A 230,686-nucleotide genomic window follows, 5' to 3' on the forward strand; every position below is an offset into this window, starting at 1 on the left:
GTCGGTGACGGCTGATTTCTCGGGTGTGGGTTTTGTGGCGTCGAGTGCGGGTCCGTCGACGGTGACGGTGTCTGATTCAGTGGTGGTCGACACGACTTCGACAACGGTGCTCAGTGTTGCCGGCGAAGCGAAGGTCGGTGTGGAACTGGATCTTTCCGCTGCGATTGCCGGTCAGCCTTCAGGTGATCCGGCTCCGTCAGGCGGCACGGTCACCTTCAAGGTTGACGGTGTCGGGGTTGGTTCGGTTCCTGTAGTCAACGGGTCTGCGACGTTGGCACACACGTTCAACGCCGTCGGCACGGTTACGGTGACTGCGGTGTACAGCGGTTCCGGTACGTTGGCCGGCTCGACGTCGAACGCGGAGACTGTCAATGTGACTGTTGAAGCGTCGACTGATGTGGATACGACGACAACGCTGAATGTTCCGGCATCAGGTGTTGTGGGTAAGAGTGTTCAGTTGAAGGCCAATGTGTCTCCGCTGGACAGCGTCGGCACAGTGCAGTTCTTCGAAGGCAATGTGCCGTTGGGCGCAGCGGTGGACGTGGTCAACGGTGTTGCTGTACTTGATCACACCTTCGCTAGTGCGGGTAGGCATTCGATCACTGCGGTGTTCAGCGGTGGTCTCGGGATGAAGGCGTCGGAATCTGCCGGGTCGACGATCAACGTCACCGAAGCGGAGACGGAAACCGGTGGATCGGGTTCGCTGGGTAACATCTTCGGCTCCTAGAGCCGAAGTGAACATCCTTCACCCGTAACATGAAGTGGGGCTGCAGGTCTGACGACCTGCAGCCCCACGTTTGGCTATGTCGAGACTAGAGCTTGCGGGTGCGCAACTCGTGTCCCTTGGACGTCTTGCAGGCGCCGGTTTCGAGATCCCACTGCCAGCCGTGCAGGTTGCATGTGAGCTTGTTGCCTTCCACCACACCGAATTTGGTGAGGTCGGCCTTCAGGTGCGGGCAACGACGCTGAATCTCGTAACCGCCCAGCTCAATTGACGCGGTGTCGTCGTGGGCTTCGGAGAACCAGCCGTCGGCGTAGGTGATGCGCTCGTCGGTGAGGCACTTGAAGAACGTGTAAAGGAACTCGTTGTACCCGCCCACTCGCCACGCCTGGAAGCGGGTGGAGAGGAAGATGGTGTTGACCCAGTCAGGTTCGTCGTCGCGCAGGACGGTGCGAACCAGCTCGGGTGCGATGCGGAATCCGTAGCGGTACTTGCCTTCACCGTCGATGGGCTCGCGGACGAGGCGCTTCGGGAAGTCGAGGACTAAGGTCTCGTCGCCCATGACAAGTCCGACGGGGTAGCCGATGCCGTCGCAGATGACGTCCGACTGGGCCATGATGGGCTCGAACTTCGCCTTGATCGCCTCGAGGAGCGGTTCACCCTCGGCCGGTGCCCACGATGCCTTTTCGGCAGCGAGGACGGGAGCCATCTTCTGGGCCATGTTCTCGATGTACTCGGCTTTGTTCGAGAAGATCTTGTCGACCTCGGCATCCGGAATCGGATGGGACAGAACAGCTTCACTGCCGTGAATATCCACGACGGAGCCGGGGATCATCAGCAGGCCACCGTTATTGCCGTGGATGCGCATCTGCTCGAGGAACACGATCTGATCGGGGAAGATGTTTCCTTCGTCCTCGTGATCGTCGTTGAGGTCGCGCAGAGCGTCGTCGAGGAAAACCGGCGGGCCGGCCGACGGGACGACCCAGGTAGCGTCGACCTGCTCGATGTAGCTACGGCAGCGATCCATGCCGCGCTGACGCTTCTGCTTGCCGAAGTTGCGCTTGGTGCCCTTCGGGATGTCGTACACCATCGGGTACCAGATGGCGCCCGAGTACTGCAGAAGATGGATGTCGATCTTGCCGAACTGCTCGCCGAGAACATCCATGTCGACGGGACGCGCGTCGTTCATGTTGAAGCAGGTGGTCTCGCCGTCGGAAATCACGATGCCGGAGTCGCCGATCGGGCCGTCGGCCGGGGCGCGCAGGGCAATGATCATGATCTCGAGGTCACCCTTGGGGCCCGAGACGGTGTGCTTGACGGAATCCTCGGTTTCGAAGAACTTGTGGAAACCGAGCTTCTCGAGCTCACGCTTGAGGTCCGGGACCGGGTAGTCCGGCAGCAGGACCGTGGCGTCCTTGTTGACATGCTTGCTCAGGTTCTCGGGATCGAAATGATCCTTGTGAAGGTGCGAGACGTACAGGTAATCGCAATTACCGATGGCGTCCCAATCCAACTCCGAGTTATCCGGGAACGGGAACCACGACGCAAAATACGCGGGGTTGACCCACGGATCGCACAGGATCGAGCCTGCGGCCGTCTGAATGTGGAATCCGGCGTGACCGACGCTGGTGACCTGCACTGGTATGCCTCCTGAAAATGTGCTGAGCGACGGTACCAGGGTAGGCCCTCCGCGCAGCGGGTTCGATCAGGCAACCCCTGGGCATCGCGGATAACCCGACGTCACCACCGGAAACACGCGCCCACGCGGTGGGTCAGATCACGGGTTCACCGCTAGGCTGGGAACCTGTGGACCCCGTATACAGAACAGTCATCGGCATCGCCCGTACCGTCTTCGCGTTCGAAGGCCTGAAGTTCTCGGTTCAGGGCGATCGGAATATCCCCGCAACCGGTGGTGCGGTGATCGCGATCAACCACACCGGATATATGGACTTCACCTACGCGGGTCTTCCGGCGCGCACCCCGAAGCGGTACATCCGGTTCATGGCCAAGAAGGAAGTTTTCGACAACAAGATTTCCGGGCCCATCATGCGAGCCCTCAAGCACATCCCCGTCGATCGTGGTGCCGGCGCTGATTCCTACAAGGCGGCCGTCGATTTCCTCAAGCGCGGTGAACTGGTCGGCGTATATCCGGAAGCCACGATCAGTCGGAGCTTCGAGATCAAGGAATTCAAGTCCGGTGCTGCCCGCATGGCCATCGAGGCCGGTGTTCCCATCGTCCCCGTCGCGATCTGGGGTGCACAGCGAGTGTGGACCAAGGGCTACCCGAAGCGGTTGGGCCGCACCAATACTCCGATCTCCATTGCCGTCGGCGAGCCCATCCAGCCTTTCGAACCGGCCAGTGAGCTGACGGCCAAACTGCGCACGACGATGCAGGAACTGCTGCTCGAAGCTCAGAAGGGTTACCAGCACCCCGCAGGTGAGTACTGGGTACCCGCACGATTGGGTGGAAGTGCGCCCACCCTCGAACAGGCAGACAAGATGGATGCCGAAGAAGCTGAGGCCAAGGCAAAAGCACGCGAGGCCCGCAAGTCGGAAGGCTGAGCCCGTGACCGCCGAACCCGTGTACACGGCAGTCGAGACCACCGCGCGTGTTCTCTGCCGTCTGCAGGGTCTGGCGGTCACCCGAACCGGTACCGAGAATGTTCCGCGTACCGGCGGAGCCGTTATTGCGATCAACCACACGAGCTACCTGGACTTCATCCATGCGGCCCTTGCCGTGCGCGAGTCGAAGCGGAAGCTTCGGGTGATGGCCAAAACCGAATTAGCGAACAACAAGGTTCTCGCGTTCCTCATGCGCGGCTGTGGCGTCATCGAAGTGGATCGCTCGGCGGGCGCCGAAGCCTTCCAGGTCGGCGTCGACGCGTTGCGTCGTGGCGAATTGGTGGGCGTGTATCCGGAGGCGACAATCAGCCGGAGCTTCGAGATCAAGGAATTCAAGTCCGGTGCAGCGCGGATGGCAATCGAAGCGAATGTGCCGATCATTCCCGTGATCGTCTGGGGCGCGCAGCGGTTGGTAACAAAAGGTGGCCCGAAGAACCTGGGCCGCAATCACTTTCCCATCTCCGTAGAGGTTGGTGCGCCAATTGATCCGGTAGAACCGGCGGACGCGCTCACCGAAATCCTGAGAATCGAGATGGACGCCATCTTGCGTCACGTTCAGGATGGGTTTGCGCATGAGTCGGGTGCGTACTGGGTCCCGCGTCGGCTCGGGGGAGGGGCGCCTACCTCAGAGGAAGCTGCTGCGATGGATGTGGCGGAGCGGGCGAAGCGGACGCACTGAGCGAACACCCACGGATCCGTTACGTCCGCACTTCGATTTCACCCGGCGCGGTCACTCCGGATAAGGTCCGACTCTAATTCGGCCATCAGCCCGAGTTGCCGAAGAACATATTGCCCATCGAATCGGTTGGGTCGTAAGACTATTCCGTTAATCGACACTGTGCCGCATTTGGCTCGCCAACTTTTTGACTGCTTCTTTTGACATCTGCACAGGACGAGAAGGGCAGTCGAGTTTGGCCGCGCAGAGACGTCGTAGTCACCGGACCGTGTTGATCTCATTGTTGAGCCTTGGACTGGCGTGATCGCCGCCCCCTTATCCTTGGCTAGAAATGCAACGTGGATCGACCAATCCTGGGCGGCTGTACTCACGCGCGCGTAAAGCCGGTCTTCATTCCATTCGGATTTTCGCCGTTCACGATGTGCTGCACACCGATCGTCCACGAGAAACTATGCAATACCGGATTTTTTCAACGGACAGCGAAATGGACGGACAGCGCTGTAATTGTCCCAGGTGATCGCACACAAGAGCGTGCTTGAGATCGTCCGGTATCACGATGGTCAAAACGCACACCCAACTCCGCAGAAATGATCTGAGCGCGAATCGGTTGCCAGGCTCGTGAGCAATCAGAAACCGCTCGGCTGGGCGTGTGTCGTGGTGCTCCTATCTGAACGGATGAAGGGTTGCGCAGAGATAATGAGCGGATGAGCCTGAGCGCGTGTACTGATGTAGTCGCTGCCGATTGGTTGGTCGGGCAGGATATGCGGTGGTCTCAACTGGCCACGAAGGGTCCTCTCGGTTTTCCTGCATATGCGAGGCTCCGGTTCCTGCCAGATCCCGCTTTCAAGGCCACAAAGACAACGCTGCGTACCCCTCGGACGGCGCCCTCGACGAGACTGAGCAACTCGCAATCGTCCTGGAGGCACTGTCCCGCTATACTCATAATATCCCCCATACAGTCGATTGATGAAATACCGTCAATGCCGTTCGATGTAGTTGCATCATTTTCAATGACTATCGAGCAGGTAAAAGACAATATGAATTGAAATGGGCGCCAGCACAGCCTGTGGTTCTGTGATGCAGAAGAAAAGGAATCATACGACTGGTACGAGACCGCTTTTCATCGAATTAGAGGACAGAGGCCGCGTCTTGAACCTTACGCACTCATTCCCCTTGATGGAGATGCTCAAATGGCGTTTAGTCCGGTGATTCACACCGTTCAGGTAGCCAGGAAGCTCATCCGCGTCAGCGACGAACAGGCCGACGAGTTTATTAGCCGATGGCTCACCTACATTGGAGAGGCTACCAACGGCCAACTGGCTTACCCGCTGATGCTGCCCGAAGGTGAACGAGCTGTGTGGCGTAGAAGTTAGTGCAAGTTAGTACATTGAGGGTGGCCGGAATCGATAGACACGTCCCAAAGCGATGCTGCATTGCTGCATCGTTGGGCAACCCTTTCGGGCGAGATGAAGCTGCCACCAGTGAGCCTGCGAGGTCAGGGCTTCGGTGCTGTGTCGGACCAATCTCTTACGATCTCCCGATGTCCAACATCATCCGGAATCACCACACAGTGCCGCGGTTCTACTTGAACAGATTCGCCGACACTCAAAAGCAGATTGGTGTCGTTGAACTGCCGGGTGCTATCCGTGTTACCCGATCGACGAAGAGCACAACTGTCGCGAGGAACTTCTACAACGTGGAGGGGCTGGATGCACCGGAGGACTTTTTCGAGCGGGAGTTCGGAAAAATTGAGGACACGACAGCCAAGGTTTTCGCCAAGGTGCTGGACAAGAACGTGTGGCCGCTGGAACCCGATGGTCGCAGGGCCATCGCGGTATTCGCCGCGTTGCAGCACCTGCGGGGTCCTAGCCAACGCAACCACCTCGGGCAGCTGAACACTGCGATGACCCGACTGGAAATCGCTACAGCCGGGCGTGAAAACATCCGCCAGTTCGCGAACGATCGATTCGGATTCGTAGATCTCAGGGACGACGAGGTCGAACGGATATGGCAATACGCGGTCAAGCCAGACGCTGTTCCGAGCAAGGTGCCCGCATTGGCTCACATGAGTCAGCTAGCAGATTATCTTCCCAAGAGTGTCAAGTACTTTCAGGGACGTCCTTGGACATTGATTCGATTTGCGCGCAAATCCATCTTTACCTGTGACACACCTGTGAGCCTGATACCGGATCCGCATCGGGAATCTTACGAGGGAGTTGGTCTGATGACGGCTTGGGGAATCACGCTTCCGCTGTCGAGACACGTCGGTCTGCTCATGGCCAGCACGGACCCCGTCATTGATGCCAATATTTCTTTCGACAGGGTTGCGGCAGGTGAATTTGATATTCAGCAGCCGCCGTCAGCGAGCTTCGCGCGTATGTTCAACGACGCGTCCGTACGAAATGCGCGTCGACACATCTTGCACCATCCCGATGATGCGGCGATTGTGCCCCGTCAGCTCCCCGAACCTACTGGGGTGGAAGTCGATACCAGCGGAGTTGAAGACCTGATCGACGCGGTGCAACAAATGGACTTCACACAGACGAATCTCCCTGACCCGATTGACCAGGAAACAGGATTTAGCCAACTTTAGGCAGTGCCCGAAGCTGTCGACGATAAGTCATCGGCTTTATGAGTCATCGAATGCAATTTCGCCCGTTTTCTGCCGTAGCCGTCATCCGAGATTGAGCCTGTCCAGAAATGGCAGTCCCGTTCGCCAGGACCACGGACTATGAACCGATCGAAACGTTCCCGCTCCGGGTCGCCAGGCGCGGGCAATGACAAACACATCACGTCGACTTTTCTGACTGTCCGGAGCTTGAACTCCTGGAAGCGTTAGGTCACCGGGTTCGTCACCTTAGCCACCTAACGCTCCCAGGAATGGCCGACCCGTCGGCTTGGGTTTCCCCCCAACCGGGCACAGCGATTTCCCTCATGTGGATGCCCGAGATTTCTGTTCCCGCTCCGCTCGAGCTCAGGCAACACACAATCGGTCGTTGACACCCAACCGGGGACTTGGGGGCAGGCCGAAACCGAAACAAGCAACCGACGGCCCGACTCTTTGTCGTTTCCTTTATTGATCGTCACGCCGCTGCGATGGGTCCTGCGTATGAACGGATATGGGCTATCTGCGATTCTCGACGATTGAATCCCACGACGTGCCGCCGCTTTCGATAGCTTGCCCACACTCGCGGCAGTGGATTTCGCTGCAGTCAATGATGCGCGAGCGATCTTGTGCCCGACTGCTTTGCGTGCTGCTGGATTCCGCCCGTTTGGCATCCTCCCCCGCCTGGTTGGTGATCGCTACCGATGCATCGATCCTGGCGGGCGCATCCTCGGAGCGAGACCGTCGTACCTCACAGGCACAATGGCGGGGTGAGCCCAGAGCGCCCGACCAACCCAGCCCGTCCAACACTTGTCGCGACAGATGTCGACGGCACCTTGATCAACGAGGACGAGTTGGTCAGTGCTCGCACCCGCGAGGTGATTCATGCCGTCGTGGAATCAGGAACACCTTTCCTGCTGGCAACGGGGCGCCCGCCGCGCTGGATTTCTCCGGTCGTCGAAAGCTTGGGATACGCACCTTTGGCCGTCTGCGCCAACGGCGCTGTTGTCTACGACAGTTACGCAGACCGCGTGCTCAGCGCCGCAACCTTGTCGGTGGAGGCTCTGATCGAACTCTCCGGACTGGCGCTCAGCGTGCTTCCCGGCGCCGGCCTGGCAGCGGAACGAGTGGGGGAGAGCGCCCACGACGCGGCTACCCCACAATTTGTCAGCTCCCCGGATTACGAACACGCGTGGCTCAACCCCGACAACACGGAGATGTCCGAGGACGATGTTCTGGCGGTGCCCGCCGTGAAACTGCTGATCCGTCGGCCCGGAATGACGAGCACCGCAATGTACGACGCCCTGGCCCCGCATGTCGGGTCGCTGGCAGACATGACGTACTCCACGGAGAACGGGCTGATCGAACTCTCGGCTCCCGGCATCACGAAGGCGTCGGGCCTGGTGGCTGCGGCGAATCAGTTCGGGTTCGACCTGTCCGGACTGGTGGCATTCGGCGACATGCCCAACGACATTCCGATGCTCGCGATGGCAGATCTGGGAGTGGCGATGGGCAACGCTCACCCCGAGGCAAAAGCCGCAGCAGACGAGGTTACCGAGACCAATTCACAGCACGGGGTCGCAAAAGTCCTCGAGCGCTGGTGGTCGTAAAACCCACCAGCGCTCGAGGACTTCCCACAGGAGTTATCCCACGGCATTGAGAATCTGTGTGACTACACCGGTGATCTGATTGAAGATCAGGGCGCCGTTCTCGAAGTCGCTACGGAATCCGTCCGGAATCGAGTACTCGTCCGAGATGGGGAGTCCGAGCGACCCCAGATCCGATCCGTAGCTCTGCCATGCCTTGAAGATCTCACCGACCACGGTGTACACGCCCCCGTTGGGGGAGGTGTAGATAGCGCCGTTCTGGAACAACGCTCCCAGATTGCCGAACTTGGCCTGCAGTTCCCCGGTGATCGCCTCACCGAGACGGCCGAGGTCGCCACCTTCGGCGATCCACTTCTGCGCGAGCGGTGAATCGTCCGTCAACTTCAGAACCTGGTTGACCAGGTCCGTCACGGAAGACCCGGTGCCGCCGGCAACGGTGTCAGCCGGAGTGTTGGGCTTCTGCACGGGAGGCGTGACGGGGTTGGCCGGCGCCGTTACTCCGCTAGCCGCATTGGCTGCGATCTGGCGGATTTCACCCATGCGGGCGTACGCGGCATCGCCCGGGCAGGCGGTGCTTCCGACGTCACGGTGAGCGAAGATGATCGGCAAATCGACTGCAGCACCCTGCGGGTACGGCGTGTACGGCGTGCCTTCGGAGTACATCGTGGTGCGGCCCATCGGATTGAGACCGGCCAACTTGAGCCGCCATCCGAGGAACTGACCAACCGAATTCAGCATCGCCGACGACGGCTGAACGGTGGAGTAGTCACCCATCATCGCGATACCGACGGTGTTCTCGTTGAAACCACCGGCATGTGCACCCTGGACGGGCTTGTCCAGACCGCCTGCGCGGCCTTCGAAGATCTGACCGTACTTGTCGACGAGCACGTTGTATCCGACGTCGCACCAGCCCAGGGTCTGTGCGTGGTAGGCGTAGATCGAACGGACGATCCCAGCCGACTCGGCCTTCGTGTAGTTGTTGACACCCGCGGTGTGGTGCACGGTGGCACCGCCGAGGCCGTCGTCGTACGTCGGGCCGTCGCAACGCAGGCCTTCGTCCGCACCCCACTGCGAGCGAGTGATCACTGCGGGACCGCCGGTGGAGAACGGTGCGGCTACTGCCTGCAGATTGTCGTCCGACGGGCTGGTGCCCGGATCGATAAGGACGGCCGTGACCTCGTCAGCGGTGGTCTCGACCTGGCGAAGCGGCTTCGACACCGATGCCGGGGTGTAACCGAGTTCGCCTTCGGGAGCGGGGGCGGCCTCAGTGGTGGGCGCAACCTCTGCCGGTGCCGATGAGGCGGGCGCGGGTGCTGCATCAACTGCCGGTGTGTCCCGCGGCGTCAGAATCTGGATGGCCTTGGTGAGCCCGACGTAGAGGGGCTCGGTGGCGGAGAGAGTATTCGTCGCCTGTTCGGCGTCGATGGCATCGGGGGAGAACCACGGGCCCCAGATGCCGTCCTCGGACAGCGCGCGGATCTTGGACTGCGCCGAGTCGACGGTGTCCGAGGTCAACGCGACCATGCTGAACGGGGCGTCGCGAGTGAGTTGCTTAACCACAGCGCCGGGGAATTCCTCATCCTGAACAGGCGTTTCCGTCGGCGCAGCCGGATCAGCCGGTGCCGGCAGAAGCTCCGTCGGAATCGTGATTCCGGGAGGCAGCGCGATGTCGGTGGGGATCAGTGCCTTGAGATCGCCGAGGTTGATGTCGGGCAGATCGAGCCCCGTCAGTTCCTTGAGCGGAATGACGATGTCGGGAACCGACGCGAGCAGAACCTGCGAGATCTGGGTGGGCACCGCCACGGACGACGTCTCGTTTGCCGAGCGGACGTCAGGCGTGTCGTTGGTGAGGCCGTATACCGCAAAAGGACTTGCGACAGCCAGTGCGGCTACGGCCCCAAGTACGAATGAGGGCTTCGGTCGACGGTGTGGCAAGGGATGACTCCTCGGTTGTAGTTACTTACGAGCGAATTTCAGGGCCGGTAACGGCCTCGAACAGAATCGGCCGGAACCGGATCCGAGCAGGTCGGAGGCCATGTTGCGCGGATCAACTCCATCTTTCGGTCGCATATGTCTGCAACTCGTGATGCGGATGTGACTCGTGTGACTGGTGTTGCTAAGTCCAGGCACTCTTGCCACACTAGTCACAAGAGTCCATAACGCTCAACCTTAGGGTGAGACTTTAGCCAAATCGTTGTGGACTGGACCACGTGCGGAGAACCGACTTCGCAACCCCGTGAGTCCGGTGGCGATGAGGAGAGCGTTGATGGCGAAGAGCGAGCGAAGCGGAACCGCAGGTAAAAAGCCTGTTAGACGCCGTTTCCTGGTGAGTGGACCCGGTCGACGCCGTTCCGTGATGCGTATCTCCGTGCTGGGATTGATTCCCGCTCTGGCGCTCGGAATTGCCGTCGGAGGTATCGGAACTCTTTACCAGGACGAGCCGTCGGTTATGCCCGTCGTGTCCGCCGACACCCAATTCACTCTCTCCGGCCATGGCAACGGCCACGGCCGCGGAATGGGGCAATGGGGCGCTTACGGCTACGCCAAAAACCAGGGTTGGTCCGGCGAGCGAATTCTCAGCCACTACTACGGGGGCACTGTTCTCGACTCCATGCCGCCCGCTCAGATGAGCGTTCGGCTGACGGCCCGCGACGACGAAACACTCGACGTGTACTCCGCCGCCGGCATGGTCGTGAACGGGCAGCGCACCGCGCCCGGTGAAGCCGCCCACCTGACCGCACTTCCCGGAGGTGGCGCCAGCGTTGTCGTCACCAGCGGCTGCGGCGGCGGTGTCGTCTGGGAAGCGGTCACAAACCATCCGTGGGTGGATCCGGTAGATCTGTCCCCGGACCGGCCCGCCGACCAGTTCTTGACGATGTGCGACGACAACGCCCCGTATCGCGGCGCACTTGGTGTTGTGCTCGACAACGGCGCGGCGCGGACGGTCAACCTGCTCGACATGGAGGACTACCTACTCGGAGTGGTGCCGGTAGAGGCGAAGGCCGATTGGGCCGATTCCGGTGGGGCAGAAGCACTGCGGGCTCAAGCCGTCGCCGCGCGGTCGTATGCCGCAGTCGAGCATCGCAGCTCTTACGCCGACACGTGCGACACGCAGGACTGCCAGGTCTACGGCGGCGCGGGCAAGGAAGATCCACGAACCACCGAGGCCGTGCGCAGTACCACCGGCGCAGTTCTCTCACGCGACGGTGACATCGTGGCAACCGAATTCTCCTCGTCTACAGGCGGTTACAGCTCAGGTGGAGCATTCCCGGCTGTGGCAGACGAAGGTGACACCATCTCGCCCAATCATGACTGGACGCAGATGTTTTCCGCCGGCGAGATCGCGGAGGCCTTCGGGGTCGGCGAATTGACGTCGCTGAAAGTTCTCTCCCGAAACGGCCTCGGCGTCGACGGCGGCCGCGTCACGGCTCTCGAAGTTGTCGGAACAAAGGCAACCGTCGGTGTCACCGGAATGCAGGCGAGGATGAAATTGGGGCTGAAATCCGACTGGTTCACTATCGGTGACGGCGCTGGTGTGGTAGAGAGTCCGGTATCGGAAACTGTAGCGCCAGAACTAAATTCGCAAATTACTGATTCGTCCGGTACGGTTGTCGAGACGCAGATCGAGGCAAAGTATCGAGAGTTCGGTGGCGCCACCGGCACCCTCGGCGCTCCGGTCGGCCCGGAGATGCAATTGCCCTCCGAGGCAGGCACCTTCCGCGTCTTCGAAAATGGAACCATCATCTGGACCGAGATTTTGGGTGCGCAGGTAGTTGATGCCAACGTGCTCCGCGAGTGGATACCGACGGATATGAGCTAGGGGAAGATCGGTCGATATTTACCTCGCACAAAAACGATTCTGTCGGGCCTCGCCGCAATCCGGTGCAGGCCCGACAGGTCGTTTACGGCCCGGAGATCAGATGGTGGGCGCGTCGCCGAGCAGTCGATATTCGAGCCACAGTTCGGCCCGTTCGGTAGGGGAGCTGAGATCGAGTTGGAGCAGGCTCTCGATGCGAGCGAGCCTGCTGCGCAACGTATGTCGGTGAATGTTCAGTGCAGTGGCCGCAGCGTCTCCCACTCCGTTGTGAGCCAGCCACATGGCCAAGGTCCGGTAGAGGTCGCTGCCACCCTTTGCTTCGAGGAGTGGTCGAAGATGGGCCGCCGCAAAAGCCGTCGACCGATCAGGGTCGAGAAATGCCGACAATCCACTTTCGGAGAGTTCCGCAAAACGCATCGACGGCAGGTTACGGGCACTGGCCTCGGCTGCTGCCTGCGCGGCCTGCCTTCTGGCCCGCGAGAGATCGTCCCACCACAGCATGTCCGACACTCCGACGGTTACGTCGATGCCTTTGATACGACCGAGGATTCGTTCGCTGTCCGTGGCCGAGACGACGGCGATGAGCGCGCCGTCGGTGATGCCGAATGCCAGATCGCGACTCAGGCCGTCGAGCAATGAGACGGACACGCTCTCGAGTAGGCCGACGGGGCCCGCGACGTGGAAGACCTGAAAGGGTTCAATCGGAAATCCGCCCCATAGCTCTCCGGAGATGTTGCGCGCGAGCGTATTCTGGCCCTCGAAGAGCTGATGCATCGCCACCGTGCGTAAGTGATTCATCGTCAGTTGCGCATCTCGGGTGCGGGCCGTCATCAACGTGAGAAGGGAAGCGGCGGTGATCACGATGCCCTGATTCAGTGACCCGACGGCGCCGGGGCAGCCGGCGACGAGGTATCCCATCAGCTTTCCCCGCGACGTTGTCAGGGGATGGGAGATGACGTCCTCGTTCTCGCTCGTGACAAAGCTGACCTCCATCGGGCGGGCCTCACGCTCGGGGGCGGTGCGCTCGATTCCCGCGGCTGCGGCGGTGTGCGATATCTCGACGGTGTGGCCCGCCGAGTCCAGCAGTGCCGCCCATCCGCCGATCAACTCCGCGACCCGGCGCACAACTGCTCGGGTCCCGTTGACCGTCACAGCGGCTTGGAGGAGCCGTCGCACGCTCTGATAGTTGTTGCGCAGGGCTTTCATATCGTCCTCGGACTGCGCCCGGGACACCGCTTTTGTCAGTGCGATGAACGGCGTTCGCAGCGGGACGTCGAGAAGAGGCACGTTGAAACGTGTGGCCGCATCCACGAGAGCCTGCGGTACTTCCTCGTATCCGAGGCCGGTTCCGAAACCGATTCCGGCAATTCCGACGCCCACCAGGGTCCGCACGAATCGGGTTGTTCCCGCCGCCGTCATGGGTAGTGACACCCCGGTGATGAGGAGTAATTCGCCGCCGTCGAGGAAGGGCGTCGGGTCGGGCAGTTCGGAGACATGTGCCCAGGTCAGGGTGCGGTCGAGCTGATCTTGCCCGGCCAGTACTCGCAGGCCGAACTGTTCGGTCGCGCAGAGCTGGCGCAGGGTGATGGGCATGGGTCCAGTCTGGCACCTTGTTCGCGCCACTATGTAGTGCCTGCGGTCACGTTTGTACAAAGTGGAGCCTGTCGCGAGGGGGTTCGAGGTCCGACACTGGCGCTAGCCAAAAAGCGCCACCAAAATCCCACCGGAGAATCCCACAAGGAGTTTCGATGTCCAGTACGGACCAACCCGCGCTTCAGCACACGCTGAAGAAGCGGCACCTGTCGATGATCGCGATCGCAGGCGTCATCGGGGCCGGACTGTTTGTCGGCTCCGGCGTGGCGATCCAGGAAACGGGCCCCGGCGTCCTGATTTCCTACGCACTTGCCGGCGTCGTCGTCATCCTCGTGATGCGCATGCTCGGTGAGATGTCGGCAGCGTCCCCGGAAACCGGGTCGTTCTCCTCGTACGCAGACAAGGCCATCGGCCGCTGGGCCGGCTTCTCCATCGGCTGGCTGTACGCGTGGTTCTGGATCATCGTCCTCGGAATCGAAGCCACCGCAGGCGCTCTCATCATGAACCGATGGGTACCGGGTGTTCCGCAATGGACCTGGGCACTGATTCTGATGATCGTGCTGACCTTGACCAACATCATCTCGGTCAAGTCGTTCGGTGAGTTCGAGTTCTGGTTCGCGTCCATCAAAGTTGTTGCCATCATCGCGTTCCTCGGCATGGGTGTCGTCGCGATCTGTGGATGGATGCCAGGCGTCGAAGCGCCAGGCATGACCAACCTGACCGGCCACGGCGGATTCCTGCCCAACGGCACGGGAGCCATGCTCGCCGCAGTCCTTGTGGTGGTGTTCTCGTTCTTCGGAGCCGAAATCGCCACCATTGCCGCCGGTGAATCGGCCAACCCGCTGGAAGCTGTTCGTGCAGCCGTCAAATCCGTCGTGTGGCGAATCCTCATCTTCTACATCGGCTCGATCGCCGTTGTCGTCACCCTGCTGCCGTGGGACAGCGCGTCTGTCGCGCTCAGCCCGTACGTCGCAGTCATGGACTCGTACGGCATCCCGGCCGCGGGCAACATCATGGACGTCGTTGTTCTCACCTCCGTCCTGTCCTGCCTGAACTCCGGTCTGTACACCGCAAGCCGCATGATCTTCTCCCTCGCCGGACGCGGCGACGCCCCGAAGTCGCTCTCCCGCATCGAGAAGACCGGCGTCCCGATGCGCGCCGTGCTGGTCTCGACCATCGTCGGATTCCTGACGGTTGGCATGAACTACCTGTCCCCGGACAAGGTGTTCCTGTTCCTCGTGAACTCCTCCGGTGCGATCGCGCTCTTCGTGTGGCTCGTTATCTCCGTGTCCCAGTTGCGAACTCGTCGCAAGCTCGAAGCGTCGGGCCAGGAACTGGAACTGAAGATGTGGCTCTTCCCGTACCTCACCTACGCCACCATTGCCGCGATCATCGCGCTCTGCATCGGCATGGTCGTCCTCGACTCGACCCGTAGCCAGATGTTCGTGTCCCTGGGTCTTGCGGCGATCCTCGTGGGCATCGGGCTCTACCGCTACCGCAACGACGACAAGACGGACGACAACAAGACCGGGGCCGCCCCGGCAGAGGTAACCCCAACGGTGGAAACGACAACAGCGGCAGTCACTACAAAGGCCTGACGCCTACGTCCCCATCTGCGCGATACTTAGATGTCCTAGTATCGGCCACGGACCGAGAATTTCGAGCGCCGTGCGCACAGCAGATGGGGACAATCATGACCACACCCGAACCGATCGTCATCGTCGACGGGGCTCGCACCCCGGTCGGTAGCTTCGGTGGCGTCTTCAAGGACGTCCCCGCCCACGAGCTCGGCGCCACGGCTGCCAAGGCCGCGCTGACCCGCGCCGGCGTTGCACCCGAGGACATCGACGAGGTTGTCATGGGCTGCATCGGCCAGGTCGGTCCAGACGCCTACAACGCGCGCCGCGTCGGCATCGCAGCCGGACTGCCCGAGAACGTTCCCGCCTACACCGTCAACCGCCTGTGTGGCAGCGGTCTGCAGGCAATCTGGTCGGCAGCAATGCAGATGCGCTGGGGCGCCGCCGCCATCACGCTCGCCGGCGGCGACGAGAGCATGTCCCGCATGCCGTTCTACGATTTCTCCGCCCGCGCCGGCTTCAAGTTGGGCGATCACGGCCTCGTCGACGGCACCGTCGCGATGCTCACCGACCCCTTCAGCAACGCCCACATGGGCCGCACCGCCGAAGCTGTCGCCCGTAAGTACGGCGTCAGCCGCGAGCAGCAGGACGAGTTTGCCGTCGAATCGCAGCGACGCGCAGCTACCGACGCTGCAAAGGCCGCTTTCGCCGAGGAGATCACCGCGGTCGAAACCGGTGGCCGTCGCTCCGTCACCATCACCGAGGACGAGCACCCCAAGCCCGGCACCACGATGGAAACCCTCGCGAAGCTGCGCCCCGCATTCGAAGAGGGTGGCTCCGTCACCGCCGGTAACGCGTCGGGCATCAACGACGGCGCCGCAGCCCTCGTTCTCGCGACGGGCACCGAGGCAGCCAAGCGCGGCCTGACCGGTCTGGTCACCCTCGAAGCCGTCACGACGGCAGCCATGGAGCCCGGCCTGATGGGCTACGCTCCCGTGCTCGCCCTCGAAAAGCTCTTTGCACAAACAGGTTTGAAGCCGTCCGACATCGGCACCGCCGAGGTGAACGAGGCATTTGCTTCGCAGGCCATCGCCGTCATCCGCGACGCCGGCCTCGACCCGGAGAAGACCAACCCGTACGGCGGCGCCATCGCGCTCGGCCACCCCGTCGGCGCAACCGGAGCGATCCTGACTCTGCGCGCAGCTCGCGACATGGTCCGCCGCGACCTCGAATTCGGCATCGTCACCATGTGCATCGGCGGCGGCCAGGCCCTCGCAGCTCTGCTCAAGCGAGTCTGATCATGGGAACCAAGCGCAAGCCGTCGTGGTACGACGACGAGATCACCGCAGTCGCAGAACTGGCCCGCGGATTTTTCGATCGTGAGCTGATCGCCAAGCGTGAGCAGTGGGACGCTCAGCATCGCGTCGACCGTTCCGTGTGGCTCGAAGCCGGCAAGCTCGGCCTGCTGTGCTGCTCCATTCCCGAGGAATACGGCGGGGGCGGCGGAACCTTCGCGCACGACCTCGCTGTCTTCGAGGCGCAGGGGTACTGCGGCGACTACGCGCTTGGTAACTCCGTCCACAGCGGCATCGTCGCGCACTACGTGCTCGAGTACGGCAACGAAGAGCAGAAGCAGGCGTGGCTGCCGGGCATGGCGACGGGCGAAATCCTCGGCGCCATCGGAATGACCGAGCCGGGAACAGGTTCCGACCTCAAGGCCATCACGACGTCGGCGATCCGCGACGGTGACCACTACGTAGTGAACGGGTCGAAGACGTTCATCACCAACGGTGGCAGCGCCGACATGATCGTGCTCGCCGTCAAGACGGACCCCAAGGCCGGCGCCAAGGGTGTCTCGCTCTTGATCGTGGATCTGCGCGACTGCGAAGGCTTTGCCGTGGGCCGCGTGCTCGACAAGGTCGGCCAGCACGGAGCCGACACGTCCGAGCTCTCGTTCACGGACGTCCGCGTTCCCGTCTCGAATCTCCTGGGCGAGTCCGAAGGCCTCGGCTTCGGTCAGCTGATGGCGCAGTTGGTGCAGGAGCGTCTCATCATCGGCGCTCAGGCCATCGGCACTATCGAGCGGGCCGTCGAAGAGACCGTCGCGTACACCAAGGCGCGTCAAGCGTTCGGACACAGCCTCTTCGAGTTCCAGAACACAGCATTCGAACTTGCTGAATGTCAGACCATCGCCCGCACCTGCCGCGTATTCCTCGACAATTGCATCGAGGATCACCTCAACGGTGAGCTCGACGGCGCCGACGCCGCGATGGTCAAGTACTGGCTCACCGAGCAGCAGTGTGCCGTCGTAGATCGTTGTGTTCAGCTCTACGGCGGCTACGGCTACATGCGCGAATACCCGATCGCGCGCATGTACGAAGACTCCCGCGTGCAGAAGATCTACGCCGGCGCCAACGAAGTGATGAAGGGAATCATCGCAAAGAGTCTGTAGACGCCAGCTCTCGAGGACGTCCTGGCCATCTCACTCCAGGGCGTCTTCGATAGCGGTGGCGGCAGAACGGACGCGAGAACACATGCTGGCGCGACTGATGTAGGTGTCGTCTTCCCTGATGACCACCATGCTGTTGTCCATCATGTCCAGGACGATCACGCAGCCGGGTTCGAACTCCTCCTCGGATTGGGTGAGAACAAATGCCTGATGTGTGCCGATGGTGATTTCTTTGCTGTCGGCTGAGACTTCCTGCGCAAGACGCGCTGCAAATGGGGCGGCAACAACGTCGTAGCTCGCGATTCGCAACTCGAAATCCGGGCCACGCCACGCGCAGTCGTCCAGCAGCGTGGTAGCCGATTCCATCGACCGCTCAGCGGTGGACTTGTCGACGTTCAACTCCGTCGCGACGTCGTCGGGAATGTCGCACAAACCGTCGTCGACTGCTGGTTCGGGGGACGGTGTGGTGCTGGTAGGGGACTGTTCGAGCGTGGCCGTTGCCGCCTGCGCCCGCGCAGTCCCTTCGACGCTGCGACCACAACCGGTCACCACCGAGATCAGAACGGTCGCCAGCATCAGCGCTCCGGCTATGCGTGTCATGTCGGGCCCCACCTCCCGCTGCCCACCCGGGCAGCCCACGTGCTTGGACGCATCGGACCGGGGTATCGGTTCCACAGCGGGTGTGATCACGACTGCTAATACGCCCCCGGTAGATCAGGTCCGATACCCTGGTTCATCGTGACCGCTGCAAATTCAGAGACCGCCCTTGCTCAGTACGACCTCATCGTCGTCGGTTCGGGATTCTTCGGGCTGACCATCGCCGAGCGCGCCGCCACCCAGTTGGGTAAGCGAGTGCTGGTTCTGGATCGCCGTCACCACCTGGGTGGCAATGCCTACTCCGAGCCAGAGCCGGAGACAGGCATCGAGATCCACAAGTACGGAGCGCATCTGTTCCACACTTCCAACAAGAAGGTCTGGGACTACGTCACCCAGTTCACGGAATTCACGAACTACCAGCATCGCGTCTTTGCGCTGCACAAGGGCCAGGCGTACCAGTTCCCCATGGGGCTTGGCCTCGTCTCGCAGTTCTTCGGCCGGTACTTCACGCCGGAAGAGGCACGCGCGCTCATCGCGGAACAGTCCAGCGAGATCGACGCGAAGGACGCCTCCAACCTCGAGGAGAAGGCGATCTCGCTGATCGGCCGCCCTCTGTACGAAGCCTTTGTGCGTGACTACACCGCCAAGCAGTGGCAGACCGATCCCACGGAGCTGCCCGCGGCCAACATCAGCCGCCTGCCGGTCCGCTACAACTTCGACAACCGCTACTTCAACGACACGTACGAGGGCCTGCCCGTCGGCGGCTACACCGCGTGGCTCGAGAACATGGTCACGGACCCCAAGATCGAGGTCCGTCTCGACACCGACTACTTCGACGTCCGGGACGAGCTGCGCAGCGCCAACCCCGACGCACCCGTCATCTACACCGGCCCGCTCGACCGCTACTTCGACTACTCCGAAGGTGAGCTGGGCTGGCGGACCCTCGACTTCGAGACCGAAGTTCTGCCCGTCGGCGACTTCCAGGGCACCCCGGTCATGAACTACAACGACGCGGACGTCCCGTTCACCCGCATCCACGAGTTCCGCCACTTCCACCCGGAACGCGAGTACCCGGCCGACAAGACCGTCATCATGCGCGAGTTCTCACGCTTCGCCGAGTCGACCGACGAGCCGTACTACCCGATCAACACGCCGGAGGATCGCGCCAAGCTCGCCGCGTACCGCAGCCGCGCCAAGGCGGAAACCGCTGACAACAAGGTGCTGTTCGGTGGCCGCCTGGGCACCTACCAGTACCTCGACATGCACATGGCCATCGCCAGTGCGCTGACGATGTTCGAGAACACCCTGCGTCCGCATCTGGAATCGGGTGCGGAATTGGCAGGGGAGAGCGAATGAACGCACGTCATCTACTCGAGGGTGAAAACGCCGACGTGGGGGACGAGGTGAGTTACCTCGGTAAGTCGCTTCTCCAGCGGATCATCCTGCCGCGCGCCGGTGAACCACTCGACGTTCGTACGCTCTACTTGGAAGAGTCCTGGTCCAACAGCCGGCGGGCGCACTCGACTTCGCGCACGTCGGTAGCACTCGGCGCCGAGACCGAGGTCTCGTTTGCCACCTACTTCAACGCTTTCCCCGCCAGCTACTGGCGACGCTGGTCCATCCTGAAATCGGTGGTCCTGCGTCTGGAACTGTCCGGCCACGGCCGCGTCGACATCTACCGTTCCAAGGCAGATTCCTCGCGAATTCACGTGGAGGGCAAGGAATTCCACGACGGCGACGCCGGTCTCGAGTTCGAGGTCGAATTGGCGCCGTTCGAGGACGGTGGGTGGATCTGGTTCGACATCACCACCGATTCGGCCGTGGTTGTCGAGAGTGGCGGCTGGTACGCCCCCGTCGAGGCTCCCGGCGAAGCGACTGTCGCCGTGGGTATTCCGACGTTCAACCGACCGACAGACGCTGTGAAGGCACTTGCCGCGCTGGCATCCGATCCGCTGGTGTCCGACGTGATCAAGGCAGTCATCATGCCGGATCAGGGCACCCGCAAGGTGCGCGACGAACCCGGATTCACCGAAGCCGCTGCAGCGCTTGGTGATCGGCTCACCATTCACGATCAGGGCAACCTCGGCGGCTCCGGCGGATACAGCCGAATCATGTACGAGGCACTCAAGAACACGTCGTGCCAGCACATCCTGTTCATGGACGACGACATCGAGATCGAACCCGACTCGATCCTGCGCGCCCTGTCCTTCTCTAGGTTCGCGAAATCGCCGATGCTGGTGGGCGGCCAGATGCTCAACCTGCAGGAACGCAGCCACCTCCACGTGATGGGTGAAGTGGTCAACCGCGGCATCTTCATGTGGACCGCAGCGCCGAACGTCGAATACGACCACGACTTCTCGAAGAAGCCGCTGCGCGAATCGAAGCTCCTGCACCGCCGCATCGACGTCGACTTCAACGGCTGGTGGATGTGCATGATCCCGCGCCAGGTCGCCGAAGAAATCAAGCAGCCACTACCGCTCTTCATCAAGTGGGACGACTGCGAATACGGTTTGCGCGCAAAGAAAGCCGGCTACCCGACCGTCACACTTCCGGGTGCCGCGATCTGGCACATGGCGTGGAGCGACAAGGACGACGCCATCGACTGGCAGGCGTACTTCCACCTCCGCAACCGTCTCGTCGTTGCCGCACTGCACATGCCGGGCAACGGACGCGGCCTCGTGGTCAACACGGTGAAGGCAACGCTCAAGCACCTGCTGTGCCTCGAGTACTCCACCGTCGCAATCCAGAACAAGGCCATCGCCGACTTCCTCGCCGGCCCCGAGCACGTCGCGAACATGCTGCCGACCGCACTCGGTGAGGTACACGCCCAGCGCAAGGAATTCTCCGACGCCGTCGTACTGCCGTCGTCGACGGAACTGCCACTGCCGTCGGGTGCCGACGTCGGAGACGTGAGCTTGCCGCTCACCACCGTCGCGAAGGTGACCCGAGTCCTTCGGGCCGCCGTTCACAACGTGAAGCCGGCCAAGGCCGAACACCTCGAGCGACCCCAGCTCAACGTGCCGACCATCGACGCCCGCTGGTTCCTGCTCTCGCAGGTGGACGGCGTCACCGTCACCACCGCCGACGGCCGCGGAGTCGTCTACCGCAAGCGCAACCCCAAGCAGGCACTCGAACTGCTCAAGGAAGCCACCCGGTTGCGCCGCGAACTCGCCGCCAGGTTCCCCGAACTGAAGAAGCAGTACCAGGATGCCGTTCCTTCACTGACCAGCACGGAAAGGTGGGAACGTGTCTTCGGTATCTCCTGAGGCTGTATCTCCCGAGGCTGTATCTCCCGAGGTCAGGATCCTCGCCGGAATCCAGTCGACCGTCGGGCAGGTGCCTGGAGCCGTCGCCGTTGCTCGCGGAATGTCGTACTTCGGTGAGCACTCCCTCGGCTGGATCGCGATCGCTGCCGTCGGCGCTGCCGTCGACAAGCCGCGTCGCCGCGAATGGGCTGGCGCTGCAGTCGGTGCCTTCGGGGCACACGCCGCGTCGGTCGTGATCAAGCGTGTCGTGCGGCGCAAACGCCCGTCCGACCCGTCGTTGCAGGTCAACGTCTCGACGCCGAGCAAGCTGAGCTTCCCGTCCTCGCACGCCACGTCGACGACGGCGGCGGCATTCCTGATCGGTCGACTCACCGGGCTACCCTTACCGGCGTTGCTGGTGCCCCCGATGATGCTTTCGCGCCTGGTTCTGGGAGTTCATTACCCGACCGACGTGCTTGCCGGTGCGGCACTGGGCGCCGCATCCGCGGCGCTGGTGCATAAGGCCGAACAGAAATATGGAGAGAAATGAGCGAGGAAGCGGCCACGGTCAGCGGACCCCCTAAGTCCCTGCCCGCCGGCATCGTCAAGGCGCTCCGCCCACGCCAGTGGGTCAAGAACGTTCTTGTGCTCGCCGCGCCCATCGCGGCAGGCACAGCCACCGAAGCCGACGTGCTCTTGCCCGTCGCGCTGGCATTTGTCGTGTTCTGCATGGCGGCGTCCGGCATCTACCTCGTCAACGACGCGATGGACGTCGAGGCAGACCGAGCGCATCCCACCAAGCGCTTCCGCCCCATCGCGGCCGGAGTTCTGCCCGTCAACATCGCGTACGGCATGGCCGTGGTGCTGCTGACCGGTTCGATCGCTCTCTCGTTCATCGCCAACTGGCAACTTGCCGTGGTGATGTCCGTGTACATCGTCATCCAGCTTGCGTACTGCTTCGGTTTGAAGCACCAGGCCGTCATCGACATCTGCATCGTGTCGTCCGGATTCCTGTTGCGCGCCATAGCCGGTGGCGTCGCAGCCGAGATCGAACTGTCGCAGTGGTTCCTGCTGATGATGGCATTCGGTTCGCTCTTCATGGCTGCCGGAAAGCGGTACGCAGAACTGAAGCTGGCCGAACGTACCGGCGCCAAGATCCGCAAGTCGCTCGAGAGCTACACGATGACCTACCTGCGGTTCGTGTGGACGATGGCCGCGACGGCACTCGTGCTCTGCTACGGACTGTGGGCCTTCCAGCAGGACGACATCAAGGGCACCAACTGGTACGCCATTTCGATGGTCCCCTTCACCGTCGCAGTGCTGCGGTACGCCGTGGACGTCGACGGCGGCGAAGCCGGCGAGCCCGAGGAAATCGCGCTCGGTGACCGGGTTCTGCAATTCCTCGCAGTGGCGTGGATCGGAGTAGTGGGTGTCGCTGTCTACATCGTCTGAGCCGGCCGAAGTAGCCGACCAGGTCGCCGACACCGCGGCACCGAGCACCACCCCTAACCGAGCAGTTTTCCTCGGCGGGGTGGTGCTTGCTGCCGTCCTCACGTTCTGGGGAGCGTGGGAGCGTCGATGGATCGCCGACGACGGACTGATCGTCCTGCGCACGGTGCGAAATCTCCTGGCCGGCAACGGCCCCGTCTTCAACGCCGGTGAACGCGTCGAGGCGAATACGAGTACCGCGTGGACGTACATCGTCTACGCCTTCGGCTGGCTGACGCAGATCCGGCTCGAATATGTCGTCCTGGCAATCGCTTTGGTGCTCTCGACCGCAGCTGTGGTCTTGGCGATGCTCGGAACGGCCCGCCTGTACCGCGATCTGCGACCAGGCGTCGGCGGGACGGTTTTCCTCGTTCCGGCCGGCGTTCTCGTCTACATTGCTGTTCCGCCCGCCCGAGATTTTGCGACGTCCGGCCTCGAGACGTGTCTGGTGATTTTCTGGATCGCGCTGCTGTGGTTGCTGATGGTTCGGTGGGCACAGGCGTCAGTACCGTCGACGGCGTCGATTCTGATTCTCTCTTTTGTTGCCGGGCTCGGGCCCCTCGTGCGCCCGGAGATGGCGATCCCTGGTGCTCTTGCACTGATGATGATCGTCGTGTCCGCGGGCTTGACGTGGAAGGTCCGCGCGATGATCGTGGTTGTCGCCGGACTCGTTCCGGTGGCGTACCAGATCTGGCGCATGGGTTATTACGGGCTTCCGTACCCCAATACCGCGGTCTCGAAGGATGCAGGCGGTGCAAAGTGGTCGCAAGGATTTGCCTATCTGTGGAATCTCGTCGGACCGTACTTGCTGTGGTTGCCTTTGCTGTTTCTCCTGGTCGGTGCGCTGCTACTTCTTGCGATCGGCAGGAACGAGCGCACGTCCGCGCCCCAGACCGTTTCAGGGTCGCGCTGGGTGCGGTTGCAGGCGTGGTTGCGCACCCCACGCGCTGTTGTCACGTTCATTCTCGGCAGCGGCCTGATTCTGGGTGTGTACTCGGTTCGAGTCGGTGGCGACTTCATGCACGGCCGCGTCCTGCTTCCGGTGTTGTTCTGCCTTCTGATCCCGGTGGCGGTCATTCCGCTTCGGGTTCCGGCGCGCGCGGCATTCGGCCGCAACCGGGACACCGCGATCTTCGGTGTCTCCACAGTGCTGTGGGTGGGGACCATCGTGTGGGCAGCCGTCGCCGCAAATACGACCGGCATGCCGGAAGGCTCGATCGTCGGACGCTCGGGCATCGTCGACGAGCGTGCGTTCTACGCTCTCAACACCGGTCACGAGCATCCGATCCGAGCCGAGGACTACCTCGACTACCCCTGGATGCGAGCAATGGTCGAGACCATCGCGGACACCCCGGACGGTGGACTACTCATTCCGTCTCCCAGTTACAACGCGTGGTTCGTCGTTCCGCCGCCAGGGCCGATAGACGAATCGGGCGAGCATGTCGTTTTCTTCCTGAACCTCGGTATGACGAGCATGAACGTCGGGCTCGACGTTCGTGTGCTCGATCAGATGGGATTGGCGTACCCGCTCGCCGCGCACACGGAGAGGCTGGAAGACGGCCGTATCGGTCACGACAAGAACCTGTATCCGGATTGGGTGGTTGCGGACACCGGGATGGTCGACGTCCACCCGTGGCTGCCCTTCTTCCTCGACGAGGAATGGGTAGCTGACGCGAAGCTGGCGCTGACCTGTCCGGAAACGCAGGAGTTGCTGACCTCCTACCGCAGTGAATTGACGTGGGCGCGATTCAAGCAGAACTTCCGTCAGGCATTCGACTTGGCAAAATATCGATTCGATCGAGTGCCCGCGTACGAACTACAGCGATGTGGTCTTGTGCCACTTGAAACCCAAAAGTGATGCAGATCACTATGCCGTCGGAGAAAACATGTTGCGATCCCGTAACGCTCCCGTGATCGGCGCCGATGTATCCGAAGACGATTCACCTACCCGAAATGCTCCCGTGAGCACCAGGGGAGAAGCGCCCGGTGGTTGAGATCCATTTGTCACAACCAAACCTGTGACATAGGGTCCACCGAGCGCAGTGTGACTTGGAACGAGGTCCGCTGCCAGTCTGGTTTGTCCAGGCTGGCGCACATACCTGTTCCCCGACGGAATCCGTCGGTACTTCCCCTTGTCGGGGGTAGCTACCGCAGACGAAGAGAGAGAGCAGTATCCATGCGATTTGCCCCGACGAGGCTGACACAGCGCCTCAAGCACCGAGCACTTGCCATCGGTGCGGCAGCACTCGTGCTTCCCCTTGCCGCAGGCGTCGCCGGTAGCGCAGTTGCTACCGCTGCTCCCGCGCACGCTGCACCGGTCCAGACCGCGCCGTGGGGCGGATTCGAAGAGCTGTGGGTGCCCTCCACGATGGGCAACATCAAGGTTCAGGTCCAGTGGGCCGCTCGCGGCGGAAACGCTGCCCTCTACTTGCTCGACGGCCTCCGCGCTCGTGACGACGCCAATGCGTGGAGCTTCGAGACAAACGCTCTCGAGCAGTACCGCAACGACAACATCACCCTCGTGATGCCGGTCGGCGGACAGTCCAGCTTCTACACCGACTGGTACGCACCCTCGAACTTCAACGGTCAGCAGATGACCTACAAGTGGGAAACCTTCCTCACGGAAGAGCTGCCCAACTTCCTCGAGAACTACGGCGTCTCGCCTAACAACAACGCTGTCCTCGGCCTGTCGATGGGTGGCAGTGCCGCACTGACTCTCGCCGCGTACCACCGCGACCAGTTCAAGTTCGCCGGCTCGCTGTCGGGTTACCTGAACATCTCGGCTCCCGGTATGCGTGAAGCAATCCGCGTCGCGATGCTCGATGCCGGCCGCTTCAACGTCGACTCCATGTGGGGACCCCCGTGGAGCCCGGCATGGCTGCGCAACGACCCGTTCGTCTTCGCGCCTCGCCTCAAGGGCCTGTCGATGTACATTTCCGCAGCAAGCGGTCTGACCGGTAAGTACGACAACCCCAAGGGCTTGGTCGGCTACTACAACACGGCAAACGCCATGGGCCTCGAAGCACTTGCGCTGGCCAACACCCGTGCATTCCAGATCCGGATGAACACGCTCGGCATTCCGGCCACCTACAGCTTCCCGTCCAACGGCACCCACTCGTGGGCGTACTGGTCCGAGGAACTGTTCAAGGCCCGCGGCCAGATCCTCGACACCATGAACGCCTGGTGACCATGCTTCACCGCTTTACCGTGCATCACTGCATGACGCTGCACCGCAAGACCTAGACAGACAAGTGCCGTTCCGGACTTCCGACAGGAAGACCGGAACGGCACTTCTGTTTTGGAGATGCCGTAAACAGGAACTTCGGTAACAATTGCACCACCAGTAACAGCGCGGCAACCCCTAGTCGGAGTCGTTTCCGTGTAGAAAGAGTTTCGACAGGGCTCTGGTCGCCGAGGTGGTGTGCGAGGCAGAGATGCCTCGCCGCGTAGGCACTGAACACGTGAGATACCGAAGACGTGAGACACCGAGTACGTGAGATACCGAGTACGTGAAACACCGGGTAGTAAGACACGCGGACCGGAAGTAAGGGAAAGAGAGTGAACTCATGCGAGTAGGCCTTGCCAAGCGGGACCGCAGTCGGTCCTTCGGGACCTATAGAACCAAGGTCGTCGGAGCGCTGGCAGCACTGCTGGTTCTGCCGATCGCAGCAGGTCTGACCACGGCAGGCACGGCTGTCGCTGCGCCGAGCCCGGCTCTCACCGCGCCCGCCGCAACCCAGAACCAGGGCGGCGCCACCGTCGGCAAGGTCGAATGGCTCAGCGAGCGCCGTGTCGCACTGTGGATCAACTCCCCGTCGATGGGAATCCCCATTCAGGTTCAGATCCTTCTGGCCCGCGACTGGAACGTGAACCCGTCGGCAACCTTCCCGTCCGTCTGGATGCTCGACGGCCTTCGCGCCACGGACATCGAAAACGGCTGGACCGCCGAGACCGATGCCGAGTCGTTCTACGCGGACAAGAACGTCAACGTGATTCTCCCCGTCGGTGGACAGTCCAGCTTCTACTCCGACTGGCTCGAGGCCGACAACGGTGTGTTCTACCAGTGGGAGACGTTCCTCACCAAGGAACTTCCGTCCATCCTCGAGAACGATTGGCGCACAACGCAGACCCGCGGCGTGGTCGGTCTCTCCATGGGTGGCACGGCCGCGATGTCTCTTGCCGCGCGCAACCCCGGATTCTTCAAGTTCGCCGCGTCGCTCTCGGGCATCCTCACCACGACGTCGCTCGGAATGCCGCAGGCAATCCAGTTCGCGATGAACGACGCGGGCAAGTTCAACTCCGCAGCGATGTGGGGCCCGCCGTCGAACCCGCAGTGGGCAGCCCACGATCCGTACACCCAGGCCGACAAGCTCAAGGGCGTCAGCCTGTACGTCTCGAGCGGTAGCGGCACCACCGGACCGTACGATCAGCCGTCGGGAATCCCCGGTGTCAGCACCAACTACGCCGGTATGGGCCTCGAGATTCTTGCGCGCCTGACCTCGCAGACATTTGCGACCAAGCTCAACTCGCTCGGCATTCCCGCGCAGATCAATTACCGCCCGTCCGGCACGCACTCGTGGCCGTACTGGCAGTTCGAGCTTCATCAGCTGTGGCCGCAGCTCGCCAACGCGCTCGGCACCGACGTGGAGAAGCCGGCATGTGGCGCTTCGGGTGCCATCGCGGCAACCGCAGCGGCAAACAGCTGGATCGGTGACTGTGTCACTGCCGAGTACAGCGTCGCGGGTGGCCTGGCTCAGGACTTCCGCAACGGCCGCATCTACTGGACCTCCGCCACCGGCGCGAACCCCATCGCGGGCCGTATCGCCGGCGAGTACATGAACACCGGCGCAGCTGCCGGCCCGCTCGGCTTCCCGACGACCCCTGAACTCGGAACCCCCGACGGTCAGGGACGGTTCAACCACTTCCAGAACGGCTCCATCTACTGGACCTGGTGGACCGGCGCACACGCCGTCCGCGGAGCGATCCTCAACGAATGGGCAGCACAGGGCTACGAGGGCGGTCCGCTCAAGTACCCCACCGCAGCGGAGATCGCGACCCCCGGCAAGGCCGGCGCCGTGCAGGGCTTCGAAATCGGCGCCATGTACAACAGTGCAAACGGCACGTACGCCGTGCTCGGCATGATCATGGGCAAGTACGGCGAACTCGGTTGGGAAAACGGATGGCTCGGGTTCCCGAAGTCCAACGAAGTGGCGATCAAGGACAACGGTCGCTTCACGGAGTTCGACGGCGGCAACATCTACTGGAGCCCCGCAACGGGCGCCTGGTCCGTCGCCAACGGCCCGATCTTCGACGGCTGGAAGAGTGTCGGCTACGAAGGCGGCAAGCTCGGATACCCGCTCAGTGACAAGTTCGACATCCCCGGTGGAACTCAGCAGAACTTCCAGTTCGGCTGGATCACGGTGATCGACGGCAAGACCGAGATTCACCCGTAGGACGCAACGTACGACACACAACGCACGGCGGGCGGGCCCGATCACGGATCGGTGCCTGCCCGCTGTGCGTTGCGTAACCTGATGATGGACTTTCGACTGAAGGCAAGGACGGACATTGATGTCGCTTTTCTCGGGTAACCGAAATACTTTTGCGCGCGCGATCGCAGTGGGCTCTCTGACACTGATCACCGGTGGGATGCTCGTCGCTTGTGGAAGTGACGACTCGACGGTCACCTCCACCCCGACCACGACGTCCGCCGCGGCATCGTCGTCGGCTGCGAGCAGTTCGGCTTCCGCGAGCGCGACCACAACGGCGTCCGCAGCGCCCACCAGTCCCGGAGCGGCCGCTACGGCTCCGCCGGAGCAGCCCCAGAGCATCGAGGGTTTCCCCGGTCCGACAGAAGTAGAGGTCAACCCGCAAGCACAGGCATTCCTCGACGGTTTGAAGGCCAAGGGAGTTACTCCCGAGGGTGACGGCAGCATCGCGATCAACACGGCCAACTACATCTGCGCCGCCAATGTTCAGGGCACCTCGGACGAGGAGATTCTTGCGTTGGTGACGGCCGTCGTGGGTTCCGCGGCGACGGATGGCACTGCGATCACGTCAGAGCAGGCCACCGCCAACGCTCAGATCTACATCGATGTCGCCAATGCCACATTCTGCAAATAAATGATGGCGCGAGGCGGAAAGCGTCGGGGTTGCCTGGTCCCGCTGCTGATCATTCTGGTGGTCGCTGCCGTGGTGATCGGCGGTTGGTACATCCTTGCCGGGCGGGTGCCGACACCCGAGCCGTTGCCACCCGGACCGGAGAAACCGGCGTCGCAGCCGGCTAGTTGTCCCGATGTCCAGGTAGTTGCCATCCCTGGAACCTGGGAGTCCAGCGCTGCCGACGATCCGTATGCTCCGGCGGCAAATCCGGCTTCGTTGATGCTCAACGTCACGGGTCCTTTGCAGAATCAGTTCGACGCTTCACGTGCGGATGTCTACACGGTTCCTTACGTTGCGCAGTTCTCGAATCCGGTGGCGTTTCCGCCGGACGGGCAGCAGTCGTACAACAACAGCCGGGGTGCGGGAACTGCTGCCACCAACGACTTTCTGGTGCAGCGCCATGCCGAGTGCCCACTGACGAGTTACGTACTCACCGGCTTCTCGCAGGGCGCGGTCATCGCCGGTGACGTAGCCGCGAGTATCGGCAACGGGACGGGCGCAGTGCCGGCAGATCTGGTGCTCGGTGTCGGCTTGATCGCGGACGGGCGTCGTGATCCCGCGTACGGAATTACCGTTGGCCCAAGCGTTGCCGGTGTGGGTGCCGAGCTGTCGCTGAACGGTTTGAAGTTGCCGGGTCTGACGATGACGGGTCCCCGTGAGGGTGGGTTCGGCAAGCTGAACGACCGCACCTATCAGATCTGTGCGCCGAGTGACGGAATCTGTGACGCCCCGGCAGGAGCGATGAATCCGGGCAACCTCATGACGTCGCTGCCGCGTTTGGCGGAGTACTACAACAATCCTGTGCATGCCATGTACAACTCCTTCCAAGTTGATTCGGAGGGCACGACGGCGACCCAATGGGTGGCACAGTGGGCAGCGGACATGATCAACGGTGCGCCGACGCCGCCGCACAGTTGATCCTTTTTGTCTGGCTGGGGTGCGTCGGCGAGTAGTCTGCTGGATTGGTCGTGGCAAAGTGCGACCACTGCTCGCCTGGTCCTCTAAAGTGCTGTCACGAACGTGACTGGCGAGTAAGTTCGGATGTTCCAGCCTTGACTACGAAGGAGTGATCCATGGGTTCCACCCACAGCCTTGGTGCGCGTCGCGCGCCCCGGCTCGCAGTTCGCTGCAGGGTGGGGATGATCACAACTCCAGGTCACGGCATCCCGCGGGGTGCAGCGGTGGAGCGCACGCGCGGCGCCCCGGAGCCGCCAGGCTCTGCGTGCCTGGCAGTCGGCACTTTCGAGGAGTGCGAATCGGCTGTGTCGACGCCGCTGGACACGATCGCCACGATCGGTTCTTCGCTCGCCACGATCCCTGAGGCCGAGCACGCGCGGCGATGCGGATGATGCCGATCTGTAACATATCGATGGTTTGGGATCGATGAAGTGATTCAGGTGAGTTGCGCACGTAGTGCGTTTCGATTGATTGACGATATACCCGAGAGAGCGAAGGAAGTCTGGGGCGCAAGCATGACCAAAAATGCTTGTGTGATCGCTTCGGAGGAGATGGAATGAACGCGCTGTTCGATGGTTTTCTCGACGAGAAGGGCCGGATTCGCCTGAAAGAGGGCTTCACTCTGGTCGACTACGTCGAGCAACACTCGCGTGTGAACGCGGACGAGCTCGCGTACCGCTACATCGATTACTCGCGTGAGCGTGACGGTGAAGCACAGGAGCTGACGTGGCACCAGTTCGGTGTACGTCTGCGTGCTGTTGCCGCCCGCCTCCAGCAGGTCACCAAGCCTGGCGACCGCGTGGCGATCCTGGCACCTCAGGGTCTCGACTATGTCATTTCGTTCTTCGCGGCCATCCAGGCCGGTTCCATCGCCGTTCCGCTCTTCGATCCGGACGAGCCCGGCCACTCCGATCGCCTGCACGCCGTTCTCGGGGACTGCAAGCCGTCGGCAATCCTGACTGCCGGATCATCGGCCGCAGGTGTGCGTGCGTTGTTCCGTTCGCTGCCCGCCGCCGAACGCCCGCGCATCATCGCCGTCGACGCCATTCCCGATACCGTCGGCGAAACCTGGGTTCGCCCCGATATCGGCTTCGACGACATCGCCTACCTGCAGTACACGTCGGGTTCGACGCGAGTTCCGGCCGGTGTGGAGATCACCCACCGTGCTGTCGGCACCAATGCACTGCAGATGGTCGACTCCATCGAGCTCACCGAAGATTCACGCGGCGTCACCTGGCTGCCGCTGTTTCACGACATGGGTCTGCTGACGGTCATCCTGCCTGCGTTCGGTGGCAAGTACATCACCATCATGAGTCCGCGCGCCTTCGTTCAGCGGCCCAACCGCTGGATCAAGGAACTCGCGGCGGCCTCGGACGGTGCAGGCACCTTCGCGGCCGCCCCCAACTTCGCTTTCGAGCATGCTGCTGCCCGTGGCCTGCCCAAGGACGGCGAGCACCTCGACCTGAGCAACGTCATCGGCCTGATCAACGGCAGTGAGCCGGTCACGACGGCGTCGATGCGCAAATTCAACGAGGCGTTTGCCCCTTACGGTCTCCCCAAGACCGCGATCAAGCCGTCGTACGGCATGGCGGAGGCGACGCTTTTCGTGTCGTCGACCAAGCATTCCGACGAGGCCAAGGTCATCTACGTCGACCGCAACGAGCTCAACAACGGCCGCATGGTCATCGTCGATCAGCACGCCGACAACGCCATCGCGCAGGTGTCCTGTGGATACGTCTCACGCAGCCAGTGGGCCGCCATCGTCGACCCCGAAACGCAGACCGAGGTCCCCGACAACCACGTCGGCGAGATCTGGCTGCACGGCGAGAACATCGGCGTCGGTTACTGGGGCCGCCCCGAAGAGACCGCCGAGACGTTCCACAACACGCTGACCAACCGCCTGCCGGAAGACAGCCACACCGACGATCTGCCGCTGGACGCGCACTGGATGCGTACCGGCGACTACGGCGTCTACGTCGACGGCGAGCTGTACATCACCGGTCGCGTCAAGGACCTGGTGATCGTCGACGGCCGCAATCACTACCCGCAGGATCTCGAGTCTTCCGCTCAGGACGCGAGCCCCGCATTGCGTCCGGGCTTCATCGCGGCGTTTGCCGTTCCGGCAAACCAGTTGCCTGCCGTCGTCTTCTCGAATTCCCACTCGGGTCTGACGTTCGACGACGACGATTCCTCGGAGCAGTTGGTCATCGTTGCCGAGCGTGCACCCGGTGCCGGTAAAGCCGACCCGCAGCCGATCGCGGATACGGTCCGCGCCGCGATCTCGACTCGTCACGGTGTGACCGCACGCGACATCCTGCTTGTTCCGGCCGGTTCCATTCCGCGTACGTCCAGCGGCAAGATCGCTCGCCGCGCGTGCAAGGCAAGCTACATCGAGGGGACGCTGCGTGGTGGCTATCAGCAGACGGCATTCCCCGATAGCGTTTGAGGAACATCCCCTTCATGATCGGTAGCTTGGTGAGTTGATGGTTGAACAAGATGGTGCGCAGGACAGTTCCGTAGACGTGAGCGCTACTGCTGACGCGAGCGGTGTCGACATGAGTGTCGCGCAGCTCCGTGAGTGGTTACGCAACTGGATCGCCGACGCGACCGGTCAGCCGGCCACGACGATCACGGACGATCGTCCGATGGAGGAGTTCGGGCTCGCATCACGTGATGCGGTTGCCCTGAGCGGCGACATCGAGGATCTGCTCGGAATCACACTGACTGCCACCGTTGCGTATCAGCACCCGACCATCGCGTCGCTGGCCACTCGGATCATCGAGGGCGAGCCCGAGGTGCCGGAAGAGAGCGTCGACGCGTCGTACTACGCGCCAGGCGCCAGCACGGATGCCCACGACATTGCCATCGTCGGCTTGTCGACTCGTTTCCCCGGCGCCGGACATACGCCGTCGGAGATGTGGGAGATGCTGTCCGCGGGCCGCGACGGCATCAGCGACCTGCCCGAGGATCGTTGGGTCGAGTTCAAGTCCGATCCCGCTCTCAGGGCCGCGATCGAGAACGCCAACACCAAGGGCGGCTACCTCGACGACGTCAAGGGATTCGACGCGGAATTCTTCGCGATGTCCCCGCTCGAGGTCGTCAACGTCGATCCGCAGCAGCGCCTCGCTCTCGAACTGACCTGGGAAGCGCTCGAGCATGCGCACATTCCCGCGAGCGATCTCAAAGGCAAGCAGGTCGGTGTCTTCATCGGCAGTTCCGCCAACGACTACCAGCTGCTCGCGGTCAGCGACCCCACGAACGCACACCCGTACGCACTGACGGGAACGTCGACGGCCGTCGTCGCGAACCGTGTCTCGTACTTCTTCGACTTCCGCGGGCCGTCCATCGCGCTGGACACCGCGTGCTCGTCTTCTCTGGTCGCAGTGCACGAAGCTGTGCGCTCGCTGCGCAGCGGCGACTCCAACATCGCTTTTGCCGGCGGCATCAACATGCTGCTGGCCCCTCCCGGAACTCTCGGGTTCGATCAGATCGGCATGCTCGCTCCCGACGGCAAACTGCGCGCCTTCTCGGCTCAGGCACAGGGAATCGTTCGCAGCGAGGGCGGCGGACTTGTTGTGCTCAAGCGTCTCGAAGATGCCGAGCGTGACGGCGATTCCATCCTTGCGGTCATCGCCGGTTCTGCCGTCAACCAGGACGGCCGCTCCAACGGACTGCTTGCACCCAACCCGGACGCTCAGGCCGACGTGCTGCGTTTTGCGTACCGCGACGCCGGAATTCTGCCGAGCACCGTCGATTACATCGAAGCTCACGGCACCGGCACCGATCTCGGTGATCCCATCGAGGCCGACGCGCTCAGCCGCGTCGTCGGGCGTGGACGTGACGACAACAAGCCGGCACTGCTCGGCAGCGCAAAGACCAACTTCGGGCACCTCGAGGCCGCAGCCGGTGCTGCCGGCCTGATCAAGGTTGTCCTGGCGATGCAGGAAAACAAGATTCCCGCGACGCTCAACTACCTGGGCCCGAACCCGCACATCGATTTCGAGAAGGCGCACCTGCAGGTGACGCCCGAGGCCACCGAGTGGCCCCGCTACACCGGCAAGGCGATCGCCGGTGTGTCCGGCTTCGGTTTCGGTGGAACCAACGCGCACGTCGTGGTGACGGAGTACGTGCCGGCAGCCGCTGTTGTTTCGGACTCCGATGCTGATCTGGATGTCGAGACTCTGGATGTCGAGACCGAAGCTGCCGGTGTTCTTGCCGACGCAGCGCAGTCGATGGGGCTCGTCGAAGACCAGACGGTTGTGCTCGCTGTGTCCGGCGCATTGCCGTCGCGTCGTCGCCGCGCGGCCGCTGATCTGGCGGACTGGCTCGAAACCGAAGAGGGCAGCACGACGCCGCTGGTGGATGTCGCGCGCACACTCTCGCGTCGTAATCACGGCCGCTCACGCGCCGCCGTTGTGGTCAAGACTCGTTCCGAAGCCATCAGCGCCCTGCGCGCCGTTGCTGCCGGAAAGCCCGCTGCCGGTGTGTTCTCCGCCGACGCACCGTCGCCCAAGGGGGCGGTGTGGGTGTTCTCGGGCTTCGGTTCGCAGCACCGCAAGATGGCCAAGCAGCTGTATCTGGAGAACTCGGCGTTCAAGGCAGCCGTCGACGAGGTCGACGTGTTGATCCAGGACGAGGCCGGGTACTCGGTGGCGGAGATGTTCCTCGACGACTCGTTCGAGTACAACGTCGAAACCGCTCAGGTCGCGATCTTCACCATTCAGGTCGGCCTGGCCGCGCTGCTGCGTCATCACGGCGCCGACGCCGACGCTGTTGTTCCGCACTCGATGGGTGAGGCTGCGGCGGCCTACGTGTCCGGTGGCCTGAACCTGGAAGATGCTGTCCGCGTTATCTGTTCGCGTTCGCGTCTGATGGGCGAAGCCGAGGGCGCCCTGGTCGGTGACGACATCCGCCTGATGGCTCTGCTCGAATACAGCGCGACCGAGATCGAAGCGCTGCTGCCCACGTATCCCAAGCTCGAGGTCTGCGTGTACGCGGCGCCGACGCACACGGTGATCGGTGGACCGCAGCCCGATATCGAGGCAATCGTCGCCGCCGCTGAGGCCGACGGCAAGATGGCTCGCGTTCTGCAGACCAAGGGTGCAAGCCATACGTCGCAGGTAGATCCACTGCTCGGCGAACTGGCTGCCGAGTTGGCCGGTATCGAAGCGTCGACGTTGAAGGTGGGTGTCTACTCGTCCGTCGATCAGGACACGTTCTACAAGGCCGGCCACGAGCCGATCCACCAGGAAGCGTACTGGGTCAAGGGACTGCGCCACAGTGTGTACTTCACCAACGCTGTGCGTCTGGCAGTTGCCAACGGCCACACCACGTTTGTGGAACTTGCTCCCAATCCGGTGACCTTGATGTCCGTTGCCGCAACGGCATTCGATGCCGGCCTGCACGACATGCAGCTCATTCAGACGCTCAAGCGTAAGGAAGACGAGTCCGTCGGCGTGCTGTCGGCTTTGGCTCAGCTGTACGTTCACGGTCACGCTGTGAATCTCGAATCTCTGCTTCCTGCAGGTGAATTCGCAGTTCTGCCGCGCACTGCTTTTGTGCGCAAGCCGTACTGGCTCGACATTCGGGTCAATGCGGGCGGCTCGGGACGCGCTCCCGGTTCGCACGTTGCCCTGCCCGACGGCCGCCACGTGTGGGAAGCCGACGCATCCGTCGTCTCCGACCTGGCCGCTCTGGTGACTGCCGCTGCAGCTCAGGTTCTTTCGGATGTGACGCTCACCGCGGCCGTCCCGCACGGCGAGCTTTCAGGCGCCGCGACGGTCACCACTACGCTCAACCCGCACCCGGGCGGAGCGTCGGTGCAGGTGCATGCCCGCGAGAACGGCTCCTTCCGGTTGCTGTTCGACGCGGTTGTCACGTCGGGTGAGGCTTTGCCCGAGCTTGTCGTCGCCGCACCGGCCCGTCCGACGGGCGCTATGGAAGCTCTTGCCGAGGTAGTCGAAGATGCCGGCGACAAGTGGGATCCCCACGGTTCGCAGAGCCTCGACGACCGTCTGAGGATCGTTGTCGCGGAATCCATGGGTTACTCGCCGGAAGATCTGCCGGCCGAGGTTCCGCTCATCGAACTCGGTCTCGATTCGCTCATGGCGATGCGCATCAAGAACCGCGTCGAGTACGAGTTCGACATTCCGCAGTTGCAGCTCCAGGCAGTCAAGGATGCAAGCCTGCTCGAGGTCAACAAGTACCTGCGCTACGCCATCGAGAACCGCGAAGAGGTTCAGGCGATGGCCGATCAGCAGGCCGCCGAAAAGTTGGCGGCGGATGCCGGCGACGGCGAGGTGGTTTCGGCGTCGGCTTCGGTTGAGCTCCCGGTGGAGATGCCTGCTGCCGATCCTTCCCGTGCGGGCACTGCGGACGACGCAGGTTCCGACGTCCCGCCGCGAGATGCCGCTGAACGCTTGACGTTTGCGACGTGGGCAGTGGTCACCGGCAAGTCGGCCAAGGGCATTTTCAATGCTCTGCCCACCGTCGACGACGATCTGGCACAAAAGTTGGCTGTCCGGCTGTCCGAGCGGGCCGGCGGCGAAGTCACCGTCGACGACGTACGTGGTTCCGGCACGATCGAAGACCTTGCGGACGTTGTGCGTCAGTACCTCGAAGACGAGGGCAAGATCGACGGTGTGGTGCGTATTCTGCGCGGCCGCCCCGAAGGTTCCACTGCCGTACCGGTATTCGTGTTCCACCCGGCCGGTGGATCCACCGTTGCGTACGAACCACTGCTCAAGCGTCTGCCTGCCGGCACGCCGATGTACGGGTTCGAGCGCACAGAAGGCCCGATCGAGAAGCGCGCCGAAGAGTACGTGCCGTTGCTCCGTGAAATTCAGGGTGACGGACCGTACGTGTTGTGCGGTTGGTCGCTCGGCGGCGTGCTGGCGTATGCCGTCGCAGCCATCCTGCGCAAGCAGGGGGCCGATGTGCGGGTTGTCGGCATGCTCGATACCGTCATGGCCGGCGAGGACGTTCCGGACACCGCGGAGGAGCGACGGAAGCGGTGGGAGCGGTACGGAGCCTTCGCGAAGCGCACCTACAACCTCGATGTGCCATTGCCCGTGGATGTTCTGGCCGAAATCGAATCCGATGAAGATCAGATGCAGTTCCTGATGGACATGATCAAGATGAGTGGCGTCAAGATCCCCGGCGGCATCATCGAGCACCAGCGGACGTCGTTCCTGGACAATCGCGCCATCCAGACCGCCAAGTTCCAGAGTTACGACGGCGACGTCGTGATCTACATGGCAGACAAGTACCACGACGAACTGATGACGCTCGAGCCTGCATTCAAAACCCGTAAGGCAGACGGTGGTTGGGGCAGCTACGTGAAGAACCTCGAGGTCGTCTACATCGGCGGGGATCACCTGCAGATCGTGGACGAGCCGTATATCTCGAAGGTCGCGGCAGACCTCACCACCAAGCTGGCCCAGATCGAAACAGCCCAGATCAAAGCAGCGGAAACCGGAGTTCAGAAGTGACGACAACCACCGCGGAGAAGCTTGCTGAACTCCGCGAAAAGTTGGAGAAGGCAAAGGAACCCGGCTCCGCCCGGGCCATTGCCAAGCGCGACGAGGCAGGGCACAGCACGCCCCGTCAGCGCATCGACATGCTTCTCGATCCAGGCAGTTTCATCGAGATCGGCGCGTTGGTCAAAATGGCGGGCGAAGGCAATCCGTACAGCGACGGCGTCATGACCGGACACGGAACCGTCGACGGGCGCCCCGTCGCTGTATTTGCGCACGATCAGACGGTGTTCGGCGGCGCTGCCGGCGAGATGTTCGGCCGGAAGGTCGCCGCTGTCAACGACTTTGCTCTCAAAGTGGGCTGCCCGGTCGTCGGCATCAACGATTCCGGTGGAGCCCGAATTCAGGACGCGGTCTCCTCACTGGCGTGGTACGCCAACATGGGTTCACGTCAGGAGCCTTTGTCCGGCGTGTGCCCGCAGATTTCGGTGATTCTCGGAAAGTGTGCCGGTGGAGCGGTATACGCGCCCATCAACACCGACGTCGTGGTTGCCACCGAAGAGTCCTACATGTTTGTCACGGGCCCCGACGTCATCAAGTCGGTGACCGGCGAAGAGGTCAGCCTCGACGACCTCGGTGGAGCGCGCAAGCAGGCAGAGAACGGAAACATCCATCACGTCGCCCCGGACGAGAAGGCTGCGTTCGAGTGGGTGCGTGAGTACCTGAGCTTCATGCCCTCCTCATGGCAGGAGAAGGCGCCGCTCATCAATCCGGGCCTCGAACCCGAGATCACCGAGACGGACCTCGAACTCGATGCCTTCATGCCGGACGCGGACAACGCCGGCTACGACATGCACGACATCATTCTGCGGATCTTCGACGACGGCACCTTCCACGAAATCGGAGCCCAGGTCGCGCACAACGTGATCACCGGGTTCTCCCGCGTCGACGGCTTGCCTGTGGGGGTTGTCGCGAATCAGCCCACGTACCTCAGTGGTGCCCTCGATGCGGCGAGTTCCGACAAGGCTGCGCACTTCGTCCGCCTGTGCGACGCGTTCAACATCCCGCTCGTCTTTGTCGTCGATACACCGGGTTTCCTTCCCGGTGTCGATCAGGAAAAAGTCGGCGTCATCAAGCGCGGCGGGCGTTTCCTGTTCTCGTACATCGAAGCCACTGTGCCGAAGGTGACCGTGGTAGTTCGTAAGGCGTACGGCGGCGGGTACGCCGTCATGGGTTGCAAGCAGCTCGGCGCCGATATCAACCTCGCGTGGCCGACGGCGCGTATCGCTGTGATGGGCGCCGAGGGTGCCGTCAACATCATGGGCCGCCGTCAGCTTGCCGAAGCGGGCGACAATGCCCCCGCGGTGCGTGCTCAGCTGATCAACTACTACAACGAGTTTGTCGCGACGCCGTACATCGCGGCCGAGCGCGGATACATCGACGCGGTGATCGAGCCCTCACAGACGCGTCTCGAAATCCGTAAGGCTCTGAAGTTGCTCAAGGACAAGACGATTTTCAAGAACCCGCGCAAGCACAACTTGATGCCGCTGTAACCGTTCAGTTGTCGCGGCCCGGTACTTTCGAAGTGCCGGGCCGTTGTCGTTGGATTGTCCTAGTCAACCGTGTCCTGTGCCGTGTCCTGCGCTGTATCCAGGGCATCGAACTGTTCACGCAGCGCCTCGATCGCTGCCCGCACAGCGGGCCGCTCGCTGTCGGTTCGCCAGGCCACATAGATGTCGCGTCGCAGCGGCGGAAGAGTGTCGCGCATCCGAACACCTACCGGTGGTATCACTCTCGCGAGACGCGGAATCAGCGCTACGGCAAGCCCTTGCGCCACAAATTCCACTTGCGCGGGGAACTCGGCTACCTCGTAATCGATTCGTGGGTCGAATCCTTGTGCGCGCAAGACTCTGACGGTGAAGGTGTGGAAATCCGTGCCGCGCGTCCAACTCGCCCACGCGTGGTCGGACAACTCGCGCAGCGCAACAACCTTGTTCTCCGCCAGCGGATGTGACGCGGGGATGGCGACCACCGCGACGTCGTCGTACACCGGGGTGAACGAGAGTCCGTCAGGGAGTTCGATGGGCAGAGTGCTCCAGCTGTCGACCACAACAACATCCAGGTCGCGGCGGATGAGGGCGGGGAGAAGTTCCTCGGATTCGCCTTCGGTGAAGGTGATTTCGAGTTGAGGATGCGCGCGTTTGATCTCGGCGACAGCTTTCGGCAGCACCGTCCGGCTGGGAGAGACGAGTGCACCCAAGCGCAGTCGTCCCGTCACCTCACTGTGCAGTGACGCGATTTCGGCCTCGGCCTGAGCGAGGACCGAGAGAACCTCGGCGGTTCGCCGGGCCAGGACGCGGCCCGCTTCGGTGAGCCGTACGCCTCGGCCTTGGGGAACGAGTAGCGCCACACCAACTTCGCGCTCGAGTTTGTTCAGCTGTTGTGAGATGCCCGACGGCGTGACGTGCAGAGTGCGCGCGGCAGCGGCAACTGATCCGTTTTCTGCGACGGCGTGCAGGGCGCGCAGCCTTTCGAGGTTCAACACGGTAGTAATGCTACGCAATATGCGATCCGAATATTTGCTTGTGCTGAATAGTTAGCGGCAGGAACATTGTGGGAGTGACCACCTTGACCTCACCCACGCGCACGCCCACCCGAATTACTCAGGCTCGCTTCGATCCTCGATTACTGGTCATCGGCGGCGCCGCTGCTATCTCCGTCAGTTCGATTCTGATCAAACTGGCAGATGTATCGCCGTCGACGGCGGTCTTCTTCCGGTGCTTCCTGGCCTTGCCGCCGCTGGCCATGCTGGCGTGGCGCGAGTATCGGCGGGTGGGAATGCCAACCCGAAGGGCGCTGGTGCTGCAAGCATTGGGCGGCATCCTGCTCGGGCTGGACTTTGCTCTGTGGTCGCAGTCGATTCTCATGATCGGCGCCGGGATAGCAAGCGTCGTCGTGAATGTGCAGGTGATCGTGGTGCCCGCACTGTCCTGGCTGGTGTTCGGCAATCGCGTTCCGCTGCGCTTTCTGTTTGCGTTGCCCTTCATGTTCACCGGAATTGCCTTGGCGGGCGGTGTGTTCGGCGGCGCAGCGGCCGGGACGGATCTGCTGTGGGGAACAGTGCTGTCCCTGATCTCCGGAATCGCCTACGGCGGCTACATCTTCGTTGTCGGCCGGATCGGCACGGCCGACCGTGCGGCGAGTCAGGTACTGGTGTCGACAGCCTCGGCAGGTATTGCCGGTTCCCTGATCGGATCACTGTGGGGGCAGATCGATTCCACCCCCGGCTGGGAAGCGTTCATCTGGCTGGCCGCTCTTGCTCTGGTCGGCCAGGTGTTCGGCTGGATGCTGATGGGCTATTCGCTACCTCGGCTGCCTGCGGAGGTGGGTGCGACGCTCCTGCTCATGCAGCCGGTACTCGCCGTACTGCTGGCGGTCGTTCTCCTGGGTGAACGGCCAAGTGCTGCGCAGCTACTCGGGTGCGTCGTAGTTGTCGGAGCGGTCTCGGCCGTCTCCGTACGTCGCACCCGAGTAGGTAGTGCAGGCTAGTGCACCCGCATCTCGCCGGGCATCCACATACCCGAGCGGGTTGCGGTGCCCGTCTCCACTTCTGCGGGAACGGCATTCGGGAAGTACCGGTCGTAACGTTCGAGAGATCCCCAGTCGCGGGCCCAGTCGTTCTTCAGGTACGTCGGGACTGCCGTGGCCTCGGCCAGGACCTCGGTGAACCCGAGCGGCCCGCCGTTGTCCGCGGACTGCCACGTGTCGGTCGAACTGACAGCCAGTGGCCGGTCCGGGAGGATGCGGAAGTTCGGCATCTCCGCGACGCCGTTCACATGCGAGAACGGACGCTGGCACGGGAACTGAAGGCCGACAGCCCAGTCCAGGAGAATCGGCTGCTCGCTGCCGAGGTACGAGTTGAGTGACTCGAGCTTCGGCACGCGAGGCGGCGTGAACGCCATCCACTGATCGCCGGTGAGGTTGGGATCGAAGGCAACCACGCGGACTGCGTCGGCGTCGGTGGCGAGTTCGTCGATCGGGATACGAACATTGCGCCACGACGGCGCCGGCCCGATGTCGCGGGGCATGTACGAACCCTGCAGTGCCACTGTCCCGTCCGGCTGCGTCTTGCCGTACTCGACGAGCAGTGACTGACCGTAGGTCACCGCTCCGGTGTTGTCGACGGACCAGACGCGTCCGGCTACCGACATGACAACGAGCGGAGATTGTTCGCTGCGAGCGGGTAATTGATACCAGCTCGAGATCAGTGACGCCGGTTCCTGCACGCCGGCCTGGTAGCTGCCCATGATGGGCGTAGTGGCCGGGTCGAGGCCGTAGGGGAGTTTGGCGGTGGACCCGTTGACGCCGATATTGCCGGTGCCGCCGCTGGTTCCGGAGTCCGAACCGGTTTCGAATGTGGGGCCGACGCTTTGGGTATCGGTGTTTCCCATGCCCTGCTTGACCTCGATGTAGTCCGCGGTCAGATCGGTGGGAACACCGTTGGCGGAGAAGCCCTTCGCCTCTTCGCCCGCCAAGGGGTCTTCGGCATTGAATCCAGGGCCGGGGATGGGCGCCAGGTTGCCGGAGTTGACGTCGGTCTCGGCCAACACGTCTTCGGCCATGCCGCAGGTTTTTCCGGCGAGGGCTTCGATGTTGCTACGGCCCAGTGAGTATGCCGGGTACTGGGAGACGGCACCCTTGAGGAGAGAGAGGACTTCGAAGAGCACCATGAGGCCGGCGATCACGGTCAGCGGCGCTGCGGCAAATTTGCGAATCCGCTTGCCCTTGACGGTGTTCGGCTTTTCCGGTGCCGCCGCAAATCCCTCACGCAGGTACTGCCAGGCCGCGACGGCCAGAGCGAGCCCGAAGAGTGCGAGGAACAGGGTGTTTGATTCGTGTCCGCTCAAGGAGACAGTCTTGTCGAACCACGGCACACCGTAACTCGAGACATACCAGTAGCCGTTGATGCCGGCAAAGGTCAACGCCAGCATCAGGAGCAGGCCGGCCACGAACACCGAGCGGTTGCGGCGCGATCGCAGTGCCGACGCGGATACTGCAACAGCTGTCAGTGCCGCGAGCGAACCGGCGATGCCGGCGTACGCACCGAAGTGGTGAGTCCACTTGGTGGGGTTGAACATCATGAAGAAGATGGTGCCGAAGACAACTCCGACCAGACGCCACGACGGACCCGTAGCGGCGCCGGGAACCCGGCCGCGTCGGAGCAACACGAAGAGCGTCGTGAAGAGGCACAGGATCATCGTCAGGAAGGCGAATCGGCGGGCTACCGAGCCGTCGACCGTGTCGACAAAGAGGTAGTAGTACCGCAGGAAGTCTTTGTACCACTCGAGATTTGGTCCGATGATGGTCCGGACGCGGGTGGCCTCGAGAACGCCGGCCAGCGTCTGATCAGCAAAGATGACGACAAGCACCAAGGTTCCGGCCGCCGCGATCGGTGCAAGCAGTGGCAGTGTGCCGACCTCACGGTGACGCTTCACGACGATTCGGATGAGGGGCCGGATACCCGCGAGAAGCGCTGCGATACACATCAATCCGGTGGGGGCAGCAGCGAGCGTGAAGGCGCCGATCAGCACTGCAACGGCAGCCGGGAACAGTCGGCCGGTCGCGATGGCGCGTTCGATGGAACACCACGTCAGCAGGGCGCCGAGCGCGACGATGGGCTCGGGTCGCAGACCGTTGTTGTAGGCGAGCCAGAATGCGAGGAAGACCATCCCGCCGGTCCACAGCGCGACGTTGCTCCGGCGGACCGCACGTCCGAGGCGTGGAACAACTTCACGGCTGATGACCATCCAGCACAGGATTCCGGCAATCAACGCGGGCAGGCGCATGAACGGGCTGGCCGTCGAGATCTTGGCCATCACCGCCAGCACGTCGTAGTACCAACCGAACGGGGCTTCGGGGACGCCGAACCAGCGGAAGTAGTTGGCCATGTATCCGGCGTCGGGAGCAACGCGGGCCATGGTGAGGAGATAACCGTCGTCGGAGGTGTTTGCGCCGATGAAGTGCCACAAGGTCAACGTGCCGACAACAACGCCGTCGAGTCCGGAGAACTTCCACCAGCGTGCGGGGAGGAAGCGGCGGTGAGTGCGGCCGTCGATTCCGTCGAGCTTGGCGAGGGCGATCAGCGACACGATGGTGGACAAGACGGCCACGATCATCGCAACCAGCTTGAGCGTCGTCGGACTGGACGAGAACCGGGAATCGACGGTCATCGAGAATCCGAGACCTTCGGGGGCCGCGCCGTCGGGGAGGTCGCTGAAGACACCGACCACCTGGGGACGGAAGTCGCCGTCGAGTTGTCCACGAACGGGGTTGCCGTCGGGGTAGGTGAGTCCCTCGAATGCTGCGGCGGTCCGGTCGACGTCGGAGTTGAACGTGATGGCGTTGCAGCGGCTGGACTCGACGTCCTCACGCGAAGCCGACGCCACGACGACATTGCGGTCAAGGACGTCGACGTTGCTTTCGGACACACGCACGAACATGGAACTGAGGGCAGCACCGTCGCCCTGAGCGGGGGCCGTGGACATGAGGATGCCGCCGCCAGCGGGAAGGGAGCCGACAGTGGTGCAGGGTATCGACGCGTTGACGTCGATGGGGACCTGAGCCATCAAGGGTGCCTCGACGTCGCCGATCACGCCGTTCTGCGGCCAGTTGACCGCTGCCGTCGTCTGCACCACCGGAAGAAGCGGGGTGGCGAGTGCCAGAACAAATCCGATGAGGCCCGCGATTATCGCGATCAATCGCGTTTGTCGGAAGCGCATCCGTGCATCCGGACGGGATGGCGGCGAACTCGGAGTTAAGGGTGGCACTGTGGCGACGTCTGGCACGGCTACCGATGTTATGCGAGTGTTACCCGTGGACCTACCGTGCCCGGGAGGTTTGGTAGGTCCACCGGTAACAGTTATGACTGGTATCGAATCGGACCTGGTGTCCAGGTGCCCGAACGGGTCTCGGTTGTCACGTCGATCTGAGCGGGTTCCGCCGCCGGATCGAGCGGTGTGTACTGCTCGAGCGAACCCCAGTCGCGATCCCAGTCGTTGTCGAGATACGTCGGCAAGGTGCGGGCTGCGAGCAACTCACTGGTCCAGCCGAGCGGACCGCCGCCGTAGTGGTCCTGCCAGGCATTGGTGGACTCCGCACCGATGCGATCGGGAAGGATGCGCCAGTCCGGAACTTCGGCCACGCCGTAGAGATGATCGACCGGACGCTGGCACGGGAATGCAAGACCCACAGCCCAGTCCATCAGTACCGGATCGGTGGATCCGACGACGCTCTGCAGAGTGCGCATGTCGGAAACCCGCGGTGGGGTGAGTGCAACCCACTTCTCGCCGCCGATGTCGGAGTCACTGGCGATCACACGCACGGTGTCGGCATCGGCGGGGAGCTGATCCATCGGGACACGCAGGTTGCGCCACGACGGAGACGGGCCGATATCGATCGGATCGATCTGGCCGAGCGCTGTCACGCTGCCGTCGGCCTGCGTCTTGCCGTATTCGACGTGGACAACTGCACCTGGTGTGACGATGCCGTCGGTGTCGACGTAGCGGATACGCCCGGCGGCAGCGATGGTCAGCAGCGGCGCCGCGTCACTGCGCTGCGGCAAGGCGTACCAACCCGTGGTCAGGGAAGCGGCTTCCGACGAGCCGAAGCTGCCGAGAACCGGAGTGGTCGCGGGATCGAGGCCGAACGGGAGCGCAACGTTGCTTCCGTTGATTCCGGCCGTCGACGCCGATCCGCCTCCGGTACCTGCGCCCGTTCCCGGGGTGGTGGTGCCGTTTGCCGACGTGGTGGTGTCGAGGCTGTTGGCGCTGCCGGCAGCCTTGTCCTCGGCATCTGCGGTCAGGTCGCTCGCCACTCCGTCCGGGGTGAATCCTGTTGATTCGGTTGCCCCGAAAGCGCCTGCGCCTGCCAGGTCGGCGGGGCGGTCGATCAGCTGCAGAACACCGGTATCGGGATCGGATTCGACCAGGACCTCACCGGCGAGGCCACAAGTTCCGCCGAAGACGGATTCGACGTTGGATTTGCCGATCGAGTACGCCGGATACTGCGCGACCGCGCCCTTGACCAGGGACAACACCTCGAACAGCACAACCGCGCCTGCCGCGATCGTCAACGGGGACGCTGCGAGCAGGCGAGCTGTCCGGCCGTTGTTCTTCTTCGGAGTCGACTTCTCGAGGGGTTCACGAACGTGGAACCACGCAGCCAGCAGCAACGCGAGAATCGTCAGGCCGAGGAACGCGGTGGAGAAGCCCTTGCCGGCGATGGACGGCGGCTTGTCCCACCACGGGACGCCGTAACTCGAGACGTACCACCAGCCGTTGGAGCTGGTGAACGCCACGGCCAGGATGAACAGGATGCCTGCGGCAAAGAGCGCACGGTTCCGCTTGGAACGCATGCTCGACGCGCTGACTCCCACCGCGGCGAGCACGGCCACCGTTGCTGCCAGCCCCGCATACACGCCGAAGTGGTGAGTCCACTTGGTCGGCGTGAACTGCATGAGGAGCAGCGACGCGAACACGATGCCCAGGATCCGGCGCGACGGCCCGATCGCGGTGCCGGGAATCCGGCCCTTCCGCAGGATCAGCATGACGCAGAAGATCAGTCCGACGATCATCACGAACATGCCGAAGCGGCGTGCCAACGAGCCGTCGGGGGAGATGGTCATCAAAGCGTCCCAGCGAACTCGTTCCTCGAACCACGGGACGTTGGGGCCGATAGCTGTTCGCACCCTGGTCGATTCGAGCACCGTTGCCAACGTCTGATCGGCAAACACCGCAACAAGTACGACGGTTCCGGCCGCGAGGACCGGCATGATCTGCGAGAAGAAACCCACTCGTTTGCCGCGGGCGATCAAGATCTGCACGATGGGGCGCGCCCCGGCGAGCAGTGCACCGATCGCGATGAGTCCCGACGGGCCGGCAGCGAGGGAGAACGCGGCAATCAGCACCGCAACCGCCGCAGGCAGCAAACGGCCTGTGGCAACGGCACGTTCGATGGAGCACCACGTCAGCAGAGCGCCGAGCGCGATGATCGGTTCGGGACGCAAACCGTTGTTGTACGGCAACCAGAACGCCAGGAACACGAGGCCGCCGGTCCAGATGGCAACCTTGTTGCGGCGCACCGCAACACCGAGCCGTGGGATCACCTCGCGGCTGATCACCATCCAGCACAGGATGCCGGCGATCAACGCGGGCAACCGCATCCACATGCTGGCAGTACTCACCTTGGTGAACGCCGCGAGGACGTCGTAGTACCAACCGAACGGCGCCTCGGGAACACCGAACCACCGGAAGTAGTTGGCCATGTATCCAGAATGTTCCGAAACCCGGGCCATGCCGAGGAGGTATCCGTCGTCGGACGTGTTGGCGCCCACCACATGCCACAGCAGGAGCGTTCCGATGACCAGGCCGTCGACGCCCGTGAATTTCCACCACCGCGCCGGGAGGAACCGTCGTGCGCGTCGGCCGTCGACGCCGTCGATCCGGTGCAGCGCGTACAGCGAGACGATCGTGGAGAGTGCCGCGACGATCATCGCAAAGAGCTTGAGAAGTGTTGGGCTGGAAGAGAATCGGGAGTCGATGTCCATGTTGACGGACAGGCCCGCCGGCGGAGCGCCTTGCAGATCGGTGAAGATGCCGACAACCTGCGGACGGTAGTCGCCGGTCAGGGTTGTAGTAAGGCCGTCGATTCCGGTGACGGTGGCGACGGTCTGCTGGTAGTCGCTGGTGATGGTCAGCGCGGTGCATCCGGTGAGTTCGCCCAATGGCGCCGAGATCAGGACCGATTCGCGGGTGATCGCCTCGAGGCGATCCGCGGTGGTCCGAACGGTCAGGCCGCGCGCATCGCGGTCGGGCGCACCGTTCGGCATGGTCGAGACCAGCGTGCCGCCGTCTTCGCCGAGCTGGCCAAGCGCGGGGCACGGGATGGTGATGTCGAGGGAGGTCGGGGAGTAGGAGATCAGCGGCGCCGAGACGCTGTTCAACGACCCGTCCTGCGGCCAGCTGACACTTGCTGCCTTCTGGTCGACCGGGAGGAACGGGGTGGCGAGCGCCAACAGCATGCCGAGCAGACCGGTGACGATCGCGATGATTCGTGCCTTCTGCACCCGTTGGGCATCCGACTCGGGGCGAGCGTCGGGGCCAGTGGGCGGAGACTGCGGGGGCACTACTACGTCAGACGGCACAAGGAACGATGTTAGGCGAGTGTCGCCCGTTACATCCTGAGAGACGACTTAAGGAAGCGCTACTTGTTGGTCGTCTTACCGCTCACGAGGTCACGGACGTCCCACACCCAGACGTCGTCGACCGAGGTGGCGTCGAAGCCCACCAGAGCGTTGACCGTCTGACGCAACGCGTTGTCGTTGCTTGCTTTCGGGAGTACCAGGACGTCGGCACGCCAGAACCGCAGGTCGGTGAGGGCGTCGGCGCGGGTGGTGGCGTCGACAACGGGGATCTGACCGGTCTCGTTGGTCTTGACCAGAAGCGACGACGTGGGGCGGAACTCAGCCCCGTAGATGCCGCCGCGGGTAATCGAATGAGGGCCGACGAAGTAGCCGCCGGCGATCGGGAAGCCGAAATCGGCATCGATCTGCCAGCGCATGGCCCGCGCTTCTTCACCGCTGGACACGGGAACCGACACGAGGCTGCCGTCGCTGACGTAGTTCTCCCACGATCCGCTGGTGATGAACTTCGGGGTGTCCGGGCGTTCGACGGTATCGATGCGGGTCGGAATCAGGACAACCACTGCGAGTGCCAGCACCGCCAACCACGCGCCGGGCAATATCAGGCCAGGGCCGCGAGAATTGCCGCCGCGGGGATTACGAAGCTCCACCAGCGCGCGATACGTACCCAATGTCAGCAGCAACCCGATGGCGGGAATTGCACCCATGGCAAAGCGTGACTCCAGGACCGACTCGAACAGCGGCAAGTGGGCCAGGAACTTCCAGGGCAACGTGATGCCGGTGTGATCGCCCTTGTAGACAAGCTCGGACCCCAGTGACAGCACGCCCATCACGACGATAACGGCCCCAGCGGCGCGAGTGAGCTTCATCTTCCACAGCCATACCGTCGCGAAGAAGATCAGAATGACGATCGGCCAACCGAAGTACGAGTTCTCCTCGGTGGGGTTCATGCGGTACTCGGCGCCGGTCTTGTCGCCGCCCATCGATTCGGTGGGGAGGGTGGTGAACGCGCCGAAGTCGGCTCCCGCCTGGCCGTGGCCGACGCCGTCGTAGCTTGCGGGGCCGAAGAACTGTGAATGGAGCGGTATCGCAGTGATGAGGATGGACACGATTGCGCCGACGGCCAAGCCGGGCAGGCTGCGCTTGATCGCAGCCCGCGCTCTCGGAAGATCCGAGAGTGCGTACACCGCGCCGAACACCATCGCGGACATGGTGAAGATGAGGAGTGGTTCTTCGCCGAGGAAGATCTGCCACGCCATGAGCAGGCCAAGGACGACGCCGTCCCTGACCACATTGGTTCCACGTGAAACGCGGATAACCTGCATGAAGATGAACGGAATGACAAAGAAGGCCACAAAATTCGGGTGACCGTTTGCGTGCGAGATCATGGCAGGGGCAAATCCGCAGAACCCGCCACCAATTGCGGCCGCACACTTCACCCGAACGGAAACGCCCGTCAGCACATGCCGAGAAAATGTCCAGTACCAGGCGATTGCGGTACCGGCCAGGCCTAAGGTCAGCCCGATCGCATAAGTCGGCGTCGGCCCGAAAAGCAAGGTGAGCGGCGCCAGCGGCATGCTGATGCCGAACATCGCGGTATTGGCCATCAGGTTCACACCGAGCGGATAATTCAGCAGGTCGCTGTACAACGGTGTGCGGAACTGAGAGAGCGCGTGCGCGGTGTCGGCGAAGAACCATTCCCACATCGACTGGTCGCGGCCCGCGTTGACCAGATAACCGGACTCCAGGTTGCGCCAGAGATTCGACATCACCCAGAACGCGGCCAGGACAAAGAGCACCATGATCGCAAGATCGACCATCCGGCCTCGGCTGATAACTGAACGGACCCGCCCTGGTGTCGCCTCGACCAGCTGTTGTTGAGGTTCGGGCAGAGTCTCGGTCATGCAGTCGGCGCCTTTCGGATGAAACCAATCTCGGTGGTTGCCTCGGTGGTTGTCTCGGCGGTTCCTCGGTGGTTACGAGGTACCCGCTGAAGGTATCGATTCGATAACTTATCCCGCCAGCGTAACGAACGATGCCCTCGAGGCCAGTCTGTAGCTGCGCGAGCAGGCCGTATTCGGGGCAGTTCAGGCTCGCTCGTGCCTCGTTCGAGATAACCGGTCGGTCGAGTTTGGCGGCTTTGTGACATGGGTACCTCGGAGGTGTCCTGCTCGAATTCGTGTACCCCGAATTCGTTCACACAGCCCCGACGGATCGCGTTCTCGACAAAGCGGGAACCCATCGGGGTCACAACCTGATGGGATGGTGCTTGTGCATGACGAACACACGGGTTTGCGGCGGCGCAGGGGGTAAACGCGCAGCGAGTAGGAACAAGGCTCGTAACGGGGCTCGCATCGGGGCTGTCGGGGCAGTGGCCGCCCTTGCCGTCGCGTTCGGCAGCACCAACGCGTCGGCGGGAGTCGACAACGCGAGTTCGATCACGGACGTCAAGGGAAACCGCATAGAAGTCCTGCAGATGGACACAGCCATCCACACAGTCCCGCCGCTCGACAGTTCGCCACTGAGCGTCGAGTTCTTCCACGACGGCGTTGCGTCGGTGCGCATCGACGGCCCCGACGCGGACAGTTTCACCGGAACCCAACTGACGATCGGCTACCAAATCGGCTACCCGATCGCGTTGACCGGTGCCACGGTTGTCCTCAACAGCCCCGGACTCGACTGGGGCGTGGAGAGCGGAACCAACCTCGGAATCGGGTTCATTCCCGAACCGGCTCTGGGACTCGACATCTCGAATGCATTTGTACTCGGTGGAGACATCATCCCGTCACAGGAACTTGACGTGGATTTGGCGCCGGGTGGAATTACCGACGTGGAGTTGCTCGAAGATCAGACATTCGACGGCCGCGAAGCGACGGTGCGGATGCAAGGAATCCACGGATACGTGCAGGGTGCCATCGGTCCGGTCACCATCCGGCCGTACGCAAAGGCCGTGACATCCAATGGGGACACGGTCGTCACATACGGAGCGCCGCAGAGACTTTGACTTTAAAGGGCAGAGGCTTTGATCGTTACGACTCTCACCGTCACGCTGCAACAGTGTGACGGTGAGAGTTGTTGGGAGCCTGCGTATTCGACCGGTATTCGGTAGGGATCGACCGGCGGTGAGTGCGGGAGGCGCGGACGGCCTTCATTGCGAGTGCCACCGCCGCCCACGCCGTGCATGCCGCCGTCACAAGAAGTAACAGCGCCCAGTCGTGGGCAAAGAATCCCACAATCGCAGCGATGGTGAACGCCAGCGACACAAAGACGATGCGACCGGCAAGATCTGTCGAGAGCAGGTAATCGACAGCAGGTTCGTCGGCTGGGTGACTTTCTACCTCGGCGTCGTCGGTGTCGTGCGCGTGCAGTGTTTCCCGGGTGGGGAGATCCAGAAGTGCACCCCACTGCGCCGCAGCGACGGTATGCGGCAGATCCTTCGGAAGGCTCTCAGGCTCACGTGTCTGCGACACGTCGATAAGAGCCCGCGCCAAAGTGAGCACCGCGATCCGATGCTCTGTCGCAACACGGAGCAGCTCGTGAAATGCCTGCTCGGGGCCGTATGGCTTACCTCGCGCAATGACAAGAGTGTGCTCTGCTGCGTCCAGGATCGCGCGATGTGGAACCAATTCGTGACTCTGCGCAACGAGTTCGCTCAATGTCATCACCTGCCCCGCCACGATGGGTGCGCAGTTGTCATGTCAACCGCGTCGTGAAGCAGTCGAATACCCCGGTGGTGGCGAGGACAAACTCGACCCCTGTCTGACTAGGGGTCTAACTGGGGCCGGGTGTGATCAGGGTTGGGGTGCCGGCGCGTTCAACGCACCGAGGCAACTCTCGATCAGATCGGCCACGATGAGCTTGGCTTGTGCAGGGCTGTGAACTCGTCCTTCCCAGGTAGCAAATGTCACGATGGCCAAAACGCTGAGTGTGCCCGCGCGAAGATCCGCGATATCGGTCGGCAACTCCGACGCCGACGCAATGCGCTGCTGAACATCGCGAAAGGTCGCTGCCTGCAGGTGGTCCCGGATGACCGTCGACATTCCCGGATCGAAGATGGACTGCACCAGAAAGCGCGCGTACAAACTGTGCTCACGTTCGATCGTCTGCTCGGCCAACGGCAGCACCGACGCCTCCACGAGTTGGCGCATGGTCGGCGGTTGCTGCGCGACGTCGATCGCGTTGAGAAGATCGTGTCGGCGCTCCGCAGCCGGCTTCATCCGTGACTCGATCACCGCGGACAGCAAGCCTTCGCGTGAACCGAAGTGGTACTGCGCTGCCGACTTGTTTGCCTGCCCAGCCTCGATCTGGACGTCGCGCAAGGTCAGTGCTGCTAAACCGCGCTCCGCCACCAATCGCTCGGCCGCATCGATCATGGCCGTGCGGGCATCGGTTTTTGTCACGTTATGAAGTTAGGGGTGCGGAGGGGGCGCGTCAACGACCGTCACCGGCAAGCCGACTGTGAAGAATATCCCGTTTGTTTACTGTTATCGGGGGTACCGCGTCAGTTGCGGGTGACAACCACGAACGGTCCCTGCTCGGTGATCGTGAAGCGAGGATCGTCGAACAGCTCCTTGGGGAAGGTGACCGTGTACCTGCGGACATTGGGATCGTTGGGGTAGACATCCTCGGCCAGGCGCAGGGTGTATCCGTCGGCGCCCTGGCGGAAGACAAATGCGTCGGGGCTGCGCCACGGTGCGGCATCCAATGCGGCAATCAACTCGTCGGGTGTCTCGAGTTCCGACCACTTCTCGATCAGCTCCGCGCGGGCCCGGAAGTCTGCCAACGGATTTGCGTAGTGCGATGTCAATCCTTGGAAACCGAAGTACGGGTAGAAGCTCAGGAAGCCGATATCGGCTGTCAGGACCACCAGATCGTGGGGCTCGCGGCCCAATTGTTCGCGGATGATGCGGTCGATGTCCGCGTAATTCGCTTCGGCTCCCGGCGGGCGCTTGTCTCCGCGCTCGCCGTTTCCGTCGGTATCGCTGTATGCCACAGCGATATCCGGGGCCAGCACCTGCGGGATGTTCTGCGCAAAGGAAATCGCGCCGATGACGCCGAGAGCAACGAGTACTGCTTTGACCCGCGGATTCTCGCTGGTGGCCAACACGATCCAGCCGGCGAACTCGAAGAAGCCGAACACACCTGCCGCGGCGAGGAGCCCGATCAGAACCGGCTCGAGCCGGAATCCGAGAAGAGTGCTGCCGGCAACCGTGAACATCATCGACAACAGGGCCCACAGGTACACGGCGATCACGCCGATACCCAGCGCCCGTGCCCTGCGTGAGAACAGGAACCGGGAAATCAGCCAGATCGTGCCCAACATGCACAGCGCGCCGACGAGTGAGAAGTGCAGCATCGGGAAGGGGAGTACCGCGCCGGAATCCGGGAGGTAATGCATAGCGGTGCCCGACTCGGCGGGAGCGCCCGAGAGCGCTTCGAGCAGGTAGGGAGCCCAGACAGTCAGAGCGACCACGCCGGCGATGACGGCGATGACGATCAGTCGGATCAGTGGTCCGAGTGCGGCTTTCCAGGTGTTCTGGGCGCGGGCTGCGAGAACCGCCGCGACGATACCCATCAGTGTTACCGCAAACGCGGCAAATCCGAGGTACAGCGTGTAGACGGTCGCTGCGTATCCGAGGAACAAGCCGGTGCCGAGAACTGCTCCCGCTCCGGCAAACCGGGACGAACCCGGGCGATCGAGGGCGCCCCAAGCGAGGATGAGCACCGGCGGGATCAGGAGGTTTACGACGGCGCCGTACGCCTCAGGGGAGTTGTACGCCAATACAACCGCGGTGACGGCCAACGCCGCGACTACCGCCCAGTCGCGTCGAATGAGCTTGGTCCACAACACGAGTGCAATCACGGCGACAACGGCGATCGAGCCGATCGCATAGGGCTTGAAGGCTTCCCAGCCGTCCATACCCAGCAAATTTGCGACGCGTCCACCGACCCAGAACCAGCCGGCCGGGTAGAACGGCGGGAGATCCACATACGTCATGTCTTGCAGCGCAGCGGAATCCGTGAGCCGAGTCAGGTATTCGGTGCGGAATTGTTGATCGACCGAAACCCCGTGCAGATACAGCGTGGTTGCGGCGAGGGGGAGTCCGAGCGTCGTGGTGACGAAGCCCGAAAGCCCCGCCCACGAGAGGAGCTTTGCAGTTCGCTGCGCTTTGCGGGCGCGGAACATCAGCACGGCGACGCCGATCACGGCGATACAGACAACCTGCAAGACCGTCGTGACGGCTTGAGTGACATTCGACGACGTGAACGCCGGCCAGTCGACCTGGCTGAACGCGAACAGTCCGACAGCGGCGACGACGACCGCTACCAGTGCCGCGAGCGCCATTTCCACCACCGTCGCCGCGGCATTACGCCACGGCGACGGGGAGGCAGTTGTCAGAGCTGGTTCAGCTGTTGTCTGTGACACGAAAAAGAGCTTAGACGGGCAGCTTCCGGAAGATAGGTCGCGGCACGTGGCGCAGAGCCATCATCACGAAGCGGAACGGGCCCGGGGCCCAGACAATTTCCTTGCCCTTGTCCGACGCTGCAACAGCAAGCCGCGCGACGTCTTCCTTGTTGACGGTCAGGGGTGCTTCCTTGACGTGGGCGCTGAACTTGGTGCGCACCATGCCCGGTCGAACCACCGTTACGCTCGGGCCGAACTCCGCCAAAGCCTCGCCGAGGCCCAGATAGAAGCCATCGAGACCGGCCTTGGTGGAGCCGTAGACGAAGTTGGCGCGCTTCACGCGCTCACCGGCAACCGACGACATCGCAATGATCTTGCCGAAGCCCTGAGCCTTCATCTTCTCGCCGATCAGCACGCCGACGGAGACTGCCGCGGTGTAGTTGACGTTTGCGACCAGGACAGCCTTGCGCTGGTTCTGCCACAGCTCCTCGGCGTCACCGTCCAAACCGAACGCAACGATCGCGACATCTACGTCGCCGCCGGCCCATGCCTTGTCGATGACGTCGGGGTGGCTGTCGAACTTCACAGCGTCGAAGTCGACGACCTCAACCTTGGTGGCGCCCTTGGCTTCGAGGCCCTTGACCGCGGCATCGGTGCCGGGATCGCTGGGCAGCGTCGCCAGAATGATGCGCAGCGGCGACTTCTTCAAGTACTCCTCGCACATCGCGAGGCCGATCTCGGACGTTCCACCGAGAAGCAAAACAGTTTGCGGGTTACCTACAGCGTTGATCACAGTTCCAGCCTTCTGGACATATCGGAGGCGAAAACGCCTGTGGGGTCGTACTTTCGGCGCGTCGCCATCCACTCGTCGATGCGCGGGTACATGGAATGGAAGGTCTCTGCGGACGTCCGCGAATCCTTGGCCGTGTACAGGCGTCCGCCGAATTCGAGGACTCGCTTGTCGAGTTCGGTGACAAATTCGTTGAGGCCCGGCTTGATGCGGAAGTCGACGCAGATGTTCCAACCCGGGATCGGGAAGCTCAGAGGAGCCTGATTGCCCTCGCCGAACAGCTTGAACACATTCAGGAACGAGTGATGACCGCTGCGCTGAATGTCGACGATGATCTTCTTGAACTCCTCGACAGCCTCCGGCGGAACCACGAACTGGTACTGCAGGAATCCGTTGGACCCGTAGGCGCGGTTCCACTCACCGAACATGTCGAGCGGGTGATAGAACTGCGTCAGATTCTGGACCTTGCCGCGGTACGTTCCCGACTTGCGGAACCACACCTCACCGATCGCCGAGAAGTTGAACTTGTTGGCGAGCCCGTTGGGGAAGATGTCGGGGAACGTCAGCAACTGCGGCGCGTCGAATGCAAGCGGGTTCTTCTGCAGCTTGGTCGGAAGCTGGTCGAGCTTGGCCAAGGAGCCCCGCGAGATTGCCGCACGACCGAGCTTCGGCGGCGCAGCGATTGCGTCGAACCAGGCGCTCGAGTACTCGTAGTTGGCCTCACTGCCGTCGCTGTGCAGTGCGATTGTCTCGTCGAGGCTGTTGGTGACATCGCCGTCGGCGATGAAATATGCCGTCTCGGTCGGCGTCATCTTGATGGTGGCCCGCAGGATGATGCCCGTCAGGCCCATACCGCCGATCGTGGCCCAGAACAGCGCAGCCTTGGGATCGTTACGCCCGCCCTTGGGGGTGAGGGTGCGAACCTTGCCGTCAGCCGTCAGCAGATCCAACGAAACGACGTGGTTGCCGAAGCTGCCCGCGCTGTGGTGGTTCTTGCCGTGAATATCGGAACCGATGGCGCCGCCGATCGTGACCTGGCGCGTACCTGGCAGCACGGGAACCCACAGGCCGAACGGCAGAGCAGCCTTCATCAGCTGATCCAGGTTCACCCCGGCGTCGACGTCCACCAAAGCGGTGTCACGATCGATGCGATGAATACGGTTGAGCGCATTCATGTCGATGACCAAGCCGCCTGCGTTCTGCGCCGGATCACCGTACGAACGGCCGAGACCGCGCGCGATGACACCGCGTCGCAAATGCGACGGCTTGGACTCGTTCTTCTCCGCAACCTGGGCGACCGCACTTGCGATCACTTCCACGTCGGGGGTGGACAACACCTGTGCGGTGGTGGCGGCAGTGCGTCCCCAACCGGTGAGGGTGCGGGCTTGGGTGTGGAGAGCCTGCTTGGGCGTCTCTTCTGCTGTCGTGGACATCAACGTAGAGGTTACCTGGGAGTAGAGCCGGACGGCTTGGGCTGGAGTCGTTACGCTCGTCGTCGTGCCCGAAACGCCTGCGAACCACCAGCACGAACCCCACGTCCCTCTGCCGGTGGAGATTCCCGTCACGACGGACCTCGCCGATGACGCTCTCGACCTGAAAACGCAGATCGTCCGGTTTGTTGCGACGGGCGGGTTGTCGGCGATCGTGGACTACGGGCTGTATGCGCTGCTTCACGCGTTGGGGCTGTCGTACACCGCAGCAAAAGCTCTGAGCTTCGTTGCCGGTACCACCACGGCGTATCTGATCAATCGCCGGTGGACGTTCAAGGCCGAGCCGTCGCGCGCCCGGTTTATCGCTGTTGTCGTGCTGTACGCGGTGACCTTTGCCGTTCAGGTCGGGCTCAACGCAGTGATGTTGCATGTGCTCGCCGACGAATGGTGGCGCATGCCTCTGGCGTTTGTCATCGCGCAGGGCACCGCAACGGTCATCAACTTCATCGTCCAGCGAGCTGTGATCTTCAATATCAAGTAAGAGTTGCAGCAATTAAGGGCTGTGTGAATTAAGGGCCGCGTGAATTAGCGCATTCGTCCCGTTCTTGAGGGAGAATGCAGGTCATGATCATCGTCCTCGACTCCTCCGCCTTGGTCCGCGGCGCACGGTTCGACAATTCCGTCGCCGACGCCAAAGCTCGCGGACTCCGCGTTGTGGTCCCGCGCCTCGTTGCCCTCGACGTCGCAAATCGCTACCGCAAGGAATCCGCGGACATGATCGCCGCTCTCAGCGTGCAAGCGCGGATGTACGACCGACTCGGTCTACGCCGGGACCTCACCCGATTCATCGACGCCGCCCACGACAAAGCGGACAGCTATGTGCAAGATCTGGTCGACGATCTGCAGGGAATCGGCATAGAGGTCATCGACCCTGTCGACGTGCCGCACCTGCTCGTGGCCGAACGCGCGATAGCGATGCAACGGCCGTACGTCGACAAGAAAAAGCGTGACGGCTACCCCGCGACACTGAACTGGTTGACCCTGCTCGATCTGGCCGATCGGAATCCCGGCACCGAAATACTGTGGGTCAGCGACGACACACGGGCGTTCGGTGACACGCAGGAAGCGTCGTGGCATCCGGATCTACTGCGCGAACTCGACTCACGTTGGTTGGACAGCCGCGTCCGATGGGCGCTGGAATTCCCTGTCTTCGACGGGCCGGCGCAGCTTGAGGCGACGTTTGTTGAGGAGCGGGTTGTTGAGGCGCGGGTTGTCTTGCCGGAGCTTGTCGAAGTGCCCGAGCTTGTCGAAGTGCCCGAGCCTGTCGAGGTGGCTGAGGTTGTGGTGCGCGAGGTTGTGGTGCGCGAGGTTGTGGAAGTCGCTGAGTCGGTTGGATATGCCGCGCCGGCTGCTCCTGTTCCTGCTGCGCCGGTGGCACCCGCTCCTAAACCGGTACAACGTGCAGCCCGCACCCGCGTTGCACCCCAGCGCATTCCGCCCGCACCCAAGCCGACGTCCGGTGGACTACGCAACCTCGGGAAAGTGATCGGTGGGCGGAAGCGAAAAGTCACTATCGTCGAAGATCTTGACGAAGTCGACCTCGCCGGGAACTGACCGCCCTTAATCTAGGCGGATGTCCCTGTCACCGATAATCACTCGCCGAACCGGCACGCGGTTCGGCAGCCCGAGTACCTCGTCGCGGATTCTGTACAACGTGTGTCGCGCGATGGTGCGTCCGGTTGTCGGAGTGGCGCCGTTGACATACGGCGCAATTCGGCGCGCAGCGGTATTGGATTCCGCGGCACGGATGCGAATTCCGTCGGGAATCGATCGAGAGATGATTCGTTTTCCTGATTCCGGCGGGGGATCGGGCTTCGACGGAGAACTGGTGCGCACAGCCGGTTCTACGGCCGATATTCGCGACGGAGCGGTTTTGTACCTGCACGGGGGCGGCTTCATGTGTTGTGGCCTCAACACACATCGTCCAGTGGTTGCGAGCATTGCCAAGCGGACAGGTTTGCCGGTGTTGCATCTTGCGTACCGGCAGTTGCCGTACACGAGCATCAGTGGATCGGTTGATGATTGCCTGAGCGCGTATCACTGGCTTCTCGCGCAGGGCGGATTACCGGAAAAGATTGTCTTCGCCGGTGATTCGGCGGGCGGATTTTTGGTGTTCGCAACAGCGTTGGCGGCGGCTGTCACTGATCTTGCGCCTGCAGGGTTAGTTGGCTTGTCGCCATTCCTCGACCTGGACTGCACCGCAAAATCTGCACACGCCAATGCTCGACGCGATGTCATCGCCCCGGTTTCTGCCTTGACAGCAATCGGTTCGTTGGGCGGCGTAATGCCGTCGCCGGTCGACGGAGACCTTGCAGGGCTTCCGCCGTCGCTGCTGATAGCAGCGGAATCCGAAGTGCTCAGAGTGGACGCGGAACTGATGGCGCAACGACTTTCGATAGCCGGTGTCGAATGTTCACTGCAAATCTGGGACGGGCAGATTCACGCTTTCCCAGCGGTGTGGCCGAGTCTGCCCGAAAGCCGTGCAGCTCTCCGTGACGTCGCAACGTTTATTCGGGCGCGCATCGCCTGAGTCTTGACGGTGTTCATCTGACGCTCGTCTTGCTGGAGTTTCTTGTCGGACCCTCGGAATAGGGTGTGGTGCAAGTTCGAACCGGGGGGTTCAGTGAGCGATATTGCACCAGATGACGGGGGTCATCGCCAGTTGGTCGATGTGTTGTCGTGCGCTGCCGAAGAATTGGTGCAGTGCTCGTCTGCGGCGTTGACCGACGACGGAATCATCTCTGCTTTGCGAGATCTCGAGCGAACAGTTCGGCTGATCGATGCTGTTGGTTATCAACTCGTGGCCGAAGGAATGGAACGTAGCCTGCACGTGGGACAGGGGCTTCGGTCGCCGAATCAACTGCTCGTGCAGGTTCTCCGTATTTCTGCGTCGGACGCGTCACGGCGTGTGCGGGCGGCACGGTCTGTGGTGCAACAAGTTTCGGCCTTCGGGGAGCAGACTCCCGCGGTGCTCCCCGAAACCGCTGATGCAGCACGTGACGGGGATATCGGCCGTGATCACATATCGGCGATCGCGGATGTCATGCACAAAGCGCCTGCGGCACTTGATTTCGAAGACCGACAAAGCCTCGAAATGGTGCTCGCCGAATACGCGCGCACGGGTACTCCGGAAGGAGTGACGGCTGCCGGCATCGAGGCATTGGCTTGGCTCAACCCAGACGGTGAACTAACCGATGACAGGGATCGGCGACGTCGGCGGTACCTCAGTGTGCGCAGACAGGACGCAGATCTGATGGCACGGATCTCCGGTGAGCTCGATCCGGTTGCAAAGGCACAACTTGATGTTGTGCTGGCCAAATGGGCGAGACCAGGGATGAACAACCCGGATGATCCGGAATCACCTGGCGGGGACTGCTCTGAGGTGGGCGAGTCGGCAATTGCGGCAGCAGCGTCACGTGACACACGTACCGCCGGTCAGCGAAACCACGACGCATTTTCAGCGCTGTTGAAATGTGTCCTCGACGGAGGTGTGATGGGCAACCATCGCGGCCTTCCCGCGACAGTCATCGTCACCATGACATTGGAGCAGTTGGAGGAATCGATCGGCGGCGTGGCAACCACGGCAACCGGCGGTATTCTGCCGATTCGGGACGCTCTCGCGATGTCCGAGAAATCCCATCCGGTGTTGGTTCTCTTCGATCATGACGGCCGCCCGCTGCATTTCGGTCGTGGGAAGCGACTCGCGACTGTTGATCAGCGCCTGGCGCTTATTGCAGCTGACCGGGGATGTACGCGGCCCGATTGCGACGCACCGCCCTCGCGGTGCGCCGTCCACCACATGACCGAATGGAATGATGACGGACTCACCGACATCGAAAACCTCACACTCGTCTGCGACAGCTGCCACAGCTTGGTCAAAAAGGGCCCGCAGGGCTGGATCACCAACGCGCGGAACGAGAACGACGGGTACACCGGAAGAACGGAGTGGACACCGCCGGCGCATATCGATCCGGAACGGCGGCCTCGAGTGAACTCCCGGCACCATCCACGAGAATTGCTGGAACGAGCGCATTCGATCATTGCGTGGCGCAAGAAACTACATCGAGGAGACCCGAATCGGCAGAGACGGTCTTCGACAGAGGATCAAGATCCTGAGCCGAATTGAAGAGCTTGATACAGGTCAACGTGGCAGTTCAACGCGGCGGTCCCTCGTCGAGGACAAGGGAACCTGACCGCTGTTGGCCTTGCGCGTCGAACCAGATCAGGTCGACCGTATCGCCAGGGTGACGCATGCTCATCGCGATATTCAGGTCGGACGTCGAGGCGATAGGAGCTCCCCCGAAATTCGTGATCACGTCACCTTCGGTCAACCCGGCAAGCTCTGCTGGCGAATCGAAGCTCACTGCAACCACTTCCGCACCAGGCGGGGAGCCCACGTGATCTTTGACTGCTACGCCGAGCACCGGCGTGGGGCCTACACGTACCGTCTCCGAGGAGCGACCACTGAGTATTTGGTCGACAATCGGAAGCGCGGTGTCGATCGGGATCGCGTAAGACTGCGGGGCGGGTGAGACTTCCGTTCGATCTTCGATGGCGATGGCATTGCCGGCGCTACTGACTCCGATCAATTCGGCAGCAGCGTTCACAAGTGGTCCGCCGGAATCGCCGGGCCGGATGTCGGCATTGACCTCGATGAGGCCCTTCAGCTGATTTCGTGAGCCATCCGTCGAATTGCGAGTGTTGACTGTGACCCCGAAACCGGTGATAGTGCCGAGCGCAGGAAGTGGAACTCCTTCTCCATCGGCATTTCCGATGGCGGTAACGGGATCGCCTCGCGCGGCTGTCTGTGAGCTTCCCACGGTGGCAACTGGAAGGTCGGACGCTCCGACGAGCCGCAGTACTGCGAGGTCTTGGCCGCTGTCGTAACCGAGTACTTCTACGTCGTAGATCAGTCCATTGGACATGTTCACGGCCGTGATTTCGGTGCCACCGCTGATCACGTGATGGTTGGTCAAGACCACCCCGTCCGGAGACAGGACAATACCTGTTCCTGCCGTGGTGGTGAACCTGGCGGACGAAGTGATGGTGACAATGCTGGAGACGACCCGCGCGACCAGTTCTTGTGGCGTCAGCGAAATCGCAGGCGGCGGCGGGGTGGTGGTGATGACCGTGACGGGTGACTGGGCGTTCGGTTGCAGTGAGTTCGGTATTAGTGAGCTCGGTGTCAGCGGCGGCGCGGCCAGCGTGAGACCACCGAGTCCCAGGACGAGCAGTACGGCGATCAACAGGCCCCGTTTGGTGCCGCGGCTACCACTGTCTTCGCTCATCCGTGGACCCATGTCGTCGGTGTACCCATGTCGCCTGTGTACCCATGCCCGTCGGTTACCAGTACCGGTGTATCTATTTTGGTGCAGATTACCGATTCGGCGGTGGTGCGGTCACAAAAACGGGGCACTGGAACCTGGTCACCTAGAACTTGGGCCCCTAGAACCTGGGCAAGAGTCCTTGTGTGCGAAGTGCCTCGAGTGATGGTGCGGCACTATCTTTTGCAGACAGTTCGTAGGCCAGGGGGTGACCTGCCCGGTCGGTTGTTGGCCAGGCGATGTTCAGTTCCGGATCGAAAGGGTCGAGGTCGCGGTCGAATTGCGGGGAGTATTCGATGCTGCAGAGATACATGACAGTCGATCCGTCCTCGAGGGACAGAATGGCGTGCCCCAGGCCTTCGGACAGGTAGACCGCTTTGCGGTCGATGTCGTCGATCAGGACGGAATCCCATTCGCCGAATGTAGGGGATCCGACGCGCAGGTCGACGATCACGTCGAGGAAGGCCCCTTTGACGCAGGTGACGTACTTGGCTTGCCCGGGAGGTGTGTCGGTGAAGTGGATTCCGCGCAGACTGCCCGCTGCAGAAACCGAGCAATTAGCTTGCGCCAGTTCGAGGTTGCGGCCTGTTGCGGCCGTGAATGCTGAGCTCTTGAACCATTCGAGGAAAACGCCGCGGTTGTCTCCGAACTGTCGGGGAGTGATTTCCCAAGCTCCGGAAATTTTCAGCTCGCGGATGTCCATGTCACCATTCCTTGCCGTGTTCGAGTAGGGCGAGGAGGTAATCGCCGTAGCCAGATTTACCCAATGTTTCTGCTTGGGAGCGCATTTGGTCGGAGGTGATGAATCCCTGCCTCCAGGCAACTTCTTCGGGTGAGCCGATTTTGAGGCCCTGACGATGCTCGATTGTCCGCACGTAGTTGGCGGCTTCGAGAAGGGAGTTCGAGGTGCCGGTGTCGAGCCAGGCGGTTCCACGGGGGAGGATATCGACTTGTAGACGACCCGCGTCGAGGTAGTGGCGATTGACGTCGGATATCTCGAATTCGCCTCGGTCGGAGGGCTTCAGGTCTCGCGCGATGTCCACAACGCCGCTGTCGTAGAAATACAGTCCGGGTATGGCGTAGTTCGATTTCGGGGATTCCGGCTTTTCCTCGATGGAGATCGCGCGTCCGGCGTCGTCGAACTCGATGACCCCGTAGGCGGTGGGATCGGAGACCCAGTAGGCGAAGATCGCCCCTCCGTCGATGTCGGAGAATCGCTTCAACTGGGTGCCCAGACCCGGACCGTAGAAGATGTTGTCGCCCAAGACAAGTGCAACAGATTCGCTCCCGATGTGTTCGGCGCCAAGGACGAATGCTGTTGCGAGTCCGTTCGGTTCGTGCTGGATCGCGTAGGTCAGATTGACCCCGAATTGGGAACCGTCACCGAGTAGGCGCCTGAATTGTTCGGAGTCGTGCGGCGTGGTGATGATGAGAATGTCGCGAATGTTCGCCAACATCAGAGTGGAAAGCGGGTAGTAGATCATCGGCTTGTCGTAGATCGGCAGCATCTGCTTGCTCACTCCGAGAGTGATCGGGTGCAGGCGAGAGCCTGTGCCGCCGGCCAGAATGATTCCACGCATACGTGCAGTGTCCTGCACGTACGCATATCGAAGCAAACGGATCGGGCACCGATGGGCAAACGGATCGGGCACCGATGTGCAAACGGATCGGGCACCGATGTGCAAACGGATCGGGCACTAATGGGCAAAGCGGTCAGATCCGACGAGCAAACCGGTCAGGCGCCGACGGGCGGTAAGGTTCGAAGGGTTCGGCAAGCTTGAGGAGATGAACGTGCGACTGCTGGTCACCGGGGGTGCCGGGTTTATCGGTGCCAATTTTGTTCACCAGACGGTGACTTCGCGTCCGGGCGTCGAGGTTACGGTTCTCGATGCTCTCACCTATGCCGGTAATCGGAGCTCACTTGCCGAGGTGGAGGATCGTATCCACTTCATTCACGGTGACGTCGCCGATCAGGGCTTGGTGGACGAGTTGGTAGCGCGGTCCGATGCGGTGGTGCATTTTGCGGCGGAGAGCCACAACGACAATTCGTTGAGTGATCCGGAACCGTTCATCCGAACTAACGTGATGGGCACGTTCTCGCTGCTGCAGGCTGTTCGGGCGCATAAGGTCCGGTATCACCACATCTCGACGGACGAGGTGTACGGCGATCTTGAACTGGATGACCCGACGCGATTCACCGAGTCGACGCCGTACAACCCTTCGAGTCCGTATTCGGCGTCAAAGGCGTCGAGCGATCTGATTGTGCGGGCATGGGTGCGTTCGTTCGGGATCGAGGCAACGATCTCCAATTGCTCCAACAATTACGGCCCGTTGCAGCATGTCGAGAAGTTCATCCCGCGCCAGATCACAAATCTGATCGACGGTGTGCGTCCCCGGTTGTACGGGGAAGGTCGCAACGTTCGCGATTGGATTCACGTCGACGATCACAATCGTGCGGTCTGGGACATCCTGGAACGAGGCAAGTCGGGCGAAACGTACCTGATTGGCGCGGATGGTGAAACGGATAACCGGACGGTGATTGCAGCCCTGCTCGAGATTTTCGGGCGCAAACCAGACGAATTCGACTTTGTCACTGACCGTCCAGGCCACGATATGCGGTACGCGATCGATCCGACGCGAATTCAACGGGAACTGGGATGGCAGCCGTTGTATCGCAATTTCCGCAGTGGATTGGAAGCCACCGTGGAGTGGTATCGCGACAACGAACAGTGGTGGCGTCCACAGAAGGCTGTCACCGAGGCAGGCTATTCAGCGTCGGAAGCTGTCGTGGACTGAGCGGCTTACTGGACTTTGTCAGCTCTGGCTTTGCTGGGATCGGGTACCCGGGAACGCTCGTGCACGAGAGCGTTGCGCAGGACCCGCGATCCCGAGAGCGCAGCCACGACGCCGGCAAAGACTTCGCAGAGGGTGAAGAGCAGCCTCGACGCCAGCGCGAGGCCGAGCGCGACGCCCGCATCCATGAACGGCGAAAGCGCTGCGACGATGACGGCTTCGCGGACACCGATTCCGGACGGGACGACAAATACCAGGACGCCCGCGCACATACCGAGGGCGAGAGCCCCGATGCATTGGACGAGCCCACGAATTTCGAATCCCGCCGAGCTGGACGCGAGCAGCCACAGTTGGATGCCGTAGAGCACCCAACTAGCTGCGCACCAGCCCAGCGCGAGGGCTATTTTGTGCATTGTGAGCGGTTTGTGCAGGGGTGCGCGGCGGAGCAATTTCAGCGCGAGGTTCACCAAACGGGTGAGGACGGGTGGGTACGCGCAGACCAATGCGATCGGTACCAGGATGATCACGCCGACCGCTGCTACCGTGCTGACCTCGAACAGAGCAGGTAGACCGAAGAGTCCCACGACCAACGCCGAAGTTGTACTCAACCCCACCGTGACCAGCACTGCGACAAAGCCTGCGGCCCGGGACACGCCGGCGCGCCTCACGAGTTCCGTTTGCAGCACAAATGCCCACACACTGCCGGGAAGGTACTTGCCGAGTTGGCCGACCAGATAAGCGCGGGCAGCGTCGAACGCCGGGATCGGTTGTTCCAGGGCACCGAGTGCGTGTTGCCAGGATCGCACTGCGGCGCCCATGCCGAGGAAGATGAACAGCGACGACGCAGCGAGCGTCCACCAGTTCAGTTCGGTGATCGTGCTTTTGACGGCTGCCCATTGGGACTTCACCGCAAAAATGATTGCAATGACGATCGCGACGGTGACCAGAACTTTGAATCCGTTGACGAGCAGTCCGCGCAGAGTGTTCGGCTTCGCGGCTGGCTCGACATCGTCGACCGGCATTTCGGGTTTGGGATGTTCGGATTCGGGGGGTGTACTCACGCGCCTGGAACTTCCCACCCGTTCGTCATTTGCCTGACGATACCAACCAGGGTTCTCCCAGCTACACAACGAGTGGTTTGTCGGCCCGTTCGCGCCACCAGGTGAAGGCGTCGCGCAGAGAATCCGGGAAGGCGGTTAGACCGTCGAAGCTTCCGGCGGCGTAGATCGCCGCAACTGCCTCGATAGCTTCTTCGGAGATGCCCGAACGGCTCATACCGATCCGGTTGACGCCGTGCAGTGACACCGGATTGCCGAAGGCCTTGGCAAACGGAGGAACGTCTTTGACCACCACGGTTCCCATACCGATCATGGATCCGGATCCGATGACGCGTCGTTGATGAGCGACGGTATGCATCCCCAGATTGACGCCGTCTCCGACGCTGACATGCCCGGCGAGCGTAGTCCCGGACGACACGACACACCGGTCACCGACCTGAACGTCGTGTTCGATGCCGACACGGTTCATCACGAAACAATCGTCACCGATTTCGGTGCGTCGTTCGCTGCCCTGGTGGACGGTGGTCAGTTCACGGATTGTGGTTCGGGCGCCGATGCGGATTCCGAGGCCCGCGCTGTCGGACCACGAGGTGGGATGGTGTGCGCCGAGGATCTCCGGTGGTGCTCCCAGCACGGCTCCCGCCCCGATCCAGCAGTCGTCGCCGATGTCGAGTGGACCGGTCAGGACTGCATTCGGTCCGATCGTCACACCGGTTCCGATCAGTACTTCGGCGCCGACCAGGGCGGTGGGATGGATATGGCAGTCAGGACGTGAAGACATGCGTGTTCCGGAATCCTCTCGAAGTATCGAATTGCGTTTCGATACGCTTCGTTGGTTGTCGGAGTATTTCGTTCCGACGACAGTCGGATGAATCTATCGGAGGTAACTCAGTGATCGCGATATCCAGTATCTCGTTCGGGGAAGAAGTCGAGCGCGAGGTGCTGGACACTCTGCGATCGGGGATTGTCGCGCAGGGCCCCAAGGTCAAGCGGCTCGAGGACGAGTTCGCGGCTTTGGTCGGTACTCGTCATGCGGTGGCGGTGAACAACGGCACCACGGCGCTGATCGCGGCACTTCAGGTTCAGGATCTGCAGCCCGGTGACGAGGTTCTGACCACGCCGTTCACATTTGTTGCCACGTTGAATGCGATTCTCGAGGCCGGTGCGACGGCCAGGTTCGCCGATATTTCCGAGTCCGATTTCAATCTGGACCCCGCTGCCGCTGCAGCCCGAATCGGCGATCGTACGAAGGTGCTGATGCCCGTTCACCTGTACGGCCAGTCGGCTGACATGGGGGCGTTGATGCCGTTGGCCACGACGCATGGTCTGACTGTCGTCGAGGATGCTGCTCAAGCTCACGGTGCGACCTTCGAGGGGCGCGGCGCCGGCAGTTTCGGGTTGGGCTGCTTCTCGTTTTACGCGACGAAGAACCTCACGACCGCCGAAGGCGGAATGATCACCACTGACGACGACGCGACAGCCGACCGACTTCGTGTCCTGCGTAACCAGGGTATGCGGGCTCGCTACCAGTACGAGATGGTCGGCCAGAACTACCGGATGACCGATCTACAGGCAAGCTTGGCGCTGCCGCAGATGGCGACGTACATGCAGCAGGTCGAGGCGCGTCGACGCAATGCGGAAGCCTTACGAGTCGGTTTGAAAGATGTCGACGGGCTGATCCTGCCGGCTGAGCTGTCCGGCCGCGGACATGTCTGGCACCAGTTCACCTTGTTGTTGGCCGAGGACGCACCGATTTCTCGCGACGAATTGAGCGAGCGTCTCGCAGCGAAGGACATCGGCAGCGGGATCTACTACCCCAAGGCTGTGTACGACTACGAGTGCTACCGCGAACATCCCCGTGTGGTGATCGAGGACACGCCGGTTGCGACGTCGGTGGCGTCGCGGTGCTTGAGTATTCCGGTCCACGCGGCATTGTCCGCCGGAGATGTCGATCAGATCGTTGCCGCAGTGCGCGGCGCTATGGAGGCCTGAAAATGACCACGAGCAAGCCCCGTATTGCCCTTGTCGGCTCCGGCCAGATGGGTTCGCTGCATGCGCGTGTCATCGCGCAGTCGGCTTTGTGCGAGTTGGAGTTGTTGATCGAGCCGCGCGAGGAACAGGGCAAAGCTGTTGCGGAGCGGTTCGATACGCGCTGGGCTGCGGATTTCGACACACTCGACGGTATCGACGCTGTGGTGATCGCCGCAGCCACACCGGCCCACTACGAGTTGGCCGGACGGGTTCTCGATCTGGGTAAGCCCGTTCTGGTGGAGAAGCCGTTGGCCGCGACGTACGAGCAGAGCGTCGACTTGGTCGATCGTTCACGCGCGTCCGGTGTTCCGCTGATGTGCGGTCTCCTCGAACGCTTCAATCCAGCTGTTCGCACTGCACGCGAGTTCTCCGGCGATGTGTGGCAGGTTAACGGTATTCGTCACTCTCCGTTTGTTTCTCGCATTCCGACCGGCGTTGCGACAGACTTGTTGATTCACGACATCGACTTGGCTATCGGATTTGCCGGCTCGGAGCCGAGTTTGGCTAAAGGCGAGTTCGGATACTTCCATCCGACTTCCGTGCAGAACCGGTCGGAAGATTGCGCCGACGCTGTTCTGCGTTTCGATTCGGGTGCGGTAGCGACTATTTCGGCCAGCCGAATCAGCCAGCGCAAGATCCGTCAACTGTCGTTGCTCGAGGCTGATCGACTCATCGAGATCGATCTGCTTCGTCGCGACATCACGATCTACCGTCACATCGACGACAACATGCCCACCGATCGGGACGGCTACCAGCAGCAGACGGTCATCGAGATTCCGACGATCCGTTACAGCGAGGAGCCGCTGGCAGCGCAGTTGACGCATTTCCTCGGGTTGGTGCAGGGAACGGGTGATGCGGACGGTGAGCGGGCGTCAATTCTGCCCGCTCACCGTGCGGTTCACGAAGTCACGGAATCTGCGCTCGCTGCGACGCTTTCTTCCTGATTGCGCCGCGTTCGGAACGCCCAGGCGCCTTGAGACAAGGCGACCAGTAGCCCGACGCCGGCGATGCCCCATCCGAATGTGCTTCCAGGCGGGGCGAATTCGATGGTGAGTGTCGATCCGGCGTCGGCGCTCGGCGGTAGATCGACTTGCAACAAGCCGCCGGGGCTGGCCTTCGTTTCCACCGACTGCCCGTCTACGGTTGCGGTCCAGCCGGGCCAGGCGAGCAGGGCGAAGGTGACCGTGCCTGATCCGGTGTACTCGACGGTTTCCCGGGTGTCCGTTGCGGCGGCGTCGCCCTGAACATCGAGTCCCGGTGTGGTTGCGGAGACACGACCGTCCGGCCACTGGTGATCGGTGGTGCGGCGGCCGACCGTGACGACGCGATCGGGCGAGACGGTCCAGTCGCTCTCGGGAAGGGCGTCGAGTGCGCTTTTTCCACCGTACGGTCCGGAATTCTGAACGACGACGGTATCGATGCGCATCGCGTCGAGCCAGGACACGCCGGTGCCCGGTGACTCGGCGAGTAGTCGATCGACTGCGTCGGGGCACTGGACGCCGCCGTAGTAGTTCAGGCACAGGGCTTGAACGAAGTCGTTGTAGCTGATTCCCGCGTAGCTGTTTACGGCGTCGACGCCCGCAGGCTGCCAGGCATTTCCGAACAGCAAATCTCCCCACTGTCCGGTTTGGTTGTCGAGCGGAATGTTGACGGGATCGGCGATGGCGAAAGTTGTTCCTTGGTATCGGTCTTCGAATTTCGATTCCAGGAACGCGATCTGCCGCGGGAAATTCCACGGTGTGACGTTGTAGTTTCCGGTGAACCAGAAGTTTGTCTGGGCACTGAGCATTACGACGATTCCGGCCGCGAGTGCACCTGCCAGGTATCGGGGTTTCCGGTAGGTCACGATCAGAGCGACGGCCGTCAGAACCACGGTGATGAGCAGCGATGCGAAGTGAATGCCGATGTCTTCGGGGACATTCGACCAGGCGAGATAGAACTGGAGCGCCAACAATCCTGCGGTGATGATCGATCGCGCGCGGATTCGATCACGCTGCAAGCCTGCGGACAGAGCAACCGCCGCGACAACGATGGCGGGCAGTTGGCCGTATTCGAGAAGTCTTGCCGGCCAACGGAACAGCCACAGATTCGACGGGCCGAGAAGCAGCACCACGTAGATTCCGCCGAAGACGAAGAGCGAAACACTGTGACGCCCCAGCGCCTTGAGCGAACTCCATCGAATCCAGGGAGCAAGCGGGATCAGGAACCAAGCCAGGTAGACCAGGGGAATCGTCATGGCAGGTGATGCAAATGCCGTGACGTACGGCTGGTTGGAAGGTCCTGAAACGTTGATCAGATCACCGAGATCGGGGCGTAGCGAGCCGTCGTTCGCGATGCCGGACTGCGTGCGCACGGATACGCCGGTGGTGAACAGAAGTGGCAGGTACACGATCAGCGACATCATGATGATCGCCGTGGCACTGATGAGAAGTGACCGGATACTGCCTGCCCGTTTGATCGCGATGCATTCCGCGATGACGGCGATATAGACGACAGCGACGCCAACCGCTCCGTACGGGTTGCCGGTGGTCATGGCGAGATAGCCGAATGCTATCGGTACCAGCGGATTCACGCGCCCGAGTGCACTGGCCCGCGTCGACCACCACACGTGGGGGATCCACGCGAAGGCGATCAGTCCGGATGCCCAACTGGAAGCGTCGAAGTAGAGTGTGTAACCGGCGAATGGCATGGCAAATCCGGCGATGAATGCCATCGACCGGTTTGCGCCGTACTGCCGAGCCACGAGGTAGACACCGACGGCAAGTATCGCCATGAATTGCATTTTGACGAGCGTGATCCCGATGCCGAGGTTCGGAATGAGCGCGATGGCAACCGAATCCAGAAGGATCACGGGATTGTATGTCCCGTAAAGGGCTTCGGCGGTGACGTTTCCACCGGCCCACAATTCGGGAATGAGCGTCGGCCACGAACCGGACAGAATTCGTTCGCCGATCGTGTGCCATCCCGGCGTGAAAGCTGCTGCACTGTCGTCCCAGTAGTAGAACCAGCGATTGGAAATCAGTGGGATTGCCGCGACGATCGAAACCAGAGCGGCGAGCAGAATCGGCGGCACTACGCGTTGAGCAAGCGGCAAGTCAGATTTCACGATGTGCTTTCGTCGTCGAGTCGATGGCTGTACTTCGGAGCCCGGGGCGTGCCCTATCCCTCAGAGCCCTGTTTCTCAGTGCCCTGTTTCTCGGAGCCCATTTCCTTGGAGCGTAGTATTCCGACGAGTTCGAACTGCAGTCGGGGAAGAAGGAGATCGGCACGTGGCGACATCGCGGACGGAACCCGTTCGTGGGGAATCAGCTACGCCGGAGCTTTCGGTGGTCATCCCCGCATACAACTCAGGTGAGGTACTGGAGTCGACGGTGCGACAGTTCGCCGAGTACTTCAGCGCCAACCCTGCCAAGAGCACCAGCCCTGCCAAGAGCACCAGCCCAGTCGAGATCATCGTCGTGGAGAACGGTTCCACCGATAACACTGCGGACGTGTGTGCCGCGTTGTCGGCTGCCTGGTCCTGGCCGGCCGTGACTTTCCGCCCCATGACCAGTGACAAAGGCATGGGTGCGGCACTGCGCGCGGGAATCATCGCGTCACGGGGAGAGCGGGTGTTGCTCACCGCGGACGATCTGCCGTTCGGTTTCGGCGACATCGAAGGCGCGAACCGTGTGATGGCTGATTTGGGGTCTGTTCCTCCCGTGGTCATCGGTTCGAAGGCCCACGCGGAATCCGAGGTGCAGCGTGGCCTGTTGAGAGCGATCATGACCGGTGGATTTGCCACCCTTCGACGAGCCATATTGGGTACCCGGACGGGTGATCCGCAGGGAACGTTCATCGTCGACGGCACCTTGGTGCGCCAGATCGCGCCGGCTTTGGCCGAGCGAGGTTTTCTGTTTACGACGGAACTGGACTACGCGCTGGAATTGGCGGGCGTGCGCCCTGTGGAGGTTCCGATTCGTCTCAGTGACGATCACCTCGCGCATGCAAGCCGGATTTCGCCCAAGGACGTCATTCAAATGGCAAACGGATTGTTGTCGCTTCGCCGGCGAAAGAAGGAGCTGGCCGCTGTGGCCGGCCCGGGGTACCGCGGGTAGAACCAGCGTGGCCTGGTGCTTGCGGCAGGGGTGAGCGGGTTCGCGATACCCTGCGAGGTGTGGATACCGTGAAAGTGACCGATGGCCAGTCCGACACCGGGCAGTCCGACAGCGGGGTCGAGTTGATCGAACATCGTGCGAGCTCGGATCGCCTGGTAGCGCAGCGCACGTTGTTCACCGGAACCTCTCCCGTCGCCAGTGACGAGTTGTACGCCGTAACCAAGGTCGGCATGTCGACACGATCTCGGTTCGAACTGCGACTTCAGCCCGGAGCTGTTGCGCACACCAATACTTTCTTCGGTCGATTTCCGGCCAGCTACTGGCAGCGGTGGACGGCTGTCACCGAGGTCACCGTCACCGCGCGCGTCGTAGCCGAGACGGCCTGCCGCGTTCAAATTCAGGCGTCCGACATCGGTGGTCACCGTCGTATCGTGACCAATGTCGTTGTTACCGGAACCGAGCAGATTTCCATGACGGCGCCTCTCGACACTTTTGTCGACGGCGGCGCGCTGTGGTTGCAGTTCGAAGCGCAGGGCGGCGGCGCAGTTGTCGACGACGTCGAATGGTCCGTCGTTTCACCGAAGCTGATCCGGCCGGTAGCGGTAGCGATCTGCACGTTCAACCGCGCCGACGACTGTGCGCGCACCGTCGAGGCTCTTGCGTCCGACGAACGCGTGTTGGGGTTGCTCGACGCGTTGTACGTCGTCGATCAGGGCACCGATCCGGTGGAGAGTCGTGAGCTTTTCCAGGAAGTGTCGAAGAAGTTCGGATCGCGCCTGCAGTACCTGCGGCAGGCGAACCTGGGCGGTGCCGGCGGGTTCACGCGAGGACTGTACGAGGCTTCGGAGGCCGGACCGCACTCCGACGTGATCTTGATGGACGACGACATTCTGTGTGAACCGGAATCGGTCCTTCGACTGAGTGCGTTTGCGAACATGACAACGGAACCGGCCTTGATCGGCGCTCAGATGCTTTTCCTGTTCAATCCCGACTACTTGTTGGCTTCGGGTGAACGCGTCGATCTGGGCACCCTTCAGCGCGGTGTGCCGACCGACGAGCACGGGGTCCGTAACCGGAGCGTGCTCGAGAAGCTGCCGGAACGCCGAGTGGACGCCGAATACAACGGTTGGTGGACGTGCCTGATCCCCGCTGAAGCCATCGAACGCATCGGGCTGCCCCTCCCGGTGTTCTTCCAGTGGGACGACGTCGAGTACAGCCTGCGCGCCGGACGGGCCGGAATCCCCACCATCACGTTGCCGTCGGCCGCGGTCTGGCATGCGGACTTCTACTGGAAGGACGTCGACGGTTTTGCCCACTACTTCAGTACTCGCAACGGTCTGATCACCGCGTCACTCGATCCGGGTTTTGCGCCGAAGACACTGGCCAAGCAACTGGCCCGGGATATTTCGCATTCGATAGTCGGTTTGCAGTACGGCCTCGCGCACACACAAATCCGGGCGATCGAGGGATTCCTCGAAGGCCCGGCGGGCCTGGCCGACGGTGGGCAGAAGGCGTTGGCGACGATCAACCAGGAACGAAAGCGGTTCCCGGAGACGGTGACTCGTCCGGCGTCTGAGTTGCCGGGAAGGCTGCCGATTCGCCGCGTTGCGCCCAGTCCCAAGACCGGCCTGTGGACCGATCTTGTTCTTGCGAAACGCGCTGTGATGCAGGCTCGCAACCAGCTCGAGCGGGGTCCGGTGGCGATCTCCTACGAGGACGCGCAGTGGTGGCACGTCGGACGCTTCGATCATGTCTTCGTGACCGACGCTTCGCAGGGTGGCGTGCGTGAACGCCGCTTCGACAGTGAGACGGCTGCCGAGATGAGTGGTCGCCTTGCCGGCGTGATCAAGCGATTCCTGGCCGAAGCACCAAGTGTCGCTGAGGCATTCGCCCGGGAGTTCCCGCAGCTCACCAGCCGCGAGAACTGGGCTCGCCTGTACGAGAAGTGACTCTCACCTGACTATCTTGGCTATCACCTGTTCGTTGTCGAAGGTGTAACCGACGTACTCGAAGGAGATGCCGGTGCGTGTGACGTATTCCGTCCACGCCCGGTATTCGTGGTTCTGCCACCCGGGGTAGTTGAAGAATTCGTCGAACACGATGATCGATCCCGGGACTAGGCGGTCTCCCAGGAGATCGAGCACTGTTTTGGTCGACGAGTAGAGGTCGGCGTCGACGTGCAGGAACGCCACGGTTTCACGTTCCTGATCGAGGAATGTCGGTAACGTTTCCTCGAAGAGTCCTGGAACGAGTTGTGCCCCAGGTACTTCGGGGAGAGATTCCTGGGCGAACTCACCGGCCGGAAATCCGGTTCGCCATGTCTCCGGTAGCCCGGAGAACACGTCGAAGCCGGCAACGATGCCATCACGTTCGTGAAATTCGTCGGCGATGATCTTCAGAGTCGTTCCGGATGCGACGCCGAATTCGAGTGCCATTCCTGGAATCTCGACCAAGTTCAGTGCGTGTCGCAGTGTGTCGTGAGGATGACCGAACGTCTGCGCCACCCGCATGTGTTCCAGGATGAACGACGCGCTCGACGCGGTTGCTTCCAAATCGACTGCGTAGGCAAGGTCGCGGCGTTGGCGGAATTCCAGTTCGTCGATTCTGCTCCGAAGGCCCGCGATATCTTCGCGGGCCCCGGCCAGTTCGTCGTGCGAGCGCGTTAGTTCGTCGAGAATCTGCCGTGTGCGCTCGGCATTGTGGCGGTCGGCGTTCTCGATCACCTCGGATACCGCACGCTGAAGCTTGGTCCTGGCGCTGGAACGGAACTGCTCGAACATGGCAACCTCTCGTCGGGATCACTCCCATGCTGCCAGGGTTCGGCCGTTACTGCCTTCGGCCCCGGTAATGATCCTTGATGCGGCGGGAGAGCACCTTGATCTCTCGCGTGCGTTCCGCCTGCAGTCGGGCGTCGCTGCGTGCGGCGTTCCACGCGTTCTCCCGCTGTAGTTTCCGATAACTTCTGAGTCTCCGCTCGTCGATATCACCGCGTTCGAGTGCGCCCACGACCGCGCACCCAGGCTCGGAGTTGTGTGCGCAATCGGAGAACCGGCAGGCCGAGATCAGTTCCTCGATCTCGGGGAACGTCTTGTCGATACCCTCGCCGGCGTTCCACATGCCGACGCCCCGCAGTCCCGGAGTGTCGATGAGCGTCCGGCCGCCGGAAAACGGAATCAGTTCTCTTGTCACGGTGGTGTGGCGTCCTTTGCCGTCGCCGGCCCGCACCCGGCCCGTTTCGAGTACGCAGCTCGCGGCGGTATCACCGAGGAGCGCATTGGCAAGAGTTGATTTGCCGGCGCCGGAAGGACCGAGTATCGCCACGGTGCCGTCCAGAACTGCGTCGAGTATGTCCATTCCCTCGCTGGTTTCGGCGCTGACGGCGAGCACTGTTGCGCCGGGTGCGACGGCGGAAACTTCGGCAAGAACGGCGGAAATATCAGGAGCTGCATCGGTTTTGGTGAGCACGACGACCGGTGTTGCGCCGCTTTCCCATGCGAGTGCGAGTAGTCTCTCGATGCGTCCGAGGTCGACGTCACCGTCCGACGCCGTGGTGATGACGACGGTGTCGACGTTCGCGGCCAGTATCTGACCTTCGGATTTTCCGGATGCGGAGGATCGAACGATGCTGCTCGATCGTGGGAGTATCGAAGTGACCGTGGGTGTTTCGGTCTCACTCGTGGTGTTGACGGGCGTGGTGTTGGCGGGCGTTGTGTTGGCGCGCGTGACTTTGGAGACTGCAACCCAGTCGCCGGTACACAGCGAATTGCTGCCACTGAGTGCGCGGACGGTACCGGTCGCGACGGCAACGTCACACTGGCCGCGGTCCACGCGTATGACGCGCCCAGGTTCCGTGTCAGGTGAATTGACAAGCAGTGCGTCGAATGTATCCGAAAGTGTTGCGTTCCAACCGTATTTGGTCAGTAATGTGCTGTTTTCTGGCATGGTGAAGGTGTCCTCGAGTACGAAGAATCGTGAGTATTGACGGTGCGATAGGTGCAGAACACGACAGTCATCAATACTCACTCCTCGAAAATCTCAGGACGCACCATGCGTCGGTGCAGAATCGTCTCAGACGGTGGCAGAGCGGTGCAACCGAATTAAATTAACTCGGGCGCTCGAACTTCTCTTCCCGGCCGAGTTTGCGCAGTCGCATCCACTCGCGCAGACCTGCGGGATCGCGCCGCGTGATCAGGAAGTACCAGCCGAACCGAATCCATTCCTGCGGAAGCAGTTTGCGCATTCCGGGCTGTGCAAGGATGTACCCACGGTTGCGGTAGGTGAAGAAGCGCTTCGTATCGTTGTCCGGGTATTGCGTGTGCATCCGCCCGCCCAGGATCGGCTTGAATTCCTCGGCGCCGTTGGGATGTACGTAGGCGGTCTTCAGGCACGTGCCGAATTTCAGGCCGGATCGTACGAGTCGACGGTGTACTTCCACTTCGTCGCCGCGGACGAACAGCCGAAGATCCGGAACACCGACGGCGTCGATGGCGTCGGCGGTGAACAGTGCGCCGTTGAAGAGGGATGCGATCCCCGGCAGAAGGTCCTCGTCGCCGAGTTCGGAGGTGTCGAGTTCGCTACGCAACCGACGCCACGAGGTGCCGCGGCGCAGGGGGAACGCCAGGCGGTCGGGATCGTCGATGTCGCAGACGACGGGAGAGACTTCGGCAAGGTCGTGTCGGAGCGCGCACGCGAGCAGTGTTTCGAGCACTTCGGGTCCCTCGGGGCGACCGTCGTCGTCGGCGAGCCAAACCCGGTCTGCACCGAGTGACAATGCATACAGAATGCCAAGGGCAAATCCTCCGGCACCGCCGAGATTGTGCTTCGAACCGATGTAGCTGGTGGGCAGGGAAGCGCCTTCGACCAGTTCACGCACCGCGTCTTCGTCGGCATTGTCGACGACAACGAGGTGATCGAGCGGCCGGGTCTGTGTGCTGAGCACCTTCAGCGATTCGGCGAGCAGTTCACGACGCTTGTGTGTGACGACGACCCCGATGATCTTCTCGGGTGTGCTCACGCGGGCGTCTCCCGTTCCATGTCTCTGATCACGTGGCGGACATGTTCGGCGGCGTCGTCGCCCTCGTAAGCACGGACGACGTCTTCGATGTCACCGTGCATGCGGATCTGACCGTGGTCGATCCACATCGCGCTGTTGCACAGTTGGGCGAGGAACTCGTTGGAGTGGCTTGCAAAAACCAGGATTCCGGAGCGTTCGACCAGTTTCTGCAGACGTACGCGGGCTTTTTTCATGAATTCCGCGTCGACGGCGCCGATGCCTTCGTCGAGGAGCAGGATTTCCGGGTCGATGCTGGTGACAACACCCATGGCGACGCGCACGCGCATGCCGGTGGAGTAGGTGCGCAGTGGCATCGAGAGATACTCGCCGAGTTCGGTGAATTCGGCGATCTCATCCATTTTCGCGAGCATCTGCTTGCGTGTCTGACCGAGGAACAGGCCGCGGATGATGATGTTCTCGTAGCCGGAGATCTCGGGGTCCATCCCGACCCCGAGATCGAAGACCGGCGCGACGCGGCCACGGATGGTGGCTGTTCCGCGGGTCGGTTCGTAGATCCCGGAGAGGAGTCGCAGCAGGGTGGACTTGCCTGCGCCGTTATGGCCGACCAGTCCGATGCGGTCGCCTTCTTTGAGGGTCATCGTGATGTCGCGGAGAGCTTCGACGACAACAACATCGGAGTCGTTGCGGCCGATGGATCCGCCGGCCTTACCGAGGAAAGCTTTCTTGAGCGAGCGGGATTTGGCGTCGAAGATCGGGAAGTCGACGCACGCGTTCTGCGTGTGGATGCTGACTGGCTGACTCATGTGTTTTTCCTCTAGACCCAGTAGGGCACGCGTGCCCGGTACTTGCGGAGTGCCAGGAGCGCGACGGCCCAGCCGACAACGGTGAGGGCGATGACGATGTACCAGTGGTATGCCTGCTGATCGGCTCCGATAAGTGGTGCTCGGATGATCTCGAGGTAGTGGTACAGCGGGTTGAGTTCGGCAAGCTTCACTCGGTCTGCGGCTTGCCCGCCCTGATCTTTGAGAGCCTGCGTCGTCCACATGATCGGTGTCAGCACGAACAGCAGCAGGGTGAGGCTGCCGAGGATGGGTGCGATGTCGCGGTACCGCGTGGAGAAGATGCCGAACACGATCGATACCCACAGTGTGTTCGCCACGATCAGCACGAATGCGGGTATTGCCGCGAGCGCCGTCCAGCTCATGTTCTGCCAGATACTAAAAGCGAACAGGAGGATTATGTAGATCGCGAAGTTGTGCGCAAAGAACAGCACTTGACGCCACACCAGGCGATACACGTGCACGCTCAGCGCCGACGGCAGCTGCTTGATCAGGCCCTCGTTGGAAATGAAGACTTCGGAGCCCTCGAGGATGCTGGCGCTGATCAGGTTCCAGACGATCAACCCGACCGTGACGTACGGCAGGAACTCCTTGAGTGGGATGTTCAGCAGAGCGGAGTACAGGAGGCCCATCGCCGCGGCCTGGACACCGGTGGCGATGGTGATCCAGAAGGGGCCGATCACTGACCGGCGGTACCGCTGCTTGATGTCCTGCCAACCGAGGCTCAGCCACAACTCGCGCTGCCGTAGTCCATCGCGCAGGTCTTTGAAAGCGCGATGGAAGGTCTGGGAGTCGGACACGGGCACAGGTTGCTCCGACGTCTCGGATTCGGTTGCGGATGCTGACACGGAGGTCGAGCCTACCGGCCCCGGTGCAGTGCGAACTTTTCCTCGGGTGTTGTGGTGGCCGGAGTTACAGATATTGGCCGGTGCCGGGGGACTGTTGGTCGGGGTGCCCGGGGTTCCCCTGTGTGTGCGGGACGCCGATGCTCATGCCCGGAGGTAGTGCACCTTGACGCATTTGTTCGAGCTGGGCACGTGCCGCCATCTGCTGGGCGAACAGTGCTGTCTGAATGCCGTGGAAGAGGCCTTCCAGCCATCCGACCAGCTGTGCCTGTGCGATCCGCAGTTCTGCGTCGGTCGGAACGGAGTCGTCGGTGAAGGGCAGTGTCAACCGTTCGAGTTCTTCGCGGAGTTCCGGTGCGAGGCCCTGCTCGAGTTCGCGGATCGAGGATCGGTGGATTTCCTTGAGCCGTACTCGGCTGGCGTCGTCGAGCGGTGCGGCGCGCACTTCCTCGAGGAGCTGTTTGATCATCGTGCCGATTCGCATGACCTTGGCCGGCTGCTCGACCATGTCGGCGATCGATTCGCCTTCGGGCTCCCTGGCGTCTTGCCGATCGGTGTTTGTCTTCGCGCCGTTTGTCTCCGCGCCGTCGGGGCCGATGACCAGTATCCGTTCTTCCTCTGGCTTGTTCATAGCTCCATCTTGTCGTGTCAGGGCGACAAACTGCACTTAACCCCGAAAAGGTAACCAAAAAGTAACTGTACTGACGGGTATTTCGGTGTCTGCCTTCGACTACAGAGCCGCATGCCCCTAGAGTGTCGAGCATGGCTTACGACGTTGCCCGCGTTCGGGGATTGATTCCCTCACTCGGTGACGGCTGGATCCACCTCGACCCGCAGGCGGGTATGCAGATTCCCGACGCAGTCTCTCGGACAGTGTCCACCGCATTCCGGGCAGCCGCGTCGTCGTCGTCCGGTCGGCACGTCTCGAACCGTCGTAGCGCGGCAATCCTGGACAGTGCTCGGTCCGCCGTTGCAGATCTCGTCGGAGGTGATCCGGCGGGTGTTGTCCTGGGCTCGGACCGGGCGGTCCTGCTGGCCTGGCTGGCAGAGTCTCTGAGTTCGCGACTGGGCCTCGGTACCGGTCTGGTGCTCTCCCGGCTCGACGAAGAAGCAAATGTGGCGCCCTGGCTGCGCGTCGCCGGTCGGTACGGCGCACAGGTGCGTTGGGCGGAAGTTGAAATCGAGACGTGCGAACTACCTAGTTGGCAGTTCAACGAGCTTATTACCTCCACGACGCGACTTGTAGCTTTGACTGCGGCTTCGCCGATCGTGGGTTCGGCGCCCAATGTGCGTGCCGCGGCGGATCGGCTGCACGAATTCGGCGGCCTCATGGTCGTCGACGCTGTTGGTGCTGCTCCCTACGCGCATTTGGATATGGCAGAACTCGGCGCCGACATCATCGCGGTCAGTGCGCCGTCCTGGGGTGGTCCGCAGGTTGGTGCGCTGGTGTTCCGCGATCCCGGCCTGCTCGACCGTATCCCCGCCGTCTCGCTCAACCCGTACGCGCGTGGTGCCGAACGTCTCGAAGTGGGTGGGCATCAGTTCGCGCTGCTGTCCGGGCTCACCGCGTCGATCGATTTCCTCGCAGGCCTCGATGAATCGGCCACTGGCAGTCGCCGGGAGCGCCTCGAAACGTCGATCAGTTCACTGCAGAACTATCAAGACGGCCTTTTCGAGCACCTGCTGCGGTCCCTGTCCGCGCTGCCTCATGTCATGGTCATCGGGCATGCACCGACGCGGGTTCCGACGGTCAGCTTCACGCTCGACGGTACGGCTGCCGACAAGGTGGCAGCGCATCTCGCAGACAAGCGGATTGCGGTCATGAGCGGCACTCACGGCAATTCACGCCTCCTCGACGCGTTGGGTGTCAACGACGAGGGTGGCGCGGTCACGATCGGGTTGGCGCCGTATACGACGCGATACGAGATCAACCAACTTGTTGCCGAACTCGGCACGCTCGGCTGATCTCGTACCTGTTACGTCACTTCACGGTGAGGATGACCTTGCCTACCGTTTCGGGCGAATCCAGCAATTGGTGAGCTAACGGCGCTTCGGCAATCGGAAGCTCAATGGAAACGACCGGTTGGACGGAACCGTCGGCGATCAACGGCCACAGTTTGGCTCGAACGTCGGCCACGATTTCGGCTTTTCCGCCTGGCCCCGTTATCGGACGCCCACGTAGGCCTGTCGCGGTGATGCTTCCGCGTTTCCCCAACAACTTGCCGATGTCGACTTCGCCTTTACGTCCGCCCTGCATTCCGATGACGACGATGTGCCCGTCCATCGCGAGGGCGTCCACGTTCCGGCCCAGGTACGACGCTCCCATGTTGTCGAGAATGATGTCCGCGCCGTGTCCGTCGGTGGCCTCGGCGAGAGCGGCGACAAAGTCCTGTTCGCGGTAGTTGATCGTGATGTCCGCACCCAGCTCACGGCAGCGCGCCAGTTTTTCCTCCGAGCCGGCGGTCACGGCAACTCGCGCACCGAGAGCTTTGCCGACCTGGATGGCGTGAGTTCCGATTCCGCCGCCGCCCCCGTGGATCAGCAGAGTGTGTCCGCGGCGCAGTCCGGCGCGCATGACCACGTTGGACCAGACCGTGCAGGCGACTTCCGGCAAGGAAGCAGCGACTCGCAGATCCACTCCCTCGGGTATCGGAAGGAGTTGTGTCGCAGGTACTGCGACCTTCTCGGCATATCCGCCACCGGCAAGCAGTGCGCACACTTCGTCGCCGACGGCCCATCCGGTGACACCTTCGCCGAGCTGGCTGATGACGCCGGAGCATTCGAGTCCGAGGACGTCACTCGTGCCGGGTGGTGGCGGGTAGAAACCTTGGCGTTGCAGGAGGTCGGCTCGGTTGACGGCGGTCGCTGCGACGTCAACCAGGACATGCCCGCGAGGCACTTCCGGATCGGGCTGCTGCGCCCAGGTCATGACCTCGGGGCCGCCTGGCTGGTCGATAGTGATGGCGTACATGGATACGACGCTAGCGAATCGCCCCGCAATAGGAGGGTTTGGCGCTACCGTCGCTGTCGTGACTTACTTCGGGAACATGCAGAACGAGATCTACCTGAGCGGCCTGGGCGGCACCGTCCCGTCGCTGCCCATGACAGCGACTGGGCTGGAAGCTGCCGCGCGTGAGCAACTCTCACCCGAAGCCTTCGGATATATCGCGGGCAGCGCTTCGACCGAACGCACCGCAGCATCGAACCTCCGGGCGTTCGAGAAGCACGCGATAGTGCCACGCATGTTTCGAGGCGCCGCCGCCCCCGATGCCCGCGATCTGAGCGTCGAGGTGCTCGGTACGCGTTTGGCTGCGCCGATTTTGACCGCGCCGGTCGGAGTACTCGGCTTGGTACACGACGACGCAGAGGTTGCGGTCGGTTCGGTCACGTCGGAATTGGGTATCGGCTCGGTTTTGTCGACTGCGGCCTCGTCGACCATCGAAGATGTCGGCGCGGTGTCGGGAGATAACTGGTGGTACCAGTTGTACTGGCCGGCGGACGACGAGCTTGCCGAATCGCTTGTCCGCCGTGCTGACATCGCGGGAGCGAAGGCCATCGTGGTGACGGCCGATACGCCCGGCATGGGTTGGCGTCCAAGGGATCTGGAACTGGGTCACTTGCCGTTCCTGCGGGCGAAAGGTATCGCGAACTATCTGTCCGATCCGGTCTTCCGCGCGAAGTTGGCGACACCGCCCGAGGAAAGTGCGGAAGCACTGCAGATTGCGGTTCTGACGTGGGTGTCGCTGTTCGGCAATCACGCCGTTCGGATGGCGGATATCGCGAAACTTCGCCAGTGGACGTCACTTCCGATCGCGGTCAAGGGAATTGTCCATCCCGACGACGCTCGCGCCGCGGTTGCGGCCGGTGCCGACGGAATCATCGTGAGCAACCACGGTGGTCGTCAGGTGGACGGGGCGATATCCGCGTTGGACGCGTTGGGGCCCATAGCGTCGGCCGTAGGACATGAAGCTGACATCCTGATGGATTCGGGTATTCGGTGTGGTGCCGACGTGATCATCGCACTGGCGCTCGGAGCAAAGGCGGTTTTGTACGGGCGACCGTGGGTATACGGCTTGGGATTGGCCGGAGCGGACGGCGTCCGCCATGCTTTGCGGAGCCTGCTCGCCGATTTCGATCTCACGATGGGACTGGCTGGGGTGTCTTCGGTGGGGGAAATCGACAGGTCCCTATTGGTGGCCACTTCCGGACATTAGCGCCTTTGGCCGCTTCAGGACTTCAGGCCTGTGAAGAAGACTGAATGTGGCGTATGCAGGTCTAAACTGGGGAGCCGTGACAACTGACACGACAACCGACGAGGCACCCGTACTCCGGGAGCCGTCCAGCGTACCGGCGGAAACGTCGCCTTCGCAGCAGGAAATGCTGCCCGCGCAGCAAGAAACTCCGTGGCTGACGCCTGCCGAGATGCGTGCCTGGCGCGGATACATGGACGGCAATCAGCGGCTCATGGAGGTCTTGAACCGGGAGCTGCAGGATTCGCATGATCTCTCGTTGGCGGATTACCGCATCCTCGTGATGTTGTCGGAAGCCCCGGACGGTTCAACTCGGATGAGTGACTTGGCAGACGGTGTCCTGTCCTCTCGTAGCCGCCTCACGCACCAGATTCGTCGCATGGAGTCTCAGGGCATAGTCGAGCGCACTACCTGCGCCGAGGACGGGCGTGGCGTGCTTGCGCAGATCACCGACGAGGGCCGACGACGCCTCGCTGCTGCCGCACCCACCCATGTCGCCGGCGTGCGCAAAAATCTCGTGGATTTGTTGACGCCCAATGAACTGGAAGTGCTGGCAGACGTCTTCTCGAAGGTTGACGCGGCCATCGGCGATCGCTGAGTAACGGGGAGCCGTTTTCACAGTTCGCGAGTGCACCGGATAGTATCGCCCACGGAAGCGTGGCAGAGCGGCCGAATGCACTCGCCTTGAAAGCGAGCGTGGCGTTAAACCCACCGGGGGTTCAAATCCCTCCGCTTCCGCCAACAGTCCCTCACCTGCTTGCGCAGGTGGGGGACTTTTTGTCGCCAGCTGCAGAGACACGGTTCAATCTATTTGTTGCAGTACGCAACCTTGCGGGGATATTCAAGAATGAATCGCGGATTTGTGGATGTTCAACTGAACAGTTAGGCCACTAATTCGCGTAATTACCTGACCATTCGGATAGGTATTGACGTGGACTTGGGCAACTTTTATTTCCACTTCGATGTTTTGCAATCGAAAGCATATTAGAGAAGCGCCGCGATGCGGGTGTCGCGCCGTAACTGTGCTGACTGACTATTGTTATTGTTCGGTGACCGAAAGAATGAAATAAGTTCTGTCCGTTACTGTTTCGACTCCGAATTCAGGAACTCTCCCTAAGTTGGCAGAGCAGAGCAACCCCACCATTCGGTACGAAATGTGCAACCATGGCACCGGCGCCTTCGGTTGGATATTCGCTGTCGGTGTTAACCGCGCACCGTCGTTCGTACGCGTAACGAGAAAAATCGAGACCTATTACGGTCTTATTACTCGGAGGTGGTTTTACCGATGCTCGCCGAACCCGTTATAAATAGTGGTGACACGGCCTGGGTGCTCATTTCCGCAGGGCTTGTCCTCTTTATGGTTCCAGGTCTCGCGTTCTTCTACGCTGGATTGGTGCGCGGCAGTAACGCGCTGGTGATGTTGCAGCAGAACCTGGTTCCGCTCGGCTTGGTGTCCATCACCTGGGTTGTCTTCGGCTACAGCTTTGCGTTCAGCGGCGACTGGGGATCCGGCTTTCTCGGCGACTTGAAACTCTTCGGCTTGCAGGACATTCACACCGCCGCCGCGCCGGGATTCCACTTGATCGAGGGGGCTGTTGCAGTCCCGACCTTGGCGTTTGTCGCCTATCAGATGATGTTCGCGATCATCACGCCTGCTTTGATCACCGGTGCCACGGCAAACCGTCTCAAGCCGTTGGGGTGGGCTGTTCTCCTTGTTCTGTGGTCGATCATCGTCTATCCCCCGATCGCCCACTGGCTCTTCAATCCTGAAGGCTGGTTGGCGCTCCGTGGGGCGCAGGACTGGGCCGGCGGAATCGTCGTCCACGCGTCGGCGGGCGCCGCAGCACTCGCGATCTTGTTGGTTGTCGGCAAACGCCCGGGCTGGCCGAACGCGGAAGCCGTTCCTCACTCCGTTCCGTTGGCTCTGGTCGGCGCTGGCATCTTGTGGTTCGGCTGGTTCGGTTTCAACGCCGGCGACGGTCTGGCTGCGGATGGCGTTGCGGCGCAAGCCTTGATCAACACTCACATTGCCGCTGCCGGCGGCATGGTCGTCTGGCTGGTCATCGAGCGGTACACCGAGGGTAAAGCCACGGCGATCGGTGGAATCACCGGCGCGGTCGGAGGTTTGGCGACCATCACACCTTGCGCCGGCTTCGTGAGTACGTTCTCCGCCTTGGCAATTGGTGTGCTTGCCGGATTGATCTGCCACTTCGGATTGGCGCTCAAGTCCATTTTCAAGTTCGACGACGCACTCGACGTCATCGCCGTCCACTTTGTCGGCGGCATCCTCGGATCGCTGCTTCTCGGTCTGTTTGCAGAGAAGGCGATCAACCCGATCGGCCGCGACGGACTTCTGTTCGGTGGCGGACTCGGTCTACTCGGTGAGCAGGCTTTGGCTCTGATCACCGTCATCGCCTTCTCGTTTGTCGTGACCTGGTTGATCGCCATGGGAATCGAGAAGACGATCGGGCTCAAGCTGGCTCCGAAAGACCAGGTGAACATCGACCGTCGTCAGCAAGGCATGGACGCATACCGCTACAACCCGGCGTTTGTCGAAGCAGGTGGAGCACCGCAATCGACCGGGTTCGACGGGGGAGTCGTAGCCGACGGAGAAAAGCTTGCTCCACATCCCGATGCGCCGAAGCATGAACTGATCACTGCGGTCCTCCAGACCATCGAGTCGGAGAAGTTGCGTGAGGCATTGCTGGCTGCGGGAGCGGAGTCGATCGTGGTTTCGGAAGCCCATGTGTCCGCGAGTGATTCGGATTCTCTCAAGTTCCGCGGCCAACGCAACGACGTCGTCTTCACCGACCGATTGCGGGTCGAAGTTCTTGTACCGTCCGACCGCGCCCAAGCCGTGCTCGACGCAATCAACCGGCACTCCCTCGGAAGGAGGAGTGGATTTGTGCAGCAATCCGCGGAACCGTTGTCGGGGTCGAGCGCACCCGGTACCGGGACCTGACCAGCTTTCCAGCTGACCACACGGAAGTGAAGAGTATGAGCGAGAAGGAGTTGTCGGAATGCATCTGACACCGAGAGAACTCGACAAGCTGACCATCCTCATGTTGGCTGACGTGGCTCTGCGACGAAAAGCAAAGGGGCTCAAGCTTAATCACCCGGAGTCGGTAGCTGTCATCACGGCGGCTGCCTTGGAGGGTGCTCGCGAGGGGAAAACTCTCGAGGAAGTCATGGCGGACGCGTCGCACGCATTGACCGTCGACGACGTCATGGACGGTGTCGCGGACATGATTCCGCGCGTGCAGGTCGAGGCGGTCTTCCTCGACGGTAGCCGCCTCGTCACCGTGCATTCGCCCATCCAGTAGCCGTACCGAACTCAGGCCGAAAGACCAACTCAGGAGCACCCGAAGATGGCAACAAAATCATCGAAGAAGAATTCCGGCGACGAGAAGAAGGTTCCGGTCGGGGGATACGTCCTGCGGGATGAACCGATCGAGATCAACGAAGGCCGGCCGCGTCTGAAGCTGCGTGTGCGAAATACGGGTGACCGGCCCATTCAGGTGGGGTCGCACTATCACTTCATGGAGGTCAATCGAGCATTGTCATTCGATCGAGAGAAGGCGTTCGGCTGGCGTCTGGACATCCCGGCCGGTACTGCCGTGCGCTTCGAACCGGGAGACGAGAAGGAAGTGACGTTGGTGCCGTTCGGCGGCAAGCAGCGCGCCCACGGATTCAACAGTTTGGTGGACGGTTGGGCTCCCACGCACGCCGCGTATCGCCCGCGCTTGCCCCGTGCCGTCGCTCTTGCCGATGAGCTCGGCTTCTTGTCCGAACCACAATCCGACTGAGCCTCGTTCACGGTGGCCGAAGGAGAGCAATACTCATGACAAGCATTTCACGGCAAGAGTATTCGGGCCTGTTCGGTGTCACGAAAGGTGACCAGATCAGGCTCGGCAACACGGACCTGTACATCGAGGTCGAGGAAGATCTTCGAACCATCGGTGATGAGTCGATCTACGGCGGCGGCAAGACTCTGCGCGACGGTATGGGCCAGGATCCGGCGTCGTGTAGTCGCGATGGCGCACTCGATCTGGTGATCACCAACGTCGTGATCCTCGACGCCACGATCGGCGTCGTCAAAGCCGATGTCGGTATCAAGGACGGCAAAATCGTCGGGTGGGGCAAGGCCGGCAACTCGAGCACGATGGACGGGGTGACGCCGGGACTCACGACGGGACCGGCAACGGATGCCATCTCCGGTGAGCAGCTGATTCTGACTGCCGCTGGTATTGATCCGCACGTCCACCTCGTTTCTCCTCAGCAGGCGTACCACGCGCTCAGTGGTGGTGTGACGACGCTGATCGGCGGCGGTATCGGGCCGTCGGACGGTACCAACGGCACCACCATCACCTCGGGTATCTGGAACATGGAGATGATGCTCAAGGCCAATGAGGGTCTTCCCGTCAACATCGCCATGTTGGGTAAGGGCAACTCGTCCGGCTATCCGTCTTTGATCGAGCAGATCAAGGCAGGTGCCGCGGGATTGAAGGTCCACGAGGACTGGGGCGCAACACCAGCCGCGATCCGGGCATCGCTGCGTGCGGCCGACGAGATGGACGTTCAGGTTGCCATCCACACGGATACGTTGAACGAGGCCGGCTATGTCGAAGACACCATTGCAGCATTCGAGGGCCGCACCATTCACACCTATCACAGTGAGGGCGCCGGCGGCGGCCATGCACCGGATATCCTGAGGGTGACCGGTGAGGACAACGTTCTTCCAGCGTCGACCAACCCGACGTTGCCGTACGGCATCAACACGCAAGCCGAGTTGTTCGACATGATCATGGTTTGTCACAACCTCAATCCCAAAGTGCCGTCCGATGTTTCGTTTGCCGAGTCACGCGTTCGCGCGGAGACGATCGGTGCGGAGAACGTGCTGCAGGACATGGGGGTCATCTCGATGTTCTCGAGCGACTCGCAGGCAATGGGCCGTGTCGGGGAGAACTGGCTCCGGGCGATCCAGACAGCCGACTGCATGAAACGTGCCCGGGGAAAGCTGCCGGAGGACTCCAAGACGCACGACAACTTCCGGGTCCTACGGTACGTCGCGAAGACGACGATCAACCCGGCCCTGACATTCGGGTTGTCCCATGTCATTGGTTCCATCGCGCCGGGAAAAATGGCGGATCTTGTTCTCTGGGAACCCGCTTTCTTCGGTGCGAAGCCTAAAATGATCATCAAGAACGGAATGATCAGTTGGCACGCCATGGGAGATCCGAACGCATCGTTACCGACCCCGCAGCCGGTGATCTACCGGCCGATGTTCGGTGGGTTCGGTAAGGCCCTGCCCGAGAGTTCGGTGTCGTTTGTGTCCCAGGCCGCGTTGGATGACGGCATCAAGGATCGACTAGGACTCGAGCGTCAAGTTCTTGCCGTCGAGGGCACTCGCACCGTGACCAAACGCGACCTCGTGCGAAACTCTGCCACTCCGGAGATCAAGGTCGATCCGGAGACCTTCGCGGTGACGGCGGACGGCGTTCACGCCTACGTCGAACCGGCCGAATCCATTCGCCTGAACCAACTTTACTTCTTCAGTTAGGGGAATCCTGTGTCTGAAACAATCGCACACACTCACGGCGAGATGACGGCGTCGACAGGCAAGCCCACTCGAGTCGACGCGCTACTCGGGAAGGAGACTGACGAAGAGTGGGCCGGTCGACTCGAGAAGGCAGTAGTCGACGTACTTTCACTCGATCAGTGGGAAGCGCAGAAGAGCAGGTTGCGACGCACGACGGTCGGCGGACGTGAGTTGGCGGTGTCACTCGACCGCGGTGTTCAGTTGCAGGACGGCGACATTCTGCTGTGGGACGAGCCGGAGAACACCGTCGTTGTCGCGCGGATCAACCTCAAGGACGTGCTCGAGATCGACCTCAGTGCATTGCTCGACGTGACACCGGAGAAGATGATCCAGACGTGTCTCGAGTTGGGTCACGCTGTGGGTAACCAGCATTGGCCGGCAGTGGTGAAGGGAATGAAGGTCTATGTTCCGCTGACGGTAGACAAGGCGGTCATGGGTTCGGTGATGCGCACCCATGCGTTCGAGGGCATCGAGTACACCTTCATTCCTGGCTCCGAGGTCATTCCCTACATTGCTCCGCACGAGGCACGCCGACTGTTCGGTGCGGCAGCGCGCGAGGGTGAGGGGCATACCCATGACCCCCTCGTGTGAAGGGTCGCAGCTGAGCATCAACCGTGCGATGCGGATGATGCAGTTTTCCGATTCGATGTTCCCGGTCGGTTCCTTCTCGTTCTCGAACGGGTTGGAATCGGCCGTGGCGCAAGGAATTGTCACCGATGCTCCGTCGTTGCGGGAATTTGTTCTCTCGGCCGCGCATCAGGGTGCGACATGCGATGGTATCGCCGTGCTGGCCGCCCACCGGGGTGCGTCGGACGGTAATTTCTCGGCGATTCTGGCGGCGGATCATGCCGTGATCGAACGCAAACTCAACGAAGAGTCCCGAACGATGACTACCCGGATGGGTAAGAAGCTGGCGGAGCTCGGCGGCCGACTCGCCGGTGAGACGTTGTTCGGCAAGTGGCTATCGGCGATCGAGGCTGGAGAAACCCCCGGCACGTATCCGGCGGGTCTCGGAATTGCCTTCGCGGAGATGGGTTCTCCGGAGCATGATGCCTTTACCGTTCATCAGTACGGTGTGGCGATGACGTTGCTCGGTGCGGCGCTCCGTATCGTTCGGGTAGATCACCTTGCCACGCAGGAGATTCTGTTCGAGGTGAATCAATCCGCCGACGGCGAGTATGCGGCCGTTCGCGAGTACGGGCTTGATGACATGTCCAACTTTTCCCCGATGATCGACATTCTGGCAGCGGTTCACGTCAAGGCACATGTCCGAATGTTCATGAACTAGAAGGAGAATCATGAAGAAGACAACGCGCATCGGAATCGGCGGTCCTGTGGGTTCGGGCAAGACTGCCCTCATCGAGGCGATTACGCCGGAATTCGTGAAGCGGGGGACCAGTGTACTGATCATCACCAACGACGTGGTTACCACGGAGGATGCCAAGCATGTGCGCAAGGCACTCAAAGGTGTTCTCGTGGAGGAACGTATCGTGGGAGTGGAGACTGGTGCGTGTCCCCATACCGCCGTTCGCGAGGACCCCAGTATGAACCTCGCGGCGGTCGAGGACATGGAACGCACGTTCCCGGACACGGATATCGTGTTCATCGAAAGTGGTGGTGACAACCTCACTCTGACGTTCAGTCCCGCTCTCGTCGACTATTTCATCTACGTCATCGATGTAGCTGCGGGAGATAAGATTCCGCGTAAGAACGGACCCGGGATCTCGCAGTCGGACATCCTGGTCATCAACAAGACGGATCTGGCACCGTACGTGAAGGCCGATCTGGGTGTCATGGATCGAGACTCGAAGGGAATGCGCGGTGACAAGCCGTTTGTCTTCACCAATTGCATGACCGGCGAGGGAATCAAGGAAGTGGTGGACCTCATCGTGCACGGTGTCCTCTTCGACGAAGAGGAAGTGGGAGCGAGCGCCAAGTGAGCGCTCCAGCTGCCTCGGGGGCCGCGCGGTCGCTCCCGGGGCCGATCCCGACCGTTCCGGAACTCGACCAGTACCAGGATCAGCCGAAGCAAGCCCCGGCCGGCAAGGTGGGCAAGACCGGGGTGCTCGAGATGCGTTTTGTCGATCGCGGCGACAAGACGATTCTCCGGGACATGTATCGGAAGACGCCTTTACTTGTTCAACAAGCGCTGTACTGGGACGAAGCGTTGCCGGCAATGCCGTGCGTCTACATGATCTCGACGTCCGGCAGTGTGCTGCAGGGTGATCGGCTGTTCCTGACCATCGACATGGAACCCGGATCCTTGGCACACGTCACGACACAGTCGGCAACCAAGGTGCATCAAATGGATGCGAATCATGCGTCGCAGTTGCAGAAGGTGACCTTGGCTGAGAATTCGTATCTCGAACTGATGCCGGGTGTGACTATCCCGCACCGCAATGCGAGGTACTTCGCACGCACCGATGTCACGGTGGATCCGTCTGCAACGCTGCTATTTTCGGAAATTGTGATGCCTGGCCGTAAGTACCACAGGAGCGCCCAGTCCGATACGGAGCTGTTTGTCTACGACCTGTACTCCACCCTGATCAAGGCGCGGCGCCCGGATGGAGCGGATCTCTTCACCGAGAAACTGGTGATCGAACCGCAGCGTTTCCCGGTGCGATACAAGGGAATCATGGGGGAGTACGACGTCTTCGGCAACGTCATTCTGCTCACTCCGAAAGAGAATGCCGACGAGATACTGGAACAGGTTGTTCCGGGGCCCGACGGGAAGGTCTTCTCGGGTGCGAGCCGACTACCGAACGATGCCGGGTTGATCTTCAAGGTCCTGGGTCCCGAGAGCGAACCGGTCAAAGCCAAGGTCCGTGATTTCTGGGCGCTCGTTCGAAAGTCGGTTCTGGATACCACTATTCCGCCCGTCCCGCTCTGGGGATGACGCGGTTCGCCGGGAGAAGAAGTGTGAGGGATGTGAGATGACCACCATCACCAAACCCTGGGACGATATCGCGGACAAGAACGTCGTGCTGCGATTCATCGACACCAACCTCAAGGGCTCCGGGCAGGTGATGTTTCAGGGCAATGCCCTGACCGGACTGCTGTTTCTCATCGGTATTTTCTGGGGTGCGATAGCCGCCGACACGATCACCGTGGCGATCGGCGCGGTTGTGGGTTTGGTGGTGTCCACGGTTACCGGGATGCTGCTGCATTCGGATGACGATTCGATGCGCATCGGTTTGTACGGATACAACGGAATCCTGGTCGGCGCAGCATTTCCCACGTTCCTTGCCGGCGGCGTGATGCTGTGGATTTACCTGGTTGTCGGTGCTGCGGCGTCCACTATCGCATTTCTTGCGGTTGCCAACGTCTTCAAGACCTGGGGTGTGCCGGCGCTGACCTTTCCGTTCAACCTCGTCAACTGGTTCTTCCTTCTGGCCGCCTTCCAGTTCCTGCGGATCGAAACGTCGGACCTCAGTGCCGCACAGTTCCCGCAGCACATCGGGGATTCATCGGTTCACGCCGACATCACGTTCGGCTTCCTCTGGGACACACTGTTTCGCAACGTCTCCCAGATATTTCTGATCAACAACACCATCACCGGAATCATCTTCGTGGTCGCCTTGCTCGTTGCGTCCCGGTGGGCGGCGGTGTTCGCCCTCATCGGTTCCGCCGTAGCGATCGGTTCGGTACTTGCGCTCGGCGCAAACACCGTCGACATCGGTAACGGCCTTTACGGGCTCAGTTCGGTGTTGACGGCTATCGCCTTGGGGTCGGTGTTCTACAACCCGTCGTGGCGTGTGTTTGTCTATGCGGTCTTCGGGGTGCTGGTGACGGTAGTCATTCACGGCACCCTGGTCTCGGCCTTCGCGCCGATCAGTCTGCCGGCGGGTACCGGTCCGTTCGTGTTTGCGACGTGGCTGTTCCTGCTACCGAAGAAGAAGTTCGTTCCCGTCCAGCACGACACCATCAAGGGCGGCGCCGCAGAGGGCAAGGACTCGATCGCGAAAGCAAACGGCTAGAGAACGGGAGATACTCTACGGTGATGGGGACATGACTGCCGTCGTCGATCGCCCCACCGCCACTTCCCTTGAATAGAAAGCGTCTCTCATGACAGGCACCAGCGCCCCTCGCATCCATCTCGGTCCCGTCGAGGATTCGCACCTTGCGGACGGGATTCGCCGAGCCGGTGGAGTGCTCGTTCCACTCGCCGAGGCCGAGGGCGTCGTCTGGGCGGATGGGCCGGACACGTTCCCGTCGTCGCTGCCCGACTCGGTTCGCTGGGTGCAGTTGCCGTTTGCCGGGATCGAGCCCTGGTTCGACGCCGGCGTCATCGACGACAAGCGGGTCTGGACGTCCGCTGCCGGCGCGTATGCGGGCAACGTGGCCGAGCACACGATGATGCTCCTCCTTGCTGGAGTGCGCTCTCTCCCCGAACAATTGGCGGCACAGTCGTGGCGTAAAGAAGAATTCGATCCGCGAGTGGGCACCTTGCAGGGCTCGACGGTGGCGATCGTCGGCTGCGGTGGAATCGGTCGCGCGTTGATCCCGTACCTCGCCGCATCCAAGGTCGAGGTTATCGCGATCACCCGCTCGGGGACCCCCGTCGAAGGAGCCGTCGAAACGCTCTCGGCCGATCGCACCGGTGAAATCTGGTCCAAGGCAGACCACTTCGTGATCGCTGCACCGTCGACGTCGGCGACCCGGCATCTGATCGGCAAGGCGGAACTGGACCAGATGTCGGAGTCGAGCTGGATCGTGAACATCGCCCGCGGAAATCTCGTCGACACGGATGCGCTGGTCGACGCCCTCGAAGCCGGATCGATCGGCGGTGCGGCACTGGACGTCACAGATCCCGAGCCGCTGCCGCACGGACACCGGTTGTGGAAGCTGCCTAACGCGATCATCACTCCGCACGTCGCCAACCCGGCTACGACGCTCACGCGCGTCCTGGCAGATCACGTGGCCGCCAACGTTGCTCGATTTGCTGCGGGTGAGGACCTCGCTGCCGTGATCGATCCGTCGGCGGGCTACTGACCTAGATCAGACCGACAGCACACGCAGATCCTCGAGACCGTCGACAACCGGGATCCGCCAGGCCGCAAGTTCTTCCGGTCCCTGCTCGTCCCAGAGCTCGAACAGTTCCGAGTCGGTCGACGCGATGGTGCGCTCCACCATCTCGATCAGCCACGTGAGCCGCTCGCTGGTCAAGGCGTCGGCAAAGGCGTCGAGATCAAGTTCCTCGACGGCAGGATCCCGTTTGCGATCGGCGCGCACAATGAGCACCAATTCGAGTAAGGCAACGGCGATCTGGCCGCCGTCCACCTCGAGGTAGTCGTCCTCGAACGCCCATTCCACGGACTCGAAGGTGAAATCACCGTGCCCGATGGATGCAATCAAATCCCCCGCACCGTCGTTCTCGAACGGTCCCGATCCCCACGCGCCCACTGTTGTGCTCTTCTCTGATGTGTCGACTCAGCGCGCTTCCAGCGCGATCTTCGCTCCGAATCCTAGAAGAACCGTGCCGGTCACACGTTCAAGTGCCTGCCGCACTTTCGGCTTCTCGAAGGTGCTACGGGCGCGGGAGAGAAGCACGACGTAGGCGCTGAGCCACGCGATGGAGATCGCTGCGTGGATGATCACCAGGAGTGCGAGTGACGGACCCGTCGGCCATCCCGCTGGAACCAGTTGCGGCAGCAGGCTGGTGTAGAAGACCGCGATTTTGGGGTTGAGAAGGTTGGTGGTGAAACCGGTTTTCCAGGTCCCGGCCTTCTGCGAACGCGGTGCGTCGACGCTGCGCAGTTGGGATGAACGGCTGCCCCACAGCGCTCGCGCCCCCAAATAGATCAGATAGGCAGCGCCGGCGAGTTTCACGGCGGTGTATGCCTCCGCGGAAGCGGCCAGCAACGCCGACAAGCCGAGCACGGTGAGCAAGCCCCATACGAGCAGTCCGCTGATGATGCCTACCGCTACCCGGAATCCGGACGATCGACCGCCGGCGAGCGCTGCCTGCGTCACGACGGCCATGTCCGGTCCGGGCACGAGTGTGAGGAGTGCCAGAACGGCGGCAGCGGCCAACAGGGCGGAGATCATGGACTCAGTATGGGGAGTTGCCTCCTTGTGAACAAATCATGTCGCGTTGGGTCGGAACTGCATGGACACGCCCGAAACGGCAACGGTTCGGCGAATCTGAGGACAAAGTTATCCACACTGTGTAGAACCCTGTTAGTCGAGGTAGGTGGAATAACCTTGATGTAATTCATGTAGTTGTGCACAGGTTATGCACAGTCGTGGGCTGGATGTGAATGAAGTTATCCACACCTGTGTGTGCATCGGTGGAGAACTTGCCAAGAGTGACGCATACCCGGCTTTTGATCGACTCAATCCTTCGGTCGAATCGGCAGCCACGACCGAACAGTCTGACAGGGCGTTATGTGAGAAGGTGGCCACTTATGCGGACGTCAGTGGTACTCGGAGTGATTCTCTCGGTAAGTGCATTCGGCCTCGTCGGTGTTGCGCACTCCGATACAGCTGTTGCTCACGCCGAGACAGGGATAGCTCACGCCGAGACAGAGATCGCTCATATCGCACGGATCGAGCAGTTGACGCCCACTCGCAGTGCAGTGTTTGTCGACTCCCTGTCGATGCGCCGCGAAGTTCAGGTTCAGGTTCTGCATCCCGCGAGCGCGCCGGGCCCTCGGCCGACGTTTTATCTCCTCGACGGGGTCAGTGCCGGGTCGGAGTCGGGATACACCGAAAGTACGTGGACGCAGAACACCGACATCGAGGCGTTCTTTGCCGACAAGGACGTCAATGTGGTTCTGCCGGTGGGAGGTACCGGTAGTTTCTACACCGACTGGCGCAGCGACGACCCGAACCTCGGTGTGAACAAGTGGGAGTCGTTTCTGACGCGAGAGTTACCGCCCCTCATCGATGAGGCATTCGCCGGGAACGGCACCAATGTTGTCGGCGGCGTATCCATGGGCGCGCTGGCTGCGGGCAACCTGATCACTCGGAATCCGGACTTGTACACGGGATTGGCTTCGTACAGTGGGTGTCTCGACACCACGGCGCCGTACTCACAGGACTTCGTGCGCGCCACGGTTGCCAGCAAGAACGGCGACGCCACGAATATGTGGGGGCCGGCCGGGGATCCGGACTGGCGCAATCACAATCCGTCGGGCAATGCGGAGGCGTTGCGTGGCAAAACGATCTACAGCTCTGCGAGCAGCGGATTGCCAGGAGCGCACAACACAGCCCTCACTCTGGAAGGAGCGACGGCGATTGTCCGGGGTGGGCCGCTCGAAGCGCTCGTCCATTCGTGCACCCAGGCCTTCGAGAGCAGGCTCGAAGGTCTGGGCATCGCGGGAGTGTTTGCCTACCGGGACAGCGGAACCCATTCGTGGCCCTATTACGAGGATGCATTGCACGATTCCTGGCCGATACTGGAATCCGCACTCCGTCGCTGAAGAACCATGCTGAGGATCTACTCTGCGAGAGCCAATTCCAGCAGCTTCATCGCATCGTCGCGAGTGTGCGCGGCAGCGATGAATCCGGCCTTGTGGCAGAACACAGACGAGTCGACACCGGTTTCGGCCGCCAGATCCGAACCGTTGAGGCCGCGCCACTGCTCCGGCAACAGCTTTCGTGAACCGAACTTCGAATCAGCCGGCTTGACGGTCTGAATCGACCAGCCGCCGTTGGTGTTCGGGAAGATCGTGAACAACAGCTCCGGCTGAGCCGACGCCGCGCGGCCGTGCGGAATGAAGCGTTCCAGGACGACAAATCGCGGATCCGACGCTTTGGCGTACGTGTCCGCGAACTCCTTCTCGGCCGCTGCGTCGCCGGCGTACTTGGCGCGCAAGCGAATCAGGATCTGCGTTGCGAGCGCAACCGCGAGTTCGAATTGAATGTCGAATTCCTCGTCGGTGGACGAGATGGGATTGAACAGATCCAGAACCGCGGAAAGGTCGAATGGCTTGGTGCCGAACTCGTTGAGGGTGTAGATCTCCTGACCGTTGTCGACGGCGTCGATGCCCTCGACCAGGCGGCCGTCGATACGACGGCACACGGACTCGTCGCCGTTGCAGAACTTCAGGCCGTATTCCTGCCACAGCAACCCGAAGGCCGAGTACAGGATGCCGTTGCTGCGTTCGCCCGCACCGCGCTGGTGGTGGTCGAAACGGCCGGCTGCCGGCTCGTAGCGTCCGCCGACGTCGAGCACGATGTCTGCGCTGTTCAGGACGTCCTCGTCACGGGTGCGTACGACGGTGGCGTCGGGGTACAGCTGCTTCAGGAGCGATACGCCGAAGACGTCGTCTGCGTGGAACTTGCCGTTATGGGTCGCGATGATCACCAGTCGAGACTAGGCAATCGGCTCGCTGATGCCTATTCAGCCGACCGTGCGGATGCGATCGGTGGCCGGCGGCGCAACTGGTGAGCCGGAGGTGAACAGGGCAACCAGGGCGTCGAGGTCGTTGCCCGCCCCGGTTGTTTCGATGGCGCTGCGCAGGGCTGTGAACCCGTCGCCGCCTTCGGCGAGGAACTTGTTGACCGCAACACGATAAACCGTGTCCGGGTTGATGTTTTCGCCGTTCAGGCGCATTTCCGAGACGCGTGACCCGGCGGGGGCCTTGCGGTCGAGTGTGTAGGTGAAACCAGCAGACGGGGCGAGGATTCGTTCGAACGGCAAGTATTCCGGCGAAGATTGGAACTGCTGTTCCAGCGCGTCTTTCAGCGCCGCACCTGTGATGGACAGCACCTCGAGGCTGTTGCCGAACGGTTGCACCGCATGGGCCTGGCGGTACGTCACGGTTCCGGTGTCGAGGTCTTCGCGGATTCCGCCCGGATTGGTCAGAGCGATTTGGGCTCCCCGCGCGGTGCCAGCCGCCAATTGAGCGTCGGCGATCAGGTTGCCGATGGCGGATTCTCCGCTGGGCGATTGGTCGCGAGTCAGGTCGGCGGTGATTGTGCCGACGGGACGTTGTGCCACTTCGGCAGCCGCATTCCATGCTTGATCGGCAAGCGCTGCCGTGTCGGGGTCCGGCGAAATATCGTGTGTCACTATCTGATTGAACGACGATGTCTGATCGCGCAGGACGTCCCGAGTGGTGCGGTCGATCACGACATCCGCGACGGAGACGATGCGACCGTGCGACGCGCCCTGCATCACCACGCGGGGATTTCCGGCGGGATCGGGGTATTCGCAGTTGTACTGCTGATGACTGTCCGCGGTAAAGATGACGTCGACTTTCGGCGATGCTCGCAACGCGATGTCGCGAGCGGGACCGGATGTGACGTTGCAGTCGTTTGGCCCACCCGCAATGTCCGGTTCGTCGCCGCGGTGCAACAGCACGGTGATGGCTTTGACGCCGAAGAAGTCGAGAACGTCCGCGGTGCGATCGATTGCTTCGACCTCGTCGCCGAATTTCAGGGTCGAAACGCCGTCCGGTGCCACGATCTGAGCTGTGTTACTTGCCGCAATCGCGATCACGCCGAGGGGAACGCCGTCCACGATGTCGACCGTGAAGGGCAGCGTTGCCGGTGTGCCGTCGGTGTACGTCATGTTGGCCGCCATCAGCGGAAAATTGGCTCCGCCGAACGTGGGACTGAAGGTGCAGGCGTTCTCCGCGGAGCACCCACCCGATTCCATCCGACGGAATTCCGCGAGGCCGTCGTCGAGTTCGTGATTGCCGATCGCCGACGCATTGATCTGCATGCGGTTGAGGAGTTCGACTGTCGGTTCGTCGTTGAACATCGACGATTCCAGCGCAGACGATCCCCAGTTGTCACCCACGGAGTAGAGCAACGAATTCGACGCTTGGTTTCGCAGTTGGGACACGTACGCGGCGAGGTATGCGGCGCCGCCCGCGGGGGTGTACGAACCGTCGGCCTGCATGATTTGGCTGCGTTCGCCTTCTGGTGGCAGCAGACTGCCGTGGAGATCGTTGAACGCGAGCAACCGGACCGAGACGGTATCGGGGCTCTGGGCGCTAGCCACGCCAGTCACACTCAGGGAGGTTGCGAGGAGAGAAGTCGCGAGCACAGCACAAGCGCGTGTGATGCCTCGCGTCATACTTCGTGCTCCTTCCTCCGGACCGGTTTCGAACCTTCCTGAGTGTGCCTGGCCGCGAGAACGAATTCTAGGGCTGGGCGTAACAGTTATGTATCAAGTGTCACGCGCTGACGCCGATTCCCGCCAAGCGCTTGGCTTCGTCGGTCAAGGCAAATGCGAGGAAGGCATCGTTCTCGTCCGGATCGCCGATGGTCATGCGGACGCCCTCGGTGCCGTACTGGCGGATCAGGATGCCGGATTCGGTACTTGCATCGGCGTAGCCGGGAGAGAGTTCGCGGAGCGGCAGGTAGACAAAATTCGCCGACGATTCGGGGACGGTGTAGCCGGCCTCGATCAGTGCGGTGCGAACGCGAGTCCGCTCCGCGATGACGGCGTCGGTGCGGGCGAGGAGTTCGTCGGCTGCGGCCAGCGACGCGATGGCGGCGGTCTGCGCGAGCGCGCTCACCGAGAACGGTGTGTGGACCTTGCCGAGCGCGACGATGATCTCGGGATGGGCCACCGCGTAACCCACCCGGATGCCGGCCAAGCCGTACGCCTTCGAGAACGTGCGCAGTACAACCACATTCGGGCGATTGCGAAACAGTTCGATGCCGTCCGCATCGGATCGGGAGTACTCGTAGTACGCCTCGTCGAGAGCGACGACGACACTCGACGGGACGGCGTTCAGGAAGCTTTCGAGTTCCGCTTTCGACAGTGCATTGCCGGTCGGGTTGTTGGGGTTGCAGATGAAGATCAGGCGCGTGCGGTCCGTGATCGCGGCGAGCATCGCGTCGAGGTCGTGCCCGAAATCCTCGGCCAGCGGGACCTTCACCGACACTGCGTGGCCAACCTGAGTCACCACCGGGTAGGCCTCGAAGGAGCGCCACGCGTAGATGACCTCGTCGCCCGGATCGCATGTGACCTGTACCAACTCTTGGCACAGCGTCACAGAGCCGCAACCAGCAGCGACGTTGGCCGGTTCGACATTCAAGAATGACGCAAGCGTCTCGATCAATGCCACCGCGCCGTTGTCGGGGTAACGATTCGCGTGTCCGACAGCTTCGGCCACGGCATCACGGACGCTGGGCAGCGGGCCAAGTGTCGTTTCGTTGCTCGCGAGTTTGATCGCACCCGGAAAATTGCGTCCGGGAACGTAGGCGGGGATCGAAGCGAGGTCGGGGCGAATGTGTGGGGTCACAGTCCGATTATGCGCGCTCTGATTCGGTGCGCTCGAGCCGTCCACGTGTCAGAGTAGGAAGCATGTCGGGAATGTTCCGAGATGCCGCGAATCTGCGGGTGGCCGACGGCGGCGTCGCCACTGTGCCACTGACCGTGGTGGAACCCGACGGCCCGACCCGTGGCGCGATCGTCGTATTGCACGAGGCGAGGCAATTCAGCAAAGCGCTCCTCGAGTTGATGGCTGCCCTTGCCGTCGACGGCTGGCTGACCGTCGCCCCGCATCTTTTTCACCGTGAACCCGAGGTAATCCAGGGCGATGTTTTTGGTGACAACCTCTTTGCCGACGTCGACGCGACCCTCGATTGGCTCACGGGCCGCGATGTCCCGGCCGACACCATCGGCGTCCTCGGTTTCGACGCGGCAGGCACCGCGGCGATGCTCGTCGCAACCAGTCGTCCCGTCGGTGCGGCTGTGAGTGTCGCCGCCCGTGGGATCGTCGAAGCGCTGTCTGTCGACGCGCAGGCATTGCTCGACGCCGCGGTGTCCTTGCAAGCCCCGTGGCTCGCCCTCTACGGGGAGGACGATCCCGACACTCCACCCGAGCACGTCAACAGACTGAGGGAGGCGACGGCAAAAGCCGACGTGGCGACCCTGGTGGTGAGCTACGCAGGATTGCAGCATCGAGCGGACGAACCACCACAAGTCCCCGAAGGCCGGGACGACGACGACCCCTGTGCAGCCGCGATCATCGACGCCCGCACCCGGATCTTCGACTGGTTCGACGGCAACCTGCGATAACGCCATGAATCAGGGCTCTGACCACTCGTTTTGCCATTGGTGGTGAGAAGTGTGTAATCTTTCGTCCCGGCGGTCCGAAAGGATCGGAACCCCCAGGGAGGCGTGCCAGAGCGGCCGAATGGGACTCACTGCTAATGAGTTGTCCCTTTTACGAGGGACCGGAGGTTCAAATCCTCTCGCCTCCGCCACGCCGGTGATTTTGACCGGCGGGTAAGAAATGATAGAAAGTACGACGGCAAGACACGCAAGACCAGCAACACAACAGAACATGCGCCCGTAGCTCAACGGATAGAGCACTTGACTACGGATCAAGAGGTTAGGGGTTCGAATCCCTTCGGGCGCACAACAGAAAGCCCCTCACCAGCAGAGATGCCGGTGCGGGGCTTTCTTGTATTTCTGCACATGCACACGGATGCATCCGATTGGCCTGATGTCTATTGGCGACGTAGGCCTCCACATCCCGCTGTTATGTCCATCACTTAGCGATGTCGGTGACGTCACCGCCGTGGATCACGTGACGCAAGTACCGCTCCGGCGTGGTGAGGACAGTGAGGTCCTGCTCCGGGTCCCCGTCCAACACGAGGAGGTCCGCGTGAGCGCCCGGCGCGAGGGTGCCGATCTCTCCTTCCATGCCGAGCAAGCGCGCAGCAGTGCTGGTGGCGCTGCGTATCACGTCGAGGATCGGCTGAACGCGCGCACGGATCGTGAACTCTTCGAGTTGACGCGTTTGCAGATGCCCGAGCAAGTCGGTGCCGTAGACCAGATTCACTCCTGCCCTGTGGGCCTGTTCAAGCGCGCCGACGGCCGCTGTCCGAACCTCGTCGAGCTTCTTCAGTGATCCTGCGGACAGGCCGGATGCAGCACCGGCCTCGTACATCGCCTCGTACGTGATGATTGTCGGGACCAAGAAGGCGTCGTTCTCGACGAGCAGGCGGATCGACTCGTCGTCGATGAGGTTGCCGTGCTCGACGCATCGCACGCCAGCCCTCAGCGCCTGATTCACCGAGCGCGGGTGGTAGGCATGCACCGTGACGTACCGATTGTGGTTCTCAGCCTCGATGACAGCCGCACGTATCTCTTCCTGTGTGTACTGGACCGCTGAGATCTCGTCAGTCGGGGATGCGACCCCACCGGAGACGACAAGCTTCAGGTGATGCGCGCCCTTGCGGAACTCGTCGCGGGCCGCGTGGCGAACGGCATCAACGCCGTCCGCGATCCGTCCGAAGTCGGGTTTCAGCTGACAGCAGGGCACAGAGGTGTCATTGAGAGAGCGGAAGTCTCCGTGGCCACCGGTCTGCGATAGTGCTTTACCGCCGAAGATCAGTCGCGGCCCTGGGACCAAGCCCTCTTGCAAAGCACGGGCCATTCCATGGTCGGCGCCACCGACATCACGCACGGTGGTGAAACCACGTCGGAGCATGTCGCCCGCCGAGCGCAGCGCTCTCACAGTCGCATAACCCGGCGTCCATCCAGCAATTTCGGCGGTATTTGTCGTCGTCACCAGGATATGGACGTGGGCGTCGACCAAGCCGGGCATGACGGTGCCCCCACCTGCATCGATGATTCGAATGTCGCCGGGCGAAGCGGGGGGCCGCCCCACCCCGCTGTCGACGATCCGCCCGTCGGCGATGTCGATCCAGGCATTCTTCTGCCGCTCGCCAGTCGAGGGTTCGAGCGTGTGGGCGTTAATTACCCGAGTGTGCATGGTCTCTCCTTGAAAGCGACTGATTGTTGTCCGTGGGCTGCGTGAATGCTCGCGTCGAGGCTGGGATGCGCGCAACATTAGATGCATAGTCGTGATTTATGCAACACTTTGTTCATGCGAAGTTTCCCCAAGGAGGCCTGAGATTGCGGTGATAGCGTGACTGCGACCAGTGACGTGTTTCAGGTCGTCAGCGACGCTTGATGCCATGTATTAGATCCAGTGAAAAGAGGCGCTCCGAGGTGACGGTTGGGACGATGCTCGCGCAACGAGCAGAGCGCGCGAACCTCGGAGCTCAGGCCGATCGGGTCATACAAGTTCTTGCACAGATGCCGCAGTTCGCCTCGTATGCATCTGGCCGCGAAGTCGCCGAGCGCGCTGGAGTGAATGTCTCCACTGTTGTGCGGACCGCCCAGCAACTCCAGTTCGAGGGGTGGAGCGATCTTCGTCAAGCGCTCAGAGCCGAATATCTCGACTCACTCGTGACAACAAATCCCGAGCGCCCCGAATCAACGGAGGCGGCGGCGCAAATGCTGAGGCAGGATGTGGCAAACCTCGCCGCCGTCTCGTCCGCGGCCAACGTCACTGCCATCAAGAGCATTGCCGACGCGATGAAAGCGGCCCGTCGAATCGTGTTGATCACCAGTGGATCCGGGGCAGGACCCGCACAGGTACTCAGTCACCTGGCGTCCGTCTACGGATACGACATCCGCCTCTCGGCCGGCTCCGCAACGTCGCAGGCGATACACGTGTCACACCTGGACGAACGCGACTGTGTCATTGTCATCAATGTTTGGCGCCTCACCAGTACATTGCGTGGATTAACCCGTCTTGCACGCGAAAGGGGCGCGACTATCGCCGTTCTCACCGACCTGCACTCGTCACCCCTGAACACATTCGCCGATCACGTCGTGATCACCCCGATCGAGGGTATCTACGTGACTCCGTCGCTGACAGCCATGGTCGCTGTCGTCCAGGCCATCCTCGCCGAGCTCGAAAGCTCCGATGCTCGTTTTTCGGCCGGACGCATCGAGCAGGCTTGGGACACGCTCGGTCTCATGGACGATCAGGCTTGATGCATAGTCCCGCCGCCGATGAGTTTCACCTCTACGCCGAGTCTTAATTCCCGTATTGCCATCATCGAGAGTGTGGGAGCGCACAGTGAATCAGCTACTACGGGTCCAGAACTTCACCATCTCCAATGACGGAGTCGCCGCGGGTGAGAACCAGAGTTTCGAGAGCCCGTTCGGGTTCGACCATCGCGATATGTTTGCGTGGGCCGGAGCCACGGCCAGCTGGCCGAATCGAACCGACCCCGGTGGAAGTCGAGGGCTCGACGATTACTTCTCTCGCGACTTCGCCCAGAATATCGGCGCCGAAATCATGGGCCGCAACAAATTCGGATTCCAGCGTGGACCCTGGAAAGACCTCGAGTGGCAGGGATGGTGGGGCGACGAGCCGCCATTTCACACGCCCGTGTTTGTCATGACCCACCACCCAAAACCGTCGTTCACCCTTTCCGACACGACTTTTCATTTTGTCGACGCAGACCCGACGACCGCGCTCGAGCAGGCCCGCGAGGCCGCACAGGGTAAGGACGTTCGGCTCGGCGGTGGGGTGACCACAATCAGGGAGTTTCTCGACGCGGATCTCGTCGACACCATGCACGTCGCGGTTTCTCCGGTCGAGCTCGGTTCCGGGCTCCGTCTCTGGGAGTCGCCGGACGAGCTGCGTGACCGTTTCAATCTCGAGATCGTGCCAAGCCCGAGTGGGATGACCCACCACCTGTTCTGGCGAAAATAACTCAGAGCGGTAACGCGCCGCTGATGTAATCGCAGGCATATCTGTCGTAAATGCCCGATAATGATCCGTGCCCTCAATTGCCTCGTCGCTGTTCTGGATTGCGCTGATCGCTGCGCTCGCGCCCTTTGTCGCGGGCCTGTTCCCGCGGCGCCTGGTACCGGAAGTTGTGCTGCTGTTGGTCGCCGGCGCGGTTGTCGGGCCATTTGCGCTCAACTTGGCGGCAGAGAGTGAGGCCATCGGGATCCTTCGGGAACTGGGCCTCGGCATGCTGTTCTTGCTCGCCGGCTACGAGATCGACCGCAAGGAACTGAGCGGCGCTGGTGGCCGGCGAGCGCTGTACACGTGGCTGTTCTGCCTCGCTTTGGCATTTGCGATTGTCGCGCTCTTGGGGGCGCAGGGTGTGATCTCCGCTGAAGCGGCGGTCGCGATTGCGATGACGTCGACCGCGTTGGGCACCTTGTTGCCGATTCTCAAGGACAACAAAATCCTCGACACCAGGCTTGGCCGGACGGTCCTCAATCACGGCGCTGTCGGCGAACTCGGCCCCGTTGTTGCGATGGCCGTATTGCTCGGTGCGCGTGGCGCTGTCCTGTCGCTGGTGGTCCTCGCGGCATTCGCGCTGATCGCGGTGATTCTTGCGGTGCTGCCGACCAAGCTGATCTCGCACGGATCGTGGACGCACACACTTGTCCGTTCCGGCGCGGACACCACAGCTCAGACCACGGTTCGCCTGACGATCTTGTTGCTGGTCGGGCTGGGTGCACTCTCGGCCGTATTCTCGCTGGACGTTGTTCTCGGCGCCTTTGCGGCCGGTTTCATCCTGCGACGCCTGATGCCCGACGGCAACGAGCGGTTGGAGATCAAGCTCGACGGTATTGCTTTCGGATTCCTCATTCCGATCTTCTTCATCACTTCCGGAATGGCAATCGACGTGTCGGCGGTCGCGGAGAATCCCACCGTCCTGCTGGCGTTCCTTGTTCTCATCATCGTGGTTCGCGGTGTGCCGGTGTTTTTCACGACCAAGTTCGAGAAGGTCGAACCGCCTTTCAGTACCAGGGAGAGTGCACAGGTCGCGCTGTACGGGGCTACCGGGTTGCCGATGATCGTTGCCGTCACCGGTGCTGCTGTCAGTGCCGGTCAGATGTCGTCGTCCAATGCGTCGATTCTGGTGGCGGCCGGCGCAATTACCGTTCTGCTGCTCCCGATGTGTGCGACGCTGCTGAACCGTACGGAGAAGGTCGGTTCAGTCGTCTAGAGCCCCAACTGCTCGTCGAGCCAGTCGAACATGCGTTGGTCTGTGAGGCGCCTTGCCATCGGTTGGCAGTGGAAACTCGCGCCTTCGGCGGCCGTGAACGGAACCAGAGTGGTGGGCCCGCCGGACAGCGAAGCGAGGCGTTGCGATTGCCCCGGCCAGAACTGTTCGTGTTCGGGATCGGTGATCAGCAGGGGAGTGGTGATCGAGCCCGCAACATGTTCGAGGCGGTATTTCCGTACCTCGGCCAGAGTGTTGTAGTAGCCGTCAGTTAAGTATGGCCGCGCTCGGAACCGCCAGATGCGGGCCGTTTCCTTCGACGCTCGCAACCCCATCGCCATGTCCCGGTCGAAGGCCTCCGACTTGCCTTCTTCCAGCAAGTTCTGCATGCCGCGCGGGATGTGAACGAGCCACGACGCGGATACGTCGACCACGCCGGGGTCGGCGATTGCGGCGGCGATCCGATGCTCGAACGCCAGTGACTGTGGCACCCAATAGCCGCCCTGACTGATGCCGCACATCGCCAACTTCGACGCGTCGACGTCGGGTCGGTCGATCAGGAAGTCGACGACAGGGGTGATGACAGCTTCCCAGTCATGGCGGAACGGAATATTGTTCTCGAACAGCATGGACTGCTGACCCGGTCCGTCGAACATCAACACGTTGTAGCCGCGTTCGAGCGCTCCGGCGCCGCCGTTGACCCACATCGAACTGATGGGGCCGTCGCTGCCGTTCACCATGATGAGCGTCGGGCGTCGTACATCTCCGGGTGGACGGAAGAAGTACCCGGGCATCGTGGTGTCCTCGTACGGAATCCGCACGCGCTCCACGGAGTGCGAGGTGGTGTCGACAAAACCGTCCCACGCGCTGCGGTGATGCCGGAACGTGGGAACCAGAACCGAATCGTCGGTCAGTCCGTCGACGGCATTGACGGCAACAGCGAAGTACGACGCTGCCCGCAGGTACGCACTCGACGCGCTGCGCGGATGTCCGGCGCGCGCGGATTCCTCGGCTTCTTCGAAGATCCGCGATCCGAGGTCGAACCACGCGACGTACCAGCCCTCGTGGTCTTTGTCGCCGACTTCGGCGATGGCAGCAAGAACTTCGCCGGTATCGGAGGCGCCGTACGTTGCCTGCCCGAGGAGGACTCGCAGTTCGTAGTCGAACGACTCGTTGCGATAAAACCCCGTGGTGAACGCCTGATGTGGGTGGGAGAAGAACGTCGACGCGAGTGACATGGGCACACCCTTCGGTAGGTCCGTGTATGTCAGGATCGCCCGAAATCGTTGTTCAAAAACCTTTCCTGTCGCCGCAATACCGCACAACCCAGGGTGCACAGCCACAAAGACATTCCCAAAACCTGTGCACGTTGGGCGATTCCCAAGCCCAGATTACCGCCGCCGGCCAGTTCTATGCCGTTAGTTGTCAACATCCACACCGTCGCAAGGGAAGTCACGATCAAAAGGCCCAATCCGACGGTGCGCAACAGCGGATGCTCGCGATAACGGAAGGCCCCGACGGTGAACGTGATCATCGCGGTGAAGATCGCAAAGACCGCTACGCTGCTGGTCAAAGCATGAACGTGATGTAGTTGCGGCAGTAGTCCGCCGGGCTCGCTCGCCGCGCAATCCGGGCCGGAGCAGTCCAGCGGAAACGACGCGTCCGCAATCGTGGCAACGCCGAACACAGCCAGTGCAATCCAGCCCGCCACATAGAATTTGCGTCGCTCCGTAACCAGTAGCCCGAGCGTCGCTGACACCAACATCAAAACGGCGGAGATAACGTCGGCGTTACCGAACACGTCGCGGTACTTCTGATTTGCCGCGTCGAGTTCACTGAGGAACGACGTCACCGGATCAAGTCCGGTGTCGAGGAAGAACTCCAGAACCCACGACGAGTACACGATTCCACCGAGAATCAACGCACCCGCCAGAACTACTCGCGCTCCACCAAGTCCGCTCACCTCACGAAGCTTACGGAGACAGAAGAGTGTTCCGGACGCGTTCGGCCGCCGTCGACGGATCTTCGTGCTCCCAGATGCGGATGACGGTCCAGCCCTGTTCGGCGAGGCGTGCATCGGTGTCCCGGTCTCGCAGCACGTTGGCGGCCAACTTGTCCGCCCACCACTGCGCATTGTTCTTGGGGTATGTCGCGTGGAGCGGGCAACAGTGCCAGAAGCAGCCGTCGACGAACACCGCCACCTTCCGCCGCGGAAACACCAAATCGGCCCGTCTACGAACACCTTTGACGGGAGCCCGATCGACGAAGTACCGCAGTCCACTCCGATGAAGTTCGCGCCGGATCGCGATCTCGGGTTTGGTGTCGCGTCGACGCTGTGCGCTCATTCGAGCGCTGGTTGTCGGATCCGTCGCGGGCACTGTCTTCACTTTCGTGGGGTTCAGCTGTCGGAGTCGTCGCCGTCGTCCGGGTCTGACCAGGTGGGGGCAAACCTGTTGCGACGTTCCACTTCACCGTGCACGATGGTGACAAAATCGTCAAACGAGAGTGTTTGACTCTCGGTGGGACGGCCGTTGCGGGGAGGCGGCTCGTCGACGTCGAAAAAGCGTACGCCGCCATCGGTTTCGTACAATCCGATGAACACTTTTTCGAAGAGGTCGTAGCGCGTGTCCTCGGCGCCCAGATCAACCCACGCCTTACCCGGAACGCCGACAACCGCACGTTTGCCGCGGCCGGAACGCTTCGACAGCGTCGTGACGTGGTGGGCGAACGAGGATTTGCCGGTGTCGCTGGTCTTGGTGGGGTCGCCGTCGTCGCACGTGGCGTACGGCTCGAACATGACGGCTACCAGAACGCTGTAGGGCTGTCGCTGATGCAGAACCATTGCCTCGCCACGCAATTCGTGATCATTGCGGACGATGTTCTTGGTCCAGCGGCCGAGCTTTCCGCTGCGGGGACTGTAGTCCTGGAAGTTGTACGTCTTGATCGATACGCACAGGATCAAGCCGAGTGTGGGGTCGAGTGCCTTGACATCCAAGCGCTTTCGGCCCTTCGCGACATCGACCGTCGCTTCCTGACCTTCGCCCGTAGCGGTGGGGGTGATGTTGGGGTACAGCGGGCGCAAGGCGTCGGCAACCGTTTGGGCGAGTTGATTGGAAAGCCGCTGCGCGTAGTTCTTCTTCTCGCCGCGATCGGCGTCTGCCGCAGGTTTGTCGCCCGCGAGTCGCAATGCGTCCCACAGTGGTTCGTGCTGGGGTTCCGGAAACAGCGTCTCCGGAAACAGGGCCTCCGGCTCGGGAAACAGTGAACCCTCGTTCATGCCACTGCCCCGTTCATGCCACTGCCTCGGGATATCCGCCCATCCGTTCGAGATGGCTTTCTACGTCCTCGATGAATCCGGGAATGAAGCGAAGGTTGCCCATGCGTGCGCGTTTGAGGAAGCCGGCAGTGGCCCGAGCGGACAGCAACCGAGTGTCTTCGAGGAATCCGCTCAGATCCTCGTAGTCGTGTTGAACGGGCCACGTCGAGGTATGGACGCGGAACGCTTGGCGGTTACGGCCCCACGCGGCGCTCGGCCAGGCGTCGCCAGGTTCGAGGGGTGTCTCGTACTCCGCGTCGTATTCGATGGGGTCGACCAGACGGCTACCCACCCACGACGCCATTCGCACGCTCACGGCATTGCCGACGAGCTTCCAGCGATGGCTGTGGCGTAGGCCGGGAACGTCGACGGCCGGCAGTGTCCAGTCGGGATCAAAACCCTGTAGACGTTCGGCGTCGACCAGGCCTGGCGTGACGATCTCACCCGAAGGTAAGCGGACGGCCGGCTGGCTGGGGATTCCGACGGACGAACCGCCCTTGAGCGTCGGTACGGCGTTGACGGCCCAACCGAGTCCGCGGGTGCCCTCGGTCCAGTAGAAGCCGCACGGGAAATCGGCAGGGTCGCCGCCGAGTCGCTCACCGGCATCTTGTCCGAAGAGGATTTCGCGGGGATCTTCGGTGCGCGATGCCAGCATGATGACGCGCTGGCGGCGCTGCGGGAGGCCGAATGCCCGGGCGTCGACAACGCGGTACGCCCACGTGTAACCGAGGTCTTCGAGAGCGTCGGTGATGTGCCGCATGGCTGCGCCCTTGCCTAGCTGCAGCATGAATGGCACGTTTTCGATGACCAGCCACCGTGGACCCTTTTTGCGCTTGACCAGTCGAAATACTTCGTCGACGAGGCCCGAGCGGGCGCCGGTAATGCCCGCAGTCTTACCGGCCTGCGAGAGGTCCTGGCAGGGGAAACCGGCAGCAACCAAGTCGATATCGGCCGGGAGCGCGCGCAGTTTCGTGACGTCGCCGTGCAAAGGGACGTCCGAGAACCGGGAACGGAGAACTGCCTGGGCGCCTGGGTCGATTTCACACAGCAGTTCGGTGTTCCACCCGTGCTCCGACAGACCCAACTCGAGCCCACCGATACCGGCAAACAACCCCACCATGCTTTGCGACGACGTCACAGCACCCTTCCTCACGAACCGACTTGTAAGCACGTTACTCGAGAAGTCCGACAGCTTTTGCCACAACTTTTCGCGCACCGGCATTCCGCACGTATCGGTGGACGAATCGGGCTGTGAATCGCCTTACACACACAGTCCCAGGTCACCGACGCCGCGGAAAAGGTCCCTGATCGCGGTAATAATCACCAGCCAGCAGTGCTCTCGAGGGCATCGTCCATTACCGTGGTCGGGTGAGCATCCAACCTTCCGATAGCGCATCCTGGCCTGCGGTATTGACCTGGCAGGCGCACAACGCTCCTCGCATGGAGTCGGTACGCGTGCAGTTGAGCGGAAATCGCATCAAGGCGTCAGGCCGGATCATCGGTGGCGCGTGTAGCGAACATCCCGCATTCAGCGCCTCATATGACCTGGTCACAGACGAGGCGGGTATCACGCGCAGGTTGTCGGTGCGTACCGCCCTCGCTGCGGGTGAGCGTCAGATGTCGATCAGCCGAGACGAAGAAGGAACCTGGATGGTGGAGAACGGCGCCAACCACCAGCGCTCGTCCTTCTCCGGCGCGCTCGACGTCGACGTGATCCTCAGCCCGTTCTTCAACACCCTTCCCATCAGGCGTTTCGGGCTGCAGAACGACACCCAAGATGTCGAGGTTCCGGTTGTGTACGTCAACCTGCTGGATCTGCGGGTCGAAGCCGCAACCATCACGTACAGCAGCGGTACCGACGGCATCAGCGTGATGTCACCCGTATCGAGTGCAACGGTGACCGTCGACCACGAAGGATTCATCCTCGATTACCCAGGACTGGCCGGCCGGATCTGACACTCGGGATCTGACAGCGGGGATCTACCTGCGTCGCCGGATCACGCCGCCACGGCGGCCGGCGTCGCGCATCCGGTTGATCCAGTCGGATTCTCCGACGCGCACATCGGTGATGTCCCAACGCTCATGCGATTCGTAGGCTCCTCGCGCGGCGAACCCGGCATCGACGATTTCCGCTGTCGAACCGTGCGCGTGCAGTTCGCTTCGCGCCCTCTGCAGTAGAGCAAGAGCCTCGTCCAGTGCGACCAGCAGTGCATCGCGGTTGCCCTCGCACATCGCCCGCACCAGTCCCGGCGCACTGCCGGCCACACGGGTGCCGTCACGGAACGAACCTGCGGCCAGCCCGAGTGCGAGTTCACCACCGGCGGCGCCGGTGATCGCCAACGATTCGGCGAGCAGGTGCGGCAGATGAGAAATCCGGGCCACAGCCCGGTCATGTTCGAGAGATTCGGCCGGAACGACGACGGAACCGCAGTCCAGAGCGAGGTCCGCGACCTGCGTCCACACATCTGCGTCGACGCCGTCGTCGGTGGCCACGACCCACACGGCGTCGATGAACAGGTCTGCGTCGCCAACCGCCCAGCCAGACGCGGAGGTTCCGGTCATGGGATGGCCGCCGACAAAGCGGGCACTCAGGCCACGACGCTCGACGGCTGCCTTCACCTCGCCCTTCACGCTCACGACGTCGGTGACCGGATTGTTCGGGGCATGTGCGGCAATGGCTTCGAGGGTGGCGTCGACGGCCGGCATGGGCACGGCGATCACGATGATTGCGCCGGTCTCCTGAGCTTTCCGAAGAGTGGCAGCAAGATCGGTGTTGGCTTCGAAACCGTCGGCGCGCGCTGCGTCGGCCGACTCGCTCGAACGGTTGTAACCCCACACCTCGCGACCGGCGCGGGCAGCGGCGCGCAACAGCGAACCGCCGATCAAACCGAGGCCGAGGACGCAGACGGGAGGGGCAGAATCGGTCGCAGACACCCGTTCAGGTTGGCATATCCGGGCGCGGACTTCACTCACGGGCACTAGCCGGGCTACCGTTGCGCCATGGGTGCACAGCGCGCGAGTAACAAGAGCGCCTCCTCGAACCAGTCGGAGGAGTTCGAAGGCTTCGGCGTGGCAGTGGTACGTGACGAAGGCAAGTGGACGGTCAAGGCTTTGACCTCTGCGGCTTTGACGTCGTTGTCGAGCGCCGAAACCGAACTCCGCGAGCTTCGTAGCTCGGGTGCCGTTTTCGGCCTTATCGACGTCGACGAAGAGTTCTTCATCATCTTGCGGCCCGCGCCGACGGGAACGCATCTGCTGATTTCCGACGCGACTGCCGCGATCGACTACGACATCGCCGCGGACGTACTCGACGCGCTGAACGTTGAAATCCCCGACATCGATCCAGATGACCTCGACAATGTCGAGCCCTGGGAAGAGGGGGATCTGTCGGTCCTGGCTGATCTGGGGCTACCGGAACCCGTTCTCTCGGTGATCACTGCCGATACTGATCTGTATCCCGACGAACAATTGGCGATGATCGCGCAGCGACTCGGATTCGAATCCGAATTCTCTGCCGTGCTCGACAAGCTCCCACGGTAGATGTCACTCGCTGACGATCAGCGCATGATCCGTGCGGCCATCAGTGCCGCGCGCAGTGCATCGGTCTCCGACGTTCCCGTTGGTGCGGTTGTCTTCGACGCGGACGGCGTCGAGGTTGCCCGTGCGGCCAATGCGCGGGAAGCGTCGTCCGACCCAACTGCTCACGCCGAGATCCTCGCGTTGCGTGCAGCGGCGAAAATTTACGGCGACGGTTGGCGTCTGGAAGGTGCGACGCTCGCTGTCACACTCGAGCCGTGCACGATGTGTGCCGGCGCGTTGGTTCTCGCCCGTGTCTCCAGGGTCGTTTTCGGGGCCTGGGAGCCCAAGACCGGTGCCGTCGGATCGCTGTGGGACGTTGTTCGGGACAGAAGATTGACCTACCGTCCGCAGGTGCGCGGTGGGGTGCTCGAAGACGAATGTGCTGGGCTTTTGGAGGATTTCTTCCGCGATCAGCGGGGCTGATTCCGCTATTCCCGAGCGAGACGGATTCCACATCAGGGTGGCAGTAACCGGCAGACGCAGGCATGGTGGAGGACAGATGCCGTCACGGTATCTGCGAATTGCCGGAAGGTGATTTGTTTCGCGTTCACTCAAGGGAGTACTCGTGGGAATCGCAGACAAAGCTCAGAACAAGGCAGAAGATCTCGGCGGCAAGGCCAAGGAAGCTACTGGCAGTGTCACCGGCAACAAAGACCTCGAAAACGAAGGCAAAGGCGACCAGGTGAAATCGGCGGTCAAAGACGCTGGTGAGAAGGTCAAGGATGCTGCTTCCAGCGTCAAGGACAAGCTGACCTAGCGATCCGCCACCAGGCGATTTCGGTCTCGGGCACACCATCCGGTAAAGTCACCAGCGGTGGCGTGTCCGAGCGGCCTAAGGAGCACGCCTCGAAAGCGTGTGACGGGTAACCCCCGTCCGAGGGTTCAAATCCCTCCGCCACCGCCAAAAGCTCCCCACCTGTTCACACAGGTGGGGAGCTTTTTTTGTGTTTCTTGCCGGTGCTGCAGCTGCGTTGAGAGTCGCTCGACACAACGAGTAGGACACAACGAGTAGGACGATCGAGACCCGCCTGCTGACAGTGGTGGGCAGTCAGAACCGCACGGTGAACACCACGTGCCGATCGTCGCGGGCCGCGCGCTGGAAAAAGTCCACCACTTCCTGCAGCCAACCCCAGGCGTACGTGCGCTCGTCCGCGCCGTACTCGGGGTTGCGGTCGTCGAGCGGCATCGCGTCATAGCCTGCGCCGAACTCGAATTCGGTGATTTCCGCCAGGTACGAGGCGACTTCGGCGACCCGATTGGGCGTCATATAGGTAATCAGTTGGTCGTCGGTGTTCGTGTTGAGGTCCTCGTCCCCCAAGATCACGCCACATGCCGGCCAGTTCTCGGGCGCGCGCTGGTACCCGCCATTGGAGAGGGAGCACAGGATCGGGTCCCACGCCTTGTCCGTGTCGCATGAGAACTCGGAGCGCCCTGTCTCCTCGATGTCCTCGACCAACGCATCGAGTCTGTCGTCGTCGCCACGTGCGTCGAGAAGTTCCGCTGCCACGTGGTCTGAAAGCGCGAAATGTACCCCAAGTTCCATGGCGTGATGCTAACGGCTGCCCCCACAGATTCCTCAGTGCCCGTGCCTCTGTGGTCAAGACGACTACGCAGGTATACCCCGATCTTCCGCACCGTCACCTGCCCGCACTTCGACGCCCACTCTTCGTTCTCACGCTTCACGCGCGCTGCCTTCGTCTCGTTTGGCACGTTCTGTAAACGAGACTTCGGGGCCATGCGTCGCCGCCACTGTGAATCGTCATCCATTGCGTCGATTGTGCCAGCGGTTTCGTGGCCACATTTTGGCCACACTTCACCGAAAACCGAGTGATTCAGCGTAATTTCCGATGATGTGTTTGGCCAGTTCAGAGGCTATTTGCGCGAATGGCCTGGTGGTCAACTCGGGTTCAAATCCCTCCGCCACCGCCAAAAGCTTCCCTGAGGTGCCTGAGCATTGTGCCAGCGCCCGTGATTCTCGCTTCGGGAGAGGTGGATTTCGGTGCTGCGGCGTAGAACGTCTGCGAATGCGATCACCACAGGCGATCCTAGGAGCCGTGGCAGGAAGCAGGATCTTCCGTGGATTCCGCAAGGTCCACGAGGCGGCGTAGATGTTCGGGCACCGGCAATCCGGACCCGGAGTTTGTTCGCGCCCGCGGCTGACCGTCCTCAGGAGCGTCGTGCAATCCACTCTGCCGCGGCGTCGTCGATATCCTGCTTCAATTTCTCGAAGAACGACGGCGCTGGGTTAGGGATCAAATAGGCTGCGGCAGTGAGTGATTGACCGAGGGTGATTCGACGCTCGCGCAACTCGTCGTCGCACAGGAGGGTCAGGTCCGACATCGCGAGTACCTCCTTTGAAGCGTAGTGTCACTTTACCAAATCATTACTAAGTGACACAGATGACCTCTCGTGCCCAGTCGTCACGGAGCATATTCACAGAGTTCCCACAGTTGGCAACCCCTGACATCCGTTGAAGCTGCAACTATCGTCGAACGCATGAAAAAGATGTGGTGGATCGGCGGAGCAGTAGTCGTGGTCGTGCTCGCCCTACTCGTGGGGCCGTGGGCGTACGGGAAGTTCATCGCAGAAGATGACGCTCCCGCAGCCGTGGTGTCTACGGAAGGTGCCGAGGCGGCGTCCGGGTCGATCGACGGTGCGTGGACCGTCGTCGCGGGACAAGGGGACAACCAGACGGCAGCCGGGTACACCGTCCACGAGATTCTCAACGGATCGAGTGTGACTGTCGTAGGTACCACAGGAGAGGTAAGTGGCAATGCGACGGTCGACGGTGAAAAGCTCACGGCCGGCGAAGTGACCGTGCAGGTGGCGAGCATCAAGACCGACTCCGACCGGCGTGACAGCCAGTTCACGGGCAATGTGATGGACACCAGTACCTATCCGACGGCGACGTTCACGATGGACTCGCCGGTGGATCTCTCGTCGGTGCCGACAGATGGGACAACCGCGACGGTGACGGTGCCTGGCACGTTGACGCTCAAGGGCCAGTCCAAGCCGGTGTCCGTGGACATGACGGTTCTGCACTCCGGTGACACGCTGATCGCGTCCGGCTCCATTCCGGTGACGTGGACCGACTTCGGTGTGCAGCCTCCGTCCCTCGGGTTCGTAACTGTCGACGGCAGTGGCAGCGTGGACTTCCTGGTATCGCTCGACCAGTCCTGATCAAGCCCGGATGGCGGTGCGTTTCCGCCGCCAGGGAAGATTAAGGACATGAACTTGAATTCGCGGCGCGTCCTCAGGTACGAGTGTTGTCTCGGTGGACGGTCCCACTAATGCGATTGTGGAAGCCGTTCCGCTCAGGCGAAGACCCGGATCCGCGGTTCACTCTCGCAAACGAGCGGACGTATCTGGCCTGGGTGCGCACCGCGACGGCGTTCATTGCGTCGGGCGTCGGCCTGGAGGCTTTTGGCGGCGACATCCTGAACGAGAGCGTTCGCTCCGGTCTGGCGGCGCTCCTCCTTGTTGGCGGAGCGCTGATCGCCATCACATCTTTTGTCCACTGGATCAGTGCGGAGCGCGCGTTGCGTGCCGAACGCTCACTGCCGGTGCCTCTCATGGCGCCGGTAGTGGGAATCGTTCTGGTCATCTGTGCGACTGTCCTCGTGGTCGAGGTTGTGAACTAGCTTGACTACCGTAGAGCCGTCCGACGCAATCAGTCCTTCGGGCAGGAGCGCGATCAGCCCTCCTGACAAGGGATTACAGTCCGAACGCACGTCGCTCTCATTCGTGCGTACGAGTCTGTCCATCCTCGGTTTGGCCGTGGCGTGCCTGCGCTGGTTGCCGCCGTTCGGTTCGGTGGCGATGATCGGTCCCGCAATCGCGGCTGTCCTGATTGTTGCCGTCACGATCTACGAGCGTCGGTCGAGGTCTGCGCGGCTCGAGCTCTTTGCCAGGGAAAAGGCAACGCCCGCTTTGGGTATGGGTGCTGTACTGGCGGTGAGCCTGCTGGTTCTCGCGGCTAGTGGGTTGTGGATTCTGGTGACGTGAGTTCGGCTTTCGGTGACCATCCGGGAGGCCCGAACACATAGCCGCCGCGATTGCGCCATGACGTCGACGCTTTCCAATCGCGGGCAATGGCAGCGTATTCGCGCGTTTGCAGTTTCCAGATGTTGTACGTTCCGACTGGCGTTGTGAGTCCGTATGTCGGCCGGTGTGTTTCAGCGGCAAAGCTGCCGAAGATCCGATCCCAGACGATGAGGATTCCGCCGTAGTTGCGGTCCAGATATTCGGCGTCCGACCCGTGGTGAACGCGGTGGTGTGATGGCGTATTGAAGATGAATTCGATGGGACGCCAGAGCTTTCCGACCCGCTCGGTGTGCACGAAGAACTGGTAAACCAGGCTGACGGAGAAGCCGACGAAGATCATCCACGGCGGAATTCCGAGGAACGGCAACGGTAGCCACATGATTATTTCGCCGCTGTTGTTCCACTTCTGACGCAGGGCGGTGCTGAAGTTGAAGTATTCGCTCGAGTGGTGCGCTTGATGTGTTGCCCAGATAACTCGAACGCGGTGTGCGATGCGGTGATACGCGTAGTAGAGAATATCGATTCCGAGAAGCAGGATCACCCAGGTGTACCAGGCGCTCGGTGAGAGATGCCATGGCGCGAGATATACCCAGATGGCGGAATATCCGATCAGGGCAAGGACTTTCCAGAAGGCACTGGTCGCGATGGAGACCACTCCGAGTAGGACGCTCGTGCGGGCGTCGACGCCACGGTAACCGCCCGTCGCGGGGTGTGCTCGGCCCTCGGCGTGGTCGGGATGATCCTCGAGTTTGCGTGCTGCTGCCCATTCGATCGCCAGGAAGAGGACAAACGCGGGGATGGCCAGCGCTACCGGGTCATGGAGTGGTTCCAGGAGAGACTTCCAAGATTCGAGGAGGGTGTCCCACACGCTAGTTGTCCTGTCCGTTCACGGGTTTATCGTTACATTATGCATTAATGTGTAACGACATGGAAGATGCATTCCCTTGCGCCTTTCCATAGGGGAATGGTAGGAATTGCCGGTGCACATCACCGCAAAGGTGGACTACGCCGTGCGAACGTTGGCGGAACTCGCAGCAGCTGGTCCAGGCCCGGCCAAAGCCGAGTTTCTCGCAACGTCGCAGGTGATCCCCCATAAGTTTCTCGAGGCCGTTCTGTCGGATCTACGACGCGGCGGCCTTGTGACGAGTAAGCGCGGACCCGAGGGTGGTTACTGGCTTGCCCGTCCCGCGTCGGAAATCACGATTGCCGACGTCATCCGTGCAGTGGAAGGTCCGTTGGCGTCGATCCGTGGGGAGCGCCCCGAGGATGTCGATTACACGGGTCCGGCGACGCAGCTCAAGGATGTGTGGATAGCGGTCCGCGTCAATCTTCGCGCGGTGCTCGAGAACGTCACGATGGCGGATGTGGCCGACGGCCACCTACCTGACTTTGTGAATCAGTTGACGGCGGATCCGGGGGCCTGGAAGCGGCGCTGACGGGGGCCTGGAAGCGGCGCTGACGTTGGGGGCTGTAGCGGCGCTGTCAGTTCCCGGATCGGTCGAAGCGCGTCATGTCGAGTGGCGCGGTATTCGCGGAGTTCCCGCCGGATGATTTCGCTTCGTACATCAGATGATCGGCATGGACTATCGCGCGGGAGAACGCGGTGTAGTCGAATTGCTCCATGTCTGGGGTGAACGGCATCGTGGAGGCGCCGATACTGACTGTCGCCAGGGGTGCGTCCGTGGCTTCGACAACTGCGCGGGGCAGAGCCGCTATGCGTTTGCGTAGTCCGTATGGCGTTCCGATCATGACGAGCGTGAATTCTTCGCCGCCGGTGCGCGCTGCGTATCCGAATCCGTTGACGTGTTGTTGAAGTCGGTTGCCGGTTCTGATGATGACGGTGTCGCCGACTTCGTGCCCGTAGGCGTCGTTGACGGCTTTGAATTTGTCGATGTCGACGACGGCGACCGCAACGTCGACGCGGTTGGCGTGTGAGGTCGACCAGACCCGCTCGGCCATGTCCCAGAGTCCGCGTCTGTTGAGGAGGCCGGTCAGTGCGTCGACTTTAGATCCGTTGGCGCGTGCGAGTAGTTGCCGCCAGGCGAATTGGATGGTGGCCGGGATGAAGATGACGGCGCACAGGATGACGTCGGTGCGCGCGATGACGCCGGCAGTGGGCAGTGTCCCGCGGGTGATGGCGAGGATCGCCAGGGAAATGATGAACGTACAGGAGAAGGCAAGGTGGAAGGCGAGCCATCGAAAGTTGAGAAAGTACGTGAAGTAGGCGCCGGAGGCTACGAAGAGCACCGCGCCGAAGAGTGCTGCATCGTGGCTGGTGAACGTGATGATGACGGAGGCTGTTCCCAGATCTGCCCAGATCCCGAACAGTTTCAGAGCGCGCGACCCGCGAACTTTTCCGAGGAACCAAAGGGCAGTGGGGATGAGGTTTACGGTCGCGAATGCGATGAGCCAGGTGCGCGCGAACTGTCGGTCGGGGCCTTCGCCGCTGATCAGGAACAGATAGGCAACCAGGGAAAAGTTGAGCGAGCAGAACCCGATGGTGAAGTTGACGAGCCGCAGCATTGAACCGGGGCCGTTCTTCGATCCCCACAGCATGACCGATGGCGGCACCGGCCAGCTTTGTAGGAGTGGGTCCATGAAATTCCTCAGTTGTTCAAGATCGGGTGGTTGATCCGCAGCGGTTAATCCATGCGGTTGGTTAATCAATGGCAACCGTTTTGACCATTGTCTGGTGTAGGCGTGGCTTTTGTCGAGGCGGTGCCGAGCCGCGAGCCTGGCGAGTGTGACCTACCCGACAATTGCCGCGAGGCTGTGCCGGAATCCACAATTTTGCATGACTCTGCAAACTTGCAGATGTCTGCAAGTTCCGTAACGTGGAGAGAGTGATAATCGAGCCAGGTCTCCGAGACCGCAAGAAGGCGGCAACCCGCGCTGCACTGAGCAGTGCGGCAGAACGGCTCGCTCGGGCTCTCGGAATCGAGTGCGTCACCGCCGATGCGATTGCGTCCGAGGCGGGAGTGTCGACGAGGACATTCCACAACTACTTCTCCAGCAAGGAGGAGGCGGTACTCGCCAGCTTCGAGGAATCGGTAACTCACTGGATCGAGGCGCTTGCGGCTCGGCCCGCGGACGAGCCGATTCTCGACGTCCTCGAGGATCTTGTGGTCGAAATCGTGAGCGGTTCCGGTCCGACAGCGAGTAAGACAGCGAGTATCTGGATGCTGTCGGACGCGAGTCCCGCTCTCTATCGGGATGCTGCGGACATGCATCAGCGGATCAACCGTGCAGTCACTCAGGCATTGGCCGTCCGTACCGGTACGGACGCCGAACGTGACGTGTACCCGACTCTCCTCCTCGGAGCGGTGGCCGGAGCCGCCAAATCGGTGATCGACATCTGGTCCGGCGGAAAGTCGGAGGCTTCCGGACCGGAAGAACTGGTCCATGACGCTTTTCGGCAAATTCGTGCGGGGTTGCCTGCGCCGCCACCGCGTCTCTGAGACACCGCGTCTTCAGCACGCACACGTAATACCTGTCCACGTACACGCACCGAAACAGCAAGGAGCCCGTCGTGGCCACCTATCTCTATCGGATCGGCAAGTTCGCCTACCGGCGAAAAGGCGCGGTCCTCAGCGTTTGGTTGATAATCCTGGTTCTGATGGGCGTCGGGGCTGCGACCCTGTCCGGTCCCACCAAGGACTCCTTCAACATTCCGGGTACTCCCGCGCAGCAGGCTCAAGACCTTATGGCGGAGCGTTTCCCGGACGCTCCCAACACTATGGATTCGTTGAGTGCCCGATATGTTCTCCAAGCGCCTGCAGGTACGACGTTGGCTGATCCGGCAAACGTCAAGGCCATGGACGACATGCTCGCGCAGATCCGCGCGATCGACACGGTCGAGGACGCTGCCAAGGTCGATCCGGCTACGGCGACGCCGGAACAGGCCGCGAAAGCGTTGGTCAACCCGGTTGCCGCCAATGATTCGATGACGGCGATGTTCCAGGAGCAGGCCGCTGCTGCCGGAACTTCCGAGGCAAAAGCAAGCTCAGACGCTGCGGCATTGTCGCCGCTCAGCGCGGACGGCACGGTCGGATACATCGAGGTTCCCTTTGTCGGCGCTGTCACCGATGCCGATGAGGCGATGCGTGAGTCGATCAATGCTGCTGCCGATGTGGCACGGGCCGAAGGACTCAACGTCCAGGTCAGTGGTACTGCGGCACAGGAAGCGGAGATGCCCGGTGGGCTCACCGAGTTGATCGGTATTGCCGTCGCTGCCGTCGTTCTGGCAATCACGTTCGGTTCGCTTGTGGCCGCTGGACTTCCGCTGATCACCGCGATCATCGGCATCGCAATCGGCAGCCTCGGTATTACCGTCGCGACGGGCTTCATGGACCTCGGATCGATGACGCCGACGTTGGCGATCATGATCGGTCTCGCAGTGGCGATCGACTACTCGCTCTTCATCATGTCCAGGTTCCGGCATGAGCTGACCTTGACCGACGACCGATCGGAAGCCGCCGGACGCGCAGTCGGAACTGCCGGTTCCGCAGTCGTATTCGCTGGTCTGACGGTCATCATCGCCCTCGTGGCATTGCGTGTCGTCGGCATCCCGTTCCTCTCGGATATGGGTGCGGCAGCGGCATTTACAGTGCTCATCGCAGTGCTCATCGCCTTGACGTTGTTGCCCGCGATCCTGGGTATCTTCGGCCGGAAGGCTTTTGCCGGCAAGATTCCGTTCCTCGGCAAGAAGGCTCAGGAGTCCGAGGATTCGGGTAAGCCAACGCTGGCTCTGCGCTACATCAGCGCCATCGTGCGACGCCCGCTCGTTCCGCTGATCGGCGGCGTTGTACTTCTGGGCGCTTTGGCTTTGCCGGCAACGGGATTGAGCCTGTCATTGCCGTCGGAGGCAACGGGTGATCCGGCAACAAGTTCGCGTCAGGCGTACGACTTGATCGACGAGGGCTTCGGGGGCGGTAAGAACGGTCCGCTGCTCGGTGTCATCGACGCACAGGGTGCAGACGTTCCGGCCGGCGAGGCATTCGAGAAGGTCGTCTCGACGATCTCGGGGCTGAACGGCGTCCAGAATGCACAGATCGTCAAAGTCAACCAGGCCGGCGATACCGCGCAGATGTTGATCACTCCGACAACCGGTCCCACCGATCCGGCAACCATGGAGTTGGTGAGCAGTCTCCGCAGTGCCGAAGCAGGACTGGCTGATTCGATCGGTGTGAGCTACGGAATCACAGGTCAGACTGCACTCGAGGGTGATATCTCGGATACCTTGCAGGACGCGTTGGTTCCCTACCTTGCGGTAGTGGTCGGCCTGGCATTCATCCTGTTGCTCTTGGTGTTCCGCTCGATCCTGGTTCCACTGACCGCGACGTTGGGCTTCCTGCTCAGCGTGCTCGCGACATTCGGCGCCACGGTTGCGATCTTCCAGCACGGCTGGTTGGGAATTATCTCGAACCCGCAACCTTTGGTGAGTTTCATGCCGATCTTCCTGATCGGTGTGGTGTTCGGACTCGCGATGGACTACCAGGTGTTCCTCGTGACGCGCATGCGTGAGGAGTACGTCCACGGAGCTAACGCCAAGCAGGCTGTCACCATCGGCTTCAATCACGGTGCCCGGGTTGTCAGCGCTGCCGCGATCATCATGATCTCCGTGTTCGGTGCCTTCATCGCGGAGCCGAACTCGTTCATCAAGTCGATCGGGTTTGCGCTCGCTGCCGCAGTCTTCTTCGACGCCTTCATCGTTCGTATGGTGATCATTCCGTCGGTCATGGCGTTGCTCGGCGACAAGGCGTGGTGGCTGCCTAAGTGGCTCGACAAGATTCTGCCCAACGTCGACATCGAGGGTGAGAAGCTGAGCCAGCAACTCCGCGCCGACAAGGAAGCGGAATTGGCTGCAACATCTGCCTAACTGCACAGCAGGGTCCCACACACGTGCCGCAATCGACTCCAAGTCGGTTGCGGCACGTGTGTTTTTGTCGGAGTTCCCGGTGGCCGAAAAAACCTTGCGGCACTTGTCGGCAGAGATTGGTAACCTTCGCTCACTATGCTGATCAGGCTGCTGCGCACTTACCTAGAGCCCTATCGTGGCGAACTCACGGGCGTTGTCGTCCTGCAGTTTATTTCGACTATGGCTGCCCTTTACCTTCCCAGTCTCAATGCCGACATCATCGACAACGGTGTGACAAAGGGGGATACGGGCTACATCCTGTCAACGGGTGGGGTGATGCTCCTTGTGACGTTGACGCAGATCCTGTGCTCCGTGGGTGCGGTGTACTTCGGTGCTCGTGTTGCCATGGGCATCGGACGCGATCTACGGGCGTCGGTGTTGCATCAGGTCGGTACTTTCTCGGCCCGCGAGGTCGGCTATTTCGGTGCGCCGTCCCTGATCACCAGAAATACCAACGACGTCCAGCAAGTGCAGATGATGGTCGTGATGAGTTGCACCATCCTCGTGATGGCTCCGATCATGTGCGTCGGCGGCATCATCATGGCGCTGCGTCAGGATCTGAATCTGTCCTGGATTCTGGGTATCAGCGTGCCGTTGCTGGCGATTTCGATGGGTTTTTTGATCGCGCGGATGGTTCCCGGCTTCCGGCTCATGCAGGGTCGTCTCGACGCGGTCAACCGCGTTCTACGCGAACAGATCACCGGTATCCGGGTTGTCCGCGCGTTTGTTCGCGAGCCTTCCGAGGTGAAGCGCTTTGGTGTAGCCAATGACGAACTGACCGAAACGGCGCTCGGTGTCGGCAAACTGATGGCGGTGATGTTCCCGCTGGTGATGCTGATCAGCAACGTCACCAGTGTCGCGGTCATCTGGTTCGGTGGGCATCAGATCGACAGTGGAGCCATGGAGATCGGCTCGCTCACCGCGATGCTCAGCTACATCATGCAGATCCTGATGGCCGTCATGATGGCTACTTTCATGGCCGTCATGCTGCCGCGTGCATCGGTCTGCGCAGAACGTATCTCCGAGGTGCTCGATACAGCGTCGTCGGTCATTCCGCCCGAGAACCCGATTCGAGAACTGAAGAACCCGGGCGTCGTCGAACTTCGCGGCGCTCAGTTCCAGTTCCCCGGCGCCGAGGAACCGGTGTTGCGCGACATCACTTTCCGGGCCGAACCAGGCAAGACCACCGCGATCATCGGCGGCACCGGATCCGGTAAGACAACGCTGCTCAACCTGATTCCGCGACTCATCGACGCCACATCCGGGTCGGTATCCGTCGGTGGTGTCGACGTCCGCGACATCGACACCGACCTGCTGTGTTCCGTTATCGGACTTGTTCCGCAGAAGCCGTACCTGTTCTCGGGAACCGTCGCAACCAACCTTCGCTACGGCAACCCCGACGCCACCGACGAGTGGCTGTGGGAATGCCTCGAGGTCGCTCAGGCCGCAGACTTCGTCCGCGCGATGCCGGAAGGCCTGGACACCCCGGTTTCCCAGGGCGGTACGACGGTTTCCGGTGGTCAGCGTCAGCGTCTGGCCATTGCGCGGGCACTGGTGCGCAAGCCGCAGATCTATTTGTTCGACGATTCGTTCTCGGCCCTGGACCTCACGACAGACGCGAGACTGAGAGCGGCGCTGCAGCCCGTTACCCGGGACGCCTGCATCGTCGTTGTCGCGCAACGTATTTCCACCATCGTCGAAGCCGATCAGATCATCGTGCTCGACGACGGTGCGATTGTCGGTGTCGGTACCCACGACGAACTGCAAGTCAGTTGTCCCACTTACGGCGAAATTGTCGCCTCTCAGCTAGCCGTACAGGACGCATCATGAGCAATCGGCCGAGTTCCTCACCTCCGATCGGACCTCCCGGCGGTGGTGATCCCACCAAGAAGGCCATGAATTTCGGCCCTTCGCTGAAGCGTCTTCTTGCTCGGCTCAGCCCCGACAAGCCCGCTGTCATCCTGATTTTTGTTCTGGTCACGGTCAGTGTGGTGCTGTCTTCGATCGCCCCGAAGATCCTGGGTAATGCAACCAACCTCATCTTCGACGGCATTGTCGGTAAACAGCTTCCCGCCGGAATTACCAAGGACCAAGCAGTGGCGGGTCTGCGCGAGCAGGGCCAGAATCAGTTCGCGGACATGGTGTCCGGCATGAACGTGGTCCCCGGTACCGGGATCGATTTTGCCGAGGTCGGCCGAGTGCTGATGATCGTGCTGCTGCTGTTCGTCTGCGCGTCGCTGTTCAGTTGGTTGCAGGCGTACCTGCTCAATATTGTCGTGCAGCGCACGGTTCGACGCCTACGCGAGGACGTCGAGCAGAAGATTCATCGACTTCCGCTGCGGTACTTCGACACTCATGCGCGAGGCGATGTTCTCTCGCGCGTCACCAATGACATCGACAATGTTGCGCAGAGCCTGCAGCAGACGCTGAGTCAGCTGGTGACGTCGGTGATGACGGTGATCGCGATCCTCGTGATGATGCTGGTCATCTCGCCGATTCTGGCTTTGATCGCCATCGCGACGGTTCCGCTGTCGATCATCGTCACGGCTGTCATCGCCAAGCGCTCGCAGAAACACTTTGTCGCACAGTGGAAGAGCACCGGCGGCATCAACGCGCAGGTTGAAGAAGCATTCACCGGACACGAGTTGGTCAAGGTGTTCGGCCGGCAGAACGAGGTCGAGGAGCGTTTCCGCACGCAGAACGAGAAGCTCTACCAGTCGAGCTTCAAAGCGCAGTTCATTTCCGGTCTGGTTATGCCTGCTGTCATGTTCCTCGGCAATCTGAATTACGTCGCCATCGCAGTTGTCGGCGGTATGCGGGTGGCCTCCGGCACGATGACGCTCGGTGATGTGCAGGCGTTCATCCAGTACTCACGCCAGTTCACGCAACCGCTCACGCAGATCGCGTCGATGACCAATCTGCTGCAGTCCGGTGTTGCATCCGCTGAGCGGGTGTTTGCGCTCCTCGACCAGGAAGAGCAGTCCGTCGATCCCGCCGACGCGCAGTCCCCGGCCGTGTCCAAGGGACGGGTGGCATTCGAGGACGTCACGTTCAGTTACAAGCCGGAGCAGCCCCTCATCGAGGATCTGTCGTTGGTGGCCGAGCCCGGTCAGATGGTTGCCATCGTCGGCCCCACCGGTGCCGGCAAGACCACCCTGGTCAACCTGATTCTGCGGTTCTACGAGCTCAATTCGGGTCGCATCACTCTCGACGGTATCGATATCGCGAAGATGACGCGTGACGATCTGCGGTCGCGCATCGGCATGGTTCTGCAGGATGCCTGGCTGTTCGGCGGGACGATTCGGGAGAACATCGCGTACGGCAAGCCGGGCGCCACCGAAGAGGAGATTCAGCGCGCTGCCAAGATGAGCTACGTCGACAAGTTCGTGCACTCCCTGCCCGAGGGATACGACACCGTCATCGACGAAGAGGGCAACAACATCAGTGCCGGTGAAAAACAGCTGATCACCATTGCTCGAGCGTTCATCGCGCAGCCGTCCATTCTGATTCTCGACGAGGCAACCAGTTCGGTCGACACACGAACTGAGCTGTTGGTTCAGAGTGCTACCGCGGTTCTGCGCAGCGACCGTACAAGCTTTGTCATCGCTCACCGGCTTTCGACGATTCGTGATGCGAACTTGATTGTGGTGATGGAGGCCGGCCGCATCGTGGAACAGGGAAGCCACGAGGAGCTGCTGCTCTCGCGGGGTGCGTACTACCGGCTCTACAACAGTCAGTTCGTGGGCGCGGAGATCTAAGGCCTAAGTACACTGAAGCAGACTTGGTCCGCTGGGTGGACCACAATCTGTGTACTGGAGGCGCTCGGCGGTGCATTCGTTGCTGGGGAAGGCGCGCCTGATACTCGATTCCTTCGACGCGGATTCGGGCGCGCTTTCGCTGACCGAGCTTGCGAACCGAAGCGGCGTTGCGAAGGCGACGGTGCATCGAATAGCCGGTGAACTGGTGTCACTGGGCCTGCTGGAACGAGTCGGGACCAAGTACGGATTGGGGTTACGGCTTTTCGAACTTGGCCAGTTGGTGCCTCGTCAACGGATTCTGCGTGAGGCGTCGCTTACGTATGTGCAGGATCTTCATGCGGCAACCAGGGAGACGGTTCACCTCGTGATTCGTGACGGTCTCGAGGTTCTGTACATCGACAAGATCTCCGGTCATCACGGTGTGGACCTGCCGTCGCGGGTGGCCGGCCGGCTGCCGATGTATGCGACGGCCACCGGCAAGGCGATACTCGCGTACTCGCCGGATTCCGTGTTTCGAGCGGTGGTAACCAACGGATTTGTCGAGTTCACCGACCGGACGGTGAACTCGGAGGACGGGTTACGGAGGCAACTCGATGCCGTTCGCTCGGAGCAATTGGCGGTGGAGAGCGAAGAGGTTCGGCTGGGGACGTCGAGTATCGCCGCACCGATCTTCGGTGGACACGGGGAAGCGGTTGCTGCGATCGGCGTCTCGAGTCCGCGGTATCGAATGGATACCGAGCGCTTTGCCGAGCCGTTGCGCGCGGCAGCTGCCGGAATCAGCCGGAAGGTGTCGGTTCTCGAACGCTCTGCGTAAGCGTTCCTATCGATGCACACACAGCAGTGCTATCACTCCGAGAACCGAAGCCCCGGTCATGGAGATGGCCACTGCAAGACTGGTATTACCCAGCAGGCCGACGATCGGTGCAACCACTGCGGCAGCGCCGAACTGCGCAAATCCGATCAGTGCGGCCGCTGAGCCCGCGGCTTCTCCGTGACGCGACAGGGCAACCGCCGGTGCGTTAGGCATGACAAAACCCGTTGCGCACAGCATCAGCAGGATGGGGACGGCAAACCCGACGAAGCCCCACGAGTCGGTGGCAGCAACGACAACAAATGCAGCGCCGACGACGCTACTGCCCCACATTGCCCAGATCGTGATGGAATTCGGCGACCACCGTCCGAGCAGCACGACGTTGAGTTGAGACGAGCCGATCAGCACTACGGCCCCGCCGGCGAAGGCAAACCCGTACGCTGTGGCGCTCAGACCGAACTGTTCCTGCATTACGTAGGACGACGCCGCGATGTACGACCACAGCACACCACGGCCGAGACCGCACACGAGAACCAATACCATGAAGTGAGCATCACGACCGAGTGCAATGTAGCTTCGCGCTATCGCGCCGATGCCCTTGCCTGACCGATTCTCGGGTGGAAGTGTTTCCGGGAGTGACGCTGCGGCGAGTGCAATCATGGCGATACCCAGGAGGAAGAGAGCGAGAAAGACTCCGCGCCATTGTGTTACGGACATCAGTGCCCCGCCGATGGACGGAGCCAGGATGGGCGCTACGCCCATGACCAACATCAGTCGCGAAAGTACCACCGCCGCATCGTGTCCGGTGAAGAGATCACGAACGATCGCCATCGCGATCACACCGGTGGCCGCGGCGCCAAAACCTTGAAGGGTTCGCAGCGTCGTGAGGACTTCGATGGACGGCGCAAAGAAGCACGCCAACGATGCGCCGACGTGAATCACTGTGCCCACGAGCAAGGGGCGTCGACGCCCGTAGATGTCGGAAAGTGGGCCGATGATCAACTGACCGAACGCAAGACCGAGAAGCGTTCCGGTCAGGGTCAGCTGAACCATTGTCTCCGACGTGCCGAATTCCTGCGTGATCTGCGGCAGCGCAGGAAGATACATGTCGACGGTGAACGGCCCGAGGGCGGTGAGGATTCCGAGAAGCAGTACCAATCGGATCCGTGCACCGCCCGTCGGGGCGATTACCGTTCGTTCAGTTGTGCTGTTGGTCAAGGAAACCCGAAACAACACTGTAGTAGTCGTATGGCCGCTCTTCCTGAAGATGATGCGACGCCTGGTCCATGATGTAGAGGTGGCCATGCGGGATCATCCGCGCCAGCATGAGCGGGTAGTCCGGGGTGAGGAACGCGTCGTGCATTCCCCAGGCGAAGAGCGTCGGTGCCTGGATCTGGCCGAGTTCGGCTGTGAGGTCCTGCCAATCGCCACGAGGGGAGTCTGCCGAGGCAGCCAAGGCCATTTCCTCGGGGTCGAGGCTTTGCTCGTATCGCATCTGGAGGGTTTCGGCGGGCAACTTCGATCCGTCGAACCATTCTAGGCTGGTGATCAAGGTGCGGAGTTTTTCGAGGGTGGGGCCGGTGCCGCCGTAATAGACGTCGCGGGCGTTGCGGCCGCGACGGCCATCTTCGGGGAGCGGCGCGAGCGGGCCGTAGAAGACGGGCATACTGCCCGTGATCACCAGGGAGCGAACGCGTTCCGGGTACTTTGCCGCGAGGTTGAGCGCTATGGTGCCGCCCCACGAGTTGCAGACGAAGTCGGCGCGTTCGATGCCGAGTTCGTCGAGCAGAGCAACCATCTTGGCGGCGTGGAAGTCCCACATGGGGCCGGTGATAGTGCACTTGTCGGACCGACCGTATTGCAGGAGATCAACGAGAATCACCCGTCGATCCGAGGCGAAGAGAGGGGCCACCGGCCCGAAGTCGGACCACGCGGTGCAGCCGGGTCCACCTCCGTGCAGGAAAATCGTGGGGTCGCCCTCGCCGAGGTCGTAGTAGTGGAATGTGACGCCATCAGTTTTGGCGTACAAGCTCTTCGGTTGATCAGCCATGGCTATACCTGACCTCGAGGTGACAGCAATGGGAAGTATTGCGGTCCGGCAGGCGAACCCGGTTCGTGGCTGCGACACTTCCGAATGCCTAGCGTGCTGGCATGAGAACAGAACTCGAGCACGCGCGTGATCGCGCAGAGGCGATGATCGGAACGCGGGAAACACGAGAGCTGGGAACGGTGCGCCCGGCGGAGTCGATTGCCTTTGCGGTTGCCGCCGCCGAGACCGACCCCCGGTTTCTGGACCCGGAGCACCCGGCATTTGCGCTCCACCCGATGTATCTGCCTTCGCTCTTGCGCGGTCCGCAGGGCGGATCCGATCGAGAGTACCGATCAGACGGCATGTTTCGTGACGAAGTCCCGGGCACAGACGGCATCGATGTTCGCTTGATGGCAGGCGGGCAGAGTGTGACGTTCCTGCAACCAGCCCCGCTCGGCGAGCCGGTCACCGTAGCGCGGGCACTCGATACCGTGGCGATCAAAGGTCGGGCTCCTGACGAGTTTCTGCTGCTTTCGGTCACCAAGACCTATCGGGGTGCGCAGTCCGGCGCATTTGCCGAGGTCGTCGAGAAGTTCATCGTCCGATGACCGAAACCGTAGTCGTCGGCACACCGATCGAGTCGGTGGCTTTGGTATGCGATCCGGTCCGAGTCCTTCGATTCGGGGCGTCGACGCACAATTCGCACCGTATTCACTACGACGCCTCCTACGCTGCGACGGAAAAGCTGTCCGCGCCGGTTGTCATGGCTCAGTTGCAGGGCACGCTCTTCTACCGTGCTGCCGCACAGTTTGCCGGTGGATATGAAGGCGTTGTCTCCGTGTCGTGGCAGAACCGTGCGCCTGCTCCTGTCGGAACCACACTGGAAGTCACGGGTGAAGTCACTGAGATACATGGTGAGAAAACAACTTTGACTCTACGAGAGCACTCCGATGACGGCGTCCTGTGTGCTGTCGGAACCGCTGTGGTGGTCCGGGTCTGCTGAGCGAACCGAATCCGTTGGCGTAGACCGCGATGTCGCCCAAGATCTGTTTCATTCAAACGTTCAGTGTCGAGAGGACTTCACATGACTGGTGTCGAGGCGTCGGAAGCCACGTTCGCGCTGCCCGAGCGGCCGCGAGCGGCCGGTCGGCAGGATTGGACGGCATGGCCGGGTTACAACGCAGCCGGCAGCGGATACCGCGGTTACTGGTACCCGGTCACGTGGTCGAACCACATCACCAAAAATCCCAAGAGCTACACCATTTGTGGTGAAAAGCTGGCGATCATCCGCGACGCCGGTAAGGTGTACGCCCTGCATGATCGGTGCCCGCACCGCGGCGTTCCACTGTCCGAGGGTGATCAGCAGTTCCCGGGCACCGTCAGTTGCCCGTACCACGGCTGGACGTACCGTCTCACCGACGGAAAACTGGCTGCGGTCATCACCGACGGTCCGGATTCCAAGATCTGCGGCAAGCTGAACGTCCAGACCTATGCGGTCGAGGAGCGACTCGGTCTGGTGTGGGTGTACATACCGATCGCCAACGAGCCGGCACCGTCCATCGACGACCAGTTGCCGCGTGAGCTCGTGGAGAACAAGGGCATCGTCGGCGGTCGCATTCAGCCGCGAGAAGGTAACTGGCGCTTCGCATGTGAGAACGGTTTCGACGAGGGACATGCGAAGTACCTGCACCGCACCGCATTGTGGCGCTTGTTCAAGCCGATGCCTACGTGGAACATCACGAGCATCATCCCGGAGGGTCGCTGGATTTACCGGGTACAGGAAGAGGTGTACTGGGAGGCCGACTTCCCGGGCGTGGGAACCTGGACCAATAAGCGGTGGTGGAAGAAGAAGCCCGACGAGACCCAGATTTCGCAGATCGGAAACGTCGGTGCCGGTCTGGATGTCAATCCTGTGATCGCAGCACAGAACTTTCCCGGTTTTGCTTCGCTGTCGATGCCCGGTGTCCTGCGCATCGCGTACCCCAAGTTCATTCACTACGAGTTCTACGTGCCGGTGGACGAGGACAACCACAAATATGTCGGCCTCATGGTCAACTTCGTCTCCGGTGCAGCAAAATTGGGGTTCTACGCCAAGTACCTCGGCGCGATCCGCTGGCTGTTCCACGGTCAGTTTTCCGGGCAGGATGCATGGATGGTCGAGGTCACCGACGCGCCGCCGGAGAAGCTGTACCGACCCGACGTATCGCTGACAACGTGGCGAAATCTGGCAGAGGAAGAGTACGCCGAGAAGATCGCCGCCGCGGCCGAACACACCCCCAAGGCGCCGGTTCGGCCCACCCGCGAGCGTCGGACGGCTGCCCCGCGCCCGGCTCCGGTCACCGACGCCCAGATCCCCACCGGCACCAGCGAATAGGAGAAACGCATGTTCAAGATTCTGACGGCAGTCGCTATCGGTGCCGCTGTTGCCGTGGCAGTTCCCAAACTATGGCAGTTGGCGGGCGAACGCAGCAATACCCAGGTACATCAGGTCAATCCATGACCACTGCGAGGGCCGACGCTCTCGCAGGCCTTGACGACACGCGCCGGGAATGGGTCGAGCAGGCCTGGGCCAACGTCGATCGCGCGAGATTGCGAAATCTCACCACCGGGGTTGTGGACATCCCCAGCCCCACCGGCGACGAAGCACCGCTGGCCCGCCATATCACGGCGGTCTTGACGGCGTCGGGCATCGAGGCCCATACGATGGATCTCGATGACCGGCAGGCGAACTCGTGGGGACGATTGCGCGGTGACGGGTCCGGGCCGGATCTGTTGCTGTATGCGCCGATCGACACCGTCACGACAGGTGATCCGGCAGAAGATCTACCGTGGGTGGGAAACGAGTTGCGAGCCGACCTGACGCCGCACGCCCAGGTCGACGAGAACTACGTCATCGGGTTAGGTGCGTCGAATCCGAAAGGCCATGCCGCCTGCATCATCGCAGCGGCCGAAGCAATTGCCGCAGCCGGTATTCCACTCCGCGGTGACCTGGTGCTCGGATTCGGTGCCGGTGGTATGCCGACCAATGCCCGCCCCGGTGTCGGAAACCCCCGGCGCAATACCGGTCAGGGCGTCGGCTGCTCGTTCCTCCTGGAACAGGGAGTGTGGGCGGACTGTGCGCTGATCGCCAAGCCCGGCTGGACGGTCTCCTGGGAAGAAGTGGGGCTGGCTTGGTTCGAGATCACGGTGCACGGGCTGCACACCTACGTCGGTTCTCGCCACCGGCTGCCGTATCGCAACGCGATTACCGCGGCCGGTGAGGTTGTCGCGAAACTGGAGGAATGGTTCCCGAAGTACTCAGCGGCGCATCAGGACGGATTGGTTGCGCCGCAAGGAATTGTCGCCAATATTCGTGGCGGGTGGGAGAGAACAGCGTCGTTCACCCCTGAGCAGGTGCGCCTGACCGTTGATCTACGGCTGAGTCCACGGACGACGCCCACCGCCGCCAAACGTGAACTCACTGCCGTGGTTGCGGACATCGCACAATCGCTGGATCTACAGATCGAGGTCGAACAGGTACTGGCAGTACCGGGGGAGGGTTCGGATCCGCGGATGTGGTTGCGGCACTCGGCCGTCGACGCGTGGGAAGCCGCTGAGGGGAAGCCTCATCAGGACTTCTTCGACGCCAGTGGTGCAACCGACGCAAACATCTTGCGCAGCCGCGGCATCCCGACGATCCGGGTGGGTATGCCGAAGGTGGTCGACGCTCCATTCGAGGTGGACTTCGCGATGGGGATGAACACAGTCGATCTGGCTGCAGCAGAGAGATTTACGAAGTATCTGATCCGAGTGGCCCTCGATACCGTCACCCGCTCGCTCGAGGAAGTAGGAATCGACTGATGGCGAAGATAGTTCTGGGTGTCGGTGCTTCCCACAGCACATTGATGAACACCCATTGGGAAGAGACGACGCACAAGGCGGAGGCCGAACGCTTCCGGGACGCGCTGCATCTGACCCGGGAGAAAATCGCGGAAGCGAATCCCGATGTTGTATTGATACTCGGCTCCAACCACTTTCGTGGTTTCTGGCTGGATCTGATTCCGGCTTTCACGCTCGGCGTCGGCGAGTGTATTTCCAGTGGCGAGTCCGGTACACCCAAGGGCCCGCAGCAGGTGGACGTGGACTTCGCGAGGCACCTTGCAAACGAGCTGATAGAAGGTGGCCGGTTCGATCTTGCCTACTCGGCTCGATTGCAGATCGATCACGGTCAGTCCCACGCGATTCAGTACCTTCTCGACGGAATCGATGTTCCCATAGTTCCGTTGGTGGTCAACGTATTCGCGCCGCCGCTGCCGACTTTCAAGCGATGCGAGGAAGTGGCGAAGGCTCTGCGGGACGCCATTGCGTCGTACCCGGCGGATACCCGCGTGGTGGTGATCGCCTCCGGCGGTTTATCCCATCGGCTGCCCTGGCCTGACTGGCGTGACCCGCACGGTGAGGACGAGGATTTCATGGTTCAAGCCTGGCTGGACGGTCGGGAGAATTGGTCCGACTACGACGTCCGACGGCGTCAGATCATCCGTGCCGCCGATGCCGCGATCACACCGGAGTTCGATGACCGAATTCTTGATCTGTTTGCCAGTGGTAAGGCAAGTGAGCTTGCCGAGTTCACGACGGAGCAGATCGAGGACGAGGCGGGCAATGGTGCGCAGGAGCTACGGACATGGCTCATGATGGCGGCCATGCTCGACTACATTCCGGGAGAACGCCTTGCCTACGAAGCGATTCCCGAGTGGCTCACCGGTATGGGCGTCACGGTTCTCGATCCAGCTGGAACAGCCAGCGTAACAACATAATCTGCCACCTTCAGCAAAGGAAGTTTCTCTCATGACAATTTGGAACGAACTTGCCGGACTCGATTTCGAGTTGACGACCGTCGACGCGGGCGGTGTCCCCACGCGCTCTCTGCAGGCCGGATCCGGCGACGAGGCCGTGATCTTCCTGCACGGCACCAGTGGACACCTCGAGGCATTTGCACGCAATATCGCGCCGCACGCCGAGTCCTACCGGGTTCATGCGATCGACATGCTCGGTCACGGCTACACCGGTAAGCCCGATTACCCGTACGAGATTCCGCGTTACGTAGAGCATTTGGTGAATTACCTCGACGCGGTCGGGCTGGATCGTGTGCACCTGGTGGGCGAGAGCCTCGGTGGTTGGGTCGCCGCCTACCTGGCCAGCGAGCAACCCGAACGTGTCCTCTCGTTGCAGTTGCTCGCGGCTGGCGGTACCGTCGCGAATCCGACGGTGATGGAGCGTATCAAGACCTCGACAGCGAAGGCCGTTCAGAGCGACGACATCGAATTGACCCGCGCCCGCATGCAGTTGCTCATGCACGATCCGGCCAATGCAACGGAGGAATTGGTTCAGGCGCGTCACCGGATCTACCACCAGCCCGACTTCGTGGCCAACATCCACAACCTTCTTTCCTTGCAGGAGATGGAGGTTCGCCAGCGGAATCTGTTGCGCCCGGATCGGATGGCACTCATCAAGGCGCCTACCCTGGTGGTCTGGGGACAGGAAAATCCGTTCGGCGACGTTCCTGAGGCGAAGAAGATGGCCGAGGATATCCCGGGTGCTCAGCTCGAGCTCTACGCGGAGTGCGGTCACTGGCCGCAGCACGAGCAGGCAGCGAAGTACAACCCGCTGAGCCTCGAGTTCCTGGCCAAGGCGTCAGCAAGCGCGAAGGCAGCCATCTGAGAACCAAACAGACTGCTGCGTAACAGAGCCGGCCTCTCGATCAGGAGGCCGGCTCTGGCGTTTTCCGAAGGTACAGTCATCGTCTCACCCTGAGGAGTTCTCGTGAAGAAAGTACTTCTACTGACGGCAGACGCCGACAACGGACTCGGCAGCGCGATCCGTGACGCCGTGGGAAGTGAGGCCGAGGTAGTTCGCTTGCCCGAGCGCACTACGGAAGCACTACATGCACTGTTGCCGATGTGTGATGTCGTTGTGGGTGACTGGAGTGGTGATCTGCCGCTCGGCAAGCAGGAAGCCGAACTCGGACGGCAACTACTCCTTGTCCAACAGCCAGGTGCCGGAACCAATTTCATCGACGTGGATGCGTGGCGCGCCTTCGGGGTTCCGGTCGCGAATACACCCGGCGCCAACGCGGAATCGGTTGCGGAATGGGCAGTGCTGGCGGCAGGTGCGTTGTGCCGCTCCATGTTCTGGGCGCACAACGAGGTCACCGGCGGGTCCTGGCCACAGGAATCCATCTTGACGCGAGATTGTCGCGACTTGGCGCAGCGCCGGGTCGGCGTAGTAGGGGTCGGTTCGATCGGCCGTCGGTGTGCAGAGTTGTTCGGGGCCTTTGGTTGTGATGTCTACGTCACCGCGCGTTCGAGACCGCGCGAGCCTATGAATGCGACCTTTGTATCGCTCGAGGAACTGCTGCCTCTCTCCGACGTCCTGGTGCTCGCCGTCCCGCTCACGGAATCAACTCGGGGACTGATCAATTCCGATCGAATTTCGCAGTTGCCCAACGGCGCGATCGTCGTCAATGTGGCGCGCGGCGCTGTTGTCGAGGACGTTGCATTGGCACGAGCTCTGCGTTCGAAGCATATCGGCGGCGCGGCCCTCGATGTGTTCGACGTTGAACCACTGCCGATTTCGAGCCCCCTTCGCGGATTCGATTCGACGCTCTTGAGTCCTCACGTCGCAGGGGGCAGCGCCGGAGCGCGTGCGTCGATCTACTCGATGACGGCGCAGAATGTCGCAGGCGCGCTGCGCAAGCAGACAATTCGGTGGACATTGTGACCGAAGGCCGTGTTACCGCAGTATTTCGGTTCGCACGTTCCTACAGGTACGGTGTTTCGCCCAGGTAAGTTCCTGTCCCCGGTCCGCACGGTGGACCCGGTTGGTTCTCGGTCATAGGTAGGCACGGCTAGGTTTGCTCTCCACAACCCGCAACTGCGGCACAGATCACAAACAAAGGTGTGAGTAGATGGCCTCGCTGTCAAAGTTTGGAAGGACTGCTCTTGTTTCGGCTGCGCTGCTGCTGACCGTTGCAACCGGCGCATGCAGCCGCCCGGCGACGCAAAGCACAGCTGATTCCGCCGGAAGTGGACCACTGCGTATCGCAGTCGGAATCGACGCTTCCTATGCTCCGTTCTTCGTGGCGGATCAGGAAGGTATGTTCGACGCCGCAGGTCTGGACGTCGAACTTGTCCAATTCGGTCGTGGTGGCGAGGCCGTCGACGCACTCTCGACCGGCCAGGTCCAGATCGCCGGTAGCTCCGATACGACAACCATCGCCCAGTTGCGTCAGAATCCGTCGTTGCGCGCGATGTATTCGTACGAGGCGTCGGGCGACTACATCAAGGTTGTGCTGCGGAACGGCGTCGACTCACCCGCTGCGATCAAGAAGATGGGCATCGTCCCGGGTCTGAGCCAGATTTCGACGGACAAGTATCTCGCGGCCAATTCGATTGCCCCCGGCTCGGTGGAGATGATCTCGGCAACCCCGACGGACATGCCCGCGCTGCTCAGCCGCGGCGACATCGACGGGTTTGTTCTGTGGGAGCCGTGGCCGGCAACAGCCCTGGATCAGGGCACCGGCCACGTAGTGGCAGTCACCGGAGACTACGGCTGGTTCTACCATCACTGGGCGATCACGACGGCTCCCTGGCTGTCGGCCAACGAAGAGACCGCGCGGACCGTTGCGAAGGTGCTCGACGAGGCAACGCGCAAGGTCGAGTCGGATCCGGCAGCTGCAGCGTCCGCGACCAAGACCGCTGTGAACGTCAGTGAGGATCAGACTATTGCCGCGGTCGACGAGATCGACTTCTCCGTCGTGAATCTCGAAGCTGCGGATATCGAGTCGGCACAGTCGATCGTCGACTTCTACAAGTCGATCGGTGTTCTCAGTGAACAGCCGGATCTCGAATCGGCAATGCTTCTGGATTGGTACAAGGATGGTGCACAGTGAGTATCGCAACAAGTAGTACGGGCACGACCGGCCCTGGTAAAAAGAACACGGGTGTGGCCATTGACGTGGTCGACCTCGGGATCAGTTTCGGCGCGGCGGAGATCGTCGCCGGAATCGATATGCACGTGCAGCCCGGTGAATTCGTATGTCTGCTCGGGCCGAGTGGCTGCGGCAAGTCGACGCTGCTGTCGTCCATGGCCGGTTTCGTGGAACCCAGTGCCGGGGAGATTGTGTGCGACGGAGACGTCGTCGACGGCAGTAACCGCCACGCAGGCATGGTGTTTCAGAGTTCCGAAGCGCTATTCGAATGGATGACCGTAAGCCAGAACGTGGCGTACGGACCCCGGATGCGCGGAGCGAACCGCAGCGAGCAGGCCAGTATCGCCGCCGAGTACCTTGCGATGGTCGGCTTGCCCCACGCCGGGGCAAAGTTCCCCTCGCAGCTCTCCGGCGGTATGCGGCAACGTGTTCAGATCGCACGAGTTCTGGCCAACCAACCGTCGCTGGTTCTCATGGACGAGCCGTTCGGTGCGTTGGACGCTCAGACTCGTCAGGTTCTGCAGACCGAACTCGACCGTATCTGGCGGCACACTCGATGCACCGTGGTGTTCGTGACTCACGATATCGACGAGGCGCTGACATTGGCTGACCGTGTGGTTGTGATGTCGGCCGGCCCGCGGGCTCGGATCAAGAGCGTCTACGAGGTCAATGCGGCTCGTCCCAGGGACCGTAACGATCCCGAGGTGATCGAGCTCTACGAGAAGCTGCGCGACGATATTCGGGCAGAAGTGGTTGCGTCGCTGCGGAACCAAGGAATTGAGGAGGACGAGCTGTGACGGCTGTAGTGACCGGTGGTTCAGCCGGTGTGAGAACAGTAAAGGTGACACAGACGCAAAAGCGTTCGTCGGCGCGGCGATCCAAGATTGTCAAGGCGACACTGATGTATGCCGCTTCAGCGGCAATCGGTCTGGGTATCTGGTCGTTCCTGGCATGGTGGTACGGACCGACCACGATTGCATCACCGGCCGAGGTCTGGTCTGCGGCACAGGAACTGTGGGAAAGCGGCGTTCTGTGGTCGTCGATCACTGCGTCAGGTCAGCGAATTCTCATCGGTTGGTTTCTGGGCGTCGTGATCGGCGCTCCCGTCGGAATTCTGATGGGGCGCATCGCCATCGTGCGACAGCTTCTCGATCCGTACATCGAGTTCTTCCGGTTCATTCCGCCGATCGCATTTGTCACTCTTGCCGTCGTCTGGTTCGGCATCGGTGAGACGTCGAAGGTTGTTCTGATCTTCTACACCTCGGTGTTCATCGTCACGGTCAGCACGATTGCCGCCACAGTTGCGATCAGCGAGAACAAATTGCAGGCCGCAGCCAATCTTGGTGCAGGCAAGCTGCAGATCATGAAAACGGTGGTCTTGCCGTCGTCGATCCCGGGTATCGTCACCGGCGCTCGCCTGGCCATGGGTAACAGCTTTCTCACCATCGTGTCGGCGGAGATTGTCGCCGCCGACCAGGGTATCGGCTCGATGATCTGGCAGGCCCGAAACTACGGCCGGATCGACTGGACGTTTGTCGGCATCATCGTCCTCGGCATCATGGGTTTCATCTTCGACCGGATTCTCCGAATTCTGTCCTCTCGGTATCTCGCCCGTTACGGCGTCAAATAGTCAGGAGCGCAGCATGAGTAACCCGCTGAGCATTGCCGAGCAGGCCGGAATTCCCGGCCCGCCCGAGGTCGTCGACGTCGAGAGCGAACGACGTCGACGTAAGACCGCCGTCATCGGCGGATATCGGATACTGTCGAAATTCGGTTTGGACGAAGGAATCTCGGGACACATCACGGCCCGAGATCCCGAAGAACCTGAAACGTTCTGGACGGCGCCGTTCGGTCGGCACTTCTCCCAGGTCCAGCCCGAAGAACTACTGCACGTGGCATCGGACGGCACGGTGATTTCCGGCGACGGACCGCTGAACCGCGCAGCATTTGTCATCCACAGCAAGGTTCACGAGGCCCGTCCCGATGTGATCGGAGCTGTTCATGCACATGGTCTGAACGGCAAGGCGTTCTCTTCGCTGCACTGCCGCCTCGCTCCGATCACTCAGGACGCGTGCGCCTTTCACGAGGACCACTCGATCTACGAGGAGTATCACGGGGTGGCGCTCGATGAAGAGGAGGGGATTCGCATTGCGACGGCCCTCGGATCGAACAAAGCGGTGATCCTGACCAATCACGGCCATTTGACTGTCGGAACCTCTGTCGAGAGCGCAGTGTGGTGGTACGTGTCGATGGAGCGTTCGATGCAGGCAGAATTGGCGGCGCGAGCCGCCGGTGATCCGGTTGTCCTGCACGAGAAGATCGCTGCGCAGACCTACGAGGCTGTCGGCACCGAGAAGGTGGGGTGGTTTGCCTACTCGACTATCATCCAGAAGATTGCGGCAGACGAACCCGAGGTGTTCGCGCGCTGAATTTCGTGAGTACGGGCCCGTCGACCGAAAGGTCGGCGGGCTCTTTTCATGTTGTCCCGCAAACGTTACCGAGGTCTGTTGAGCGGACCGGTTTCATTTGCGAGGGTCCGTCGGCGCAATACCGTATCGGGTGTGAACACAACGTCTTCCACGGCGGCCGACAACGAGATCGGCGTCGATATTCTGATCATTGGTGCCGGCCCCGCCGGGCTGTACGGCGCGTACTACGCAGGCTTCCGCGGCCTCTCCGTTGCCGTGATCGATGCCCTTGCGGAACCGGGGGGGCAGGTCAGTGCGATGTACCCGGAGAAGGCAATCCTCGACATTGCGGGATTCCCTTCGGTCAAGGGACGCAATCTCATCGAGGGCTTGATTGCCCAGGCTGCCCCATTCGATCCGGTGTACTTGCTGGGTATGCAGGCTCGTGAGTTGTCGCATGACGACGCCGGCCGGGTGCGAATCACCACCAGTACAGGCCAGGTGGTGGTCGCCGGCGCGGTTGTCATCACCGGCGGCATCGGAACTTTCACGCCCCGTCCGTTGACGAAGGGTTCGGAGTTCATGAATCGGGGATTGAGCTACTTCGTCCCGGATCTGTCGGCGCACACGGGGAAAGACGTTGTCATCGTCGGCGGCGGCGACAGCGCATTCGACTGGGCTGTCCACCTCGAACCGATTGCCAAGTCCGTCACTCTGGTTCACCGACGAGATCGATTCCGCGCGCACAAATCCACAGTTGCCAAAGTTCAGGACAGCAGTGTCCAGGTTCTTGTGAACGCGGATGTCTCGGAGGTACGTGGAAACGGGTGGATCGGCGAGGTCGACATCACCCACAAACTGGACAAGAGCACGTCCACGTTGCCGGCTCAATCTGTCATCGCAGCACTGGGATTCACCGCTGACCTGGGCCCGATGATGGACTGGGGGATGGAGATCGACAATCGCCATATCGCCGTCAACACGCGGATGGAAACCAATGTTCCGCGCGTGTACGCAGCCGGGGACATCACGGATTATCCCGGGAAGGTCCGATTGATTGCCGTCGGCTTCGGCGAAGCCGCGACTGCTGTGAACAACGCTGCGGCCGTGCTGGATCCGGAAGCGGAGATCTTTCCCGGACACTCTACGGAACAGGAGGGTTAGGCAATGGCATTTGTCATCGGTGAAGCATGCATCGACTACACGGACCGATCATGCATGGAAGAATGCCCCGTGGATTGCATCTACGAAGGTGACCGCAAGCTCTACATCAACCCGAATGAATGCATCGACTGTGGCGCTTGTGAATTGGCGTGCCCGGTAGAGGCGATCACCGTCGACCGCAAGGCAGACCCGGACTTCAAGGAAGACAACAAGCGCTTCTTCCTCGACATCTTGCCCACCCGCGGTGAACCCGTCGGAAATCCGGGTGGTTCGGCAAAGATCGATATTGTCGGCGTCGACACTCCGATGGTTGCGGCGTTCTGATGGGAAGCGGCACGCGATTCGGATACGTGGATTCGTCCTTCGGGCAATTGCATTACGCGCAGCAAGGTTCGGGTGAGACGATTCTCCTGCTTCATCAGGCACCCCGTTCGTCGGACGAGTTCCGCGAGCTCATCCCACTTCTTGCCGCCGACTTCCACGTGGTCGCGATGGACATGCCGGGGTACGGCAACAGTGCTCCGGTGCCCGGGCCGCAGACCATCGAGACCTATGCGCGAGGTGCGTGGGAATTGCTCGACGGGCTTGGCGTCGACCGAGTCACGGTTCTCGGCCACCACACCGGAGCGGCAGTGGCGCTCGAGATGGCGGCATCGCGCCCCGAGCGGGTAGCCGCCGCCGTGCTCTCGTCGTGCCCGTGGGCCGACCGCAACTACCGCGAGGGGCACTCGGGACCCGGTGGGATCGACTGCGTCGACCGAGCTGCAGACGGCAGCCATCTCACCAGTCTGTGGGAGATGCGACGGCCGTACTACCCGGAACCCGGCACCGCGCTGCTCGACAGGTTCATCCGGGACGCGCTTGCCTACCGGGTTGATCCGGCGGAGGGCCACAAAGCCTGTGCTCGCTACGTCATGGAGGAAAGAATCGGTTCGGTGACCGCGCCGGTTTTGCTGATCGGCGCGCAGAGAGATCCCTTTTCGATGCCTAATGTCGCCCCGCTGCGTGCACATCTGACGAGTGCGGCAGTGGTGGAAACAGAGATCGTCGAATCCGGGACCGTAGCGCTCATCGAAGAGCACGCCCCGCAGATTTCATCCGCCGTCCGCATGTTTCTGGAGAATTACGCAGGTAGGCGCCCCGTGTAAACTCTGCGGGACGGGTTCACTGAGCGGACCGTGTGGCGTGCGTCTCATCGTATGGTCACCATAGTGTCGGTTCCGAAAGCACCTGCACCCAACGAGCACCCCGACTGATTCGGTCCCGTGGCAATCGGGCTCGGCAGGCTGTCACAGATCGTTCAGGAGGACACTCATGGCCGCTCCACAACAATCCGTCGGGTTCGGATCAGTACTGCCCATCGCGCCAAGTGCTGCTGCGCCGTTGCAGCCCGCAGGAGAGCTGTCCTCGGTCCTGGGCAAGGCTCGAATGATCTTGGACGCTTTCGACACCGACCACAGTGACTTGTCTCTGACGGAACTCACTCGGCGCAGTGGGGTCGCGAAAGCCACGGTTCACAGGTTGGCCGGCGAGCTGGTCGAGTGGGGACTGCTCGAGCGCGCGGGCACAAAGTATCGGCTCGGCCTGCGATTGTTCGAGCTTGGCCAGTTGGTGCCCCGTCAGCGGATTCTGCGGGACGCCGCTTTGCCCTACATGGAGGACCTGCTGCTGGCGACACAGGAGACGGTTCACTTTGCGGTGCGGGACGGCATCGACGTCCTGTACATCGAGAAGATCATCGGACACCGCGGCCTCAATCAGCAGTCACGGGTGGCCGGCCGGCTCCCGCTGTACTGCACCGCCACCGGCAAGATCATCCTTGCCTTCTCGCCGCAATCGGTCTTCGACGAGGTGGTCGAGCAGGGTTTCACCGCCTTGACCAGTCGGACGACGATGTCAGTCGGTGTGCTGCGCCAGCAACTCGAGCGGATGCGTAAGGAACAGCTCGCGGTGGAGGTCGAGGAGACGCGGCTCGGTTACATGAGCGTCGCGGTACCGGTGTTCAGCGGCCCGCGCACTCTTGCCGGTGCGTTGTCCGTGACAGCGCCGACGGCTCGGCTCAACGTCAGTCGCATCACCGGGGCCCTGCGCACAGCAGGCGTCGGGATCACCCGCAAACTTCATGCCATGAAGTGCACGCATTCACCGAGTGACCCGCTCGCACTGCGTACGATTTGCAGTCCGGTGATGTGTTCGTTCAACGGCTGTGGCAAGTAGGCTCTACCGCCGTGCGCGGAACATGCTCTTCTCGCTGTCCCAGGTGTGTTGGCCAACGCCCCGCTCGCGCAGCGGTGCTTTCTGCACCTTCCCGGTTTCGGTGAGTGGCAACGAATCCACGATGTCGATGTACCGCGGGAGGGCAAAGTACGGCAACTGTTGCTGGGCAAAATCCAGAATCGAGATGGGATCGAAATCGGCACCGGGACGGAGTATTGCGGTCGCCATGACGTCGTCCTCGGCCAGCTCCGACGGCACCGGGAAGACGGCAACCTGACTGATCGACGGATGCAGCGCGAGAACTGTTTCCACCTCGGCTCCGGAAATATTCTCACCTCGCCTTCGAATCACGTCTTTGATGCGATCGACAAATCGGAACCAGCCGTCTGCATCACGAATCACCCTGTCGCCGGTGTGGATCCAACTGCCTGGCTCCGGAATCGGGTCGCCCAGATAGCCCTGTGAGCACGAGCCGGCAACCGTGGTGCGGACAACCAGTTCGCCAGGCACTCCGTCGGGTACGGCGCTACCGTCGTTGATCACCGCAGCGTCGTAGCCGCTCATCACCGTGCCCATGTATCCGGCCCGTCGATTTCCGGGAAGCGTGCCGATCACAAGATTGGTTTCGGTACTTCCGAATCCGTCCACGAGTTCCACACCGAATCTCTTGGCAAACGGTTCGATCAGATGCGCAGGGGTTGCGGGCGCCAAGGCAACCCGGATGTTGTGCTGCCGGTCCTCTAGTGCGGGGTCCGCGTTGATCAGCATCGCAACCATCGCACCTAGCAGATAGTCGACAGTCGCCCCGATCTCACGAACCTCACTCCAATGATTACGGACCGAAAACCGTTGTCCCAAGACAAAAGTAGACCCGGCCCAGACGGACTGAACAAAGGCATTGAGAGCATTGGTGTGAAACAGGGGCAGACAGTTGTACAGCACATCATCGCGAGTGAGTCCCAACGAGGCGCCAACGCTTTTGCCCCACTGCAGGAACTGCGCATGCGGGCATCGCACACCCCGGGGTATACCAGTGGTGCCGGAAGTGAAGAGTATCGCGGCCATGTCGAGGGGATCCACTGCTTCGGGTTCACAACCCGGATTCAAACCGGCCGTGGGGACGTGTGGTTCGCCCATGACCCACACGGTGCCATCGAATCCGGATACAACGTTTGCGCATTCGGGTGAAACCAGGATGCGTTGCACTTCAGCTTGTTCGAGTGCGCTGACAATACTGTCGGCGCGAAGAGCAGTATTGAGCGGAACGGCCACCGCGCCGATCCACGCGCATCCGAGAACAAGGTCTGCCAGTTCGATCCTGTTGCCGGACAGTGCCGCCACACGTTCCCCGCGGCCGACACCCTCGCTGCGGAGAGCAGACCCCATCGACGCAGCGCGTTCGAGCAGTTTGCGGTAGGTGACCGTGATCCCGCCGACGACAAGGGCCGGGTGCTCCGGACGCTCCAAAGCTCGCCTCCGGATCAAATCCGGAAGCGAGCGCGGAATGGCATGTGTGTCGCAGGGCATGAACGACTCCTTGCCGATGACTCGTAGGGTGCGTAATTGTATCCCTCTCAGGGTACGACGACCGCCCGACCGGCAACCTTGCCCTCACCCATCAACTGCAGTGCACTTGCGATGTCATCCAACGGAAATTCCTGCACTGCAACGGAAATCTTGCCTTCGATGAGCAGTCGGATCATCTCGGGTGCCAGTTCAGCTTGGCGGGCAGTCTTGCGAATCATGTTGACGGGCAGGATCCGGACGTCGCTGAGCAACCAGTTCGGCAAGTCCAGCGTGAGACTCTTACCCAACGTGTATCCGATCAGGGCCGCCCGGCCGCCGGGGACAACACTTGCCAGCAGGTGGGGCAAGCCGTCGCCGCCCAGCGTGTCGATCAATGCGTCGACGGTAGGCTCGGATCCCAGCACACCGGCCAGTTCGTCACCTTGCCCGACGACGGGACGCACACCCTCCGGGATCAAGGCAGCTTGATCTTCGCGCGGTACAACACCGATCACCTCGGACGCTCCTGCGAGCAAAGCGAACTGCGCTGCCATCGATCCGACAGCACCCGACGCTCCGGCGACGACCACACGTTCGCCGGCTGCAACGGCTGCAACGTCATTCACGGCCACGTAGCCAGTTGTGCTTGGCAGGAAGAACGTTGCGGCAACGGCCGGCGACAGTGCGGGATCAAACGGTGTGAATGCCTTGTCTGCTGCCACCAGATACTCGGCCCAGCAACCGTTCTTGAACAGGCCGACGCCACCGCCTCGGACCAGAAGGCGAGTGCCCGGCTCGTACGTGTCGGATTCGACTACCGTCGCGGCTCCGTCGGTTCCACCGATGTGCGGGAGATTCGGCTTGACTCCGAAGTTTCCGCTCGCGACGGTGATGTCGAGATGGCCGAGCGCAGCAGCGTCGATCCGCACCAGGGTCTGGCCGGATTCACGCGTGGGAATGTCGATGTCGTCGATTACCGGTGAGGTGCCGAACTGATGGAGTCGGGCCGCGCGCATTGTGTCTCCTTGTAGCGATCTGTGAATGGTTGTACGAATATGAGTGCGGTCAGGACAGGATCGACTGGTCGCGAAGTCCGGTGATCCGTTTGTCGCTGTAGCTGAGGACCGACTTCAGGACGTCGTCGGTGTCCGCGCCCAGCACCGGTGCAGCGCGCCGAATCGAACCGGGTTCGGAGTTGCGGCGAACAGGGATGCCCTCGTGGAGGAATGTTCCCGCGAGGGGGTGTTCCTGTACGGAATAGAAATTGCGTGCCCGCAGATGCGGATCACCGTCGACCAGGTCACGTCCGTCCTGGATGGCGCCTGCCGCGATTCCCGCCGATTGCAGGCGCTCCATGACGGTTTCGGGTGGCAGAGTCCGGGTCCAGTCGGCGATCGCGTCGTCGATTCGTTCGAGGTTGGCTCGGCGACCCTCCACGCTCCTGAACTCGGGATGGTCGATCCAGTGCTCCGCTCCGATGATGCGGCACAACGTATTCCATTCCGTCATGCCGCGGATGGCAATCGAGCACCACCGGTCTGCGCCGTGGCACGGGTACACGCCGTGCGGCGCCAGTTCGCAATGGCTGTTGCCGATCGGATCGGGGGACTGTGAGCGAGCCGCTCGGAGAACACTGGTGCCCATGTGCGCTGCCATGGCTTCGAGTTGTGACAGGTCTACGTGCTGGCCTCGCCCTGTCCGGTCGCGGTAGTCGAGAGCCGCCAGCGCCGCGACTGCTGCTTGCAGTCCGGCAACTATGTCACCGTGGCCGTAGATGACTCCGACAACATCGTCGGCGTTCCAACCGGTCAGCGAGGTCAATCCGGTACTTGCAGATACGATGTCGGCGTACGATACCCAGTCCTTGCGAGGGCCGGTGTGACCCATCCCGGACATAGACACGTAGATGATGTCCGGGTTGAGTTCCCGCAGTTGTTCGTAGCCGAGCCCCATCTTGTCCATGACCGAGGAGCTGAAATTCTCGACCACTACGTCGGATTTCCTGATCAGGTCGCGTAGGACCGAAAGACCCTCGGCGGATCGGGTATCGAGCGTGATGCTGCGCTTGTTTCGGTTGACGTCGTTGAAGTACCCGCTGGTGTTCGGATTGTCATGAGGCCCACGCGACAGATGCATGAACGGTGCAAAGCGAGTTGGGTCCGGGCGTCCGATCGATTCGACCTTGATGACTTCGGCTCCATGGTCGGCGAGGATTCGGGTGCCGTACGGGCCGGCCAGCACCCAGGTGAGATCCAGCACGCGGACACCGTCGAGGCTGAGTGCGCCCGTGTCACTGAACTCCTGGGTTTCATGCACTGCCACAGTCGTGTTGGTGGACAAGAGTTCCTGATGCTGACCCAACCGGGCGGCCTCGAGCGTTCCAATGCGGTGGCCTTCGGGGAAAGCGAAGCCGAACCCGAGATCGCGGTAGGTGCCGTGATCCCCGGTCACGTCCGTGAAGAAGTCACGGTCGTTGAGTTGTGGGTTGCGCAGCAGTTCTTCGGGCCGGTCGACCGCTGCCCACGGCAACTTGCGAGACTGGGCGCTGACTGCAAATTCTTCCTTCGGCCACTTCGAGATGAAGGCTGACAGAACGTCGAAGATGTGTTCCTGGTGTGTCTTTCGGTAGACCGCGTCGGACCACTCGGGTTGGTCGAGATCGTCCTGGGCGTCGTTGTCGATCAGCCATGCCAGCATGCCGTCCCACATGCGGGGGCTACCGCCAAGGCCGCCACCGACATAACCGTCGGCGGCCTGGAACAGTCCGTGCGGAACGAGTGGATGTACGCGGCCAGGACGCGGCGGGACACGGTCCTCGTGAATGTAGGCAAGAGTGCCCGCTTCCAGTGCGGCGGCAACACATTCCTGAGCACTGATCTCCAGCAACGGGTTCTGGCCCGTGGACCGCGAACGCAGTCCGAGCAGCACGCCGATTGCGGCGTTGATTCCGGCGAGCTGCTCAGCCTGGAGTTCGGGGAGCAGGAGTGGAGGGTGTTCGGGATCACCGACCTGAGCCATCATTCCGCCGAGTGCTGCTACGGTCAGGTTGGTTGCCTGCCACTCACTTCGGGGACCCGATGTGCCGAATGGCGTCACCCGGACATGCACGAGGGAGCCTCGGCGCTCTAGCGGAACGCCGGTCGCGCTGCCGTCGAGCAGGACATCCGCGCTGCGAAGTAGTGTGTCGAATTCGGCGCGGTCGTTGCTGTCGCCCAGATCGAGAACCACCGACTTCTTTCCCGCATGCCAATGCAGGTACGAATCACCCTGGGACTCGGCGCGACTCGGGTCACCGGTGGGTGGTTCTACCAGAATGACCTCGAAACCCAGCCCGACCAGAATGCGCCCGGCGAATCGCGCAAACGGACTGGAAATCTCTACGACCCGTACCGGGGGATGCACCACAACTACTCCGTTTCAATCGAAAGATATCGCCGAACCGACTGGTGTCGAACGTAGTTCTCGGGTCCGGTGGGCGACATGATTCCGGTCTGCCCACCGGACCCGTTCTCACACGCCACTCAGGCTGCGTTCTGCTCGACCCATCCCGAGAGAAGTACAGCCGACGGATCGATGTCTGCGGAGATCTTGCCCTGCTCGCGGAAGAACGCAACCAGTTCGTTTGCCCGCTCCACGTCGTCATCGGTGAATCCGCGCCCGCCGAAATCGATTTGGGCCACCCGGTCGGCAGCCTCGGCCGGGTCCATCTGGATAGCCGAGGCAATTGCGGTTGCCGCCCGATCCGGATCCGAGTTCACGATTGCCGACGCTTCCGAGATCACCTTGAACACCTTGCCTGCGGTTTCTTCGTTCGCGGACAACCAGTTATCCGACGCGATGATCCACTGCGCGTACTTGGCGCCGAAATCACCGGTCGTGGCAACTACGCGTCCACCGGTATTCACACTCTGTGTCACCCACGGGTCGAAGGACAGGAAGCCGTCGATATCGCCACGCGCCAGTAACGCGGGCTGCTCGGGCGGACTGGTGCTCACGAGTGTGACGGTCGCGGGGTCGATGCCGAGGCTGGCGAGGTACTGGTTCGTGAAGTAGAGACCGATACCGGGGAAGACGCCCATGGTCTTGATCGACTTCGGTTCGAGGCCATTGCGCAGCACAACCTGGAAGTACCGGTCGGATTCCTGGAAGACACCAAGAGCCCGCAGGCTCGGGTTGGCAGCCATGACGGACAGCGCTGTCGAGTCGGCATTGCCGGATAGCTCCGAAGTTCCGGCTACAACGTTCTGAGCACCCGCTGCTCCGCCTTCCGTCTGGATGACCTGGACGTCGAGACCAGCGGCCTCGAACATGCCCTCGTGGTCAGCTAAGAAGATCGGAGCGTACGACGGGTCCACACCAACAGCGATGCGTACCAGGCCACCACTTTCCGCGGAGTTGTCGGTAGCGGGACGGGTGCATCCGCTGACGGCGATCGACAGGGCGGCGAGAGTAGCGACCGCGCCCACCCATTTCTTTTGAAATCTGTTGAGCATGATGGCCTCTCGGTAAAGGGGGAGCTTTCAGCGTCCGGTGAAGATGGGGGAGCGCTTGTCGAGGAATGACTGAAGTCCCTCGGCAGCGTCGTTCGTCTTGATCAGTTCGAGCACTGCGTCGAATTCGAGGTCCAGCGCTTGATCGAGCGGCAACGACATTCCCTCGTCGACAATGCGTTTGATCATCCCGATGGTGGCAGTGGGTTTCGATGCGAGTTCACGCGCAAGGTCAGCGCAGTGTGCATCTAGGTCGTCGTCTGCAACGACAGCATCGACCAGGCCGATGTCGTGTGCGCGCTCGGCGCTCAGTCGATTGCCTTCGATCATGAGCACTTTGGCTCGGTGTGCGCCGATGAGGCGCGGAAGCCGTTGGCTGCCACCCGCACCCGGAAACAGTCCGAGGCCTATCTCGGGAAAGCCGATGGTCGCCGACTGTGCCATAACGCGGAAGTCGCAGGCCAACGTCAGTTCGGCGCCGCCACCGAGTGCGTGCCCGTTGATCTTCGCGATAACGGGTTTGGGAGCCGTCTCCAGGATCCGCTGTACCTCGACCCACGGGCGCATCGCCCGCTGAGTCTCTTCGGTCAGCTCGCGCATCACGGTGATGTCGGCGCCGGCGACGAAGAACCGGCCAGTGCCCGTCATGACGATGGCGCGGATGCTCTGGTCCGACGCGAGTACCGGCAGTAGCTCCAGAAGTTCGGCGATCAGGCTGGGATTGAACGCGTTGGCGGGAGGTCTGTCGATGGTCACGGTGGCGATCGAGTCTGTGACGTCGACGGTGACGAACCTGTATGACTGCCCGGTATGAGTCGTCAAGTCTGCTCCTGTATCGGGTTGGAGGTTTACGCCGGTCGAGCCGGAGGATGCCTGGGGGAAGTATGGAGTGGGACTCTTGCGCGGCGATACATCTCGGGTTCGGTCAGTAGACCAGGGCCGGATCGAAGATCGATGCTGTTGCTGCGCGTTCTGCCGTGATCACGGCGATTTTTAGTCCTGTGACAGGATTGAGTCCGTGACTTCTGTAGTGCCGACCCAGCCCGAGCCCGCTGTCGACAAGCGTCCCGAGTCGATTTTTACGATGGGGACGCGAATCGAGGACCGGCTCGGACGAACCGGCACCATCCACACACCGCACGGCGATATCGCGACGCCGTCGTTCGTGGTGGTCGGGACCAAGGCGACGGTCAAGGCTGTGCTCCCCGAGTCGATCAAGGAATTGGGCACGCAATCGGTTCTCGCAAATGCGTACCACCTGTATTTGCAGCCGGGTGCCGACATCGTCGACGAGGCCGGTGGCCTGGGCAAATTCATGAACTGGGACGGACCCACCTTCACGGACAGCGGCGGCTTCCAGGTGATGTCACTTGGCGTCGGGTTCAAGAAAGTACTCGCGATGGAAGCCGTCGGCGTGCAGTCCGACGACGTGATCGCGAAGGGCAAAGAGCGTCTTGCGACGGTCGATGACGAGGGCGTCACGTTCAAATCGCACCTCGACGGCAGCAAGCATCGGTTCACCCCCGAGGTGTCGATGCAGATCCAGCATCAACTCGGCGCCGACATCATGTTCGCGTTCGACGAACTCACCACGCTGCTCAATACGCGCGGTTACCAGGAGCGATCGGTCGAGCGCACGCAGGCGTGGGCGATTCGCTGCATCAACGAGCACGAGAAGCTCACCGCCGAACGCGCCGACAAGCCCTATCAGGCTCTCTTCGGCGTGATCCAAGGCGCGCAGTACGAGGATCTGCGTCGTCAAGCGTGCCGCGGCCTCGAGTCGATCGAAGGCGAGAACGGGTACGGGTTCGACGGCTACGGCATCGGCGGCGCCCTCGAGAAGCAGAACCTCGGCACAATTGTGCGTTGGTGCAACGAGGAACTGCCTGAGCACAAGCCGCGTCACATGCTCGGAATCAGCGAACCGGACGATTTTTTCGTCGCAATCGAGAACGGCGCAGACACCTTCGACTGCGTCAATCCGTCCCGTGTTGCGCGCAATGCCGCGATCTACGTGCGCTCCGGCCGGTTCAACATCAACACCAGCCGATTCCGCCGTGATTTCACACCTATCGACGACGAGTGTGACTGCTACACCTGCGCCAACTACACCCGCGCGTACATCCATCACCTCTTCAAAGCGAAAGAAATGCTCGCGTCGACGCTCTGCACCATCCACAACGAGCGATTCACCGTGAAGCTGGTCGACGACATCCGAGCCAGCATCGAAGGCGGGTACTTCCACGACTTCAAGGCGGACATGCTCGGAAAGTTCTACGGCCCGAAGGCCCCGCAGACTCAGGCGTAAGTCGGTTCGCGCTTCTTCACGTAGGCGATGACGCGGTAGGTGATCGGCATGACCAGAATCTCGACAAGGGTTTTCCACAGGAAGCCGACCAACACGTAGTTGATGAAGTCTTCCCATGTGCTGATGCCGATGACGCCGGCCGCGATGGAGCAGAAGATGAGGGTGTCGGCGAATTCACCGACGACAGTCGAGCCGATGAGACGTGCCCACAGGTGCTTCTCCTGCATGCGCTTCTTCATCATGACCAGGACCAGGGAGTTCAGAAGCTGTCCGACGAGGTAGGCGGCCAAGCCGGCGACCAGGAGTCGGGGAATGACACCGACAACGGTTTCGAGGGCGGCCTGGTTCTCGTAGAAGGCCGCCGACGGCAGTTGCACAGCGATCCAGAAACATGCGACAGCAAGAATCAGTGCGCCGAATCCGAGGTAGATCGCGCGCCGGGTGGCTTTGAAGCCGTAGACCTCACTGAGAACGTCACCGAGGACGTACGCGAGTGGGAAGAGGAAGAAGCCACCGTCGGTGATGACGGGCAGGATCTGCAAGGGCCCGAGGGACAACTCGGAATCCGCGAAGAAGGCGACCCCCTTGGTCGCCGCCACATTCGAGATCAGCAGCGTTGCGGTGAACAGCGCGACGATCGTCGGATAATAACCGAGGCTGACGTGCGCAAATTTGGTCTCTTGAGTCGATGAGTCTTGCTGATCCTGAGCTGTCACGTCCGCAATCCAAGCACCTCAGGGTGTCTCCAAGCGAGTTGGCGACCGTCCAGTTGCCCAGAACACAGCAGAAGCCCGGCAGTTCGACGTGGAACTGCCGGGCCTTTCGCTGTGTCAGGAACGTCGATCAGATCGGAGCGACGAAGCGTCCCGTGATGACGCGATACGCGTAGGTTCCGGCGATCAGAGTGATCGGTCCGGTGACGAGCAGACCCAATCCGCACAACAGAGCGCCGACGATGTTGATACCGACAAGCGCGAGGGTGAGGAGGACCAGTGGTCCCACATTCTTCGAGATGACACTGACGCTCGACTTGATTGCGGTGACAGGATCCTGATTCTGATCGATCACGAATTGCAGAGTGAAATAGGTCAGGAACGCAACGATGATGCCTGGGATGATCAGCAGTACAAAACCGATTCCCGTCGCGATACTGACGAGAATGCTCGCGAGAATTACCGCGCCTACATTCGTGAATTGGAAGAACGATCCGATGGCAGGCTTATTTCCGTCCACTTCGTGAAGGGCTCCGCGGACGAACGCGGCCTGAATGAGGATGCCGACCAGTAACGAGACAAATCCGCCGATGACGGACATCGCAGACACGGACGTTGTCGTCTCGGTGCTGAAGCCACCGAACAGCAAGTTGATGCCGATCGAGATGACTGCCGCAATCAAGGTGATGCCGACCCAGATGAGCGCGTTGTTCTTGAATCGCTCCCAGCCGTAGGTCAATGCTGCGCCAACAGAAAGCTGGGGTCCACCGAACCCTGCGCCGTAGTCGTTTGCCGGCGGCGGGGGAAAGTAACCGCCACCCTGCGGCGGGACGTTTCCGGGAGGAGGCGGATAGCCACCGGGCGGCGGGTAATTCCCCTGAGGCGGTGGATAGTTGCCCTGCGGCGGTGGGTAGTTTCCAGGAGGCGGATAGCCGCCGGGCGGGGGGTAATTGCCCGGCGGAGGTGGAACGTTCCCCTGAGGTGGGTAGTTACCCGGCTGCGATCCTGCTGGCGGCGTGACCGGGGGAGGGTAGCTACCTGGCGGCGGTGATTGCGGCTGGCTGTACGGATCTTGTGGTGATTGGTTTCCGTCGTTCGGATTCTTGTTGGGGTCGTAACCGCCGGTTGTCATTGTTTCCCCTCAGTCGTGAATGCGCGTCGAAGCGTTCAAGCCAGACACAGCATTCGAGTGTGACAGTGATTACGACCTTAACCGCCATAAGCGATAGATGTTGGTGTCACTTACGCCCTCGTGTGTTGATGTCACCTGTGGTTTAGGCTGCGTTTCATGACGAGTTCCGGGGAGAACGGCGAGATATCTCCCGATAAATACGTGCCTGAACCCGGATATGGCGAGGTTCCCAGCCTCCCGCAGGAAGGTTACGGAGAATCTGCGGGACAGCAGGAGTCGTATTGGGAGATTCCGGCGACACCATCGCCAATCGAGCAGTACCCGGGTTATCCACCGCCGTCGTACACCCCGACCCCAGAGCCACAAGCGCAGTATCAACAACCGCAATACCAACAACCACCGCAGTACCAGCAGTACCAACAGCCGCCGCAGGACCAGCAGTACCAGCAGTACCAGCAGCCACCGCAGTACGGACCTCCCAGCCAGTTCGGTGGGTACGTGCAACCGGTGGGAACGAACGGCCTTGCGATCGCGTCATTGGTGACGGCGATAGTCGGCGGTTGCTTTTACGGACTCGGCGCGATTGTCGCGATAATTCTGGGCGTCGTCGCGCTCAATCAGATTAAACAAACAGGCCAGCAGGGGCGTGGGCTCGCGATTGCGGGTATTGCCGTCGGTGCCTCGGTTATCGCCATGTGGGTGATATTCGTGATTTTTATCGTGGCGGTGGGTTCCGTCTAACGCCAGCGTCGATGCTGCGCAGGTGATGCGACTGCGAGCGGCGGTTCCTGAATTGCCGTGGTGTGAGCATCGGCGGGGAGGGGTTTGCCGAAATAGTAACCCTGGCCTGTGGTGCATCCTGCGCGAGTGACGGCTGCTGCTTGTTCGGCAGTTTCGACGCCTTCGGCGATGGACTCCATTCCCAGTTTGTCGGCGATCGCGGCGATGGACTCCATCACGATGAATGCCCGCTCGGACGAGTGCTGCGCGTCGCTGAGAGCCCAGGTGAGGCTCTGGTCGATCTTCAGGATATCGAGTGGCAGTTCCGACAGGGCCGCAAAGGACGCAAAGCCTGCTCCGAAATCGTCGAGCGCTATCCGGATGCCTTCTTTGTGCAGCGTCGCCAGCGTGGCGGCGGCATTCTGGCCGACGACGCCCAGTTCGGTGACTTCTACGATGACTTTGTTGTGCGGGGTGCCGGAGCGGTCAAGGGTGTCGATTATTTCTCGGGCAGCATTGTCGGTCGACAGCTGGCGTGGCGAGAAATTCACCGCGATATTCAACTGATCATCCCAGTGGGAGATGTGTGCGCAGATCAAGTCGAGGGTTTGCAATCCGATGGGAATGATCAAGCCGGACAATTCAGCAGATCGCATGAAATCTTGTGGTTCGATGACTCCACGAAGGGGATGGCGCCAGCGTAGGAGTGCTTCGTAGCCGGTAACAGTCGAGGTTTCCAGGTGTACCTGGGGTTGGTACAGCACTTCGAATTGATGGTCGTCGAGTGCCTCGCGAAGCTCGCGAACCATGCGGATTCCTTTTCGTTCTGTTCCCGCCCTAACGCACTGCCGTGCGGTTGCCCTCCAGCGGGTGCTTTGGTCATGTCGAGGGCAAGCCCCGCTTGTAACCTGCCCAGGGCTCCTCGTCCTGGTTCCCTTCACCTATGCCGAAACGGTACTTCACTCCGCGGCAATTGCCAATGATTAACTATTGTCTAAGATCCCTTGACGGGATCCAGGGGATCGACGGATGTGAAGATCCAGGGGTCGCCCGGAACCTTCTGTGGATCGAAGCGATCAGCCAATTCCGTCGGCGAAACTACTTCACCAGGTTCGGCCAATCCGATGCTCGACGCAATCAGAGTCAGAACTTCGGCTGGGGTGCGGCCGAGGTCGCGTTGATCGGAGAGCGTGACCGCCCCGTCCCGTTTGGCCAGACGCTTGCCTTCGGAATTGAGTGCGAGGGGGACATGGGCGTAGATCGGCGGTGTAATGGCCAGGAGTGTTGCCAGGTAGGCCTGGCGCGGTGCTGATGTCAGGAGGTCGTCGCCGCGGACAACCTGATCGACGTTCTGGGCGCCGTCGTCGACCACAACTGCCAAATTGTATGCGGGAACCCCGTCTCCGCGGAGTAGCACCACATCGTCGACCATTCCGGATATGTTGCCGTGCAACATATCTCGCACGGTGAATGACGTCGTCTCGGCACGCAGGCGCAGTGCGGGTTTACGGCCGGAGGCCAGCTTGTCGGCTTGCTCGGAAGGAGTGAGATTCCGGCACGTTCCGGGGTAGGCGCCGTCCGGGGCGTGTGGCGCGGAGGGTGCCTGCTGAATTTCCTTGCGGGTGCAGAAGCACGGGTACGTCAGCCCGCGATCGGTCAGTGACGTGATCGCGTCCGCGTACCGCGGCAGTCGGTCGGACTGTTTGACGACGTCGCCGTCCCAGTCGAGGCCCAGCGCTCGCAGGTCACTCAGTTGACGTTCCATGGCGCCTGGCCGCACACGATCCAGATCTTCGACGCGAATGAGAAAGTCGCGACCGGTGGTCCGGGCAAACAGCCAGGCAAGGAGGGCAGTGCGAAGGTTTCCCAGATGTAGATCGCCGGATGGGCTCGGTGCAAATCGTCCTGATCCCGGCACGTCAGCCCCTGGATACAAGAGCGTCGGGAATTTCCATGTCGTGGAGGGTGAGCTTTATCTGACTCTCCAGGGCGTATTCGAGATAGTGCGGCGGATACATGCCGGGATTGCCTATCGCGTCGAGTGCGAGTCCGTCGACGGTTGCGAGGAGCAGCGCTGCGCGGGTTTCAGCTTCAGGCAATCTGATTCCGATCAGAACTGCGCAGATGCCGGTGCGAATAGTGAACAGCATCGTCCGCCGAATTTCCGCCAACGATTCGCTGGTGACAGCCCGGATGGCAAATGCGGCAAGGACGTGTGCTTCGCGCGTGCGCTGCTCGTCGAGGGGAAGCAGTTGTGACAAAGCCTGGAACAGCACAACGTGCGGGTCGGTTCCGGCTGGGGATTGGGTGAGACGGCTCAGCATTCGCTCTGCCAGAGTGCGCAGAGCAAATGTGAGCATCTCGTCCTTGGTCGAGAAGTGGTGCTGCACGGCGCCGATCGAGACGTCGGCGCGCTTTGCCACCTCGCGCACACTCGCATTCTCGAGTCCTGATTCGGCGGCAACATCGAAAAGCGCCGTGGCCAGCAAGTCCGGGTTGGTGGCTGATTTCCGACGTTCAGGCATGCGACGGACATTACCCGCGTATCGAATCAATCCGCACGTCAGGGGTGGTTTTTCAGACGGCCCTGCCGAGATATGCGAGGAGTTTGGTTGCCTTGTCGCCATCATCGGCAACCGGGATCTCGGGGCCGCACACCCCTGCCATACGAATGGAATCACCGAGGCCGGCAGCAATCTGTGACACCCAATCGACGTCCTTTTCCGGAATCGAGGTGTCGGTGCCCGTAGCGGCTGCAAGGTCCCAGCCGTGAATGACCAGATCGAAGCACAGAAAACCGTCGACGGTGGCTCCCAGGTTGGTGCGGCCGAAATGTCCGTCGTATTCGAGGGTCGATTTTTCCGGATCGTCGAGAATCGCCTGCATCGAATCGCGCACTGCTGCCCAGGCGGCGGACGGGTTGTCGTCGACGGACGGTCCCGGCGCCAATTCGAGGCCGACGACCTTGACCATGTCGCGTTCGCTGTCGATCACGTGCCGGACCACATCGCGAGCCGTCCACCCTTCGCACGGAGAGTTGTTGTCCCACCGGTCCTCAGGTACTGCGTCGATCCGCTGGGTGAAGCCGGCGGCCAGGTCACGGTAGCGATCTGCGGGGGAGATATCGGCTGTAGTCATGCCACTGATTCTTCAGGATGGGGTCGGGGCGGCGATTGATTATTCGGACATCTTCCGAGAACGTGACCACTGTCCCCGGGGCCGTGCCAGTCGGGAGCTTCACTACGCAGTAGTTCTCGCAGATACCAGCTCATTTCACGAACCTAGCCAGAGTTACCGACACCGTGGTTTTCCGATGATTCTTGTCAGTCGATCGGACCGAACCTGTATCCGAATCCGCGCACGGTCTTGATGTACTTGGGATTGGCCGGGTCGGATTCGATTTTCGACCGCAAGCTCTGAATATTGGCGTCGACGGCGCGAGTCTTGGTTGAATTCGTTTCACCCCACACCTTTGCGAGGAGCTGAGTTCGGGAGTAGACGTGGCCGGGGTGCATCGACATTTCGAGGAGCAGGCGCAATTCGGTTCGAGTGAGGTCGAGGCGTCGACGGCGGATAGTGGCGGTCATGGATCGGCGGTCGATCGTCAACTCGCCGTGGCGCTCTCGCTTGTCCGTCTGTGGGGTGGGCGTACTGCGGAGGAGGCTCGTTATCCGAGAATCGAGGCTGCGAGCGTCGAGTGGGTTGATGGCGAAATCCGACGCGACTTGTGGTGGTGCATCGTCGATGTCTTCGGGGGACTCGACGATCATGATGATCGGAATCTCGCTGCGGAGACGGATTTGGCGGGCGACCTCGAAGCCGTCGATGTCCGGGAGTGAAAGATCGAGAACGGCAACGTCGAAGCTGTCGGTGCCGAGTGCGTCGAGGCTGTTTCGTCCGGACGCGAACAGATGAACGGTGTGGCCGACGCGCTCGAGTTCGACGCCGAAGGTCTCCGCTAGCGCAGGCTGATCCGTCGCCGCGAGAATCACGCTCATGTAGTGCCGCCCTGTTGCTGCTCGTCTCGGTAACCCGTCAATACCGACTTCGGCCAGTGTCGCAGATCACTATCGGCCCGGCCACTTCGGGCACGAGGAGCGGGAACTGGCAGACAAGAACGACCAGGGTTCAGGCGATGCGCTGCTACGCTGCTTTTCGCACGTCGATACGTAGCCGGGGGGCTCAGATGGGGAACGAAGTACTGCAAGCAGACGCCGAGTCGCTACGGGCGTTGGCCGACGCGGTGAGAAACCAAGGCGCCGTGATTGCCGGCATCGACGTATCCGGAATTCTCGCTGACGCGGCAGCGGCAATGCCCGAGTCGGCTAGCGGCCCGGCCGCAGCGCGGGCCGGTCACCCGATTACCACCGGATACCGCGCTACCTCGGAGATGTTGACGTCGATGGCTGACGCTGCCCAATCCAGTGCGAGCAGCTACGACGCTGTCGAGGTCGCATTCCGGAACCGGCTGGCCACCTACCAAGCGACCGTGTAGATGGCGACGATCTCGCAGGTTCGCGCCTGGGATCCGACTGGTTTAGCCGCCGCTGCAACGGCATTGGAGCAGAAGAACCGGGACTTCATGCACGCTGTGGAATCAGCCCATCGCGCGGTCGACTTCGCGCTCGATCAGTGGAAAGGCGAAGCCTCGGCTGCAGCGTCGGCGCGAGCCTTGGCTGACAGTATTGCCGCGACACATCTGACCACAGGAGTATTCGCCGAAGCCGACGCGTTGAGTGAAGCTGCTGCCGCGTTGGGGCCGGCGCGGGCGGCGGTGATCGACATTGCGGACAGTGCGATCGCCGAGGGCATGGCTGTCGCCGATGACGGCCGGGTGAGCGCACCTCGGTACGGAAGCGGTAACACTGCACTTGACATCTTGGGGCAGGCTGCGTTCGACGAGAAGGCGCACAGCTTCGAGGCGAGACTGGTTCCGGCCTTGCACACGGCGGGAAGCCTCGACGAGGGTGCTGCCGCGGCCTTGTCGAAGGCAGCAGGAGACCTCGCTGATCTCGCACAGTCCCCAAGCGCCCAGCAGACGATGAGCGCGGGGGTGGCCGCGATCCTCGACGGCAACGCGTTCCCCCCGGTCGGTGCGAGGGAGTTCAACGAATCCTGGGAATCGCTGTCCCCCAACGACAAAGATGCTCTCGCGGCGTTTGATCCGGGAATCGGGAACAGGGACGGGATGCCAGTCACAGATCGCGATCATTTCAACCGGATCAACCTCGGCAACCTGCAGTCGTCGACGTCGACCGAACTCGCCGACCTCGACGGCAAGCACCCCGATTGGGCCAAGGGTCGCAACATTCCGTCGGATGCGGGCAGCGTGGACGAGGCGGACCAGCAGGCGCGCCGCGACTACGAGCGGTGGCAGCAGCAACGCGCGGACCTGCAGCAGCGTCTCGACGGTTACGGCGTCCTCGCCGACCAGATCGACCCCACTCTCGCCGAGGAGGGTGATTCGGAGAAGTATCTGCTCGGTGTCGACGACAAAGGTCGGGCCATCGTGGCACTGAATAATCCCGACACCGCGACGAACGTCGCAACGTTCGTACCTGGCACCGGCAGCCACCTGGGAACCATCGGCGGCGACATCGACCGCTCCCAAATGATGTTGGACTCGACGGAATACCAGCGACGGTTCGCGGGGCTCGAGGGATCGACCTCCGTGGTGACCTGGTACGGATACGATGCGCCGCAAACGATCCCGCAAGCAGGGCTCGACGGGTATGCCGATGGTGGGGCCGGATCGCTGGACCGGTTCCAAGACGGTCTCCGTGCATCCCACGACGGCACGCCTTCGCACAACACGGTTATCGGACACAGTTACGGATCGACCGTGATCGGCGCTGCGGCCTCGGGCGGACGATCGATCGACGCGAACGATCTGTTTTTCGTGGGTAGCCCCGGAGTGGGGATGGACCGGGTCGAGGGACTCTCCCTCGAGGGCATCGATCCCGGACATGTCGGCGGCCACGTATACGCCACCGCCGCGGCCAATGATCCGGTTCCGATGATTGGGGACGTGTTCGGCAGTCTCTCGCATGGCGCGAATCCCGCGAACGATCTTCCATTGATCGGATTCGGTGCCACCGTTGTCGAATCCGCACCCGGGACCGGGATCGACGCCGGTCTGCTGGGTGAGCTCCCCAGCCCGGCCGCGCACAGTGAGTACTGGAAAAACAACAATCCGGCTCTTGCCGGTATGGGCCACGTGATCGCCGGACTAGGAGCGCCATGACCAACGCAACTCGACGCCGTAAAGCATTCGGCTCGAGCAGTATCGCGGTGGTAGTGCTGCTGTCGGCGTGTACGACGACGGAGAACGGAAAAGTGATGGAAGCCGACATGAATCTGACCCGCCCGCAGGCCCAGGCCAAGGTGATCGAGTATCTGACCGAAACGATCGCGGCACTGCCGCCGGGTGCCTACCTGACGCGGTATTCCGAGCTGAACAAAAAAGTCACCCTCAGCCCGGGTGGCACCGTCCCGTGCAACGACAGCAATCTGTCGAAGGACACATCCGTGGACTACGGCGTGACGTATTTCCTCGAGTCTTCTGACGCTGCGAGCATTCCACGTTTCGGCGATACGATCCGCAATCTGTGGACTGAGCGGGGCTGGAAGTTTCGAACGTACGACTCCGCCGGGGACACGACGAGCACCGAAACCATTTTGCCGGATGGATATCGGATGGTCTTCGACGAGCATCCACGCGGAGCGGGCCTGAGCGGGTCGTCGCCGTGTTTCCCTCGACCCGAAGCGTCGGATCATCCGAACGCGCCCGTGCAGATCGATCAGCCATGACCGGGCCCGCATCCTCGTTTCCGGAGTTGACTGTCCTTGCCCGCCAAGTCGACATCGAGGTCGGGAAAGTTCGCGCCCGCGCAGATGCCGGAGGTGGTGCCGTCAGCGTCGAGGTCGACGCGTTCGGTGCGATTACCGACCTGCAACTGACTGAAAGTTGCCTCCGGGCCGGCGCCGCTGCACTCTCCGCCGCGATCACAGCGTCCCACCGAACCGCCTGCGCGGCAGCAGCGGCGGCCGCGCAGGAACTACGCGCGCCTCTCCTTCGCGACTCTCGCGTCGCCAGGGCAATGGAGGCGTTCAATCAGGAACCGGCCGTACCCGAGACTCATCTGCTGCGACGAGCTGGCCGGGCACCGGTCGACGACGACTCGCCCTTCGGCGGCGGTTCGTTCATGCGACGTGCCTGAAACCCGGCAAAAAACGCTGGCAAAAAAGAACCCCCTGTGAACCGCTTCTCAGCAGTTCACAGGGGGTTCCTTTGGCGGAGGATAGGGGATTTGAACCCCTGAGGGCGTTAACCCAACCCGCGTTCCAGGCGAGCGCCATAGGCCACTAGGCGAATCCTCCGTGGAGAAGCATACCCAAGAGAACGACTGAAGCGTTAAACGGGTATCTGACCTGCGGTTATGTGGCGGCAATTCGGCTGCCGGCCGAAACGCGGCGGGTGGTGTCCCAAGGTTCCGGAAGGCCGTCTACACTGTTCATTGGATCCCGCGCGGCGCGCATCCTGTGAACTCCCCCAGGGCCGGAAGGCAGCAAGGGTCAACGGGCTCTGCCGGGTGCGCGGGGTCCTCTATTTTTTTCACATATCCCGACCCCGCCTCGTCGGTGAAAGGCCGCTCCGGATGCCTATCCAAACCCAGATCGGGTTGATGAGCCATGAAGAACTCACCTCCGAGCATGAGAGTCAGAGCGCGAAGTACTCGCAGCTACAGGCCCAGAAGCTCGTCCTCGATCTGACTCGCGGTAAGCCTTCGCCTGAGCAACTCGACCTTTCCGCAGCGTTGCTTGCGCTGCCGGGCGACGGTGATTTCCGTGACGGCAGTGGCACCGACTGCCGCAACTACGGTGGCTTGACGGGGCTGCCGGAACTGCGTGCGATCTTCGGTGAACTGCTGGGCATTCCTGTTGCCAACCTTCTTGCCGGCAACAACGCGAGCCTCGAGATCATGCACGACAACGTGGTGTTCTCACTTCTTCACGGCACTCCTGATTCGGCGCAGCCGTGGGCGCGCGAAGAGAAGATCAAGTTCCTCTGCCCGGCTCCGGGTTACGACCGCCACTTTGCGATCACCGAGTCGTTGGGCATCGAGATGATCGCGATCCCGATGAACCACGACGGTCCTGACGTCGCGAAGATCGCGGAACTGGTTGCCGCGGATCCGCAGATCAAGGGGATGTGGGTTGTTCCGGTGTACGCCAACCCGACCGGTGCGGTGTATTCGAAAGAAATCGTCTCCGAGCTGGCGTCGATGCCGGCCGCAGCGCCTGATTTCCGTTTGTACTGGGACAACGCGTACGCGGTTCACCCACTGTTCGGTGAGATCGCACCGTCGTACGACGTTCTGACGATGGCTGCAGAAGCCGGACATCCCAACCGTCCGCTGGTGTTCGCGTCGACGTCCAAGATCACCTTTGCCGGTGCCGGCGTCAGTTTCTTCGGTGCCTCTGCCGAGAACCTTGCGTGGTACCAGAAGTACCTCGGTAAGAAGAGTATCGGCCCGGACAAGATCAACCAGCTCCGCCACTTGCGATTCTTCGGTGATGCGGATGGCGTTCGCGCACACATGGAGAAGCATCGCGAATTGCTCGCGCCCAAGTTCGAGTTGGTTCTGAAGATCCTCGAGGATCGGTTGGGTGCGTCGAAGGTCGCGTCGTGGACCGAGCCGAAGGGCGGCTACTTCATCAGCCTCGACGTTGTCGACGGCACGGCAAAGCGCGTCATCGAACTCGCGAAGAATGCCGGTATTGCGCTCACTGCGGCCGGTTCTGCCTTCCCGTACAGCACGGATCCGGATGATCGGAACATTCGTCTGGCCCCGAGTTTCCCTTCACTCGGGGATCTCGAGGTAGCCATGGACGGTGTCGCGACGTGTGTCCTGTTGGCGGCAACAGAATCGCGTCTCACCGAAAGCTGAGTCGCCTGTGACGGCGCGCCCAAGTCGTGAGCGTCGGTCATCTCTTGTAGCGTTCGGTGCACCAGTTCCTGACATTGGCGCATATCCGGAGGTTGTACGTGGCGGGTGCAGTCAATGCTTCGGAAAGTGCTGTGGTGGAGATGAGTTCAGGGGCATCTGAATTACGACAGGCGACTCCGCAGCGAATAATGCGGGTCGGTGTGATCGGCTTTGTCGTTCTCGTGGTGCTTGCTGTTGCTTCAGTCCTGATGGTTCTGTTCGGTGTTCCGATGGATGTGATCTATTGGGGCATTTTCCACAATTTCCTCGATCTTGACGTCTACCGCCACGGCGGCAGTTTTGTGGTGCAGGGACTGCCGTTGTACGACGGTCCGGTTCTGCAGGGAATGATGTTCACGTACACCCCGTTCGCGGGGATCCTGTTCACGGTGTGGGCGGTGCTCACGTTTCAACAGGCGATCGTCGTGTGGACGGTTCTCAACGTTCTCGCGCTTTTTGCGGTGGTCGTGCTGTGCTGGAAATATCTCGGCTACCGCCTCGGCGTTAAGACGTATGCGGTGAGCGCGTTGGCCACGGTCATTTTCCTGTTCATGGAACCGGTACGCACGACGCTGTGGCTCGGGCAGATCAACATTTTCCTGCTGCTGTTGATCGTGTGGGATTTGGGCCGGGACGAAAAAAGTCGCCTTCGGGGTATCGGCGCCGGGATCGCGGCGGGGGTCAAACTGACTCCGGCGTTCTTCTGGGCGTACCTGTTCATCACGAAGCAGTGGCGCGCCTTGGTGACTGCGGTGATCACGTTCGCCGCGACGGTGGCTTTGGGTTTCATCGTGATGTACAACGACGCGTTGACCTACTGGACCGGCACGCTCTTCGACAGCGATCGGGTGGGACGTACCGACTCACCGAGTAATCAGTCGGTGTCGGGTTTGATCGCTCAGTTGACGCATACGCCGACGCCGTCGAAGGTGCTCGTTCTCGGGTGCAGCGTGGTGGCCGTGTGTCTCGGGCTGGGAGCTGCGTGGATGGCTCACCGCAGGGGGCAGAAGTTGCTCGGGCTGACCATGACCGGGCTCACCGCCACAACCGTGTCCCCCTTCTCGTGGGGTCACCACTGGGTGTGGTTTGTTCCGCTGGTGATCCTGGCTTCTCACTACGCGATGGCGTCGAAGAAGATCTGGGCTTGGGTCGTGCCGATCGTGTTCCTCCTACCCGTCCTGAACTGGTCGCACACGTGGCCGATACCCGCGGCGGATATGCAGGGTACCGACCGCTTTATCGGCATGGGAATGTTTATGTTGCCCTCGCCCGACTACCTGCGAATCGCCATGGTGGCTGTCTATCTGTGGGTGTTTGTCGTGGCCGCTGCCATGACGCTGATCGTGTTCGGTTGGAAGAAATGGACAGTGCCGAATCTGGAAGCTGCAGACACACCGGCCTGACATGGCAGGATCGGATGTATGGCACTTCATCTGAATCTCGTCGGTGACCCCGAAGCGGATGCTCTCCTCTCCGAGGACCCGTTGGCCTTGTTGCTCGGAATGTTGCTCGACCAGCAGGTTCCGATGGAGACGGCATTTCTGGGGCCGAAGAAGCTCGCGGATCGCATGGACGGTCTCGACGTCCGTCGCATCGCGGAGATGGACACGGACGCGTTCATCGAGATTTGCGCGCAGACGCCGGCAGTCCATCGTTTCCCGAAGTCGATGGGCGAACGCATCCAATCCGTGTGCCAGTTCATCGTCGAAAAGTACGACGGTGACACCGCTGCGATCTGGACGTCGGGTGATCCGAACGGCAAGGAAGTGCTCAAACGACTCAAGGCGCTGCCCGGCTACGGCGATCAGAAGGCCCGAATCTTCTTGGCACTGCTGGGTAAACAAATCGGCGTCCAGCCTGACGGTTGGCGCGAAGCAGCCGGGGATTACGGACTCGACGGGTCACGGCGGTCCATAGCCGACGTGGTCGACGAGCAGACGCTCCTCGAGGTCCGCGAGTTCAAGAAAGCCGCCAAGGCTGTAGCAAAGGCAAAATAGTCAGCCGAACTGCGTACTACTCGCCCGCACCAGCTTCACCAAGTCGCCTGCCGGCCCTTCGAGCTGCCGCGGCGGCCGCCATACGGCTCGCAAGGTGCGGGCGAGGTCGAGGCCGTCCACCTGGACAACCCGAAGGTCACCCGATTTCACCTGCTCACTGACTGCAAGAGTGCTCAGCACTGCCGGTCCGACACCGCCGAGGACGCTGGTGCGGATGGCGGCCGAGCTACCGAGCTCGAGCAGGGGCGTCGCGCGCTCGTACTCCGAAAGCGCAACATCGAGAGTGGTCCGAGTGCCGGATCCTGGCTCGCGGACCAGCAACGGCGTCATGGCCAGTTCGCCGATGGTGAGAGGTTTACGCCGACGCGCCCATGCGTGATCGGGATCGACAACGACTACGAGTGAATCGCGGGCGACGGTGATGCTGTGTAGGTGCCTGGGCACAGTCGGGGATTCGACAAATCCGAGATCGCACATTCCCACGTCGATCGCTTCGATGACACGCGTCGAGTTGTAGACCTGCAGATGCACTGTGACGTCGGGGTGTAACCCACGAAAAGTGCCCAGCCAAGCCGGAATCAGATGTTCGGCAACAGTCATGCTGGCGCAGACCGTCAACTCCGCCGATCGCTCGGTCCGCATTCCTTCGGCCACGTCGAGTAGCTGTGTCGAATTGGCCAGGACACGCCGGGCCCAATGGACGATGACGGTGCCTTGCGGAGTTAACGTCGCCCCGGTCGATTTTCGGTGGATCAGGGGCATACCGAGTTGGCGTTCCAGCGCTTTGATCGCACGGCTGGCGTTGGGTTGCGCGATATGCGCGAGACGGCTTGCAGCGCTGAGGCTTCCGTGATCATCGACGCCGACCAGTAGCTCGAGTGTGGTGAGGTCCGGCCAGCGTCGGGTCATGCATTCAGGCTATACCCAATTACCCGGACATATCGTACTGATATGCCGTGATAGCAGAAATCGAGCTACCGCACCAATGATTTCTGACGGACTCTGGACGAGTGAACAGCGATGTGAAGTCCGTAGTCGACAAACCGGCCGTTGCCTCGCCGGCGCCTGTGCGGCGGTGGGCGAGTATCACTGCGCTCGTGCCCGGAGTGGCCCTGTGCGCCGTCGGTGCGGCAATCGCGCTGGGGGTCGGGCGGCTCTTTTCCGCTGTCAGTCCGCTGCTGATTGCCATCGTCGCCGGCGCGATCGTGGCGAATACTGTCACCCTGCCTGCGAAATTCCAGTCGGGACTGACTTTTTCGTCTAAACGACTGCTGCGAATCGGAATCGCATTGCTCGGTCTGCAGTTGATGTTCAGCGACATCGTCGGGCTCGGCTTGGGTGTGATCGCTGTCGTCGTGGCGATCGTTGTTCTTGGCATCGCCGGAACAATGTATGCCGGAAAGCTTTTGGGTCTGTCGTGGACACAGCGAATTCTGATTGCGTGCGGCTTCTCGATCTGCGGCGCCGCGGCTGTGGCCGCCGCGGATGGCGTGGTGAATGCAAAAGAAGAAGAGTTACTTACTGCGGTAGCGCTGGTGGTGATCTTCGGAACGTTGATGATTCCGACAATTCCGTTGTTGGCGAGGAGTTTCGGACTCGATGACGTCGGCGCGGGCATGTGGGCCGGTGGGTCGATTCACGAGGTTGCGCAGGTTGTTGCCGCCGGCAGTGCTCTCGGTGCCACCGCATTGGGTGTTGCCACCATCGTAAAACTCGCGCGTGTACTGATGCTGGCGCCCGTCATGGCGTTCCTGAGTATCCGTCAACGTGCGATGTCCGACAATTCGAATCTCCAGGTGAAGCGGCCACCGCTGGTGCCCCTGTTCACGTTGGCCTTCATCGCATTCATGGGGCTGCGCTCAACGGGGATTCTCCCGGAAGAGGTTCTCGGCGTGGCGAAGACGGTGCAAACCGCATTGTTGGCGGCTGCGATGTTTGCCCTCGGGCTCGGTGTGCGACTGAGTGTGATCCGCGGCGTCGGAGTGCGCCCATTCGTTTTGGCTGCATTGTCGACGGTCTGGGTGGCCCTGATCGCCTTGGTCGGTGTTGTGCTGGTCAGCTGATCGTTCTCACCCTTGGCGCTGGGCTTTCCATTCGCTGGGGCTCATCGAAAACTGCGTGCGAAACCACCGCGAGAAACTGCCTTGAGTAGAAAATCCGAGGTGCACGGCAACGTCGGTCAACGAATAGCGTGGGTTCGACACCAAGCGTTGCGCGAGGCTACTGCGTACCGAATTGAGAACAGCCGTGAAGGTATCACCCGATTCTGCTAGATGGCGGTGCAGGGTTCGCCGATCGAAGCCGAGGCTCCGAGCCACATGTTCGACGGAGCATCGTCCGGTGGGGAGCAGAACTTCGATCAATTCCCTTGTACGGCTGAGGGTATCGGAGGAATCCGCGGCGGGAAGCGAGTCGAGGAATGCTCGTGCATATGGGCGAAGTAACTCATCGGCCAGTTCGTTGCGGGCGTCTAGATCGCTCGCATAGAACACGATTCCGGTGAACTCGTGATCGAAGTCCACCGCGTTGCCGAGAATTCGTCGATGTGTACTGGTGTCTTGCGGAGCGCTGTGTGCGAATCCGACGCTCACCGGATGCCAGGCAGGCCCGAGAAAGCTCCGCAGGATCTGCACGGTCGCGCCGACGGCGAGTTCGACGGTCTGCCTGGTGTCGACCGAGTCTGCGGTTGGCCTCGAATTGGCAGGATCGCCGACTTCCAGGCCGATGCGCAGGGTGGCCAATCCGCTGACTTCGGTGAGACGGATGCGCAGTGCCTCGTTGTAGGTGTGCTCGTACCGGATCAGGACGTCCAGTGCGCTCCTGACGTCGGGTTCTTCCCTGATGACCAGGCTGAGCGGCCCGAGATTGGACAGCCTGCGGAGTTCGGCGAGGAGGAGGCCGAAATCTTCGCGCCCGGATTCCGTTGCGGACAGTTCGAGGAGCGCGGCAATCGAGGCTGCTGGCACCCACTGATCGGGGTTGGCCAGGCTTGCCGGAGCGAGGCCGACGCTCCTCATCAGGTCGACGGCATCGATGTGGACCGAGCGACACAGGTCGACGTAGCGGTTGAGCGACGCATAGCGGGCGAGTGGCTTCACGAGGTTCCTTAGTTCTTGACTTAATGTCCCGAAATGTTGTGCTGCGTGTCTCGTACAGTTAAGCATGTGAGCCGGATCTCACCTAGTGTTGTTCACATCAGATCGCGACCCCGGAGTCGAAAGTAACTTCTGGAAGTTGTTGCGTACGAACATAGCTCGACCGAGTTTGTCGAGTATGCCCACAGAATTGGAGAGCATCGTGGCACACGCCATTCGATTCCACGAGATCGGTACCCCGTCTGTCATGCGTTGGGAAGAGGTCGAGGTAGGTCAGCCCGGGGCTGGTGAGGTCCGGATTCGCCACGGCGCCGTCGGACTCAACTTCGCCGACACATACTTCAGAAGTGGCCTCTACCCTGCACAATTGCCTGCCGGTATGGGCGTCGAGGGTGCCGGAACTATCGAGGCGGTCGGTGCGGGTGTTGCCGATTTCAGTGTGGGGGATCGGGTGACCTACACCGGCAGTCCGCTCGGGGCGTACAGCACCGAGCGCATCATGCCCGCTGCCGACCTGATCGCGTTGCCCGACGGTATCGATTTCGAGACGGCAGCAGCGATGACCATGCGCGGCCTCACGGCGGCTTACCTTCTGCGCCGCATCTACCCGCTGAAGGCAGGGGATACCGTTCTGCTGCACGCTGCTGCAGGTGGAGTTGGTTTGATCTTCACTCAGTGGGCAAAGCTGCTGGGCATCAAGGTGATCGGGACTGTTTCCACAGACGAGAAGGCAGCTGTTGCCCTGGCGCACGGGTGCGACGAGGTCATCATCTACACCCGCGAGGATGTTGTTGCGCGGGTAAAGGAGATCACCGGTGGTGTCGGTGTGCCGGTTGTCTACGACAGCATCGGGCAGTCCACGTTCGAGGTCTCACTCGACTCCTTGGCACGCCGAGGGCTGATGGTGTGCTTCGGAACCGCGTCAGGGCCGACGCCGCCGATCAACGCAATGCAGTTGGCGGTCAAGGGATCTCTTTTTGTCACTCGACCGGCCTTGGCCGACTACATCGCCGATCCGGCGGAGCGCGCCGAATTGGCCGCCGAGCTCTTCTCACACGTCGAAGAGGGGCGGATCAAGATCGGAATCAATCAGCGGTATGCACTCGAAGATGCGGTGCGTGCGCACCACGATCTGGAATCCGGCCGCAGTATCGGTTCCTCCGTCTTTACCGTCTGACGCCATCCGTCGAAAGGGGAATCGTCATGAATAACACTGCAACGCTGATTGATACGGCCACCAGGTCGATCACCGTCGAGAAGCTGACCTGCTCCATCGGTGCCGAACTGTCCGGAGTGGACCTCGGCGTTGTCGCTCGCGACGACGCTTTGTTCGCCGAAATCAAATCGCTCCTGCTCGAGCACAAGGTTCTGTTCTTCCGTGACCAGGACTTCAGCCGGGCGCAGCACGTAGAACTGGCACAACGCTTCGGCGACCTCGAGGATCATCCCGCGCTGGGTAGCGATCCCGACCATCCCGGGCTGGTCCGCATCTACAAAGACCTCGACAGTCCGCCGGAGCATTTCGAGAATGCTTATCACTGCGACGCGACGTGGCGCGTGAATCCACCGATGGGATGCGTACTCCGCTGTGTGGAGACACCACCCGTCGGAGGTGACACCATCTGGGTGAACATGGCACTGGCATACGACAATCTGCCTGCCGGCATCAAGGACCAGATCAAGGACCTCAAAGCCCGGCACAGTATCGAGTCGAGCTTCGGTGCCAGGATGCCGATCGAACAGCGCCATCAGCTCAAGGAGCGCTTTCCGGACGCCGAACATCCCGTTGTGCGAACGCATCCCGAGACCGGCGAGAAGATTCTTTTTGTCAATTCGTTTGCGACGCACCTCGTCAATTACCACACACCGGAGAACATTCGATACGGCATCGACTTCGCTCCTGGCTCGAGTAACTTGCTCAACTACCTCGCAAGCCAGGCCCAGATTCCCGAGTATCAGGTTCGGTGGCGCTGGACCGAGAACAGCGTCGCAATCTGGGACAACCGTTCAACGCAACACTATGCAGTGCAGGACTATTGGCCTGCAGTTCGAAAGATGGAACGCGCCGGAATAGTCGGCGACGCACCGTTCTGATCGTCCCCCCTTCTTTCTCAGCTCTCATCTGATTGGAGTTTTGTTATGCATTTTCACGATGATGCCCTGTTCCCGGAGGTTCAGGAGAAGCTTGTGATTACGGTTGCGCCGTATGGTCCGGAGTGGGAGCCGGACGATTTTGCGGAGGATCTGCCGTTGACGATGGACGAGCATGTTCAGACTGCGGTGGATTGCTACAACGCGGGTGCGACGGTGTTGCATATTCATGTTCGTGAGCTTGACGGTAAGGGTTCGAAGCGGCTTTCGAAGTTCAACGAGTTGTTGGGTCGTTTGCGTGAGGCTGTGCCGGAGATGATTTTGCAGGTGGGTGGGTCGATTTCGTTTGCGCCGGAAGGTGAAGGTGCGGATGCGAAGTGGCTTTCCGATGATGTGCGGCATATGTTGGCGACGTTGGATCCGGCTCCGGATCAGGTGACGATTGCGATCAATACGTCGCAGATGAACATCATGGAGTTGATGACCCCGGATGATATTGCGGGGACGTCGATGGAGCGTCCGGAGTTGGCGAATACGTATCGGGAGATGACGGTTCCGGCGGGTCCGGAGTGGGTGGCGGAGCATTTGCGTCGGTTGCAGGAGGCGGGTATTCAGCCGCATTTCCAGCTCTCGAGTATTCCGCAGCTCGAGACGGTGGAGCGGTTGATCCGTCGGGGGATCTATACGGGTCCGGTGAATTTGACGTGGGTGGCGATCGGTGGTGGGTTCGACGGTCCGAATCCGTACAACATGATGAATTTCGTTTCGCGGGTTCCTGATGGTGCGTGTCTGACGCTCGAGACGTTGATGCGCAGTGTGTTGCCGGTGAACACGATGGCGATCGCGATGGGGTTGCATGCGCGGTGCGGTAACGAGGACACGATTTGGGGCCGTAAGGGCGAGAAGATGACGTCGGTGCAGCAGATCGAGCAGTTGGTGCGTATTGCGGGTGAGTTGGGCCGTGAGGTGGCGACGGGTAAGGAAGCTCGCGATATTTATCGGATCGGTCAGAGGTATGCCGATACCGATGAGACGTTGGCGAAGTTGGGTTATGCGCCGAATCGTCGGTCGGGTCAGTTGGGTTTCACCCACCACGCCTGACAATAATTCTCAGGGGGCATGAGCTGAGACAGTTCATGCCCCCGAGTCATCCCCAGAATTTGTTGATACAGAATTTCCGAACATTTTGTCCATCAGGCGATTTCCGGAAACTTATACCTCGACCAGGGTTCCGCCGTCGTCTTCCTTCCTCGAATGCTCCAAGGAGAATCATGGGATTACAGGCTACTTCCACGCTCAGCGTGGACACCGCACGCAGCAGCGGTGGACGGCGAAAGATATACCCCTGGATCGTTTTTGCGCTGGCCTTCGGCCTCCTGCTCTCGGACTACATGTCCAGACAGGTCCTGAGCGCGGTTTTCCCGATCCTGAAAGCGGATTGGGATCTCTCCGATTCGCATTTGGCGTCGTTGAGCAGTGTTGTCGCGCTGATGGTCGGGTTGCTGACGTTCCCGCTCTCACTTCTGGCCGATCGTTGGGGCCGCGTCAAGAGCCTGATCCTGATGGCCGTGTTGTGGAGTGTCGCTACTCTGCTGTGCGCGATTGCCCAGTCCTATGAACAGATGCTCGGTGCGCGATTCCTCGTCGGTGTCGGTGAAGCCGCATACGGCAGTGTCGGTATTGCCGTGGTGCTCAGCGTGTTTGCACCGCGAGTGCATGCAATGCTGGCCGGTGCCTTCATGGCCGGTGGTTCGTTCGGTTCGGTGATCGGTGTTGCGATCGGTGGGTTCATCGCCGTTCAGTTCAGTTGGCGTTGGTCCTTTGCCGCGATGGCGATCTTCGGTCTCATCCTCGTTGCGCTGTTCCGCGCTCTGGTTACCGAGAAGAAGTTGGCCGCTCACGCCGTCGAGGGTTCTGCCGGCGCCGCAGTGGAACCGGATGGGTACCGGGCGCCGGTATCGACATTGTTCACCAATCCGGCGGTGCTGTTCGCCTATATCGGTGGCGGGCTGCAGATGTTCACTGCCGCTGTGCTTCTGGCGTGGTTGCCGAGTTTCTTCAACCGCTACTACGATCTTGCGCCGGACAAGGCCGGAGTCATGGCTTCGGTGTTCGTTCTCCTGGTCGGCAGCGGTATGGTGGTCTGCGGATTCATCACCGACCGGTTCAGCCATGACAACTCGGCAAAGAAGTGGACTACGGCGATCGTCTACTGTGTGATCTCCCTGGTGTCCTTGGGTATCGGTCTCCGGTTAGGCACGGGCACAGCGCAACTCGTACTTCTGGGAATCGGCGCATTCTTCTCTGCCGGCTGTTCGGGTCCGACAGCGGCGATGGTCGCCAACCTCACGCATCATTCGATCCGCGCATCGGCCATGGGAACGCTGACGGTCGCCAACAACCTGCTCGGACTGGCGCTCGGTCCCTTTGTCATCGGCATTCTTGCCGATCATCTCGGACTCCTGAGAGCGCTGCAGCTTTCACCCTTGGTCTACATTGCCGCCGTGGTTGCCTTTATTGCGGGCAAGCGTGCGTACCCGGCCGGTATTCGTCGTCTGGAGAATCTTCAGAAAGCGCCTGCAATGGATGCTTGATCCGGCATTGCAACTCGAATGGGCACCTACCCGCTATTTGCGAGTAGGTGCCCATTCGTCTGTCAGCTGATGTTGTGGCACAGAAGAACTGCCAAATTCAGTTATCCGACTGACGCTGCTTGTGTGCTTCCATCTCCTCGACGAGGATCGGAACGCCGATGTTGCACGAGTGGATACCCACCACGGTCGCCAGCTTGAGGACCTCGAGAATCTCCTGCGGTGTCACCCCCATGTCCAAGGCTGCCTGAATGTGGCGCCTGGTACCCGGTGCATACATGTGGGTGGCGGAGGCGTCGACGGCGATACACAGCAGCTGAACAACTTTCGGTGAGAGGACACCGCTCTGATACGGCTCCATCGCCATTTTCATATACAGTTCGGTCCAGTTCGGGTCCATGTCGTACAACCCGTCCCAGAGCGTATTCCAGCCGCCGCCGGCCTTCATCGCCTCGACTACTGGATAGCTGTTGGTGTCCTCGGTCATCATTCCTCCGTTTGTTGTTCGATTCGAGCAGTTCTAGCGGGCGGTTGAGGCGGCCGCGAGTTCGCGCTTGAGAATTTTCCCGGTTGCGGTCATCGGCAGTTCGGTGACGAACTCGACGTGGCGGGGGTACTTGTAACTGGCCATCTGTTCTTTCGACCACGCGATCAGGTCGTCAGCCGTGATCTGCGCTGCCGGGTGGAGGATGACAAACGCCTTGATCTCCTCGCCATGTCTCTCGTCGGGCAACCCGACGACGGCGGCGAGCGAAACGGCGTCGTGGGTCACGAGGACTTCTTCGATTTCGCGAGGGTAGACGTTGAATCCACCGCGAACGATCAGGTCCTTCGCGCGATCCACTATGTAGTAGAAGCCGTCGTCGTCGACGCGAGCCAAGTCGCCGGTGCGGAACCAGCCGTCATGCATGACTTCGGCAGTGGCGTCGGGGCGGTTGTAGTAGCCCTTCATGACGTTGTGGCCGCGCAGAGCGATCTCACCGACTTGATCCTGGCCCGTGACGGTGTTCCAGTGCTTGTCCACCAGTCGCGCCTCGATACCCCAGATCGGGACTCCGATCGATCCCGGCCGAGGATCACGCTCCGGGTCGCTGAACAGTGCCAACGGCGAAGACTCGGACAGCCCGTAGCCTTCGAGGATCTGGACGCCGAACTGCCTCTTGAACTGGGTGAGAATCTCCACGGGCAATGCTGCGCCGCCGGAGATCGCCTTGCGCATGTTCCGCGCAATCTTCTCGACATCCACATTTCCTCCGTCGAGCGCGCCGAGCAGACCCCAGTACATAGTGGGCACGCCGGCAAAGACCGTGATGTTTTCCTGCTCCATCAACGCGAGCGCAGCGGCGGCCTCGAACCGGGGCATCAGGACCAGCGTCGAGCCGACGGAAAGTGCGGAGTTCATGGCGACGGTTTGGCCGAAGGAGTGGAACAGTGGGAGTGTGATCAGGCACGTATCGAGTTGTGTTGGGGTGCTGTCGAAGAGGCGATTGGCGCAGAGCGCGTTGAGAACCATGTTGGAGTGAGTGAGCTCTGCGCCTTTCGGAGCTCCGGTGGTTCCGCTGGTGTAGAGAATCACTGCTGTATCCGCCGGTTCTCGCACCACGGTTTCGAACTCGTTTGGCGTCGCAGCGATCGCCTGGGCAACCGTGTGGACGTCCGCGAGTTGCGACGGCCCCTGCGGATCGGCAGTGATCAGGAACATGTGACTGCACGCGGGAGCACCCTGGAACCCGTCGAGGCCGTACTCGCCGATCGGCAGGTCGGGGCCACCTTCGAAACAGAAGTAGGCTTTCGCATCGGAGTCGTTGAGGTGGTACGCAATCTCCCGGCCCTTCAGCAAGATGTTGAGCGGTACCACCACTGCACCAGCCTTGAGGATCCCGTAGTACACCGCGAGGAACTCGGGGATGTTCGGGCAGGAGAGCGCAACCTTGTCACCGGGTTGCACGCCTCGGGCCACGAGCAGGCTTGCGATCTTGTTCGCATGGCGGTTCAGTTCCGCGTAGGACTGGCGCTCGTCGCCGAGCACGACGGCGTCTCGATCCGGGTATCGCCGAGCCGAATCTTCCAGTAATGCAGATAAATTGAGCATCGCTGCGTGTCCTTCGAAGTGTAGGGAGGGGGCTCAGGTCAGCGTTTGCGAGACCACGTCTTCGCGCACCTGGGTCAGCTCGCCGATGAATTCCTCGGCCTGCGACCATTCCCCGTACCCGGAGGCAGGATTCAGGTGCCCGACGTCGCCGAGGTCGACCAGACGGCTGCCCCAGACCTCGGCCATGTTGGCCACCCGGAGCCGATCGGCCAGCGGGTCGTTCGAACTCACTGCGACGATGCTCGGGAACGGCAGTTGGCGACGGGGAATGGGCAACCATCCGTTGGTGCTGAGATCCTCCAGCACTGGATAACCCTCGGGTAGTTGGCGTTCCAGGTCCGCGGGAGTTGCCAGCAGCGCGCCCACGATCGGGCGATTCGCCTGTAGAGCCCAGTGGACGGTGATCATGACACCGGCGCTGTGGGCAACAAGCACGATCGGTCCGTCGATGTCGCTGATCACCGCGTCGAGGGCTGCGATCCGGGCAGCCAGGCTGAGCTTGTTCTCCGAGAGGGGAGGCACGCTACGTACCCGGTCCAGCTTGTTTTCCAGCAAAGTCTGCCAGTGTTCGTCGACGTGGTCGCGTAGGCCGGGCACGATCACGACGGTGGGTACTGAGGGGGCGTTCGCGGAAGGGTTGGTCATTGCCGTCTCCGGGGTTGTTTGGTGATGTTCGGGGCGTAGCGCCGGCGCGGGTCTGCCACTGTGGTTGATCGCCGGGGGCGGAACCCGATTTACGTTGTGACGGCGCGATCTACGAGGCGCTCGACACTCTTGTATCGGGGTCACGATAGCCGGATCGGTCCATTGATATTTGACATAATGGGACAAGCCTATTGACGTTTCGGGACTCGTAATTTCAGTGGGTCATGCGGGCCTTGGCTGCCCCAAGGGTCAAGAATCCTGTCTCAATGCGTCAAGTTTGATTGCTTCGACACGGCTATCGTGATCTCCATCACCAGGAAGGTCGAGTGCGCGGCAAATCACAGGCATTCGAGTGGAACGGGACGATACATGTTGTGATGCAACGACCTTCGGGTGCGGGCTGACACTGACGTCGTCTCGGGAAGCGCCCCTTCTTTCTCATCTCTCATCTGATTGGAGTTTTGTTATGCATTTTCACGATGACGCCTTGTTCCCGGAGGTTCAGGAGAAGCTTGTGATTACGGTTGCGCCGTATGGTCCGGAGTGGGAGCCGGACGATTTTGCGGAGGATCTGCCGTTGACGATGGACGAGCATGTTCAGACTGCGGTGGATTGCTACAACGCGGGTGCGACGGTGTTGCATATTCATGTTCGTGAGCTTGACGGTAAGGGTTCGAAGCGGCTTTCGAAGTTCAACGAGTTGTTGGGTCGTTTGCGTGAGGCTGTGCCGGAGATGATTTTGCAGGTGGGTGGGTCGATTTCGTTTGCGCCGGAAGGTGAAGGTGCGGATGCGAAGTGGCTTTCCGATGATGTGCGGCATATGTTGGCGACGTTGGATCCGGCTCCGGATCAGGTGACGATTGCGATCAACACGTCGCAGATGAACATCATGGAGTTGATGACCCCGGATGATATTGCGGGGACGTCGATGGAGCGTCCGGAGTTGGCGAATACGTATCGGGAGATGACGGTTCCGGCGGGTCCGGAGTGGGTGGCGGAGCATTTGCGTCGGTTGCAGGAGGCGGGTATTCAGCCGCATTTCCAGCTCTCGAGTATTCCGCAGCTCGAGACGGTGGAGCGGTTGATCCGCCGGGGGATCTACACGGGTCCGGTGAATTTGACGTGGGTGGCGATCGGTGGTGGGTTCGACGGTCCGAATCCGTACAACATGATGAATTTCGTTTCGCGGGTTCCTGATGGTGCGTGTCTGACGCTCGAGACGTTGATGCGCAGTGTGTTGCCGGTGAACACGATGGCGATCGCGATGGGGTTGCATGCGCGGTGCGGTAACGAGGACACGATTTGGGGCCGTAAGGGCGAGAAGATGACGTCGGTGCAGCAGATCGAGCAGTTGGTGCGTATTGCGGGTGAGTTGGGCCGTGAGGTGGCGACGGGTAAGGAAGCTCGCGATATTTATCGGATCGGTCAGAGGTATGCCGATACCGATGAGACGTTGGCGAGGTTGGGTTATGCGCCGAATCGTCGGCCGGGTCAGTTGGGTTTCACCCACCACGCCTGATTTTTCGTCAACCTGCATGTTTTGTCCGGGGCGCGCCAGTACTGCCGTGCCCCGGACACGCTCAGTACAGCCGCCGGCGCATTTTGCGCGCACCAATTGTGTTGGCTCGCATACCGGTTCGTAGCGACTACCTTCACAAGACACTAAAGGGTATGAGAAAAGTCAGATGAGTTCACAACGTTCTTGGGCACGGAAGGCGGCGGTCATCGCCGCCACTACAGCGACCGCATTCAGTATGGGTGCCTGCGGCAGTGATTCTGCCTCTGCCGACGGCTCTGTCATGAAGATCGGAATCACTCAGGGAGTGCCAGGCGATCTGCTCACCGTCGTTGCTGAAAACGAGGGTTTCTTCGACAAGCGTGGGGTCAACGTCGAACTGATGCCTCCCTCCTTGACCACCGCCCTCTCCGCCGCCGTCATTTCGAACGACATCACTGTCGGGACCATGGTGCCCGGGACCTTGTGGCCGGCAATCGACAAGGGTGCTTGTGCAAAGGCTTTGGGCTCCACGCTGGGAAACACGATGGATGTGATTGCGCAGCCGGGCACCGAGATCGCCGGTGACCCCACCGATCCCAACACCACTATGGCGAGCATCAAAGGAAAGACCATCGGTGTCACTTCCCGTGGATCCGGCATGGAACTGTGGATTACGCAGCTGCTCAACGATGCCGGTCTGGACCCGGCCAAGGACGTCACGTTCGTGGGAGTCGGAGCGCCGGCCACAGCAATCCAGGCGTTCAAGGCCAAGCAGGTTGACGTTCTCTACTACGGCCCCACTATGGCCGAGCAGTTGCCCGAATCCGAAGTAGTGCGCGTGACGGACATTATCGGCAAGCCCGGGAATGCGCTTTCCTCGCTTGTTCAGGGATATCCCTCGGCGTCCTGCAACACGATCGAGCAACGCCCGAACGACTTGTTGAACTACTGCAAGGCGATGTGGGACACCTACGATTTTGCGCAGGATCCCAAAAATGCTGCGGCGATGGGCAAATGGATGTCCGAGCTGATCGGTGTCTCGCCTGCCGGGGGACCGGCAGCCTGGGACGCACTGAAATCGACGTATCTGCCGATGACCATCACGCAGGAATCGTGGGAAGCGCAAGCCGAGTTGGCTGGTTCGCCGGCTCCCGTTGCGCCGGATTTCGCCAGCTCGGTCTACGAACCGTGCACGGGTGGTGATCCGCGATGACCCCTCCCGCTGCCGTCGCGACGACGCGCGTCGACCCGGTACTTCAACCTGTCCCACCAGAGGAAAAGAAGCCGAAGGGTAAGAAAGTTGTTGTCGGCGCTACCGGCGCCAAGGCCAAACTTTCCGGCGGATCATTACTCGCGGTGCAGATAGCGCTACTGATCGCGATACTGGCCGCCTGGCAGATCAGCTACAACTACGCCGGTGAGAACAAGCTGGTGGTGTCGAACCCGAAGCTCGTGTGGGAGGCCTTTCTAGCTTGGCAGGAGAAAGGCACCTTCTGGCCTGACCTGTGGTCGACGGTGTCTGCGGCCTTCATCGCATTGATTCTGAGCGCGGTGATCGGTATTGCCGCGGGCATCGGGCTCGCGCTGGCGCCGAGCGTCGAGGCCGTGGTTTCTCCGTTCCTGGACGCGATCAATGCGATGCCGCGCATTGCTCTTGCCCCGGTGTTCGTCATCTACTTCGGTATCGGTTCGACCTCGAAAATCGTCCTGGCATTCACGCTGGTTGTCTTCATCATCACCATCAATACCAGGGCCGGTGTATCGAGTGCCGACTCGGAATTGCTTCGGCTGTCCGTGGTCATGGGAGCGAGTAAGTGGCAGCGCTTCTACAAGGTGCTCTTGCCGGTGGCCGTGCCGTCCATCTTCGCCGGTCTTCGGCTAGGCCTGATCTACTCGCTCCTCGGCGTAGTGGGCGCAGAACTCATCGCCTCGACAAGTGGCTTGGGGCAGCAGATCTCGGCATCCTCGGCTGCGTTCGACCTCGGGACGGTGTACGCCGCCCTGATCGTTCTTGCAGTGATCGCCGCAGTGTTCAACGCTGCCGCCGGGCGTATCGAGAAGTCGATTCTTCGTTGGCAACCCCCGCAGGACGCATGATGACGTATACAGGAGTGAAAGCCGTGGGAACCGACAACGCCGTCGTAGTCGAAGGCCCCGCGTTCGAGATTCGTTCTGCAACATTGGATTACACGCCATCTGGCGCGAGCACCTTCTCCGGAGTTCGAGATCTCTCGCTCACCGGAAAGCGGGGTGAGCTGTTGGTGCTGGTAGGCCACAGTGGCTGCGGAAAGACAACAGCTCTGAATCTGATGGGGGGATTGATTCATCCGACCACCGGCTCCGTCTCGGTGCTTGGCACCAGCCCGGCGCAGGCGCGTTCGGAAATGGGATACATGTTCGCCCGTGACGCGCTGTATCCGTGGCGAACGGCCAGACAGAATGTGGAGCTCGGTATGGAGCTTGCGCATGTCGGAAAGACCGAGCGGCGTGAGCGGTCGATGGAGATGCTGCGCAGAGTCGGGCTCGAGGCTGCAGCGGACCGGTACCCGTGGCAACTGTCGCAGGGCATGCGTCAGCGTGCGGCCCTCGCCCGGACGTGGGTGATGAAGCCGGCATTGATCCTCATGGATGAGCCGTTCTCGGCGCTGGATGCGCAGACCCGCGACGTGGTACGTGACGAATTCCTTGATGTGTGGAGCCAGGAACGGCAGACCGTGGTTTTCGTGACACACGATCTGAACGAGGCATTGCTCATCGCGGATCGGGTAGTTGCCATGCGCGCCGGTGAGGTTGTGGTGGACATGAAGATCGAGATGGATCGACCTCGAGATGAGGCCGGTCTGGAAAGCAGCAAGGAGTTCCGTGACATGTTGGGGGAGTTGCGCGCAACGCTGAACTCGCACTGATTCTCGCGCAGCGAGCACGCGCGGCGGTTGGCCCGTAAGGCAGCCGTGATTGATTAGTTGACCCCGCCAGTGAGAAGGCCCTGTCGCGAACACACGTGACAGGGCAGAGGTGTGGCGGTCGATCATGCACATCGTCGCGATCGGATGGGCGAGGGATCGCCAGAGTGCGCTGAACCGTCCACAGCGAAGGCGTCGGTCACGCCCTGACACGAAAGGGTTCTCCAGGGATGCGGGCTCGACCTAACTCGGCCGATGATGCAGGGCGGGCAGATATCGCAGCCAGTGTATTCACCCGCGGCGGGCGAAGGCAGCGGTTCCACGGGCGATTAGCGTCGTCGTTGATCTGTTGATTCGAGAAGGGACGCCCCGTGGCCGAGATCGTAACCCGAGACAACTTCGTCGAGGCTGAAACCGCGCACTACTTCCGGGAGCAGCTCACCAAGGCCCCCGTCAACAGGTACTTTCACTCCAGGGTGCCGGTGAACGTCGAAACCCAGGTCGTGATCCGGTCGAACGTGGACCTGATCTACTCCTTCGCCGTCGTCGACGTGACCGAGGAAGCCACCTTCTCGCTCGCGCCGTCCAGCGAATACCAGGTGGCCGAGATCATCGACGAGAACCATTACGTCGTCGGTGTCATCTACCCCGGTGAGATTTTGACAGTGCGCAACGCCGACCTGTCCACCGGCACTCATGTGTATGTGGCGGGCCGCACCGCGACCGGGGGCGGGCTCGCCCGCGCCCACGAGTTGCAGGACGCACGCCGGATCACCGCCGCGACGTCCAATCCGTACCGAGGCCGGGAGTTCGACGAGGACACCCGCAAGTCGGTCGGCGCCGAGCTGGAAACTCATGCCGCCGAGGCGGACTTCTCCAAGGGCTTCGGTACCCCCGTCAGTACGGATTCTTACCAGCACCTGTTGGGCGCCCGCCTGGGCTGGGGTGGTCTGCCGCCCGAGGATGCCCAATACTTCCAGGCGGTGGCCACATCCACCGGTGTGGATGTGTGGACCTTTGCTGTTCCGCCGCTGGACTACGAGCGCAACGGATACTTCTCGGTGATCAAGTACGACGGGATGGGCTGGCTCGACGTCGACCGACCTGGCCTGTCCGACAGCGAACTGGTTCGCAACGACGACGGCACCATCAGCATCTGGTTCGGCGACGACCGCGTGGCGAACAAGCCGAACGTCATCCGCGCGACGGAGGGGCAGAAGTTCTATTACGGCATGCGCCTCTACCGTCCGCGCGATGCCGAGGAAACCCGCGAGTTCATCGAGAAGGTTCGGTCGACACCGATTGCTCCAGTTGGCTGACGGCTGTACCGCCAGTCGGTCCACTATTGCCTACCTCGGACATCATCGAAGCAGTCGGTGAACGGCCCAGAGTTACTGTTGCGGCCAGGCCTTCGGACTGCACCCGAACTGTTGGCGGAACCACCTCGAGAACGCGCTCAATTCGGAAAACCCGAGTTCCACCGAGATTTCGGTGAGGGAGCGATCCCCGCGCTCGATCGACAAGGTGGCGTGATCGCGTCGCACCGCATCCAGGATCGACGAGTACGTCTCACCCGACTGCGCTAGTCGCCGATGCAATGTCCGCCTGTCCATCCCCAGACTGCGCGCGATACGCGTCACCGAGCAATGCTCTGTCGGTAGCAGTGTGGCGATCAGGTCTCGGACCTGTCCGGCCAGGGACGGGTTCTCCGGCGGTGCGAGTAGTCCGAGATACTCTTGGGCGAACGGACGCAGTACGGGGTTGGACAGTCGATTTGGTGCATCCAAATCGCTTGTTGCAATGATGATTCCGTCGATCTCGTGATCGAAGTGGATGGACGGGCCGAAGATGCGAATGTGCATCTCGTCGTCGGCGGGCGCAGCGTGTGTGAAACAGGTGGATATCGGTAGCCATTCGTCGGGCAGGAAATCGCACAGGACTCGTAGGGTCGACGCGACAACCAGATCCACCGATTGCTGTCCCAGGATCATCCCGTCCATCGGCGTCACTCGAATCGTGGCCAGGCCGCGAGATTCTGTCAAATCGAGACGGATTGCTTCGTTGTGTAATTTCATGTGGCGCAATACGATTCCGAGCGCGCTCCGTACGTCGGGCTCCTCGCGTGCGATCAGGCCCACCGGACCGAGGTTCGACACACCGCGGTCAAGGGACATTCTGAGGCCGAAATCGTCACGGCCCGATTGTGATGCGGAGAGTTCGAGCAGCTCACTCACAGACTTCGCTGCGATCCATCCCTGCGTCGCGGCAAACGAGGCGGGGTCGATCCCGGCAACCCGCATCAAGGGGTGAGGATTCAGTCCAACCGACTGTGCCACTTCGACATATCCGTTCAAGACAGCACTACGTAGCCTCAGCATCGACGGCCCGAACTCTCGACGTGTTGTCCCATGTTGTCAAGGATATCGACCCAATCTGTCAATGCGGTCGCCGGGGCCGACTGTACCGTGATGGTCGTCACATCGATTGGGCCGAGCATTGCCCCGCGACATGCTCGGTGCCCGAAAACCCTGTTGTCCACACCGTTTTGTCGGCACGTATTTCTTCGAGAAAGGGATTGTGCATGAAACTTCTCAACCGGGTTGCGGTTGTCACGGGCGCCGGACAAGGTCTTGGCCGGGTTATCGCACTCGCGATGGCCGAGGAAGGCGCGAACCTTGTCCTGTGTGATGTTCAGGGTGACAAACTCGCAGCGGTATCAGCCGAGATCGAGGGCTTGGGGCGCGAGAGTCTTCCGGTTCGTTGTGATGTCTCGTCGAAAAGTGAAGTGGCCGAAATGTTCACGGCTGCAGCAGAGAGATTCGGTACCGTCCACATTCTCGTGAACAATGCGGCAATTGTGCCGACCTCGCCGGCCGACGAGATTCGACGTAACAAACACTACGAGTACGTCACGACACCTGTTCCTCGGCGCGCAGTCGGAATTACCAGCAGCCTCGATGATGACGACTGGCTCCGGTGGTGGGATGTCAACGTGCACGGCCTGTTCTACTGCACCCGCGAGGCACTGAAGTACATGGAACCTCAGCAGTACGGCCGGATCGTCAACATTTCCTCTGTCGCCGGTATATCCACCGCAAGCATGCACAGTCCTGGTTACTCCGCGAGCAAGGCCGCCGTAGCGAACCTGACCAAGACTGTCGCCCTGGATGTAGCCGGCGCCAACATCTTTGTGAACGCAATCGCGTGCGGAGGTGTGCTCACTCCGCCGTTCGAGGCCTACCTCGAACATGCCACCGACGAGGAAAAGCAGAATCTCTATCAAATGATCCCGGTCGGACGGCTCGGAAAGCCTGAGGAATATGCGTCCCTGGCGCTCTACCTAGCCGGTGAAAACCACTATCTCGTCGGCCAGGTGATCAGCGCCAACGGCGGCGTCGTCATCTAGTCCAGGCTCCACATTCCGTCACCCACTTGAGTATTCGAGGACATCAGTTGAACACGCAAAGTTTCCGGACATCGAAGACGATGTTCATCGCCGCTACGACAGTTGCCGCATTCACTTTGGGAGCATGCGGGAGTGATGCCGCTTCGGCAGAGGGTTCCGTCATGAGGATCGGAGTCACCCAGGGGGTGCCCACCGACCTGCTTACCGTCGTCGCCGAGAACGAGGGGTTCTTCGACAAGCGTGGAGTCAACGTCGAATTGAATCCACCTGCCTTGACCAATGCTGTTGCCGCCGCGGTCATCTCCAACGACCTCACGGTCGGTTCGTTGGTGCCGGCGATGCTGTGGCCGGCGATCGAGAAGGGCGCATGCGTGAAAGCTCTTGGCTCTCTGGTGGGCAACACGATGGATGTGATCGCGCAACCGGGAACCGAGATTGCCGGTGACCCCACCGATCCCGACACCACGATGGCAAGCATCAAAGGCAAAACGATCGGCGTGACAGCCCGTGGCGCAGGAATGGAATTGTGGATCAGCCAGATGGCACAAGAGGCGGGTATGGATCCGGCCAAGGACATAACTTTTGTCGGAGTCGGAGCGCCGGCCACCGCAATCGCGGCGTTCAAGGCCAAACAGGTCGACGTCCTCTACTACGGTCCCACCATGGCGTCGCAGCTCTCCGAATCCGAGTTCGTGCGTGTCACGGACATCATCGGTAAGCCCGGCAATGCGCTGTCGGGTCTCAATCACGGTTATCCCACCGCGTCCTGCAGCACGATCGCAGAGCGTCCGAATGACGTCATGAATTACTGCAAGGCGATGTGGGACACCTACGATTTCTCGCAGGATCCGCAAAACGCCGCCGTGATGGGGAAGTGGATGGCAGAGCTGACCGGCGTGGCTCCGGAGGCGGGAACTGCGGCCTGGGAAGCGTTGAAGGACGCCTACCTGCCGATGACCATCACCAAGGAATCATGGGAAGAGCAGGCGCCCCTCGCTGGTTCGCCGGCACCTACCGTCCCGGATTTCGCGAGTTCGGTCTACGAGCCTTGTGCAGGCGGTGATCCCCGCTGACCCCTGCCTTCAGTCCCGATCGCGTTCTCGTTCCCCACGTTCCTCTCGCTGACGCTGAAGGAACGGACTGGGGTTCTGGCCGCCGATCGGACCGTGTCCGAGGACGCCGTGCTCGTAGGCGGACTCGGCGTGCAGTGCGACGTCGATTCCGCGGGCCTCGTCTTCGCGCGAGATGCGGAAGCCGAAGGTTCGATCGATCAGCTTGCCGAGGCCGTAGGTGACACCGAAGGCATAGAGCGCGACGACGACAACACCGACAAACTGCTTGCCGAGCTGTGCAAGACCGCCACCGTAGAAGAGTCCTTCAGGGCCGCCGGTCATGACGGCCGTCGCGAGGAGTCCGATCAACAAGGATCCGATGATGCCGCCGACGAGGTGCACGCCGACCACGTCGAGGGAGTCGTCGTAGCCGAGCTTGTGCTTCCAGCCAACGGCATAGGAGCAGACGATGCCGGCGATCAGTCCGATGACCACGGCCCCGAACATATTGACGGTTCCGCAGGACGGCGTGATTGCCACAAGGCCGGCAACGACGCCGGACGCGGCGCCGAAGGTCGTGGGATGGCCGTCGCGGTTCTGCTCGACGAACAGCCAGCCCAACAGACCGGTGCAACCGGCGACGAGGGTGTTGAGGAAGATCTGCGCGGCCATACCGTCGGCGGCAAGAGCGGAACCGGCGTTGAAACCGAACCACCCGAACCACAGCAGGCCGACGCCGAGCAGGACGAAGGGAAGGTTGTGCGGACGCATCGACTCGGCTTTGAATCCCATGCGCTGACCGAGGACCAGAGCCAGAGCGAGGCCCGACGCGCCGGAGACGATCTCGACGACCAAGCCGCCCGCGTAGTCGAGGGCTCCCATTCGAGCCAGCCAACCGTCCGGATTCCACACCCAGTGAGCGACCGGTGCGTAGACGAGGAGGGACCAGATCGGGACGAAGATCATCCAGGCGGAAAACTTTGCCCGGTCTGCGATGGCGCCACTGATCAGTGCTGCGGTCAGGATGGCGAACGTCAGTTGGAAGGTCGCGAACAGCACTTCCGGAACGTTCCCGTGCACGGTCGACGGGTCGATACCTGCCATCCCGAGGTGTTCGAGTCCGCCGATGATGCCGCCGTGATCGTCACCGAATACGAGGCTGTAACCCACGAACAGCCAGGCCACGGTGACAAGCGCGATGGAGACGAAGCTCATCATGATCATGTTCAGTACGCCGGTCGAGCGGACCATGCCGCCGTAGAACAAGGCAAGGCCTGGAGTCATCAGTAGAACGAGTGCGGTGCTGATGAGCAACCAGGCGGTTGCTCCGGCGTCGATGGTGGCGGGCACAGTTTTCTCCTCCCACATGCGGACCTGTCCGCATGCTCGGCATCCACGATGGGTGCGTGTGGTTTCCACTGCGCTGCGACCATGTTGCGAACATGTTTCGTATCCGTCTGGGCGTTGCACCCGCACCGGGCGAGCTGTCGTACCTCGCCGGTAGTCTTTGCGCGTGGCCCTGTACCGGAAGTATCGACCGGCGTCCTTCGCCGAGGTGGTGGGGCAGGAACATGTCACCGCACCACTGAGCACCGCCCTCGACGCAGGGCGCATCAACCATGCCTATCTGTTCTCCGGCCCCCGTGGCTGCGGAAAGACGTCGTCAGCTCGCATTCTGGCGCGCTCACTGAACTGCAAGGAAGGCCCGACGTCGACGCCGTGTGGAGTGTGCAACTCCTGTATCGCGCTCGGTCCTGGCGGTTCCGGCAACGTCGATGTCACCGAACTCGACGCCGCGAGTCACGGTGGTGTCGACGACACCCGTGAGCTTCGCGACAAAGCCTTCTACGCGCCGGCCGAGTCGAACTACCGCATCTTCATCATCGACGAGGCCCACATGGTCACGGCGGCGGGTTTCAACGCACTCCTCAAGATCGTGGAAGAGCCGCCCGAGCATCTCATCTTCGTCTTCGCGACCACGGAACCCGAAAAGGTCCTTCCGACCATTCGGTCGCGTACGCACCACTATCCGTTCCGGCTTCTCGCGCCGTCCACGATGCGCGGGCTCCTCGAGAACGTGTGTGCGCAAGAGAACGTCGCTGTCGAGCCGGCGGTGTACCCATTGGTCATCAAGGCCGGTGGCGGATCGCCGCGTGACTCTCTCAGCGTTCTCGATCAGCTCCTGGCCGGAGCCGGCGACGAAGGCGTCACCTACCCGCGGGCTCTCTCACTTCTCGGCGTTACCGACGTGGCCCTCATCGACGAGGCCGTGGACGCACTGTCCGCCGGTAACGGTGCCGCGCTGTTCGGAACCGTCGAACGTGTCATGGACGCCGGCCACGATCCCCGTCGATTTGCACTCGACCTCCTCGAACGCCTCCGCGATCTCATCCTGATGCAAGCAGTTCCCGACGCTGCCGAAACAGGATTGGTCGACGCACCCGAAGCCGAACTGGTCACCATGCGTGAACAGATTCAGAACGTCGGACCGGCCACCCTGACGCGTTTTGCCGAGACCGTCCACGCCGGGCTGGGTGAAATGCGCGGCGCCACCGCACCTCGTCTGTTGCTCGAAGTGATGTGCGCGAGGATGCTGCTGCCATCGGCGTCGGATTCCGAATCGGCTCTGCTTCAGCGGTTGGAAAAGGTCGAAAGAGGTATCCCGGCAGCAGGTTTCGCGCCGGTAGGGTCCGTTGTTGCTGCTTCGAGTACGGCTCCGCCGGCAGTGCATGCTGCGCCGACGCCGTCCCCAGAGCCTCCAGTGGAGTCCAAGTTCCAGCGTCCGTCGCAGCGCAAAGCAGAGCCGGAGGTTGTGCCGCCCGCACCTGTAGTCGAGGCCGCGCCGGAACCCGCGCCTGCGCCGGTTGTCGAGGCTGCACCCGAACCTGTACCTGCGCCGGTTGTCGAGACCGCGCCGGTAGCTGAGGCTGCGCCAGAACCTGTGATCGTGCCTGAGCCTGAGCCTGAGCCTGAGCCGGTGGCCGAGCCGGTGGCCGAGCCCACTCCGGTTGAGGAAGAGGTACCGGTCGCGGCCCCAGCTTCGGCAGGCCCGACCGTCGAAACGCTCCGCGAGTCGTGGAATACGTTGCGCAACAAGGTGGGTGAGCGAAACAAGGTCCTACCGGCCATGCTGTCGGCCGCGACGGTTCACGATGTGCGTGGCCATGTGTTGGTGATTGCGCATGTCACTCCGGTGCTCGGTGCGCGTGTCACCTCGCCGCACAATGCGGCGGTTATCTGTGAAGTGCTTTCCGAAATGTTCGGTGGTACTTGGCAAGTGGAGTACCAAGAGGGCGCACCGGTTGTCCCGGCCGGTTCGGGTCCGGCAGCCAAGGCGGCCGAGGCTCCGGCGCGCCCGGCAGCAGCGCCACGGTTCTCGCGGCCAAGTCAGGAGCGGGCGGCCAAGGCTCCTGCGTCGACATCGCGGCCGCAGGGCGCAGATCGCGGTTCCGACGACATTCCGCCGCCCGAGGCTCCGGATTACCCGGACGACCCTGGACCGGCCCCCGAGGTCGACTACGAAGCGACACCTGCCGCGGCAACGCCGGAAGAAGAAAAGCAGATGTTCGCGGAGGCTGCGCAACCTGCCGATCCGACAACCCGTCGCGACCCGGAGGAAGTGGCAAAGGAACTGCTCAAGGACGTCCTGGGAGCACGCAAGCTCGAGTAGGTGCGGCCCGTCTGATCCTCTCGGTCATCAAGCACGATCGCTTTGGTCCTTCCCAATAATTTGGAACACGTTCTACAGTGGGTGGACCGGAGGTCTGACTGCAGGCCGGTTCGACGAATTAGACGGAAGGAACACCTCACAGTGACCACAGAGGCATTCATTTATGAAGCCATCCGTACCCCGCGAGGCCGCGGCAAGAAGACAGGGTCTTTGCACTCGGTCAAGCCGATTTCGCTGGTCACGGGTCTGATCCAGGAACTGCGCGTGCGCTTCCCCGATCTCGACGAAGACCGGATCTCCGATCTCATCCTCGGGATCGTCGGGCCGGTGGGCGATCAGGGTGCCGACATGGCGCGCATCGCTGTCAACGACGCGAAGCTTCCTGACACCGTCGGTGGCGTGCAGATCAACCGCTTCTGTGCGTCCGGTTTGGAAGCCGTGAACATGGCAGCCCAGAAGGTTCGCTCCGGTTGGGACGAGCTCGTGATCGCCGGTGGCGTCGAGTCCATGTCGAGGGTCCCGATGGGCTCGGACGGCGGACCGTGGGCACTGGACCCGGCCACCAACTACGACAACTACTTCGTTCCGCAGGGCGTCGGCGCAGACCTCATCGCCACCATCGAGGGTTTCTCGCGTGACGACGTCGACGCGTACGCCGTCCGCTCGCAGGATCTGGCCGCGAAGGCTTGGACCGGCGGATACTTTGCCAAGTCCGTTGTCCCGGTCAAGGACATCAACGGCATCACCGTTCTCGACAACGACGAGCACATGCGTCCGGGCACCACGGCGGCAAACCTTGCCGGACTTGCACCCGCGTTCAGTGTCGTCGGTGAGGTCGGCGGCTTCGACGCGGTAGCGCTCCAGAAGTACCACTGGGTCGAGAAGATCAACCACGTTCACCACGGTGGTAACAGCTCGGGAATCGTCGACGGCGCCGCACTGGTGCTCGTGGGCTCCGAGAGTGCCGGTCAGGCAATGAATTTGACCCCGCGTGCCCGCGTCGTCGCGACGGCGACCAGCGGTGCCGATTCCACGATCATGCTCACCGGCCCGACGCCGGCAACCAAGAAGGTTCTGGCTGCGGCCGGCCTGACGGTTGACGACATCGACCTGTTCGAGATCAACGAGGCTTTTGCCTCCGTCGTCCTGAAGTTCCAGAAGGACCTCAACATTCCGGACGAGAAGCTCAACGTCAACGGTGGCGCAATCGCCATGGGACACCCGCTCGGCGCCACTGGCGCAATGATTCTCGGCACGATGGTCGACGAACTCGAGCGTCGCGGTGGCAAGCGTGCTCTCGTCACGCTGTGCATCGGCGGCGGTATGGGCGTTGCCACCATCATCGAGCGCGTCTGACGCGACCGGACTACAGGAGACGAATCAGCGTGACCGAGAACAACATGATCAACTGGGAGCAGGACTCCGACGGCATCGTCCTGCTCACCATGGACGACCCCAACCAGGGCGCCAACACCATGAACGACCTGTACAAGGCGTCGATGCAGGCCACTGTCGACCGCTTGTACGAGGAGAAGGACTCCATCACCGGAGTTGTCCTCACTTCGGCCAAGAAGACGTTCTTCGCGGGCGGTGACCTCAAGAACATGATCAAGGTCGGGCCAGAGCAGGCTCCCGACATCTTCGCCGAGGTCGGAACCATCAAGGCGGCGTTGCGTCGACTCGAGACCCTCGGCAAGCCCGTAGTCTCCGCGATCAACGGTGCAGCGCTCGGCGGCGGCCTCGAAATTGCCCTCGCGACGCACTACCGCATTGCCGCTGACGTCAAGGGCGTCAAGATCGGTCTGCCCGAGGTCACTCTCGGACTGCTCCCCGGCGGCGGCGGCATCGTGCGCACCGTCCGTCTGCTCGGCCTGCAGAACGCCCTCCTGAACCTGCTCCTGCAGGGTCAGCAGCGCGGACCGGTAGAGGCCAAGGAAGTTGGCATCGTCGACGAGGTCGTCGGTTCCGTCGAGGAACTGGTTCCGGCCGCGAAGGCATGGATCAAGGCCAATCCCGAAGGCGGCGTTCAGCCTTGGGACAAGAAGGGCTACAAGATCCCCGGTGGAACTCCGTCCACCCCGGCCTTTGCCGCCAACCTTCCGGCGTTCCCGGCGAACCTGCGTAAGCAGCTCAAGGGTGCTCCCATGCCCGCTCCGCGTGCCATCATGGCCGCAGCGGTCGAGGGCTCGCAGGTCGACATCGACAACGCGATGCTCATCGAGGCTCGCTACTTCACGTCCCTCGTGACGGGTCGTGTTGCGAAGAACATGATCCAGGCGTTCTTCTTCGACCTGCAGGCCATCAACGGCGGCGGCTCACGTCCCGCCGGTATCGGGAAGACCCCGATCACCAAGGTCGGCGTTCTCGGTGCAGGCATGATGGGTGCAGGCATTGCCTACGTGTCCGCGAAGGCGGGCTTCGAGGTGGTCCTCAAGGACGTCACCATCGAGGCTGCCAACAAGGGCAAGGCTTACTCCGAAGGTATTGAAGCCAAGGCACTTTCGCGTGGCAAGACCACGCAGGAGAAGTCCGACGCACTTCTTGCCAAGATCGCCCCGACGGCTGACCCGGCCGATTTTGCGGGCGTCGACTTCGTCATCGAGGCAGTTTTCGAGAGCCAGGAACTCAAGCACAAGGTGTTCCAGGAGATCGAGGACATCGTTGCGCCCAACGCACTACTGGGTTCCAACACCTCGACGCTTCCCATCACGGGTCTAGCGACCGGTGTGAAGCGCCAGGAAGATTTCATCGGCATCCACTTCTTCTCGCCCGTCGACAAGATGCCGCTGGTGGAGATCATCCGCGGCGAGAAGACGTCCGACGAGGCATTGGCTCGCGTATTCGACTACGTCCAGGCCATCCGCAAGACGCCGATCGTGGTCAACGACTCGCGCGGCTTCTTCACCTCGCGCGTCATCGGCACGTTCATCAACGAAGCCATCGGCATGCTGGCCGAGGGTATCGAGCCGGCCACCATCGAGCAGGCCGGTATGCAGGCAGGGTACCCGGCTGCGCCGCTGCAGCTTTCGGATGAGCTCAACCTCACCCTGATGCAGAAGATCCGCAAGGAAAGCGCGGATGCCGCCAAGGCCGAAGGCAAGGAATTGCCCGCAGATCCGGCAGGCGACGTCATCAACACCCTCGTCGACGGTGGTCGCACCGGTCGTCTCGGCGGCGGCGGATTCTACGAGTACGCAGACGGCAAGCGCACTGGTCTGTGGCCGGGTCTGCGTGAGGCCTTCAAGTCGGGATCGACGGAAGCGCCGCTTCAGGATCTCATCGACCGCATGCTCTTCATCGAAGCCATCGAGACCGTCAAGTGCTTCGACGAAGGTGTCCTCATGACGACGGCCGACGCCAACATCGGCTCCATCATGGGTATCGGCTACCCGGCCTGGACGGGTGGCGTCAGCCAGTTCGTCACCGGCTACGAGGGCGGCAAGGCCGGATTTGTCGCTCGCGCCGAGGAATTGGCAGCCAAGTACGGTGAGCGGTTCACGCCGCCGGCGTCGCTGAAGGGCTGATTCAGACCCACCTGAAAGAGCGAACGTACCTTTCGGCGCATCTAACGCGCTGAAAGGTACGTTCGCTCAGTTCTGGGGAGAGAAAAGCACACAGGAGCCGAAGGCCCCTACCCCTTCCACCACGGGCGCAACGGCACATGTGCCTCGCCCTTGGCGCCGAGTTTGACGGCCAGAACCTGGTGCAGCTGAACGACATTGCGCTCGAAGCCCAGGCGTGAGCCGGCCATGTAGAGGCCCCACACGCGAGCGGTACCTTCACCGACCTCCGCGACGCAGACATCCCAGTTGTCGACCAGATTCTGGCACCACGCCGCAAGGGTCAGGGCGTAGTGCTCGCGGATGTTCTCCTCGTGCCGCACTTCGAGTCCCACGTTCTGGATCTCGGAGATGATGCGGCCGGAACCGGTGAGCTCCCCATCGGGGAAGACGTACCGGTCGATGAATCCGCCGGCCTTTGCGCTGCTGCGATTGTCCGGTCGGGTGATGCAGTGGTTGAGCAGACGCCCACCTTCGCGAAGTTTGCTCTTGAGGAATTCGAAGTACGCCGGGTAGTTCCCGACGCCGATGTGTTCGGTCAGTCCGATGGAAGAGATTGCATCGAACCCGGATTCGGCAACGTCGCGATAGTCGGAGAAACGAACCTGGGCGAGGTCGGCGAGCCCCTCGTCCTCGATGGCTTTCTGTGCCCAGTCGGCTTGTTCGCGGGACAGGGTCACGCCGATCACCTTGACGCCGCGGCGGGCGGCGTAGCGGACCATCGAACCCCAACCGCAGCCGATGTCGAGGAGGCGGTCGCCTGCTTGGAGTCCGAGCTTCTCGAACACCAAGCGGTACTTGTTCTCCTGTGCCTGCTCGAGAGTCTGTTCGGCGTTCTCGTAGGTCGCGCAGGTGTAGGTCATCGAGGGGCCGAGGACGTACTCGTAGAAAGTGTTGGAGACGTCGTAGTGGTGATGGATGACTTCGGCGTCACGAGATTTGGAGTGCCGCAGTCCTTCTGCGACGCGGCGCCAGCGGGGAAGGTGTTCCTGCGGCGGCGGCGCGATGGGACGCAACAAATCCCAGCCGAGGGAGCGGGTGATGCTGGCAAGCGTCAGTGCGGAGGGGCGCTTGAGGTGTAATTCGTCGCCCATGACGCGGAGGATCTCGTACGGGTCGCCGGGATGAACACCCTCGGCTTCGAGGTCGCCGGAGACGTAGGCGCGTGCCATGCCGAGATCGCCGGGAGCTGTTGCAAGATAGGTGGTTCCGCGGGTCGACTTGAGGTGGAGGCCGTAGTCGGCATCCTCGGGTCCGGCGGCACTACCGTCGTAGGCGGTGAATCGAAGCGGCAGCATGCCGTCGGAAAGCGTCTCGAGAATCTCTGCGATGGAGAGCTTTTCTTGGTTCTTGGAATCCTTGAACGTGGTCATTTCCGTTGCACCGCCTTAGAAAATAGGTCCAATAAACGCGAATTGGGGTCGTAGCGATCCTTGAGGTGCAGGTAGCGGTCGCCGCCGTAGTACTGCGCCTCGAAGTCTTCCTTCGAGTAATAGGAGTCCGAGTAGAGGGACTTGTGTCCGTCGAAGTCGCCGACCTTGTCCTCGATCAATCTGTTTGCTGCTCCCTCGCGCTCACCGGGAACGATCGGTACCGAAGACCAGAATCCGATATTGACGTAGGTGCGCTTGGGTTCGAGGGGGTACAGCGGCCACGGCCGTGCCGCGGAGGCTCCGGCAGGGCTGGGCTCGCGAAGACGCAACGGGCACAACCACAGCGGTTCGATCGGGATCTCGTCGAGGAACCAGGAGACAAAATCCGCAGTTCGTTCGATGGGCACCTCGACGTCCTGGACGACGCGTTCACGTGGGGGCTTTCCCTTGCGCTTTTCGAGGCGATCGCCGATGTCGTACTTGTGGTCGAGGGCGATCAGTTTCCAGTAGAAGCTGCTGCGGAGGTACTGCTTGGGCCACAAGCGCCGGATCTTGGGGTTCTGGGCTCCGAAGGCCCGCGAGCACCAGAACCAGTCGGTGTCCCAGCGCCACAGGTAGTCCCGGATGGTGAGGCGATCGGTTTTGGGATGTACCAGCGACGGATGCTGGATCGAACGGTAGAAGATGTTCTGTCCCGTGTAGTCGCTGACCGGCCCATCGTCGTCGGTCTGAACTCCGAGCGTGAGGTAGCTCTCGGCATCGGTAAAGACGACACCGTCGAGGTAGTCGACCGCGACGCCGTCGTACTCCCGGTCGGTGACGATGCGGTCCATCGTGGTTTCGAGTGCTTTCAATGAATCGAAACGCAGATGGCGCAGGGCTACATATTTTTTCACCGGTTCGAGGCTGATCTTGAGCCGCGTGGAATAGCCGAGGGTGCCGTAGGAATTGGGGAAACCGAAGAACAGTTCGGCGTGTTCACCGTCAGGTGTGGCGGTGACGATCTCGCCGTTTCCGGTGAGGATGTCGATCTCCAGAACGGATTCGTGCGGCAATCCGTTTCGGAAGGACGTGGATTCGATTCCCAACCCGGTGACGGCGCCACCGAGCGTGATGGTCTTGAGCTGGGGCACGACAAGTGGCGCGAGCCCGTACGCAAGCGTGACGTCGACAAGATCCTCGTACGTGCACATGCCGGCGACGTCTGCCGTCCGCGCCACCGGGTCGACGGCGATCACACCGGTGAGCCCGCTGACGTCGAGGCCGGGAGTCGACGACTTGGCACGGGCCCGGAACAGGTTGGAGGTCTTCTTGGCCAGTCGGACCGAACCATCGGGGGGTATCGCGTGATACGACGCGAGAAGTCGCGCAACGCCTTCCCGGTGCCGCGCAAAACCGGTTTCGCGCGCGCCGTCGGAACCCGGACGCTTACCTGCCCGGATCCTGGAAAACTTCGGAACTACCCCATTGAACGAGAGAGTCACAACCTCGACGCTATCCCTAGCGGTTGCTGGGGGCCATCGGTAGGGGTCGATTTGCGGGAATTTGATCGAGTTGTTGCAAACGGTCGCGGATTCGCGGCACCGATAGTGAACCAGCTCACATGATCTGGTCGATAGTCGAGATACCGGGCCGGAACAGGCAGTATGGAAACAAGGGTCTGTGCAGCATGCAGGTAGTCAATTGAGGAGTAGTACGGGTAATGGGTCAGGTCAACGCAATGAGTTCGACGGTCGTTCCACATGCACCGGAGCAGGTGCTCGCGGCACTCTCCGATTACGAGACGGTGCGCCCGCGCATTCTGTCGGAGCAGTACCTCGACTACAAGGTGCTCAGTGGTGGCCAGGGCAACGGAACAGTTGCGGAGTGGACCCTCAAGGCGACGGAAAAGCGTTCGCGCAACGTCAAGGCGACGGTCACGGTCGAGGGCAACGTCATCACGGAGAAGGATGCCAATTCCAGCATGGTGACCACGTGGACCGTGGCCCCCAACGGAACGGGTACCACCGTGACAACGCTGACTCAGTGGCAGGGCGCTACGGGTATCGGCGGATTCTTCGAGCGGACGTTTGCGCCCAAGGGCTTGCAGCGCATTCAGGCTACGGTGCTGGACAACCTCAAGCGTGAACTCGGATAGTTCCTGCTCACTTCCCGCTGATGATCCGGCCCAGAGTTTTCAGGGCCGGATTTTCTGCATTCCAGTAGTCGCTGTGCACTGCCAATCCCGGTGAGCCTGGTGCGCTCGTGAATACCTGGGCGCCGAACGTGGGGTCGGCCGGATCGAAACCGTGTATCCCGAGCGCTCTCGGTATCAGCTGCACGGGGTCCCAGAATGCTGTTGTTGCGTAGACGTGTTCACCCATATCGGCTTCCGCCGTCGTATCGAGTCGCAATTCGTCGACGCGCTCCGCGTCGACACCTGGGCTCGCGACGAAGACCAGATCGTCGACGTTCAGTGAGCCTCCGTCGGTGGTGGCGGCGCCGATGACGGTGCTGCCGTAGGAATGCCCGATGACCACGTTGTGCGAGGCAGGACCGTCGTGGGACGCGCGTAAGCCGTCCTGGAATGCGTCCAGCGCGGGTGCGGCAGTATCGGCGTAGCGGTCGAGCCCCGCATCGGGAATGGTTGGCGGCGAATCGTATCCGGACCAGAGAATGACCGAGTTGACGGATCCGGGCGATGCCACGCGGGCCGCGTCGTACATCGCCCTGGTTCTCTGAAGGTCTCCGCCGATTCCGGCGACGGTGGTCCCCGTTCCGGGAACCAGGGTTGCGACATTGTCTGCGGTATCGGGATTTCCGAGTGCGATGGCGGTGTGTCCGTCGGGGCTCACCGACAGGAGGAACATGTCCGGCCGCAGCTCTGCGGCGACGGCGGCGTAGGTACTTGCCGAAGATTCGCGCATCGATTCCAAGTAGCGCCGGTTGTAGTAGTCGCGGTCAAGCGCGGGGAGTCCGTCTCGATTCCCGATTGCCGGATAGCGCAGCGCCAGTGCGTCTTTTTCACTGGGGGAGAGGGTGTTCCAGTAGTTGCTCAGTGCGGCGGGGTTGCCGGGAAGGCCTATGGGGTCACTGACAACCGCGACCGGAGGACCCAGAAGCTCTGCGAGTTGGCCGAATGCCGTTGCCAAAGCCTCGGCGGCAGTGTGGTCGGCCTGCTTCACGGCGTCGAGGGCCTCGGAGAGCCTGATGCCAAAAGTTGCTGCAGCCTCGGCATAGTGGTCTCCTTGCAGAATGTCTGCAAGACTCCCCGGTGTTGCAGGTGCCGGCGGAAAGACCTCGCCGTTGTCGGTGACGGTCAGACCGTGCGTGAGAGTCGCGTCGTCGACGATCATGTTGACTGCGCGGTACGCATGACCGAGCGTATTTGCCGCTCCGGCATAACAGTCCGCCACATTTCGTACGGCAATGGAGATTCGACCGGACACGCGAAGTGTGGCCGAGAGTTCGGCGGCGGCCGCTGTTGCCGCTTCGCCTTTCCAGACGTCGAATTCGCGCTCTACCGTGCGTCGGGCCGCGTCGAGTATGTCTTCGACCCGCCGATCTGCCTCGATCAGTTGGGAACTCGCGGTTCGCAGTGGCTCAGGTGAGAAGGCGTGAACGTCGGAGATAGTCGGACGCATCGAAATTCAGATCCTGTGAAGCGCGGCAGCGAAGTCACGGTCTGCCGCTCCGAGCAGGCGCGCGGTGTCGGCGGTGGCGTCTGCCAATGCCGAGATTCGCCCGGCCATGAACAGATAGGCGTCGGTGACCGGTGCGATGGCGTCGACTCCGGCAACCTCGTCGGCTCGAGCTTGGAGATCCGTCGAAAGTTGCTGTAGTGCATCAAGATCTGCTTGAAGGAACGTGCCCATGCCGGAACGGTAGCTGGCGCGGCGCCGCTGTGGCGCTTGCGAAATCAGCCTGTGGATAAGCCGTGGTTATCCACAGAAAGCTGACTACTGGCTTGTCAGAAACGCCTGCACGCCATCCGAGATCGCCGAGGCGTATTCGGCTTGGCCTGCGGGGCTGCTCATCCGGGCGGCTTCGTCGGCGTTACGCATGTTTCCCAGTTCCACGAGAATCGACGGCCGCTGCGCCAGATTGAGTCCGGTGAGGTCTGCGCGTGGCGACAGGCCGTTCTCGCCGATGTACGTCGACGGTGTGAGTCCGGCGCCGGTCAGGGAGTCACGCATGGTTTCGGCCAGTGTCACGGAAGGTCCGGCCTGAACGGGGTTGAGGGGCGGCGCGGAGTAGCAGACGTGAAAGCCTTCTGCACTGGCGTCGGCGCCGTCGGCGTGAATGCTGACCACGATGTCGGCGCCGGACGCATTGGCTGCCTCGGCTCGGGCGTCGACGCATGATCCGACGCTCGTGTCGTCTGGCCGACTCAGGAGGACGGTGGCGCCTTCGGCTTCGAGTTCACTCTTGACCAGGCTTGTGACTTCCCAGTTGAAGGTGTGTTCGGCAAATCCGGCGTCGGTGTTGGTACCGGTGGTCTGGCAGTTCTTGGTGCCGCCGCGGCCGGTGGGGACCTGGGTGTCGATGGTGTCGTCGTTTGCGCCGTTGTGTCCGGGATCGAGGAAGACGACTTTGCCGATAAGTGGTTCGGTAGCGGGCGCAGCCGCCGGTGTGACCGCAGCGGCGCTCTCGGCTGTGCCCGTCGGGATCGTGCATCCAGCGGTGATCAAGGTAGCTGCGAGAGCCACACCAAGCGTGAGGCTACGACGATTAGGCAGTTTTGTGATCTCTGACGGGTTTCGGCGCACCCGCTCACGGTAGCGCGCACCGACTACGCTGGTGGGGATAACTCTGGAGAAAGGACCGCACGTGCAACCAGGTGGAGCACCCGATATGTCCGCATTGCTGGCTCAGGCTCAGCAGATGCAGCAGCAGTTGATGGCTGCGCAGCAGGAAATGGCTCAGGCGGAGGTGACCGGCCAGGCCGGTGGCGGACTGGTTATTGCCACGGTCAAGGGCACCGGTGAGGTGGTCGGTCTGCAGATCGATCCCAAGGTCGTCGACCCTGACGATGTCGAAACCCTGCAGGATCTTGTGATCGGCGCCATCGAAGACGCATCGCGCAAGGCTCAGGATGTTGCAGCAGAGAAGCTCGGCCCCTTGGCCGGCGGACTCGGCGGAGGCCTTCCCGGTCTCCCCGGTTTCTAGAGACGAGTCCGCGTGTACGAAGGTCCCGTTCAGGATCTGATCGACGAACTCGGGAAACTTCCCGGGGTCGGTCCCAAGAGTGCCCAGCGCATCGCCTTTCATCTTCTGTCGGTGGAACCGCCGGAGATCGACAGGTTGAAGAATGCACTGCAGCGCATCCGCGACGGCGTTCAGTTCTGCACGGTGTGCGGAACTGTGTCCGATCAGGAGAAGTGCAGGATCTGCGCGGATTCTCGTCGCGACCGAACGGTGATCTGCGTCGTAGAAGAACCGAAAGACGTTCAGGCGGTGGAGCGGACAAGGGAGTTCAAGGGGCGCTATCACGTTCTCGGTGGAGCACTCAATCCGTTGTCCGGCGTCGGGCCGGATCAGCTCCGCATTCGGGAGTTGTTGGCCCGCATCGCAAACCAAGAGGATGGCGTGGACGTGTCCGAGGTGATCATCGCGACCGACCCCAACACCGAGGGGGAGGCGACGGCGACGTATCTGGTTCGGATGATGCGCGACATTCCGGGTTTGACGGTCTCGCGCTTGGCTTCCGGTCTGCCGATGGGTGGCGATCTCGAATTCGCGGACGAGCTGACCTTGGGCAGGGCATTGTCCGGACGCCGCGAATTGTCCAGGAACGCCTGATGACGAGTACACGGTCGGGGCGTCGTAGTTCGGAGGAGACGCGCGCGCAGATCATGGAATCTGCCGGCAAGGCCTTCGCTACGCGGCCCTATCGAGAAATCACGCTCAAGGACATCGCGGAAGACGTCGGGGTCAGCGCACCGCTCATCATCAAGTACTTCGGTTCGAAAGAGCAGTTGTACGACGAGTTGGTCGACTTCCGGGCGGCGGCGAATACCGTTTTCGACGCTCCGAACGATTCTCTCGGTGAGCGGATGGTGTCGCTGTTCACCAAACCGCAGGAGCCGTACAAGCCGTTGTCGGTGAGCCTGCTCTTCATGAGTGGGGTGAGTGAGGAAAGCAATCGCAAACTGCGTGAGAACTATTCGACGCAGATGATCGACGCGCTGGCCGCTCGGTTGTCGGGGCCGGACGCGCGACTACGCGCCGAACTGGCGATGTCGATGGTGGCGGGAGTGGCCGTCATGCGTCGACGGATGTTGGCCGGTCACGCGACGGGCACTCAGGCCGAGGTTGTCGCGATTTATGCGCCGTTGGTGCAGAAACTTCTCGACGGGTGATCGTAGTCACTGTACTTGCGGGGTAAATATCCGTTCACCTACTGTAGGTGAACGGATATTTACTATTAGAGAACAGGTGGCGGTAGGTTGACGACGCTGGACCGTGCACCAGCAGTCCCACCGGTTGTAGCGCGCTCCCGTTTCCTGTTCCCCATCGTTTCCGCAGGCGCTGTTTTTCAGGCCGTCTTGCAAACCGTCATAGTTCCGCTGCTTCCCGAACTCCCGCACTTCACCGGCGCCAGTCGCACCGCGGTGTCTTGGCTTGTGACGGTGACGCTTCTGGTCGGCGCCGTCGTCACGCCCATCTTCGGGCGTCTGGCCGACATGTTCGGCAAGAAGAAAATGTTGATGGTCGCGTTCTTCTTGATGACGCTCGGATCAATGCTGTGCGCGGTGTCCTCGAATATCTCCGTGCTTATCTTCGCGCGAGCACTCCAAGGTGCGGGTGCCGCTGTCATCCCCATCGGAATTTCTCTGCTCCGCGACGAACTGCCCCGGAACAAGGTGAACGGCGCTGTCGCCATGATGAGTTCGACGCTCGGAGTTGGTACTGCCCTTGGTATTCCGTTCTCGGCGATGATCGCTCAATACTCGAACTGGCATGTGCTGTTCTGGATCACCACGGCAATCGGGCTGTCCGTGACTCTTGCCGCCGGGTTGTTCATTCGTGAGTCGGAAGTCAGTCCGTCCGGCCGCTTCGACGGGGTCGGTGCGGTGGGCCTGAGCGCCGCGCTCGTCTTGCTGCTTGTCCCGATGACACAGGGCAGCAGTTGGGGATGGGCGAGCGGTTCGGTGATCTCGATGCTGTTGTCGTCGGCGCTTCTCTTCACGCTCTGGGTGTTTCAGCAACGACGCAATGTCAATCCTCTGGTGGACGTTCGCGCCCTGGTCAAGCGTGCGGTGCTGATCCCGCATATCGCCGCGCTTCTGGTCGGCTTTGCATTCTTCGGCAACACGCTGATCACCACGCAGTTATTGCAAGGCGCACAGGGTCCTGGGGCCGGATACGGTTTGACCATCATCGCTGCGGCGCTGTGCCAGATTCCCGCCAGCATTGCGATGGTTCTGTTCTCGCCGGTCGCCGTACGCATCACCGACCGATTCGGTTCGCGTACAGCGATGTTGGCCGGCGCTGCATTTCTTGCCGGCGGCTACGGAATTCATGCTGTTGCGGGTAAACCCCTGTGGGGAGTGATTGTCGCGTTGTTCATTACGGCTATCGGAACCGCAATCGTCTACAGCACCCTCTCGCTGCTCATTCTCGTCGCGGTGCCGCGTCAGCGCCTTGCAGCGGCAAACGGGGTCAACTCGTTGTTGCGTACCTCCGGCAGCACGCTCTGCAGTGCGACGGTGGCAACTATCCTGGCCGCTTATGTTGTCGCCGGTAGTGAACATTCGACGTCGTGGGCAGGTTTTGCCGTCGCCTATCTGGTGTGCGCTGCGTGCGCGGTGGTTGTCTTCGGAGTGTCGTTCCTGCTGCCGCAAGGCCGCACCTCGATCGATATCGAGCTGCCGGAACTCAGGATTTAGGCGGGATTCGGAAGCCGGAGAGGAAGAGCGTGATCATCAGATCGGCAAACTCTTCGGTGGTGTACTTCTGGCGGTCCGGCCAATGGTTTGTCGACCACAAGGTGTCGCGCACCGACCGATAGAAGATCTCGGGGGCGATGTCCTTGCGAAAGATCCCCTGTTCGACGCCTTCCGCAATGGCCTTGAGCCAATGCTCGCGGACCTCGCGAGAGGGGCCGTCGACGGACTGCAGAAGATCGTTGTCGCGAAGGTATGTCCGTTCGTTCTGGTAGATCGCGGTGGGGTGCGGGTGAAGTTCGATCACGATCAAGGTCTCCCGGATGAGGCCTCGCAACACGTCCTCCGGCCCGTCGGCCGAGCGCTCGACCTGGTTGAACCGTTCCTGAATATCCGCCATGAAGACCCGGAGCAGTTCGGCGACAATCGCGTTCTTGGATTTGAAGTAGTGGTACAGGCTGCCGGAGAACACGCCTGCTGATTCGCCGATGTCGCGGACCGTCGTGGATGCGACGCCCTTCTTCGCGAACAGTTCGGCCGAGCTTTCCAGGATTGTGTCTCGACGATCGGGTGTGGCTGCCACATGCTCTCCGCTGCTGATCTGTCCCGTTTCGGGCAGGTGTTCTCTTTCGAGCAATCCTGCCTGACGGCCTGAGTTCGTACCCGATCAGGTGTGATCCGGCGCCGTATTTCAACTTTCCGGCTCCTATGCTAACTTCAGGATCAAGCGCTTGATCAACTCTAACCCTACTGGAGGTTTCAGTGCAGAGCTTGGAGGCACAGTTCCCGCAATTCATCGGGACGGAGGCCGAACCGCCACGAGTTGCGCGTTACGCCGTCAACGAGGCGATGATTCGCAACTGGGTGGAAGCACACGAGGACAACAACCCGGTCTACGTGGACGCCGACGCGGCCAGGGCGACCGGTAGGCGCGACGTCGTCTGCCCGCCCGCGATGATCTCGACCTGGGTGATGTCCGGGTACCGGCGCTATCGCGAGGTTCAGCAGCTCCGCGCCGACGGCGTCACCGAGGACTTTTCCTACTCACGCCTACTCGCACTGCTCGACGAAGCCGGCTACACCTCGGTTGTCGCCACCAATGTGGAGCAGGAGTACTTCGCGGAACTGAATCCGGGCGACCACGTCACCGCTCACTTCACGATCGAGTCCATATCGCCTTTCAAGCAGACCGGCCTCGGGCACGGCTGTTTCATCACGTTGTTCAAGAACTACGTCGACGGCAACGGCAAGACCTTGGTGGAAGAGCGATTTCGGATCTTGAGGTTCAACCCCGACACGCAGGAGGTGCCCGCATGAGCGCGGCCGAAACATCGACAAACGCAGTATCTGTTCCCCGGACCTCGGTGCCGGGGCTGACCGTCACCGGAGACAACGACTTCTTCTTCGAGGCAGCCAAGGAAGGCCGTCTCGAGATTCAGCGTTGTGCCGACTGCAAGACGCTTCGCCACCCACCTGCGCCCGCCTGCTCGTCGTGCCGTTCGTTCAGTTGGGACACAGTCGAATCCACGCGTCGGTGCACACTGCACAGTTTCACTGTTATTCACCACCCCAAGGACCCAGCGTTCGAGTACCCGCTTGCCGTCGGGTTGGTCGACCTGGAAGAAGGGACCCGTCTGGTTGCCGACATCGCCGGAATCGACCACGACGACTTGGCATTCGGCATGGAACTCGAAGTCGGCTTCTCCGAGCACGCTCACGGTGAGATCCTGCCGCAGCTTCGGCGCCGCGGGGAGGCCTGAGAGATGACCTTTCCCCAGTGTGATGTGGGCTCGAACCTTCCCACACTCGAACTGCCGCTGGACCGGACGCTCATTGTCGCGGCGGCCATCTCGTCGCAGGATTTCGAGGACGTGCACCACGATCCTGGCAAGGCCCAGGAGCGTGGCACCCCGGACATTTTCATGAGCATCAACTCCACGAACGGTTTCATCGACCGGTACATCACCGATTGGTCCGGACCGAGTTCTCGAATCGTCAAAACTTCACTGCGGCTGGGAGTTCCGAACTTTCCCGGTGACACGATGACCTTTACGGGCGAGGTAGTGGAGAAGGTCGGCTCGGCCGTCACGATCGCCGTAGTCGGACGCAACGAACGAGGAACACACGTCAGTGCCAAGGTGACCGTGGCACCGGTAGAAGGAGTGTCGGCATGAGTCGAGGATTTTCCGGAGAAGCGGCAATCGCCGGCATCGGAGCCACGGAGTTCTCCAAGAATTCCGGGCGCAGTGAATGGCAGTTGGCGTGCGAATCGGTGGTCGCGGCGCTCGACGACGCTCAGATCGAGGCAGAAGAGGTGAACGGATTTGCTCTGTTCACCATGGAGAACAATCCCGAGATCGCCGTCGCGCGTGCCCTCGGCATCCCTGAACTGAGCTTCTTCAGCCGGATCCCGCACGGCGGCGGCGGTGCCTGCGCGCCTGTTCAGCAGGCGGCGCTTGCCGTCTCCAGTGGTGTTGCCGACGTCGTGGTTGTCTACCGCGCCTTCAACGAACGGTCGGGCCATCGATTCGGCGCCGGCCCACCGCCTTTTGCGTACAACCAGTCGACCGATCAGGAATACCGGAACTGGATCAACCCGTACGGATTGCTCACTCCCGCTCAGCAGGAAGCGTTCCTGGCCAAGCTGTACATGCACAAGTACGGTGCAACCAGTGCGGATTTCGGGCAGATCTCGGTCCTCTCACGCAAGCACGCTGCCAACAACCCCAAAGCCTGGTTCTACGAGCGGCCGATCACGATCGAGGATCATCAGAACTCGCGCATGATCGCCGATCCGATCCGTCTGCTGGACTGCTGCCAGGAGAGCGACGGCGGGCAGGCGTTGGTCATCGTGAGCGCGGAGCGCGCACGGGATCTGCCGCACAAGCCGGCCATCATCACCGGAGCAGCACAAGGTGTTGGTCCACAACAGATTTCGATGAGCAGCTACTACCGCGACGACATCGACAGCATGCCGGAGGTCGAACTGGTCGCTCGTCAGTTGTGGAACCAGGCCGGTATCGGCCCCGACGACATCGACGCCGCGATTCTCTACGACGCTTTCACTCCGATGGTGCTGCTGCAGCTCGAGGAGTACGGCTTCTGTGGACGCGGCGAGGCCAAGGACTTCATTGCCGACGGCAATCTGGAACTGAACGGCCGCTTGCCGATCAACACCCACGGCGGTCAACTCGGTGAGGGATACATCCACGGCGTCAACGGAATTGCCGAAGGCGTTCGCCTGATTCGCGGCACCTCCACCAACCAACCCACCAAAACTCTGGACAACGTGCTCGTGACCGGCGGTTCTCCCGTCCCGCACAGTGCGCTCGTCCTCTCGGCAGATCGCTGAATCTGCCGCACATATTCGAGAAAGCAGGAACAAAGATGAGCGAGCGGATCACCTACGCCAGGGCCACCCACGGCGAGGAAGAAATACAGGCGGTTGTCGACGTACTGCGCAGCGGGCACCAGGGCCTGCGCATCGGCAAGAACGTCTTCGAGATGGAAGAACGCATCGCGGCCTTGGCGGGCAAGAAGTTCGGCGTCATGTGCAACTCGGGATCCTCGGGTTTGTACTTGGCAGTCGAACTGCTCGGACTCCCCGCCGGTAGCGAGGTCATCACATCGCCGTTGACGTTCTCCACCGACATCGCACCGATCGTGCGTGCCGGCCTGGTGCCGGTGTTCGTGGACGTTGAACCCAACACGTTCAACGTCGACGTCACCAAGATCGAGGCCATGGTCACCGAGAAGACCGGTGCCATCCTGATGCCGAACCTGGCCGGCAACTGCCCGGACTGGGACGTCATTCGCGATATCGCAGATCGCCACGGGCTCAAGGTGATCGAAGATTCGTGTGACGCGATCGGAGCCACGCTCCGCGGCACTCCGACCGGCTCCCGGGCGGACATCGTTGTCACCAGCTTCTCCATGGCACACATCATCACGTGCGCGGGAACCGGCGGAATGGTGTGTGTCGACGACGAAGCCAGCCGCGACAAGGCTCTGCTGCTTCGCCGCTGGGGCCGTCGTAGCGAGCCGAACCTGTTCGGCAGCACCAAGTCCGGCCGAGTCTTCCGTGAAACACTCGACGGCGTCGACTACGACAACGACTTCATCTTCGAGCTCATGTCGTGGAACTTCGAGCCCTCCGAGCTCGGCGCAGCCTATGGCGTCGTGCAGCTCGACAAGCTGGAAGAGAACTACAAGACGCGTAAGGCCACGTTTGCTGCTTTCACGGCGGCGTACGGTGCTCACCCCGAATTCTTCACGACGCCGGTAGAACTCGACGGTCTCGATACGGCGTGGCTGTGCTACCCCGTGATGATCAACGAGAACGCACCATTCACGCGTAGCGACCTGCAGGAAGCCATCGAGGCCGACGGCATCGACACTCGAACTGTGTGGAGCGGCAACGTCACTCGTCACCCGATGATGAACAACATCGAGTTCCGTCAGCCGGCCGAAGGATTGCCGGAAGCCGACGCGGTCTTTGCCCGAGGAATGACGCTCGGCATGAGTCACGGCCTACGTGACGACGAAGTTGCCCGGATTGCGGAGAGCATCAATCGCTTCGCCTCGAAGTTCAAATAGCATGACGAGGCGCTTTGACGGCCGCCGGGCGCTTGTCACCGGTTCCAGTCGTGGAATCGGTGCGGGCGTCGCAGAAAGACTGGCAGCGGAGGGTGCCGACGTGGCCCTCGTGGCTCGGACGCTCGGTGCCCACGCGACCCTGCCTGGCAGTCTCGAGGAGACTGCCGCTCGAATTGCGAAGTACGGAACCAAGGTCGAGATAGTGGTCGCGGATCTGACCGACGAGCAGCAGCGCGACACCGTCGTGGCTCAGGCAATCGAGAAGCTCGGCGGGACTATCGACATTTTGGTGAACAACGCGGCAGCAGCGATATACGCGCCGCTGTCCGAGTACCCGCTCCGTCGGCGGCGTGTGGTCTTCGAGGCAAACGTCCACGCGCCACTCGACCTGATGCAAGCCGTGATACCCGGCATGGTGGCAAACGGATACGGCTGGATCGTCAATGTGTCCAGCGGAACCACGAAACAGTGGCAAGGTCCGCCGTTCTCCTTGATCGAACCGGGAACCGCGATGACCGTGTACGGCGCCTCCAAGTCCGCGCTGAACCGCATCAGCAACGGAATGGGTGTCGAACTCTACGGCGAGGGCGTGCGCGTCAACACGATCGAACCGCGGGCAGCGGTGCTCAGTGAGGGCGCAAGAGTCCTGGTCGGTGAGACTATTCGGCCGGATCAGGTCGAATCTATGGAACAAATGGTGGAAGCGGTCACGGCGCTGTGTGATTGCGACACCGAGTTCACCGCGCGTTCGTGCGTCAGCTTGGACCTGATCGACGAGTGGGCCTTGACCGTGCGCGGTCTGGACGGAACTGCATTACCGGACACAACAGCACTACCGGACTTGACAGCATTACGAACCGAGGAGTTGGCATGAAGCCCGTCATCGTGGACGCTGCACGAACACCGTTCGGCAAGCGTGAGGGATGGCTGTCCGGTGTTCACGCGGCGGAACTGTTGGGTTATGCGCAGTCCGGTGTGCTGGATCGGGTGGGAGTGGATCCGAAGGCCGTCGATCAGGTCATCGGTGGCTGCGTCACGCCGCTCGGCGAACAGTTCGGCAATATCGTGCGGACATCCTGGATGCATGCCGGGCTTCCGCTGAAGGCGGGCTGCACCACGATCGACGCTCAGTGCGGAACCGCGCAGCAGTCGGTGCAGTTGCTGGCGGGCCAGATTGCAATCGGAGCCGTCGACGTGGGTGTGGCCTGCGGGGTGGAACTGATGTCGCGGGCTCCGCTCACGTACAAGGTGGGCACCGGTCTCGGAACGCCGCGGCCCGAGTCGTGGTCACTCGATACCGTCGATCAGTACACCGCAGCAGACCGTATTGCCGTCAAACGTGGTTTCAGCCGCGAGGATCTCGACGCCTTCGGGCTGCGCTCGCAACAGCGGGCCGCTGCAGCGTGGGACGCCGGCCGATTCGACTCGCACATCATCGACGTGGTGGTTCCAGGGTCGGACACTCCGGTTCACCGTGATCAGGGACTGCGCGAGTCGAGCCTGGAAGGGCTCGCCAAGCTGCGCACCGTTCAAGAGGGTGGATTGCACACCGCTGGAACGTCTTCGCAGGTCTCGGACGGTGCGAGTGCTGCTCTGCTGATGTCGGCAACTCGCGCTTCGGCACTGGGCGTGCGGCCGCGGGCCCGGATACTGGCGCAATGCGTCATCGGCGGCGACACCGAGTTCATGCTCGACGGTCCCGTGGACGCCGCGTCCATCGTGTTGGAACGCACGGGCCTGACGATCGCCGACATTGATCTTTTCGAGGTCAACGAAGCGTTTGCCTCGGTGCCCATGTCCTTTGCGCAAGCACACGGCGTCGACCACGACCTGCTGAACGTCAACGGTGGCGCCATTGCGCTCGGTCACCCGGCCGGGGCAACCGGTATTCGTCTGTTGGCCAATGCGATCGACGAATTGGAACGACGCGACAAGTCCATCGCCCTCATCGCGATCTGCGCGTCGGCCGCAACCACCTGTCTGATTCTCGAACGTATCTGACGCCGAAGTAGAAACCGAAGATTGAGGAACCCACCATGGCACTGTCCCTGCTCGAAGACCACCGTGATCTCGCCGAAGCGGTAGCCGCGTTTGCGGCCCGCAACAGCGTAGTTGCCGATACCCGAGCCAATTTCACGCGCTACGCAGCCGGCGAGCAACCGGATTCCTGGAAGGCGTTGGTCAGCCAGGGTCTGCATGCGGTGCATCTGCCGGAGGAATACGGCGGGGACGGTGCCGGTCTTGCAGAACTTGCAGTGGTCGTCGAGCAGTTGGGAATGACGCTCTACCCCGGATCGTATGTTCCGACTGTCATCACCGGTGGAGTCCTTGCGACCGGTTCCGGTAGCGCGGCGGCAACCATGCTGGGCGAGTTGGGAAATGGTGCCACGGGTGCGGTCTGCAGCGGTTCTCTGGTTGCGGAGCGCTCGGCCGCCGGGTGGACTGTCAGTGGTACTGCCGACCCCGCCCTTGGCCTGCCCGGCGCGGATGTCGTTCTGGTACAGGCTCGTAGCAGCGAAGGTGCGCTGTGGTTCCGGCTTACGCCGGCAGCCACCGCGGTAGTGGAGGTCGAGGACGGAATCGACCTGACACGCTCCATCGGCACGTTGACTCTGACCGAGCATCAGGTGTCGGCCGCGGAGATTGTCGACGGATTATCGCCGCATCGCGTCGAGTTGATCGTCAATACCGTGTACGCCGCCGAGGCCAGCGGGCTTGCTGGTTGGGCGCTGCGCACAGCAGTCGAGTACGTCAAGACTCGGGTTCAGTTCGGCAGCCCGGTAGGCAGCTTCCAGGCCGTGCAGCACAAAGCGGCCATGATGCTCGTGCGTTCCGAAATTGCCTGTGCAGCAGCCTGGGACGCAGCACGGTCGGAAGAACACGACGTGGACCAGCAGAAGCTCGTTTCCGCTCAGGCTGCTCTTGCGGCGTTGCCGATCGGGATCGAGAACGCACTCGAATGTGTCACGTTGCTCGGCGGCGTCGGCTTCACCTGGGAGCACGACGCGCATCTGTACTGGCGTCGCGCGCTCAGCATCGCGGCTGTTGTCGGCGCGGAGGAGCGGTGGGCGCACACACTGGGTGAGCGCTCGGCTGACGCGGTTCGTGACTTCTCGTTTGTCGATCCCGACATGTTGCCGGAATTGCGGGCTGAAATACGTCGGGTTTTTGCCGACGTGGAACTGCTGCCAGACGACGGAACCACCGACGCGAGTTGGGCTCCGGCCAAGGGAAGCGCCAGGCGTGCTCGTTTTGCCGAGGCCAAACTTGTTGCCCCGCATTACCGCGAACCCTACGGTTTGGGGGCAGGTCCCCAGGAACAGGCAGTGATCGCTCACGAGTTCGCCATACGTGGATGGGCGCAACCGTCCACCGTGATCGGCGAATGGGTGCTGCCGACGATTCTCGAACACGGCAATGCCGAGCAGCAGGACAGGTTCGTCGACCCGACTCTGCGCGCAGACATCATCTGGTGCCAACTCTTCAGCGAGCCGGGAGCAGGCTCCGACCTGGCCGGATTGAGCACCAAGGCGCGCAAGGTGGACGGCGGCTGGGTCATCTCGGGGCAGAAGGTATGGAACTCGGGTGCGCACGAAGCGGACTGGGGCGTCTGCCTCGCCCGCACCGACGCGGATGCTCCGAAACATCGTGGGCTGTCGTACTTCTTGGTCGACATGACGTCGGCGGGCATCGACGTCCGGCCGCTCAAGCAGTCCACCGGCAAGTCGGAGTTCAACGAGGTGTTCCTGGACGACGTGTTCGTCCCGGACGAGTGCCTGGTTGCCGAACCGGGACAGGGCTGGAAGCTTGCAGCGACCACACTGTCCAACGAACGTCTGAGCATGGGTTCGCATCTGCATCACGGTTCGAGTGAGCAGTTCCGTCAGGTTATCGCCGACGGTAGTCACGACTGCTCGCGCGAGGATGCAGTGGAAGGTCTGGGGCGCAGTATTTCTCGCGAACTGGCACTCTCCGCCATGAACCTGCGCGGCGTTTCGGCTCGACTGGCCGGTCAAGAACCAGGCGCCGAGATCAGCGTCTCCAAGGTATACAACGCACTGGCCCAACGTGAGGGTTCGCGAGATCTGCTCCGTTTGCTGGGACCCCGTGCGGCAGTGGTCGATCCCCGTGCCAACTACGGCATCGATCACATCGGTTTGCCATCGATTCTCTTCGGCGGCGGAACCGTCGAAATTCAACTCAATGTCATCGCGCAGCGCGTTCTCGGCCTGCCGCGCTCCTAGCCATATTCTCGAGGAGTCTTACCCATGTACCTGGATTTGTCAGAGGAGTCGAAGACTCTGCGCAAGGAACTGCGCGCGTACTTCGCCGAAATCATCAACGACGAGGATCGCCGCGCGCTGGTCGATCAGACCGAAGGCGGACCCGTCTTCGATCGCATCCTGCGCCAGATGGGCAAGGACGGCTGGTTGGGCTTGGGGTGGCCGGAAGAATTCGGTGGCCGCGGGGAGAACCCCGAAGCTCTGTACGTCTTCTACGACGAGGTGATTCGCGCCAATGCACCGCTGTCGCTTGTCACGCTGAACACGGTTGGCCCCGCGTTGATCAAGCATGGAACCCAGGCGCAGAAGGACTTCTTCCTGCGCCCGATCCTGGCCGGCGAGTTGATCTTTGCCATCGGCTACACCGAGCCCAACGCCGGTACCGACCTCGCTGCTCTCGAAACGCGAGCTCGCATCGAGGGTGACGAGCTTGTCATCAACGGCAACAAGATCTTCACCAGCGCCGGCGTCTTTGCCGACTGGGTGTGGCTGGCCGTGCGCACCGATCCGGATGCCCCGACACATCAGGGCATTTCGGTGGTACTGGTACCGACAAGCGCTCCCGGATTCTCCGTTACGGAAATCCACACCGTTGGCGGAATCAGCACCTCGGCAACCTATTACGAAGATGTGCGGGTACCGCTCACCAACGTTGTCGGTGAACTCAATCAGGGTTGGAAGCTCATCACCAACCAGCTCAACCACGAGCGGGTTGCCTTGGCCGCCCGCGGTGGTATCGCCAACGAGCTTTTTGCCGAGGTGGTCGAGTGGGCGAAGACGGAACCGGCCGGTGACGGCCACGTCTACGACATCCCATGGGTTCGGGAAAAGCTGGCAGAGGTCTACGCGCTGCTCAGTGCAGCCGATCTGATGAACTTGCGACTCGTTGCCGATGTTGCCGCAAACACTTTGGGCGGTGGTGATTCTGCTGCCGCCAAGATCTTCGGCACCGAAGCCGTCGTGACTACGTACGGAATGCTGCAGGAAGTGCTGGGAGCCAAGGGATTGCTGCGTCCGGGAACTCCGGGTGCAGTGCTCGAAGGCCGCGTCGAGAACCTCGGCCGACGCGCTCAGAACAACACCTTCGGCGGTGGCACCAACGAAGTCATGCGTGAAATTGTCGCGGCCAAGTGCCTGGGTATGACGCTTGCTGCGCGTCGTCGCCCCGCTGCAACACCGAACGAAAAGAGCTGACATGGAATTCGAATTCGACGACAATCTGTCCGCGGTGCGGGATCTGAGTGAATCGATCTTTGCTGCGAAGTCCGGCGTCGACCGACTACGTACGGTGGAGAGTGCAGGCGGCTTCGACGCCGACCTGTGGAAGGTGCTGGCCGATTCCGACGTTCTGGGAATCGCCCTGCCCGAAGAGGTGGGCGGCGCGGGGCTCGGAATGCTTGGGCTCGCTGCAGTTCTCGAGCAGCAGGGTCGACGCGTTGCCCAGGTACCGCTGTGGTCGGTCGTCGCAACGGCGGCGCTGCCGATTGCCGAGTTCGGCAGCGAAGAGCAGAAAGCGTCGTGGCTTCCAGGACTGCTCGACGGTTCCGTGATTGTCACCGGCGCGTTCGACATCGGACACGGTGCCAACCTGCCCGTGCAGGCCGAGGTGACGGGTGACGGATGGACGCTGCGCGGAACCGTCGATTCGGTGTCCGCTGCTGACGTTGCCGACGCTGTGGTTGTTCCGGTGGCGATGCCCGACGGCGGAACCAGCGTGATGATAGTGCGCACCGATCGTCTTTCGCGCACCACGTTGAGCGTGACAAACCGTGAAAATAACAGCACTGTGCAGTTCGACGGGGCCACCGTCAGCGCCGCTGACGTTCTGCCTGGCGACGGCGCGGCCATCTACGAGTGGACGCTGCGTCGAGCTCGGGTTGCTCTGGCAGCCTTGGCTGTTGGTGTGTGCGAAGAAGCGCTGGCCATGGCAGCAAAGTACACCTCGGAGCGTATCCAGTTCGGTCGACCCATCTCCACCAACCAGGCTGTATCCGTCCGGGCCGCCGACGCGTATCTCGATACCGAGAGCATCCGACTGACCGCGCAACGCGCGGCCTGGCTGATGGACACCGGAGTGGAGAGTGAAGCGGAAGCTGCTGCACTGGTGGCCAAGTGGTGGGCATCGCGCGGTGGACTCCGAGTTGTTCACGCAACCCAGCATCTGCACGGCGGTATCGGCGCTGATGTCGACTACCCGATCCATCGCTACTTCCTGTGGGGGCGTCAGATCGCCTTCTCCCTGGGAAGCGCGGGCGCGATCGGCATGGAACTGGGCAATGTTCTGGAGAAGGGTGCTTCGATCGGCGCACCTGTATGACCACGGGGGAGAACCTGGCGGTGCGCGTCCTGCGCGCACCACAGGGTCTTCCACAGGCGGAAGACTTTTCGGTCGAGAAGGCTTCCATTCAGCAGCCGCAAGACGGTGAGGTGTTGTTCCGGGCTTGCTATCTGGCGATCGATCCCAGCGCCAGGCGGCGCCTACCGTCCGCTGACGGACGCCCAGGACCGCTCGGAGCGGTGGCCGGGATCGGCGACATCGTGCTGGCAGGGGTGAGCCCTCCGCAGGCAGGCCTCGACGGTGCGTTGGTTGGTGAGGTTGTCACGTCACGCCACCCGGATTTTGTGCCAGGGGACCTGGTTCGTGGCGGAAATACGTGGCAGGTCTTTCACACGGTCCGAGGCGAGCACCTGGACTTGTTGGAGCCACGTCCGGGATTTCGACTGGAAGCGGAACTGGGAGTACTCGGTAGGCCGGGATTTGTGGCGTACTGCGGACTGCACTTCGCGTCGACGCTCGAAGCCGGTATGACGGTGGTGATCTCGGCTGCGGGCGGCGCCGTCGGGATGGTGGCCGGACAATTGGCTGCGCTGGCCGGCGCCCGCGTCGTCGGCATCGCAAGTGGTGACAAGGTCGCCTACGTCGTGAACGAACTCGGTTTTGCAGACTGCATCGATCGGACCGACGAGACGATCGCTGCGGGACTGGCGAGGACCTGCCCGGATGGCGTCGACCTGTATTTCGACAATGTCGGCGGTGAGACGCTGGCCGCGGTGTTCGAGCAGCTCAACGACTTCGGTCAGGTTGTGTTGTGCGGCATGGCAAGTGAGTACAACGGCGCCGAAGCCGACTTCGGGCCACCACTGCGCCCGGTTCTTCGCAAGCGACTGAAAATTCAAGGCTTTGTGGTGTACGACCATTACGAGCACTATCCGCGCTACCGCGAGTGGGCAATCGAACAACTCGACGCAAGGCGGTTGCGTTATCGCGAGGACGTCGTAGACGGGTTGGAGAATGCCCCGCAGGCGTTGGAAAACGTACTGACCGGCCGGAACCGCGGCCGTCAGCTTGTACAACTTGGTCCTCTGCCGCAAGTTCTGCGGTAGCGGACGCGTCAAGGAACCCAGCCCGACACGGTGGTCGGGGAAATGGAAGGTGTAACGCATGACGAATGACAGCACCAGATTCACAGGCCTCGCGGTCGTCACGGGAGCCAGCCGGGGAATCGGCCGGGCGATTGCGAGACGCATTGCAGCAGAAGGGATACCGGTCGCGGCGGTCTCGCGCACATTGCGTGCCGGCGACGGAAGCCTGCAAGGCTCGCTCGAGGAAACCGTCGGATTGATCAATGCGGCAGGAGGAACCGCGAAAAGCTTTGCCGTCGATCTGGGGACTCCTGAACTCGATCGCGCCGCACTGATCGCGCGGATCGAGGACAGCTTCGGACGACCGGTGAGCATCCTCGTCAACAACGTGGCTGCGTCGCGGCGCTACGAGACACTGTTTGCGGACATGCCGCGAGAGTGGTTCTACGACTCCGTCGAAACGAACGTGTGGAACACCTGGGACCTGATGAAGGCGGTTATCCCGAGCATGCGCGGGAACGGCGCGGGGTGGATCGTCAACATCTCGTCCCGGCAGGCCGGGCCACGCGTCGGGCCGCCTTTTGCGCCGCATCCGCTGGCCGGATCAGTTCTGTACGGCGGAACGAAGGCGATGATGGACCGGATCAGCACGGGATCCGCGATGGAGCTGTACAGCGACAACATTGCGGTGAATTCGCTTGCGCCCAACCGTGGCGTCGCAACCGAGCACGCTGCCGCAGCGGTTCCGGGATGGCCGTCCGAACCCGAGGACACGATGGCCGAAGCGGCACTCCTGCTCTGCACTGCTGAACCGTCCGAGGTAACCGGCCGTGTCGCATACAGTCTGCCCCTGCTCAAAGAGTTCGGTCGTTCCGTACATGCGCTCGACGGCAGTGGTCTGCTCGCCGGCTGGCAGCCAGACGACCTCGACGAGGACGGCTTCCCCGGGGACTATCTCACCTTCAACCCGCCCGCCCCGGTGCCGGCTGAACTACTGAAGTAAGGAGTGACGTGGATACGTACGCAGAAATCATTCGAAGCCGCGCCGAGGACGACAAAGTTGGACTTCGATACGAAGACAACTCGTGGTCGTGGCGTGAGGTGGTGCAGGAAAGTGCCGATCGTGCAGCGGCATTGACGTCGTTGGTGCCGCAACCAGGCGACCGTCAGATCCACGTGGGCATCCTGCTCGAGAATGTTCCGGACTTCGTATTCTGGCTGGGCGCCGGACCTTTGGCCGGCGCGGCCGTTGTCGGTATCAACGCCAGTCGCAGTGGCGCGGAGCTGGCACATGACATCAGCCACGGAGACGTGGACGTCGTTATCACCGAGAACGCCTTGGCACATCTCGTCGACGGCACGGGCCACGGTCTGCCACCCGAGCGCATCCTGAACATCGACAGCCCCGAGTACGCCGACTTCCTGGCGCCGTTCCGCGGAGCAGCACTACCCGAGACTGTGCCGACACCGGAAGAAAAAGCGCTGCTGCTCTTCAGTTCCGGTTCGACGGGTGCACCGAAGGCCGTGATCGTCGGACAGGGACGGCTGGCACGCTTGACAGCTGCCATGGTCGATCGGGTATCGCTGCGCCGCGATTCCGTGACCTACCTGTGCATGCCGCTCTTCCACGGCAACGCGGTGATGTTGAACCTGGCTCCGGCGATGTGCGTCGGCGCGACGGTTGCCATGACAAGGAAGTTCTCGGCCAGCAAGTTCGGTCCGGATATCCACCGCTACGGCGTCACGTACGTCAACTATGTCGGTCGGGCACTGTCGTACACGTTGAGCAGCCCCGAAGATCCCCGGGATGCGCAGAGCACCCTGGAGTTGGCCTTCGGCACCGAGGCGTCGGAAACCGACGTCCGACGATTCTCCGAGCGGTACGGATGCACCGTGATGGAGGGCTACGGGCTCAGCGAAGGGGTGTTCCGGATCGGGCGCACACCGCAGACGCCCCGGGACTCTCTGGGTATTCCGCAGAACGGTCTCGACATCCGGGTTCTCGACGAAGCGACGGGTATCGAATGCCCGCCTGCGGAATTCGACAGCGACGGTCGTCTGGTCAACGCCGAGGCGATCGGTGAGATGGTGGCAATCGGCTTGGCTCACACGTTCGAGGGGTACTACAAGAACCCCGGGGCGATGGCGGATCGAGTCAAGGGCGCCGATTTCTGGTCCGGCGACCTGGCCTACCGCGACAGCGACGGCTACTTCTACTTTGCCGGACGGTCTTCCGACTGGTTGCGCGTGGACAGCGAGAACTTCTCCGCCGCGCCGGTTGAGCGTGTCTTGCAACGGGTTCCGGGAGTGGCTGCCGCCCCGATCTTCGCCGTTCCGGACCCGCGGACCGGTGACCAGGTCATGGTTGTGGTCGAGATGGAAGACGGCGTGAGCTTCGACCCCAAGAGCTTCGGTGATTTCCTCGACGAGCAGCCGGACATGGGCGCAAAGTGGTGGCCACGATTCGTTCGGGTCATCGATCGGTTGCCCCTGACCGGAAGCAACAAGGTCAACAAGACGCCGCTACGGCGCGCAGCTTGGGCCACAGACGATTCCGTGTACACCAGGGTGGGACGAACGCGTGAGTACGTCTTACTCGACGACGGTGGCCGAGACGCCATAGAAGCGGAATTTCGCGCACACGGCCGATTGGCGATGTTGCCGAGCTAGCGTGCTGTGCGCCTTTGTTAACCGCGGGCGGTTAACAAAGGCGCACAGTGGTTAGGTGCCAGTTGTATCCAGTTCGATGATGCTGCTCGCGGAATAGGTTTGTCCCGCAGGTAGTTCAGCGACATAGGGCACCAGCTGATCTGCGAACTCTTCTACTGTGAAGACCCCGTCCGCGGCAACAAACTTCTGTTGCACGGTGGGCGGGGCCATCAACGCCACCATGTCGCCGTAGACGACAAACACCTGGCCGTTGATCGTCTGTGCTGCCGGAGTTGCCAGGAAAGAGACGAAGGTGGCAACGCGTTCGGGTGCCATGATGTCGAGTCCCGTATCCGGTTCACCATCGGCAAAGACGCCTGCCGTCATCTCGGTGCGGGCACGTGGGCAGATCGCGTTGGCGGTGACGCCGTACTTCGCCAGTCCACGTGAGGTGGACAGCGTCAGTGCAACGATGCCCGCTTTGGCGGCAGCGTAATTGGCTTGACCAGCACCGCCGAGCAGAAACGCTTCGGACGCCGTGTTGATGACGCGTCCGTACACCGGGCCACCAGCAGCCTTGCCCGCGGCGCGCCAATGCACCGCAGCCGAGCGGGAGAGCGCCGCATGGCCTTTGAGGTGAATCGCGATGACGTCGTCCCACTGCTTCTCGGTCATGTTGAAGAGCATCGCGTCGCGGGTGATTCCGGCGTTGTTGACCACGATGTCCAAGCTGCCGAAGGTATCGACCGCGGCTTCCACCAGGCGATCTCCCAGCGACCAGTCGCTGACGTCGCCGGTCACCGCAATAGCACGGGATCCGAGAGCTTCGATTTCGCGCACGACATCGTCTGCAGCAGAACCGATGTCGTTGACCACGACACTGGCACCGCGAGCGGCCAATGCGAGTGCTTCGGTGCGGCCCAAGCCGGCTCCGGCGCCGGTGACGACAGCGGTGCGGCCGGTGAGCGAGGTATCAACTGAGTTAGGCAAGAGCTGGCTCCCTGGGTAGTCCGAGAATGAGTTCGCCGATCTGGTTGCGGAGGATTTCCGACGTACCACCGGCGATGGTCTGGAAGCGCACTTCCAGAAAACTGTGATGGACAGGCATTTTCAGTTCGCTGCCTGCGGGCAGGAAGCCGGAGAGCAGCAGTCCGGCGTCGGCGAGTCGCTGACCGTGTTCGCTGCCGACGAGTTTCAGGACCGCGCCCTCGGGGCCCGGTCCTGCGCCGAGCACCGCGAGTTCCGCGATTCGGGTGGTCAATGCCCGCAGCGCCAGATCCTCGGCAACCAGGTCGGCCACCGTGTCATCCATACCCGAGTTCTGTTCGCGCACCACGGTGAACAGATCGTGGATGCTGTACGTGACGCCAAGACCGAGTCGTTCCCGGCCGATGGTGACACGCTCGTTTCCGAGTGCGGACCGCGCAACTCCCCAGCCGCCGTTGACTTCACCGAGCACATCGGCATCGGGAACAAACACGTCGTCGAGGAAAACCTCGGAGAAATGCGAATCGCCGGTGATCTGCTTGATCGGACGTACCTGCACTCCTGGCGCAGACATGTCGATCAGCATCATTGTGATGCCCTTGTGCTTTCGTGCCTCCGGGTCGGTGCGAACAGTTGCCATGCCGTGCGTGGAGGTCACGCCGCCGCTGGTCCAGGTCTTCTGGCCGTTGACAATCCAGCCGCCGTCGACGCGCCGAGCCCTGGTAGTGATGCCTGCTGCGTCGGAACCGGCGCCGGGTTCGCTGAACAGCTGGCACCATTTCACGGTGCCCATGAGGCTGGCGTCGACAAAGCGTTCGTGTTGTTCCGCCGTGCCGTGTCCGACAACGGTGAGGAGGACCCATTCGCCGATTCCGTACTGCGGCAACTCGAGTGCCGACAGTTCCTCTTCCAGAACCAACTGCTCGATGGCACCTGCACCCCGGCCCCACGGCTTCGGCCAATGGGGAACGGCATAACCCGAGTCGACGAGTAGGCGTCGAAGCTGATCAGCGGGTGCGGCGACGGCTTCTTTGACGAAAGCCCGAGCCTGCGTGCGGTACTCGTCGGCCTCGGCGGGCAGTTCGATGCTCGATTCGCGTCGGATGCCGGCGGCGGTGGCGTCGGCGATATCGGCTCGGGCGACAACGGGGGAGAAGGAGGCGTTCAATGCGCCCGCGCGACGCAGATACAGGTGGGCGTCGTGCTCCCACGTGTAGCCGATTCCGCCGTGCACCTGGATGCACTTCTGGGCTACCCGCATGGCGGCGGGGAGGGCGGTCACCACGGCAACAGCTGCGGCGAGGGCGCTCTGATCCTTGTTGTCGGAGGCTGCCTGGGCCGCATCCCACGCTGCAGCGGTCGACATTTCGCGGTCCACGAGCATGTTGGCAAGGATGTGCTTTACCGACTGGAAGGAGCCGATTGCGCGGCCGAAAGCAAAGCGGGCCTTGGCATATTCGACAGCCAGGTTCGTGGCCGCGGTGATCACGCCCGCGGCTTCGGCAGCCGCCAGGGTGCGTCCGATCGACACTGCGTTGGCACTCGCGCCGGGCAGAACCGCAACGGCGTCGACGCTACCGTTCGTGGTCACCGCAGAGAGCGGGCGCGTCGGATCGAGCGTCGGAGCTCCGGTGATCTGTACCTGTTCGCGCCGTAGTACAACAACGTCCTCGCCGATCGAGACCAGAAGGATGTCGGCCATCGCGGCGCACAGAACCTCGACGGGTTCGGCAATCTCGACACTGGTGCCCACGAGAGTAGCTGTCGCGGCGATTCCGACTGCTGCGACAACGGTTCCGTCGATCAGGCCCGGAAGCAGTTCGGCCTGTTGTTCGATAGCTCCTGCCGCGGCAATCACCGCCGATGCCCACACCGTCGGAAGCAGCGGCCCGGGAGTGACCGCGGATCCCAATTCTTCTACCACCACGGACAATTCAGGCAAGCCGAACCCGGCGCCACCGTATTCCTCCGGCAGGTGGACGCCCAACCAGCCAAGCTCGGCGAAAGTCGACCACCCCGACGGCAATTCGTGCGTCGGATTGTCGAGACTCTCGCGAGCCTCGGCGAGTGGGTCCGCTCGCGAGATGTAACTGCGAACCGACTGCGCAAGAGCGCGCTGGTCTTCGGAAAGTGCAATAGACATGGAGAACTACCTCGTTACGCGACTGAGCCCGCAGGCTGATTGTCACTGCCGCAGGACTACCGCAGACAGGAGTTGTTCCCTCTACACGTATCACGACAAACCCGGCTGTAGTGGACAATCTCGCTGAGTGGGTCCAGCGCATCCGCTATCGGAGCGCTACTCTGCGAACCGTGAGTCGTATCAATTCATTCATCCGGCCGTTGGTTCCCCGTGATCCGCATGAGGCACATCGAGTAGCCACACCACTCGAACTGCTGACGGACCTGTGCTTTGTCGTGGCAGTTGCCCAGGCAGCCACGGGCCTTCACCACGCGATCAGTGAAGGGCACGCGGCCACAGGTGTCGGGCACTTCGCGATGGCGTTCTTCGCAATCTGGTGGACGTGGCTCAACTTCACGTGGTTTGCCTCCGCCTACGACAACGACGACGGCATTGCACGACTTCTGACGATCTTCCAGATTCTGGGCGCGCTGGTACTGGCAGCCGGGATTCCGCGCTTCTTCGACAACGATCCGCTGCTGATCATTCTCGGCTACGTCATCATGCGAATAGCCCTGGTGATTCAATGGGTTCGAGTGTCGAGGAACGATCCCGAACACGCACTCACCGCCCGTAGATACGCCCTCGGCATCGTGCTCGTTCAACTCGGGTGGATCGGCTTCTACTTTGTACCGGCCGCGATCTACGTTCCGACGTTCCTGTTCCTGGTGCTGTGCGAATTTGCTGTGCCGGTGTGGTCGGAGAAGCCGGGAATGACGCCCTGGCACCCGCACCACATCGCGGAACGGTACTCACTGTTCTTCATCATCGTTCTCGGCGAAACGATTCTGTCCACCACCGTCGCGATTCAGGACGCGGTGTCCGGTGAACATCCGGCGGCCAAAGTGGCGTACGTCGTGGTCGGCGGAATCCTGATCGTCTTCAGCCTGTGGTGGCTGTACTTCCAGCGAAACGCCGGCGACGCTCTCGGCGGCGACAACGTCTCGCCCTTCGTCTGGGGTTTCGGGCACTACTTCATCTTTGCCTCCGCCGCTGCCATCGGTGCCGGATTGGCTTCCCGCGTCGACTACTGGACCGGTCACGCCGAAGGCAGCGCGTTGGTGACCGGTGCGGCCGTCACGGTGCCGGTGGCCATCATCTTGGCAGCGCTGTGGTTCATTCACATCCGCTTTCACGATTCGTCGACGCGAACCCTCGTGCCATTCGGCGTCGCTATTGCGGTGATCCTGGGCGGTACTTTCACCGCCGTCCCGGAATTGGTGGCCGGTCTGGCCTGCGCGGCACTGCTGGCAGTGGAGTTGGTTCTCACCGAGGGAACGAAGGACTCTGCCGCGCACTGATCGCGAGGCGTGTTCTCGAAATGACGACCAGAGTAAGGCCGTCGGTTCAGTCTCGCATCGTCGAAAATCCAGATCCCAGGCGCAGATCCAGATTTCCGACGATGCGTTGCAAACCGAGTCTCTACAGACACCACACGGGAGTCGGAGAAGGTCCGCCCAATGACCTCGTTGCCGTTCTCGACGTCCTCGGGGCTGCAGTGACTACTCGACCTTGTCGAGGTCGACTCCCTTGGTCTCGCGGCTTGCCAACAGGGCGATCACAGTGATCGACATCGTGATCACCAGGTAACCCACGACCATGCCGACGCCGTGGTTCTCGATGAGCCAGATGGCGATGAACGGGGCGGGCGCACCGGCGAGGATCGACGAACCTTGGAACACCAGCGAGGAGCCGGCATAACGGTAGCGGGTCGGGAACAACTCGGTGATCCAGGCTGCTTCCGGGCCGGCGAGCATGCCGTGGAACAGTGCGCCGACGCACACACCGAGCCACAGCATCGGAAGACTCTCGAGCTGCACGAGCCAGAAGAAGACCGGCGCCCAGATCATGAGGACGACAGCGGGCACGAGCATTGCGATGCGGCGGCCAACACGGTCGGACCACGCTCCGCCACCGATCATGCCGACGAACTGGAACACCGAGGCGAAGGTAACGGCCATGATGACATCGCCGCGCGCAAAGTCGAAATATGTGGTGGCGTAAGCGATAACGAAGATCGTATAGATGTAGAAAGCGATGTTTTCACCGATTCGCATACCGAGACCGATGAGCACCACACTCGGTCGCGACAAGGCTTCGACAATGCTCGAGCGTTCTTCCTGCGGAGCCTGTGCGGCTTGCTCCTGTGCGGCCTTGAACACAGGCGATTCCTCGACGCCGCGGCGCACCCAGAAGCCGATGGCGAGCAGCGGGATCGCGAACAGGAAGGCGATGCGCCAACCCCACTGGTCGAACGCCTCGTCCGGGACTGCGAATACGAGAATCGAGACCACGACAGTGGCCAGAACCGTACCCATCGGAGCACCGGCCTGCGGCCACGAGGCCCAGAAACCGCGACGCTTGGGTTCGCCGTACTCACTGACCAGCAGCACTGCGGCACCGAACTCGCCGCCGAGCGCGAAGCCCTGGATCATGCGCAGTACCACCAACCCGACAGTGGCCCAGATGCCCACCTGTTCGTAGGTGGGTAGCAATCCGATCGCGGCAGTCGCCGTACCCAGCAGAATGAAGGTGGTCACCAGCATCGGCTTGCGGCCGTACTTGTCGCCAAGGTGTCCGAATACGATGCCGCCGAGCGGTCGGGCGACGAAGCCGAGGCCCTGGGTGGCGAGTGCGAGCAGCAGCTTCGCAACGCCGCTGTCGCCCGGGAAGAAAAGCGGCCCCAGGACGGTGGCGGCGAGGATGCCGTAGATCGCGAAGTCGTACCACTCGAGAACTGCACCAGCCATGCTGCCGGTCAGTACGCGCTTGAAACTACTGCGGGGGACGGCGTCGCTGACGGGAGGCTCTTCCAGGTCGGAGACCTGGGTTGTCTGTGATCCCATGAGGATCCTTTCGGGTCGGGAAGAAACGGGGAAATGTGGGTCAGAGCGCGAGTGTGATCTTCTGTCCGCAGGCGCGCGAGCAGCAGGTCATCATCGATTTATTCTGAGCGCGTTCGGTTTTCGTGAGCACCATGTCTCGGTGATCCACCTCGCCGTCGAGGACGGGGGCCTCGCACGAACCGCACAGGCCTTCCTCGCAATCGCTGGGGATGTCGATATTGGAGGCGCGCAACGCGTCGAGGACGGTCTGATCGGCAGCGACCTGGATTGTCAGACCTGAGTCGCGGAGTTCGACCTCGAACGCGTGCTCGTTGGACGGGTCGAGTGTCGCGAGCGTCGAGGTGAAATGCTCGACGTGCAGCGAGTCTTCCGGCCAGTGCGCAGTAGCCTCTTCGAGCGCGGAGAGCAGTCGTTCAGGACCACAGGAGTAGATCTGAGTGTGTGCCGTCGCAGTGGAGAACACTGTCGCGATGTCGAGACGGTTGCCCAAGGCGCTGGAATGCACGACAAGGTGGTCGCTGTGATCGGCATTCAGCCTGTCGAGCATCGCCATCGTGGCGACATCGCGTCCGCAGTAATGGATCTCGTAGTCCTTGCCGGCGGCCTTGGCGTGATCGGCCATTGTCACGATCGGCGTGATACCGATGCCGCCTGCCACGAAGATGTAGCGCTCGGCAGCCGGATCGAGCTTGAAATGGTTGCGGGGCCCACGCATTTTGAGTGTGTTTCCGGCTTCGAGAGTGTGGTGCACGTAGCGCGAGCCGCCCCGGCTTTCGGACTCTTCGCGCACGGCGATCTCGTAGCGGGACAGATCGTCAGGGTTGCCGCACAGCGAGTACTGCCGCGTCAGATCGCCGAGATCGATGTCGATGTGCGCGCCCGGCGTCCACTTCGGAAGTGCTTTGCCTGAAGGATCGGAAAGGGTCACCGTGACCACGCCGTCGGCGGCGGGAGTGATCGCCTCCACTCGCACCGTGCGCGAGATATTGGTCTTGGACGGCTCGCCGACCTTCACGGGCTGTCGTCGCAGGAGAATCGAAGCATCGCGGAGTTCAGGGTTTGCGTCCGGATTCCACTGCACCCAAACATGATCCGGACCTCTGAATGAGGTGTTCGGTAGGTAGGTGAACTCCTGATCGGGGACGAGTTCCAGGTGTGGGAGTCGTGTGGTGATCTCCTCGAGGAAGATCTGCATCTCCATGCGAGCCAGATTCTTGCCCATGCACTGATGGCTGCCGTAGCCGAAAGTGAGGTGATCGCTGGAGTTCTCGCGGCGAATATCGAACTCGTCCCCGCTCTCGAAATGGCGGTCGTCGCGGTTCGCGGACGATGTGACGATCAGGAGCTTGGAGCCCTTCGGGATGTCGATGTCGCCGATTCGGGTGTCGGCAGTAGCCAGTCGGCGCCACGCGGCAACTGAGCCAGAATGCCGCAGGCACTCCTCGACGGCGTTCGGGATCAGACTGGGATCCTCGCAGATCTCCTGCCACACGCTCCGGTTTTCGAGCAACAAGCGGAATGCGTTTGCTGATGCGTTGGCGGTGGTCTCATGAGCGGCAACGATTCCCGCCATCATCATCGAGTGCAGATAGGAGTCGGTGACGACCTCCGGTTGTTCCTTCTGAACGCGGAGACCGTAGGGCATCCAGCCGTGGCCGGAGGGATCCTTGCGCATCTTTTCGAGCACCGTGCCTGCGTACTGCCAGAACTTGCCTACGGCTTCGGCGACCGCGACCTGTTCCTCGGGTGCGGGTCGGCCCCAGGTGTTGACGGTGTGCGCGATCGAGTACTTGCGTAGGTCGTCCATGTCCTCCTCCGGCACGCCGAGGAAGTGCAGCGCCACGGTGAGCGGGACCTCCCACAGCATTTCGTCGACGAGGTCGACCTTGCCTGAGTTCACGAAGCGGTCGACGTACTCGCGGACGAGGCGCCGAACCATCGGCTCGTGGTGCACGAGTTCCGCCGGTGTGAACGGATCCATCAATGCGCGGCGACGCGGCATGTGCGCCGGCTCGTCTTCGTTCACCAGGGTGCGCGACATCGCGTAGTCGTATTTGGCGAGGGTGGCGGTGGCTTCCTCCGAGACAGGGGTGATCTTCTCCAGTGCGATGGACGGCGAGAACAGGATGTTGTCGCGGAAGACGGCCTTGACGTCCGAATAACGAGTGACGACCCAGTAGCCGATTTCGGGACTGAAGAACACGGGCTCCTCGTCGCGGGACCAGCGCAGCGACGCAGCGGGGTCCACCTGGTAGTCGCCGCCGAAGGGATTGAAGCTGGCTGCCTTTCCGGATACCGGACATCCCGAGTTAAGGGCCGCATGATCGATCGGGCATCCGTTCATGACTTCTGACATCTCTATAAACCGTCCTGAACTGTGAAGTTACTAATAGCGCACATAGTGTGCTTTGAGCGCACTTCGCACAGGGTAAGTGAGGTCACATTCAAAGGTCAAGATGGCTGAAAAACACAGTCGGGCGAAGATTTCCCCGACGGAACGATCAGGCAGAGATGAGGCGTTCGAGTTCTCGCGCAGTGGTCATCACGGCTTGGGCAGCGAGTTCGGTGTCGAGACCGTCGATCGCCACGACGCCGACGCTGCGCTCGAGGTTCGTAGCCGATCCGAGGTTCTCCGGCAGTGCAATCCCGGAGGCAATGCCGATGGCGCCGTGCTCGAGTTGCCCCACAGTCAGGCTGTATCCGTCCTTGCGTGCCCGTTTGATCTCGTCGGAATCAGACGCAGCGTCGGGCCGCATGGCCAATATCGCGATACCGGCAGCACCCTTGTCGAGGGGGTGTCGCGTGCCGGTTCTGTATCCCACTCGGATGAGAGTGTCTTCGGGTTCGGCGACCATCAGTACAACGCAATCCTGGCCTTGCGCAACGGATATGAAGGCGGTTGCACGCGTGGTGTTTGCCAGTGAGTGGAGTAGTGACTGCCCGTCCCGGTTGAGCTGTGGCTCGAAGCAAGAACCGAGAACCGCGGCTCCGACACCAAGACGAATCCGTCCATCCTCGATGCGAGCGATCAGCGAATGTGCTTCGAGTGTCGAAACGATGCGATAGCAGATGGCTCGGTGCACGTCGAGCTCACGAGCAAGGTCCGCAACCGAAATCCCGGTCGGGAACTGGGCAATGATGTCGAGCGCACGCAGCCCACGATCCAGAGTTTGCAGGGTACTCATTGGCGTCCTGTTCGTGGTCGGGCGGTCCGTGTCGACTTTACGTTTCCAGGCGCCCTGGTGCGGTAAGCAGAAGTGCCGGGATGCAGAAGCGCTCCAACTCTACAGATCAGCGAACCGAGAGTCGTTCCTTGCGAAGCTGATCGACCTCGGGCAGGTGCAGGGGCTCGAGTGAGTCCACGCCCAGAGCGCGCATCAGTAACAGGTCTGCCAACTCGGGATTGCGGGCCAGAACCGGTCCGTGCATGTACGTGCCGATGACGGAACCCTGGGTGACGCCCTCCAGGCCGTCGCCGACACCGTTGCCGACACCGTGCGTGACGCGTGCGAAGCCGGACGCGTCGGCGCCGAGAGTGGTTCCACCACGATGGTTTTCGAAACCAGACAGCGGTGCGGTGAGCCCCTTGATCAAGGGCTTCGTGATGACTTCACCGATCGAGCGCTTTTCCTGCGGTGCGGTCGTGACGTCGAGCATCGACACGCCGTCGACGCGCTCGCCACTCGAGGTTTCGTACCAGTTTCCCAGAACCTGGATGGCAGCGCAGATAGCGAGGACGGGTGCGCCGCGTTCGGCCGCGCGCTGCAGTCCGGGGTATTTCGCGAGATGCCGGGTAGCGAGGCGCTGCGCAGAATCCTCCGCACCGCCGAGGGCGTAGACGTCGAGTGAATCCGGCACCGGGTCGTTGAGCGTGATGTCGACGATCTCGGCGTCGTAGCCGCGCATGCGCAGGCGCTGACGCAGGATCAGGGCGTTACCGCCGTCGCCGTAGGTGCCCATGACGTCGGGAAGGACAAGCCCGATGCGCACTGTCGAATCAGACATCGCGAGTCTCCTTGGCGATTGCGGTGTTCAGATCGCGGAATGCCGTGTAGTTGGCAAGAACTTCGACGCGACCGGGCGGGCAGGAAGCAATGGCGCGCAAGGGATCCGGCTCCAAGGTGTGCTCGACGCCGGCGTAGGTGAGGCGCACCGCGAGGTCGGTTCCGCGCTCACCCGCCGCGACTACCTTGACGCCTTCGAAGTGTTCGAACTTCACGTCCCACAGCCAGGAGAGATCCTCGCCGTCGGGGACCTGCCCGTTCACGGCAATGACCAAGCCGTCGACGGAAGGGTCGATCATCGACAGTGCTTCCTGCCAGCCGGCGGGATTCTTCGCGAGGAGCATGTGGACGGAATGGGAGCCCACCTGGACGGTGCTGTATCGCCCGGCAACTTCCTGGACCGTCGACGCGGCGGCAACTGCGCCGACCGGATCCGCGCCCAAGGCCACTGCAGCAGCGACGGCCTGAGCTGCGTTGCCGCGGTTGGCTTTTCCGGGAAGCGTCAGCGTCATCGGAATCTTCAAGCCATCAGGGCCGTAGAGATTGTCGTCGTCGAGCCACCACGCCGGCTCGGGCCGCGCGAAGTCCGAACCGGTACTGCGCCAGTGCTTTCCCTCCCACACGATGGGTTCGCCGGTGCGCGGGCAGCTGACGGAATCGCTTGCCCAGCCGCCGCCGGCCGCAACCCACACGACGTTGGGGGCGTCGTATGCCACGGAGGTGACCAGCACGTCGTCACAGTTGGCGACGATGACCGCATTCGGGTGCGCGTTGACGCATGCCCGCAGTTTGCGTTCGATCATGTTGATCTCGCCGACGCGGTCCAGCTGATCGCGGCTCAGATTCAGGAGCACGATCACTTCGGGGTTCACGGCGTCGGCGACATGGGGAACGTGAAGTTCGTCGACTTCGAGTGCCGCGACCGGCGCGTTCATCCGGTTTGCCAGTGCCGCGACGATTCCGGCGTCCATGTTGGCGCCGTCGGCCTGTGTTGCCACGTCACCAAGCGTCGCGAGTGCCGCTGCCGTCATGCGCGTTGTTGTCGACTTGCCGTTGGTGCCGGTGACGACAACGGTTCGCTTCCCGCGTCCGAGTTGGGTCATCAGCGTCGGGTCGATCTTGAGGGCGATGAGCCCACCGATCATGGAGCCCTTGCCGCGGCCGGCTTTCTGCGATGCCCAGGAGGCTGTGGCGGCAGCGCGCAGGGCGAGCTTTCCGCGTGTCGTGATCGATAGTCCAGTTCCCACGGCCCGAGTTTGGCACAGCGCGCCGTCAGACTTCGAGTCGTGCAGGTGCTTGTCGTACGGGTGTGTTCGACGGAACAGCGGCCTTGGGGGTGCGTCGGATCTGGGCGGCGCTTGCCCCGGCGATCACGACTACGGCTCCCACCAGTGACAATGCGCTGGGATTTTCGTGCAGGAACAGCCAGGATGCGCCGATTCCCACTACCGGGACGAGCAGCGAGAGTGGTGCGACCGTGCCTGCGGGATAGCGTCCCATCAGGATGGTCCAGATGCCCGACCCGGCGATGGTGCCGATCAACACGATGTACGCGAGTCCGATCAGCGCCGGCCACCCGTCGGCACTGAACGAGGTTCCGAGAGCCTCCCAGCCCGTGCTCGGACCTTCGACGGCAGCGGACAGGGCAAGCATCGGCAGCGGAGGAATGACGCACATCCACAACATCAGGCGCATGGGCGCTGGGTCCCCGGTGGTACCCGCAGCCGCGAGGCGGCTACCGAGGTTGCCGAAAGCCCAGGACAAGCCGGCCAGCAGGGTCAGGATCACTGGTAACAACGCGGCCTGGTGCGAGCGATCCCATCCGATCAGGGCCATACCCGCCACGGCAACACCGATGCCGGACACCTGCCACGCGCTGAGCTTCTCCCGCAACAGAACTGCGCCCAGTAGAACAGTGAAGGGAGCGGACGACTGCAGGACCAACGAGGCGAGACCGGTTGGCATACCCGTGTGCATCGCCCAGTACAGGAAGACGAATTGGCCGAAACCGAAACCGAAGCCGTAGAGCAACAGCCGTCGCGCCGGAACCTGAGGGCGCGGCACGAAGATCATCACGGGAATCGCGATGAGCAAAAAGCGCAGCGCGGCGAAGAAGTACGGCGGGAAGTGGTCGAGTCCGACCCGGATCGCCAGGAAGTTCAATCCCCACATGATCGCGACGGTCAATCCGAGAAGGCGGTCGCGAGGAGTCATGTCGTTAATCGTGAGCTGTGTAAAGCATCAGGACAAGCGAATAAAGATGGACCATTAATGTAGTTTTTCTACATGGATGCCACCCGGTTGAGAGTGCTGCGTGAGCTGGCGGACAGAGGAACGGTCGGAAGCACCGCCGACGCCCTCTCCATGACTCCGTCCGCAGTCTCCCAGCAGCTCAAGATCCTCGCCCGCGAGGCCGGTGTGCCGCTCCTGGAACCGGACGGGCGCAAACTCAGGCTCACCGACGCCGGCCGTGCGTTGGTGCTGCGCGCCGACGACGTGGTGGCCGCTCTCGAACGTGCGGACGCGGAGATGGCGTCGTACCGGGGTTCGCCGCGAGGCAAGGTGCGGGTGGCGTTCTTTCCGTCCGGGGCGGCGCTGCTGCTGCCCAGGGTGTTGACGGCACTCGAAGGGTCCGGCGTCGACATCGATGCGTGCGACGTGGATCAGCCGGCGTCTGCGGTGCCGCGGCTTCTGGCCGATCACGACGTGATCCTCACCCATCGCGACGAACGCGCTGCGGAGACGTCGTTTCCGCGGGTGAGCGTGCAGCCTCTGATGCGTGAACCCATCGACTTGGTGCTGCGGCCGGATCATCCTCTGGCAAAGCAGGATTCGGTTCGGTTGGATCAGTTGGTGGACGAGAACTGGATCAGTGTGCGCGGAGGATTTCCGGTCGACGACGTACTGATGTCAGTCGCGGCTGTTACCGGTGTGCAACCTCGCGTCGGACATCGGATAAACGATTTCCGGGTTATCGAGGAGTTGGTCGCCGCCGGACACGGAGTGGCGTTGATGCCGCGACACGCGATCACACATCCTGCAGTGTCGAGGAAACCGATCGCCGGTGTGCGTGCTGCCCGGGTCTATGAATTGGCCACGCGATTGCACGCCGATCGAAGTCCCGCGATCGCAGTGGTGCTCGCGGCGTTCCGCGACGTTGCACGGGCCGTCGGAGAATAAACAAAACGGGAGCGACACGATTAGTGCCGCTCCCGCTTTGATGGTGCAACCTGCAATTGAACTGAAGATGAATCAGGCTGCCAGAGCCTTGGCCTTCAGGGAGGCGAATTCGTCTTCGGTAATGGTGCCGGCGTCGAGAAGTGCCTTCGCGTCTGCGATTGCCTCGGCGGGAGACTTACCCGCTACCTCACGAATGTAGCTGTCCTGTGCCTGCTTGACCTGGTGCGCTGCCTCCATGGAGCGCTGAGCCATACCGTCGCTCTTGACGATCAGGTAGATGAGCGCCGTGAGCCAGGGAATGACGAAGAGGAAGAATACCCAGATAGCCTTCTTCCAGCCTGAAGTCTTGTGGTCGCGGAACAGGTCCGTAATGATTGAGAACAGCAGAATCAGGTATGCGACGAACGCAAAACTGACGAGTATCACCCAGAGGAAATCCCAGAAGGAATCCATGTCGAGCCCCATTTCGCAGGTCGGAATTGTCTGAGATGAACTATCTCACGCGGTGACCACATCCGCATCATCCTCAAAGGATGAAATAACGGTAATGAATTCTTTAATATCCGATTCAGGACGTACGTCGTTCATCGAAAGTCGATGTGAAGTTCAGACAAGTGTGGCTCCTATCCGAATGGATAGGAGCCACACTCGACAGTTGTCCTAGCTAGCGCGGTTAACTGCCGAAACCACTGCTCGCAGCGACGCCGTCGTAATCGAGGTAGCGATACCGACGCCCCAGACGACGGTGCTCTGACCGTCGGGGCCGGTCACGGCGCACTCGACGTATGCGGCAGCCTGAGCGTCGTCACCAGCGGACATGGCGTGCTCGGAGTAATCGAGAACGCGAACGTCGAAGTTGATGCTTCCCAGAGCGTCGACAAAGGCAGCGAGCGGGCCGTTACCGGTACCCGAGATCTCCTGCTCCTTGCCGTTCACCTTTACGATCGCGGTGATCGCATCAGTGCCACCGTCCTCCTCGGACGCGGTGACCTTCTGCTTCATGCGCTCGAGCGGGCGGACGGGAGCCAGGTACTCCTCGTGGAAGACGTCCCACATTTCCTTCGGCGAAACCTCGCCGCCCTCGCCGTCGGTGATCTTCTGGACGGACTGCGAGAACTCGATCTGCAGACGACGCGGCAGCACCAGACCGTGATCGGCCTTCATGATGTACGCGACGCCACCCTTGCCGGACTGCGAGTTCACGCGGATGACGGCCTCGTAGCTGCGGCCGACGTCCTTGGGGTCGATGGGCAGGTACGGAACCTGCCACACGATGTCGTCGACGTCGGCGTTCTGGCCGTCGGCGTCGATCTTCATGGCGTCGAGGCCCTTGTTGATGGCGTCCTGATGGCTGCCGGAGAACGCGGTGTAGACCAGGTCGCCGCCGTACGGATGACGCTCGTGGACGGGCAGTTGGTTGCAGTACTCGACCGTACGACGGATCTCGTCGATGTTGGAGAAGTCGATCTGCGGGTCGACGCCACGCGTGAACATGTTCAGGGCGAGGGTGACCAGGCAGACGTTGCCGGTGCGCTCGCCGTTGCCGAACAGGCAGCCTTCGATGCGGTCGGCGCCGGCCTGGTAGCCCAGCTCGGCTGCAGCGACGCCGGTGCCGCGGTCGTTGTGGGGGTGCAGCGACAGGATGACCGAGTCGCGGCGAGCCAGGTTGCGGTGCATCCACTCGATGGAGTCGGCGTACACGTTGGGCGTGGCCATCTCGACCGTCGCGGGCAGGTTCAGGATCACCGGGTTTGCCGGCGTGGCACCCAGGGTTTCGGTGACGGCGTCACATACTTCCTTGGCGTACTCCAGCTCGGTGCCTGTGTAGGACTCGGGGGAGTACTCCCAGCGCCAGTTGGTGTCCGGGTACTTCTTCGACTCGGCGAGCACCAGTTCGGCGGCGTCGGTGGCGATCTTCTTGATCGTGGCCTTGTCGGCGCGGAAGACGACACGACGCTGCAGGATCGAGGTGGAGTTGTAGAAGTGCACGATCGCGTTCTCAGCGCCTTCACACGCCTCGAACGTGCGCTTGATCAGCTCGGGACGCGACTGCGTCAGCACCTGGATGGTGACATCGGACGGGATTGCGCCGTCTTCGATGATTTCGCGGACGAAGTCGAAGTCCGTCTGGCTTGCCGACGGGAAGCCGACCTCGATCTCCTTGTAACCCATCCGGACCAGCAGATCGAACATACGACGCTTACGCGCCGGGCTCATCGGGTCGATCAGGGCCTGGTTGCCGTCACGCAGGTCCACGGCGCACCACTGCGGGGCGCGGTCGATGACTTTGTCCGGCCAAGTGCGGTCCGGCAGCGTGACCGTTTCGACTTCTTCGGAGAATGGCCGGTAACGGAACGTGGGCATCGACGAGTTCTTCTGCGTGTTCCACGCAGGCTGGTCGGCCGGTGCCGGCTTGGTGGGAGGCGTGATGATGCGAGTGCCGGTGGTGAATGCGTCAGCGGGGGACATGGGGTGATCTCCAACGATTGTGGACCCGGCCTGATGACCTGTTGGTCATGACCGAAAGTCCGGAAGGCTTGGTCGACCGGCGCACACAAAACCCCGCGACGGGAGGCCAGTCTGGATCAGACCCCGTCGCGGCAACCAAGAAGGAGT

202 protein-coding genes, 5 tRNA genes and 1 other RNA gene are annotated in these 230,686 nt (G+C 61.8%); 128 read left to right on the top strand and 80 right to left on the bottom strand.

Annotated features, from left to right (window positions below):
* Nucleotides 1-727 (top strand): Ig-like domain-containing protein (locus R4P64_RS04385; RefSeq protein ID WP_317819457.1); only part of this gene is annotated, 727 nt, incomplete at its 5' end.
* An 85-nt stretch (nucleotides 728-812) separates the two neighbouring features.
* On the opposite strand, the gene R4P64_RS04390 is transcribed toward R4P64_RS04385, so the two are convergent.
* The gene (locus tag R4P64_RS04390) at nucleotides 813-2,360 is read right to left on the bottom strand and encodes an MBL fold metallo-hydrolase (RefSeq protein WP_317819459.1); all 1,548 of its coding nucleotides are present in this window, start codon (nucleotides 2,358-2,360) and stop codon (nucleotides 813-815) included.
* A 167-nt stretch (nucleotides 2,361-2,527) separates the two neighbouring features.
* Here R4P64_RS04390 and R4P64_RS04395 point away from each other — a divergent pair, with 167 nt between their 5' ends.
* The 4 genes from R4P64_RS04395 to R4P64_RS04410 all read left to right on the top strand — a co-directional run bounded on the left by R4P64_RS04395 (nucleotide 2,528) and on the right by R4P64_RS04410 (nucleotide 8,234).
* Nucleotides 2,528-3,283, top strand: a complete 756-nt coding sequence (locus R4P64_RS04395; RefSeq protein WP_095888090.1) for a lysophospholipid acyltransferase family protein — start codon at nucleotides 2,528-2,530, stop codon at nucleotides 3,281-3,283.
* A 4-nt stretch (nucleotides 3,284-3,287) separates the two neighbouring features.
* Nucleotides 3,288-4,022 (top strand): lysophospholipid acyltransferase family protein, encoded by a 735-nt coding sequence (locus R4P64_RS04400; RefSeq protein WP_317819461.1) that lies wholly within the window; start codon nucleotides 3,288-3,290, stop codon nucleotides 4,020-4,022.
* 1,537 nt (nucleotides 4,023-5,559) lie between these two features.
* Complete coding sequence (locus R4P64_RS04405) at nucleotides 5,560-6,612, top strand: DUF4238 domain-containing protein (RefSeq protein WP_317819462.1); 1,053 nt, start codon at nucleotides 5,560-5,562, stop codon at nucleotides 6,610-6,612.
* A gap of 782 nt (nucleotides 6,613-7,394) precedes the next feature.
* Entirely contained in the window at nucleotides 7,395-8,234 is an 840-nt protein-coding gene (locus tag R4P64_RS04410) for a Cof-type HAD-IIB family hydrolase (RefSeq protein WP_045066324.1), read from the top strand.
* Nucleotides 8,235-8,267: 33 nt separating this feature from the next.
* Here R4P64_RS04410 and R4P64_RS04415 read toward each other — a convergent pair whose 3' ends face one another.
* A complete protein-coding gene (locus tag R4P64_RS04415; protein WP_317819465.1) occupies nucleotides 8,268-10,166 on the bottom strand; it encodes an N-acetylmuramoyl-L-alanine amidase in 1,899 nt (632 codons plus the stop codon).
* A gap of 331 nt (nucleotides 10,167-10,497) precedes the next feature.
* Here R4P64_RS04415 and R4P64_RS04420 point away from each other — a divergent pair, with 331 nt between their 5' ends.
* The gene (locus R4P64_RS04420; RefSeq protein WP_317819466.1) at nucleotides 10,498-12,051 is read left to right on the top strand and encodes a SpoIID/LytB domain-containing protein; all 1,554 of its coding nucleotides are present in this window, start codon (nucleotides 10,498-10,500) and stop codon (nucleotides 12,049-12,051) included.
* Between the two features lie 96 nt (nucleotides 12,052-12,147).
* On the opposite strand, the gene R4P64_RS04425 is transcribed toward R4P64_RS04420, so the two are convergent.
* Entirely contained in the window at nucleotides 12,148-13,641 is a 1,494-nt protein-coding gene (locus R4P64_RS04425; protein ID WP_219110606.1) for a PucR family transcriptional regulator, read from the bottom strand.
* Between the two features lie 155 nt (nucleotides 13,642-13,796).
* On the opposite strand from R4P64_RS04425, the gene R4P64_RS04430 reads away from it, so the two are divergent.
* The 3 genes from R4P64_RS04430 to R4P64_RS04440 all read left to right on the top strand — a co-directional run bounded on the left by R4P64_RS04430 (nucleotide 13,797) and on the right by R4P64_RS04440 (nucleotide 17,670).
* Nucleotides 13,797-15,239, top strand: coding sequence for an amino acid permease (locus R4P64_RS04430; RefSeq protein ID WP_092805585.1), 1,443 nt, complete (start codon nucleotides 13,797-13,799; stop codon nucleotides 15,237-15,239).
* 95 nt (nucleotides 15,240-15,334) lie between these two features.
* A complete protein-coding gene (locus R4P64_RS04435; RefSeq protein WP_033235240.1) occupies nucleotides 15,335-16,516 on the top strand; it encodes a thiolase family protein in 1,182 nt (393 codons plus the stop codon).
* Between the two features lie 2 nt (nucleotides 16,517-16,518).
* The gene (locus R4P64_RS04440) at nucleotides 16,519-17,670 is read left to right on the top strand and encodes an acyl-CoA dehydrogenase family protein (protein WP_033235166.1); all 1,152 of its coding nucleotides are present in this window, start codon (nucleotides 16,519-16,521) and stop codon (nucleotides 17,668-17,670) included.
* Between the two features lie 30 nt (nucleotides 17,671-17,700).
* Here the strand turns inward: R4P64_RS04440 and R4P64_RS04445 are convergent, their stop codons facing one another.
* A complete protein-coding gene (locus R4P64_RS04445; RefSeq protein ID WP_317819468.1) occupies nucleotides 17,701-18,267 on the bottom strand; it encodes a DUF3558 family protein in 567 nt (188 codons plus the stop codon).
* A gap of 138 nt (nucleotides 18,268-18,405) precedes the next feature.
* On the opposite strand from R4P64_RS04445, the gene glf reads away from it, so the two are divergent.
* From glf to R4P64_RS04510, 13 genes are all read left to right on the top strand, one after another.
* Nucleotides 18,406-19,620, top strand: a complete 1,215-nt coding sequence (gene glf / locus R4P64_RS04450) for a UDP-galactopyranose mutase (RefSeq protein ID WP_045066334.1) — start codon at nucleotides 18,406-18,408, stop codon at nucleotides 19,618-19,620.
* Nucleotides 19,617-21,530, top strand: a complete 1,914-nt coding sequence (locus R4P64_RS04455) for a glycosyltransferase (protein ID WP_317819469.1) — start codon at nucleotides 19,617-19,619, stop codon at nucleotides 21,528-21,530. Before glf ends, R4P64_RS04455 begins: the two co-directional genes overlap by 4 nt.
* A 37-nt stretch (nucleotides 21,531-21,567) precedes the next feature.
* On the top strand, nucleotides 21,568-22,059 hold the full coding sequence (locus tag R4P64_RS04460; RefSeq protein WP_411742639.1) for a phosphatase PAP2 family protein: 492 nt from the start codon (nucleotides 21,568-21,570) through the stop codon (nucleotides 22,057-22,059).
* On the top strand, nucleotides 22,056-22,961 hold the full coding sequence (locus R4P64_RS04465) for a decaprenyl-phosphate phosphoribosyltransferase (protein ID WP_317819471.1): 906 nt from the start codon (nucleotides 22,056-22,058) through the stop codon (nucleotides 22,959-22,961). The genes R4P64_RS04460 and R4P64_RS04465 overlap by 4 nt, the downstream gene beginning before the upstream one ends.
* Nucleotides 22,939-24,855, top strand: a complete 1,917-nt coding sequence (gene zomB / locus R4P64_RS04470) for a flagellar motor control protein ZomB (protein ID WP_411742630.1) — start codon at nucleotides 22,939-22,941, stop codon at nucleotides 24,853-24,855. Before R4P64_RS04465 ends, zomB begins: the two co-directional genes overlap by 23 nt.
* A 318-nt stretch (nucleotides 24,856-25,173) precedes the next feature.
* On the top strand, nucleotides 25,174-26,184 hold the full coding sequence (locus R4P64_RS04475) for an alpha/beta hydrolase (protein WP_116103834.1): 1,011 nt from the start codon (nucleotides 25,174-25,176) through the stop codon (nucleotides 26,182-26,184).
* Between the two features lie 379 nt (nucleotides 26,185-26,563).
* Nucleotides 26,564-28,450, top strand: coding sequence for an alpha/beta hydrolase-fold protein (locus tag R4P64_RS04480; protein WP_317819473.1), 1,887 nt, complete (start codon nucleotides 26,564-26,566; stop codon nucleotides 28,448-28,450).
* Nucleotides 28,451-28,568: 118 nt separating this feature from the next.
* Entirely contained in the window at nucleotides 28,569-29,120 is a 552-nt protein-coding gene (locus R4P64_RS04485) for a DUF732 domain-containing protein (protein ID WP_033235159.1), read from the top strand.
* A gap of 3 nt (nucleotides 29,121-29,123) precedes the next feature.
* Complete coding sequence (locus R4P64_RS04490) at nucleotides 29,124-30,077, top strand: cutinase family protein (protein ID WP_095888091.1); 954 nt, start codon at nucleotides 29,124-29,126, stop codon at nucleotides 30,075-30,077.
* 155 nt (nucleotides 30,078-30,232) lie between these two features.
* Nucleotides 30,233-30,508, top strand: coding sequence for a hypothetical protein (locus tag R4P64_RS04495; RefSeq protein ID WP_033235158.1), 276 nt, complete (start codon nucleotides 30,233-30,235; stop codon nucleotides 30,506-30,508).
* 164 nt (nucleotides 30,509-30,672) lie between these two features.
* The gene (fadD32, locus tag R4P64_RS04500; protein ID WP_033235157.1) at nucleotides 30,673-32,562 is read left to right on the top strand and encodes a long-chain-fatty-acid--AMP ligase FadD32; all 1,890 of its coding nucleotides are present in this window, start codon (nucleotides 30,673-30,675) and stop codon (nucleotides 32,560-32,562) included.
* A 37-nt stretch (nucleotides 32,563-32,599) separates the two neighbouring features.
* Nucleotides 32,600-37,606 (top strand): polyketide synthase Pks13, encoded by a 5,007-nt coding sequence (pks13, locus tag R4P64_RS04505; RefSeq protein WP_411742631.1) that lies wholly within the window; start codon nucleotides 32,600-32,602, stop codon nucleotides 37,604-37,606.
* Nucleotides 37,603-39,144 (top strand): acyl-CoA carboxylase subunit beta, encoded by a 1,542-nt coding sequence (locus R4P64_RS04510; RefSeq protein WP_045066350.1) that lies wholly within the window; start codon nucleotides 37,603-37,605, stop codon nucleotides 39,142-39,144. The genes pks13 and R4P64_RS04510 overlap by 4 nt, the downstream gene beginning before the upstream one ends.
* A 59-nt stretch (nucleotides 39,145-39,203) precedes the next feature.
* Here the strand turns inward: R4P64_RS04510 and R4P64_RS04515 are convergent, their stop codons facing one another.
* A complete protein-coding gene (locus R4P64_RS04515; RefSeq protein ID WP_095887646.1) occupies nucleotides 39,204-40,136 on the bottom strand; it encodes a LysR family transcriptional regulator in 933 nt (310 codons plus the stop codon).
* Nucleotides 40,137-40,210: 74 nt separating this feature from the next.
* Between R4P64_RS04515 and R4P64_RS04520 the strand changes: the two genes are divergently transcribed.
* On the top strand, nucleotides 40,211-41,140 hold the full coding sequence (locus tag R4P64_RS04520; RefSeq protein ID WP_411742632.1) for a DMT family transporter: 930 nt from the start codon (nucleotides 40,211-40,213) through the stop codon (nucleotides 41,138-41,140).
* Here R4P64_RS04520 and R4P64_RS04525 read toward each other — a convergent pair.
* From R4P64_RS04525 to R4P64_RS04535, 3 genes are all read right to left on the bottom strand, one after another.
* Nucleotides 41,137-44,370: an arabinosyltransferase domain-containing protein gene (locus R4P64_RS04525; protein ID WP_411742633.1), complete on the bottom strand. Its 3,234-nt coding sequence runs from the start codon at nucleotides 44,368-44,370 to the stop codon at nucleotides 41,137-41,139. The genes R4P64_RS04520 and R4P64_RS04525 overlap by 4 nt on opposite strands.
* A 140-nt stretch (nucleotides 44,371-44,510) precedes the next feature.
* Nucleotides 44,511-47,792 carry an arabinosyltransferase domain-containing protein gene (locus tag R4P64_RS04530; protein ID WP_411742634.1) on the bottom strand — a complete coding sequence of 1,094 codons (3,282 nt, stop codon included), beginning with the start codon at nucleotides 47,790-47,792 and terminating at the stop codon, nucleotides 44,511-44,513.
* Between the two features lie 59 nt (nucleotides 47,793-47,851).
* Nucleotides 47,852-49,693 carry a glycosyl transferase gene (locus tag R4P64_RS04535; RefSeq protein ID WP_317819479.1) on the bottom strand — a complete coding sequence of 614 codons (1,842 nt, stop codon included), beginning with the start codon at nucleotides 49,691-49,693 and terminating at the stop codon, nucleotides 47,852-47,854.
* A 353-nt stretch (nucleotides 49,694-50,046) separates the two neighbouring features.
* Between R4P64_RS04535 and R4P64_RS04540 the strand changes: the two genes are divergently transcribed.
* Nucleotides 50,047-50,793: an MspA family porin gene (locus R4P64_RS04540; RefSeq protein ID WP_072782726.1), complete on the top strand. Its 747-nt coding sequence runs from the start codon at nucleotides 50,047-50,049 to the stop codon at nucleotides 50,791-50,793.
* A gap of 40 nt (nucleotides 50,794-50,833) precedes the next feature.
* On the opposite strand, the gene R4P64_RS04545 is transcribed toward R4P64_RS04540, so the two are convergent.
* From R4P64_RS04545 to R4P64_RS04565, 5 genes are all read right to left on the bottom strand, one after another.
* On the bottom strand, nucleotides 50,834-51,451 hold the full coding sequence (locus R4P64_RS04545; protein WP_095887651.1) for an ANTAR domain-containing protein: 618 nt from the start codon (nucleotides 51,449-51,451) through the stop codon (nucleotides 50,834-50,836).
* Between the two features lie 129 nt (nucleotides 51,452-51,580).
* Complete coding sequence (locus R4P64_RS04550) at nucleotides 51,581-52,189, bottom strand: TetR/AcrR family transcriptional regulator (protein ID WP_257013306.1); 609 nt, start codon at nucleotides 52,187-52,189, stop codon at nucleotides 51,581-51,583.
* Between the two features lie 101 nt (nucleotides 52,190-52,290).
* Nucleotides 52,291-54,135 carry a galactan 5-O-arabinofuranosyltransferase gene (locus R4P64_RS04555; RefSeq protein ID WP_245006176.1) on the bottom strand — a complete coding sequence of 615 codons (1,845 nt, stop codon included), beginning with the start codon at nucleotides 54,133-54,135 and terminating at the stop codon, nucleotides 52,291-52,293.
* A 91-nt stretch (nucleotides 54,136-54,226) separates the two neighbouring features.
* A complete protein-coding gene (locus R4P64_RS04560; RefSeq protein WP_317819484.1) occupies nucleotides 54,227-54,988 on the bottom strand; it encodes a decaprenylphospho-beta-D-erythro-pentofuranosid-2-ulose 2-reductase in 762 nt (253 codons plus the stop codon).
* Complete coding sequence (locus R4P64_RS04565) at nucleotides 54,985-56,418, bottom strand: FAD-binding oxidoreductase (RefSeq protein ID WP_317819486.1); 1,434 nt, start codon at nucleotides 56,416-56,418, stop codon at nucleotides 54,985-54,987. The genes R4P64_RS04560 and R4P64_RS04565 overlap by 4 nt, the downstream gene beginning before the upstream one ends.
* A 64-nt stretch (nucleotides 56,419-56,482) precedes the next feature.
* Between R4P64_RS04565 and R4P64_RS04570 the strand changes: the two genes are divergently transcribed.
* The 4 genes from R4P64_RS04570 to R4P64_RS04585 all read left to right on the top strand — a co-directional run bounded on the left by R4P64_RS04570 (nucleotide 56,483) and on the right by R4P64_RS04585 (nucleotide 60,601).
* Entirely contained in the window at nucleotides 56,483-56,956 is a 474-nt protein-coding gene (locus R4P64_RS04570) for a GtrA family protein (protein ID WP_172936890.1), read from the top strand.
* An 83-nt stretch (nucleotides 56,957-57,039) separates the two neighbouring features.
* The gene (locus R4P64_RS04575) at nucleotides 57,040-58,029 is read left to right on the top strand and encodes a PIN domain-containing protein (protein ID WP_317819489.1); all 990 of its coding nucleotides are present in this window, start codon (nucleotides 57,040-57,042) and stop codon (nucleotides 58,027-58,029) included.
* A 19-nt stretch (nucleotides 58,030-58,048) separates the two neighbouring features.
* A complete protein-coding gene (locus R4P64_RS04580; protein WP_317819491.1) occupies nucleotides 58,049-59,005 on the top strand; it encodes an alpha/beta hydrolase in 957 nt (318 codons plus the stop codon).
* A 93-nt stretch (nucleotides 59,006-59,098) separates the two neighbouring features.
* The gene (locus R4P64_RS04585; protein WP_317819493.1) at nucleotides 59,099-60,601 is read left to right on the top strand and encodes an HNH endonuclease signature motif containing protein; all 1,503 of its coding nucleotides are present in this window, start codon (nucleotides 59,099-59,101) and stop codon (nucleotides 60,599-60,601) included.
* Between the two features lie 28 nt (nucleotides 60,602-60,629).
* On the opposite strand, the gene R4P64_RS04590 is transcribed toward R4P64_RS04585, so the two are convergent.
* The 3 genes from R4P64_RS04590 to rfbA form a co-directional block, all read right to left on the bottom strand.
* Nucleotides 60,630-61,763: a S1C family serine protease gene (locus tag R4P64_RS04590; protein ID WP_317819495.1), complete on the bottom strand. Its 1,134-nt coding sequence runs from the start codon at nucleotides 61,761-61,763 to the stop codon at nucleotides 60,630-60,632.
* Nucleotides 61,764-61,920: 157 nt separating this feature from the next.
* Nucleotides 61,921-62,502: a dTDP-4-dehydrorhamnose 3,5-epimerase family protein gene (locus R4P64_RS04595; RefSeq protein ID WP_033235142.1), complete on the bottom strand. Its 582-nt coding sequence runs from the start codon at nucleotides 62,500-62,502 to the stop codon at nucleotides 61,921-61,923.
* A 1-nt stretch (nucleotide 62,503) separates the two neighbouring features.
* Nucleotides 62,504-63,379 carry a glucose-1-phosphate thymidylyltransferase RfbA gene (gene rfbA / locus R4P64_RS04600; RefSeq protein ID WP_317819498.1) on the bottom strand — a complete coding sequence of 292 codons (876 nt, stop codon included), beginning with the start codon at nucleotides 63,377-63,379 and terminating at the stop codon, nucleotides 62,504-62,506.
* A 211-nt stretch (nucleotides 63,380-63,590) separates the two neighbouring features.
* Between rfbA and rfbB the strand changes: the two genes are divergently transcribed.
* Complete coding sequence (gene rfbB / locus R4P64_RS04605) at nucleotides 63,591-64,595, top strand: dTDP-glucose 4,6-dehydratase (RefSeq protein WP_317819754.1); 1,005 nt, start codon at nucleotides 63,591-63,593, stop codon at nucleotides 64,593-64,595.
* Between the two features lie 5 nt (nucleotides 64,596-64,600).
* Here rfbB and R4P64_RS04610 read toward each other — a convergent pair whose 3' ends face one another.
* Nucleotides 64,601-65,614, bottom strand: a complete 1,014-nt coding sequence (locus tag R4P64_RS04610; protein ID WP_219113059.1) for a YbhN family protein — start codon at nucleotides 65,612-65,614, stop codon at nucleotides 64,601-64,603.
* 100 nt (nucleotides 65,615-65,714) lie between these two features.
* On the bottom strand, nucleotides 65,715-66,431 hold the full coding sequence (locus R4P64_RS04615; RefSeq protein WP_317819499.1) for a DapH/DapD/GlmU-related protein: 717 nt from the start codon (nucleotides 66,429-66,431) through the stop codon (nucleotides 65,715-65,717).
* 110 nt (nucleotides 66,432-66,541) lie between these two features.
* On the opposite strand from R4P64_RS04615, the gene R4P64_RS04620 reads away from it, so the two are divergent.
* Entirely contained in the window at nucleotides 66,542-67,642 is a 1,101-nt protein-coding gene (locus R4P64_RS04620; RefSeq protein ID WP_045066372.1) for a DegT/DnrJ/EryC1/StrS family aminotransferase, read from the top strand.
* Between the two features lie 2 nt (nucleotides 67,643-67,644).
* The gene (locus R4P64_RS04625; protein ID WP_033235138.1) at nucleotides 67,645-68,625 is read left to right on the top strand and encodes a Gfo/Idh/MocA family protein; all 981 of its coding nucleotides are present in this window, start codon (nucleotides 67,645-67,647) and stop codon (nucleotides 68,623-68,625) included.
* Here the strand turns inward: R4P64_RS04625 and R4P64_RS04630 are convergent.
* On the bottom strand, nucleotides 68,580-70,787 hold the full coding sequence (locus R4P64_RS04630; RefSeq protein ID WP_317819502.1) for a hypothetical protein: 2,208 nt from the start codon (nucleotides 70,785-70,787) through the stop codon (nucleotides 68,580-68,582). The genes R4P64_RS04625 and R4P64_RS04630 overlap by 46 nt on opposite strands.
* A gap of 163 nt (nucleotides 70,788-70,950) precedes the next feature.
* On the opposite strand from R4P64_RS04630, the gene R4P64_RS04635 reads away from it, so the two are divergent.
* Nucleotides 70,951-71,778 (top strand): glycosyltransferase, encoded by an 828-nt coding sequence (locus R4P64_RS04635; RefSeq protein ID WP_317819503.1) that lies wholly within the window; start codon nucleotides 70,951-70,953, stop codon nucleotides 71,776-71,778.
* Nucleotides 71,779-71,846: 68 nt separating this feature from the next.
* The gene (locus R4P64_RS04640) at nucleotides 71,847-73,727 is read left to right on the top strand and encodes a glycosyltransferase (protein WP_317819756.1); all 1,881 of its coding nucleotides are present in this window, start codon (nucleotides 71,847-71,849) and stop codon (nucleotides 73,725-73,727) included.
* Nucleotides 73,728-73,730: 3 nt separating this feature from the next.
* Here R4P64_RS04640 and R4P64_RS04645 read toward each other — a convergent pair whose 3' ends face one another.
* The 6 genes from R4P64_RS04645 to R4P64_RS04670 all read right to left on the bottom strand — a co-directional run bounded on the left by R4P64_RS04645 (nucleotide 73,731) and on the right by R4P64_RS04670 (nucleotide 79,107).
* Complete coding sequence (locus tag R4P64_RS04645; protein ID WP_033235135.1) at nucleotides 73,731-74,558, bottom strand: TylF/MycF/NovP-related O-methyltransferase; 828 nt, start codon at nucleotides 74,556-74,558, stop codon at nucleotides 73,731-73,733.
* Between the two features lie 46 nt (nucleotides 74,559-74,604).
* Nucleotides 74,605-75,720 (bottom strand): ribosome small subunit-dependent GTPase A, encoded by a 1,116-nt coding sequence (gene rsgA / locus R4P64_RS04650; RefSeq protein ID WP_317819504.1) that lies wholly within the window; start codon nucleotides 75,718-75,720, stop codon nucleotides 74,605-74,607.
* Nucleotides 75,721-75,880: 160 nt separating this feature from the next.
* Nucleotides 75,881-76,792, bottom strand: coding sequence for a glycosyltransferase (locus tag R4P64_RS04655; RefSeq protein WP_095887660.1), 912 nt, complete (start codon nucleotides 76,790-76,792; stop codon nucleotides 75,881-75,883).
* Nucleotides 76,789-77,595, bottom strand: coding sequence for an ABC transporter ATP-binding protein (locus tag R4P64_RS04660; protein WP_033235133.1), 807 nt, complete (start codon nucleotides 77,593-77,595; stop codon nucleotides 76,789-76,791). The genes R4P64_RS04655 and R4P64_RS04660 overlap by 4 nt, the downstream gene beginning before the upstream one ends.
* 11 nt (nucleotides 77,596-77,606) lie before the next feature.
* Nucleotides 77,607-78,479, bottom strand: a complete 873-nt coding sequence (locus R4P64_RS04665) for an ABC transporter permease (protein ID WP_317819506.1) — start codon at nucleotides 78,477-78,479, stop codon at nucleotides 77,607-77,609.
* 64 nt (nucleotides 78,480-78,543) lie between these two features.
* Nucleotides 78,544-79,107, bottom strand: coding sequence for a bacterial proteasome activator family protein (locus R4P64_RS04670; RefSeq protein ID WP_317819507.1), 564 nt, complete (start codon nucleotides 79,105-79,107; stop codon nucleotides 78,544-78,546).
* Between the two features lie 131 nt (nucleotides 79,108-79,238).
* On the opposite strand from R4P64_RS04670, the gene R4P64_RS04675 reads away from it, so the two are divergent.
* A complete protein-coding gene (locus R4P64_RS04675) occupies nucleotides 79,239-80,441 on the top strand; it encodes a cysteine desulfurase-like protein (protein ID WP_045066388.1) in 1,203 nt (400 codons plus the stop codon).
* 16 nt (nucleotides 80,442-80,457) lie between these two features.
* Here the strand turns inward: R4P64_RS04675 and R4P64_RS04680 are convergent, their stop codons facing one another.
* The gene (locus R4P64_RS04680) at nucleotides 80,458-81,447 is read right to left on the bottom strand and encodes an NAD(P)H-quinone oxidoreductase (RefSeq protein WP_317819509.1); all 990 of its coding nucleotides are present in this window, start codon (nucleotides 81,445-81,447) and stop codon (nucleotides 80,458-80,460) included.
* On the opposite strand from R4P64_RS04680, the gene R4P64_RS04685 reads away from it, so the two are divergent.
* From R4P64_RS04685 to R4P64_RS04745, 13 genes are all read left to right on the top strand, one after another.
* The gene (locus tag R4P64_RS04685) at nucleotides 81,446-82,690 is read left to right on the top strand and encodes an alpha-hydroxy-acid oxidizing protein (RefSeq protein ID WP_317819510.1); all 1,245 of its coding nucleotides are present in this window, start codon (nucleotides 81,446-81,448) and stop codon (nucleotides 82,688-82,690) included. The two genes, R4P64_RS04680 and R4P64_RS04685, sit on opposite strands and share 2 nt — an antisense overlap.
* Before the next feature lie 163 nt (nucleotides 82,691-82,853).
* A complete protein-coding gene (locus tag R4P64_RS04690) occupies nucleotides 82,854-83,324 on the top strand; it encodes a MarR family winged helix-turn-helix transcriptional regulator (protein ID WP_033235227.1) in 471 nt (156 codons plus the stop codon).
* Between the two features lie 53 nt (nucleotides 83,325-83,377).
* Nucleotides 83,378-83,467: transfer RNA gene (locus R4P64_RS04695), tRNA-Ser, on the top strand.
* Between the two features lie 544 nt (nucleotides 83,468-84,011).
* Nucleotides 84,012-85,688 (top strand): ammonium transporter, encoded by a 1,677-nt coding sequence (gene amt / locus R4P64_RS04700; RefSeq protein ID WP_317819512.1) that lies wholly within the window; start codon nucleotides 84,012-84,014, stop codon nucleotides 85,686-85,688.
* Nucleotides 85,689-85,746: 58 nt separating this feature from the next.
* The gene (locus R4P64_RS04705) at nucleotides 85,747-86,049 is read left to right on the top strand and encodes an urease subunit gamma (protein ID WP_033235127.1); all 303 of its coding nucleotides are present in this window, start codon (nucleotides 85,747-85,749) and stop codon (nucleotides 86,047-86,049) included.
* Between the two features lie 45 nt (nucleotides 86,050-86,094).
* A complete protein-coding gene (locus tag R4P64_RS04710; protein ID WP_033235126.1) occupies nucleotides 86,095-86,532 on the top strand; it encodes an urease subunit beta in 438 nt (145 codons plus the stop codon).
* A 35-nt stretch (nucleotides 86,533-86,567) separates the two neighbouring features.
* Nucleotides 86,568-88,286, top strand: a complete 1,719-nt coding sequence (locus R4P64_RS04715) for an urease subunit alpha (RefSeq protein ID WP_033235125.1) — start codon at nucleotides 86,568-86,570, stop codon at nucleotides 88,284-88,286.
* A gap of 9 nt (nucleotides 88,287-88,295) precedes the next feature.
* The gene (gene ureE / locus R4P64_RS04720; RefSeq protein ID WP_317819513.1) at nucleotides 88,296-88,916 is read left to right on the top strand and encodes an urease accessory protein UreE; all 621 of its coding nucleotides are present in this window, start codon (nucleotides 88,296-88,298) and stop codon (nucleotides 88,914-88,916) included.
* Nucleotides 88,900-89,613, top strand: a complete 714-nt coding sequence (locus R4P64_RS04725; protein WP_287161128.1) for an urease accessory protein UreF — start codon at nucleotides 88,900-88,902, stop codon at nucleotides 89,611-89,613. Before ureE ends, R4P64_RS04725 begins: the two co-directional genes overlap by 17 nt.
* Nucleotides 89,614-89,623: 10 nt before the next feature.
* On the top strand, nucleotides 89,624-90,265 hold the full coding sequence (ureG, locus tag R4P64_RS04730; protein WP_033235122.1) for an urease accessory protein UreG: 642 nt from the start codon (nucleotides 89,624-89,626) through the stop codon (nucleotides 90,263-90,265).
* The gene (locus tag R4P64_RS04735) at nucleotides 90,262-91,221 is read left to right on the top strand and encodes an urease accessory protein UreD (RefSeq protein WP_317819515.1); all 960 of its coding nucleotides are present in this window, start codon (nucleotides 90,262-90,264) and stop codon (nucleotides 91,219-91,221) included. The genes ureG and R4P64_RS04735 overlap by 4 nt, the downstream gene beginning before the upstream one ends.
* A 37-nt stretch (nucleotides 91,222-91,258) precedes the next feature.
* The gene (gene yut, locus R4P64_RS04740; protein ID WP_317819516.1) at nucleotides 91,259-92,302 is read left to right on the top strand and encodes an urea transporter; all 1,044 of its coding nucleotides are present in this window, start codon (nucleotides 91,259-91,261) and stop codon (nucleotides 92,300-92,302) included.
* A gap of 88 nt (nucleotides 92,303-92,390) precedes the next feature.
* Nucleotides 92,391-93,317 (top strand): D-isomer specific 2-hydroxyacid dehydrogenase family protein, encoded by a 927-nt coding sequence (locus R4P64_RS04745; RefSeq protein ID WP_317819517.1) that lies wholly within the window; start codon nucleotides 92,391-92,393, stop codon nucleotides 93,315-93,317.
* A 6-nt stretch (nucleotides 93,318-93,323) separates the two neighbouring features.
* Here the strand turns inward: R4P64_RS04745 and R4P64_RS04750 are convergent, their stop codons facing one another.
* Both R4P64_RS04750 and R4P64_RS04755 read right to left on the bottom strand, forming a co-directional pair.
* On the bottom strand, nucleotides 93,324-93,728 hold the full coding sequence (locus R4P64_RS04750) for a DUF4259 domain-containing protein (protein ID WP_033235119.1): 405 nt from the start codon (nucleotides 93,726-93,728) through the stop codon (nucleotides 93,324-93,326).
* 27 nt (nucleotides 93,729-93,755) lie between these two features.
* The gene (locus R4P64_RS04755) at nucleotides 93,756-94,373 is read right to left on the bottom strand and encodes a LysE family translocator (RefSeq protein WP_317542093.1); all 618 of its coding nucleotides are present in this window, start codon (nucleotides 94,371-94,373) and stop codon (nucleotides 93,756-93,758) included.
* Between the two features lie 359 nt (nucleotides 94,374-94,732).
* Between R4P64_RS04755 and R4P64_RS04760 the strand changes: the two genes are divergently transcribed.
* Complete coding sequence (locus tag R4P64_RS04760; RefSeq protein ID WP_317819520.1) at nucleotides 94,733-95,749, top strand: alpha/beta hydrolase family protein; 1,017 nt, start codon at nucleotides 94,733-94,735, stop codon at nucleotides 95,747-95,749.
* A 17-nt stretch (nucleotides 95,750-95,766) separates the two neighbouring features.
* Here the strand turns inward: R4P64_RS04760 and R4P64_RS04765 are convergent, their stop codons facing one another.
* The 3 genes from R4P64_RS04765 to hisC all read right to left on the bottom strand — a co-directional run bounded on the left by R4P64_RS04765 (nucleotide 95,767) and on the right by hisC (nucleotide 99,532).
* Nucleotides 95,767-96,636 carry an MYG1 family protein gene (locus tag R4P64_RS04765; RefSeq protein ID WP_287161136.1) on the bottom strand — a complete coding sequence of 290 codons (870 nt, stop codon included), beginning with the start codon at nucleotides 96,634-96,636 and terminating at the stop codon, nucleotides 95,767-95,769.
* Between the two features lie 36 nt (nucleotides 96,637-96,672).
* A complete protein-coding gene (locus R4P64_RS04770) occupies nucleotides 96,673-98,355 on the bottom strand; it encodes a bifunctional metallophosphatase/5'-nucleotidase (protein ID WP_287161138.1) in 1,683 nt (560 codons plus the stop codon).
* Nucleotides 98,356-98,455: 100 nt separating this feature from the next.
* Complete coding sequence (gene hisC / locus R4P64_RS04775) at nucleotides 98,456-99,532, bottom strand: histidinol-phosphate transaminase (protein ID WP_287161139.1); 1,077 nt, start codon at nucleotides 99,530-99,532, stop codon at nucleotides 98,456-98,458.
* A gap of 62 nt (nucleotides 99,533-99,594) precedes the next feature.
* On the opposite strand from hisC, the gene R4P64_RS04780 reads away from it, so the two are divergent.
* From R4P64_RS04780 to R4P64_RS04790, 3 genes are all read left to right on the top strand, one after another.
* Nucleotides 99,595-100,311 (top strand): dienelactone hydrolase family protein, encoded by a 717-nt coding sequence (locus R4P64_RS04780; RefSeq protein ID WP_033235114.1) that lies wholly within the window; start codon nucleotides 99,595-99,597, stop codon nucleotides 100,309-100,311.
* A gap of 96 nt (nucleotides 100,312-100,407) precedes the next feature.
* A tRNA-Ser gene (locus tag R4P64_RS04785) sits at nucleotides 100,408-100,499 on the top strand.
* A gap of 82 nt (nucleotides 100,500-100,581) precedes the next feature.
* Nucleotides 100,582-100,654 (top strand) — tRNA-Arg (locus tag R4P64_RS04790).
* A gap of 132 nt (nucleotides 100,655-100,786) precedes the next feature.
* On the opposite strand, the gene R4P64_RS04795 is transcribed toward R4P64_RS04790, so the two are convergent.
* A complete protein-coding gene (locus tag R4P64_RS04795; protein ID WP_084702600.1) occupies nucleotides 100,787-102,016 on the bottom strand; it encodes a metal-dependent hydrolase family protein in 1,230 nt (409 codons plus the stop codon).
* Between the two features lie 239 nt (nucleotides 102,017-102,255).
* On the opposite strand from R4P64_RS04795, the gene R4P64_RS04800 reads away from it, so the two are divergent.
* The 3 genes from R4P64_RS04800 (at nucleotide 102,256) to R4P64_RS04810 (ending at nucleotide 105,071) form a co-directional block, all read left to right on the top strand.
* The gene (locus R4P64_RS04800; RefSeq protein ID WP_317819526.1) at nucleotides 102,256-103,089 is read left to right on the top strand and encodes a MurR/RpiR family transcriptional regulator; all 834 of its coding nucleotides are present in this window, start codon (nucleotides 102,256-102,258) and stop codon (nucleotides 103,087-103,089) included.
* Nucleotides 103,090-103,174: 85 nt separating this feature from the next.
* Complete coding sequence (locus tag R4P64_RS04805; RefSeq protein ID WP_317819527.1) at nucleotides 103,175-103,816, top strand: dihydrofolate reductase family protein; 642 nt, start codon at nucleotides 103,175-103,177, stop codon at nucleotides 103,814-103,816.
* A gap of 67 nt (nucleotides 103,817-103,883) precedes the next feature.
* Nucleotides 103,884-105,071: a cation:proton antiporter gene (locus R4P64_RS04810; protein ID WP_317819528.1), complete on the top strand. Its 1,188-nt coding sequence runs from the start codon at nucleotides 103,884-103,886 to the stop codon at nucleotides 105,069-105,071.
* On the opposite strand, the gene R4P64_RS04815 is transcribed toward R4P64_RS04810, so the two are convergent.
* The 5 genes from R4P64_RS04815 to R4P64_RS04835 are packed head-to-tail and all read right to left on the bottom strand — an operon-like array spanning nucleotide 105,068 to nucleotide 109,504.
* On the bottom strand, nucleotides 105,068-106,306 hold the full coding sequence (locus R4P64_RS04815) for an alpha/beta hydrolase family protein (protein ID WP_317819530.1): 1,239 nt from the start codon (nucleotides 106,304-106,306) through the stop codon (nucleotides 105,068-105,070). The genes R4P64_RS04810 and R4P64_RS04815 overlap by 4 nt on opposite strands.
* 29 nt (nucleotides 106,307-106,335) lie before the next feature.
* Nucleotides 106,336-107,031 carry a DUF998 domain-containing protein gene (locus tag R4P64_RS04820; RefSeq protein WP_317819531.1) on the bottom strand — a complete coding sequence of 232 codons (696 nt, stop codon included), beginning with the start codon at nucleotides 107,029-107,031 and terminating at the stop codon, nucleotides 106,336-106,338.
* 10 nt (nucleotides 107,032-107,041) lie between these two features.
* Complete coding sequence (locus R4P64_RS04825) at nucleotides 107,042-107,446, bottom strand: very short patch repair endonuclease (RefSeq protein WP_092805926.1); 405 nt, start codon at nucleotides 107,444-107,446, stop codon at nucleotides 107,042-107,044.
* A gap of 20 nt (nucleotides 107,447-107,466) precedes the next feature.
* Nucleotides 107,467-108,345, bottom strand: coding sequence for a hypothetical protein (locus R4P64_RS04830; RefSeq protein ID WP_317819534.1), 879 nt, complete (start codon nucleotides 108,343-108,345; stop codon nucleotides 107,467-107,469).
* Nucleotides 108,346-108,358: 13 nt separating this feature from the next.
* Nucleotides 108,359-109,504, bottom strand: coding sequence for a DNA cytosine methyltransferase (locus tag R4P64_RS04835; protein ID WP_172936952.1), 1,146 nt, complete (start codon nucleotides 109,502-109,504; stop codon nucleotides 108,359-108,361).
* Nucleotides 109,505-109,752: 248 nt separating this feature from the next.
* On the opposite strand from R4P64_RS04835, the gene R4P64_RS04840 reads away from it, so the two are divergent.
* Complete coding sequence (locus R4P64_RS04840; RefSeq protein ID WP_072782699.1) at nucleotides 109,753-110,340, top strand: putative glycolipid-binding domain-containing protein; 588 nt, start codon at nucleotides 109,753-109,755, stop codon at nucleotides 110,338-110,340.
* Between the two features lie 24 nt (nucleotides 110,341-110,364).
* Here R4P64_RS04840 and R4P64_RS04845 read toward each other — a convergent pair whose 3' ends face one another.
* Complete coding sequence (locus R4P64_RS04845; protein ID WP_317542231.1) at nucleotides 110,365-111,336, bottom strand: prephenate dehydrogenase; 972 nt, start codon at nucleotides 111,334-111,336, stop codon at nucleotides 110,365-110,367.
* Between the two features lie 48 nt (nucleotides 111,337-111,384).
* Here R4P64_RS04845 and R4P64_RS04850 point away from each other — a divergent pair, with 48 nt between their 5' ends.
* The 4 genes from R4P64_RS04850 (at nucleotide 111,385) to R4P64_RS04865 (ending at nucleotide 112,867) form a co-directional block, all read left to right on the top strand.
* A complete protein-coding gene (locus R4P64_RS04850) occupies nucleotides 111,385-111,924 on the top strand; it encodes a tRNA adenosine deaminase-associated protein (RefSeq protein WP_033235104.1) in 540 nt (179 codons plus the stop codon).
* The gene (locus R4P64_RS04855; protein WP_045066420.1) at nucleotides 111,925-112,386 is read left to right on the top strand and encodes a nucleoside deaminase; all 462 of its coding nucleotides are present in this window, start codon (nucleotides 111,925-111,927) and stop codon (nucleotides 112,384-112,386) included.
* Nucleotides 112,387-112,528: 142 nt separating this feature from the next.
* The gene (locus R4P64_RS04860) at nucleotides 112,529-112,720 is read left to right on the top strand and encodes a CsbD family protein (RefSeq protein WP_033235102.1); all 192 of its coding nucleotides are present in this window, start codon (nucleotides 112,529-112,531) and stop codon (nucleotides 112,718-112,720) included.
* Nucleotides 112,721-112,776: 56 nt separating this feature from the next.
* A tRNA-Ser gene (locus R4P64_RS04865) sits at nucleotides 112,777-112,867 on the top strand.
* 144 nt (nucleotides 112,868-113,011) lie between these two features.
* Here R4P64_RS04865 and R4P64_RS04870 read toward each other — a convergent pair.
* Both R4P64_RS04870 and R4P64_RS04875 read right to left on the bottom strand, forming a co-directional pair.
* On the bottom strand, nucleotides 113,012-113,506 hold the full coding sequence (locus R4P64_RS04870) for a DUF1877 family protein (RefSeq protein ID WP_317819537.1): 495 nt from the start codon (nucleotides 113,504-113,506) through the stop codon (nucleotides 113,012-113,014).
* A gap of 623 nt (nucleotides 113,507-114,129) precedes the next feature.
* Nucleotides 114,130-114,303 (bottom strand): hypothetical protein, encoded by a 174-nt coding sequence (locus R4P64_RS04875; RefSeq protein WP_317819538.1) that lies wholly within the window; start codon nucleotides 114,301-114,303, stop codon nucleotides 114,130-114,132.
* Between the two features lie 156 nt (nucleotides 114,304-114,459).
* Here R4P64_RS04875 and R4P64_RS04880 point away from each other — a divergent pair, with 156 nt between their 5' ends.
* The 3 genes from R4P64_RS04880 (at nucleotide 114,460) to R4P64_RS04890 (ending at nucleotide 115,968) form a co-directional block, all read left to right on the top strand.
* On the top strand, nucleotides 114,460-115,143 hold the full coding sequence (locus R4P64_RS04880; protein WP_045066440.1) for a YceI family protein: 684 nt from the start codon (nucleotides 114,460-114,462) through the stop codon (nucleotides 115,141-115,143).
* Between the two features lie 110 nt (nucleotides 115,144-115,253).
* On the top strand, nucleotides 115,254-115,604 hold the full coding sequence (locus R4P64_RS04885) for a YidH family protein (RefSeq protein ID WP_045066442.1): 351 nt from the start codon (nucleotides 115,254-115,256) through the stop codon (nucleotides 115,602-115,604).
* Nucleotide 115,605: 1 nt separating this feature from the next.
* Nucleotides 115,606-115,968, top strand: coding sequence for a DUF202 domain-containing protein (locus R4P64_RS04890; RefSeq protein WP_052683456.1), 363 nt, complete (start codon nucleotides 115,606-115,608; stop codon nucleotides 115,966-115,968).
* On the opposite strand, the gene R4P64_RS04895 is transcribed toward R4P64_RS04890, so the two are convergent.
* A complete protein-coding gene (locus R4P64_RS04895; RefSeq protein WP_317819540.1) occupies nucleotides 115,940-116,875 on the bottom strand; it encodes a sterol desaturase family protein in 936 nt (311 codons plus the stop codon). The genes R4P64_RS04890 and R4P64_RS04895 overlap by 29 nt on opposite strands.
* Nucleotides 116,876-116,987: 112 nt before the next feature.
* On the opposite strand from R4P64_RS04895, the gene R4P64_RS04900 reads away from it, so the two are divergent.
* On the top strand, nucleotides 116,988-117,443 hold the full coding sequence (locus R4P64_RS04900; protein ID WP_033235089.1) for an RrF2 family transcriptional regulator: 456 nt from the start codon (nucleotides 116,988-116,990) through the stop codon (nucleotides 117,441-117,443).
* 46 nt (nucleotides 117,444-117,489) lie between these two features.
* Here the strand turns inward: R4P64_RS04900 and R4P64_RS04905 are convergent, their stop codons facing one another.
* Nucleotides 117,490-118,605: a GGDEF domain-containing protein gene (locus R4P64_RS04905; RefSeq protein WP_317819541.1), complete on the bottom strand. Its 1,116-nt coding sequence runs from the start codon at nucleotides 118,603-118,605 to the stop codon at nucleotides 117,490-117,492.
* A gap of 245 nt (nucleotides 118,606-118,850) precedes the next feature.
* Here R4P64_RS04905 and R4P64_RS04910 point away from each other — a divergent pair, with 245 nt between their 5' ends.
* The 5 genes from R4P64_RS04910 (at nucleotide 118,851) to R4P64_RS04930 (ending at nucleotide 126,496) form a co-directional block, all read left to right on the top strand.
* Entirely contained in the window at nucleotides 118,851-119,465 is a 615-nt protein-coding gene (locus tag R4P64_RS04910) for a TetR/AcrR family transcriptional regulator (RefSeq protein ID WP_317819543.1), read from the top strand.
* Nucleotides 119,466-119,536: 71 nt separating this feature from the next.
* Nucleotides 119,537-121,885, top strand: a complete 2,349-nt coding sequence (locus R4P64_RS04915) for an MMPL family transporter (RefSeq protein ID WP_317819545.1) — start codon at nucleotides 119,537-119,539, stop codon at nucleotides 121,883-121,885.
* 135 nt (nucleotides 121,886-122,020) lie between these two features.
* On the top strand, nucleotides 122,021-123,754 hold the full coding sequence (locus R4P64_RS04920; protein WP_317819547.1) for an ABC transporter ATP-binding protein: 1,734 nt from the start codon (nucleotides 122,021-122,023) through the stop codon (nucleotides 123,752-123,754).
* Nucleotides 123,751-125,682 carry an ABC transporter ATP-binding protein gene (locus R4P64_RS04925; protein ID WP_317819549.1) on the top strand — a complete coding sequence of 644 codons (1,932 nt, stop codon included), beginning with the start codon at nucleotides 123,751-123,753 and terminating at the stop codon, nucleotides 125,680-125,682. The genes R4P64_RS04920 and R4P64_RS04925 overlap by 4 nt, the downstream gene beginning before the upstream one ends.
* Before the next feature lie 70 nt (nucleotides 125,683-125,752).
* Nucleotides 125,753-126,496 (top strand): IclR family transcriptional regulator, encoded by a 744-nt coding sequence (locus R4P64_RS04930; RefSeq protein WP_092805710.1) that lies wholly within the window; start codon nucleotides 125,753-125,755, stop codon nucleotides 126,494-126,496.
* Between the two features lie 6 nt (nucleotides 126,497-126,502).
* On the opposite strand, the gene R4P64_RS04935 is transcribed toward R4P64_RS04930, so the two are convergent.
* Together R4P64_RS04935 and R4P64_RS04940 are read right to left on the bottom strand one after the other, a co-directional pair.
* A complete protein-coding gene (locus R4P64_RS04935; RefSeq protein ID WP_317542129.1) occupies nucleotides 126,503-127,711 on the bottom strand; it encodes a multidrug effflux MFS transporter in 1,209 nt (402 codons plus the stop codon).
* Complete coding sequence (locus tag R4P64_RS04940) at nucleotides 127,692-128,543, bottom strand: alpha/beta hydrolase (protein ID WP_317819552.1); 852 nt, start codon at nucleotides 128,541-128,543, stop codon at nucleotides 127,692-127,694. The genes R4P64_RS04935 and R4P64_RS04940 overlap by 20 nt, the downstream gene beginning before the upstream one ends.
* Before the next feature lie 101 nt (nucleotides 128,544-128,644).
* Between R4P64_RS04940 and R4P64_RS04945 the strand changes: the two genes are divergently transcribed.
* The 15 genes from R4P64_RS04945 to R4P64_RS05015 all read left to right on the top strand — a co-directional run bounded on the left by R4P64_RS04945 (nucleotide 128,645) and on the right by R4P64_RS05015 (nucleotide 142,280).
* The gene (locus tag R4P64_RS04945) at nucleotides 128,645-129,130 is read left to right on the top strand and encodes a MaoC family dehydratase N-terminal domain-containing protein (protein WP_317542133.1); all 486 of its coding nucleotides are present in this window, start codon (nucleotides 128,645-128,647) and stop codon (nucleotides 129,128-129,130) included.
* On the top strand, nucleotides 129,127-129,525 hold the full coding sequence (locus tag R4P64_RS04950; protein WP_317542134.1) for an acyl dehydratase: 399 nt from the start codon (nucleotides 129,127-129,129) through the stop codon (nucleotides 129,523-129,525). Before R4P64_RS04945 ends, R4P64_RS04950 begins: the two co-directional genes overlap by 4 nt.
* 81 nt (nucleotides 129,526-129,606) lie before the next feature.
* Nucleotides 129,607-130,896, top strand: a complete 1,290-nt coding sequence (locus tag R4P64_RS04955) for an aromatic ring-hydroxylating dioxygenase subunit alpha (RefSeq protein WP_317542136.1) — start codon at nucleotides 129,607-129,609, stop codon at nucleotides 130,894-130,896.
* 122 nt (nucleotides 130,897-131,018) lie between these two features.
* On the top strand, nucleotides 131,019-132,362 hold the full coding sequence (locus R4P64_RS04960; RefSeq protein ID WP_317542138.1) for a M20 family metallopeptidase: 1,344 nt from the start codon (nucleotides 131,019-131,021) through the stop codon (nucleotides 132,360-132,362).
* Entirely contained in the window at nucleotides 132,362-133,318 is a 957-nt protein-coding gene (locus R4P64_RS04965; protein WP_092805720.1) for a catechol 1,2-dioxygenase, read from the top strand. Before R4P64_RS04960 ends, R4P64_RS04965 begins: the two co-directional genes overlap by 1 nt.
* Nucleotides 133,319-133,349: 31 nt before the next feature.
* The gene (locus R4P64_RS04970) at nucleotides 133,350-134,222 is read left to right on the top strand and encodes an alpha/beta fold hydrolase (RefSeq protein WP_033235076.1); all 873 of its coding nucleotides are present in this window, start codon (nucleotides 133,350-133,352) and stop codon (nucleotides 134,220-134,222) included.
* A gap of 102 nt (nucleotides 134,223-134,324) precedes the next feature.
* The gene (locus R4P64_RS04975) at nucleotides 134,325-135,281 is read left to right on the top strand and encodes an NAD(P)-dependent oxidoreductase (protein ID WP_033235075.1); all 957 of its coding nucleotides are present in this window, start codon (nucleotides 134,325-134,327) and stop codon (nucleotides 135,279-135,281) included.
* A 187-nt stretch (nucleotides 135,282-135,468) separates the two neighbouring features.
* Nucleotides 135,469-136,452, top strand: coding sequence for an ABC transporter substrate-binding protein (locus R4P64_RS04980; RefSeq protein ID WP_092805724.1), 984 nt, complete (start codon nucleotides 135,469-135,471; stop codon nucleotides 136,450-136,452).
* A complete protein-coding gene (locus R4P64_RS04985) occupies nucleotides 136,449-137,288 on the top strand; it encodes an ABC transporter ATP-binding protein (RefSeq protein ID WP_051730580.1) in 840 nt (279 codons plus the stop codon). The genes R4P64_RS04980 and R4P64_RS04985 overlap by 4 nt, the downstream gene beginning before the upstream one ends.
* A gap of 44 nt (nucleotides 137,289-137,332) precedes the next feature.
* Nucleotides 137,333-138,121 carry an ABC transporter permease gene (locus R4P64_RS04990; RefSeq protein ID WP_230590189.1) on the top strand — a complete coding sequence of 263 codons (789 nt, stop codon included), beginning with the start codon at nucleotides 137,333-137,335 and terminating at the stop codon, nucleotides 138,119-138,121.
* A 13-nt stretch (nucleotides 138,122-138,134) separates the two neighbouring features.
* The gene (locus R4P64_RS04995; protein ID WP_317819557.1) at nucleotides 138,135-138,920 is read left to right on the top strand and encodes a class II aldolase/adducin family protein; all 786 of its coding nucleotides are present in this window, start codon (nucleotides 138,135-138,137) and stop codon (nucleotides 138,918-138,920) included.
* Between the two features lie 132 nt (nucleotides 138,921-139,052).
* Complete coding sequence (locus tag R4P64_RS05000; RefSeq protein WP_033235071.1) at nucleotides 139,053-140,063, top strand: NAD(P)/FAD-dependent oxidoreductase; 1,011 nt, start codon at nucleotides 139,053-139,055, stop codon at nucleotides 140,061-140,063.
* 3 nt (nucleotides 140,064-140,066) lie between these two features.
* On the top strand, nucleotides 140,067-140,387 hold the full coding sequence (locus R4P64_RS05005) for a DUF362 domain-containing protein (RefSeq protein WP_033235070.1): 321 nt from the start codon (nucleotides 140,067-140,069) through the stop codon (nucleotides 140,385-140,387).
* On the top strand, nucleotides 140,387-141,211 hold the full coding sequence (locus R4P64_RS05010) for an alpha/beta fold hydrolase (RefSeq protein WP_317542150.1): 825 nt from the start codon (nucleotides 140,387-140,389) through the stop codon (nucleotides 141,209-141,211). The genes R4P64_RS05005 and R4P64_RS05010 overlap by 1 nt, the downstream gene beginning before the upstream one ends.
* Nucleotides 141,212-141,377: 166 nt before the next feature.
* Complete coding sequence (locus tag R4P64_RS05015) at nucleotides 141,378-142,280, top strand: IclR family transcriptional regulator (protein WP_033235068.1); 903 nt, start codon at nucleotides 141,378-141,380, stop codon at nucleotides 142,278-142,280.
* A 3-nt stretch (nucleotides 142,281-142,283) separates the two neighbouring features.
* Here R4P64_RS05015 and R4P64_RS05020 read toward each other — a convergent pair whose 3' ends face one another.
* The 5 genes from R4P64_RS05020 to R4P64_RS05040 form a co-directional block, all read right to left on the bottom strand.
* The gene (locus R4P64_RS05020; RefSeq protein WP_317819559.1) at nucleotides 142,284-143,807 is read right to left on the bottom strand and encodes an AMP-binding protein; all 1,524 of its coding nucleotides are present in this window, start codon (nucleotides 143,805-143,807) and stop codon (nucleotides 142,284-142,286) included.
* Nucleotides 143,808-143,854: 47 nt separating this feature from the next.
* Nucleotides 143,855-144,802, bottom strand: a complete 948-nt coding sequence (locus R4P64_RS05025) for a zinc-binding alcohol dehydrogenase family protein (protein WP_095887688.1) — start codon at nucleotides 144,800-144,802, stop codon at nucleotides 143,855-143,857.
* 49 nt (nucleotides 144,803-144,851) lie between these two features.
* Complete coding sequence (locus tag R4P64_RS05030) at nucleotides 144,852-147,191, bottom strand: CoA transferase (RefSeq protein WP_317819562.1); 2,340 nt, start codon at nucleotides 147,189-147,191, stop codon at nucleotides 144,852-144,854.
* Between the two features lie 116 nt (nucleotides 147,192-147,307).
* Nucleotides 147,308-148,279: an ABC transporter substrate-binding protein gene (locus R4P64_RS05035; RefSeq protein ID WP_317819564.1), complete on the bottom strand. Its 972-nt coding sequence runs from the start codon at nucleotides 148,277-148,279 to the stop codon at nucleotides 147,308-147,310.
* A gap of 27 nt (nucleotides 148,280-148,306) precedes the next feature.
* On the bottom strand, nucleotides 148,307-149,098 hold the full coding sequence (locus tag R4P64_RS05040) for an enoyl-CoA hydratase/isomerase family protein (RefSeq protein WP_317819566.1): 792 nt from the start codon (nucleotides 149,096-149,098) through the stop codon (nucleotides 148,307-148,309).
* A 196-nt stretch (nucleotides 149,099-149,294) separates the two neighbouring features.
* Between R4P64_RS05040 and tgt the strand changes: the two genes are divergently transcribed.
* A complete protein-coding gene (gene tgt, locus R4P64_RS05045; RefSeq protein WP_372472349.1) occupies nucleotides 149,295-150,584 on the top strand; it encodes a tRNA guanosine(34) transglycosylase Tgt in 1,290 nt (429 codons plus the stop codon).
* Here tgt and R4P64_RS05050 read toward each other — a convergent pair.
* Together R4P64_RS05050 and R4P64_RS05055 are read right to left on the bottom strand one after the other, a co-directional pair.
* Nucleotides 150,575-151,300, bottom strand: a complete 726-nt coding sequence (locus R4P64_RS05050) for a queuosine precursor transporter (protein WP_317819568.1) — start codon at nucleotides 151,298-151,300, stop codon at nucleotides 150,575-150,577. The genes tgt and R4P64_RS05050 overlap by 10 nt on opposite strands.
* A 127-nt stretch (nucleotides 151,301-151,427) precedes the next feature.
* On the bottom strand, nucleotides 151,428-152,429 hold the full coding sequence (locus tag R4P64_RS05055; RefSeq protein ID WP_317819569.1) for a hypothetical protein: 1,002 nt from the start codon (nucleotides 152,427-152,429) through the stop codon (nucleotides 151,428-151,430).
* 156 nt (nucleotides 152,430-152,585) lie between these two features.
* Between R4P64_RS05055 and R4P64_RS05060 the strand changes: the two genes are divergently transcribed.
* Nucleotides 152,586-153,170: a DUF4190 domain-containing protein gene (locus R4P64_RS05060; RefSeq protein WP_317819571.1), complete on the top strand. Its 585-nt coding sequence runs from the start codon at nucleotides 152,586-152,588 to the stop codon at nucleotides 153,168-153,170.
* Here the strand turns inward: R4P64_RS05060 and R4P64_RS05065 are convergent.
* From R4P64_RS05065 to R4P64_RS05085, 5 genes are all read right to left on the bottom strand, one after another.
* Nucleotides 153,167-153,958, bottom strand: coding sequence for an EAL domain-containing protein (locus R4P64_RS05065; RefSeq protein ID WP_045066463.1), 792 nt, complete (start codon nucleotides 153,956-153,958; stop codon nucleotides 153,167-153,169). The genes R4P64_RS05060 and R4P64_RS05065 overlap by 4 nt on opposite strands.
* A gap of 185 nt (nucleotides 153,959-154,143) precedes the next feature.
* A complete protein-coding gene (gene gluQRS / locus R4P64_RS05070) occupies nucleotides 154,144-155,067 on the bottom strand; it encodes a tRNA glutamyl-Q(34) synthetase GluQRS (RefSeq protein WP_317542190.1) in 924 nt (307 codons plus the stop codon).
* 1 nt (nucleotide 155,068) lies between these two features.
* Nucleotides 155,069-155,674: a TetR/AcrR family transcriptional regulator gene (locus tag R4P64_RS05075; protein WP_045066468.1), complete on the bottom strand. Its 606-nt coding sequence runs from the start codon at nucleotides 155,672-155,674 to the stop codon at nucleotides 155,069-155,071.
* Nucleotides 155,675-155,726: 52 nt separating this feature from the next.
* Nucleotides 155,727-156,287, bottom strand: coding sequence for a TIGR03086 family metal-binding protein (locus R4P64_RS05080; RefSeq protein ID WP_317819575.1), 561 nt, complete (start codon nucleotides 156,285-156,287; stop codon nucleotides 155,727-155,729).
* A gap of 185 nt (nucleotides 156,288-156,472) precedes the next feature.
* Nucleotides 156,473-157,147 carry a response regulator transcription factor gene (locus R4P64_RS05085; RefSeq protein ID WP_033235055.1) on the bottom strand — a complete coding sequence of 225 codons (675 nt, stop codon included), beginning with the start codon at nucleotides 157,145-157,147 and terminating at the stop codon, nucleotides 156,473-156,475.
* A 188-nt stretch (nucleotides 157,148-157,335) separates the two neighbouring features.
* Between R4P64_RS05085 and R4P64_RS05090 the strand changes: the two genes are divergently transcribed.
* From R4P64_RS05090 to R4P64_RS05105, 4 genes are read left to right on the top strand one after another with little or no spacing between them, the layout of a single operon-like run.
* Nucleotides 157,336-157,644 (top strand): hypothetical protein, encoded by a 309-nt coding sequence (locus R4P64_RS05090; RefSeq protein ID WP_317819576.1) that lies wholly within the window; start codon nucleotides 157,336-157,338, stop codon nucleotides 157,642-157,644.
* Nucleotides 157,645-159,393, top strand: coding sequence for an alpha/beta hydrolase (locus R4P64_RS05095; protein WP_317819577.1), 1,749 nt, complete (start codon nucleotides 157,645-157,647; stop codon nucleotides 159,391-159,393).
* Nucleotides 159,390-159,959 carry a hypothetical protein gene (locus R4P64_RS05100; RefSeq protein ID WP_317819578.1) on the top strand — a complete coding sequence of 190 codons (570 nt, stop codon included), beginning with the start codon at nucleotides 159,390-159,392 and terminating at the stop codon, nucleotides 159,957-159,959. The genes R4P64_RS05095 and R4P64_RS05100 overlap by 4 nt, the downstream gene beginning before the upstream one ends.
* A complete protein-coding gene (locus tag R4P64_RS05105; protein WP_317819579.1) occupies nucleotides 159,956-160,369 on the top strand; it encodes a YbaB/EbfC family nucleoid-associated protein in 414 nt (137 codons plus the stop codon). Before R4P64_RS05100 ends, R4P64_RS05105 begins: the two co-directional genes overlap by 4 nt.
* A gap of 72 nt (nucleotides 160,370-160,441) precedes the next feature.
* Here the strand turns inward: R4P64_RS05105 and R4P64_RS05110 are convergent.
* Nucleotides 160,442-160,529 (bottom strand) — tRNA-Ser (locus R4P64_RS05110).
* 135 nt (nucleotides 160,530-160,664) lie between these two features.
* Here R4P64_RS05110 and ffs point away from each other — a divergent pair.
* The 4 genes from ffs (at nucleotide 160,665) to R4P64_RS05130 (ending at nucleotide 164,136) form a co-directional block, all read left to right on the top strand.
* An RNA gene (gene ffs / locus R4P64_RS05115) (signal recognition particle sRNA small type) lies at nucleotides 160,665-160,764 on the top strand.
* A gap of 43 nt (nucleotides 160,765-160,807) precedes the next feature.
* Complete coding sequence (locus R4P64_RS05120) at nucleotides 160,808-162,100, top strand: aminotransferase class I/II-fold pyridoxal phosphate-dependent enzyme (protein ID WP_033235042.1); 1,293 nt, start codon at nucleotides 160,808-160,810, stop codon at nucleotides 162,098-162,100.
* 140 nt (nucleotides 162,101-162,240) lie between these two features.
* Entirely contained in the window at nucleotides 162,241-163,542 is a 1,302-nt protein-coding gene (locus R4P64_RS05125) for a glycosyltransferase 87 family protein (protein WP_095888100.1), read from the top strand.
* Between the two features lie 18 nt (nucleotides 163,543-163,560).
* Nucleotides 163,561-164,136: an HhH-GPD-type base excision DNA repair protein gene (locus R4P64_RS05130; protein WP_317819583.1), complete on the top strand. Its 576-nt coding sequence runs from the start codon at nucleotides 163,561-163,563 to the stop codon at nucleotides 164,134-164,136.
* Here R4P64_RS05130 and R4P64_RS05135 read toward each other — a convergent pair whose 3' ends face one another.
* Nucleotides 164,137-165,045 carry a LysR family transcriptional regulator gene (locus tag R4P64_RS05135; protein WP_095887695.1) on the bottom strand — a complete coding sequence of 303 codons (909 nt, stop codon included), beginning with the start codon at nucleotides 165,043-165,045 and terminating at the stop codon, nucleotides 164,137-164,139. It lies immediately after the preceding gene.
* Nucleotides 165,046-165,146: 101 nt separating this feature from the next.
* Here R4P64_RS05135 and R4P64_RS05140 point away from each other — a divergent pair, with 101 nt between their 5' ends.
* Entirely contained in the window at nucleotides 165,147-166,199 is a 1,053-nt protein-coding gene (locus R4P64_RS05140) for a YeiH family protein (RefSeq protein WP_317819584.1), read from the top strand.
* Between the two features lie 6 nt (nucleotides 166,200-166,205).
* On the opposite strand, the gene R4P64_RS05145 is transcribed toward R4P64_RS05140, so the two are convergent.
* Entirely contained in the window at nucleotides 166,206-167,234 is a 1,029-nt protein-coding gene (locus R4P64_RS05145; protein ID WP_317819585.1) for an AraC family transcriptional regulator, read from the bottom strand.
* A gap of 199 nt (nucleotides 167,235-167,433) precedes the next feature.
* Here R4P64_RS05145 and R4P64_RS05150 point away from each other — a divergent pair, with 199 nt between their 5' ends.
* The 4 genes from R4P64_RS05150 to R4P64_RS05165 all read left to right on the top strand — a co-directional run bounded on the left by R4P64_RS05150 (nucleotide 167,434) and on the right by R4P64_RS05165 (nucleotide 171,916).
* Nucleotides 167,434-168,408: a quinone oxidoreductase family protein gene (locus R4P64_RS05150; protein WP_045066867.1), complete on the top strand. Its 975-nt coding sequence runs from the start codon at nucleotides 167,434-167,436 to the stop codon at nucleotides 168,406-168,408.
* A 26-nt stretch (nucleotides 168,409-168,434) separates the two neighbouring features.
* Nucleotides 168,435-169,325 (top strand): TauD/TfdA dioxygenase family protein, encoded by an 891-nt coding sequence (locus R4P64_RS05155; protein WP_045066482.1) that lies wholly within the window; start codon nucleotides 168,435-168,437, stop codon nucleotides 169,323-169,325.
* A 45-nt stretch (nucleotides 169,326-169,370) separates the two neighbouring features.
* A complete protein-coding gene (locus R4P64_RS05160; protein WP_317819586.1) occupies nucleotides 169,371-170,423 on the top strand; it encodes a 3-keto-5-aminohexanoate cleavage protein in 1,053 nt (350 codons plus the stop codon).
* Between the two features lie 170 nt (nucleotides 170,424-170,593).
* A complete protein-coding gene (locus R4P64_RS05165; RefSeq protein ID WP_317819588.1) occupies nucleotides 170,594-171,916 on the top strand; it encodes an MFS transporter in 1,323 nt (440 codons plus the stop codon).
* A gap of 97 nt (nucleotides 171,917-172,013) precedes the next feature.
* Here the strand turns inward: R4P64_RS05165 and R4P64_RS05170 are convergent, their stop codons facing one another.
* The 3 genes from R4P64_RS05170 to R4P64_RS05180 are packed head-to-tail and all read right to left on the bottom strand — an operon-like array spanning nucleotide 172,014 to nucleotide 174,650.
* Nucleotides 172,014-172,400: a carboxymuconolactone decarboxylase family protein gene (locus R4P64_RS05170; RefSeq protein WP_033237408.1), complete on the bottom strand. Its 387-nt coding sequence runs from the start codon at nucleotides 172,398-172,400 to the stop codon at nucleotides 172,014-172,016.
* Between the two features lie 33 nt (nucleotides 172,401-172,433).
* Entirely contained in the window at nucleotides 172,434-174,005 is a 1,572-nt protein-coding gene (locus tag R4P64_RS05175; protein ID WP_317819591.1) for a long-chain fatty acid--CoA ligase, read from the bottom strand.
* 33 nt (nucleotides 174,006-174,038) lie between these two features.
* Nucleotides 174,039-174,650 carry an RBBP9/YdeN family alpha/beta hydrolase gene (locus tag R4P64_RS05180; protein ID WP_317819593.1) on the bottom strand — a complete coding sequence of 204 codons (612 nt, stop codon included), beginning with the start codon at nucleotides 174,648-174,650 and terminating at the stop codon, nucleotides 174,039-174,041.
* A 466-nt stretch (nucleotides 174,651-175,116) separates the two neighbouring features.
* Between R4P64_RS05180 and R4P64_RS05185 the strand changes: the two genes are divergently transcribed.
* The 5 genes from R4P64_RS05185 to R4P64_RS05205 all read left to right on the top strand — a co-directional run bounded on the left by R4P64_RS05185 (nucleotide 175,117) and on the right by R4P64_RS05205 (nucleotide 180,370).
* On the top strand, nucleotides 175,117-176,169 hold the full coding sequence (locus R4P64_RS05185) for a 3-keto-5-aminohexanoate cleavage protein (protein WP_317819595.1): 1,053 nt from the start codon (nucleotides 175,117-175,119) through the stop codon (nucleotides 176,167-176,169).
* A gap of 166 nt (nucleotides 176,170-176,335) precedes the next feature.
* Nucleotides 176,336-177,361 (top strand): ABC transporter substrate-binding protein, encoded by a 1,026-nt coding sequence (locus R4P64_RS05190; RefSeq protein WP_317819596.1) that lies wholly within the window; start codon nucleotides 176,336-176,338, stop codon nucleotides 177,359-177,361.
* A complete protein-coding gene (locus tag R4P64_RS05195) occupies nucleotides 177,358-178,245 on the top strand; it encodes an ABC transporter permease (protein WP_095887703.1) in 888 nt (295 codons plus the stop codon). The genes R4P64_RS05190 and R4P64_RS05195 overlap by 4 nt, the downstream gene beginning before the upstream one ends.
* Nucleotides 178,245-179,054 carry an ABC transporter ATP-binding protein gene (locus R4P64_RS05200; protein ID WP_317819598.1) on the top strand — a complete coding sequence of 270 codons (810 nt, stop codon included), beginning with the start codon at nucleotides 178,245-178,247 and terminating at the stop codon, nucleotides 179,052-179,054. The genes R4P64_RS05195 and R4P64_RS05200 overlap by 1 nt, the downstream gene beginning before the upstream one ends.
* 368 nt (nucleotides 179,055-179,422) lie before the next feature.
* Complete coding sequence (locus R4P64_RS05205; protein WP_095887705.1) at nucleotides 179,423-180,370, top strand: DUF1214 domain-containing protein; 948 nt, start codon at nucleotides 179,423-179,425, stop codon at nucleotides 180,368-180,370.
* Between the two features lie 72 nt (nucleotides 180,371-180,442).
* On the opposite strand, the gene R4P64_RS05210 is transcribed toward R4P64_RS05205, so the two are convergent.
* On the bottom strand, nucleotides 180,443-181,387 hold the full coding sequence (locus tag R4P64_RS05210; RefSeq protein WP_204368972.1) for an AraC family transcriptional regulator: 945 nt from the start codon (nucleotides 181,385-181,387) through the stop codon (nucleotides 180,443-180,445).
* Nucleotides 181,388-181,632: 245 nt separating this feature from the next.
* On the opposite strand from R4P64_RS05210, the gene R4P64_RS05215 reads away from it, so the two are divergent.
* Entirely contained in the window at nucleotides 181,633-182,457 is an 825-nt protein-coding gene (locus tag R4P64_RS05215; protein WP_317819603.1) for an SDR family NAD(P)-dependent oxidoreductase, read from the top strand.
* Nucleotides 182,458-182,504: 47 nt separating this feature from the next.
* Entirely contained in the window at nucleotides 182,505-183,530 is a 1,026-nt protein-coding gene (locus R4P64_RS05220; RefSeq protein WP_317819605.1) for an ABC transporter substrate-binding protein, read from the top strand.
* Nucleotides 183,531-183,539: 9 nt separating this feature from the next.
* Here the strand turns inward: R4P64_RS05220 and R4P64_RS05225 are convergent, their stop codons facing one another.
* Nucleotides 183,540-184,859, bottom strand: a complete 1,320-nt coding sequence (locus tag R4P64_RS05225; protein ID WP_172937693.1) for an ammonium transporter — start codon at nucleotides 184,857-184,859, stop codon at nucleotides 183,540-183,542.
* A gap of 163 nt (nucleotides 184,860-185,022) precedes the next feature.
* On the opposite strand from R4P64_RS05225, the gene R4P64_RS05230 reads away from it, so the two are divergent.
* The 3 genes from R4P64_RS05230 (at nucleotide 185,023) to R4P64_RS05240 (ending at nucleotide 190,703) form a co-directional block, all read left to right on the top strand.
* Nucleotides 185,023-187,179: a DNA polymerase III subunit gamma and tau gene (locus tag R4P64_RS05230; protein ID WP_317819607.1), complete on the top strand. Its 2,157-nt coding sequence runs from the start codon at nucleotides 185,023-185,025 to the stop codon at nucleotides 187,177-187,179.
* 141 nt (nucleotides 187,180-187,320) lie between these two features.
* Nucleotides 187,321-188,535, top strand: a complete 1,215-nt coding sequence (locus tag R4P64_RS05235) for an acetyl-CoA C-acetyltransferase (protein ID WP_033235863.1) — start codon at nucleotides 187,321-187,323, stop codon at nucleotides 188,533-188,535.
* A gap of 44 nt (nucleotides 188,536-188,579) precedes the next feature.
* Entirely contained in the window at nucleotides 188,580-190,703 is a 2,124-nt protein-coding gene (locus R4P64_RS05240) for a 3-hydroxyacyl-CoA dehydrogenase NAD-binding domain-containing protein (RefSeq protein ID WP_317819758.1), read from the top strand.
* 107 nt (nucleotides 190,704-190,810) lie between these two features.
* Here R4P64_RS05240 and R4P64_RS05245 read toward each other — a convergent pair whose 3' ends face one another.
* Both R4P64_RS05245 and R4P64_RS05250 read right to left on the bottom strand, forming a co-directional pair.
* Complete coding sequence (locus R4P64_RS05245; RefSeq protein WP_317819610.1) at nucleotides 190,811-192,112, bottom strand: class I SAM-dependent methyltransferase; 1,302 nt, start codon at nucleotides 192,110-192,112, stop codon at nucleotides 190,811-190,813.
* A complete protein-coding gene (locus tag R4P64_RS05250) occupies nucleotides 192,109-193,554 on the bottom strand; it encodes an FAD-binding oxidoreductase (RefSeq protein WP_317819759.1) in 1,446 nt (481 codons plus the stop codon). Before R4P64_RS05250 ends, R4P64_RS05245 begins: the two co-directional genes overlap by 4 nt.
* Nucleotides 193,555-193,814: 260 nt before the next feature.
* On the opposite strand from R4P64_RS05250, the gene R4P64_RS05255 reads away from it, so the two are divergent.
* On the top strand, nucleotides 193,815-194,249 hold the full coding sequence (locus R4P64_RS05255; protein ID WP_092805784.1) for an SRPBCC family protein: 435 nt from the start codon (nucleotides 193,815-193,817) through the stop codon (nucleotides 194,247-194,249).
* Nucleotides 194,250-194,256: 7 nt separating this feature from the next.
* Here R4P64_RS05255 and R4P64_RS05260 read toward each other — a convergent pair whose 3' ends face one another.
* The 3 genes from R4P64_RS05260 to R4P64_RS05270 all read right to left on the bottom strand — a co-directional run bounded on the left by R4P64_RS05260 (nucleotide 194,257) and on the right by R4P64_RS05270 (nucleotide 196,800).
* Nucleotides 194,257-195,735 carry an alpha/beta hydrolase gene (locus R4P64_RS05260; RefSeq protein WP_317819612.1) on the bottom strand — a complete coding sequence of 493 codons (1,479 nt, stop codon included), beginning with the start codon at nucleotides 195,733-195,735 and terminating at the stop codon, nucleotides 194,257-194,259.
* Nucleotides 195,736-195,741: 6 nt separating this feature from the next.
* Nucleotides 195,742-195,966 carry a hypothetical protein gene (locus R4P64_RS05265; RefSeq protein WP_317819614.1) on the bottom strand — a complete coding sequence of 75 codons (225 nt, stop codon included), beginning with the start codon at nucleotides 195,964-195,966 and terminating at the stop codon, nucleotides 195,742-195,744.
* Nucleotides 195,967-196,050: 84 nt separating this feature from the next.
* Nucleotides 196,051-196,800 (bottom strand): Rv3717 family N-acetylmuramoyl-L-alanine amidase, encoded by a 750-nt coding sequence (locus tag R4P64_RS05270; protein WP_261984521.1) that lies wholly within the window; start codon nucleotides 196,798-196,800, stop codon nucleotides 196,051-196,053.
* A 121-nt stretch (nucleotides 196,801-196,921) separates the two neighbouring features.
* On the opposite strand from R4P64_RS05270, the gene R4P64_RS05275 reads away from it, so the two are divergent.
* The 4 genes from R4P64_RS05275 to R4P64_RS05290 all read left to right on the top strand — a co-directional run bounded on the left by R4P64_RS05275 (nucleotide 196,922) and on the right by R4P64_RS05290 (nucleotide 199,983).
* A complete protein-coding gene (locus R4P64_RS05275; protein ID WP_033235869.1) occupies nucleotides 196,922-197,260 on the top strand; it encodes a YbaB/EbfC family nucleoid-associated protein in 339 nt (112 codons plus the stop codon).
* 12 nt (nucleotides 197,261-197,272) lie between these two features.
* A complete protein-coding gene (gene recR / locus R4P64_RS05280; protein WP_033235870.1) occupies nucleotides 197,273-197,893 on the top strand; it encodes a recombination mediator RecR in 621 nt (206 codons plus the stop codon).
* The gene (locus R4P64_RS05285) at nucleotides 197,893-198,453 is read left to right on the top strand and encodes a TetR/AcrR family transcriptional regulator (protein ID WP_033235871.1); all 561 of its coding nucleotides are present in this window, start codon (nucleotides 197,893-197,895) and stop codon (nucleotides 198,451-198,453) included. The genes recR and R4P64_RS05285 overlap by 1 nt, the downstream gene beginning before the upstream one ends.
* Nucleotides 198,454-198,540: 87 nt before the next feature.
* A complete protein-coding gene (locus tag R4P64_RS05290; protein ID WP_317819619.1) occupies nucleotides 198,541-199,983 on the top strand; it encodes an MFS transporter in 1,443 nt (480 codons plus the stop codon).
* Here R4P64_RS05290 and R4P64_RS05295 read toward each other — a convergent pair.
* Complete coding sequence (locus R4P64_RS05295; protein WP_317544835.1) at nucleotides 199,973-200,563, bottom strand: TetR/AcrR family transcriptional regulator; 591 nt, start codon at nucleotides 200,561-200,563, stop codon at nucleotides 199,973-199,975. The two genes, R4P64_RS05290 and R4P64_RS05295, sit on opposite strands and share 11 nt — an antisense overlap.
* 179 nt (nucleotides 200,564-200,742) lie before the next feature.
* Here R4P64_RS05295 and R4P64_RS05300 point away from each other — a divergent pair, with 179 nt between their 5' ends.
* Genes R4P64_RS05300 through R4P64_RS05360 form a run of 13 tightly spaced genes read left to right on the top strand, consistent with a single transcriptional unit; the run spans nucleotide 200,743 to nucleotide 214,892 of the window.
* Nucleotides 200,743-201,297, top strand: coding sequence for a MaoC family dehydratase N-terminal domain-containing protein (locus tag R4P64_RS05300; protein WP_033235873.1), 555 nt, complete (start codon nucleotides 200,743-200,745; stop codon nucleotides 201,295-201,297).
* On the top strand, nucleotides 201,294-201,740 hold the full coding sequence (locus R4P64_RS05305; RefSeq protein ID WP_317819623.1) for a Zn-ribbon domain-containing OB-fold protein: 447 nt from the start codon (nucleotides 201,294-201,296) through the stop codon (nucleotides 201,738-201,740). Before R4P64_RS05300 ends, R4P64_RS05305 begins: the two co-directional genes overlap by 4 nt.
* 3 nt (nucleotides 201,741-201,743) lie before the next feature.
* Complete coding sequence (locus R4P64_RS05310; RefSeq protein ID WP_317544836.1) at nucleotides 201,744-202,154, top strand: acyl dehydratase; 411 nt, start codon at nucleotides 201,744-201,746, stop codon at nucleotides 202,152-202,154.
* Nucleotides 202,151-203,332, top strand: a complete 1,182-nt coding sequence (locus R4P64_RS05315; RefSeq protein WP_317819625.1) for a lipid-transfer protein — start codon at nucleotides 202,151-202,153, stop codon at nucleotides 203,330-203,332. Before R4P64_RS05310 ends, R4P64_RS05315 begins: the two co-directional genes overlap by 4 nt.
* A 35-nt stretch (nucleotides 203,333-203,367) precedes the next feature.
* Entirely contained in the window at nucleotides 203,368-204,576 is a 1,209-nt protein-coding gene (locus tag R4P64_RS05320; RefSeq protein ID WP_033235876.1) for a DegT/DnrJ/EryC1/StrS family aminotransferase, read from the top strand.
* Between the two features lies 1 nt (nucleotide 204,577).
* Nucleotides 204,578-205,450 (top strand): SDR family NAD(P)-dependent oxidoreductase, encoded by an 873-nt coding sequence (locus R4P64_RS05325; RefSeq protein WP_219110658.1) that lies wholly within the window; start codon nucleotides 204,578-204,580, stop codon nucleotides 205,448-205,450.
* Complete coding sequence (locus R4P64_RS05330) at nucleotides 205,447-206,577, top strand: steroid 3-ketoacyl-CoA thiolase (protein WP_033235878.1); 1,131 nt, start codon at nucleotides 205,447-205,449, stop codon at nucleotides 206,575-206,577. Before R4P64_RS05325 ends, R4P64_RS05330 begins: the two co-directional genes overlap by 4 nt.
* 35 nt (nucleotides 206,578-206,612) lie before the next feature.
* A complete protein-coding gene (locus R4P64_RS05335) occupies nucleotides 206,613-208,820 on the top strand; it encodes an acyl-CoA dehydrogenase (protein ID WP_317819630.1) in 2,208 nt (735 codons plus the stop codon).
* Nucleotides 208,821-208,844: 24 nt separating this feature from the next.
* Complete coding sequence (locus tag R4P64_RS05340) at nucleotides 208,845-210,053, top strand: acyl-CoA dehydrogenase family protein (RefSeq protein WP_033235880.1); 1,209 nt, start codon at nucleotides 208,845-208,847, stop codon at nucleotides 210,051-210,053.
* A 1-nt stretch (nucleotide 210,054) separates the two neighbouring features.
* Nucleotides 210,055-211,176, top strand: a complete 1,122-nt coding sequence (locus R4P64_RS05345) for an acyl-CoA dehydrogenase family protein (protein WP_317819632.1) — start codon at nucleotides 210,055-210,057, stop codon at nucleotides 211,174-211,176.
* Nucleotides 211,173-212,243 carry an NADP-dependent oxidoreductase gene (locus tag R4P64_RS05350; protein ID WP_317819633.1) on the top strand — a complete coding sequence of 357 codons (1,071 nt, stop codon included), beginning with the start codon at nucleotides 211,173-211,175 and terminating at the stop codon, nucleotides 212,241-212,243. The genes R4P64_RS05345 and R4P64_RS05350 overlap by 4 nt, the downstream gene beginning before the upstream one ends.
* A 58-nt stretch (nucleotides 212,244-212,301) precedes the next feature.
* Nucleotides 212,302-213,225 carry an SDR family NAD(P)-dependent oxidoreductase gene (locus R4P64_RS05355; RefSeq protein ID WP_116103761.1) on the top strand — a complete coding sequence of 308 codons (924 nt, stop codon included), beginning with the start codon at nucleotides 212,302-212,304 and terminating at the stop codon, nucleotides 213,223-213,225.
* 8 nt (nucleotides 213,226-213,233) lie between these two features.
* Nucleotides 213,234-214,892, top strand: a complete 1,659-nt coding sequence (locus R4P64_RS05360; RefSeq protein WP_116103759.1) for an AMP-binding protein — start codon at nucleotides 213,234-213,236, stop codon at nucleotides 214,890-214,892.
* Nucleotides 214,893-214,943: 51 nt separating this feature from the next.
* Here the strand turns inward: R4P64_RS05360 and R4P64_RS05365 are convergent, their stop codons facing one another.
* Together R4P64_RS05365 and R4P64_RS05370 are read right to left on the bottom strand one after the other, a co-directional pair.
* Nucleotides 214,944-215,861: a 3-oxoacyl-ACP reductase gene (locus R4P64_RS05365; protein ID WP_141485467.1), complete on the bottom strand. Its 918-nt coding sequence runs from the start codon at nucleotides 215,859-215,861 to the stop codon at nucleotides 214,944-214,946.
* Nucleotides 215,854-218,001 carry an acyl-CoA dehydrogenase gene (locus R4P64_RS05370; protein ID WP_317819636.1) on the bottom strand — a complete coding sequence of 716 codons (2,148 nt, stop codon included), beginning with the start codon at nucleotides 217,999-218,001 and terminating at the stop codon, nucleotides 215,854-215,856. Before R4P64_RS05370 ends, R4P64_RS05365 begins: the two co-directional genes overlap by 8 nt.
* A gap of 170 nt (nucleotides 218,002-218,171) precedes the next feature.
* Here R4P64_RS05370 and R4P64_RS05375 point away from each other — a divergent pair, with 170 nt between their 5' ends.
* Nucleotides 218,172-219,341, top strand: a complete 1,170-nt coding sequence (locus R4P64_RS05375) for a low temperature requirement protein A (RefSeq protein WP_317819638.1) — start codon at nucleotides 218,172-218,174, stop codon at nucleotides 219,339-219,341.
* Between the two features lie 201 nt (nucleotides 219,342-219,542).
* Here the strand turns inward: R4P64_RS05375 and R4P64_RS05380 are convergent, their stop codons facing one another.
* The 6 genes from R4P64_RS05380 to R4P64_RS05405 all read right to left on the bottom strand — a co-directional run bounded on the left by R4P64_RS05380 (nucleotide 219,543) and on the right by R4P64_RS05405 (nucleotide 227,104).
* Nucleotides 219,543-220,886 (bottom strand): MFS transporter, encoded by a 1,344-nt coding sequence (locus tag R4P64_RS05380; RefSeq protein ID WP_045066516.1) that lies wholly within the window; start codon nucleotides 220,884-220,886, stop codon nucleotides 219,543-219,545.
* Nucleotides 220,887-220,926: 40 nt separating this feature from the next.
* On the bottom strand, nucleotides 220,927-223,230 hold the full coding sequence (locus R4P64_RS05385) for a cytochrome P450/oxidoreductase (RefSeq protein ID WP_287164482.1): 2,304 nt from the start codon (nucleotides 223,228-223,230) through the stop codon (nucleotides 220,927-220,929).
* A gap of 157 nt (nucleotides 223,231-223,387) precedes the next feature.
* On the bottom strand, nucleotides 223,388-224,071 hold the full coding sequence (locus tag R4P64_RS05390) for an IclR family transcriptional regulator (RefSeq protein WP_287164396.1): 684 nt from the start codon (nucleotides 224,069-224,071) through the stop codon (nucleotides 223,388-223,390).
* A 106-nt stretch (nucleotides 224,072-224,177) separates the two neighbouring features.
* A complete protein-coding gene (locus R4P64_RS05395) occupies nucleotides 224,178-224,891 on the bottom strand; it encodes a type 1 glutamine amidotransferase (protein ID WP_033235887.1) in 714 nt (237 codons plus the stop codon).
* Complete coding sequence (locus tag R4P64_RS05400) at nucleotides 224,884-226,137, bottom strand: Mur ligase family protein (RefSeq protein WP_045066517.1); 1,254 nt, start codon at nucleotides 226,135-226,137, stop codon at nucleotides 224,884-224,886. The genes R4P64_RS05395 and R4P64_RS05400 overlap by 8 nt, the downstream gene beginning before the upstream one ends.
* A 25-nt stretch (nucleotides 226,138-226,162) precedes the next feature.
* On the bottom strand, nucleotides 226,163-227,104 hold the full coding sequence (locus R4P64_RS05405) for an EamA family transporter (RefSeq protein WP_317819641.1): 942 nt from the start codon (nucleotides 227,102-227,104) through the stop codon (nucleotides 226,163-226,165).
* 72 nt (nucleotides 227,105-227,176) lie between these two features.
* Here R4P64_RS05405 and R4P64_RS05410 point away from each other — a divergent pair, with 72 nt between their 5' ends.
* The gene (locus tag R4P64_RS05410; protein ID WP_033235890.1) at nucleotides 227,177-228,070 is read left to right on the top strand and encodes a LysR family transcriptional regulator; all 894 of its coding nucleotides are present in this window, start codon (nucleotides 227,177-227,179) and stop codon (nucleotides 228,068-228,070) included.
* Nucleotides 228,071-228,142: 72 nt separating this feature from the next.
* Here R4P64_RS05410 and R4P64_RS05415 read toward each other — a convergent pair whose 3' ends face one another.
* The gene (locus R4P64_RS05415) at nucleotides 228,143-228,523 is read right to left on the bottom strand and encodes an SHOCT domain-containing protein (RefSeq protein WP_033235891.1); all 381 of its coding nucleotides are present in this window, start codon (nucleotides 228,521-228,523) and stop codon (nucleotides 228,143-228,145) included.
* 207 nt (nucleotides 228,524-228,730) lie between these two features.
* Complete coding sequence (gene leuA, locus R4P64_RS05420; protein ID WP_033235892.1) at nucleotides 228,731-230,539, bottom strand: 2-isopropylmalate synthase; 1,809 nt, start codon at nucleotides 230,537-230,539, stop codon at nucleotides 228,731-228,733.
* Nucleotides 230,540-230,686 lie beyond the last annotated feature (147 nt).

Origin of the sequence: Rhodococcus sp. IEGM 1366 (assembly GCF_033142425.1) — a bacterium.
Classification (GTDB): Bacteria; Actinomycetota; Actinomycetes; order Mycobacteriales; family Mycobacteriaceae; genus Rhodococcus_F; species Rhodococcus_F globerula.

Bases quoted from the DNA above. Each gene is read 5' to 3' on its own strand.
- ureG (WP_033235122.1), top strand. From the start codon at position 89,624: ATGAAGAAGACAACGCGCATCGGAATCGGCGGTCCTGTGGGTTCGGGC.
- R4P64_RS04885 (WP_045066442.1), top strand. From the start codon at position 115,254: ATGCGATTGTGGAAGCCGTTCCGCTCAGGCGAAGACCCGGATCCGCGG.
- R4P64_RS05130 (WP_317819583.1), top strand. From the start codon at position 163,561: ATGGCACTTCATCTGAATCTCGTCGGTGACCCCGAAGCGGATGCTCTC.
- R4P64_RS05415 (WP_033235891.1), bottom strand. From the start codon at position 228,523: ATGGATTCCTTCTGGGATTTCCTCTGGGTGATACTCGTCAGTTTTGCG.
- R4P64_RS04430 (WP_092805585.1), top strand. From the start codon at position 13,797: ATGTCCAGTACGGACCAACCCGCGCTTCAGCACACGCTGAAGAAGCGG.
- R4P64_RS05060 (WP_317819571.1), top strand. From the start codon at position 152,586: ATGACGAGTTCCGGGGAGAACGGCGAGATATCTCCCGATAAATACGTG.
- R4P64_RS04725 (WP_287161128.1), top strand. From the start codon at position 88,900: ATGACCCCCTCGTGTGAAGGGTCGCAGCTGAGCATCAACCGTGCGATG.
- R4P64_RS04950 (WP_317542134.1), top strand. From the start codon at position 129,127: ATGACCGAAACCGTAGTCGTCGGCACACCGATCGAGTCGGTGGCTTTG.
- R4P64_RS04770 (WP_287161138.1), bottom strand. From the start codon at position 98,355: ATGACGCGAGGCATCACACGCGCTTGTGCTGTGCTCGCGACTTCTCTC.
- R4P64_RS04685 (WP_317819510.1), top strand. From the start codon at position 81,446: ATGGATACGACGCTAGCGAATCGCCCCGCAATAGGAGGGTTTGGCGCT.
- R4P64_RS04955 (WP_317542136.1), top strand. From the start codon at position 129,607: ATGACTGGTGTCGAGGCGTCGGAAGCCACGTTCGCGCTGCCCGAGCGG.
- R4P64_RS05005 (WP_033235070.1), top strand. From the start codon at position 140,067: ATGGCATTTGTCATCGGTGAAGCATGCATCGACTACACGGACCGATCA.
- R4P64_RS05080 (WP_317819575.1), bottom strand. From the start codon at position 156,287: ATGACTACAGCCGATATCTCCCCCGCAGATCGCTACCGTGACCTGGCC.
- R4P64_RS05305 (WP_317819623.1), top strand. From the start codon at position 201,294: ATGAGCGCGGCCGAAACATCGACAAACGCAGTATCTGTTCCCCGGACC.
- R4P64_RS05385 (WP_287164482.1), bottom strand. From the start codon at position 223,230: ATGAACGGATGCCCGATCGATCATGCGGCCCTTAACTCGGGATGTCCG.
- R4P64_RS04850 (WP_033235104.1), top strand. From the start codon at position 111,385: ATGGGTGCACAGCGCGCGAGTAACAAGAGCGCCTCCTCGAACCAGTCG.
- R4P64_RS04440 (WP_033235166.1), top strand. From the start codon at position 16,519: ATGGGAACCAAGCGCAAGCCGTCGTGGTACGACGACGAGATCACCGCA.
- R4P64_RS04535 (WP_317819479.1), bottom strand. From the start codon at position 49,693: ATGACCGAGACTCTGCCCGAACCTCAACAACAGCTGGTCGAGGCGACA.
- R4P64_RS05095 (WP_317819577.1), top strand. From the start codon at position 157,645: ATGGCGACGATCTCGCAGGTTCGCGCCTGGGATCCGACTGGTTTAGCC.
- R4P64_RS05320 (WP_033235876.1), top strand. From the start codon at position 203,368: ATGAGCGAGCGGATCACCTACGCCAGGGCCACCCACGGCGAGGAAGAA.
- R4P64_RS04920 (WP_317819547.1), top strand. From the start codon at position 122,021: ATGCTGATCAGGCTGCTGCGCACTTACCTAGAGCCCTATCGTGGCGAA.
- R4P64_RS04815 (WP_317819530.1), bottom strand. From the start codon at position 106,306: ATGTCACTCGCGTCGACGTTCTTCTCCCACCCACATCAGGCGTTCACC.
- R4P64_RS04595 (WP_033235142.1), bottom strand. From the start codon at position 62,502: ATGGACATCCGCGAGCTGAAAATTTCCGGAGCTTGGGAAATCACTCCC.
- R4P64_RS05330 (WP_033235878.1), top strand. From the start codon at position 205,447: ATGAAGCCCGTCATCGTGGACGCTGCACGAACACCGTTCGGCAAGCGT.
- R4P64_RS05215 (WP_317819603.1), top strand. From the start codon at position 181,633: ATGAAACTTCTCAACCGGGTTGCGGTTGTCACGGGCGCCGGACAAGGT.
- R4P64_RS04960 (WP_317542138.1), top strand. From the start codon at position 131,019: ATGACCACTGCGAGGGCCGACGCTCTCGCAGGCCTTGACGACACGCGC.
- R4P64_RS05335 (WP_317819630.1), top strand. From the start codon at position 206,613: ATGGCACTGTCCCTGCTCGAAGACCACCGTGATCTCGCCGAAGCGGTA.
- R4P64_RS04590 (WP_317819495.1), bottom strand. From the start codon at position 61,763: ATGAGCGAAGACAGTGGTAGCCGCGGCACCAAACGGGGCCTGTTGATC.
- R4P64_RS04870 (WP_317819537.1), bottom strand. From the start codon at position 113,506: ATGGAACTTGGGGTACATTTCGCGCTTTCAGACCACGTGGCAGCGGAA.
- R4P64_RS04980 (WP_092805724.1), top strand. From the start codon at position 135,469: ATGGCCTCGCTGTCAAAGTTTGGAAGGACTGCTCTTGTTTCGGCTGCG.
- R4P64_RS05370 (WP_317819636.1), bottom strand. From the start codon at position 218,001: ATGTCTATTGCACTTTCCGAAGACCAGCGCGCTCTTGCGCAGTCGGTT.
- R4P64_RS04525 (WP_411742633.1), bottom strand. From the start codon at position 44,370: ATGCGCTTCCGACAAACGCGATTGATCGCGATAATCGCGGGCCTCATC.
- R4P64_RS05315 (WP_317819625.1), top strand. From the start codon at position 202,151: ATGAGTCGAGGATTTTCCGGAGAAGCGGCAATCGCCGGCATCGGAGCC.
- pks13 (WP_411742631.1), top strand. From the start codon at position 32,600: ATGGTTGAACAAGATGGTGCGCAGGACAGTTCCGTAGACGTGAGCGCT.
- R4P64_RS05170 (WP_033237408.1), bottom strand. From the start codon at position 172,400: ATGACCGAGGACACCAACAGCTATCCAGTAGTCGAGGCGATGAAGGCC.
- R4P64_RS04780 (WP_033235114.1), top strand. From the start codon at position 99,595: ATGTCGGGAATGTTCCGAGATGCCGCGAATCTGCGGGTGGCCGACGGC.
- R4P64_RS05405 (WP_317819641.1), bottom strand. From the start codon at position 227,104: ATGACTCCTCGCGACCGCCTTCTCGGATTGACCGTCGCGATCATGTGG.
- R4P64_RS04830 (WP_317819534.1), bottom strand. From the start codon at position 108,345: ATGAACGAGGGTTCACTGTTTCCCGAGCCGGAGGCCCTGTTTCCGGAG.
- R4P64_RS04445 (WP_317819468.1), bottom strand. From the start codon at position 18,267: ATGACACGCATAGCCGGAGCGCTGATGCTGGCGACCGTTCTGATCTCG.
- R4P64_RS04480 (WP_317819473.1), top strand. From the start codon at position 26,564: ATGCGAGTAGGCCTTGCCAAGCGGGACCGCAGTCGGTCCTTCGGGACC.
- R4P64_RS05085 (WP_033235055.1), bottom strand. From the start codon at position 157,147: ATGAGCGTGATTCTCGCGGCGACGGATCAGCCTGCGCTAGCGGAGACC.
- R4P64_RS04625 (WP_033235138.1), top strand. From the start codon at position 67,645: ATGACCACGAGCAAGCCCCGTATTGCCCTTGTCGGCTCCGGCCAGATG.
- R4P64_RS05195 (WP_095887703.1), top strand. From the start codon at position 177,358: ATGACCCCTCCCGCTGCCGTCGCGACGACGCGCGTCGACCCGGTACTT.
- R4P64_RS05180 (WP_317819593.1), bottom strand. From the start codon at position 174,650: ATGACCAACCCTTCCGCGAACGCCCCCTCAGTACCCACCGTCGTGATC.
- R4P64_RS04465 (WP_317819471.1), top strand. From the start codon at position 22,056: ATGAGCGAGGAAGCGGCCACGGTCAGCGGACCCCCTAAGTCCCTGCCC.
- R4P64_RS05065 (WP_045066463.1), bottom strand. From the start codon at position 153,958: ATGGTTCGCGAGCTTCGCGAGGCACTCGACGACCATCAATTCGAAGTG.
- R4P64_RS04835 (WP_172936952.1), bottom strand. From the start codon at position 109,504: ATGGTGGGGTTGTTTGCCGGTATCGGTGGGCTCGAGTTGGGTCTGTCG.
- R4P64_RS04645 (WP_033235135.1), bottom strand. From the start codon at position 74,558: ATGTTCGAGCAGTTCCGTTCCAGCGCCAGGACCAAGCTTCAGCGTGCG.
- R4P64_RS04420 (WP_317819466.1), top strand. From the start codon at position 10,498: ATGGCGAAGAGCGAGCGAAGCGGAACCGCAGGTAAAAAGCCTGTTAGA.
- R4P64_RS04540 (WP_072782726.1), top strand. From the start codon at position 50,047: ATGGGATGGTGCTTGTGCATGACGAACACACGGGTTTGCGGCGGCGCA.
- R4P64_RS05015 (WP_033235068.1), top strand. From the start codon at position 141,378: ATGGCCGCTCCACAACAATCCGTCGGGTTCGGATCAGTACTGCCCATC.
- R4P64_RS05245 (WP_317819610.1), bottom strand. From the start codon at position 192,112: ATGACCACGTTCAAGGATTCCAAGAACCAAGAAAAGCTCTCCATCGCA.
- amt (WP_317819512.1), top strand. From the start codon at position 84,012: ATGCTCGCCGAACCCGTTATAAATAGTGGTGACACGGCCTGGGTGCTC.
- R4P64_RS04580 (WP_317819491.1), top strand. From the start codon at position 58,049: ATGTCCCTGTCACCGATAATCACTCGCCGAACCGGCACGCGGTTCGGC.
- R4P64_RS04475 (WP_116103834.1), top strand. From the start codon at position 25,174: ATGCGATTTGCCCCGACGAGGCTGACACAGCGCCTCAAGCACCGAGCA.
- R4P64_RS05200 (WP_317819598.1), top strand. From the start codon at position 178,245: ATGACGTATACAGGAGTGAAAGCCGTGGGAACCGACAACGCCGTCGTA.
- R4P64_RS05035 (WP_317819564.1), bottom strand. From the start codon at position 148,279: ATGCTCAACAGATTTCAAAAGAAATGGGTGGGCGCGGTCGCTACTCTC.
- R4P64_RS04660 (WP_033235133.1), bottom strand. From the start codon at position 77,595: ATGAGTCAGCCAGTCAGCATCCACACGCAGAACGCGTGCGTCGACTTC.
- R4P64_RS04715 (WP_033235125.1), top strand. From the start codon at position 86,568: ATGACAAGCATTTCACGGCAAGAGTATTCGGGCCTGTTCGGTGTCACG.
- R4P64_RS05075 (WP_045066468.1), bottom strand. From the start codon at position 155,674: ATGCCTGAACGTCGGAAATCAGCCACCAACCCGGACTTGCTGGCCACG.
- R4P64_RS04455 (WP_317819469.1), top strand. From the start codon at position 19,617: ATGAACGCACGTCATCTACTCGAGGGTGAAAACGCCGACGTGGGGGAC.
- R4P64_RS05260 (WP_317819612.1), bottom strand. From the start codon at position 195,735: ATGCGTCCGACTATCTCCGACGTTCACGCCTTCTCACCTGAGCCACTG.
- R4P64_RS04905 (WP_317819541.1), bottom strand. From the start codon at position 118,605: ATGGACCCACTCCTACAAAGCTGGCCGGTGCCGCCATCGGTCATGCTG.
- R4P64_RS04670 (WP_317819507.1), bottom strand. From the start codon at position 79,107: ATGAACAAGCCAGAGGAAGAACGGATACTGGTCATCGGCCCCGACGGC.
- R4P64_RS04875 (WP_317819538.1), bottom strand. From the start codon at position 114,303: ATGTCGGACCTGACCCTCCTGTGCGACGACGAGTTGCGCGAGCGTCGA.
- R4P64_RS04425 (WP_219110606.1), bottom strand. From the start codon at position 13,641: ATGCCCATCACCCTGCGCCAGCTCTGCGCGACCGAACAGTTCGGCCTG.
- R4P64_RS05380 (WP_045066516.1), bottom strand. From the start codon at position 220,886: ATGGGATCACAGACAACCCAGGTCTCCGACCTGGAAGAGCCTCCCGTC.
- R4P64_RS04795 (WP_084702600.1), bottom strand. From the start codon at position 102,016: ATGCACACTCGGGTAATTAACGCCCACACGCTCGAACCCTCGACTGGC.
- R4P64_RS05265 (WP_317819614.1), bottom strand. From the start codon at position 195,966: ATGGGCACGTTCCTTCAAGCAGATCTTGATGCACTACAGCAACTTTCG.
- R4P64_RS05160 (WP_317819586.1), top strand. From the start codon at position 169,371: ATGCATTTTCACGATGATGCCCTGTTCCCGGAGGTTCAGGAGAAGCTT.
- R4P64_RS04965 (WP_092805720.1), top strand. From the start codon at position 132,362: ATGGCGAAGATAGTTCTGGGTGTCGGTGCTTCCCACAGCACATTGATG.
- R4P64_RS05185 (WP_317819595.1), top strand. From the start codon at position 175,117: ATGCATTTTCACGATGACGCCTTGTTCCCGGAGGTTCAGGAGAAGCTT.
- R4P64_RS05190 (WP_317819596.1), top strand. From the start codon at position 176,336: ATGAGTTCACAACGTTCTTGGGCACGGAAGGCGGCGGTCATCGCCGCC.
- R4P64_RS04925 (WP_317819549.1), top strand. From the start codon at position 123,751: ATGAGCAATCGGCCGAGTTCCTCACCTCCGATCGGACCTCCCGGCGGT.
- leuA (WP_033235892.1), bottom strand. From the start codon at position 230,539: ATGTCCCCCGCTGACGCATTCACCACCGGCACTCGCATCATCACGCCT.
- R4P64_RS05025 (WP_095887688.1), bottom strand. From the start codon at position 144,802: ATGCGCGCGGCCCGACTCCATCAGTTCGGCACCTCACCGGTAATCGAC.
- R4P64_RS04995 (WP_317819557.1), top strand. From the start codon at position 138,135: ATGAGTAACCCGCTGAGCATTGCCGAGCAGGCCGGAATTCCCGGCCCG.
- R4P64_RS04615 (WP_317819499.1), bottom strand. From the start codon at position 66,431: ATGTCTTCACGTCCTGACTGCCATATCCATCCCACCGCCCTGGTCGGC.
- R4P64_RS05055 (WP_317819569.1), bottom strand. From the start codon at position 152,429: ATGACAACCGGCGGTTACGACCCCAACAAGAATCCGAACGACGGAAAC.
- R4P64_RS05155 (WP_045066482.1), top strand. From the start codon at position 168,435: ATGAATAACACTGCAACGCTGATTGATACGGCCACCAGGTCGATCACC.
- R4P64_RS05020 (WP_317819559.1), bottom strand. From the start codon at position 143,807: ATGCCCTGCGACACACATGCCATTCCGCGCTCGCTTCCGGATTTGATC.
- R4P64_RS04880 (WP_045066440.1), top strand. From the start codon at position 114,460: ATGAAAAAGATGTGGTGGATCGGCGGAGCAGTAGTCGTGGTCGTGCTC.
- R4P64_RS05100 (WP_317819578.1), top strand. From the start codon at position 159,390: ATGACCAACGCAACTCGACGCCGTAAAGCATTCGGCTCGAGCAGTATC.
- R4P64_RS04405 (WP_317819462.1), top strand. From the start codon at position 5,560: ATGTCCAACATCATCCGGAATCACCACACAGTGCCGCGGTTCTACTTG.
- R4P64_RS05090 (WP_317819576.1), top strand. From the start codon at position 157,336: ATGGGGAACGAAGTACTGCAAGCAGACGCCGAGTCGCTACGGGCGTTG.
- yut (WP_317819516.1), top strand. From the start codon at position 91,259: ATGACCACCATCACCAAACCCTGGGACGATATCGCGGACAAGAACGTC.
- R4P64_RS05105 (WP_317819579.1), top strand. From the start codon at position 159,956: ATGACCGGGCCCGCATCCTCGTTTCCGGAGTTGACTGTCCTTGCCCGC.
- fadD32 (WP_033235157.1), top strand. From the start codon at position 30,673: ATGAACGCGCTGTTCGATGGTTTTCTCGACGAGAAGGGCCGGATTCGC.
- R4P64_RS05390 (WP_287164396.1), bottom strand. From the start codon at position 224,071: ATGAGTACCCTGCAAACTCTGGATCGTGGGCTGCGTGCGCTCGACATC.
- R4P64_RS05255 (WP_092805784.1), top strand. From the start codon at position 193,815: ATGGGTCAGGTCAACGCAATGAGTTCGACGGTCGTTCCACATGCACCG.
- R4P64_RS04710 (WP_033235126.1), top strand. From the start codon at position 86,095: ATGGCAACAAAATCATCGAAGAAGAATTCCGGCGACGAGAAGAAGGTT.
- R4P64_RS04495 (WP_033235158.1), top strand. From the start codon at position 30,233: ATGGGTTCCACCCACAGCCTTGGTGCGCGTCGCGCGCCCCGGCTCGCA.
- R4P64_RS05240 (WP_317819758.1), top strand. From the start codon at position 188,580: ATGATCAACTGGGAGCAGGACTCCGACGGCATCGTCCTGCTCACCATG.
- R4P64_RS04760 (WP_317819520.1), top strand. From the start codon at position 94,733: ATGCGGACGTCAGTGGTACTCGGAGTGATTCTCTCGGTAAGTGCATTC.
- R4P64_RS05120 (WP_033235042.1), top strand. From the start codon at position 160,808: ATGCCTATCCAAACCCAGATCGGGTTGATGAGCCATGAAGAACTCACC.
- R4P64_RS05345 (WP_317819632.1), top strand. From the start codon at position 210,055: ATGGAATTCGAATTCGACGACAATCTGTCCGCGGTGCGGGATCTGAGT.
- R4P64_RS05410 (WP_033235890.1), top strand. From the start codon at position 227,177: ATGGATGCCACCCGGTTGAGAGTGCTGCGTGAGCTGGCGGACAGAGGA.
- R4P64_RS04855 (WP_045066420.1), top strand. From the start codon at position 111,925: ATGTCACTCGCTGACGATCAGCGCATGATCCGTGCGGCCATCAGTGCC.
- R4P64_RS04555 (WP_245006176.1), bottom strand. From the start codon at position 54,135: ATGGCGCTCGCGGCACTGGTAGCGGTCGTCGTCGCCGCTGTCGGACTG.
- R4P64_RS05340 (WP_033235880.1), top strand. From the start codon at position 208,845: ATGTACCTGGATTTGTCAGAGGAGTCGAAGACTCTGCGCAAGGAACTG.
- R4P64_RS05310 (WP_317544836.1), top strand. From the start codon at position 201,744: ATGACCTTTCCCCAGTGTGATGTGGGCTCGAACCTTCCCACACTCGAA.
- R4P64_RS04755 (WP_317542093.1), bottom strand. From the start codon at position 94,373: ATGATCTCCGCCCTGTTGGCCGCTGCCGCCGTTCTGGCACTCCTCACA.
- R4P64_RS05395 (WP_033235887.1), bottom strand. From the start codon at position 224,891: ATGTCTGATTCGACAGTGCGCATCGGGCTTGTCCTTCCCGACGTCATG.
- R4P64_RS04940 (WP_317819552.1), bottom strand. From the start codon at position 128,543: ATGGCTGATCAACCGAAGAGCTTGTACGCCAAAACTGATGGCGTCACA.
- R4P64_RS05325 (WP_219110658.1), top strand. From the start codon at position 204,578: ATGACGAGGCGCTTTGACGGCCGCCGGGCGCTTGTCACCGGTTCCAGT.
- R4P64_RS05135 (WP_095887695.1), bottom strand. From the start codon at position 165,045: ATGACCCGACGCTGGCCGGACCTCACCACACTCGAGCTACTGGTCGGC.
- R4P64_RS05355 (WP_116103761.1), top strand. From the start codon at position 212,302: ATGACGAATGACAGCACCAGATTCACAGGCCTCGCGGTCGTCACGGGA.
- R4P64_RS04545 (WP_095887651.1), bottom strand. From the start codon at position 51,451: ATGACATTGAGCGAACTCGTTGCGCAGAGTCACGAATTGGTTCCACAT.
- R4P64_RS05175 (WP_317819591.1), bottom strand. From the start codon at position 174,005: ATGCTCAATTTATCTGCATTACTGGAAGATTCGGCTCGGCGATACCCG.
- R4P64_RS05010 (WP_317542150.1), top strand. From the start codon at position 140,387: ATGGGAAGCGGCACGCGATTCGGATACGTGGATTCGTCCTTCGGGCAA.
- R4P64_RS04485 (WP_033235159.1), top strand. From the start codon at position 28,569: ATGTCGCTTTTCTCGGGTAACCGAAATACTTTTGCGCGCGCGATCGCA.
- R4P64_RS04435 (WP_033235240.1), top strand. From the start codon at position 15,335: ATGACCACACCCGAACCGATCGTCATCGTCGACGGGGCTCGCACCCCG.
- R4P64_RS05165 (WP_317819588.1), top strand. From the start codon at position 170,594: ATGGGATTACAGGCTACTTCCACGCTCAGCGTGGACACCGCACGCAGC.
- R4P64_RS05350 (WP_317819633.1), top strand. From the start codon at position 211,173: ATGACCACGGGGGAGAACCTGGCGGTGCGCGTCCTGCGCGCACCACAG.
- R4P64_RS04675 (WP_045066388.1), top strand. From the start codon at position 79,239: ATGGCTTACGACGTTGCCCGCGTTCGGGGATTGATTCCCTCACTCGGT.
- R4P64_RS04680 (WP_317819509.1), bottom strand. From the start codon at position 81,447: ATGTACGCCATCACTATCGACCAGCCAGGCGGCCCCGAGGTCATGACC.
- R4P64_RS04610 (WP_219113059.1), bottom strand. From the start codon at position 65,614: ATGCCGGTCGACGATGTCGAGCCAGCCGCGAAGCCGAACACTCTGCGC.
- R4P64_RS04970 (WP_033235076.1), top strand. From the start codon at position 133,350: ATGACAATTTGGAACGAACTTGCCGGACTCGATTTCGAGTTGACGACC.
- R4P64_RS04705 (WP_033235127.1), top strand. From the start codon at position 85,747: ATGCATCTGACACCGAGAGAACTCGACAAGCTGACCATCCTCATGTTG.
- R4P64_RS05285 (WP_033235871.1), top strand. From the start codon at position 197,893: ATGACGAGTACACGGTCGGGGCGTCGTAGTTCGGAGGAGACGCGCGCG.
- R4P64_RS04745 (WP_317819517.1), top strand. From the start codon at position 92,391: ATGACAGGCACCAGCGCCCCTCGCATCCATCTCGGTCCCGTCGAGGAT.
- R4P64_RS05125 (WP_095888100.1), top strand. From the start codon at position 162,241: ATGAGTTCAGGGGCATCTGAATTACGACAGGCGACTCCGCAGCGAATA.
- R4P64_RS04945 (WP_317542133.1), top strand. From the start codon at position 128,645: ATGAGAACAGAACTCGAGCACGCGCGTGATCGCGCAGAGGCGATGATC.
- R4P64_RS04565 (WP_317819486.1), bottom strand. From the start codon at position 56,418: ATGTCCACGACAGCAGAAGAGACGCCCAAGCAGGCTCTCCACACCCAA.
- rsgA (WP_317819504.1), bottom strand. From the start codon at position 75,720: ATGCCAGAAAACAGCACATTACTGACCAAATACGGTTGGAACGCAACA.
- R4P64_RS04690 (WP_033235227.1), top strand. From the start codon at position 82,854: ATGCTGCCCGCGCAGCAAGAAACTCCGTGGCTGACGCCTGCCGAGATG.
- rfbA (WP_317819498.1), bottom strand. From the start codon at position 63,379: ATGCGTGGAATCATTCTGGCCGGCGGCACAGGCTCTCGCCTGCACCCG.
- R4P64_RS04490 (WP_095888091.1), top strand. From the start codon at position 29,124: ATGGCGCGAGGCGGAAAGCGTCGGGGTTGCCTGGTCCCGCTGCTGATC.
- R4P64_RS04575 (WP_317819489.1), top strand. From the start codon at position 57,040: ATGATCATCGTCCTCGACTCCTCCGCCTTGGTCCGCGGCGCACGGTTC.